This window comes from Aeromonas sp. AE23HZ002T15 (assembly GCF_054165525.2).
Genome location: NZ_CM201342.1, coordinates 1,032,158 through 1,262,843 on the forward strand (window position 1 = coordinate 1,032,158; position 230,686 = coordinate 1,262,843).

General features: G+C 60.3%; 200 protein-coding genes and 1 tRNA gene (2 of these 201 cut by a window edge). 90 read left to right on the forward strand and 111 right to left on the reverse strand.

Annotation, left to right across the window (positions count from 1 at the left end; translation table 11 throughout):
• The 18 genes from ACT5M9_RS04690 to rfbB all read right to left on the reverse strand — a co-directional run.
• On the reverse strand, positions 1 to 997 hold the 5' portion of the coding sequence (locus ACT5M9_RS04690) for a PglL family O-oligosaccharyltransferase (RefSeq protein ID WP_457981351.1). It extends 701 nt beyond the left edge of the window; 997 of the gene's 1,698 nt are visible here — the first part of the coding sequence; the start codon lies at positions 995 to 997; its stop codon lies beyond the left edge, outside the window.
• Positions 998 to 1,093: 96 nt separating this feature from the next.
• Complete coding sequence (locus tag ACT5M9_RS04695) at positions 1,094 to 2,179, reverse strand: LPS O-antigen chain length determinant protein WzzB (protein ID WP_457981350.1); 1,086 nt, start codon at positions 2,177 to 2,179, stop codon at positions 1,094 to 1,096.
• Between the two features lie 164 nt (positions 2,180 to 2,343).
• Entirely contained in the window at positions 2,344 to 3,615 is a 1,272-nt protein-coding gene (locus ACT5M9_RS04700) for a sugar transferase (protein WP_457981348.1), read from the reverse strand.
• Between the two features lie 104 nt (positions 3,616 to 3,719).
• On the reverse strand, positions 3,720 to 4,613 hold the full coding sequence (locus ACT5M9_RS04705; protein ID WP_457981346.1) for a glycosyltransferase: 894 nt from the start codon (positions 4,611 to 4,613) through the stop codon (positions 3,720 to 3,722).
• Between the two features lie 120 nt (positions 4,614 to 4,733).
• The gene (locus tag ACT5M9_RS04710) at positions 4,734 to 5,789 is read right to left on the reverse strand and encodes a glycosyltransferase family 4 protein (RefSeq protein WP_457981345.1); all 1,056 of its coding nucleotides are present in this window, start codon (positions 5,787 to 5,789) and stop codon (positions 4,734 to 4,736) included.
• Positions 5,790 to 5,807: 18 nt separating this feature from the next.
• The gene (locus ACT5M9_RS04715; protein ID WP_457981343.1) at positions 5,808 to 6,902 is read right to left on the reverse strand and encodes an EpsG family protein; all 1,095 of its coding nucleotides are present in this window, start codon (positions 6,900 to 6,902) and stop codon (positions 5,808 to 5,810) included.
• 1,168 nt (positions 6,903 to 8,070) lie between these two features.
• The gene (locus tag ACT5M9_RS04720) at positions 8,071 to 9,093 is read right to left on the reverse strand and encodes a glycosyltransferase family 2 protein (protein ID WP_457981341.1); all 1,023 of its coding nucleotides are present in this window, start codon (positions 9,091 to 9,093) and stop codon (positions 8,071 to 8,073) included.
• A gap of 49 nt (positions 9,094 to 9,142) precedes the next feature.
• Positions 9,143 to 10,498, reverse strand: coding sequence for a hypothetical protein (locus tag ACT5M9_RS04725; RefSeq protein ID WP_457981339.1), 1,356 nt, complete (start codon positions 10,496 to 10,498; stop codon positions 9,143 to 9,145).
• Between the two features lie 43 nt (positions 10,499 to 10,541).
• Positions 10,542 to 11,468 (reverse strand): NAD-dependent epimerase/dehydratase family protein, encoded by a 927-nt coding sequence (locus ACT5M9_RS04730; protein ID WP_457981337.1) that lies wholly within the window; start codon positions 11,466 to 11,468, stop codon positions 10,542 to 10,544.
• Between the two features lie 2 nt (positions 11,469 to 11,470).
• Entirely contained in the window at positions 11,471 to 13,174 is a 1,704-nt protein-coding gene (locus ACT5M9_RS04735) for a thiamine pyrophosphate-binding protein (RefSeq protein WP_457981335.1), read from the reverse strand.
• Positions 13,175 to 13,241: 67 nt separating this feature from the next.
• The gene (rfbH, locus tag ACT5M9_RS04740) at positions 13,242 to 14,555 is read right to left on the reverse strand and encodes a lipopolysaccharide biosynthesis protein RfbH (protein WP_457981333.1); all 1,314 of its coding nucleotides are present in this window, start codon (positions 14,553 to 14,555) and stop codon (positions 13,242 to 13,244) included.
• 122 nt (positions 14,556 to 14,677) lie between these two features.
• Positions 14,678 to 15,757 carry a CDP-glucose 4,6-dehydratase gene (rfbG, locus tag ACT5M9_RS04745; RefSeq protein WP_457981331.1) on the reverse strand — a complete coding sequence of 360 codons (1,080 nt, stop codon included), beginning with the start codon at positions 15,755 to 15,757 and terminating at the stop codon, positions 14,678 to 14,680.
• The gene (rfbF, locus tag ACT5M9_RS04750) at positions 15,757 to 16,530 is read right to left on the reverse strand and encodes a glucose-1-phosphate cytidylyltransferase (protein WP_457981330.1); all 774 of its coding nucleotides are present in this window, start codon (positions 16,528 to 16,530) and stop codon (positions 15,757 to 15,759) included. The genes rfbG and rfbF overlap by 1 nt, the downstream gene beginning before the upstream one ends.
• Before the next feature lie 12 nt (positions 16,531 to 16,542).
• Positions 16,543 to 17,514 (reverse strand): FAD-binding oxidoreductase, encoded by a 972-nt coding sequence (locus ACT5M9_RS04755; protein ID WP_457981329.1) that lies wholly within the window; start codon positions 17,512 to 17,514, stop codon positions 16,543 to 16,545.
• A 3-nt stretch (positions 17,515 to 17,517) separates the two neighbouring features.
• Positions 17,518 to 18,066, reverse strand: coding sequence for a dTDP-4-dehydrorhamnose 3,5-epimerase (rfbC, locus tag ACT5M9_RS04760; RefSeq protein ID WP_457981327.1), 549 nt, complete (start codon positions 18,064 to 18,066; stop codon positions 17,518 to 17,520).
• A 39-nt stretch (positions 18,067 to 18,105) separates the two neighbouring features.
• Positions 18,106 to 18,987, reverse strand: coding sequence for a glucose-1-phosphate thymidylyltransferase RfbA (rfbA, locus tag ACT5M9_RS04765; protein WP_457981325.1), 882 nt, complete (start codon positions 18,985 to 18,987; stop codon positions 18,106 to 18,108).
• Positions 18,988 to 19,110: 123 nt separating this feature from the next.
• Positions 19,111 to 19,998: a dTDP-4-dehydrorhamnose reductase gene (gene rfbD, locus ACT5M9_RS04770; protein WP_457981323.1), complete on the reverse strand. Its 888-nt coding sequence runs from the start codon at positions 19,996 to 19,998 to the stop codon at positions 19,111 to 19,113.
• The gene (gene rfbB, locus ACT5M9_RS04775; RefSeq protein WP_457981321.1) at positions 19,998 to 21,083 is read right to left on the reverse strand and encodes a dTDP-glucose 4,6-dehydratase; all 1,086 of its coding nucleotides are present in this window, start codon (positions 21,081 to 21,083) and stop codon (positions 19,998 to 20,000) included. Before rfbB ends, rfbD begins: the two co-directional genes overlap by 1 nt.
• Positions 21,084 to 21,944: 861 nt before the next feature.
• Here rfbB and ACT5M9_RS04780 point away from each other — a divergent pair.
• Both ACT5M9_RS04780 and ACT5M9_RS04785 read left to right on the forward strand, forming a co-directional pair.
• Complete coding sequence (locus ACT5M9_RS04780; RefSeq protein WP_438548855.1) at positions 21,945 to 22,619, forward strand: response regulator; 675 nt, start codon at positions 21,945 to 21,947, stop codon at positions 22,617 to 22,619.
• Between the two features lie 37 nt (positions 22,620 to 22,656).
• On the forward strand, positions 22,657 to 24,015 hold the full coding sequence (locus tag ACT5M9_RS04785; protein ID WP_457981320.1) for an ATP-binding protein: 1,359 nt from the start codon (positions 22,657 to 22,659) through the stop codon (positions 24,013 to 24,015).
• 876 nt (positions 24,016 to 24,891) lie between these two features.
• On the opposite strand, the gene glk is transcribed toward ACT5M9_RS04785, so the two are convergent.
• The gene (gene glk / locus ACT5M9_RS04790; protein WP_457981319.1) at positions 24,892 to 25,860 is read right to left on the reverse strand and encodes a glucokinase; all 969 of its coding nucleotides are present in this window, start codon (positions 25,858 to 25,860) and stop codon (positions 24,892 to 24,894) included.
• 348 nt (positions 25,861 to 26,208) lie between these two features.
• On the opposite strand from glk, the gene ACT5M9_RS04795 reads away from it, so the two are divergent.
• Positions 26,209 to 27,063: a MurR/RpiR family transcriptional regulator gene (locus ACT5M9_RS04795; protein ID WP_349918565.1), complete on the forward strand. Its 855-nt coding sequence runs from the start codon at positions 26,209 to 26,211 to the stop codon at positions 27,061 to 27,063.
• 162 nt (positions 27,064 to 27,225) lie between these two features.
• A complete protein-coding gene (gene pyk, locus ACT5M9_RS04800) occupies positions 27,226 to 28,665 on the forward strand; it encodes a pyruvate kinase (RefSeq protein WP_457981316.1) in 1,440 nt (479 codons plus the stop codon).
• Between the two features lie 64 nt (positions 28,666 to 28,729).
• On the opposite strand, the gene ACT5M9_RS04805 is transcribed toward pyk, so the two are convergent.
• From ACT5M9_RS04805 to psrA, 4 genes are all read right to left on the reverse strand, one after another.
• Positions 28,730 to 29,764, reverse strand: a complete 1,035-nt coding sequence (locus ACT5M9_RS04805; RefSeq protein WP_457981315.1) for an efflux RND transporter periplasmic adaptor subunit — start codon at positions 29,762 to 29,764, stop codon at positions 28,730 to 28,732.
• Positions 29,761 to 32,841, reverse strand: a complete 3,081-nt coding sequence (locus ACT5M9_RS04810) for an efflux RND transporter permease subunit (protein WP_457981314.1) — start codon at positions 32,839 to 32,841, stop codon at positions 29,761 to 29,763. The genes ACT5M9_RS04805 and ACT5M9_RS04810 overlap by 4 nt, the downstream gene beginning before the upstream one ends.
• 161 nt (positions 32,842 to 33,002) lie before the next feature.
• Positions 33,003 to 35,327, reverse strand: coding sequence for an acyl-CoA dehydrogenase (locus ACT5M9_RS04815; protein WP_457981313.1), 2,325 nt, complete (start codon positions 35,325 to 35,327; stop codon positions 33,003 to 33,005).
• A 47-nt stretch (positions 35,328 to 35,374) separates the two neighbouring features.
• Positions 35,375 to 36,028: a TetR family transcriptional repressor PsrA gene (psrA, locus tag ACT5M9_RS04820; protein ID WP_438548848.1), complete on the reverse strand. Its 654-nt coding sequence runs from the start codon at positions 36,026 to 36,028 to the stop codon at positions 35,375 to 35,377.
• Positions 36,029 to 36,496: 468 nt separating this feature from the next.
• On the opposite strand from psrA, the gene ACT5M9_RS04825 reads away from it, so the two are divergent.
• Both ACT5M9_RS04825 and ACT5M9_RS04830 read left to right on the forward strand, forming a co-directional pair.
• Positions 36,497 to 37,237: a phosphatase gene (locus ACT5M9_RS04825; RefSeq protein WP_457981311.1), complete on the forward strand. Its 741-nt coding sequence runs from the start codon at positions 36,497 to 36,499 to the stop codon at positions 37,235 to 37,237.
• 86 nt (positions 37,238 to 37,323) lie between these two features.
• A tRNA-Thr gene (locus tag ACT5M9_RS04830) sits at positions 37,324 to 37,399 on the forward strand.
• Positions 37,400 to 37,630: 231 nt separating this feature from the next.
• Here the strand turns inward: ACT5M9_RS04830 and ACT5M9_RS04835 are convergent.
• The 4 genes from ACT5M9_RS04835 to ACT5M9_RS04850 form a co-directional block, all read right to left on the reverse strand.
• Positions 37,631 to 38,626 (reverse strand): sulfate ABC transporter substrate-binding protein, encoded by a 996-nt coding sequence (locus tag ACT5M9_RS04835; RefSeq protein ID WP_457981310.1) that lies wholly within the window; start codon positions 38,624 to 38,626, stop codon positions 37,631 to 37,633.
• 347 nt (positions 38,627 to 38,973) lie between these two features.
• On the reverse strand, positions 38,974 to 40,389 hold the full coding sequence (locus ACT5M9_RS04840) for an efflux transporter outer membrane subunit (RefSeq protein ID WP_457981308.1): 1,416 nt from the start codon (positions 40,387 to 40,389) through the stop codon (positions 38,974 to 38,976).
• Positions 40,382 to 43,531, reverse strand: coding sequence for an efflux RND transporter permease subunit (locus tag ACT5M9_RS04845; protein ID WP_457981306.1), 3,150 nt, complete (start codon positions 43,529 to 43,531; stop codon positions 40,382 to 40,384). The genes ACT5M9_RS04840 and ACT5M9_RS04845 overlap by 8 nt, the downstream gene beginning before the upstream one ends.
• Positions 43,532 to 43,548: 17 nt before the next feature.
• Positions 43,549 to 44,742: an efflux RND transporter periplasmic adaptor subunit gene (locus ACT5M9_RS04850; RefSeq protein WP_457981304.1), complete on the reverse strand. Its 1,194-nt coding sequence runs from the start codon at positions 44,740 to 44,742 to the stop codon at positions 43,549 to 43,551.
• 155 nt (positions 44,743 to 44,897) lie between these two features.
• Between ACT5M9_RS04850 and ACT5M9_RS04855 the strand changes: the two genes are divergently transcribed.
• From ACT5M9_RS04855 to ACT5M9_RS04865, 3 genes are all read left to right on the forward strand, one after another.
• Entirely contained in the window at positions 44,898 to 45,539 is a 642-nt protein-coding gene (locus tag ACT5M9_RS04855) for a TetR family transcriptional regulator (protein ID WP_457981302.1), read from the forward strand.
• A 161-nt stretch (positions 45,540 to 45,700) separates the two neighbouring features.
• The gene (locus ACT5M9_RS04860) at positions 45,701 to 46,339 is read left to right on the forward strand and encodes a class I SAM-dependent methyltransferase (protein WP_457981301.1); all 639 of its coding nucleotides are present in this window, start codon (positions 45,701 to 45,703) and stop codon (positions 46,337 to 46,339) included.
• A gap of 117 nt (positions 46,340 to 46,456) precedes the next feature.
• Positions 46,457 to 47,635, forward strand: coding sequence for a dicarboxylate/amino acid:cation symporter (locus ACT5M9_RS04865; RefSeq protein WP_457981299.1), 1,179 nt, complete (start codon positions 46,457 to 46,459; stop codon positions 47,633 to 47,635).
• A 47-nt stretch (positions 47,636 to 47,682) separates the two neighbouring features.
• On the opposite strand, the gene ACT5M9_RS04870 is transcribed toward ACT5M9_RS04865, so the two are convergent.
• From ACT5M9_RS04870 to rnm, 7 genes are all read right to left on the reverse strand, one after another.
• Complete coding sequence (locus tag ACT5M9_RS04870) at positions 47,683 to 48,054, reverse strand: glyoxalase superfamily protein (RefSeq protein ID WP_457981297.1); 372 nt, start codon at positions 48,052 to 48,054, stop codon at positions 47,683 to 47,685.
• 28 nt (positions 48,055 to 48,082) lie between these two features.
• On the reverse strand, positions 48,083 to 48,955 hold the full coding sequence (gene tesB, locus ACT5M9_RS04875; protein WP_457981296.1) for an acyl-CoA thioesterase II: 873 nt from the start codon (positions 48,953 to 48,955) through the stop codon (positions 48,083 to 48,085).
• A 248-nt stretch (positions 48,956 to 49,203) separates the two neighbouring features.
• A complete protein-coding gene (gene rluB / locus ACT5M9_RS04880) occupies positions 49,204 to 50,127 on the reverse strand; it encodes a 23S rRNA pseudouridine(2605) synthase RluB (RefSeq protein ID WP_457981294.1) in 924 nt (307 codons plus the stop codon).
• 105 nt (positions 50,128 to 50,232) lie between these two features.
• Entirely contained in the window at positions 50,233 to 50,817 is a 585-nt protein-coding gene (gene scpB, locus ACT5M9_RS04885) for an SMC-Scp complex subunit ScpB (protein WP_438548836.1), read from the reverse strand.
• A gap of 35 nt (positions 50,818 to 50,852) precedes the next feature.
• Positions 50,853 to 51,671, reverse strand: a complete 819-nt coding sequence (locus ACT5M9_RS04890) for a segregation/condensation protein A (RefSeq protein WP_520395674.1) — start codon at positions 51,669 to 51,671, stop codon at positions 50,853 to 50,855.
• A gap of 52 nt (positions 51,672 to 51,723) precedes the next feature.
• The gene (locus ACT5M9_RS04895; RefSeq protein WP_438548834.1) at positions 51,724 to 52,344 is read right to left on the reverse strand and encodes an L-threonylcarbamoyladenylate synthase; all 621 of its coding nucleotides are present in this window, start codon (positions 52,342 to 52,344) and stop codon (positions 51,724 to 51,726) included.
• A gap of 142 nt (positions 52,345 to 52,486) precedes the next feature.
• Positions 52,487 to 53,368, reverse strand: a complete 882-nt coding sequence (gene rnm, locus ACT5M9_RS04900; RefSeq protein ID WP_457981292.1) for an RNase RNM — start codon at positions 53,366 to 53,368, stop codon at positions 52,487 to 52,489.
• A gap of 425 nt (positions 53,369 to 53,793) precedes the next feature.
• Between rnm and ACT5M9_RS04905 the strand changes: the two genes are divergently transcribed.
• The 10 genes from ACT5M9_RS04905 to ACT5M9_RS04950 all read left to right on the forward strand — a co-directional run bounded on the left by ACT5M9_RS04905 (position 53,794) and on the right by ACT5M9_RS04950 (position 64,186).
• Positions 53,794 to 55,443, forward strand: coding sequence for an anthranilate synthase component 1 (locus tag ACT5M9_RS04905; RefSeq protein WP_457981290.1), 1,650 nt, complete (start codon positions 53,794 to 53,796; stop codon positions 55,441 to 55,443).
• Positions 55,436 to 56,035, forward strand: a complete 600-nt coding sequence (locus ACT5M9_RS04910) for an aminodeoxychorismate/anthranilate synthase component II (protein ID WP_457981288.1) — start codon at positions 55,436 to 55,438, stop codon at positions 56,033 to 56,035. The genes ACT5M9_RS04905 and ACT5M9_RS04910 overlap by 8 nt, the downstream gene beginning before the upstream one ends.
• Before the next feature lie 10 nt (positions 56,036 to 56,045).
• A complete protein-coding gene (trpD, locus tag ACT5M9_RS04915; RefSeq protein WP_457981287.1) occupies positions 56,046 to 57,059 on the forward strand; it encodes an anthranilate phosphoribosyltransferase in 1,014 nt (337 codons plus the stop codon).
• Positions 57,059 to 58,561, forward strand: a complete 1,503-nt coding sequence (gene trpCF / locus ACT5M9_RS04920; RefSeq protein ID WP_457981285.1) for a bifunctional indole-3-glycerol-phosphate synthase TrpC/phosphoribosylanthranilate isomerase TrpF — start codon at positions 57,059 to 57,061, stop codon at positions 58,559 to 58,561. The genes trpD and trpCF overlap by 1 nt, the downstream gene beginning before the upstream one ends.
• A gap of 65 nt (positions 58,562 to 58,626) precedes the next feature.
• Entirely contained in the window at positions 58,627 to 59,820 is a 1,194-nt protein-coding gene (gene trpB, locus ACT5M9_RS04925) for a tryptophan synthase subunit beta (RefSeq protein ID WP_457981284.1), read from the forward strand.
• A complete protein-coding gene (gene trpA, locus ACT5M9_RS04930) occupies positions 59,817 to 60,626 on the forward strand; it encodes a tryptophan synthase subunit alpha (RefSeq protein WP_456500435.1) in 810 nt (269 codons plus the stop codon). Before trpB ends, trpA begins: the two co-directional genes overlap by 4 nt.
• A 1,172-nt stretch (positions 60,627 to 61,798) precedes the next feature.
• On the forward strand, positions 61,799 to 62,506 hold the full coding sequence (locus ACT5M9_RS04935; RefSeq protein ID WP_457981282.1) for a hypothetical protein: 708 nt from the start codon (positions 61,799 to 61,801) through the stop codon (positions 62,504 to 62,506).
• Between the two features lie 87 nt (positions 62,507 to 62,593).
• A complete protein-coding gene (locus ACT5M9_RS04940; RefSeq protein ID WP_457981281.1) occupies positions 62,594 to 63,088 on the forward strand; it encodes a hypothetical protein in 495 nt (164 codons plus the stop codon).
• 173 nt (positions 63,089 to 63,261) lie between these two features.
• Entirely contained in the window at positions 63,262 to 63,705 is a 444-nt protein-coding gene (locus ACT5M9_RS04945; RefSeq protein ID WP_457981279.1) for a hypothetical protein, read from the forward strand.
• Positions 63,706 to 63,943: 238 nt separating this feature from the next.
• Entirely contained in the window at positions 63,944 to 64,186 is a 243-nt protein-coding gene (locus ACT5M9_RS04950) for a DUF3297 family protein (RefSeq protein WP_457981278.1), read from the forward strand.
• 290 nt (positions 64,187 to 64,476) lie between these two features.
• On the opposite strand, the gene ACT5M9_RS04955 is transcribed toward ACT5M9_RS04950, so the two are convergent.
• Positions 64,477 to 65,688: a NupC/NupG family nucleoside CNT transporter gene (locus ACT5M9_RS04955; protein WP_457981276.1), complete on the reverse strand. Its 1,212-nt coding sequence runs from the start codon at positions 65,686 to 65,688 to the stop codon at positions 64,477 to 64,479.
• A 768-nt stretch (positions 65,689 to 66,456) separates the two neighbouring features.
• On the opposite strand from ACT5M9_RS04955, the gene ACT5M9_RS04960 reads away from it, so the two are divergent.
• Positions 66,457 to 71,424 (forward strand): VCBS domain-containing protein, encoded by a 4,968-nt coding sequence (locus tag ACT5M9_RS04960; protein WP_520395660.1) that lies wholly within the window; start codon positions 66,457 to 66,459, stop codon positions 71,422 to 71,424.
• A gap of 163 nt (positions 71,425 to 71,587) precedes the next feature.
• On the opposite strand, the gene ACT5M9_RS04965 is transcribed toward ACT5M9_RS04960, so the two are convergent.
• Together ACT5M9_RS04965 and ACT5M9_RS04970 are read right to left on the reverse strand one after the other, a co-directional pair.
• Positions 71,588 to 72,019 carry a DMT family transporter gene (locus ACT5M9_RS04965; RefSeq protein ID WP_457981273.1) on the reverse strand — a complete coding sequence of 144 codons (432 nt, stop codon included), beginning with the start codon at positions 72,017 to 72,019 and terminating at the stop codon, positions 71,588 to 71,590.
• A gap of 116 nt (positions 72,020 to 72,135) precedes the next feature.
• A complete protein-coding gene (locus ACT5M9_RS04970) occupies positions 72,136 to 72,768 on the reverse strand; it encodes a DMT family transporter (protein ID WP_457981271.1) in 633 nt (210 codons plus the stop codon).
• Positions 72,769 to 72,867: 99 nt separating this feature from the next.
• On the opposite strand from ACT5M9_RS04970, the gene ACT5M9_RS04975 reads away from it, so the two are divergent.
• Together ACT5M9_RS04975 and ACT5M9_RS04980 are read left to right on the forward strand one after the other, a co-directional pair.
• Positions 72,868 to 73,761 carry a LysR family transcriptional regulator gene (locus ACT5M9_RS04975; protein WP_457981269.1) on the forward strand — a complete coding sequence of 298 codons (894 nt, stop codon included), beginning with the start codon at positions 72,868 to 72,870 and terminating at the stop codon, positions 73,759 to 73,761.
• A 139-nt stretch (positions 73,762 to 73,900) separates the two neighbouring features.
• On the forward strand, positions 73,901 to 75,001 hold the full coding sequence (locus tag ACT5M9_RS04980) for an ElyC/SanA/YdcF family protein (protein ID WP_457981267.1): 1,101 nt from the start codon (positions 73,901 to 73,903) through the stop codon (positions 74,999 to 75,001).
• A 55-nt stretch (positions 75,002 to 75,056) separates the two neighbouring features.
• Here ACT5M9_RS04980 and ACT5M9_RS04985 read toward each other — a convergent pair whose 3' ends face one another.
• Entirely contained in the window at positions 75,057 to 75,413 is a 357-nt protein-coding gene (locus ACT5M9_RS04985) for a DUF805 domain-containing protein (RefSeq protein ID WP_438548811.1), read from the reverse strand.
• Positions 75,414 to 75,770: 357 nt separating this feature from the next.
• Here ACT5M9_RS04985 and tauA point away from each other — a divergent pair, with 357 nt between their 5' ends.
• From tauA to tauD, 4 genes are all read left to right on the forward strand, one after another.
• Positions 75,771 to 76,745, forward strand: a complete 975-nt coding sequence (tauA, locus tag ACT5M9_RS04990; protein WP_457981265.1) for a taurine ABC transporter substrate-binding protein — start codon at positions 75,771 to 75,773, stop codon at positions 76,743 to 76,745.
• Between the two features lie 16 nt (positions 76,746 to 76,761).
• On the forward strand, positions 76,762 to 77,529 hold the full coding sequence (tauB, locus tag ACT5M9_RS04995; RefSeq protein ID WP_457981263.1) for a taurine ABC transporter ATP-binding subunit: 768 nt from the start codon (positions 76,762 to 76,764) through the stop codon (positions 77,527 to 77,529).
• Positions 77,526 to 78,371 (forward strand): taurine ABC transporter permease TauC, encoded by an 846-nt coding sequence (gene tauC, locus ACT5M9_RS05000; protein ID WP_457981261.1) that lies wholly within the window; start codon positions 77,526 to 77,528, stop codon positions 78,369 to 78,371. Before tauB ends, tauC begins: the two co-directional genes overlap by 4 nt.
• A gap of 123 nt (positions 78,372 to 78,494) precedes the next feature.
• A complete protein-coding gene (gene tauD, locus ACT5M9_RS05005) occupies positions 78,495 to 79,346 on the forward strand; it encodes a taurine dioxygenase (protein WP_457981260.1) in 852 nt (283 codons plus the stop codon).
• Positions 79,347 to 79,419: 73 nt separating this feature from the next.
• On the opposite strand, the gene ACT5M9_RS05010 is transcribed toward tauD, so the two are convergent.
• The 8 genes from ACT5M9_RS05010 to ACT5M9_RS05045 form a co-directional block, all read right to left on the reverse strand.
• Complete coding sequence (locus tag ACT5M9_RS05010; protein WP_438548806.1) at positions 79,420 to 79,788, reverse strand: DUF1428 domain-containing protein; 369 nt, start codon at positions 79,786 to 79,788, stop codon at positions 79,420 to 79,422.
• 62 nt (positions 79,789 to 79,850) lie between these two features.
• Positions 79,851 to 81,212 (reverse strand): MFS transporter, encoded by a 1,362-nt coding sequence (locus tag ACT5M9_RS05015; RefSeq protein ID WP_457981258.1) that lies wholly within the window; start codon positions 81,210 to 81,212, stop codon positions 79,851 to 79,853.
• Between the two features lie 166 nt (positions 81,213 to 81,378).
• Positions 81,379 to 82,272 (reverse strand): heme o synthase, encoded by an 894-nt coding sequence (cyoE, locus tag ACT5M9_RS05020; protein WP_349918677.1) that lies wholly within the window; start codon positions 82,270 to 82,272, stop codon positions 81,379 to 81,381.
• Positions 82,273 to 82,282: 10 nt separating this feature from the next.
• Complete coding sequence (locus ACT5M9_RS05025; RefSeq protein WP_349918678.1) at positions 82,283 to 82,612, reverse strand: cytochrome o ubiquinol oxidase subunit IV; 330 nt, start codon at positions 82,610 to 82,612, stop codon at positions 82,283 to 82,285.
• On the reverse strand, positions 82,612 to 83,226 hold the full coding sequence (locus ACT5M9_RS05030; RefSeq protein ID WP_438548804.1) for a cytochrome o ubiquinol oxidase subunit III: 615 nt from the start codon (positions 83,224 to 83,226) through the stop codon (positions 82,612 to 82,614). The genes ACT5M9_RS05025 and ACT5M9_RS05030 overlap by 1 nt, the downstream gene beginning before the upstream one ends.
• A gap of 4 nt (positions 83,227 to 83,230) precedes the next feature.
• Positions 83,231 to 85,207, reverse strand: a complete 1,977-nt coding sequence (cyoB, locus tag ACT5M9_RS05035) for a cytochrome o ubiquinol oxidase subunit I (RefSeq protein WP_457981255.1) — start codon at positions 85,205 to 85,207, stop codon at positions 83,231 to 83,233.
• Between the two features lie 3 nt (positions 85,208 to 85,210).
• Entirely contained in the window at positions 85,211 to 86,254 is a 1,044-nt protein-coding gene (cyoA, locus tag ACT5M9_RS05040) for a cytochrome o ubiquinol oxidase subunit II (protein ID WP_438548802.1), read from the reverse strand.
• A 543-nt stretch (positions 86,255 to 86,797) separates the two neighbouring features.
• Complete coding sequence (locus ACT5M9_RS05045) at positions 86,798 to 87,241, reverse strand: carboxymuconolactone decarboxylase family protein (protein WP_457981253.1); 444 nt, start codon at positions 87,239 to 87,241, stop codon at positions 86,798 to 86,800.
• Positions 87,242 to 87,360: 119 nt separating this feature from the next.
• Between ACT5M9_RS05045 and ACT5M9_RS05050 the strand changes: the two genes are divergently transcribed.
• A complete protein-coding gene (locus ACT5M9_RS05050) occupies positions 87,361 to 88,269 on the forward strand; it encodes a LysR family transcriptional regulator (RefSeq protein ID WP_457981252.1) in 909 nt (302 codons plus the stop codon).
• Positions 88,270 to 88,343: 74 nt separating this feature from the next.
• Here the strand turns inward: ACT5M9_RS05050 and ACT5M9_RS05055 are convergent, their stop codons facing one another.
• Together ACT5M9_RS05055 and ACT5M9_RS05060 are read right to left on the reverse strand one after the other, a co-directional pair.
• Positions 88,344 to 88,673, reverse strand: a complete 330-nt coding sequence (locus ACT5M9_RS05055) for a DUF3634 family protein (RefSeq protein ID WP_457981250.1) — start codon at positions 88,671 to 88,673, stop codon at positions 88,344 to 88,346.
• Between the two features lie 99 nt (positions 88,674 to 88,772).
• On the reverse strand, positions 88,773 to 89,741 hold the full coding sequence (locus ACT5M9_RS05060; RefSeq protein WP_457981248.1) for a nucleoside hydrolase: 969 nt from the start codon (positions 89,739 to 89,741) through the stop codon (positions 88,773 to 88,775).
• Positions 89,742 to 90,025: 284 nt separating this feature from the next.
• Here ACT5M9_RS05060 and ACT5M9_RS05065 point away from each other — a divergent pair, with 284 nt between their 5' ends.
• On the forward strand, positions 90,026 to 90,586 hold the full coding sequence (locus tag ACT5M9_RS05065; protein WP_457981246.1) for a HutD family protein: 561 nt from the start codon (positions 90,026 to 90,028) through the stop codon (positions 90,584 to 90,586).
• A 13-nt stretch (positions 90,587 to 90,599) separates the two neighbouring features.
• Here the strand turns inward: ACT5M9_RS05065 and ACT5M9_RS05070 are convergent, their stop codons facing one another.
• Both ACT5M9_RS05070 and azu read right to left on the reverse strand, forming a co-directional pair.
• Entirely contained in the window at positions 90,600 to 90,803 is a 204-nt protein-coding gene (locus ACT5M9_RS05070) for a hypothetical protein (RefSeq protein ID WP_438548796.1), read from the reverse strand.
• Positions 90,804 to 90,990: 187 nt separating this feature from the next.
• On the reverse strand, positions 90,991 to 91,446 hold the full coding sequence (azu, locus tag ACT5M9_RS05075; RefSeq protein WP_438548795.1) for an azurin: 456 nt from the start codon (positions 91,444 to 91,446) through the stop codon (positions 90,991 to 90,993).
• 309 nt (positions 91,447 to 91,755) lie between these two features.
• Between azu and ACT5M9_RS05080 the strand changes: the two genes are divergently transcribed.
• The 11 genes from ACT5M9_RS05080 (at position 91,756) to ACT5M9_RS05130 (ending at position 109,194) form a co-directional block, all read left to right on the forward strand.
• Positions 91,756 to 92,829 carry an FAD:protein FMN transferase gene (locus tag ACT5M9_RS05080; protein WP_457981244.1) on the forward strand — a complete coding sequence of 358 codons (1,074 nt, stop codon included), beginning with the start codon at positions 91,756 to 91,758 and terminating at the stop codon, positions 92,827 to 92,829.
• A 172-nt stretch (positions 92,830 to 93,001) separates the two neighbouring features.
• Complete coding sequence (locus tag ACT5M9_RS05085; RefSeq protein ID WP_438548793.1) at positions 93,002 to 94,642, forward strand: response regulator; 1,641 nt, start codon at positions 93,002 to 93,004, stop codon at positions 94,640 to 94,642.
• A gap of 56 nt (positions 94,643 to 94,698) precedes the next feature.
• On the forward strand, positions 94,699 to 95,661 hold the full coding sequence (locus tag ACT5M9_RS05090) for an ion channel (protein ID WP_457981241.1): 963 nt from the start codon (positions 94,699 to 94,701) through the stop codon (positions 95,659 to 95,661).
• Between the two features lie 104 nt (positions 95,662 to 95,765).
• Positions 95,766 to 96,572, forward strand: a complete 807-nt coding sequence (xthA, locus tag ACT5M9_RS05095) for an exodeoxyribonuclease III (protein WP_457981240.1) — start codon at positions 95,766 to 95,768, stop codon at positions 96,570 to 96,572.
• Positions 96,573 to 96,946: 374 nt separating this feature from the next.
• The gene (locus ACT5M9_RS05100) at positions 96,947 to 98,086 is read left to right on the forward strand and encodes an efflux RND transporter periplasmic adaptor subunit (RefSeq protein WP_457981238.1); all 1,140 of its coding nucleotides are present in this window, start codon (positions 96,947 to 96,949) and stop codon (positions 98,084 to 98,086) included.
• A gap of 9 nt (positions 98,087 to 98,095) precedes the next feature.
• Entirely contained in the window at positions 98,096 to 101,224 is a 3,129-nt protein-coding gene (locus ACT5M9_RS05105; protein WP_457981236.1) for an efflux RND transporter permease subunit, read from the forward strand.
• A gap of 188 nt (positions 101,225 to 101,412) precedes the next feature.
• Positions 101,413 to 101,838, forward strand: coding sequence for a hypothetical protein (locus ACT5M9_RS05110; protein ID WP_457981235.1), 426 nt, complete (start codon positions 101,413 to 101,415; stop codon positions 101,836 to 101,838).
• A gap of 301 nt (positions 101,839 to 102,139) precedes the next feature.
• A complete protein-coding gene (locus tag ACT5M9_RS05115; protein WP_457981233.1) occupies positions 102,140 to 103,657 on the forward strand; it encodes an efflux RND transporter periplasmic adaptor subunit in 1,518 nt (505 codons plus the stop codon).
• Positions 103,658 to 103,733: 76 nt separating this feature from the next.
• On the forward strand, positions 103,734 to 106,856 hold the full coding sequence (locus tag ACT5M9_RS05120; protein WP_457981231.1) for an efflux RND transporter permease subunit: 3,123 nt from the start codon (positions 103,734 to 103,736) through the stop codon (positions 106,854 to 106,856).
• A gap of 46 nt (positions 106,857 to 106,902) precedes the next feature.
• Entirely contained in the window at positions 106,903 to 107,250 is a 348-nt protein-coding gene (locus ACT5M9_RS05125; RefSeq protein ID WP_457981229.1) for a copper-binding protein, read from the forward strand.
• A 408-nt stretch (positions 107,251 to 107,658) separates the two neighbouring features.
• Positions 107,659 to 109,194 (forward strand): toxin, encoded by a 1,536-nt coding sequence (locus ACT5M9_RS05130; protein ID WP_457981227.1) that lies wholly within the window; start codon positions 107,659 to 107,661, stop codon positions 109,192 to 109,194.
• Positions 109,195 to 109,401: 207 nt separating this feature from the next.
• On the opposite strand, the gene ACT5M9_RS05135 is transcribed toward ACT5M9_RS05130, so the two are convergent.
• The 4 genes from ACT5M9_RS05135 to ACT5M9_RS05150 form a co-directional block, all read right to left on the reverse strand.
• Positions 109,402 to 111,096 (reverse strand): pyridoxal phosphate-dependent decarboxylase family protein, encoded by a 1,695-nt coding sequence (locus ACT5M9_RS05135; protein WP_457981225.1) that lies wholly within the window; start codon positions 111,094 to 111,096, stop codon positions 109,402 to 109,404.
• Positions 111,097 to 111,319: 223 nt separating this feature from the next.
• Entirely contained in the window at positions 111,320 to 112,336 is a 1,017-nt protein-coding gene (lplA, locus tag ACT5M9_RS05140; protein ID WP_457981223.1) for a lipoate--protein ligase, read from the reverse strand.
• A 93-nt stretch (positions 112,337 to 112,429) separates the two neighbouring features.
• Entirely contained in the window at positions 112,430 to 112,849 is a 420-nt protein-coding gene (locus ACT5M9_RS05145) for a DUF6691 family protein (protein WP_457981221.1), read from the reverse strand.
• Between the two features lie 10 nt (positions 112,850 to 112,859).
• Complete coding sequence (locus tag ACT5M9_RS05150; RefSeq protein ID WP_457981656.1) at positions 112,860 to 113,300, reverse strand: YeeE/YedE family protein; 441 nt, start codon at positions 113,298 to 113,300, stop codon at positions 112,860 to 112,862.
• Between the two features lie 477 nt (positions 113,301 to 113,777).
• Here ACT5M9_RS05150 and ACT5M9_RS05155 point away from each other — a divergent pair, with 477 nt between their 5' ends.
• On the forward strand, positions 113,778 to 114,152 hold the full coding sequence (locus ACT5M9_RS05155; RefSeq protein ID WP_457981219.1) for a hypothetical protein: 375 nt from the start codon (positions 113,778 to 113,780) through the stop codon (positions 114,150 to 114,152).
• Positions 114,153 to 114,375: 223 nt separating this feature from the next.
• Positions 114,376 to 115,104 (forward strand): MgtC/SapB family protein, encoded by a 729-nt coding sequence (locus ACT5M9_RS05160; RefSeq protein WP_349918705.1) that lies wholly within the window; start codon positions 114,376 to 114,378, stop codon positions 115,102 to 115,104.
• 84 nt (positions 115,105 to 115,188) lie between these two features.
• Here ACT5M9_RS05160 and dnaJ read toward each other — a convergent pair whose 3' ends face one another.
• The 3 genes from dnaJ to grpE form a co-directional block, all read right to left on the reverse strand.
• Positions 115,189 to 116,328 carry a molecular chaperone DnaJ gene (gene dnaJ, locus ACT5M9_RS05165; RefSeq protein ID WP_438548780.1) on the reverse strand — a complete coding sequence of 380 codons (1,140 nt, stop codon included), beginning with the start codon at positions 116,326 to 116,328 and terminating at the stop codon, positions 115,189 to 115,191.
• Between the two features lie 112 nt (positions 116,329 to 116,440).
• The gene (gene dnaK / locus ACT5M9_RS05170) at positions 116,441 to 118,369 is read right to left on the reverse strand and encodes a molecular chaperone DnaK (protein WP_438548779.1); all 1,929 of its coding nucleotides are present in this window, start codon (positions 118,367 to 118,369) and stop codon (positions 116,441 to 116,443) included.
• A gap of 308 nt (positions 118,370 to 118,677) precedes the next feature.
• Positions 118,678 to 119,253 carry a nucleotide exchange factor GrpE gene (gene grpE / locus ACT5M9_RS05175; protein WP_438548778.1) on the reverse strand — a complete coding sequence of 192 codons (576 nt, stop codon included), beginning with the start codon at positions 119,251 to 119,253 and terminating at the stop codon, positions 118,678 to 118,680.
• Positions 119,254 to 119,497: 244 nt separating this feature from the next.
• On the opposite strand from grpE, the gene nadK reads away from it, so the two are divergent.
• The 9 genes from nadK (at position 119,498) to ACT5M9_RS05220 (ending at position 131,195) form a co-directional block, all read left to right on the forward strand.
• Complete coding sequence (gene nadK / locus ACT5M9_RS05180) at positions 119,498 to 120,382, forward strand: NAD(+) kinase (RefSeq protein ID WP_457981216.1); 885 nt, start codon at positions 119,498 to 119,500, stop codon at positions 120,380 to 120,382.
• Between the two features lie 112 nt (positions 120,383 to 120,494).
• Entirely contained in the window at positions 120,495 to 122,159 is a 1,665-nt protein-coding gene (gene recN / locus ACT5M9_RS05185; RefSeq protein WP_457981214.1) for a DNA repair protein RecN, read from the forward strand.
• A 311-nt stretch (positions 122,160 to 122,470) separates the two neighbouring features.
• Positions 122,471 to 123,364, forward strand: a complete 894-nt coding sequence (locus ACT5M9_RS05190; RefSeq protein ID WP_457981212.1) for a manganese-dependent inorganic pyrophosphatase — start codon at positions 122,471 to 122,473, stop codon at positions 123,362 to 123,364.
• A gap of 256 nt (positions 123,365 to 123,620) precedes the next feature.
• On the forward strand, positions 123,621 to 124,061 hold the full coding sequence (locus ACT5M9_RS05195) for a universal stress protein (protein ID WP_457981210.1): 441 nt from the start codon (positions 123,621 to 123,623) through the stop codon (positions 124,059 to 124,061).
• Positions 124,062 to 124,322: 261 nt separating this feature from the next.
• On the forward strand, positions 124,323 to 125,486 hold the full coding sequence (locus tag ACT5M9_RS05200) for an efflux RND transporter periplasmic adaptor subunit (protein WP_457981208.1): 1,164 nt from the start codon (positions 124,323 to 124,325) through the stop codon (positions 125,484 to 125,486).
• The gene (locus ACT5M9_RS05205) at positions 125,483 to 127,483 is read left to right on the forward strand and encodes a MacB family efflux pump subunit (RefSeq protein WP_457981206.1); all 2,001 of its coding nucleotides are present in this window, start codon (positions 125,483 to 125,485) and stop codon (positions 127,481 to 127,483) included. The genes ACT5M9_RS05200 and ACT5M9_RS05205 overlap by 4 nt, the downstream gene beginning before the upstream one ends.
• Before the next feature lie 35 nt (positions 127,484 to 127,518).
• The gene (locus ACT5M9_RS05210; protein ID WP_457981204.1) at positions 127,519 to 128,877 is read left to right on the forward strand and encodes an efflux transporter outer membrane subunit; all 1,359 of its coding nucleotides are present in this window, start codon (positions 127,519 to 127,521) and stop codon (positions 128,875 to 128,877) included.
• Positions 128,878 to 129,018: 141 nt separating this feature from the next.
• Complete coding sequence (locus ACT5M9_RS05215) at positions 129,019 to 129,825, forward strand: siderophore-interacting protein (protein ID WP_438548770.1); 807 nt, start codon at positions 129,019 to 129,021, stop codon at positions 129,823 to 129,825.
• 251 nt (positions 129,826 to 130,076) lie between these two features.
• Complete coding sequence (locus ACT5M9_RS05220; RefSeq protein WP_457981202.1) at positions 130,077 to 131,195, forward strand: 3-deoxy-7-phosphoheptulonate synthase; 1,119 nt, start codon at positions 130,077 to 130,079, stop codon at positions 131,193 to 131,195.
• 469 nt (positions 131,196 to 131,664) lie between these two features.
• Here ACT5M9_RS05220 and ACT5M9_RS05225 read toward each other — a convergent pair whose 3' ends face one another.
• Together ACT5M9_RS05225 and dsdC are read right to left on the reverse strand one after the other, a co-directional pair.
• Positions 131,665 to 132,072 carry an H-NS family histone-like protein gene (locus tag ACT5M9_RS05225; RefSeq protein WP_438548768.1) on the reverse strand — a complete coding sequence of 136 codons (408 nt, stop codon included), beginning with the start codon at positions 132,070 to 132,072 and terminating at the stop codon, positions 131,665 to 131,667.
• A 370-nt stretch (positions 132,073 to 132,442) separates the two neighbouring features.
• Complete coding sequence (dsdC, locus tag ACT5M9_RS05230; protein WP_457981200.1) at positions 132,443 to 133,387, reverse strand: DNA-binding transcriptional regulator DsdC; 945 nt, start codon at positions 133,385 to 133,387, stop codon at positions 132,443 to 132,445.
• A gap of 232 nt (positions 133,388 to 133,619) precedes the next feature.
• Here dsdC and dsdX point away from each other — a divergent pair, with 232 nt between their 5' ends.
• From dsdX to ACT5M9_RS05245, 3 genes are all read left to right on the forward strand, one after another.
• On the forward strand, positions 133,620 to 134,957 hold the full coding sequence (gene dsdX / locus ACT5M9_RS05235; RefSeq protein ID WP_457981198.1) for a D-serine transporter DsdX: 1,338 nt from the start codon (positions 133,620 to 133,622) through the stop codon (positions 134,955 to 134,957).
• 17 nt (positions 134,958 to 134,974) lie between these two features.
• Positions 134,975 to 136,306: a D-serine ammonia-lyase gene (gene dsdA / locus ACT5M9_RS05240; protein WP_457981196.1), complete on the forward strand. Its 1,332-nt coding sequence runs from the start codon at positions 134,975 to 134,977 to the stop codon at positions 136,304 to 136,306.
• A gap of 325 nt (positions 136,307 to 136,631) precedes the next feature.
• Positions 136,632 to 136,808, forward strand: a complete 177-nt coding sequence (locus ACT5M9_RS05245) for a hypothetical protein (RefSeq protein ID WP_349918723.1) — start codon at positions 136,632 to 136,634, stop codon at positions 136,806 to 136,808.
• A 76-nt stretch (positions 136,809 to 136,884) separates the two neighbouring features.
• Here ACT5M9_RS05245 and icd read toward each other — a convergent pair whose 3' ends face one another.
• Both icd and ACT5M9_RS05255 read right to left on the reverse strand, forming a co-directional pair.
• Positions 136,885 to 138,138, reverse strand: a complete 1,254-nt coding sequence (gene icd / locus ACT5M9_RS05250) for an NADP-dependent isocitrate dehydrogenase (protein ID WP_457981195.1) — start codon at positions 138,136 to 138,138, stop codon at positions 136,885 to 136,887.
• Positions 138,139 to 138,340: 202 nt separating this feature from the next.
• Positions 138,341 to 139,216: a helix-turn-helix transcriptional regulator gene (locus ACT5M9_RS05255; protein WP_457981193.1), complete on the reverse strand. Its 876-nt coding sequence runs from the start codon at positions 139,214 to 139,216 to the stop codon at positions 138,341 to 138,343.
• A 129-nt stretch (positions 139,217 to 139,345) separates the two neighbouring features.
• On the opposite strand from ACT5M9_RS05255, the gene manA reads away from it, so the two are divergent.
• Entirely contained in the window at positions 139,346 to 140,545 is a 1,200-nt protein-coding gene (gene manA, locus ACT5M9_RS05260; protein ID WP_457981191.1) for a mannose-6-phosphate isomerase, class I, read from the forward strand.
• Positions 140,546 to 140,568: 23 nt separating this feature from the next.
• Positions 140,569 to 141,114 carry a YgjV family protein gene (locus ACT5M9_RS05265; RefSeq protein ID WP_457981190.1) on the forward strand — a complete coding sequence of 182 codons (546 nt, stop codon included), beginning with the start codon at positions 140,569 to 140,571 and terminating at the stop codon, positions 141,112 to 141,114.
• Between the two features lie 139 nt (positions 141,115 to 141,253).
• Here ACT5M9_RS05265 and ACT5M9_RS05270 read toward each other — a convergent pair whose 3' ends face one another.
• Positions 141,254 to 141,403: a hypothetical protein gene (locus ACT5M9_RS05270; protein ID WP_438548761.1), complete on the reverse strand. Its 150-nt coding sequence runs from the start codon at positions 141,401 to 141,403 to the stop codon at positions 141,254 to 141,256.
• A 522-nt stretch (positions 141,404 to 141,925) separates the two neighbouring features.
• On the opposite strand from ACT5M9_RS05270, the gene ACT5M9_RS05275 reads away from it, so the two are divergent.
• The 3 genes from ACT5M9_RS05275 (at position 141,926) to ACT5M9_RS05285 (ending at position 145,251) form a co-directional block, all read left to right on the forward strand.
• A complete protein-coding gene (locus ACT5M9_RS05275; protein WP_457981188.1) occupies positions 141,926 to 143,824 on the forward strand; it encodes a PTS fructose transporter subunit EIIC in 1,899 nt (632 codons plus the stop codon).
• Between the two features lie 289 nt (positions 143,825 to 144,113).
• Positions 144,114 to 144,404 (forward strand): hypothetical protein, encoded by a 291-nt coding sequence (locus ACT5M9_RS05280; protein WP_457981186.1) that lies wholly within the window; start codon positions 144,114 to 144,116, stop codon positions 144,402 to 144,404.
• A 52-nt stretch (positions 144,405 to 144,456) separates the two neighbouring features.
• Positions 144,457 to 145,251, forward strand: coding sequence for a hypothetical protein (locus tag ACT5M9_RS05285; protein ID WP_457981184.1), 795 nt, complete (start codon positions 144,457 to 144,459; stop codon positions 145,249 to 145,251).
• A gap of 26 nt (positions 145,252 to 145,277) precedes the next feature.
• On the opposite strand, the gene ACT5M9_RS05290 is transcribed toward ACT5M9_RS05285, so the two are convergent.
• Positions 145,278 to 146,474 (reverse strand): MalY/PatB family protein, encoded by a 1,197-nt coding sequence (locus ACT5M9_RS05290; RefSeq protein WP_457981182.1) that lies wholly within the window; start codon positions 146,472 to 146,474, stop codon positions 145,278 to 145,280.
• An 88-nt stretch (positions 146,475 to 146,562) separates the two neighbouring features.
• On the reverse strand, positions 146,563 to 148,134 hold the full coding sequence (gene malX, locus ACT5M9_RS05295; RefSeq protein ID WP_457981180.1) for a maltose/glucose-specific PTS transporter subunit IIBC: 1,572 nt from the start codon (positions 148,132 to 148,134) through the stop codon (positions 146,563 to 146,565).
• A gap of 282 nt (positions 148,135 to 148,416) precedes the next feature.
• Between malX and ACT5M9_RS05300 the strand changes: the two genes are divergently transcribed.
• From ACT5M9_RS05300 to ACT5M9_RS05370, 15 genes are all read left to right on the forward strand, one after another.
• Positions 148,417 to 149,454, forward strand: a complete 1,038-nt coding sequence (locus ACT5M9_RS05300; protein ID WP_457981179.1) for a Mal regulon transcriptional regulator MalI — start codon at positions 148,417 to 148,419, stop codon at positions 149,452 to 149,454.
• Between the two features lie 208 nt (positions 149,455 to 149,662).
• Positions 149,663 to 149,938 carry a hypothetical protein gene (locus ACT5M9_RS05305; RefSeq protein ID WP_457981177.1) on the forward strand — a complete coding sequence of 92 codons (276 nt, stop codon included), beginning with the start codon at positions 149,663 to 149,665 and terminating at the stop codon, positions 149,936 to 149,938.
• A gap of 109 nt (positions 149,939 to 150,047) precedes the next feature.
• Entirely contained in the window at positions 150,048 to 150,530 is a 483-nt protein-coding gene (locus tag ACT5M9_RS05310; RefSeq protein WP_457981175.1) for a GNAT family N-acetyltransferase, read from the forward strand.
• A 278-nt stretch (positions 150,531 to 150,808) separates the two neighbouring features.
• Complete coding sequence (locus ACT5M9_RS05315; RefSeq protein WP_457981173.1) at positions 150,809 to 150,958, forward strand: hypothetical protein; 150 nt, start codon at positions 150,809 to 150,811, stop codon at positions 150,956 to 150,958.
• Positions 150,959 to 151,374: 416 nt separating this feature from the next.
• Complete coding sequence (locus ACT5M9_RS05320; protein ID WP_457981172.1) at positions 151,375 to 152,214, forward strand: hypothetical protein; 840 nt, start codon at positions 151,375 to 151,377, stop codon at positions 152,212 to 152,214.
• 725 nt (positions 152,215 to 152,939) lie between these two features.
• Entirely contained in the window at positions 152,940 to 154,847 is a 1,908-nt protein-coding gene (locus tag ACT5M9_RS05325; RefSeq protein ID WP_457981170.1) for a PTS fructose transporter subunit IIABC, read from the forward strand.
• A gap of 440 nt (positions 154,848 to 155,287) precedes the next feature.
• Positions 155,288 to 156,694: a hexose-6-phosphate:phosphate antiporter UhpT gene (gene uhpT / locus ACT5M9_RS05330; RefSeq protein WP_457981168.1), complete on the forward strand. Its 1,407-nt coding sequence runs from the start codon at positions 155,288 to 155,290 to the stop codon at positions 156,692 to 156,694.
• Between the two features lie 205 nt (positions 156,695 to 156,899).
• Positions 156,900 to 157,205: a PTS fructose transporter subunit IIB gene (locus ACT5M9_RS05335; protein WP_457981166.1), complete on the forward strand. Its 306-nt coding sequence runs from the start codon at positions 156,900 to 156,902 to the stop codon at positions 157,203 to 157,205.
• Positions 157,205 to 157,972 (forward strand): PTS sugar transporter subunit IIA, encoded by a 768-nt coding sequence (locus tag ACT5M9_RS05340; protein ID WP_457981164.1) that lies wholly within the window; start codon positions 157,205 to 157,207, stop codon positions 157,970 to 157,972. Before ACT5M9_RS05335 ends, ACT5M9_RS05340 begins: the two co-directional genes overlap by 1 nt.
• Before the next feature lie 74 nt (positions 157,973 to 158,046).
• Complete coding sequence (locus ACT5M9_RS05345; protein ID WP_457981162.1) at positions 158,047 to 158,922, forward strand: pseudouridine synthase; 876 nt, start codon at positions 158,047 to 158,049, stop codon at positions 158,920 to 158,922.
• A 26-nt stretch (positions 158,923 to 158,948) separates the two neighbouring features.
• On the forward strand, positions 158,949 to 159,416 hold the full coding sequence (locus tag ACT5M9_RS05350) for an NUDIX hydrolase (RefSeq protein WP_457981160.1): 468 nt from the start codon (positions 158,949 to 158,951) through the stop codon (positions 159,414 to 159,416).
• A 157-nt stretch (positions 159,417 to 159,573) separates the two neighbouring features.
• On the forward strand, positions 159,574 to 160,680 hold the full coding sequence (gene mnmA, locus ACT5M9_RS05355; protein WP_457981158.1) for a tRNA 2-thiouridine(34) synthase MnmA: 1,107 nt from the start codon (positions 159,574 to 159,576) through the stop codon (positions 160,678 to 160,680).
• Positions 160,681 to 160,825: 145 nt separating this feature from the next.
• Positions 160,826 to 161,437, forward strand: a complete 612-nt coding sequence (gene hflD, locus ACT5M9_RS05360; RefSeq protein ID WP_457981156.1) for a high frequency lysogenization protein HflD — start codon at positions 160,826 to 160,828, stop codon at positions 161,435 to 161,437.
• 31 nt (positions 161,438 to 161,468) lie between these two features.
• On the forward strand, positions 161,469 to 162,839 hold the full coding sequence (gene purB / locus ACT5M9_RS05365; RefSeq protein ID WP_457981154.1) for an adenylosuccinate lyase: 1,371 nt from the start codon (positions 161,469 to 161,471) through the stop codon (positions 162,837 to 162,839).
• Positions 162,840 to 162,970: 131 nt separating this feature from the next.
• Positions 162,971 to 164,101: a ribosomal protein uL16 3-hydroxylase gene (locus ACT5M9_RS05370; protein ID WP_457981153.1), complete on the forward strand. Its 1,131-nt coding sequence runs from the start codon at positions 162,971 to 162,973 to the stop codon at positions 164,099 to 164,101.
• Positions 164,102 to 164,513: 412 nt separating this feature from the next.
• Here ACT5M9_RS05370 and ACT5M9_RS05375 read toward each other — a convergent pair whose 3' ends face one another.
• Entirely contained in the window at positions 164,514 to 164,858 is a 345-nt protein-coding gene (locus ACT5M9_RS05375; RefSeq protein WP_349918812.1) for a Grx4 family monothiol glutaredoxin, read from the reverse strand.
• Between the two features lie 287 nt (positions 164,859 to 165,145).
• Between ACT5M9_RS05375 and sodB the strand changes: the two genes are divergently transcribed.
• Positions 165,146 to 165,730, forward strand: coding sequence for a superoxide dismutase [Fe] (gene sodB / locus ACT5M9_RS05380; protein ID WP_005331469.1), 585 nt, complete (start codon positions 165,146 to 165,148; stop codon positions 165,728 to 165,730).
• Between the two features lie 103 nt (positions 165,731 to 165,833).
• On the opposite strand, the gene ACT5M9_RS05385 is transcribed toward sodB, so the two are convergent.
• The 41 genes from ACT5M9_RS05385 to befA form a co-directional block, all read right to left on the reverse strand.
• Positions 165,834 to 166,643, reverse strand: a complete 810-nt coding sequence (locus ACT5M9_RS05385; protein ID WP_457981151.1) for an MlaA family lipoprotein — start codon at positions 166,641 to 166,643, stop codon at positions 165,834 to 165,836.
• An 80-nt stretch (positions 166,644 to 166,723) separates the two neighbouring features.
• Positions 166,724 to 168,004 carry a c-type cytochrome biogenesis protein CcmI gene (gene ccmI / locus ACT5M9_RS05390; protein WP_457981150.1) on the reverse strand — a complete coding sequence of 427 codons (1,281 nt, stop codon included), beginning with the start codon at positions 168,002 to 168,004 and terminating at the stop codon, positions 166,724 to 166,726.
• Positions 168,001 to 168,483 (reverse strand): cytochrome c-type biogenesis protein, encoded by a 483-nt coding sequence (locus tag ACT5M9_RS05395; protein ID WP_457981148.1) that lies wholly within the window; start codon positions 168,481 to 168,483, stop codon positions 168,001 to 168,003. Before ACT5M9_RS05395 ends, ccmI begins: the two co-directional genes overlap by 4 nt.
• A gap of 11 nt (positions 168,484 to 168,494) precedes the next feature.
• The gene (locus ACT5M9_RS05400; RefSeq protein WP_457981146.1) at positions 168,495 to 169,025 is read right to left on the reverse strand and encodes a DsbE family thiol:disulfide interchange protein; all 531 of its coding nucleotides are present in this window, start codon (positions 169,023 to 169,025) and stop codon (positions 168,495 to 168,497) included.
• Positions 169,022 to 170,977 (reverse strand): heme lyase CcmF/NrfE family subunit, encoded by a 1,956-nt coding sequence (locus tag ACT5M9_RS05405; protein WP_457981144.1) that lies wholly within the window; start codon positions 170,975 to 170,977, stop codon positions 169,022 to 169,024. The genes ACT5M9_RS05400 and ACT5M9_RS05405 overlap by 4 nt, the downstream gene beginning before the upstream one ends.
• Before the next feature lie 82 nt (positions 170,978 to 171,059).
• A complete protein-coding gene (gene ccmE, locus ACT5M9_RS05410; protein ID WP_438548739.1) occupies positions 171,060 to 171,551 on the reverse strand; it encodes a cytochrome c maturation protein CcmE in 492 nt (163 codons plus the stop codon).
• Entirely contained in the window at positions 171,548 to 171,754 is a 207-nt protein-coding gene (gene ccmD, locus ACT5M9_RS05415; RefSeq protein WP_438548738.1) for a heme exporter protein CcmD, read from the reverse strand. Before ccmD ends, ccmE begins: the two co-directional genes overlap by 4 nt.
• Positions 171,755 to 171,756: 2 nt before the next feature.
• Positions 171,757 to 172,497 carry a heme ABC transporter permease gene (locus ACT5M9_RS05420; RefSeq protein WP_438548737.1) on the reverse strand — a complete coding sequence of 247 codons (741 nt, stop codon included), beginning with the start codon at positions 172,495 to 172,497 and terminating at the stop codon, positions 171,757 to 171,759.
• Positions 172,498 to 172,661: 164 nt separating this feature from the next.
• Positions 172,662 to 173,330, reverse strand: coding sequence for a heme exporter protein CcmB (gene ccmB, locus ACT5M9_RS05425; RefSeq protein WP_457981142.1), 669 nt, complete (start codon positions 173,328 to 173,330; stop codon positions 172,662 to 172,664).
• 3 nt (positions 173,331 to 173,333) lie between these two features.
• Complete coding sequence (gene ccmA, locus ACT5M9_RS05430; protein ID WP_457981140.1) at positions 173,334 to 173,969, reverse strand: cytochrome c biogenesis heme-transporting ATPase CcmA; 636 nt, start codon at positions 173,967 to 173,969, stop codon at positions 173,334 to 173,336.
• A gap of 164 nt (positions 173,970 to 174,133) precedes the next feature.
• Positions 174,134 to 174,520 carry a DUF2802 domain-containing protein gene (locus tag ACT5M9_RS05435; protein ID WP_438548734.1) on the reverse strand — a complete coding sequence of 129 codons (387 nt, stop codon included), beginning with the start codon at positions 174,518 to 174,520 and terminating at the stop codon, positions 174,134 to 174,136.
• A gap of 62 nt (positions 174,521 to 174,582) precedes the next feature.
• A complete protein-coding gene (locus ACT5M9_RS05440) occupies positions 174,583 to 175,071 on the reverse strand; it encodes a chemotaxis protein CheW (RefSeq protein ID WP_349918831.1) in 489 nt (162 codons plus the stop codon).
• Between the two features lie 69 nt (positions 175,072 to 175,140).
• Positions 175,141 to 176,013: a chemotaxis protein CheW gene (locus tag ACT5M9_RS05445; protein WP_457981138.1), complete on the reverse strand. Its 873-nt coding sequence runs from the start codon at positions 176,011 to 176,013 to the stop codon at positions 175,141 to 175,143.
• Positions 176,010 to 176,804, reverse strand: a complete 795-nt coding sequence (locus ACT5M9_RS05450; protein WP_438548732.1) for a ParA family protein — start codon at positions 176,802 to 176,804, stop codon at positions 176,010 to 176,012. The genes ACT5M9_RS05445 and ACT5M9_RS05450 overlap by 4 nt, the downstream gene beginning before the upstream one ends.
• Before the next feature lie 4 nt (positions 176,805 to 176,808).
• Positions 176,809 to 177,717, reverse strand: coding sequence for a flagellar motor protein MotB (locus ACT5M9_RS05455; protein ID WP_457981136.1), 909 nt, complete (start codon positions 177,715 to 177,717; stop codon positions 176,809 to 176,811).
• An 83-nt stretch (positions 177,718 to 177,800) separates the two neighbouring features.
• Positions 177,801 to 178,538 (reverse strand): flagellar motor protein, encoded by a 738-nt coding sequence (locus tag ACT5M9_RS05460; protein WP_438548730.1) that lies wholly within the window; start codon positions 178,536 to 178,538, stop codon positions 177,801 to 177,803.
• Between the two features lie 2 nt (positions 178,539 to 178,540).
• Positions 178,541 to 179,674, reverse strand: a complete 1,134-nt coding sequence (gene cheB, locus ACT5M9_RS05465) for a protein-glutamate methylesterase/protein-glutamine glutaminase (protein WP_457981134.1) — start codon at positions 179,672 to 179,674, stop codon at positions 178,541 to 178,543.
• 32 nt (positions 179,675 to 179,706) lie between these two features.
• Positions 179,707 to 181,851, reverse strand: a complete 2,145-nt coding sequence (locus ACT5M9_RS05470) for a chemotaxis protein CheA (RefSeq protein WP_457981132.1) — start codon at positions 181,849 to 181,851, stop codon at positions 179,707 to 179,709.
• An 11-nt stretch (positions 181,852 to 181,862) separates the two neighbouring features.
• Positions 181,863 to 182,603: a protein phosphatase CheZ gene (locus ACT5M9_RS05475; protein WP_438548727.1), complete on the reverse strand. Its 741-nt coding sequence runs from the start codon at positions 182,601 to 182,603 to the stop codon at positions 181,863 to 181,865.
• Between the two features lie 12 nt (positions 182,604 to 182,615).
• Entirely contained in the window at positions 182,616 to 182,987 is a 372-nt protein-coding gene (gene cheY, locus ACT5M9_RS05480; RefSeq protein ID WP_425266319.1) for a chemotaxis response regulator CheY, read from the reverse strand.
• A 123-nt stretch (positions 182,988 to 183,110) separates the two neighbouring features.
• On the reverse strand, positions 183,111 to 183,827 hold the full coding sequence (locus ACT5M9_RS05485) for an RNA polymerase sigma factor FliA (protein WP_457981130.1): 717 nt from the start codon (positions 183,825 to 183,827) through the stop codon (positions 183,111 to 183,113).
• On the reverse strand, positions 183,820 to 184,695 hold the full coding sequence (locus ACT5M9_RS05490) for a MinD/ParA family protein (protein WP_438549020.1): 876 nt from the start codon (positions 184,693 to 184,695) through the stop codon (positions 183,820 to 183,822). The genes ACT5M9_RS05485 and ACT5M9_RS05490 overlap by 8 nt, the downstream gene beginning before the upstream one ends.
• Before the next feature lies 1 nt (position 184,696).
• Positions 184,697 to 186,115, reverse strand: coding sequence for a flagellar biosynthesis GTPase FlhF (gene flhF / locus ACT5M9_RS05495; protein WP_438548725.1), 1,419 nt, complete (start codon positions 186,113 to 186,115; stop codon positions 184,697 to 184,699).
• Between the two features lie 16 nt (positions 186,116 to 186,131).
• Positions 186,132 to 188,234, reverse strand: coding sequence for a flagellar biosynthesis protein FlhA (gene flhA, locus ACT5M9_RS05500; protein WP_457981128.1), 2,103 nt, complete (start codon positions 188,232 to 188,234; stop codon positions 186,132 to 186,134).
• Between the two features lie 425 nt (positions 188,235 to 188,659).
• On the reverse strand, positions 188,660 to 189,790 hold the full coding sequence (flhB, locus tag ACT5M9_RS05505) for a flagellar biosynthesis protein FlhB (protein ID WP_457981126.1): 1,131 nt from the start codon (positions 189,788 to 189,790) through the stop codon (positions 188,660 to 188,662).
• Positions 189,791 to 189,870: 80 nt separating this feature from the next.
• Positions 189,871 to 190,668: a flagellar biosynthetic protein FliR gene (gene fliR / locus ACT5M9_RS05510; RefSeq protein WP_457981124.1), complete on the reverse strand. Its 798-nt coding sequence runs from the start codon at positions 190,666 to 190,668 to the stop codon at positions 189,871 to 189,873.
• A gap of 13 nt (positions 190,669 to 190,681) precedes the next feature.
• Complete coding sequence (gene fliQ, locus ACT5M9_RS05515; RefSeq protein ID WP_438548721.1) at positions 190,682 to 190,951, reverse strand: flagellar biosynthesis protein FliQ; 270 nt, start codon at positions 190,949 to 190,951, stop codon at positions 190,682 to 190,684.
• A gap of 26 nt (positions 190,952 to 190,977) precedes the next feature.
• Positions 190,978 to 191,724 (reverse strand): flagellar type III secretion system pore protein FliP, encoded by a 747-nt coding sequence (gene fliP, locus ACT5M9_RS05520; RefSeq protein ID WP_438548720.1) that lies wholly within the window; start codon positions 191,722 to 191,724, stop codon positions 190,978 to 190,980.
• A complete protein-coding gene (fliO, locus tag ACT5M9_RS05525) occupies positions 191,711 to 192,085 on the reverse strand; it encodes a flagellar biosynthetic protein FliO (protein ID WP_457981122.1) in 375 nt (124 codons plus the stop codon). Before fliO ends, fliP begins: the two co-directional genes overlap by 14 nt.
• A gap of 61 nt (positions 192,086 to 192,146) precedes the next feature.
• Positions 192,147 to 192,542, reverse strand: a complete 396-nt coding sequence (gene fliN, locus ACT5M9_RS05530) for a flagellar motor switch protein FliN (protein ID WP_025326247.1) — start codon at positions 192,540 to 192,542, stop codon at positions 192,147 to 192,149.
• A gap of 67 nt (positions 192,543 to 192,609) precedes the next feature.
• A complete protein-coding gene (gene fliM, locus ACT5M9_RS05535) occupies positions 192,610 to 193,680 on the reverse strand; it encodes a flagellar motor switch protein FliM (protein WP_349918854.1) in 1,071 nt (356 codons plus the stop codon).
• A 32-nt stretch (positions 193,681 to 193,712) separates the two neighbouring features.
• Positions 193,713 to 194,219, reverse strand: a complete 507-nt coding sequence (gene fliL, locus ACT5M9_RS05540; protein ID WP_457981120.1) for a flagellar basal body-associated protein FliL — start codon at positions 194,217 to 194,219, stop codon at positions 193,713 to 193,715.
• Between the two features lie 57 nt (positions 194,220 to 194,276).
• Positions 194,277 to 196,199 carry a flagellar hook-length control protein FliK gene (locus ACT5M9_RS05545; RefSeq protein ID WP_457981118.1) on the reverse strand — a complete coding sequence of 641 codons (1,923 nt, stop codon included), beginning with the start codon at positions 196,197 to 196,199 and terminating at the stop codon, positions 194,277 to 194,279.
• 89 nt (positions 196,200 to 196,288) lie between these two features.
• Positions 196,289 to 196,729, reverse strand: a complete 441-nt coding sequence (gene fliJ, locus ACT5M9_RS05550) for a flagellar export protein FliJ (RefSeq protein ID WP_100860326.1) — start codon at positions 196,727 to 196,729, stop codon at positions 196,289 to 196,291.
• A 23-nt stretch (positions 196,730 to 196,752) separates the two neighbouring features.
• Entirely contained in the window at positions 196,753 to 198,081 is a 1,329-nt protein-coding gene (gene fliI / locus ACT5M9_RS05555) for a flagellar protein export ATPase FliI (protein WP_100860325.1), read from the reverse strand.
• A gap of 127 nt (positions 198,082 to 198,208) precedes the next feature.
• Entirely contained in the window at positions 198,209 to 199,012 is an 804-nt protein-coding gene (gene fliH / locus ACT5M9_RS05560) for a flagellar assembly protein FliH (RefSeq protein ID WP_457981115.1), read from the reverse strand.
• 63 nt (positions 199,013 to 199,075) lie between these two features.
• Positions 199,076 to 200,137 (reverse strand): flagellar motor switch protein FliG, encoded by a 1,062-nt coding sequence (fliG, locus tag ACT5M9_RS05565; protein ID WP_438548713.1) that lies wholly within the window; start codon positions 200,135 to 200,137, stop codon positions 199,076 to 199,078.
• Positions 200,130 to 201,836 carry a flagellar basal-body MS-ring/collar protein FliF gene (gene fliF / locus ACT5M9_RS05570; protein WP_438548712.1) on the reverse strand — a complete coding sequence of 569 codons (1,707 nt, stop codon included), beginning with the start codon at positions 201,834 to 201,836 and terminating at the stop codon, positions 200,130 to 200,132. The genes fliG and fliF overlap by 8 nt, the downstream gene beginning before the upstream one ends.
• A gap of 53 nt (positions 201,837 to 201,889) precedes the next feature.
• The gene (gene fliE, locus ACT5M9_RS05575; RefSeq protein WP_349918868.1) at positions 201,890 to 202,207 is read right to left on the reverse strand and encodes a flagellar hook-basal body complex protein FliE; all 318 of its coding nucleotides are present in this window, start codon (positions 202,205 to 202,207) and stop codon (positions 201,890 to 201,892) included.
• A gap of 129 nt (positions 202,208 to 202,336) precedes the next feature.
• Complete coding sequence (locus ACT5M9_RS05580) at positions 202,337 to 202,723, reverse strand: hypothetical protein (RefSeq protein ID WP_457981113.1); 387 nt, start codon at positions 202,721 to 202,723, stop codon at positions 202,337 to 202,339.
• 157 nt (positions 202,724 to 202,880) lie between these two features.
• Positions 202,881 to 203,657, reverse strand: coding sequence for a beta cell expansion factor BefA (befA, locus tag ACT5M9_RS05585; RefSeq protein WP_457981111.1), 777 nt, complete (start codon positions 203,655 to 203,657; stop codon positions 202,881 to 202,883).
• 354 nt (positions 203,658 to 204,011) lie between these two features.
• On the opposite strand from befA, the gene rimO reads away from it, so the two are divergent.
• The 11 genes from rimO (at position 204,012) to ACT5M9_RS05640 (ending at position 218,382) form a co-directional block, all read left to right on the forward strand.
• Positions 204,012 to 205,340 (forward strand): 30S ribosomal protein S12 methylthiotransferase RimO, encoded by a 1,329-nt coding sequence (gene rimO, locus ACT5M9_RS05590; RefSeq protein ID WP_457981109.1) that lies wholly within the window; start codon positions 204,012 to 204,014, stop codon positions 205,338 to 205,340.
• A gap of 606 nt (positions 205,341 to 205,946) precedes the next feature.
• Positions 205,947 to 207,629, forward strand: a complete 1,683-nt coding sequence (locus ACT5M9_RS05595) for an ABC transporter substrate-binding protein (protein WP_438548708.1) — start codon at positions 205,947 to 205,949, stop codon at positions 207,627 to 207,629.
• 116 nt (positions 207,630 to 207,745) lie between these two features.
• Entirely contained in the window at positions 207,746 to 208,729 is a 984-nt protein-coding gene (locus ACT5M9_RS05600; RefSeq protein ID WP_438548707.1) for an ABC transporter permease, read from the forward strand.
• Between the two features lies 1 nt (position 208,730).
• Positions 208,731 to 209,651 (forward strand): ABC transporter permease, encoded by a 921-nt coding sequence (locus ACT5M9_RS05605; RefSeq protein WP_457981107.1) that lies wholly within the window; start codon positions 208,731 to 208,733, stop codon positions 209,649 to 209,651.
• Positions 209,648 to 210,670: an ABC transporter ATP-binding protein gene (locus ACT5M9_RS05610; protein ID WP_438548705.1), complete on the forward strand. Its 1,023-nt coding sequence runs from the start codon at positions 209,648 to 209,650 to the stop codon at positions 210,668 to 210,670. Before ACT5M9_RS05605 ends, ACT5M9_RS05610 begins: the two co-directional genes overlap by 4 nt.
• 11 nt (positions 210,671 to 210,681) lie before the next feature.
• On the forward strand, positions 210,682 to 211,674 hold the full coding sequence (locus ACT5M9_RS05615) for an ABC transporter ATP-binding protein (RefSeq protein ID WP_457981105.1): 993 nt from the start codon (positions 210,682 to 210,684) through the stop codon (positions 211,672 to 211,674).
• Positions 211,675 to 211,756: 82 nt separating this feature from the next.
• A complete protein-coding gene (locus ACT5M9_RS05620; protein ID WP_457981103.1) occupies positions 211,757 to 213,490 on the forward strand; it encodes a glycoside hydrolase family 9 protein in 1,734 nt (577 codons plus the stop codon).
• Positions 213,483 to 214,355 carry a glucosamine kinase nucleotide-binding domain-containing protein gene (locus tag ACT5M9_RS05625; RefSeq protein WP_457981101.1) on the forward strand — a complete coding sequence of 291 codons (873 nt, stop codon included), beginning with the start codon at positions 213,483 to 213,485 and terminating at the stop codon, positions 214,353 to 214,355. Before ACT5M9_RS05620 ends, ACT5M9_RS05625 begins: the two co-directional genes overlap by 8 nt.
• The gene (locus ACT5M9_RS05630; protein WP_457981099.1) at positions 214,340 to 216,205 is read left to right on the forward strand and encodes a beta-N-acetylhexosaminidase; all 1,866 of its coding nucleotides are present in this window, start codon (positions 214,340 to 214,342) and stop codon (positions 216,203 to 216,205) included. The genes ACT5M9_RS05625 and ACT5M9_RS05630 overlap by 16 nt, the downstream gene beginning before the upstream one ends.
• Before the next feature lie 199 nt (positions 216,206 to 216,404).
• The gene (locus tag ACT5M9_RS05635) at positions 216,405 to 217,958 is read left to right on the forward strand and encodes a methyl-accepting chemotaxis protein (RefSeq protein WP_457981097.1); all 1,554 of its coding nucleotides are present in this window, start codon (positions 216,405 to 216,407) and stop codon (positions 217,956 to 217,958) included.
• A gap of 67 nt (positions 217,959 to 218,025) precedes the next feature.
• Positions 218,026 to 218,382: an MGMT family protein gene (locus ACT5M9_RS05640; RefSeq protein ID WP_457981654.1), complete on the forward strand. Its 357-nt coding sequence runs from the start codon at positions 218,026 to 218,028 to the stop codon at positions 218,380 to 218,382.
• 9 nt (positions 218,383 to 218,391) lie between these two features.
• Here the strand turns inward: ACT5M9_RS05640 and ACT5M9_RS05645 are convergent, their stop codons facing one another.
• The gene (locus ACT5M9_RS05645; RefSeq protein WP_438548699.1) at positions 218,392 to 218,562 is read right to left on the reverse strand and encodes a hypothetical protein; all 171 of its coding nucleotides are present in this window, start codon (positions 218,560 to 218,562) and stop codon (positions 218,392 to 218,394) included.
• 114 nt (positions 218,563 to 218,676) lie between these two features.
• Entirely contained in the window at positions 218,677 to 221,301 is a 2,625-nt protein-coding gene (topA, locus tag ACT5M9_RS05650; RefSeq protein WP_457981095.1) for a type I DNA topoisomerase, read from the reverse strand.
• 361 nt (positions 221,302 to 221,662) lie between these two features.
• On the opposite strand from topA, the gene astB reads away from it, so the two are divergent.
• Positions 221,663 to 223,000: an N-succinylarginine dihydrolase gene (gene astB, locus ACT5M9_RS05655; protein ID WP_457981093.1), complete on the forward strand. Its 1,338-nt coding sequence runs from the start codon at positions 221,663 to 221,665 to the stop codon at positions 222,998 to 223,000.
• 63 nt (positions 223,001 to 223,063) lie between these two features.
• Here astB and sohB read toward each other — a convergent pair whose 3' ends face one another.
• Entirely contained in the window at positions 223,064 to 224,071 is a 1,008-nt protein-coding gene (sohB, locus tag ACT5M9_RS05660) for a protease SohB (RefSeq protein ID WP_457981092.1), read from the reverse strand.
• A 220-nt stretch (positions 224,072 to 224,291) separates the two neighbouring features.
• On the opposite strand from sohB, the gene ACT5M9_RS05665 reads away from it, so the two are divergent.
• Positions 224,292 to 225,047, forward strand: a complete 756-nt coding sequence (locus ACT5M9_RS05665; RefSeq protein ID WP_457981090.1) for a YciK family oxidoreductase — start codon at positions 224,292 to 224,294, stop codon at positions 225,045 to 225,047.
• A gap of 89 nt (positions 225,048 to 225,136) precedes the next feature.
• The gene (locus ACT5M9_RS05670) at positions 225,137 to 226,024 is read left to right on the forward strand and encodes a LysR family transcriptional regulator (protein ID WP_457981088.1); all 888 of its coding nucleotides are present in this window, start codon (positions 225,137 to 225,139) and stop codon (positions 226,022 to 226,024) included.
• 3 nt (positions 226,025 to 226,027) lie between these two features.
• Here ACT5M9_RS05670 and ACT5M9_RS05675 read toward each other — a convergent pair whose 3' ends face one another.
• Entirely contained in the window at positions 226,028 to 227,200 is a 1,173-nt protein-coding gene (locus tag ACT5M9_RS05675; protein ID WP_457981086.1) for an MFS transporter, read from the reverse strand.
• A 161-nt stretch (positions 227,201 to 227,361) separates the two neighbouring features.
• Here ACT5M9_RS05675 and ACT5M9_RS05680 point away from each other — a divergent pair, with 161 nt between their 5' ends.
• Together ACT5M9_RS05680 and ACT5M9_RS05685 are read left to right on the forward strand one after the other, a co-directional pair.
• Positions 227,362 to 228,504, forward strand: a complete 1,143-nt coding sequence (locus tag ACT5M9_RS05680; protein ID WP_457981084.1) for a MalY/PatB family protein — start codon at positions 227,362 to 227,364, stop codon at positions 228,502 to 228,504.
• 136 nt (positions 228,505 to 228,640) lie between these two features.
• The gene (locus ACT5M9_RS05685) at positions 228,641 to 230,005 is read left to right on the forward strand and encodes a TAXI family TRAP transporter solute-binding subunit (RefSeq protein WP_457981082.1); all 1,365 of its coding nucleotides are present in this window, start codon (positions 228,641 to 228,643) and stop codon (positions 230,003 to 230,005) included.
• 71 nt (positions 230,006 to 230,076) lie between these two features.
• On the opposite strand, the gene ACT5M9_RS05690 is transcribed toward ACT5M9_RS05685, so the two are convergent.
• Positions 230,077 to 230,686: the 3' portion of a LysR family transcriptional regulator gene (locus tag ACT5M9_RS05690; protein WP_457981080.1), read on the reverse strand. 299 nt of this gene lie beyond the right edge of the window; the window shows 610 of its 909 coding nt (coding positions 300–909); its start codon lies off the right edge, out of view — the gene reads right to left on this strand; the stop codon is at positions 230,077 to 230,079.

A 230,686-nucleotide genomic window follows, 5' to 3' on the forward strand; every position in this document is an offset into this window, starting at 1 on the left:
CCACCGCCCAATAGAGGAACTCGTTGTGGGGGTGATCCAGGTTGTATTCGATCTGCACCATAGTCGGGTCGAGCGCCTTGTCGGCCATATAGTGTTCAAGAAACACCGGCTCGAAGCTGCCATAGCCCCAGCCCGTCCAGGGGGACTCGGTAATCAGCTTGGCGGCATAAGGCCAGTAGATGGAGCGCATGCCGCCGGACTGGTAGATATCCAGACCCCGCTTTGCCCCCGCCATGCCATATAGGGAGACGAGGCCCAGGGCGATGCCCAACCCAACCAATCCAAGGATACGCCCAAGTTGCCGCTGGCGTTTCAACTGCGGCACCAGCAACAGCAGGGCCAGCAAGCCACCAAGCTGGCCGCCTCGGGATTGCAGCACGACCAGCAGCACTGAGGCCGTTAGGATCACCCCATAACGCAGCCCCCTGAGCCAGGGGTTGGCACTGCCTCTCAGCTCGAGCCAGACCGCCAGCGACAAGCCGGTCGCCATAAAGCTCGCCATCACATTGGGTTGCTGGAAGATGCCGTAGGGGCGGTTGGCACGGGTGTCGTATCCCAACCAGTTGCCTGGCGTCAGCAGATAGAACTGCACCAGGCCGAGAACAGCCTCAATGGCAACGGCTCCCAGCAACAGATAAAGCAGCTTGCCCCGTTCTTGACGATCCCATTGCCATTGATAGAGACAACTCAGAAACAGCAGGCCGGCAAAGAGACCCAGCAGCCGGGGAATGGCGTAATCCTTGAGCTCGAAGCCAGGGTAAGCCATGGGCAGCAGCAACAACATACCCCCGAGCCAGAACCCAATCTGCAGTGGAGACACGACCAATTGTTGGCGCAAGGTGACCTGCCAGAACCCGAGCCCCATCGCCAGGCTCGCAAAGATCCAGCCCCAGGCATTGAACGGCAGATAAAGCCCTGAGCCACCAGGGTTGTGCATAAAGAAATGCATGCCGAGCAGCCAATAAAGCGCACTTATCATCCCAAAAGACTTTGTCATCATCCCTGGTTCCTCACACCCATTGTTTCTGCCACCATCTTGCGCCCAAAAAACAAAAAAGGGGGCTAATGCCCCCCTCTTGCTCATGGGTAGATACTATACCTGTTCCGGTTTGCGAAACGCATGGCGAACCAACACTATGCCAACCCCCAGCATGCCACCCAGCAGGGTAGCCAGCACCATAATCAGGGGGCGCTTGGGCTTGTCACGGTTCACCGGTTCTTCAGGAGAGTCGATGGTGTAGAAGGATTCGAAGGAGGCATCCTTGAGATCCAGCGCTTTCAGGCTACCAAGCTGGAGGCGGATCTTACCCAGCGTCGGATTGAGCAGCTCTGGATTTTTCATCTCTTCCAGAATCTTCAATTTTTCAGCCAGAGCCTTGCTACCCAGATCGATATTGAAAACATCCTTAGTGTTCAAGTTTTCAAGGGGTCTCTCAACACCGGCCGCCTCACTGATACGCAGGCTATATTGAGTTCTGCGGATCATATCAAGGCGGTCCTGAATTGTATCCGCCTTGATGTTCGCATACTGAGTCGTCAGGGTGTTGATACGGTTCTGCCAGATAGATTTTAGCTCGGCGTTTTTCTGCTCAACTTGCCCCTTCTGAATGAAAGCGATGTAGTTCACCAACCGCTGCTGAGCTTCCTCAGCCGTCTCAGCTGAAAAGCTAAGAGTGATATCGGTACTGGTTTTATCCATTAACTTGGCAGAGATACCTTCAGCTAGTTTGTTCATTAATGCCCGCTCATCACGGCGATCTGAAGTATTCGCTCGCTTCATTTCATCAACAAAAATACCTTCTGTAGTTAGAAACATTCGCTTATTGTTCATTGCGTTGAACGCAGAAATAAACCCTTGATATAGTGCAGGACGCTGTAAAGTAGAAAGATCTGCCCCTTCACCTCCACCAGCAGCCCGAAACTGGTCTAGATTAAGTTGTAAACTGGCAACCTGAGTCACTGTTGGCTCACTCACTAATGCTTGGCTGGTCCAAACCTGACGCGCCAACAGGGTATAAGTGATTCCCAATACAGCAAAAAAGCAGGTAAATGTTAGGATCACCAATTTCCCTTTCCATAACACCATAACTAATTCGCGCATATCAATTTCATTAGAAGCAGCACACCAGTTTTGTGGCAAATTAGAATCAGCACTTGATGTTATATTTTTATTAGCCATAACAATACTCACCTCCTAATCAGCTCGAAAAACAATAAGAAAATGTATTGTTTTTCACCAAAAATATTTAGGTAATTCATTAAAGATGATTTAAAGTAGATTATTAATAGTTTTATAGTGAGCTGCTCTCGTTATAGCAGTATGACTCATATCATAAAATAATTTTAACGGGCACCAAAACCAGTCAAAATAGTACGAATGGTTTTAAAAACTATTAAAACATCCAACCAAAGTGAAAAATGCTTGATGTAATAAAAATCGTGCTCGATTTTGATACGCGTATCATCAGTATCAGCGGCATAACCATGTACAACCTGTGCCCAACCACTTATCCCTGGCCGCACTATATGGCGATACATATAGAAGGGAATCTCTTGCTCGAACTGATCCACAAAGGTACGTTGCTCAGGCCTTGGACCAATAAGACTCATGTCCCCTTTCAGCACATTGAAGAACTGAGGTAGCTCATCAATACGAAGTTTTCGAATTATTTTACCTACCCGGGTCACACGCATATCTCCTGCTTGAGCAAACTGCGCGCCAGCCTCCTCTGAGTCTCTGCACATGCTGCGGAATTTATAGATACAGAAGTCCTTATTTCCCTTTCCTACCCGATTTTGTAAAAACATCACTGGCCCCGGACTTTCCAGCTTAATCAGAATAGCGGTAATAAGCATAATAGGAAAAACTAATGGAATGGCGATCAATGCAGCTAATAGATCTAGTAGGCGTTTTACACAAGAGTAAAGTGGTGACGGCAATAAAGAACCCAATTGGTTCTCATGCAAATGATCCACTTTTACACGGCCAGTCAATGATTCGTACGCCTGCTTGATATGGTAAACGGGGATATGAGAGAGAGCACAACGCGCCAGAAAACGCTCCCAATCACCTTCCAATGCAGGATCTCTTAAGTCAGCGACGACCGCATCATACCTGATCCCGCCCATATCAGGTTTGTCCAGCTTACGCCACTCTACACCTTCAATATGCATTAACGCCTTATATTCACCGACTGGAATGACCGCATACTTTAAGCGCCGATAACGACGACCAATAAAATAAGCCACCCAGCAACCTAATATCGTCAGAAAATACGACTCAAAGATCATTTGACGACTATAGTCGAGGCGAGTAAAAAGCAGCGCACCAACTAATAATCCATACATCGCAGTTACCGTGGGGAGCATAAATGCTGCCGAACTGGCGCCAGGATAGCGTAGAAAACGATATAGCACGACCTCTATCAATAAAAATGTAATGAACACCCCGACTAACGTATTAATACGAGCTGAGTCTAAATATAACCAGAACTCCCATCCCCAACGATCCAGTGCAGGAGCTAAAACGGAGACAAATATTCCGGCAAGCAATAAAACAATAGGGTTAAATAAAGCACGCTCATACCAGCGTGAGTGACGACGTTGATAACTCACAGAAACCTCTTAGCTTAATTTATTTCAATAGGCTTTTCGCCAACCAAATTAAACTTGTGAAACACCTATAAATGCTTCCTAAAAATACAACAATGCACATTAAATTAAAAAACATTCAAAAATAAAAAAATAGCCAAAGCTAGTTTGTCCCGAGTTCTACGTCTTAATTTATTCAGGTTAATCAAAAAATATAGATTGCCAAAATAACCATTCATCAATCCACTTTTTACAACCGGAGTATCTTTTAGGCCCAATAGGGATGCGATACTAATAATTTGATTTCTATACCACTTATTTTTAATCAATCGAAATCTTTTTTTGGCTGCCAAAAAATTATTATTAGTACCTACCTGATTATTCTGATGCTGACGATATTGCATGCTAGGATTTGGATCTATATACCAACTATAGTTATTATGCCTAGCAAACGCATATATCAGCCAATCATGTAAAGATACGTTTCTTGCTATTTTTTCGTGATGACTTATTAACCACTCTTGGAAGACAATACCAAACTCTCGCCTGAAAACATAAGTACACCCTGGCCCCGCGGCTTCAAATAAATAATCCCAGCACTGCTGAGGTTGTGCTTTATTAATCAAAACTTCACGGCCATCCGCCCAAATTGCAGTAACATTTGAAGAGTAGCAATCGTAATATTGCAATGTCTTTATGGCATTGGATAATTTATCTTTATACCAGATATCATCTTGATCACTGAATGCTATATAATCAAATCCTGTAAAGTCAACATCCTTTATTAGGCGATAGAAATTTCTACCAGCACCACCAAATTTTTCACCATATGGAAGAACATAAATATTGTCATAACTATGCGAAAGAGATAAACAGTACATATATGTTCCATCAGTAGATGCATCTACACTTATATAAATACTGACATCAACATCAATTTGCGCAAGAATAGTTTCTATTTGCTCTTTGATCCACGCAATCCCATTATATGCAGCCAATAACACCGCGACTTTCTTATTCATCTTTCATCTCTATATATTAAAACATTAAAACATTAAAACATTAAAACATTAAAACATTAAAACATTAAAACATTAAAACATTAAAACATTAAAACATTAAAACATTAAAATAGGAATGTATTATATTTCATTATATATTTTCACATAATGCTCAGCCATTATCTCCCTGGTATATCCTTGCAGATATTTTGACATTGCATGATGAGAAATAGCAGTCATATTATTAAGAGCGTAATGTACAGCACTCGCCATTGACTCTATGTTGTCTAATTGGAAATAAGATGTTGATTTAACATCTAAGATCTCCTTAAAAACGGCTATATCGGAGCAAACCGTAACGACACCGGTGCTTATTGCTTCGGTCAATGCTAATGGAAAGCCTTCTTCACGGCTTGGCATCACATAACAATCAAACAAGAAAATGTTTTTTTTACCGTCATTTTTGAATCCAGAAAAAAATACCCTATCAGATACGCCTAGTTGCTTAGCTTTGTTTTTCAGCTTATCTAATGATGGGCCGTCACCAATCACTATATAAGAAAACTCTCGTTCTATTGCCAATAGCTCTATTACCTGCTCCAATCCCTTTCTGTCATTAAACAAAGCCACTGAACCTAAAACACTGTAGCCTTTCCGCTTAAAAGATGTAACAACATCGAATATCTCGGGATCAAAACTATCAGGTTTTTTTATTTGCTCAACACCATTGTTCACCACATGAACACTCTGAGAAGGAAAAGAGAATTTTTTTATATAATACTCTTTCGCAACATCAGTAAGGACAACCTTCTTATCGAGCAACATCCATACATATTTCCATGCTCGACTAAAAATAAAAGAAACCGTCTTGCCATGAGAATAGAAAAGGTCTGTTTCCACAATATTATGGATTGTAGAAAGCCTCTTACCTCTATGTAAGAAAAGAAGCGCATTTATAAGGTCAGGTCTAATCATGTGTGAATGCACGATATCAAAACTATATAATTTATAAAAATTAATAACATTCAACTTTGTTGATTTACAAGGAAAAATAACATCACCAACGGGATCAAAATAAAAAATCTCAAAGTAAAAATATTGAGACCGCTTACGTAAAACCTCGGTTATCAGATCATAGGCAACTCGAATCGGCCCAACATTTCTAAGCGAAGGCACTAACATCGCGACTTTTATCATTATTTAAATCTCCATCCTTTATAAATCAAGCACTGTTTCATAATCTGAGAATATATTCTTTATTTCAAGATTTACGTATAGCAATAGTACACTCAACATTACAACAATAAAAAACACAGCTAATCCAGTGGATAACCGATTATTCTTCAGAAGAGTTGAGATGGAATATGGTACAAGGATGTACTCCGAGCAAGCTAGCATATTGGAAAGCCTAGCCCCTAAAATAGCGATGTCATTAAATGTTATATAGAAACATATGGATAGGAAATATGAAAACAAAAAAGGATTCAACTTTTCATCCCAAAAATACTTATCTTTAATATACAAAAACAGAATAAAAAAACCTATTTGTCTCAATAGAATTGGGTTAAGTAACGACAATGAGTAATTATAAGAGTCCCAAGCTAAATATAAATTAACTTTTTGAACTATAGAAATATCCTGTGGCAACATCAAAAATATAGAATGCCATGTGAAATACATGAAAAATGAAAACGCAAAGCCGAAGTAATAGAAAGAATTTTTATATCGGGTAGCTCGTTTATAAAATACAATCAAAAAGCTGACAATACCTGATGAATGAGCTAAGAATGATAAAAGAAATGTAAAATATGCCTTAATATTTTTCTTATCACCAATGTAGCATAGTGCCAAAAGTATGAATGCGGAAGAGAGTCCATTTCTTATTTGTGTCATTTCCTTGTTTAAGAAAGAATGACAAAAATAAATAAATAGAGACAACCAAGGTAAAGATGATGATTTTAAAAAGCATCGCCAGTATATTGTTAGTGATAATGTGGAAAAAGTAAAAAACAGAAAATAGCTTGGTGCACCTAGTCCATTTATCATAGATGATATTAAATATAATATTGGATCGCCGTGAACGTCCGATAGATCATAAAATAAAACATCAGGAAAAGGAGGTATTTGTTTTAATATATTTAGATACTCAGGGTAATCGCGATCTACCCCTTGCCCTCTAAAGCCACAAAAAAATATAAGAAATAAAAATAAAAACGTATATCCAACTCTGTGAGTTATATATATTTTTTTATTATTTGCAAAAAGAAAAAATTCAAACAATGCTCCTGCAAATAAGAAGGATGCGATCATATAAAAAGGCATATCTTCACCAATATCATTGCTAAATAATAGTCACATTGAAGAATGCAGCTACTGACCATATAGCTAGTAGCGATTTCACTGTTAAATAATATAAACCACTGTATATGAAAATCAAAATGCTTAATTTAACACAATATTCTTAAAACAATCAATAATTTCAACTCTCATTATAAAATGTAAAATTCCCATACTTAATATACATTAGGATTTCATGTCAAACATCCTGGATTTAAAGTTATAACTATCACCTGAGACCGGCTTTAAACCGGAGTTTTGTTTACACTGCTTTAGTACACATTTCCCCAGTATCAATTTCAGACCCTTCCTAAATATGCAGTAGAGTTTGTCCTTATCATCCGGCTCTGATGTGGCCGTGAGTTGCTGTAATATTACAAATTACCGTTTAGGTCTATCTGCACTCGCAACACCGGCTCACAATATGCCGTCCTTCCTTTGATTTTGATATGGGAGCCTTCACCCAGCAAGATGTAATTTAGCCACTTGGTAAAGCCGTTACTCTATAGCCTGTACACCGTGCCAACCCCGCGAAGACAGTATCGACCCTGAACTTCTATCGGAGCTCGAGGCTGAAACACTCGAACAGACGAATCTGCTCGTAATTGAGCTCAACAGCCTGTTCTCGATGGGCTTTTTCTCTAGGCACAACAGGCTGTTGTGCTTGGAAAGCAACTCGGGACGCTACGTACACCGCCAGCACTGGCATTGATGCAATGCAGAGCCTAGCACCTGCTCGATCCGCTGTCAGCAGTGAGTGACTTGATAATGGCATATAATCGAGGGGAGATTATTTAACCCAGAAAGAGCTCCATCTATCACCCCCTCCAGTTTACAACCACAAGCTTATAAGGTTGACCCTCGGCCCCATAGGTCTATTAGTTGCGGAAATGTCGTTGAACCAACTGACGAATGCAGCTGATGAGCTTGCAGGCTTTACAGACGTTATTAAGCTCTATTTTCGAGCTTTTAGCAAGCTAGGTTCACAACGTGCAACTTTCTCATTGGTGGCTATACGATGACTTTAGATAATACGGTAGAGGACCGCTCTATTATCCTGTTTCAAATCGTATGGCCACTTCCTTTTATGGGCCACCCTCAGGTGAATACCACCATATATCCTGAGAGATAGTGTATAGAATTAAATGTAGAAATTAAACTTTCCTTTTTGTAGATACTGATATATAGATTTCTTTTTTACAAATTTAAAAACGCAATTTAGTAGCCATAAGTAAATGTGCGGTGATTTAATTGCACAGGATAATAAATGTGCTCTAACTTTCTCCCCTCCACTCCCATATTCTGTGTAAATTTTTAAAATCCGTCTAGAATAACTACTAACTCTATCACTGCTTCCCTCCTGCAATATTTTATAAAAAGACAGTTGTGCGACCAGTTTTTCCGGTGCAGGAAGGCTTTCCATAATCTTCCTTATTGCTTTCCTTCTTAACTCAGCATCTGATATTACATCAGGAAGGTACAACAAGTTATATAAATTAGAAAATTGCCAACTATCATCTGATGAGTTATTTTCCCAATGAACTATTGACCGTGATGATAATAGTATTTTTGACCCATATTGTAAAGAAACAAATACCGGAACCAAATGTGGTGCATTTACATATACACCCCAATAAGAGAATGACAAATAAGGTAAAAAAGCACTGACACGATAAACATTATTTGACATTAGCAAATGATTGCTAATTCCAGAATTGATAGCATCAAAATATTCATTTAGCGTTCTACAAACAGCATCCCGTCTAGAAGTTGGCAGCAACTCACTAGAGAAATTAATAAAGTCAACGTTGTTTTTATTCAGTTCTTCTTTAATAATATCTAATGAATTATCGAATATAGTATCATCATCACTCAAAAGCCACATCCATTCCGTATGAACCTTTTCGAAACATCTCAGTATATTAGCATTAGCACCAACATTGATATTATTTCTATGAACCGATATTCTTTTATCTTTTTGCAAATACTGTAACTCATCCAGCGAATATGTAGAGCTTGCATTATCAATAATGATAATTACATCATTTCTTGATAGCTGGGGGAGTAATCGCTCGACTTGTTTTTTTAGCTTCTCTAGCCGATTATATGTAGGTATTGTTATCGTTACATTACAAGTATCTTTATACACATCATTTAAATTCAATTTCTTATAGCCTTTATATAAATATTAAAAATGGATTTTAGCTAAAAAATTAATCTCGACGAGGTGATTTAAATTTCAAATATGTAATTATTCCGTGAGGGGTACAAATGAACCAGATTGCGATGAAGTATGAAACCACGATACCCTCAGCGGGAAGCTTCAATAACACGACAATCCCTAGACCAGTACACATCGAAATTGCTGATAATATAGCATTAGGAAGATACTTCTCTACTTTATGTGCTCTAACATAGGTTGCTTGACATGCAACGATATGATTTCCGATAGCAGTAAGACACAGCAGCATAAAAAGCTCTGGAGATAATAGCCTATCTACTATTGGCATTCCTGTTTTACTTAAGATAAATAAGACAATATTAGCCATTAAAATGACTAAACATAAAAATATTATTGACTGTTTAAATGTGCTTTCATAAAGGGCATTCAGTTCTTCTGTCTTATCTTGCGCAATATAATTGCCAAAAAGAGGGGCCTTTGTCATAACCCATGACAGGGATAAATTCAACATCAGATTGACTATCGTAATAGACATCCCGAGCTTGCCAGCAAATTCAACACCATAATATTTGAAGGCAACGGGATTAAACATGTTGAATATAAAATAACCGCACAACCAACTTATTGCAATGCGCCATTGTAGTGGTAATATTTCTGTTTTCCACGAGATAGCGTTTACTGTTCCAACAGCTCGAGCGAATGCCTGTCTTATTACTTTGTAAAAGTTAAATCTTATCCAGATAACCCCAACAAAAAAGAGAGAAAATGAAGATGCGGCTGTTGCATATAGACCAAAGCCAGACAGCAGCGCAGACCACATTAACACACTACCTATTAATGTCTGAATCAACCTCAACTTGGCAATGCGAGCAACAAAACCACACCCCTCTGCGATTGATAATATAGGCGTTATCCATAAGGATAATGCCGAGCAGGCAACAAGAGACATCCAAGGGAATACCCATTTTTCCGATAGATTTACAGATAAAAAGTCCCCTTGCGCAGAAAAAAAATTTATTCCTATCGGGATAATGAATGAAACAATCCCAATAGCAATAATACTATACCATTTGATGGAAAATCGAATTAAAGACAGTAATCTATCCAATCTTACTTTATCTCCAAAGAGACTACCATCTATGAATTTCAGCCCTGACATCTCATGGCTTGCAAATTGAAGTAATACTGTACCAAGGCCTAACTCAAATATTATTTGAAGAGCGAGAATACTAGCAAAAGTATAATAATACCCTTGTAACTCTAATGAAAGGTAATGCGTAATCAACCATAAACTGATCACTCCAGAAATGACCCCCCAACCACGGTTTATAATTACATAAAGAATAGATTTATCTATCCCAAGCTTAAATAAAAAATGCTTCAACATAATAGATTAAACCTAGGTAAAACCAGCGAATTAATATACATCGTTAAAATATTTCGTTAAACTCTGTAATTATTGTATCTAATGATGAGTATTTTGGCTGATAGCCAAATTTTTCCAACTCGTGATTAGTACTATAATAATTGCACTTTATACCAGTCGCATGAACAACGGAAGCCTCACTTTTAAAGCGCCACTGTAAATTAAAGGTTTGATGCAATGCATTTAATAGGGTTAATTTATCTACTGGCGATAGTGAATAACAGTCAACAGCCATATTAATATTATCAGCGCATAACAAACAATCGATAATCTGACAAAAATCCCTTGGATGAAGGTAATCACGGACCATTGGTTCTGGGCTGACATCACAAACTGTTGAATTAATTATAGATCTCAGTAAATCGGTAATGAAAAACTTTGATGATATATCCTGATTTCTACTGAAAAAATTAAATACCCTCACATCGATTATTGATAGATGTTGTAAATTACGGTGTTTTACTTCTGTGATAAATTTTGCAAGCCCATACTTTTCATTTTCCTGAAAATGATTAATATAAAAGCTTGCTTTTCTATCCACTGAAGCTGGCATTGAAAAATCACTACCATAAGCCGCACCACTACTCAAAAATATATATTTACAGAGGCGATTTTTATCAAGATAGTTTAATACTATATCATCATACTGGGATGTCACATCTATTATGCAATCTGACATAGCTTTGGCTTTAGCAGGGTCGCCAACACCGATGAAGTTTATAACCACATCGTACATCTCAGAATCAGGAAAACTAGATAATAACTTGGGAGTTAATAGCCTTCTATCTGAAGATATTCTTTCAATAAATCTGTCAAGGTTATCGACACTTCTAGCATATAAATGAATATATACCTTTTTTTTATTAGCAACCCACTCTCTAACTAACTCTTGGGCAATAAAACTGGTCGCACCTAATATAGCAATCTTCATAATTAGCCTTTTAAAGGAAATTGTTTATCAATTGGGTGCCCAAAAGCAAGTCTTGGCCTGCACTCTCTCGCATCGCTCATTAGCACCTCAATTAACATGGGCTCCGGGTGCAGAGTAAACTTAAGAAGCAATGATTGAAGCTCGTCCATATTTGAAGTGGAAAATGAGGGTATATTATAAGCTCGCCCAAGACTACAGAATGAAGAGCTATAGCCATTCCAATATGTTGATTCATTTCTACCGTCAAAATACATTTCTTGGAATGCACGAACCATCCCCAGCGATTCGTTATTGAAAACAATTGTTAATATTGGCAACCGTTCACGTGCAATAATATCCAGTTCCTGAATATTAAGTTGTGCACCACCATCACCAGTCAAAATAACAACAGGATGGCTGGTCGCATACGCAACACCAATAGCGGTTGGAATAGCAAAGCCCATGGCACCCAAGCCACCAGAGTGATGAATCGCCTGCCCTTGATTTAATAGTATTGAATGAGCGGCCCACATTTGATTGTTACCGACATCAGCAACATAGTGTACAGGAATCAACTCGAATATTTTTTCTAGCTTCTTACAAATATCAAATGGGCTAATACTCCAGTCTTGATACTCATCTGCATAATTATCAGACCAATGTTTATTCAATTCTGATGTCCACGCCTCGGACATAACAAAATCATTAACAAGCTCATCATCAAAACAAAAGAAAAATTTTTCACAGTCTGCATTTACATCCAGATCAGCTTCGACTCTATTAGCAAGTTGGGCTGCATCTATATCAATTTGGATAATTTCTGCATTTCGGGCAAAATCACTCGTATCAGCCCCAGTTTGACGGACATCCATTCTACTGCCCAAGACAATCAGTAAATCACAATTTTGAATAGCGTAATTCGCCGTTCGAGTGCCGTAGCTACCTATCAGACCATAATAATTTTGAAGTGATTGGCATTTCTCGCTGCCTTTTAGGCTAGCGACATGGGGTATACCAATACGAGCTATTTTTTGTTGCCAAAGAGAAAAAGTGTCCGCATTCACCGCACCGCCACCGATCAAAAACAGTGGTTTTTTTGCTTGCGAAAGCCGTTGAAAAACAGAAGAAAACCCCATGGTGTTCGAAGTCACAGCATTCGGTTCTTGTAATGACGGCTTCAAATAGTCGAGAACATCATCTGGCAACTCAGCACGCTGTAAATCCATCGGTATATCTAATAAGACAGGCCCGGGACGGCCACTTTTAGCAATGTTGATTGCTTCCTGCAACTTCGGAATTAATTCATCTTGGGTTTTAATCTGATAAGAAAATTTGGTAATGCTTTTTACTATGCTAACGATATCCAGTTCTTGGAAGCCTTGTTGCCTAATCGCTCTATCTTGCTTTAATTCATAAGTATTCACTTGCCCAGTAATAAAAATACAGGGGTAGCTGTCCAACCAACAATCTGCAATTCCCGTTACCAGATTTGTTGCTCCTGGCCCGCTAGTACCTAGAGCCAACCCTATCTGCTTGTTATTACTTGCACGAGCAATTCCCCCCGCAGCGAATGCGGCAGCTTGCTCATGATGAAGTGAGATCAGTTTAGTTTTGCCAATTTGATTAATGCTATCAACCAAATGTGCAATCATGCCACCGATCAGCTCAAAGCCGTGAGTGACATTGTTAGCGCCCAGAACATGAGCCACTGCATCAGATGCTTTCATCAACAAACCTCAATGTAAAATAGGAGCCAACAATTGTTGGCTCTCCAAGTTATTCTTTTTCGAAGAATTAGAAACTAACGCCAAAGAATTCTTCAAACTTGGCAATCACATAATCCAAATGATCGTGCGTCAAGCCTGGATAGATACCTATCCAGAAAGTCTGATTCATAATGCGGTCTGTATTCGTCAGCTCACCAACAACCCGATAGTTACGGTCAGCAAAATAAGGTTGACGGGTCAAATTGCCAGCAAACAGCAATCGAGTACCCACCTTGGCCTCGTCCAAGAACTTGACTAGCTCAACACGGCTGACGCCAGCAGTTTCTTTCAAAGTGATGGGGAAACCAAACCAAGACGGCTCTGAATTATCGGTGGCTTCTGGCAGTTCGAGGACATCGACGCAGTTGGCCAAGCCCGCCTTCAGATAGGCAAAGTTTGCCTTACGCTGTTCAACGAACTCTTCTACGCGCTCCAACTGTGCTAGACCACAAGCCGCCTGCATGTCGGTGATCTTGAGGTTGTACCCCAAGTGGGAGTAGGTGTACTTGTGATCATACCCCTCTGGCAGGGAACCAAGCTGTTGGCTAAAACGCTTGCCACAGGTGTTGTCACAGCCAGGAGCACAGTAGCAGTCACGACCCCAATCGCGGAAGGACTCGATGATCTTCTTCAGTTCGCCTGACTTGGTGAATACAGCCCCACCCTCACCCATGGTGATATGGTGTGCCGGATAAAAGCTGACGGTACCAATATCGCCGAAGGTACCAACCATTTTGCCATCGTAACGAGTACCGAGGGCATCACAGCAATCTTCAATGAGCCACAGGTTGTATTTATCAGCAATACGACGGACTTCGGCCAGGTTGAACGGGTTGCCCAAGGTATGGGCGACCATTATGGCTTTGGTTTTATCTGTTACAGCGGCTTCAATCAGCGCTGGATCAATGTTATAGGTCGGGATGTCTACATCCACGAACACCGGGACCAGGCCATTCTGGATGGTCGGGTTGACTGTGGTCGGGAAACCAGCAGCAACAGTGATCACTTCATCACCCGGTTTGAGTGCACGTTCACCCAGTTTGTGGGAAGTTAACGCAGTCAGGGCCAGCAGGTTGGCAGAAGAGCCTGAAGTGGTGGTCAGCACATGGGGAACGCCGATGTATTCACCCAGTTTCTTTTCGAAAGCATCGTTGAAACGGCCGGTGGTCAACCACCCATCGAGCGAGGCTTCCACCATCAACTGTAGTTCACGGGCACCGATCACCTTTCCGGATGGCGGGACGACGCTGCTGCCAGCTACAAATGGCTTGGGAGCCATGGCTTGGTCAGCATACTGAGCTACCAGTTGGGAAATTTGTTCACGCAGAGCTTGTGCACTCATTTATCTCTTCCTGTTAAAAGTCTTGCCAATGTCATGTTCTGGCAATGGATCATTGTTCGTCAATCAAGGGGGGGCTGGATGTTACCTAGCTAAGTGGGGAAAGTCATCCAGACCGATAGGCATCACTGAGCAGCCATGTAGTCACGGATCTCACGCAAGGTCACCTCACGCATATCCTCACCTGCCAGCCAAGCCTTGTGCCACTTGATGATACGCCCCAGGGTGGTGACCAGATCCCAGCGTGGCTGCCAACCCATCCGCAGCTTCGCCTTGGAGCACTCGAGTTTCAGGTAATGGGCTTCATGGGGATGATCGGCACCATCAAGTTGCCAACAGGCATTGTCACCCCACAGCTGTACCATCTTCTCGACAATAAACTGTACCGGCTGGGCATCGTTGTCGCTGGGCCCAAAGTTCCACCCTTCTGCATAAGCACAACCTTCGCGATAGAGGTGCTGTGCCACTAGCAAATATCCCGACAAAGGTTCGAGCACATGCTGCCATGGCCGAATAGAGTGGGGATTGCGGATAACCACTGGCTGGTCGTTTTGGAAGGAACGCAGGATATCCGGGATCAAACGATCTTTTGCCCAATCACCGCCTCCGATCACATTACCAGCGCGTACCGATGCCAAAGCCACGCCATGACGTGCATAGTCCTTCGGATTAAAGAATGAGTTGCGGTACGCAGAGGCCACCAGCTCGGCACAGCCTTTGCTGTTGGAATAGGGATCATAACCACCCATGGCCTCATCTTCACGATATCCCCATACCCATTCGCGATTTTCATAACACTTGTCGCTGGTAATATTGACTACAGCCTTGACACCACCGACCGCTTTAATGGCTTCAAGCACATAAACGGTACCCATAACATTAGTGGAATAGGTCTCAATAGGATCATCATAAGAGAGCCGTACCAGAGGCTGAGCTGCCATATGGAATACGATTTCGGGTTTGAAATCAGTCATGGCTTCACGCAGATGGAAGAAGTCACGAATATCACCATCTTCCGATAACAATCCCTGCCGAACCTTGGCTACCTCAAAGAGGCTGGGTTCAGTAGGGGCAGGAAGGGAATAACCACGCACAATGGCCCCCATCTCCTCCAGCCACAACGCCAGCCAGCCGCCTTTAAAACCAGAGTGCCCGGTCATAAAGACCCGTTTGTTTTTCCAGAAATCAGGATCGATCATGGCCATTACTTCCATACCTTCCAAGGTGCTTTACCTTTTTCCCAAAGTCCTTCGAGGTAGTGCTTATCACGCAAGGTATCCATGGGTTGCCAGAACCCACTGTGCTCATAAGACATCAGTTGTCCCTGCTCTGCTAATGCCATCAGTGGCTCTTGTTCCCAAGTCGTTGCATCATTTTCAATCAAGTCAATAACCTTGGGGCTTAATACAAAGAAGCCACCATTAATCAAGGCTCCATCACCTCTTGGTTTTTCCTTGAAAGAGAGGACTTGATTATTCTGGATATCCAGTGCACCAAATCGACCTGGCGGATAAGTTGCCGTAAGTGTCGCCAATTTCCCGTGGCTCATATGAAAATTGATACTCGCACCAATATCAACATCGGATACGCCATCACCATATGTAAACAAGAATGCCTCATCATCTTTCACATATTCAGCAACACGTTTTAGACGACCACCGGTCATGGATGCATCCCCAGTATCAACTAGGGTCACATTCCATGGTTCTGCACGTTTTTCATGCACCTCCATTCGGTTTTCTGCCATATGGAAAGTGACATCAGACATATGAAGGAAATAGTTGGCAAAGTATTCCTTGATGACATACCCCTTATAGCCACAACAAATGATGAAATCATTTATACCGTGTGCGGAGTACATTTTCATGATATGCCAGAGGATTGGCTTGCCACCAATTTCAACCATCGGCTTAGGTTTGACAACAGTTTCTTCACTCAGACGGGTGCCCAAACCACCGGCAAGAATTACCGCTTTCATGTTTTCTCCCACTTATTTTGATACCGTAAAGGCATCAGAAAAAAATTGTTTCTCTGAAAGCCCAACATTGATGAAGTCATTTTTTGCAGCTGCGATCATCTGAGGCGAACCACAAGCATAAACACAGAAATCAGACAAATTACAAAAATCTTGCAGTACTGCTAGATGGGCAAAACCTGTTCGTCCATTCCACTCAACATCGCTACCTGAGACAACTGGGATGAAGGTAATATTTTCATACTTACCTTCCCACTCAGAGGGAAGCTTTGAATAGAAGTCGATAGCTTTATTCATCCCCCAATAGATGATAATTTCTCTCTTTGAATTACTACTTATGAGCGCTTCAACCATAGCTTTAACCGGAGCGAATCCGGTACCGCCAGCCAAGAAAATGATAGGGCGGTCATCCTCTCTGATGAAGAATGTTCCAATCGGGCCATCTATCCTCATCAATGTATCTGGCTTGACTCCGGCAAAAAGTAGATTACTCATTGCGCCATTATTAATAAGGCGGATATGGAGTTCGATTCCATCTTTACTACTGGCATTAGCAATGGAATAGCTTCGAGTAATCCCCTGATAGCTGAGATTTATATATTGCCCTGGTAAATAATCAAATCCCGCAGTAGGGGGAAGCCTGAATTTCAAAATCAAAAATTCATTATCAATTTCTGCCAATGTCACCTTACATGGCACAGTTTTACGAGAGAGAGAGACCAGCTCAGGGTAGTATTCTGCCTCAATAATTAGCTTTTCACAGGCGCTCTTACATTGGCACGTCAAAAAACGTTGCCCTGATGAAAATGAGCAGCCTTGCTCATCAATTACTTCACCCTCTATAATTTTTGACTCACACAATCCACAAGAGCCATTCTTACAACTATGTTCCAATACTATGCCGGCGCGAATAGCTGACTCAAGAACTGTTGTATTCTCAATAGCATTAAAATTAATATCTGATGGTTTTATAATAATGGATTTCATAATTCACTCAAAAATGACAGCATCTTTTAAACAGACACCTTGTAAATCTTTGGAGGAAAGTTGTGGTTTAAAATCAAGCGGCCATTTTATAGCAATATCTATATCGTTCCACCTTATGCTAGCTTCGCTTTGAGGGGAATAATACGCTGTTGTCTTGTATAGGAACTCGGCAGTATCACTCAATGTTACAAAACCATGAGCAAACCCTTCCGGAATCCAAAATTGACGCTTGTTTTCGGCTGATAGATTCACTCCAAACCACTGGCCAAAGGTAGGGGAGCTTTTGCGAATATCAACAGCCACATCAAATACCTCGCCAGTGACACAGCGGACTAGTTTTCCTTGGGCATGCGGGGGTAATTGATAATGAAGCCCACGGAGTACTCCTCGACTAGATTTGGAATGATTATCTTGAACAAAGGTAACAGCTCTACCAATCACTGATTCAAATTGCTGCTGATTAAAGCTCTCGAAAAAAAAACCTCTTTCATCACCAAACACTTTTGGCTCAATGATAAAAAGATCGGAAATCTTTGTTCTGATGATGTTCATTATGTCAATCCAAATAGACAGGTAGACAATACAATTTATTTATGAAATCTTAGTGATTAACTTGAGAAGATACTTTCCATATTCATTCTTAATCAGTGGTGTGGCCAATTTCCGGACTTGATCTGAATTGATAAATTTTTGACGATAAGCAATCTCTTCTGGGCAAGCCACTTTCAACCCCTGACGAGTCTCAATCGTTTGGATAAAATTACTCGCCTCAATCAGGCTTTCATGGGTACCGGTATCCAGCCAAGCGTAACCACGTCCCATCATGGCTACCGACAGATTGCCTTGCTCAAGGTAGATACGGTTGACGTCGGTGATTTCCAGCTCGCCACGAGGTGAAGGTTTCAGGCTTTTGGCAATTTCAACCACACTGTTATCGTAGAAATAAAGGCCAGTAACAGCATAATTGCTCTTGGGTTCCAATGGCTTTTCCTCCAGAGAAACCGCCGTCCCTGAATTATCAAATTCCACCACCCCATAACGCTCTGGATCCTGCACATGGTAGGCAAAAACAGTCGCACCACTAGCCTTGGTTGCAGCAGCTTCCAGCTGCTTTTGCAGGTCATGACCGTAGAAGATGTTGTCCCCCAGCACCAACGCGCAAGAATCTGAACCGATAAACTCTTCCCCCAAAATAAACGCCTGGGCTAAGCCGTCCGGGCTCGGCTGCACCTGGTATTGCAGATTCAAGCCCCATTGGCTGCCATCCCCCAACAACTGCTCAAAACGAGGCGTATCTTGCGGCGTGCTGATGATCAAAATATCGCGAATACCTGCCAACATCAGGGTGCTCAGCGGATAATAGATCATCGGCTTGTCATAGATGGGCAGTAACTGTTTGCTGACTGCCATGGTGACGGGATAGAGACGGGTACCTGACCCACCCGCAAGAATAATGCCTTTACGTTTCGTCATAATACTTTAGTTCTTATATGGAATTATGTAACCCATCGAAATGAGTTCCCCCAGCGGTCACTCATCTCGTTCTTATCCTGTTGGTCAGGGCGGGGCACAGAACCACCGTCCTCCCACCTTAGCTTACTTACCGAGGATCTCGGCTAGCATCCTTTCAACACCAACGGTCCAGTCCGGCAACACCAGCTCGAAGGTGCGCTGAAATTTGCTCGTATTGAGCCGTGAGTTATGAGGACGTTTGGCAGGTGTTGGAAACTCGCAGCTCGGGACAGCATTAACCTGGCTAACCGCCAACTCCACACCCGCTTCACGGGCTTTGGCAAATACCAGCTGAGCATAGTCAAACCAGGTGGTGGTACCGGAAGCAATCAGATGGTACAGCCCGGCAACCTCAGGTTTGCTCTGCGCTACGCGGATCGCATGGGCGGTGCAATCGGCCAGCAACTCGGCACCGGTCGGGGCACCGAATTGGTCATTGATGACCGACATCTCGCTACGCTCCTTGCCAAAACGCAGCATGGTCTTGGCAAAGTTGGCACCACGGGCGGCGTACACCCAGCTGGTACGGAAGATCAGGTGACGAGAGCACAGCGTGGCTGCCTGTTCCCCTGCCAGCTTGGTCTCGCCGTAGACATTGAGCGGGGCGGTCGCATCGGTTTCAAGCCAAGGGCGCTCACCGCTACCATCGAACACATAGTCGGTGGAGTAGTGCACCAACCAGGCTCCCAATGCCTCCGCTTCCTTGGCAATCGCCGCCACACTGGTGGCGTTGAGCAGCTCGGCAAACTCCCGCTCGCTCTCGGCCTTGTCGACAGCGGTGTGGGCAGCCGCATTGACAATCACATCCGGCTTGAGCAGGCGCACCGTTTCCGCCACGCCAGCCGGGTTGCTGAAATCGCCGCAATAGTCGGCGGAATCAAAATCAACCGCGGTAACATGGCCTAACGGGGCGAGCGAACGCTGTAACTCCCAGCCTACCTGGCCATTCTTGCCGAACAACAGGATATGCATCAGGCACGCACCCCGTAGTTTTGCTCGATCCAGGATTGGTAGGCACCGCTCTTGACGTTGTTGACCCACTGCTGGTTATCCAGATACCACTGCACCGTCTTGCGGATACCCGACTCGAAGGTTTCTTGCGGTTGCCAAGCGAGCTCGGCGCTCATCTTGCTGGCATCGATGGCATAACGGCGGTCATGGCCGGGGCGATCGGCCACATAGGTGATTTGATCGCGGTAGGAACCCGCCTTGGGCACCATTTCGTCCAGCAGATCGCAGACGGTGCGTACCACATCCAGATTCTGCTTCTCGTTGTGCCCGCCAATGTTGTAGGTCTCGCCAACCACACCTGTGGTCACCACGGTATAGAGTGCGCGAGCATGGTCTTCTACGTAGAGCCAGTCACGGATCTGGTCGCCCTTGCCATACACCGGCAGCGGCTTGCCATCCAGCGCGTTCAGGATCACCAGCGGGATCAGCTTCTCGGGGAAGTGGAAAGGACCGTAGTTGTTGGAGCAGTTGGTGACAATTGTCGGCAAGCCGTAGGTACGACGCCAGGCACGCACCAGATGGTCGCTCGATGCCTTGGAGGCAGAATAGGGGCTGCTGGGAGCATAGGGGGTCGTTTCGGTAAAGAGCGGTAATGTTTCACCGGGAGCCACTTCATCCGGATGGGGCAGATCGCCATACACCTCGTCGGTGGAGATATGGTGGAAGCGGAAGGCCGTCTTTCGCGGTGCGCTCAGGCCGCTCCAGTAAGAGCGAGCAGCCTCCAGCAGCATATAGGTACCGACGATATTGGTCTCGATGAAGTCGGCAGGACCTGTGATGGAGCGATCGACGTGGCTCTCGGCGGCCAGGTGCATCACGGCATCGGGCTGATGCAAAGCAAACACCCGATCCAGCTCGGCACGATTGCAGATATCGACCTGCTCGAACACATAGCGATCGCTGCCTGATACCTCCGCCAGCGATTCAAGATTCCCCGCGTAAGTGAGCTTGTCGAGATTGATTACTGAGTCTTGGGTATGCTGAATGATATGGCGTACAACCGCAGAGCCGATAAAACCTGCGCCACCAGTCAAAAGAATCTTCATAGGATGTAATGCTCTTGAAGGATTAGCTGGATAGAATAAGAAAGCACTGTCTTGATGAGGTTTAGAGTAAATTGGCTACGATGGATTGTGGTCAGGCCCGCGTCCGAGTCCATTCAGACACCTTCCCATTAGCAATGGGGTTAGCTACCGCAGTGGGTTACAGCTCCCAACATGCTGATTTTAACCTGATTGTGAGCGCTGTTGGTCATCATATCCTCCAGCATCTTGTATTGGTTGATGCTTAACAATGACTTCAGATCACCTTACTCATCTGAGTACCTCGAGAGCACGCCATGCATTGTTCACATCTGGAGCTGCCAAAGCCCTAAACCCGATTGGCGCAGATTCTATCTTGTTTATCCATAGAATGAATAGACAAACCCAAGATTTACATCACCAAAGGAGATTCAAAAAGAACAAACCAATAACTCATCCTTCCTCCCTGTCAAAGGTGGTCAAAACATGACCTCCATTTGATGGAGCCTTGACGATGCCATGAAAACACATATATTTCAATGCATTACAAAAATGCACCAGCTTTAACTTCGTGAAATTAATATTGTTTTTCGCAAATGAGCGTGACAAGGGCCCATGTCGCGCCAACGCAAACGCCCCACTCTGGTTGCTGCGAACATAATAGTCGCAAAGTTTTCATGCAGAGGGCAGTTCTCAGCACCCTTATCGGTGGTCTCGCTCAGCTGACATACCATCAGATGGCGCGCCATCATCGTGAATACTCCCTTGGGAATATTGAAGATGCGATTCAGTCTCGATACAGCGGGGGCTATGTAGGATCCGGATTGACTCTCTTCCTCTTACCCTCTCTAATTGACAGCCTGGACCCTCATCATCATGCATCTTATGAAAATCCTATTGGTCGAAGACGACAAGCTGCTCAACCACCATCTCACCACGCTGTTGACCGAGGCCCAGAATCAGGTTCACAGCACGGACAAGGCCCAGATTGCGCTGCATTACGCTCGCGACTATCCCATCGACGTGGCCATCATAGACCTCGGCCTGCCGGACATGGACGGCCTGCACCTCATCACCCAGCTGAGAGAGCAGCAGATCCCCTTCCCCATCATAGTGCTGACCGCCCGTGGCAGCTGGCAGGACAAGGTCGAAGGGCTGGAGGCCGGTGCCGATGACTACCTGGTCAAACCGTTCCAGAAAGACGAGTTGCTGGCCCGCCTCAATGCCCTGGTGCGTCGCAGCGCCGGCTTTATCTCTCCCCGGGTGAAGGCCGGTGACTACGAGCTGGATCTCTCCCGCAAGGAGCTGACCATCGCCGGTGAAGTCACAGTGCTCACCAGTTTCGAGTATCTGATCCTGGAGTATCTGATGCGCAACGCCCGCCAGGTGGTCTCCAAGCAGCAGCTGCTGGACCAGCTCTACGGCGATGGCGAGGGGGATCCGAACACCATAGAGGTGATGGTGAGCCGGCTGCGCAAGAAACTGGATCCGGAAGGGACCATCTCTCCCATCTCCACCATCCGTCGCCAGGGCTACATCTTCAACCTGTCATGCAGCTAAGCACGCCGTTCGCGCAGTGACCGCCATGAGAAGCCCAATGCAACTGATCCGCCGCTCCCTGCACATCAAGCTGATGATGAGCGCCATGCTGGTCATCGCCATCATCATGGCGTTTTCCGTCTATATCCTCTATCTCGGTCACACCGAGGAGCAGGCCCAGAAGGCCAGCACCCGCATGCAGGAGAACCTCTCCAAGCTGTTCTCCTCCAAGCAGCCGGATCCCCACGCCATCACGGATCTCGCCAGCATCACACCGGATGCCATCGACCCCAATCTCGATACCCTCATCTGTCGCTCTGACGGTCAGCTCAGCTGGTCCAGCCTGCACATGCCTGAGGTGATCACCATCAAGGGCACCATCTGCCAGGATCTGATGAAGTACTTGGGCGGTCTGGATCAGGATTACTTCTTCAAGCTGCACACCATCAAGAATGGCGACAGCTACTTCATCTACAGCCTGCGCTTCCTGCGCAATCACGGTGATGGCCCCACCACCTACTACGTGGTCATGGTCGACTCCGCCAAGCGCTACCAGGATCAGACCCGGGAATACCTCTACCAGTGCATCCGCCAGGCGCTGCTCGCCTACTGCCTGCTCGGCGCCCTGCTGCTGCTCACCAGCTTCTGGAGCCTCTCCTCCCTGCGCACCATGGCGCGGCAGATCAACGAGATCCGGGCCGGTCAGCGGGAGGCGCTCTCCAGCGACTATGAGCGGGAACTGCTGCCGCTCACCGAGTCGGTCAACCAGCTGCTGGAGAACGAGCGCCAACAGACCCTGCGCTACCAGCATGCCCTCAACGATCTGGCACACAGTTTGAAAACCAGGCTGGCCCTTATCCAGATCACGGCCCAGGAGTTCAAACTCGGTCACCCGGTGCACGACAACATCAATGAACAGATCACCACCATGGATCAGATCATCCAGTACCAGCTGCGCCGCGCCGTCACCGGTCGCAAGCGCCTCGCGAGCAAGGGCACCGAGCCCGTGCCCCTCATCGAGAAGCTGCTGGCGAGCCTGGCCAAGGTCTATCGCCACAAGAAGCTGCAGACCCAGTTCCAATTCGACGACGATGTCTTCTTCCATGGTGAACAGGGGGATCTGATGGAGATGATGGGTAACCTGCTCGACAACGCCTGCAAGTTCGCCATCAGCGAGGTAAGGGTACAGGTGCGCCGTAAGGGCAGCGGCCTGCTCATCCTGGTGGAAGACGACGGCCCCGGTATCCCCCCAGGCAAGTCGGAACAGATCTTCCAGCGCGGAGTACGGGCCGACAGTTCCCCCGGTCAAGGCATAGGCCTCGCGGTCGTGACCGAGATAGTGCACAGCTATGGCGGCGACATCCGGGTGGATGAGTCTCCCCTTGGCGGCGCCCGCTTCCAGATGACCCTTCCCTGACCCCATATTTCTCGTCAAGGGAAGGGCCTCTGACGCCCTTCCCTTCTGATTACCCTCAGCCTTCCGTCATCACCTCTCGCAGCGCCTCCCGACGCCTGTGGCAGCCCCGTTTATTCGATATCGATCCAAATTGATGGCGGATGACGGATGACGGATGACGGATGACGGATGACGGATGACGGATGACGGATGACGGATGACGGATGACGGATGACGGATGACGGATGACGGATGACGGATGACAAGGACTATCGGACTGCTTTCACAAGAGGCAACAAGTGCGGGTGAGATTGCGCAGATAAAAAAACCGGCCGCGAGGGCCGGTGAAACAGTTCAGGCTTCGCAAATCAAATTGCGCCTAACTCTTTCATTCCACTCACAATATCATAAAAGTCATGACCCAATATGACCCAATATGACCCAATATGACCCAATATGACCCAATATGACCCAATATGACCCAAAAACCCCTTGATGTGTAAAGGAGAGGTTGCGCCCCCCCCTGAGTCACGGCTTGGGTCACGGATTTACAGACTACCGACTAGTCCTACTGCCTCTATATTACCGAGGTTGATATAGATCTGAGCTTGGATCAGGGTGAGACCACAACAACAAAAAGGATGGCATGACCCATAAAATGGGTCATATTGGGTCACGAAACTTATTAACAAGTCACGCAATATTTTGATTTTTAAATAAAAAAACCGGCCGCGAGGGCCGGTGAAACAGTTCAGGCTTGTCAGGTGACAAACGCACCCAGCGGATGAAGACCGGTTTCAATTCCTTATGAAGCCCCGTCCTCTTGAGTACGTGGGTTCACTCTACGCCCTAGTCACTGAACCAAGACTTAACCGCCATGAAATCGTTTCCCTGGCCTCAGATCCGGATCCCGAGGGACTGGCGCAGGTAGGCGCCGGCCCCGAGCAGGCCAGGCCCTTCGTGGGTGATGAGGAACACGGGAATGTCTTTGAGATAAGGCTTGAAGCGCCCCTTGTCCTCGAAGGCCACCCGGAAGCCGGAGCCGATGAAGAACTCCTGGAAGCGGGGCACTATGCCACCGGCGATGTAGACGCCGCCGAAGGTGCCCATGTTGAGGGCCAGGTTGCCGGCAAAGCGCCCCATCAGCACGCAAAACAGGCTTAAGGTGCGGCGGCAGTCCAGACAATCCCCCGCCAGTGCCCGCTCCGTGATGTCCTTGGGGGCGAAGGCTTGTGGCTCGCGGCCATCGGACTTCACCAGGCCGCGGTAGATGTTGACCAGACCCGGGCCAGACAGCAGCCGCTCCGCCGACACATGGCCGAGTTCGGCGCGCATCACCTGCAGCACGGCATCTTCCTCTTCGCTGTTGGCGGCAAAGTCCACGTGACCCCCTTCCCCCGGCAGGCTCAGCCACTGCCCGGCGGCCTGCACCAGGTGGGCGACCCCGAGACCGGTACCGGCGCCATAGATGGCGATGGGTTTGCCCGCCACGGGGGCCTCGCCGCCGAGCTGGATCCTGTCCCCTTCCCCCAGCACGGGTACCGCCATGGAGACGGCGGTAAAGTCGTTGATCACTTGCAGCTCGGCCAGCCCCAGGTTGGCCTGCATCTCGCGAATGGAGAACTCCCAGCTGTGGTTGGTCATGGCGACCCAGTCACCATTGACGGGGCAGGCGATGGCGATGCAGGCCTCGCTCACCCTGGCCTCATGCTCTTCCAGATAGAGGCGGATCACCGCCTCCAGGCTGGGATGGGCCAGGCCGGAGTAGGTCTTGGCCTTGGAAATGGTGCCGGTTGTCAGCTCACAGAGGGCCAACCGAGCATTGGTGCCGCCGACATCGCCGACCAGCGCATGGGTATGCTGCATAACAAACTCCTTCGTTACCAACTCGGGGCGGCCCTTACCGTCCCGATCTTATTATTTGGCAGCGATTCTACCCGAGCCCACCCCGAGTCAGAGGGTTTGTTGAGCGCAACTGTGCGCCCGCTCACAGTGTTGTTGCTTTGCAACATCTGTAAGCGTTTTCACGGAGTAAATGGAAGTTTGTAACCAAAATAACGAAATAATTAGACATGAGTCATACTTTCTGGGGCCGAGGTTAGTTTGGATAAGAGCTTGTCTTGTATAGTCCTCGGGTGAATTATAAAGATGCCATGTCGTGAACTTAGTGCAAAGACACTTGAAGCTAAATTACAAAAATGCCTGGTGGTAATGATGAATACCCTCGATAAGATTACGAACAATCTGGAAAGTTTCAGTAAATCAGAGCGTAAGGTGGCTGAAGTGATCCTGGCGTCCCCCCAGACAGCCATCCACTCCAGCATTGCCACCCTCGCCAAGATGGCCGATGTCAGTGAGCCGACCGTCAACCGCTTCTGCCGTCGCCTCGATACCAAGGGCTTCCCTGACTTCAAGCTACACCTGGCCCAGAGCCTGGCCAACGGCACCCCCTATGTGAATCGCCACGTGGAAGCGGAAGACGGCCCCGACACCTACACCGCCAAGATCTTCGAGTCCACCATGGCCTGCCTGGATGCCGCCAAGAACAGCCTGGACATCTCCGCCATCAATCGCTGCGTCGACATCCTGACCCAATCCAAGAAGATCAGCTTCTTCGGCCTGGGCGCCTCCTCCGCCGTGGCCCGCGATGCCCAGAACAAGTTCTTCCGCTTCAACATCCCTGTGGTGAGTTTCGATGACATCGTCATGATGCGCATGAGCTGCATCAACAGCAGCGAAGGGGACGTGGTGGTGTTGATTTCCCACACCGGCCGTACCAAGGCGCTGGTGGAGATTGCCGCGCTGGCCCGTGAAAACGATGCCACCGTCATCGGCATGACCGCCAAGGATTCCCCCCTGGCCCGGGAGTGCAACCTGGTGCTCTCCATGGACGTGCCGGAAGACACAGACGTCTACATGCCCATGGCCTCCCGCATCGCCCAGCTGGCCCTGGTGGACGTACTGGCCACCGGTTTTACCCTGCGCCGTGGCATGAAATTTCGCGAAAACCTGAAGAAAGTCAAAGAAGGTTTGCGCGAATCCCGCTTTGATACCCCGCACACTTCCTGAAGGCTCGGGGGGTCATCCCCCGGCTGTCTATGCCAACTCGCTTGGTGTAGTATCGTAATTTAATAACATAAGGCCACTCAGAGGGCCTGCAGGCGGGCGCCAACGCCATACGCTTGACGGGGCAGTATTTCAAGTCATATCAACTTCACATTGGAGTATTTCATGCCAAGACGTACCAAGATTGTAACCACACTGGGTCCGGCTACCGACCGCGACGGCATCCTCGAGGGGATCATCCGCGCCGGTGCCGACATGGTGCGGATGAACTTCTCTCACGGCACTCCTGAAGATCATATCCAGCGCGCCAACCAGGTGCGTGAAATCGCCGCCAAGCTCGGCCGCCACGTCGCCATCATGGGCGATCTGCAAGGCCCCAAGATCCGCGTTTCCACCTTCAAGGATGGCAAGATTTACCTGGCCATCGGTGACAAGTTCGTGCTCGACGCCGCCCTCAGCAAGGGGGAAGGCTGCCAGGAACAGGTCGGCATCGACTACAAGAGCCTGCCCGATGACGTGGTGCCCGGCGACATCCTGCTGCTGGATGATGGCCGCGTGCAGCTGAAAGTCGAGCAGGTGGAAGGCACCCGCATTCACACCAGCGTCACCGTGGCGGGCCCCCTCTCCAACAACAAGGGCATCAACAAGAAGGGCGGCGGTCTCTCCGCCCCGGCCCTGACCGAGAAAGACAAGGAAGACATCAAGACCGCCGCCCGCATGAACGTGGACTATCTGGCCGTCTCCTTCCCCCGCAACGGCGATGACCTGCGTTACGCCCGCGAACTGGCCCGCGAGGCCGGCTCCAACGCCAAGATAGTGGCCAAGGTCGAGCGCGCCGAGACCGTCACCAGCGACGAGGCCATGGAAGACATCATCCTCGGTTCCGATGCCGTCATGGTGGCCCGTGGGGACCTGGGCGTCGAGATTGGCGATCCCGAGCTGGTCGGCGTGCAGAAGAAGCTGATCCGCCACTCCCGCCGCCTGAACCGCGTGGTGATCACCGCGACCCAGATGATGGAGTCCATGATCAACGCGCCGCTGCCGACCCGTGCCGAAGTCATGGACGTGGCCAACGCCGTGCTGGACGGTACCGATGCGGTGATGCTCTCCGCCGAGACCGCCGCCGGCCAGTTCCCCATCGAGACCGTCACCTCCATGGCCAGCGTCTGCGTGGGGGCCGAGAAGCACCCGAGCCTGAACGTCTCCAACCACCGCATGAGCTACACCTTCACCTCGGTGGAGGAGGCCGTGGCCATGTCCACCATGTATGCCGCCAACCACCTGGAAGGGGTCAAGGCGATCGTGGCGCTGACCGAGTCTGGCACCACTCCGCTGCTGATGTCCCGCATCAGCTCGGGGCTGCCCATCTTCGCCCTCTCCCCCCACAACAAGACCCTGGCCTGGGCCAACCTCTACCGCGGCGTCACCCCGGTGCTGTTCGACGGTGACGAGACCAAGCCGGTGTACGAGGTGTGCCGCGAGGCGCTGGACGTACTCAAGGCCAAGGGCCTGGTCCAGAGCGGCGACATGGTGCTGCTGACGCACGGTGACAAGATGGAAACCGTGGGCAGTACCAACACCTGCAAGGTGATGATGGTCGAGTAATTCCCCATCGACCTTCACAAAAACGGCTCCCGCGGGAGCCGTTTTTTATGGCGCATCCCCAGGCTTAGCCACGGAACAGCTCCACCTTGTCACCGTCCTGCAGGCTGCCGGCACCGCGCACCACCACCTTGTCTCCCTGCTTGAGGGCGCCGCTCACCGCCACCTGCTCGCTGTCGCCGAACAGTACGGTCACCGGGACTCTGCTGACCTTGAGCTCCTCCCCTATCTGTTTGACCTGGTAGACCACGCTGCCCTCGGTATTGAGCACCAGCGCATCCCTTGGCAGCAACATGGTCTGCTGCTGACCGAGGGGCAGGGCCACCCGCACCGGCGAGCCTATGATGAAGCGGCCGGGTTCGGGCTTGAGCCTAAGCTCGATGAGGCGGGACTTGGGATCCGCGCTCGCCGCCCGTTGGTAGTAGCGGGCATGGCTGCTGAGCTGCTCCCCCTCCACCCGCAGCCTGGCCCCCTCCCCCAGTTGCTGGGCCCAGACGATGGGCGCCCGCAACCGGATGTCCGGTACGTCCGGGTTGACCAGCTCCAGCGCTTTTTCGCCCGCGTCCACGTGCTCTCCCGGCTGGATGAAGTGCTCGTTCACCACCCCGTCGAAGGGGGCGAAGATGTGGGTCCGCCGCAGTTGCTCCTCGATCTGGCGTACCTGTACCCTCGCCAGCCGCTCGGCCAGGGTCGCCTGATCCACGTCGTAGCGCGCCTTGTCGTACTGGCTCTGGGAGGCGCTCTTCTGCTGATGCAGCCGTTCGAGGCGCTGGAACTCGGCCCGGGCGAAGCCCAGGTTGCTCTCCTCCCTGGCCTGCTCCGCCTGGGACTGCTCGAGCGACAGTCGCAGCGCCGCATTGTCGAGACGCAGCAGCTCATCCCCCGCCTTGACCCGGCAGCCAAACTCCGCAATCCACTCCACCCGGCCGCTCACCTCGGCGCTCAGGGCCGCCTGCTGACGGCTCGCCACTGTGCCGCTGACCCAGATGCTGGCCGCCGCATCCCCCTGGGTCACGTCCGCCAGGGTCACCATCTTGGCCTGAGCCGGCAGACTCAAGCCGAGGGTCAGGGCCAGCATCATCCTTGATATCACTCGCTTCATATTGCGCTCCTTGCACAGTCCCGCTGCCGGATGGCATGCGGCGTTTCCACCCGCTCGCCCAGTCGCAGGAAGGCGGGTAACAGGATCAGGGTAAACAGGGTGCTGCAACTCATGCCGCCGACGATGACGGTGGCCAGCCCCCGGTAGATCTCGCTGCCCTCGCTCGGGCTCAGCATCAGGGGCAACATGCCGAAGATGCTGGTCAGGCTGGTCATGGCGATGGGGCGCATCCGGCTTTGCAGCGCATCGGCCACCGCTTCGGGTCGACTCATCCCTTCCCGCTCCGCGGTGCGGGTCTGGTGCACCAGCAAGATGGCGTTGTTGACCACCAGCCCCAGCAGGATGACGAAGCCTATGATTGTCAAGAGATCCATCGGCAGCGGCACCAGCAGGCCGCTCAGGTGCAGCGCCAGCACGCCTCCGACGGTGGCAAGAGGCAGGGTCAGCAGCACCAGGATGGCGTCTTTCAATGAGGCGAACACACCCCACAGCAGGATGAGCAGGATCAGCACGGCAAACAGGAAGATGCTGCCGAGGTTGTCCAGCGCCTGCTGCAGGCTGTCGGCATTGCCGGCGACCTGCAGCTCCCCGCCCGCCGGCAGGATTGGCCGGATGGCGGCGAAGCTCTTGCTCTGCAGGGTCTCCAGCACCTGCTCCATGCTCATGCCTTGCGGCGGGGTGATCCAGAGCTGGATGCTGCGCCGGCCGTCGGCCCGAAAGATGCTCTCCGGCCCTAGGTTGTGCTCCACCCGCAGCAATTCGCCGAGGGGCACTATGCGCCCGGATGGGGTCGCGAGCGGCACGGCCCTGAGCTCATCCGGGTTGGCCGAGCTCTGCCCCATCAGCAGAATATCCAGCCTGTCTTCCCCATCAAAATACTCGCCCACTCGCAGGCCATCTCCGAAGGTCTGGATGATGGTGGGCATGGGGGTGCGATCCCAGCCCACCTCCGCCAGCCGCCTGTCCTGCGGCACCAGCCTCAGCTCGGGGGCGGTGAAGTCGAGACCGGGCTCGGGCCTTATCTGGGCCCCCGGTAAATCCTTCTGCACTATGTGCATGCTCTCGCGGGCCGCTCGATAGAGCTCGGGCAGGGTCCCCCCCTGAATGAGCAAGGAGATGCTGTTCTCGCTGTCAAAGCCGCCAAACAGGGAGCCCTGGCCGCCAAAGGCCCGGGTATCCGGGATATTGGCGAGCAGGTCGTCCATCAGCAGGCGTTCGAGCACCTTGATCTGGGCCTCATCTTTGGGGCGAACCCCGATCTGGGCACCGCCCGGATAGCGCAATATGTAGTAGTTCTTGAGGGCCGGCTCCTTGACCCCCTTCATATAGGGATCCAGCCGGGCAATCAGGGTGTCGATCACCTCTTCGCGCTGGGCCTTGGGGTTGACCCCAGGGGTGAAGGTCATCCACACATCGATGGCGTCGCGCTTCACGTCCGGCAGGTAGTTCATCTTGGGCAGCAGCAGCCAGCTCGCCAGCACGGGCAGGCTCATCATCAGGGTGATGATGGTCCAGCGCCGGCGAGGCGTCGCGGTCAAGCGGATCACGTGGCGGGTGGTGCGCCGCCACAGGCTGTCATAAGGGTCGGTCAAGCGCTCGCGCCCCATCCAGCGCGCGGCCACCGCCGGCAAGACGGTCACCGCCACCAACATGGAGACGGTGACGGCGCAGGCGATGGTGAGGGCGAGATCCGCAAACAGCTGCCCCTCGACGTCGTTGAGCAGCAGCACAGGCAGGAAGATGGCGACCGTGGTCAGGGTCGAGGCCACCAGCGCCGTCCACACCCGGCTGGTCCCCTCCAGCGCCGCCTCCGCCTTGCTGATATCCCCCCGCTCGTGGCGCCGGTAGATGCTCTCCAGCACGACGATGGCCGCATCCAGCACCATGCCCACCGCGAAGGCGATACCGGCAAGGGAGATGACGTTGAGGGTGCGCCCCATCACCTTGAGCAGGCAGAAGGTGAGCATGATGCTGATGGGGATGGCGATCGCTATCATCAGGGTCGCCTTCAACTGGCGCAGGAACAGCCAGAGGATGGCGCAGGAGAGCAGCACCCCCAGCCCCAGGTTGGCGGTCACCATGCCCACCGCCCGGTTGATGTAGAGGGAGGCATCAAACGACTGCTCCATGTGCAGGCCGACCGGCTCCAGCACCTCCCGATTGAGCTCCCCCACCCTGGCCTTGATCCCTTCAAGCGCCGCCAGGGCATTGGCCCCGCTCTCCTTGAAGATCTGGGCAGCGATGGCAGTGTTGCCGTTCTGGATGCGCAGCACAGGGTTCTCCTCCCGGGCCAGCCGCACCTCGGCCACGTCCCTCAGGTATATGGGCAGGCCGTCGCGCCAGTCCACCACCTTGTCCCCCAGAGTCTCGACGTCGTAGCGACCGGCGAAACGCAGCTTGTACTCCCAGCGGCCGATGTCGAGGGTGCCGGCAGACACATCCCAGTCGGTGCTGGCCCGGCTGGCGAGCACCGGGATCTCCACCCCGAGCTCGGCGGCGCGGTAAGGGTCGAAGCGTACCTGGATCTGACGCTCGTTGATCCCCTCCACCTCCACGGTGGAGACCCCGGGGATCCGCTCCAGCTCCGGCTTGACCCGCGCCTCGATCAGCGCCTGATGATCGTCGATCAAGCCCTTGGCGCCGGGCAGCTGCTGGATGAAGAAGAAGGTGAGGGTGTCGTTGCTGCTGTAGTTGTTGACGTAGGGACCGTCGATCCGATCCGGCAGGCCGGAGACCCGGTTCAGCCGCGAGATGACGTCGAGCTGGGCCCGCTGCATGTCGGTGCCGAGGGCAAACGCCATGTCGATCTCGGTGAAGCCGGGGTAGCTGTTGCTGCCGATGCTTTTCAACCCCTGCACCCCCTGCATCTCCTGCTCGATGGGGTCGGTTATCTCGGACTCCATCTCCTGGGGCGAGGCGGAGCGCCAGCTCACCGAGATGTTGAGGTGGGGACGGTCTATGTCGGGGAACAACTGGATAGGCAGCCCCCGGATGCTGAGCAGGCCCAGCAGGAAAATAAGCACGACCGAGACCGCCACCCAGATGGGGCGTTCGATCGCCGTTTTGGCGAGGTTCATTCACTCTTCCTGAGTTGTTGTTATCGGCCATTCCGCTGGCCTGGCTTCCTGCCCAAGGGTGAGGGCCATTGCATTAAACTGGAATTAATCGGCATTGTAAATGCCTGGTTAAACAACAAAAAAACCGGCCACATGGGCCGGTTTTCAATCTAGCGTCAGACTCAGGCGGCGTGCACCGCCGGGGCCGGTTGAGACAGTCCTTCCAGCTCACCCGGGGCGAAGTTGTCCACCTGGATCGCCTCGTAGCGCAGGGCATCGGCGGCCAGCAGCTTGTCCCCCTCATCCTGGCTCAGGATGGACTGAGACAGGGCGGCGGCAATCAGCTCGGGCAGGGCCATCTTGCGTGGCAGCTTGCCCTCTTTCTGGGCCTGGACCAGCTTCTTCTCGATGGGCTGGACGGCGACCATGGCCTGGAAGGCGCGCTCCATCTGGCCGACGGGATCCGCCTCATCCTTACCCACGTAGCAGAGGGCGGTCAGACGATCGCGGAACTCGCCCGGCTTCATCATGGCCAGACAGATGGCGTGGCAGCGATCGTCCGCCGGCATCTTGTAACCGACCCCGAACGGGAACACTACCCGCTTGAGCACGGCCCCCGCCACCTTGTTCGGGAAGTTCTGGAAGAAGCCCTCGAACGCCTTGCCGATGAGATAGAGGTTGCGCTCCACCGCGTACTGCACGAAGGGCAGATCGGAGACCATGCGGCCCTGATCCTCGTAGTGCTTGAGGGTGGCGGAGGCCAGATAGAGGTGGCTCAACACGTCACCGAGGCGAGCGGAGATCATCTCCTTGCGCTTGAGATCCCCCCCCAGCATCAGCATGGAGACGTCGGCGCACAGGGCCAGCCCTTTACTCATGCGGGACAGCTGCTTGTAGTAGCGAGCGGTTTCGCCACCCACCGGGGAACCGTTGAACTGACCCAGGGTCAGCCCCTGGAACAGGGCGCCGAAGAAGTTACTGGTACCGAAGGCGATGTGCTTCATCAGCAGGGCGTCGAACTTCTCGAGACCACGCTCCACGTCGGTGTCGGCGGCCGCTTCCAGCTCGGCGAACACGTAGGGGTGACAGCGGGTGGCGCCCTGGCCGAAGATCATCAGGTTGCGGGTCAGTATGTTGGCCCCTTCCACCGTGATGGCCACCGGGATCCCCATGTAGGCGTAGCCGGTGTAGTTCTTCGGACCGAGCTGGATGGCACGACCGGCGTGAATGTCCATGGAGTCATCCATGATCTGGCGCGCCATCTCGGTCATGTGGTACTTGGAAATAGCGGTGACGATGGCCGGTGCCTGCCCCAGATCCAGGGAGCCGGCGGTCATGCGGCGAGCCCCTTCCAGCTGATAAGTCAGGCCGCCGATGCGAGCCAGCGCCTCCTGCACCCCTTCGAACTTGCCGATGGACATGCCGAACTGCTTGCGCACATAGGAGTAGGCACCCACGGTGCGGCTCGCCATGTGACCACAGGCGGTACCGAGGGCCGGCAACGAGATGCCGCGACCGGCGGAGAGGCATTCCACCAGCATGCGCCAGCCGCGACCGGCGTATTCAGGGCCGCCGATGATCCAGTCCAGCGGGATGAACACATCCTTGCCGAAGGTCGGACCGTTCAGGAACGCCAGCCCCATGGGGTAGTGGCGATCGCCGACCCGCACACCCGGGTGGTTGGTCGGGATCAGGGCACAGGTGATGCCGATCTCTTCCTTGTCCCCCAGCAGTTTGTCCGGGTCATACATCTTGAACGCCAGCCCCAGCACGGTGGCGCGCGGCGCCAGGGTGATGTAGCGCTTGTTCCAGTTCAGGCGAAGCCCGAGCACTTCCTCACCCTTGTACATGCCCTTGCAGACGATCCCCTTGTCCGGGATGGCGCCCGCATCCGAGCCCGCTTCCGGACCGGTCAGAGCGAAGCAGGGAACTTCCTTGCCGTTGGCCAGACCCGGCAGCCAGAAGTCTTTCTGGGCCTGGGTGCCGTAGTGCATCAGGAGCTCACCCGGGCCCAGGGAGTTCGGCACCATGACGGTGACCGCCACGCTCAGGCTCTTGGTGGCGATGCGGGTGACGATGGTGGAGTTGGCAATCGCCGAGAACTCGCGACCACCGTAGGATTTCGGGATGATCAGCGCGAAGAAGCCTTCCTTCTTCAGGTAGTCCCACACGGGCTCTGGCAGATCCTTGGTCTCGTTGACGATCTTGAAGTCATCCACCATGGCGAGCAGGGTCTCGACCTGGTTGTCGATGAAGGCCTGCTCCTCGGCGCTTAGGGTCGCCTTGCCGTAGCCATGCAGCTTCTTCCAGTCGGGGTTGCCGCGAAACAGCTCGCCGTCCCACCAGACGGAGCCGGCTTCCATGGCCTCCCGCTCGGTGGCCGACAGGGGCGGCAGGATTTTTTTGAAGATGCCGAACACCGGACGGGTCACCACCTTTTTACGGATGGCAGGGACGCCGAGCACCACGGCTATCGCCAGCACCAGCAGGACAAGCAATGTGATCATACGAAAGTTCCTTTTATTTCACTGTTTCCGTTGATTATTGTTGGGCACTACACGGCCAGGGAGAGCCTGGTCGACTCCACGGGCGCACCGACACCGGACGCCAGATAGGGAATTACGTTGCGCACCAGCCCCTCCACATCGAGCTGCTGGCCAAAATCGGCCTGGGCGATGTCACGCAGGGCATCGGCGGAGGCCATGGTGAACACGACAGTGCCCAGGGTGAAGTGCAGGCGCCAGAACAGATCCGCCGGCGACAGGGCCGGATTGGCCTTGGAGATCGCCTGGGTGATCCCGTGCAGGGTGGCGCCATAGTGGCTGGTGATGAAACGGCGCAGGTGGCCCTGGCTGTCGATGTAGCCGCGACCCAGCAGCTGCATGAAGAGTGCAGGCCCGTTTGAGCGCACCTCCACCAGCTTCATCAAGGGGTCGACGAAGCTCTCGAACACCTGCAGCAGGGTCAGCTGCTCCTGCGCCATCAGGGTGTGCAGCCGCGCATCCAGCGCCGGCATGAACAGGCTCAGATAGCGGTCGAGCACAGCCTGGATCAGCTCCTTCTTGGAGCCGAAGTGATAGTTGACCGAAGCCAGGTTCACATCGGCCTCGCTGGTGATCAGACGCAAAGAGGTATCGGCAAACCCCCGCTCGGCAAACAGCACCTCGGCGGCATCGAGAATACGGTTCTTGGTATCGATTTTACTCACAGGACACCTCACTTAAACGAATGTTTAAAAAGTACGTTTCACGCCCAGCCATGTCAAGAGAATGTGAATGAGTGTTGAGGAAATGTTTTTTAATCAGAAAGAGGGAACAAGGCGGGAACTTAGCCGGGAAACGGCACTCTATATCTATGCCACTGCAATTAAACATTAAGTCTCGCCCAACTAACGCCATGTTAGTTGGGCATTTTTTTATCCAGCAAGTAATCGGCCCCAGGGATCCTGGCGAAAAAAAACCGTCGCAGGGGCGACGGTGGGGAAACGGGTCTGACTATCCAGTGTCGACCCATCGATGGGTGTTCAGGCTTGCATCGATAGGGTCATCTTCCCAGCCAAAGTTGGCCAGACTTTGTCAGCCTTGCCGTAATTTGTGACAGAGTATGGCAAGCCGTCTCATGGCCCCTCCCCGCCATTTTTGCTATGCTGGCGCCTCATGCCAGAGGGGGAGAGAAGATGAAGTATACGGTCGATACCCACACGCACACCGTCGCCAGCACCCACGCCTACAGCACCATCCACGATTACCTGCCCATCGCCAGGGCCAAGGGGATCAAGCTGTTCGCCACCACGGATCACGGCCCCGAGATGGCCGATGCTCCCCACGTCTGGCACTTCGTCAATCTGCATGTGCTGCCCAGGGTCGTGGACGGGGTCGGCATACTGCGTGGCATCGAGGCCAACATCAAGAACATCGCCGGCGAAATCGACTTCCCCGAGCGCTATGAATCCCGCCTCGACATGATCATGGCGGGCTTCCACGAGCCGGTGTTCCCTCCCTGCGATCAGGCCACTCACACCCAGGCCATGATCAACGCCATCAAGAGCGGCCGGGTCGACATGATAAGCCACCCCGGCAACCCAGCCTTCCCCATCGACATCCCGGCCGTGGTCAGGGCCGCCGCCGAGTATCGGGTGGCCCTGGAGCTCAACAACTCCTCCTTCAGCCACTCCCGCCCTGGCAGCGAGGGCAACTGCCGCGCCATCGTCGAGGCGGCGCGCGATCTCGGCGCCTACCTCACCTTCGGATCCGACTCCCACATCGCCTTCAGCCTGGGGGATTTCGAGCACTGCCAACGACTGGTGGAGGAGGCCGGTTTCCCCGAGGAGCGGATCCTGGCTCGCTCCCCCCGCGCCCTGCTCGATTTCCTCGAGAGCCGAGGCCGCGCCCATATCCCTGAGTTTGTCGATCTCTGAGCCATAACCGTAACTCCATGAGCCGATTCATAAAAATGCTTCAGGCTCATTGACTTGCCCCACTATTTTCGGGAATCTAACGACACGCCGGTGTAGCTCAGTTGGTAGAGCAGCGCATTCGTAATGCGAAGGTCGCAGGTTCGACTCCTGTTTCCGGCACCAGCCAAAACAAAGGGTTAGCTTCATAATGAAGCTAACCCTTTGTGCTTTTGTCATTTGGACCCGGCAAGGGAATCTGGATTGACAAGCCCTACGTATAGCCCACTCCTTTCATATGCCAACCATGAACTTTCTGACGCACCGGCTCGCATGCATGAGGGGCCAGGAGTCTGCCCCCTACAAATAAATAGTCCCGGCATGAGACAGCCGGGATGGCTTTATCCAAGACGCCATTTACTGCACCGCATAGACCTGGTCGAACACGCCCCCTTCCTTGAAGTGAGTGCTCTGGATCACCGGCCACTCGCCGAAGGTCTTCACCACGTTGAAGAAGGTGACTTGCGGGAAGCGATCGGAGAATTCGGCGAGGATAGCGGGGTTGCGCGGGCGCAGGTAGTTGTTGGCGGCGATGCGCTGGCCTTCGTCAGACCACAGGTACTTCAGATAGGCCTCGGCCTCTTTACGAGTGCCCTGCTTGTCGACAACCTTGTCGACCACGGCCACCGGGAGCTCGGCCACGGCGGTGACGCTGGGGTAGATCACCTCGAAGTTGCCACGACCAAACTCGCGGGCGATCATCTCGGCTTCGTTTTCGAAGGTGATCAGCACATCGCCTATCCGGTTCTGGATGAAGGTGGTGGTGGCGGCGCGGCCACCTGTGTCGAGCACGGGGGCTTGCTTGAACAGTTTGCCGACGAACTCCTTGGCCGCCTTCTCATCGCCCCCCTTCTCCAGTACATAACCCCAAGCCGACAGATAGGTGTAGCGGCCATTACCCGAGGTCTTGGGGTTCGGCACTATGACCTTCACTCCCTCTTTGAGCAGATCGGGCCAATCCTTCAGACCTTTGGGGTTGCCCTTGCGCACGATGAACACGGTGGCCGAGGTGAAGGGGGCGCTGTTGTCCGGCAGAAGGGTCGCCCAATCCTTCGGCACCAGGCCGCCATGTTCGGCAAGGGCGTTGATATCGGTGGCCATGTTCATGGTGATCACGTCGGCGGGCAGGCCCTCGATGACTGCGCGCGCCTGCTTGCTCGAGCCGCCGTGGGACATATTGATCTGCAGCGGCTGGCCGCCTTCTGCCTGCCAGTGTTTCTGGAACACTGGGTTGTAGTCCTTGTAGAAGTCACGCATCACGTCATAGGAGGCGTTGAGCAGGGTGGCAGCCTGAACCAGCGGGGTGAGGGCCAGTCCTGCGGCGAGCAGGGTGGCGGGTAGCAGTCGTTTCATTGCACGTCCTTGGAATGAGAGTCGAGTGACCAACTATAAGAGCCCCCCATTTATTCTTTGAAAGAATAATTAGTTCGCAGCTTATGCGATTTGTGACATGACACTGGCTGGGCTCAACGGACAAAGCGCATGGCTGCTGGAATGGGGCTTTTGCTGGTCGATGATGACAGGAGAAGGATGCACATTATCAAGCGCCTCTTGTACGGATTGATGCTCATATTGGTTGGATGAGCCAGCCTACTGCATCAGCTTGCCATCAAAGGGATGTGGTCTGCCTGGTGCCAACGCAGATAAAAAAGGGCGAACCCTGTGGTTCGCCCTGTCGTTTTAGTGCCTGAGAAGCGGGATCAACCCTGGCTGTCGGCCGCCGGGGTGGTGTCTTCTGGCGCCTGCCAGCCGCCGCCGACCGCCTTGTAGAGGGCGACCTGGTTGCTGAGCTGGGCCAGCCGGGTGCTGATGAGCCCCTGGCGAGCACTGAACAGGGAGCGCTGGGCATCGAGGCGGGTCAGATAGCTGTCCACCCCTTGCTCGTAGCGGAACTCTGCCAGCCTGAAGTAGGTCTGGTTCGCTTCCACCAGATCCTGCTGGGCCTGCAGCTGCTGCTCATAATCCGCCTGGGCGCCCAGGGTATCGGCGACCTCCTTGAAGGCGATCTGGATGCTTTTCTCGTAGCTCGCCACTGCCTGCTTGGCGCCCACTTCCGCCACGTCCAGATCGGCAATGCGCTTGCCACCGTCGAAGATGGGCAGATTGATCTGGGGCATGAAGGTCCAGGTGCCGGTGCCGCCGTCAAACAAGCCGCTCAGCTGGTTGCTGGCGGTGCCCGCCGTCGCGGTCAGCGAGATGGTCGGGAAGAAGGCGGCGCGGGCCGCCCCTATATTGGCGTTGGCCCCCTTCAGGCTGTGCTCCGCCGCCAGTATGTCCGGGCGTTGTTGCAGCAGGCTGGAAGGCGCACCCACCGGGATGGCGGCCAGTTGCACCTCCTCCAGGGTCTTGGGTTGCCCCTCCAGCACCGGAACCTCTGTGCCGAGCAGCAGGGCCAGGCCGTTTCTATCCTGCTTCACCTGGCGCTGATATTGCGCCTGGCTGACACGGGCATTCTCAAGCGCCGTGCGCCCCTGCGCCAGTTCCATCTCGGAGGCAACCCCCAGCCGGTATTTGTGCTGGGTCAGGGCATAGCTCTCCTGCTCGGTGGCCAGGGTCGCCTGGCTCAGCGCCAGCAGCTCCTGATCCGCCAGCAGGGTGAAGTAGACGTTCGCCACCGAGGCGACCAGGGCAATCTGGGTGCTGCGCTGAGTCTCGATCTGCGCCAGATAGTTTTCCAGCGCCTGATCCTTCAGGCTCTGGATCCGGCCAAACAGGTCCAGCTCATAGGCGGTGATGCCGATGTTGGCGCCGTATTGGCTGCTGATGCGGCCCTGCCCCGTGGCGCTGAGATCGTCGGATCCCTGCTGGCGGGTGCCGCTGCCATCGGCGGCCAGGGTCGGCAACTGCGCCGCCCGCTGGATCCGGTATCTGGCCTCATAGGCCTCGACATTGAGGGCCGCGAGGCGCAGGTCCCGGTTGTTGTCGAGCGCCGTGCCGATCAATTTTTGCAGGGCCGGATCCAGGAACTGCTGGCGCCAGGGGGCAAGCTCCCCCTTGGCGGCCAGGTTGTCTTGCCAGGAGGCGCCTTGGGGCAACTCGGGACGCTGGTAATCGGGGGCCATGGAGCAGGCCCCCAGCAGCAGGGTCACGCTCAGGGCGATCAGGGTCTTAGTCATGTTTGATCTCCTTGGCGTGGGCGATGCGCTCCTCGGCGCTGTGGTGCTCGGTGAAGTAACGCATCACCAGCACGAAGAACAGCGGCACGAAGAAGATGGCCAGCACGGTGGCGGTGATCATGCCCCCCATCACGCCGGTACCGATGGCGTTACGGCTGCTGGCGCCGGCGCCGGTGCTGATCACCAGCGGCAGTACGCCGAGGATGAAGGCGAGCGAGGTCATCAGGATCGGGCGCAGACGCTGGCGCGAGGCCTCGACCACGGCTTCCCCGAGTTTCATCCCCTTGTCGTGCAGCTCCTTGGCGAACTCGACGATGAGGATGGCGTTCTTGGCCGAGAGCCCGATCGTGGTGAGCAGGCCCACCTGGAAGTAGACGTCGTTCTCGAGGCCTCGCAGGGTCGCCGCCAGGATGGCGCCCAATACCCCGAGCGGCACCACCAGCATGACCGAGAACGGAATGCTCCAGCTCTCGTAGAGCGCCGCCAGACAGAGGAACACCACCAGCAGGGAGATGGCGTACAGGGCCGGCGCCTGGGAGCCTGCCTGCCGCTCCTGGAAGGAGAGACCCGTCCACTCGATGCCGATCCCTTCCGGCAGCTGCTTCACCATCTGCTCGATGGCGGCCATGGCGTCACCGGTACTCTTGCCAGGCGCCGCTTCACCGACGATCTCCATGGCGGAGACACCGTTGTAACGTTCCAGACGGGGTGAGCCGAAGCTCCAGTCCGTGGTGGCGAAGGCGGAGAAGGGTACCATCTGGCCCGCGCTGTTGCGCACGTACCACAGCTTGAGGTCTTCCGGGTTCATCCGGAACGGCGCATCCGCCTGCAGGTAGACCTTCTTGACCCGGCCTCTGTCGACGAAGTCGTTCACATAGGAGGAACCCCAGGCCGCCGACAGGGTGTTGTTGATGTCGGTGATGGAGAGGCCCTGGGCCAGCGCCTTCTGGTAATCGATCTTGATGTCGAGCTGAGGCGTGTCTTCCATCCCGTTCGGGCGTACCCGCACCAGGTTGGGATCCTGCGCCGCCATGCCGAGCAGCTGGTTACGGGCCGCCATCAACTTCTCGTGCCCCAGACCACCGCGGTCCTGCAGGAAGAAGTCGAAACCGGTGGCCGTGCCGAGCTCGGGGATGGGAGGCAGGTTGAAGGCGAAGACCTGAGCTTCCTTGATGCTGAACAGGTAACCCATGGCGCGGCCTATGATGGCATTGGCGCTGCGCTCCTCGCCCTGACGTTCACTCCAGTCCTTCAACTTGATGAAGGCCATGCCGCTGTTCTGACCGCTACCGGCGAAGCTGAAGCCCGCCACCGTCAGCACGGAGTCCACGTTGTCCTTTTCGGTCTCGAGGAAGTAGTCGCGCATCTCGGCGAGCACCACCTCGGTACGCTCCTTGGTGGCGCCGACCGGCAGCTGCACCATGGACATGATGACCCCCTGATCCTCTTCCGGCAGGAAGGAGGTGGGCAGGCGCATGAAGAGCACCGCCAGCACCGCCAGCATGGCCAGATAGATGATGCTGTAGCGGGTACCCTGCTTGATCACCTTGCGCACGCCGTTCTGGTAACGGTTGGCGTTGGTGTCGAAGAAGCGGTTGAACCAGCCGAAGAAGCCGCGCTGGGTGCCGTGCTCACCCTGCTTGATGGGCTTGAGCAGGGTCGCACAAAGCGCCGGGGTCAGGATCAGGGCCACCAGCACAGAGAGCACCATGGCCGAGACTATGGTCAGGGAGAACTGGCGATAGATGGCACCGGTGGAGCCGCCGAAGAAGGCCATGGGCACGAACACGGCGGACAGCACCAGGGCGATCCCCACCAGGGCGCCGGTGATCTGGGTCATGGACTTGCGGGTCGCCTCCAGCGGGGAGAGACCCTCCTCGCTCATCAGACGCTCCACGTTCTCCACCACCACGATGGCATCATCCACCAAGAGGCCGATGGCCAGCACCAGACCGAACATGGTCAGGGTGTTGATGGAGAAGCCGAACGCCGCCATGACACCGAAGGTACCGAGCAGCACCACGGGCACCGCTATGGTCGGGATCAGGGTCGCCCGGAAGTTCTGCAAGAACAGATACATGACGCAGAACACCAGGAAGATGGCTTCCACCAGGGTCTGCACCACCTCCTCGATGGAGATCTTCACGAAGGGCGTGGTGTCGTAGGGGTAGACGATCTTCATGTTCGCCGGGAAGTACTCGGCGAGTTCATCCAGCTTGCCACGAACGTGATCGGCCGTGTCCAGGGCGTTGGCACCGGTGGCGAGCTTGATGGCGAGCGCTGCGGTGGCCTGGCCGTTGTAGAGCGCGGAGGCGTCATAGCTTTCGCCGGCGAGCTCGACCCGGGCCACGTCCTTGAGCAGCACCTTGGAGCCGTCCTGGTTCACCCGCAGCAGTATGTTGTTGAACTCCTCCGGGGTGGAGAGACGGGTCTGGCCCATGATGGTGGCGGTAAATTGCTGATCGCTCACCGAGGGGGTACCACCGAGTTTACCAAACGCTACCTGGGCGTTCTGGGCCTTGATGGCGGCCTGGATGTCACCCGGTGTCATCTGTACCCGGTTCAGCTTGTTCGGATCCAGCCAGACGCGCATGGAGTACTGGCTGCCGAACAGGGTGATGTCACCCACGCCGTCCAGACGGCTCAGAGGCTCCTTGATGTTGGAGACCACGTAGTCCGCCAGGTCGTCGTTGGTCATGCTGCCATCGGTGGAGATGAAGGCGGCCACCATCAGGAAGCTGCTGGAGGTCTTCTGAACGCGGACCCCCTGCTGCTGCACTTCCTGCGGCAACAGCGACATCGCCTGCTGCAGCTTGTTCTGCACCTGCACCTGGGCGATATCGGGATCCGTGCCCGGCTTGAAGGTGAGGGTCACGCTGACGTTGCCGGAGGAATCGGATTGCGCCGACATGTAGAGCAGGTGATCCAGCCCCGTCATGTTCTGTTCGATGATCTGGGTCACCGAGTCTTCCACGGTTTTCGCGGAGGCACCCGGGTAGCTGGCGGAGATGCCAACCGCCGGCGGGGCTATGGTCGGGTACTGGGCGACCGGCAGGCCTATGATGGCCATGACCCCGGCCAGCATGATCACCAGGGCGATCACCCAGGCGAAGATCGGTCTATCTATAAAAAATCGTGCCATGAGGCGACTACTCCATCCTACTGCTTGGTTACCTGGGTCTGCTCAGTCTGTGCGGTGGCGGTCTTGCTGACGCGCTCCGCCGGGGCCACCTCGGCACCGGGTTTGACTTTCTGCAGACCGGCAACGATCACCCGTTCACCCGCCTTGAGACCGGACTCCACCACCCAGCTCTCGCCGGACATGCGGCCGAGCTGGACGTCCCGCAATTCCACCTTGTTGTCCGCGGTCACCACCATGACGTTGGCACCACCCTTGGGGGTGCGGGTCACGGCGGTCTGCGGCACCAGCAGGCCTTCGGGGCGCTCGCCCTCCTGCAGGGTGGCGCGCATGAACATACCAGGCAGCAGCAGATCGTGGGGGTTCGGGACTATCACCCGCAGGGTCACCATGCCGGTGGTCTCGTCCACGGTCACGTCGGAGAACTGCAATGAGCCCTGCTCCCCATAGGTGCTGCCATCTTCCAGCTGGAAGCTGACCTTGGCACCATCCTTCTGGCCCTGGGTCAGCTGACCGGCGGCCACTTCGCGCTTGAGGCGCAGCAGATCGGCGGTAGACTGGCGCACGTCCACGTACATGGGATCGAGCTGCTGGATGGAGGTGAGGCTGTTGGCCTGCTGGGCGGTGACCAGGGCCCCCTCGGTCACCGAGGAGAGACCGATGCGACCGCTGATGGGGGCAGTGATGCGGGTATAGGCCAGGTTGATGTTGGCGCTCTGCAGCGCGGCCTTGGCGGCCCCGATCTCGGCAACCTGCTGTTTCCAGGCCGCGTCGGCGTCGTCATACTCCTGACGGCTGATGGCCTTGACCTTCACCAGCTCGGCGTAACGCTGGGCCTTGAGGCGGGCGCTGCGCTCGTTGGCCTCGGCCTTGGCGAGGTTCGCCTTGGCACTGGCCACGGCGGCCTGATAGACGGCGGGGTCGATCTGGTACAACAGCTGGCCGGCCTTGACGTCGCTGCCTTCGGTGAACAGGCGCTTGAGGATGATGCCGTTCACCTGGGGACGCACCTCGGCCACCCGGCGGGGGGCGGTGCGGCCGGTCAGTTCGGACATGAGTTGCAAGGGCGCGGTCTGGAGGGTCACCACGTCCACGGCGGCGGGGGGCATAGCGCCCATGGCCTGCTGGGCCTCTCCTTTATCACCACAACCAGCCAGCAGACCACTTGCCAGCAAGGCAAGGCCGACCGAACGTGCGAGAATATGTTTGTGCATGAATTTTCTGAGCCTCTGTTTCAAACAACAAAAAACAACAAAACCACAGGGTTTATGGGGCCCCTGTTGGTAAATCCGCGAAGATGAGGCAATATACATACATTCATAAATGTATGTAAGTAACTTTTTTACCCTTTTAGACAGGTACGGATCCCATGGCCAGACGAACCAAAGAAGAGGCGCAGCAGACCCGCTGCCACATCATGAGCACGGCCCTGACTCTGTTCTGCCAACAGGGGCTGGCCAAGACCAGCCTGACCGACATTGCCAATGCCGCCGAGCTGACCCGGGGGGCCATCTATTGGCACTTCAAGAACAAGGAGGAGCTCTTCATCTCCCTGTGGGAGGAGCTCTGCTCCCCCCTCTCCCATCAGCTCGACGCCTGCGTCGACGAACAGGAGCCGGATCCCCTCGGCAAGCTGCGGGTCTTCCTCAAGGAGGTGATGGTCAAGATCAGCACCGAGCCCGCCCACCAGCAGATGTTCACCATCATGTTCAACCTGGAGTCCCTGGAAGGGGAAGCCAGCGCCCTGCGCGAGCACATGCGTGCCCAGTCCCTCAACTTCTTCCGGGATCTGGAGCTCACCCTCGCCAATGCGGTGCGCCTCGGCCAGCTGCCGGCGGATCTGGATCTGCGCCGGGGCGCGACCCTGATGCACTGCACCCTGGATGGCTACATCATCAACTGGCTGCACTTCCCGGAGCGCATCAACCTGATCCGGGATGCCGACTTCTTGCTGGACACCCTGTTCGCCCTCATCGCCCAGCCCCATGGGCCTGCGGTGCCACGCCGCTAAGCAGCACAACCAAGAGGCGGGTGCTGACCCGCCCTGCCCTCCAGAGTCCTCTTCACAGGGGCGCCACGATATCAAGGCCTGACACAGACCCGGATCGGCCCTCAACGCCGCGACAAAATCTGGTAGAATAGTCGCCCCCGAATCGAGGTGATCCCGTGTCCATGTCCGCCCAATCCTTATCCAGTCCGCTCGCCCCCCTGGCCCACGACAACTTCCTGGCCCTGCTGCCAGAAGGCGCCCATCTGCTGGAAGCGGGCTGCGGTGCGGGGGAGGATCTGCGCTACTTTCGCGAGCAGGGGTTCGTGGTCACCGCCTTCGATGCCAGCCTGAGCCAGGCCAAAGCGGCCTCGCGCCTGTGCGGTCAGCCGGTGCGGGTGTGCCATTTCGAGCAGATGCACAACGTGCTGCCCTTCGACGGCATCTGGGCCAGCGCCTCCCTGCCCTGCCTCACCGAAGCCGAGCTCTCCCCCGTGCTGACTCACCTCGCCGGCCTGCTCAGGCCAGAGGGGCCGCTCTACTGCTCCTTTCCTCTCCTGGGTGGACAGCAGCGCCATGACCAGTCGGCACAAGGCGACACGGGCGAGGAGTATCCCCTGCGCACCCCGCTCGATGAGGCCCGCCTCACCACGCTCATCGCCCCCCTGCCTTTTGAGCTGCATGCGTGCTGGCACAGCGATGACGGCGTGCAGGGTCGCTGGCTGCATGCCCTGCTGATCCGCGGCCCCAATCCCGCCACAATTAATCAATATCGCGGTCGTCGCTCCAAACAGGGTGCCCGGCGCGATTTCGCATCCAGATAACAATATTTAACTCCGAGTTAACCATGCATTGGCAGACAAGATGCGGAATTTGTGTTAAAAATCGGCATCAAAATCAAGATTAAATAACAAAACAGACACCAACACCTGGATTAACCCATGAAACTTGTCCTTAAACTGATCGCCGGCATACTCGCCGGTCTCCTGCTCGGTCTCTACGCCCCGGAATGGGTCGCACGCGTGCTGTTTACGGCCAAGACGGTCATCGGTCAGCTGATCACCTTCACCATCCCCCTCATCATCCTGTTCTTCATCATGAGCGGCATCGCCAGCCTGCCGAAGAACTCCGGCAAGCTGCTGGGCAAGACGGTGGCACTCTCCTACTGCTCCACCATCTTGGCGGGCCTGTTCGCCTTCACGGTGGCGAGCAACCTGATCCCGCGCCTGACCACGGCCGCCGAGCCCACCGCCGAGGCGGTCATCAAGCTCAGCTCCTACATCAATCTGGAGATACCGCCGCTGTTCGGGGTCATGTCGGCCCTGGCCGCCGCCTTCGTGTTCGGCATCGGCATCAGCGCCACCCAGGCCACCGATCTGCGCCGGGTCGCGGATCAGGGCCGTGACATCATCGACCGCCTGCTGGCCAGGGTGATCATCCCGCTGCTGCCCTTCTACATCGCCGGCGTCTTCGTCGAGATGACGGTGGAAGGCACCGTCTTCGCCACCCTGAAGACCTTCGGCGTGGTGCTGGTGATGGCCATCGCCATGCACTGGCTCTGGCTCTCCGTGCTGTTCGTCGGCACTGGCCTGGCGCTGGGTCGCTCCCCGGCCATGCTGATCAAGAACATGCTGCCGGCCTACTTCACCGCCCTGGGCACCATGTCCAGCGCCGCCACCATCCCGGTGGCCCTCAAGGCCAGCAAGAACAACGGGGTGAGCGAGGGGATCGCCAACTTCACCGTGCCTCTGTGCGCCACCATCCACCTGTGCGGCTCCACCATCACGCTGGTGACCTGTGCCACCGCCGTCATGTTCCTGTCCGAGCACCTGGCCATCCCTGGGCTCTCCACCATGCTGCCCTTCATCATGATGCTGGGCGTCATCATGATTGCGGCCCCCGGTGCCCCGGGTGGCGGCGTCATGTCGGCGCTGGGCCTGCTCACCTCCATGCTGGGTTTCGGTGAGGCCTCCATCGCCCTGATGATCGCCCTCTACCTGGCCCAGGACAGCTTCGGCACCGCCTGCAACGTCACCGGTGACGGCGTCATCGCCCTCTGGGCCGACCGCTTCGCCAAGGGTGAGGAGAGCCTGCCGGCCGCCGAGCAGGAAGCGGCCTGACAGTTCAAGTCAGCCAATAAAAAACGGGAGCCAGTGGCTCCCGTTTTTTATTGGACGTGTTCTGCCGGCGGCAGCGGCTCGGTAAAGACCAGCCGATTCCCGAAGGGATCCCGCACCGTGAGCTCCCGGCAACCCCAGGGCATGGTCTCGATGGCGGGCCTGGCGTTGGGATACACCTTGACCCGCCACTCCGCAAACAGGGCGTTGAGCTGGTCGGTGGAGAGGCGCAGGGCCGCCCCAGGGCAGGCATCTCCGTGGTGCTCGGAGAGGTGGATAACCCAGTCTCCCCGGGAGACCTGCAGGTAGAGCGGCATGTCCGGGCCGAACCTGTGCTCCCAGTCGATGACAAACCCCAGGTAATCGAGGTAGAAGGCGCGCAATTTGCCTTCATCGAAGCTGCGCAAGATGGGCACTATCACAGGGTAGCCCCCCGGCCGCCTGGCCTTGTCATGCCCCTGCGCCCCGGCGGCGGATCACCCCTTCCTGCATGGTGCTGGCCACCAGCACGCCGTCACGGGTGAAGAACTGACCGCGCACCAGGCCGCGGCCGCCGCTGGCGCTCGGGCTGTCCACCACATAGAGCAGCCAGTCGTCCAGCCTGAACTCCCGGTGGAACCACATGGAGTGATCTATGGTCGCCACCTGCATGTCCGGCTCCCAGTAGGAGACGCCGTGGGGCTGCAGGGCGGCGAACAGGAAGTGGAAGTCGGAGGCGTAGGCCAGCAGGTAGTTGTGCACCCGCTGATCGTCCGGCACCGGGCCGTTGGCCTTGAACCAGGTGTAGCGCAGGGGTTCGTGCACATCCGGGCGTATGGGGTCGACCAGGGTCACCGGGCGGATCTCGATGGGCTTCTCGCACAGGATCTTGTCCCGCAGGGCCGGGGGGATCACCTGCTCGTAGGGGCGCACCAGCTCCAGCTCGCTCTTGAGCTGCTCCGGGGGCGTGATGCCCTCGGGCATCCTGGCCTGGTGTTCGAAGCCTTCGGCCTCCACCTGGAAGGAGGCGTTGAGATAGAAGATGGGCTTGCCGCCCTGGATGGCCTTGACCCGGCGGGTAGAGACGGTCTGACCGTCGCGGATGTTCTCCACGTCGTAGACGATGGGCTTGTTGGCATCCCCAGGGCGCAGGAAGTAGGAGTGACAGCTGTGCACCTGGCGATCGCTCGCCACCGTCTGCTTGGCGGCTGACAAGGCCTGCCCCATCACCTGTCCGCCGAACACGGCCCGCAGACCGAGATCCTGGCTCTGGCCCCGAAACAGGCCCTCCTCGATTTTTTCGAGCGCCAGCAACGCCAGCAGCTCATCCAATACCTTGCTCATTCTTCTCTCCTGTGTCAGTGCGGGAAAGGCTAACAAGCCAGCCCTGGCAGAGCAACCGCTCCCTCGTATGGCGCAACGTGATAGAGAAACTCATCAACATCAGAATCCAATGGCGCCGTGAATGAAAATGGCGCTGACCGTAGGGGATCTGCCTTCCCGGCCGGGCGTTGCCAGCAGCAATAAAAAAGCCCGCACCGAGAGGTGCGGGCTTTTGAAGGACCGGGGGACAGGGTCACCCAGGGGCGAGCTTACTTGCTGCCGGTACCCGAGTTGCGGGTGGAGGAGGTCGGCTTGCGACGGGCGGTGGTGGCGCGGGCGCGCGGCTCCTTGCCCTGCATCTCCTTGTGGCGCTTGACGGCGCGACGGATCTGGGCGGCCTGCTTGTGGCGACCGGCCTTGCCGTCCTGCTGCAGATCGACCTTGGACTCGGTCTCGTTCGGCAGATTCACCAGGCCGCGCAGGTAGTTCACCTCGGGGAGTTTGAGCTCCTGCCAGCCACCGCGGGGGATGCCGCGATCCAGGGTGACGTCGCCGTAGCGGATACGCATCAGGCGGCTCACCTGCACTTCCTGGGATTCCCACAGACGGCGCACTTCGCGGTTGCGCCCCTCGGTCAGGGTGACGTTGAACCACTGGTTCAGGCCCTCACCGCCGGCCGGCTTGATCTTGTTGAACTTGGCCATGCCGTCTTCCAGCTGCACGCCCTTGCGCAGGCGCTGCAGCATGGCTTCGGTGATCTCGCCAAAGACGCGTACCGCGTATTCCCGCTCCACTTCGTGGCTCGGGTGCATCAGCCGGTTGGCCAGCTCGCCGTCGGTGGTGAAGAGCAACAGACCGGAGGTGTTGACGTCCAGACGACCCACCGCGATCCAGCGGGCGCCGTCCATCTTGGGCAGGCGATCAAACACGGTGGGGCGCCCTTCCGGATCGTGACGGGTACACATTTCCCCTTCGGGCTTGTGGTACGCCAGCACGCGGCAGATCTGCTCTTCCGCCGCACGGGTCTTGACCTGGTGACCATCCACCCGGATCACGGCGTTCACTTCGACGCGATCCCCCAGCGTGGCGACCTTGCCATCCACACTGACCCGACCTGCGGTGATCAGGGCCTCCATCTCACGACGGGAGCCTTGACCCGCGCGGGCCAATACTTTTTGCAGTTTTTCACTCATCGGGTTTACCTGATTGTTGATCGCTACCCGTTTGATACAGGGCAACGGTGACTTACTGTGGCGGCACCCGCTCGGGTTCGCCGCCACCGCTTGATACTCATCTTGCTAGGACGGCACGCTCTGGCCGCCGCTCCCCTCACCCAGCATACCGGACAAGGGGGACTGCAGTTCGGGATCCAGCTCGGGAAGCTGCTCCAGACTGCGCAGGTTGAAATAATCCAGAAACTCCCGGGTGGTGGCGAGCAGCTCGGGGCGCCCCACCACCTCCTTGTGGCCTATGCTGCGCACCCAGCCACGCTCCTTCAGGGTATTGACGATCTGGCTCGACACCGCCACCCCGCGGATGGCCTCGATCTCGGCCCTCGTGATGGGCTGGCGATAGGCGATCAGCGTCAGCGTCTCCATCACGGCCCGCGAGTAGCGCGGCGCCCGCTCGCTCCAGAGCCTCGAGAGCTCCTCGGCATACTCCTGGCGGGCCTGGAAGCGCCAGCCGGAGGCGACCTCTTTGAGCTCCACCCCCCGCGTCTCATAGTCTTTCCTGAGCTCCGCCAGCAGCAGCTGGACGTAGCGACCGGTGACCGGGTAATCCGAGAGCACCCCGGCCTTGAGCTCGCTCACCGAGAGCGGACGACCGGCGACGAAGAGCGCCGCTTCGATCAGGCTCTTGAGCCGCTCAGCAGGCAATGCCATGACGCCCCTCCCCCGGGTTTAGGGTTTTAGACCGCTCAATGGGCAACGCCATGGTTGCCCTCCTCGGACGCACTGGCCAGTGCAAAGTGGATGGGACCGAGGGGCTCGGCCTGCAGGATCCAGATCAGGGACTCCTTGCACAGCTCAAGCAACGCCAGAAACGTCACCAGCACCCCCATGCGCCCCTCTTCGGCCTTGACCACCTGATCGAGGCGCAGGGTCTGCCCCAGGGACAACATGGCCAGGATCTCCGCCATGCGCACCCGGGTCGGGATCTGTTCCCGGCGGATCTGGTGATGCTCAAAATGAGTCGCGCGTTTTACCACACTTTGCATGTAAAGGGCGAGCTCAACCAGCGAAACATCGGGCGCCAGCGGCTTCAGGGCGCCGAAATCCGGCGGCAAGGCGCTCGCCACATAGATCTCCCGCTCCAGCCGGGGCAGGGCGTCCAGCCGCTCGGCACCCAGCTTGTAGCGCTCGTACTCCTGCAGTCGGCGAATGAGGGTCACGCGGGGATCCTCCCCCTCCTCCTCGTCCTCCAGCTCCGGCGCCTTGGGCAACAGCAGGCGAGATTTGATCTCGGCGAGCCAGGCCGCCATCAGCAGGTATTCCGCGGCGAGCTCCAGGTTCAGCCCCTGCATCAGCTCCACGTACTCCATGTACTGGGCGGTGATCTGCAGGATAGGCAGGTTCAGGATGTCCAGCTGCTGGCGACGGATGAGGTAGAGCAGCAGATCGAGAGGCCCCTCGAAGGTGTCGAGGAAGACTTCCAGCGCATCCGGCGGAATAAACAGATCCTGGGGCAGCTCATGATAGGGCTGCCCCAGGACGGTGGCGATGGGCGGCGCAGGAATGGGTGGGGGCTGGTCTCCCTCACCCTGGGCCTGGGTCGCCGTGTCGGCGGCCTTATTCAAACGGCGTGGGATCCCCGGCGCCGCGACGACGCAGCACGGGCTCGTCGTCGGAGAAATCCACCACAGTGGTGGGCTGCTCGCCGAGATAGCCGCCGTTGACCACCAGATCCAGCTGCTTGCCGAGCTTGTCGGCGATCTCTTCCGGGTCAAACTCCGCCATCTCGGAGCCCGGCAGGATCAGGGTGGTGGAGAGCAGGGGCTCGCCGAGCTCTTCCAGCAGCGCCAGGGCTATGTTGTTGGCCGGCACCCGGATGCCGATGGTCTTCTTCTTCTCGTTCATCAGGCGGCGCGGCACTTCCTTGGTCGCCTTGAAGATGAAGGTGTAGGGGCCAGGGGTGTTGTTCTTGATGAGGCGAAACGCGCTGTTGTCCACCTTGGCGTAGGTGGCGATTTCGGAGAGATCCCGGCACACCAGGGTGAAATCGTGGTTCGGCTCGATGCGGCGGATGCGGCAGATGCGCTCCAGGGCATCCTTGTTGCCCATCTGGCAGCCCAGGGCATAACCGGAGTCGGTGGGATAGACGATGACGCCGCCGTTTTGCAAGATCTGCACCGCCTGGCCGATGAGGCGGGCCTGGGGATTATCGGGATGTACGTAAAAATGCTGACTCATATGCTGTTCTCGCGATGGGGGCACGCGGCGTGCCCGCTTCATGGTCGAGGGCCTGCGCCCATGACACTACCTTAACGCCTTTGGCGCAGACTCGCTCGCGCCAAAAGTTGAAATTGGCCCCATTGGCCTGCCGAACCGCGTCTCAGCGGGCGGCCAGCAGGCTGGCATGCTCCTCGGGGCTGAGGCCGAAGTGGCCGGGATAGCCCAGCCAGAGCGGCGTGCCCTCCTTGGGTAGCCAGAGATGGCGGCCGAGCTCGGTCCAGCGGGAAGGGAAATGGAAGTCCGATCCCACCGAGATGTAGAGATCGTGATCCTTGGCCCACTGACCGAGGTTCGCCCGCTCCTGGGGGCTCTGCTGGGGCAGGGAGACCTCCATGGCATCCCCCCCGGCGACCTTGAAGGCCACCAGCAGCCGTTTGATCCACTTGGCGGTGAGATCGTAGCGGCTGGGATGGGCCAGCACCGCCAGGCCACCTGCGCCGTGGATGACCTCGATGGCCACCGCCATCTCGGGCCATTCGGCGGGGACATAGCCCTTGTTGCCCCGGCTCAGGTACTTCTTGAACACCTTCTGCATGTTGTCCGCCACCCCGCGGGCCATCAGCACCCGGGCGAAGTGAGCACGGGTCACGGCGGCCTCGCCGGCGAGGGCCTTGGCCTCTTCATAGGTGCCGGGCAGCTGGCACTTCTCCAGACGGCGCCCTATCTCCTCGGCGCGCGCCTCCCGGCGGGCCAGCTGGGCGGCCAGGAAGGCGTTGAGCCCCGGGTTCTGTTCATCCACCCCGAGCGCCACTATGTGGATCTCATGATGCTCCCAACCGGTGGAGATCTCCACCCCGCTCACCAGCCGCAGGGGCAGCTGCTCCGTGGCTATGGTCTGGCGCACCTCATCAAGGCCGGCGAGGGTGTCGTGGTCAGTGACCGCTAACACCTCGACCCCTTTTTCGGCGGCGCGGCGCACCAAGTCGGAGGGCGAAAGTACCCCATCCGAGGCCGTGGTATGACAGTGAAGATCGAATCTCATCGGCTTGTTTCGCTCTCGTTGACTGATCCGCTCGGCAAAAAGCGGCAAAAAAGCGACTTGACTTGGCCGCGGCTTTAGCGTTTTCTGTAGACACTTCAAGTGCAAACAGATCGATACAGGATTTTATCATGCAAACGACAATCACCCTGACCCATAGCTGGTGGTGGCACATTCCCTGACATGCGGGCGTGTGGTCGTTGCTGTACCTGAAATCTGACAGCAAATTAAGAACCCAGAGAAAAAGCCCGCTGACCCCAGCGGGCTTTTTTATTATCCGGCAAATGGACATCTGATGAAACCGAGAATTCTGATCAGCGTACAAGCAGGGCGATGGCGGGCCCACTGAGGCAACCCCATCCATCCATTTTCAAGAGACTCAACATCATGAACATCGGTTACACAGAACAGCTGCAAGGGAACGCATCATGACAGGCAACAAGACCCGGTTACCCCTGGGCGAATTCGATACCATCCGGCTCAACGCCCCCTATGTGACGGACCCGCTGGCGCTCTACAGCCAGCTCTGCCAGGGCCGCCCCAACAACCTGCTGCTGGAATCCGTGGAGATCGACTCCAAGGCCGGCACCCAGAGCCTGCTGCTGGTGGACGCCTGCCTGCGTATCGAGTGCCGCGGCCGCACCGTGCGGGTGCGCGCCCTCAACAACAACGGCGAGCGGTTGCAAGCCCTGCTCGATGAGCGCCTGCCCGCCCTCATCGCTCGCACCCAGGACGACGGTGAACTCCGCCTCGCCTTCCCGGCCTCCGATCGGGAGCTCGACGAAGACAGCCGCCTCAAGGGGATCAGCGTGCTGGACGTGCTGCGCACCCTGCAACGGGAGCTGCAATGTCAGTTAGGTAAAGAGGCGCTCTTTATGGGGGGCAGCTTCGCCTACGACCTCATCGCCTCCTTCGAGGATCTGCCACAAGTGCCGGAAGGGAGCAACGACTGCCCCGACTACTGCTTCTACGTGGCCGAGACCCTGATCACCATCGATCACATCAAGCAGAGCACCCAGCTGCTGGCTTGTCTCTTCGGCGGCGGTGACGAAGACGACAGCCAGCTCGATGAGCGTTACGCCCGCCTGACCGCCCGTCTCGAGACCTTCAAGCTTGCCTGCCAGCAGCCGCAACCCAGGCAACAGGCGACCCAGCCCCTGACCTGGGCGCTGGCGGTTGACAAGAACGACAAGCAGTTCTGCGCCGAAGTCGAAAAACTCAAAGGCTTTATCCGCCGTGGCGACATCTTCCAGGTGGTGCCGTCCCGCAGCTTCTCCCTGCCCTGCCCCGAGCCCGTCGCCGCCTACCGTCGCCTCAAGCAGACCAACCCCAGCCCCTACATGTTCTACGTGCAGGATGAGGGCTTCACCCTGTTTGGCGCCTCCCCGGAGAGCGCGGTCAAGTTCGAGGCTGGCAGCCGTCAGGTGGAGATGTACCCCATCGCCGGCACTCGCCGCCGTGGCCTCAACCCGGACGGCAGCATCAACCTGGACCTGGATGGCCGCATCGAGCTGGAGCTGCGCCAGGACGAGAAAGAGGTCGCCGAGCACCTGATGCTGGTGGATCTGGGCCGCAACGACATCGCCCGCATCTCCGAGCCCGGCACCCGCTACGTCAAAGACTTGCTCAAAGTGGATCGCTACAGCCACGTGATGCACCTGGTCTCCCGGGTGGTCGGCACCCTGCGCGCCGATCTCGATGCCCTGCACGCCTATCAGGCCTGCATGAACATGGGCACCCTCACCGGCGCTCCCAAGCTGCGCGCCAGCGAGCTCATTCGCATGGTGGAAGGCAAGCGCCGTGGCAGCTACGGCGGTGCCGTGGGCTATCTCAACGGTGAGGGGGAGATGGACACCTGCATCGTCATCCGCTCCGCCTTCGTGAAAGACGGGGTCGCCCATGTCCAGGCCGGTGCCGGCGTCGTCTATGACTCCAAGCCCCAAGCAGAAGCGGACGAGACCCGCGCCAAGGCCGCCGCCGTGCTGGCCGCCATCGCCGCCAGCCATGGCACCTCCCTGCAAGCCCTGAGCCTGCAGGAGCACCAGTCAGAGAAGCACAAGGAGGCGCGCCATGACTAACATCTTCCTGCTCGATAACTTCGATTCGTTTACCTACAACCTGGTGGATCAGTTCCGCACCCTGGGCTATCCGGTGCGCATCTACCGCAACAGCCTGCCGGCGAGCCGCATCATGAATGAGATCGAAGCCGCCGGTGGCGACGCCGTGCTGGTGCTCTCCCCGGGCCCGGGTGCCCCCCACGAGGCGGGTTGCCTCATCGATCTCATCAAGCTGGCCCGTGGTCGGGTGCCCATCATCGGCATCTGCCTCGGTCATCAGGCGCTGTGTGAAGCCTATGGCGGCACAGTCGGCGCGGCGGGTGAAATCGTTCACGGCAAGCGCTCCCTGATCGAGCACAACGGCCACGGCGCCTTCGCCGGTCTGCCGAGCCCGCTGCCGGTGGCCCGCTACCACTCGCTGGTCGCGACCTATGTGCCGGAAGAGCTGCAGGTGATTGCCCACTATCAGGGCATGCCCATGGCTGTCGAGCAGAGCGGCGAACGCGTGCTCGGCTTCCAGTTCCACCCAGAATCCATTATGACCAGCGAAGGGGCCCGCCTGCTCACCCAGGCCCTCGCCCACGTGACGCGTCCCGAAAGTACGGTGCGGTAAGGAGACCCCCATGCATCAACATCTCAATACCCTCTATCAGGGGCTGTCTCTGTCGCGCGATGAAGCGCGCGATGCCTTCGGTCAGGTCGTGCGCGGCGAAGTGGATCCCATCGTGCTCTCCAGCCTGCTCACCGCCCTCAAACTCAAGGGGGAGACCCCGGAGGAGATCGCCGGCGCCGCCGATGCGCTCCTGGCCGAGGCCCGCGACTTCCCACGCCCGGATTATGCCTTCTGCGATATCGTCGGCACCGGCGGCGATGGCCTCAACACCATCAACGTCTCCACCACCTCGGCTCTGGTGGCCGCGGCCTGCGGCCTCAAGGTCGCCAAGCACGGCAACCGCTCCGTCTCGAGCAAGTCCGGCTCGAGCGACCTGCTCGACAAGATGGGGATCAAGCTCGACATGAGCCCAGAGCAGGCCCGCCGTTGCCTCGACGAACTCGGCATCTGCTTCCTGTTCGCCCCCCAGTACCACGCCGGGGTGCGCCACGCCATGCCGGTGCGTCAGGCCCTCAAGACCCGCACCCTGTTCAACGTGCTCGGGCCGCTCATCAACCCGGCCCGGCCCACTTACCAGCTGATGGGGGTCTATGCGCCGGAACTGGTGCGTCCCATCGCCGAAACCCTGCTGGCGCTGGGTCTGAAAACCGGTATGGTGGTACACGGCGCGGGGCTCGACGAGATAGCCATCCACGGCCCGACCCAGGTCGCCGAGATCCGGGACGGCGAAATTCGCGAGTACCTCATCACCCCGGCAGATTTTGGCCTCGAGACCTACCCGGTCAGCGCCATCCAGGGCGGCGAGCCGGAAGAGAATCGCGCCATCACGGCCGCCATCCTGGCAGGCGAAGGCAGCCCGGCCCACAACGCCGCCATCGCCGCCAACGTGGCGCCGCTGCTGGTGATGGCGGGCAAGGCACCGGACTTCAAGCAGGCCGCCGCCTTGGTGCTGGCCAAGCTAGCCAGCGGCGAGTGCAGCGCCCTCGCCAAGGCGCTGGCCACCCTGAGCCATCAGGAGGCATGATGTCAGCCACGACCAAAGAGAGCCCACAAGGCACTCACTCAGAACGCCCGAAGGGCAGTCAGCTTCGCAAGGATAACGAGATGTCAGACGTCATTGCCCCCCATGCGTTCTTGAACATGGACTCCATCAACCAAACCATCCTCGGCAAGATAGTTGCAGCCAAGCAGGGCTGGATTGCCGCCCGCAAGGAAGCCCAGCCGCTGGCGAGCTTCCAGGGCCCTCTGGTGCCAAGCGATCGGGACTTCGAGGGGCAGCTGAGGGCAGGCTCTACCCGCTTCATTCTCGAGTGCAAGAAGGCTTCCCCTTCCAAGGGCTTGATCCGCAATGACTTCAGCCCGGAGGCCATCGCCGATGTCTATGGCAAATACGCCACCGCCATCTCTGTGCTGACCGACGAGAAGTTCTTCCAGGGGGACTTCGCCTTCCTGCCGAGGGTGCGCAGCCGCGTCCAGCAACCCGTGCTGTGCAAGGACTTTATGATCGACCCCTATCAGGTCTATCTGGCCCGCCACTATCAGGCGGACGCCATCCTGCTGATGCTCTCCGTACTCACCGACGAGGGCTATAACGCCCTGTTCGCGGTGGCCAAGGAGCTGGGTCTCGGGGTGCTGACCGAGGTGAGCAATGAAGAAGAGCTGGAACGTGCCATCGCGCTTGGGGCGCCGGTCATCGGCATCAACAATCGGGATCTGCGGGACTTGAGCGTCGACATCGCCCGCACCGGTCAGCTGGCCGCCCGCATCCCGGCAGATCGGGTTGTGATCAGCGAGTCCGGTATCCGCAATCGCGCCCAGGTGGCCGAACTGCGCCAGCATGCCAAGGGCTTTTTGGTGGGATCGTCCCTGATGGAAGAAGAGGATCTCGAGGCCGCGGTGCGCAAGCTCACCCTGGGTCAGAACAAGGTGTGCGGCCTGACCAAGCCTGAGGACGCGGCCGCCGCCCATCAGGCCGGCGCCGTCTTCGGTGGCCTCATCTTTGTGTCCAAGAGCCCGCGTTACGTGGACATTCCGGCCGCCCGCACCGTGATGACTGGCGCGCCCCTCAACTATGTCGGGGTGTTTCGCAACGCCCAGGTCACCACCATCGCCAAGACGGTGGATGCCCTGAACCTCGCCGCCGTGCAACTGCACGGGGATGAAGACGCCGCCTATATCGAGAGCCTGCGCCCCCTGCTGCCCCCAGGCTGCGAGATCTGGAAAGCGGTCGGTATCACGAGCGGCGAGCCCCTGCCCTCCCTCGACTTCCCGGCGGATCGCCTGCTGCTGGACACCAAAGTCGGCAGCCAGAGCGGCGGCACCGGCCAGGCGTTCGACTGGGCCCTGCTGGCGGGGCTCGATAAATCCCGCCTGATGCTGGCCGGCGGCCTGAACGCCGATAACGCATTGCAAGCCGCCCAGGTCGGTTGTCTGGGCCTTGATTTCAACTCCGGGGTGGAGAGTGCGCCTGGCCAGAAGGATCCCCAAAAGCTCGCCGCGGCCTTTGGCGCCCTGCGCCAGCTTTAAGCGTGCCCTTGAACATGCACCAAATTGATGAATCGCTTTCGCCTATAAATACAAGGAATAGTCTCATGACACTGCTCAATCCGTTCTTCGGGGAATTTGGCGGCATGTATGTCCCCCAGATCCTCGTCCCCGCCCTGCTCCAGCTGGAGAAGGCCTTCGTCGATGCCAAGGATGAGCCGGCCTTCGTCGCCGAGTTCGAGGCGCTGCTGACCGAGTACGCCGGTCGCCCGACGCCCCTCACCCTGACCCGCAACCTCACCAAGGGCACCAAGACCCGGCTCTATCTGAAGCGGGAAGATCTGCTGCACGGCGGCGCCCACAAGACCAACCAGGTGCTGGGCCAGGCCCTGCTCGCCAAGCGCATGGGCAAGACCGAGATCATCGCTGAGACTGGCGCCGGTCAGCACGGGGTTGCCACGGCTCTGGCCTGCGCCCTGCTCGGCCTCAAGTGCCGGGTCTACATGGGCGCCAAGGATTGCGAGCGCCAGAAGCCGAACGTCTTTCGCATGAAGTTGATGGGCGCCACCGTCATACCGGTGCATTCTGGTTCCAGCACCCTCAAAGATGCCTGCAACGAGGCGCTGCGTGACTGGGCTGCAAACTACGAGTCGGCCCACTACCTGCTCGGCACCGCCGCCGGCCCCCACCCCTTCCCCACAATCGTGCGGGAATTCCAGAAGATGATCGGGGAAGAGGCCAAGGCCCAGTGCTTCGAGAAGGAAGAGCGCCTGCCCGATGCGGTGATCGCCTGCGTTGGCGGCGGGTCCAACGCCATCGGCATGTTCGCCGATTTTATCGACAACCCTGAAGTGCGCCTGATCGGCGTCGAGCCAGGCGGTCACGGCATCGAGAGCGGCGAGCACGGGGCGCCGCTCGGTCACGGCAGCAAGGGGGTCTTCTTTGGCATGCACTCCTACCTGATGCAAGACAGCCAGGGCCAGATCCAGGAGTCCTACTCCGTCTCGGCGGGGCTCGATTTCCCCTCCGTCGGCCCCCAGCACGCCCATCTGGCCGCCATCGGCCGGGCAGAATATGTCTCCATCACGGACAAAGAAGCACTGGATGCGTTCCAGGAACTGGCCCAATCGGAGGGGATCATCCCGGCACTGGAGTCCTCCCACGCCCTGGCCCATGCCCTGAAACTCGCCCGCAGCGAGCCTGAGAAAGAGCAGGTGCTGATCGTCAACCTCTCCGGCCGTGGCGACAAGGACATCTTCACCGTCGCCGACATCTTCGAAAAAGAAGGAACCCTGTCATGAATCGCTACGCACAACTCTTCTCCCGGTTAGCACAAGCCAAACAGGGCGCCTTCGTCCCCTTCGTGATGCTGGGGGATCCCACCCCTGAGCTGTCCCTTGCCATCGTCGATGCCCTGGTCGAAGGGGGCGCGGATGCCCTGGAGCTCGGCATTCCCTTCTCGGATCCGGTGGCGGACGGCCCCACCATACAGGGGGCGGCCCTGCGCGCTTTTGCCAGCCACACCACCCCGGATGACTGCTTCGGGCTGCTTGCCAAGATCCGCGCCAAGTACCCTGAGCTACCCATTGGCCTCCTGGTCTACGCGAACCTGGTTTATGTGCGCAAGATTGACGGCTTCTACGAGAAGTGCCAGCAGGCGGGCGTCGACTCCGTGCTGGTGGCGGACGTGCCGGTGCAGATGTGCGAGCCCTACAAGGCCGCCGCCGACAAGTACGGCATCGACAGCATCTTTATCGCCCCGCCCAATGGCGATGCCGAGACGCTTAAGGCCGTGGCGGAATTGGGCAGTGGTTACACCTACCTGGTGAGCCGCGCCGGTGTCACCGGCGCCGAGACCAAGGCCGGCATGCCGGTGGAAGGGCTCATCAACTCACTGCGCGAGTTCAAGGCGCCCCCCGCCCTGCTCGGCTTTGGCATCAGCGAACCGGCCCAGGTACGCGATGCCATCAAGGCCGGCGCCGCCGGTGCCATCTCGGGTTCGGCCGTGGTGAAGATCATCGAGACCCACCACCAGAACCCGGAGCATATGCTCACTCGTCTGAAAGAGTTTGTGGAAGGGATGAAGGCGGCGACCCGCCACCCCTGATACCGGACCGGGCCTGGCTTGGCCCCACAGCCCTGACCCTAAGCAACAAGGGAGCCCGAATGGGCTCCCTTTTCTATTCCCTATCGTTCTACTCCCCGCATCTAGGTCCCCTCTCCCCTTGGGAGAGGGCTAGGGTGAGGGAGATCAGGACTCCCCGGTAATTCCCCGGTAATTCCCCCGAAGGTTATCGATTTGATGGGTACCCGTAGGTTCGAGTAGGGTCGCGTATTCGGACGTTCGCGGATTGGATGTGATGGCTCGGCTTCACCGCGCAGGACGCGAGGGCGCCGCCCTCGACGGGGTTTCGTCCGCCCTTCGGGCCTGGGCGAGTGACTTTGGAAAGACCCAAAGTCACCAAAGGTCTTCTCCCCCGCCAAGCCGCCCGCCTGCGGCGGGTTACCTCATCTCGCTCTCTGGGTCGGACGGTACACCGCAGATGGGCCTTTGTCCTTCACCATCCATGGCTCCGGCCAAAGTCCGCTTCGAACATCCGTGTTCTCGCGCCAAATCGGGCTGAGCCTTGCTCATCCATAACCGATTTGGCCCCTGTACCAACTGCGGCTGCGCCGTCATCCCTGACGGCGCCCCTAACCCATTGAGCTCGGCTCGGCGACTTGGAGGGGGATCAAAACCGTGCCAGCCCTCAGCTCCCGTCTAACCGCAAACAAGCACCCTTTCCCCTTGGGAGAGGGATGGGGTGAGGGGAACTTCCGTACTATCTACTAACCCAATACCCCACTTAAAACAGCAGTTTCTCACTAATTCATTGAACCAGCTCAGATTTCTATCAACAACCCCTTCCCATGCCTCAATCCGGCCCCTTAAGATAGCCAAACGACAATCAGCCTCTGGGGAGAGCGTCATGGCAGCGATGGTTGCAATCTTGCGGGTGAAAGCAGCGGACTGGGGGCTGTAACTCAGGGGCGGTAGCCTTGCCGACGGTTGCCATCACCGACTCCTTCACTGTTTCTTTAATACAGGGGCAATGGTAGCGTTAAACAAGGAAGTCAAACGATCACGTTCAGCTACAGAGATAGGCTGGAAACGTAAAGATTTAAAATACGTTTTTCACGGTGGTGAATGAGGGTGTGGCGGAGTTATATGGAAGGCTCCGTTATCTGACTTATACTGCCTTCCATCTAATCACTATTATGAGAACCCTAGGAAGAACAATGAACAAAATAGGGATCGTTAAAAATCCACTCTCAGTAATTGCGATATTCGCGGGGATCGCTGAAATAAGTGGAACAGGGATTTTGCCTTTTATCTCGCCAGAAAACCAATGGCTATACATCTGGTTTTTAATGACCTTTCCATTCACCCTGGTTATTCTTTTCTTTGCCACCCTAAACTGGAACCACAAAGCTCTTTATGCTCCATCCGACTATAGTAGCGATGAGTCTTTTCTAGAAGGAATACGCACATCAAGGGCAGCACGTCCTGAGGTGTCGGGCTTGGAGCTAACTATTGAGCACGACATTGAAGCGGCGCTTAGCTCAGCTCTCCCTGAAAATGAGAAAGACCCTAAGGAAAGAGCACGGGTTGCAGATGCAATTAAAGCATCAATAAAGAAAAGTTCATTTATCACCATTGATGCCCGACCGTTAACTGGCAACAACCAACATGTATTCGAACTACCATTCGTAGCTTTTCCATCTCTAAACAATTTGACCGACGAGGTTTATTTTCTCCTTGATGAGTACGTTAAACCATTTGAATACGGCCATTCTTGGGTGCTGAGAAAAGCCGAAGATGGCCAAGTGATCAAAAACGCAAGAATGATCACAGGGACTGAAAAAGGCGTTCCTTGCCCTGACACAAGAAGCCTGAAAGAAGTCGGTATTGAGCCTGGCATGTCCCTGAAGGTAACTCGCCCCTAATCTCATAACAACTGGTTCAAGCCGCTCGCTTCGCTCACTCGGGACCGGCTGAAGCCGGCCCCTTAACCAAACGTTAGGAGTAATGGATTGTCAATATTCTTCGATATAATAGAATTAACAGCTGTGTTTTTTCTTGCTGCCGAAGCTATCAAGTTGGAAAATCTGAAAGTTTTGGTGGAGAAATATTTGAAGCCTTTGGTTGCTAAGTTAAACCCAAAGATTGAGTTAGTAGATGATGTATCTCATTTAAGATTTTTCGAACGAAACCAAATTTGTATTTTCTGCCTCGTTTTCTATTCATTTGGGGTTATCATTATAATTTCAATTTTCTATCTGAATAAAATTAGTCCAAGCGTCATTCTGCATGACCTAGCTCCTATTTATTGGGTGCTTTTAATCGTAGGCGTTTTGTTTATTCCATTTGTTATCGGTTTTCTACCTTATCAATTAGTCGTGTGGTTCTTTGAATACTCCATAAAAGCTTTGACTTGGGTGCAAACTCATACCCATACAGGAGCTGTTGGAATTCTAGGGTTTATATTTTTCGTGTTTCAATACTTGGGTCGCAGAGTGTTTTCCTAACAAAGTGGACAAACGCCGTTCCGCTTCTCTCCACTGGACATAATTTAAGTCACGGCTTTGTGGTTTTGCTGCGAAAAAGTATTCCACAAAGCCACTACTTAAATTCTTCCGTTTACCGAGGCGTTATGTAACAAATATGATTTTCTCCATCGCATACATATAAGAGAAATAGCATGATTATTGTAATACCTGATCCAAATTCACCAGACTCTATATTCGAAGCATTATGGCAAAAGTGCCATACTAGAATTGGTCGAGGAACTTCTAGGGATGTTTATGAAATCGTAGATGAACAAAATGATAAAGTCTTAAAGGTATGTATCTGGCCATCTAACTACACGAACTGGGCTGAAATTATCATTTTTAACAGTGCATCAGATACTGATAAAGAGCATTTCGCTAAAGTTATTTCCTGGAGTCGTTCTGGAAAATTTCTTGTAATGGAACGTCTAAAACCGCTAGTGACCGGTGATATAGTGGGGCACAAAACACCAATGTGTATAACAGACAAGAAATCTTCAAACTTTGGTCGTGATAATACAGGAAGAATAAAAATGCTAGACTATGCAGCATTTAATTTTAAAGCTCACCCTTTGTTCGAGTTTCCAAGCACATGATGCATGTATTTGCATAACAAACGCTTTAAACGGAACGTCAAGAGTTGACTATTGTTCGTTCCTAACAATTTCGGCCAACTATTTCCGTCCACTTAAGCGGGCGTTAAATTTCAGGAATAAGCATCGTGCTAGATTTCAAGGAAGATGAAGGCCAGCAGGGATGGAACACCACCAGCCTTGAGCCCATGGCGGGCATTGCCTACAATGGCCCACTTTTTATCAAACTCAGGTCTATAAAATGAGCGACAACAAACCAGCACTGCCCGACCGTCTGGCGGCCAACCCGCGCAGCCCGTACTATGTGGCGGAGTGCTTCGAGCACGAGATCGGCATTCGCGTGAACGGCAAGGTGCGCACCAATGTCGAGGAGTACTGCATCAGCGAAGGTTGGGTGAAGATCCCCTCCCCCAAGGCCAAGGATCGCTACGGCAATGCCATGCTGATCACCGTCAAGGGCACCGTCGAAGCCTTCTACGCCTAAGCGTTTCCGCGCCCTGCTCAGGGCTCTACTGTCTATCCAAAACACCGGCCTCGCGCCGGTGTTTTGTTTTTCAGCATCAAAATGCACAGTTAGCCGCCTGGGCTCCTATCCGATGCCCCTATCCGTATCCGACCCTTGCGGCATCGGGCCGAGAATCCATCCCCAGCCATATAAAAAGCCCCGTCTGGCCTTACTGCGAGACGGGGCTTTATCATTTTTCATGATTGAAAGGACAATTTCATTAGCCAGCCTAATGAACTGACATCTTCTCTGGACCAGAATCCCGGGCCTTAGCCCAGTGAGGCGAAGATCCCTGCCAGGGTCGCGCTCATCAGGTTCGCCAGGGTCGCGGCCAGCACGGCCTTGAGGCCCATGTTCGCCACGTCGTGGCGGCGCTCCGGCGCCATGGTGCCGATGGAGCCAAGCTGGATGGCAATCGACCCCAGGTTCGCGAAGCCGCACAGGGCGAAGGTGATGATGATCTGGGTGTGGGCGCTCAAGTTCTCCTTGATGCTGGCAAAGTCCAGATAGGCGACGAACTCGTTCATGATGACCTTCTGGCCGATAAGCGAGCCTGCCGCCATCATCTCGTTGCTCGGCACCCCGATAAGCCAGGCGACGGGGGCGAACAGGTAGCCCAGCAGCAGTTGCAAGGAGAGCTCGGGCCAGCCGAACCACTCACCGAGCGCGGCAAAGCCAGCGTTGAGCATGGTGATGACGCTGACGAAGGCCAGCAAGATGGTGCCGATGGCCACCGCTATCTTCATGCCCCCCATGGCGCCGCCAGCCAGCGCGTCGATGGCGTTGCTGTAGTCGCTCTTGTCGAGCGTGATCTCGTCTTGCTCGCGTACCCGCTCCTGCTCGGGCACCAGCAGTTTGGCCATCAAGAGGCCGCCGGGCGCCGCCATAAAGGAGGCGGCGATCAGGTATTTGAGATCCACGCCAAGCCCGGCATAACCGCCAAGCACCGAGCCTGCCACCGAGGCCATGCCGCAGGTCATCACCGCGAACAACTCGGAGCGGGTCATGCCCGCCAAGAAGGGGCGGATCAGCAGGGGCGATTCCCCCTGGGAGAGGAAGATGTTGCCGGTGGCCACCAGGGACTCGGCGCGGCTGGTGCCGAGCAGGCGGTGAATGCCGCCCCCCAGCACCCGGATCACCCACTGCATGATGCCGAAGTGGTAGAGCACGGCGATCAGCGCGCTGATGAAGATGACCAACGGCAGCACCCGCACCGCGAAGATGAAGCCGTTGCTCGCCAGATCGCCGAACACGAAGCGGATGCCGCTATCGGCAAAGCCGAGCAGGGCGGAGACACCGTTGCTCATGGCGCCGAGCAACAGCTGACCGGGGGGGAAATAGAGCACCAGGGCGGCGAAACCGGTCTGCAGGGCCAGGGCCCCGAGCACGGTGCGCCAGCGGATGGCACGGCGGTTCTCACTGGCCAGCCAGGCGATAAACATCAGGGCCAGCATGCCGACCAGACTCAATAACAGGGTCATCTTGCACCTATGAAGAGAGGAGTTTCATATGGCAAGTCTGCAGACGGGGGGCGCGAGGGCGTCAGGCGGGGCGTGCCGACCACGCGACACACAAACCACAAACCTACGGTTCAGTGGCGGGTCCCATCCTGGGGTCATTCACGTTCCGGGTGACGGCGAGTATCGGTGACGCCAGCCGCGTGGGAGAGACGGCGACTGGCAGGTCGGGCGGCGATGGTACAGTGATCCACGTCACATAAAAAGCGGTAAAACGATTCGCCCCAGCAATTTTTTTGTCGCCGACATAATCCATCCCAAAATAACCCCACGAGGAAACCAATATTTAACCCAAGGTGACTCATTGCTTATGAAAATGAATATCAATATCGGAGATTAGTACTAGAAAAGTATTAGCCACGGCATCCAGTGAACGTCACCTGAAAAACGTTTTTTATTTAAATCTTTTAAAAATCTTTATTTTGCATCTGAACGAACATGGCCGTTCATATAATGAACGCCTTTAATATGCACCACACAGTAAATAACAAAAATATAAATAGCTCAGCCCATTAGGAAAAGCATCACATGTTCAGAATCCTGCTCGACCAACCAATGCAGATTACCCAGGCTCAAGATAAATCTTGGCTGGTGTTAAACGATGGCTCGATAAAAAATGTCCAAATCGGGGACTTGATACCCAAGGGAGCATTGCTGGTTTCCAACTCAGAAGTGGAACTCAATCCACCCTCCCCCATGTCTGATGCATTCGATCCAGCGGTCCAACCCGCCATGGCGCTCGAGATTGAGCCCTTGTCGCCCGAGGAGCAGCAAGAGCTTGCTGAGATTCAGAACGCTGTCCTGGACGGCAGGGATCCCACCGAGATCGCACAGGCCACCGCCAGTGGCGGCGATGCATCGGGTATAGCCGCAGCCTCTGGCAATGCGGGCGCTATCGTGACCGAACGCACCAACAAGGCAACTATTTCCAATGCCGGGTTTGACACTGAACATAACGCGCCAGAATTTATCCGATATCGGGATATTTTGGGGGAGTTGACCATCGAAGAGACTGAACACGATCCGATCGCATTTGACCAATCACATATTATTTCGGAAGATATCCCGGCACTTTACGCTCAAGTTCCCGCGGCACAAGATCCCGATCATGACGGTATAGACCCCCAGGGCTATTTCCTCGTGATGGATGTAGAACGGGGTCAGCTGATATTAAATACCGACGGAAGCTATATTTATACTCCCCCCGTAGAGTTCCAATCTCTTACAGAAGGGGAGACCCGGCAGGTTTCCTTTACCTATATTGCCACCGACCCCAATGGCAATCAGAGTGCCCCTGCGACGGTCACCATCACCATCACCGGTACCAACGACGACGCCACCATAAGTGTCGCGACCCCGGGCGCCGACCAGGGCGCGGTCAAGGAGGATGTGACCCTCACCACCGGCGGCAAGCTGGTCGCCACCGATGTCGATAACGGCGAAGCGGTATTCCAGCCCCAGACCGCTATCAAGGGCGCCCACGGTAGCTTCACCATCGATGCCGACGGCAACTGGAACTATCAGCTCGACAACGACGATCCCGCCGTGCAGGCCCTGAAAGAGGGCGAGACCCTGCCGAGCGAGCACTTCGTGGTCAAGAGCGCCGATGGCTCCGCCGAGCACACCGTCACCGTCACCATCACCGGTACCAACGACGACGCCACCATAGAGGTCGCTACACCCGGGGCCGACCAGGGCGCGGTCAAGGAGGATGTGACCCTCACCACCGGCGGCAAGCTGGTCGCCACCGATGTCGATAACGGCGAAGCGGTATTCCAGCCCCAGACCGCTATCAAGGGCGCCCACGGCAGCTTCACCATCGATGCCGACGGCAACTGGAGCTATCAGCTCGACAACGACGACCCCGCCGTGCAGGCCCTGAAGGAGGGCGAGACCCTGCCGAGCGAGCACTTCGTGGTCCAGAGCGCCGACGGCTCCGCCGAGCACACCGTCACCGTCACCATCACCGGCACCAACGACAATGCCACCATCGACGTCGCCACCCCGGGCGCCGACCAGGGCGCAGTCAAGGAAGATGTGACCCTCACCACCGGCGGCAAGCTGGTCGCCACCGACGTCGACAACGGCGAAGCGGTGTTCCAGCCCCAGACCGCTATCAAGGGCGCCCACGGCAGCTTCACCATCGATGCCGACGGCAACTGGCGCTACCAGCTCGACAACGACGACCCCGCCGTGCAGGCCCTGAAAGAGGGCGAGACCCTGCCGAGCGAGCACTTCGTGGTCAAGAGCGCCGATGGCTCCGCCGAGCACACCGTCACCGTCATCATCACCGGTACCAACGACGACGCCACCATAAGTGTCGCCACCCCGGGGGCCGACCAGGGCGCGGTCAAGGAGGACATAACCCTCACCACCGGCGGCAAGCTGGTCGCTACCGACGTCGACAACGGCGAAGCGGTATTCCAGCCCCAGACCGCTATCAAGGGCGCCCACGGCAGCTTCACCATCGATGCCGACGGCAACTGGCGCTACCAGCTCGACAACGACGACCCCGCCGTGCAGGCCCTGAAAGAGGGCGAGCCCCTGCCGAGCGAGCACTTCGTGGTCAAGAGCGCCGATGGCTCCGCCGAGCACACCGTCACCGTCACCATCACAGGCACCAACGATGTCGCCACCATAAGTGTCGCGACCCCGGGCACCGACCAGGGCGCGGTCAAGGAGGACATAACCCTCATCACCGGCGGCAAGCTGGTCGCCACCGACGTCGATAACGGTGAGGCCAACTTCCAGCCCCAGACCGCTATCAAGGGCGCCCACGGCAGCTTCACCATCGATGCCGACGGCAACTGGAGCTATCAGCTCGACAACGACGATCCCGCCGTGCAGGCCCTCAAAGAGGGCGAGACCCTGCCGAGCGAGCACTTCGTGGTCAAGAGCGCCGACGGCTCCGCCGAGCACACCGTCACAGTATCCATCACCGGTACCAACGAGGCACCCGATGCCCGGGACGATGGCCTCAGCAGCCGGCAGACTGTCACCCTCGACGGTGAAAACTGGGATACCAGCGGCGATATCAAGGTGGATTACTATGTCATCGATGCGAAGACCGGGACCAGGGTCGCCGATGCCGAGAAGTCGGATTACACCGGCGATGGCGACCATCGCTTCGGAGTGAAATCGGATATCGAGCATCCCGAGGCGGATGCGGTTCAGGCGGGGCAGCTCGGCTATCTGGACAGTGAAGACAAGAGCGAAGCCATGCGCTTTACCTTCCAGCAGGGACAGCTGGCCAATCATGCCGCCATCGAGATCAGGAACCTGTGGTCCGATCGCGCCAGTGGTGGCTGGGAGCCCGGCTGTGAGCGCGGTGTCTGGAAAGCCTTCTACAAGGGTGAACTGGTCGCGAGCGGCATCTTCGAAGGCACCTCGGGTGGAAAGCAGACCCTCCAGATCGAGGCTGGCGGCCGCTACTTCGACAGCATAGAGATGTCGGCGATTGGCTATAAAGATGGCATCGTCGACCCCCAGGGCTCCGAGTACTTTATCACCAAGGTCACCGCGGATCTGACCCACTTCGATCAGGCATTCCAGACCAACGAGACGGGCAGCCTCTCCCTCGACGTGCTGAGCAATGACTCGGACCCCAATCAGGATGCGATCGCTATCGTGGAGGGCAGCTACCCGGACTATGTCACCCTGGTGGATGGCAAGCTGTTCTTCGATGCCGCCAAATACCTCCAGACCCTGCCGGCGGGGCAACGTGATCTGCTCCCAGGAGAGGCCAAGTCCATCGAGTTCGAATACGGCATCCGCGACACCCACGGGGCAACCGACAAGGCCAGGGTCAATGTCACCATCATTGGGGAGCCCCTCTCCGACCCAGCCCCGCTGCATGTCGAGTTGCAGGAGAGTGATCTGGGTAAAGGGACCCCGGCTCACGGCGAGGGCCTGTTGCCCGGCGCCCACGAGGCAACGCACCACGAGTATCGGTTTGCGACTCAACAGGACGGCAGCAAGGTCAGCAGTGGTGGCAGTCCCCTCGCCTACGAGGTCAGCCCGGATGGACTGCAACTGACCGGATTCATCATGGAAGGGGGGCAGAGGGTCGATGTGCTGAGTGTGCAGCTTGACCCGCAGAACGGCTCCTACCAGCTGGATCTCTTCCGGCCGCTGGACCACGGGAGCCAGGGCAAGGATCTGCTCTCCCTCCCCTTCGACATGCATATCCAGGTGGGCAATCAGAAGACCCAGGGGCAGTTGATCGTCGATATCATCGACAGCGCCCCCACCCCTGTCCCCATCACCCATTCCGTCGGCGATGTGGCACCGCAGTCCAACTCCGTCATCATAGCGCTGGATATGTCCGGCTCGATGAAGGACTACGTGCGCGATGGTAACGGTCAGTGGACTACCCGCTGGTCGATCTCCCAGCAGGCCATCAAGGCAATGTTCGAGCAATATGACAAGATGGGCGACGTGCAATTCAAGATCGCGACTCATGCGGGTTATCCGGATGGTCAGACGTCAGGCTGGCTGCACTCTCTGGAGGATATCCAGAAGTTCTTCGACACCCTCTCCCCGGCAGGCTGGACACCCTATTACCAGGCCCTGAACCAGGTGGACGCCATTCTGGGCAACCAGCAGGATCAGACCGCCATGGAGGGGACCAGCAAGCAGTTCTATTTCCTCTCCGACGGCGCGCCCTCTGACTTCGGTTACTGGGCCAGCGGGGCCTACAAGTCCCAGGAGATACGTGACCGGCTGATGAGTGGCATCAGCCCGGATGAGGTGGGCGGAGAGAAGCACTATCAGGATCTGCTCAATGGCAGGGTGGAACCGACCAAGGCTGAGCAATTCCTCATCCTGGGTGAATCCATGGATCACATCATGGACAAACATGGCCACCCCTTCGACAACATGAACATGTTGGCCATTGGCAAAAGCGCCTCACTCGAGTATCTTGAACCCCTGGCCGGCAAGGGTGGGTCTGCCATTCAGGTAGAAGATGCCGATGTCGTCAACATCCTGACCGAGTCGGTGCCAGGCCAACTGCACGGCGACCTCACCCAGCATGCCGTCGAGGGGGAGTGGGTACAGAGCCTGAACTACGATGGCCGCACCTACTTCTACGACCGGGCCAAGGGTGGCATCTTCCTCCATGACGGCACTCCAGACAACAAGGTGGCCGACGGCGCCAAGCTGACTCTGGATACGACCAACGGCAAGCTGGCACTGAACTTTGAAACCGGGCAGTACGACTATCAGGCCATGGATATTCATGGGAATGGGCAGGATAAATTCCTGCTCACCTTGCGTGACGGTGATGGCGATACCGCGGATACCTCTCTGGTTATCGATGTCACCGATCTGCAAGGGGGCATCTCTCCCTCACCGCTGACCCTGGGGGCCCAGGAGAAGGCATCCTACTCTGTCTTCTCTGCCCCATTGCTCGGCTCGGAGGCACAGGACGAGCTCATAGTGCTGCCCACCGGCCACAAAGCTGCGGAGCCGACCAGCCCTGTAGAGACCCGGATAGCCGTCAGCGATCTGCTCAGTCATGATGAGATGGACGGCCTGCTAGCCCGGGTGGCGCCCGTCACTCAAGACGCAACAGGCACTGCCGGTGAGCCGCTGATCCTGTCGGCGCAACCGGCTGGCGATACCCCTGACTTGCTCAGTCAGACCATGCCGAACCCGGTATTCGATGAGCTGCTGTCACAACAACAATTTATCCAGTAATCCCTCAAGCCAGGCCCCTGACCAGACCGGCAGGGGCTTTTTGCATACAGACCCGCCCCCATTCGCAATCCGATAAACGCCCTCCCATCGTTTGAAATCCAGCTCAAGAACAGCACTCCCCCTATGTCGCCTCACGCTCAGCGAGTGCATGCCCCATCGCCGCTCAACGAGGCATTTTTCGCCCGGCATAGGCCCGTTGCAACCCGGCCCCCGCCAGTACCAGGGCAGCCCCCAGCAGGTCGTCCCAACCGAGGCGCCCCGCCAGGGCATCCAGGGCCACGCCCCCCACCAGCTGGCCGGTGATGATGAGCAGGGCACAGGCCAGGGCACCGACCCGACCTATGGCCCAGCTGCTGATGGCGACGAACAGCGCCCCCAGCACCCCGCCCACCAGCAGCCAGGGATCCAGCCCCGCGAGCCGCTCCCAATGGGCCCCCGTCAACAGCAACATGGCGCCGAGCAGCAGGAAGCCGAGCAGATGGTTGGCCAGGGACGCGCCCAGGGCTCCGCGGGCGGTGGCGAGACGGCCGTTGAGGGTGCGCGACAGGCTGACCGCCACGCCGTTGAGCAATCCCAGCAGGATCAAGATGGTCATCGTTCTCTCCTTATCGGTGAAAGGGGTCAGGGCAGGCACTGCGGGAAACCGCCACCCACGCATCGGCAGCGTTATCGCGCTCTCCCCAGTCTGTGGTCATCCAAGATGCTTCGAGCTCACAGGCCCAGCACGATCAGCAGGGCGCCGGCCATCACCAAGAAGGTGGCGAAGAGATCCATCCCTTCTGGACGGCGGCGGGGCAGGCCGAACCAGCCGAGGGCATCGCACAGGGCCCCGAACAGCAGCTGACCGAGCAGCAGCAGGGCCAGGGTGCCCGCCATACCCAGGGGTGAGTTGAGGCAGAAGGCCGCCAGCACCACGGTGAGCGCCCCCGGCAGACCGCCAAACCAGGCCCAGAGCGGGACTCTCTCCACCTGGGCAGGCCTTGTCTTCGCCTGAGCAGGGGCAGTCTCGCTCTGGCTGGGGTCGGTACTGCTGCTATCTGGCGCAGAGGAGGATGCAAGGGAGCGAGTCCCGGCGGCCTGTCTCCCCACCGATCCAGTCCCGGCTCTGCTTCTGCGGTTAGTATTCACTCTGGCCATAAGCCCCCATAGCAGGGCGGCCACCAGGGTGCCTGCCCCGTGGGCGAGCCAGCTCGCGAGCCAGGGGTCGGTAGCCAGGGCCAGGGCGCCGTTGCGATCGATCATCAGCGCCAGCAAGAAGCCTGCGCCGAGGGCCGCCAAGGCCCCGACCGCCTGCTCTGCACAGAGGCTCCGCGACCTGAGGGAAGTGATGGATGTGGATGACATGGCAGGACTCCGTTAACACGATAGGAGCAGGATAGATTGTCTTTGTTCAGGGGATAATCCACCATAACGTCACAACTTTGTTTCCAGTTCGAGAACGACATGAACCAGGATGCCTTCGCCCTGCTCCCCGCCTTCGTCGCCGTGGTGGAGGCGGGCAGCTTCTCAGGCGCGGCGCGCCAGCTGGGGGGCAGCAAGTCGGCGCTGAGCAAGAAGGTGAACCAGCTGGAGCAGCTGCTCGGCTGCCAGCTGCTCTATCGCACCACCCGCTCCCTCAGCCTCACCGAGGCGGGAGAGCGCTATTTCGAGACGGTGCGCCACGCGGTGCGCCTGGCTGGCGAGGGGGAAGATGCCATCGGTGCCCTGCAGGCGGCGCCCCGGGGCCTGCTGCGGGTGACAGTGCCCATGGTCTATGGCCGCCGCCATCTGGTGCCCCTCATCCCCGACTTTCTCGCCCGCTACCCCGAGGTGCAGCTGCAGTTCGAGATGAGCGACGAGCAGCGGGACCTCATCACCGAGGGGTTCGACGTGGGGCTGCGCATCGGCGCCCTGGAAGACTCGAGCCTCATCGCCCGCCGCCTCGCCCCCTGCCACAGCACCCTGTGCGCCGCACCTGCCTATCTGGCCCGGGCGGGGGTGCCGCAGACCCCGAGCGATCTCGAGCGCCACAACTGCCTCTTCTACTCCCTGTTCCGTGGTGGCACCCGGTGGCGCCTGCTGGGCCCGGAGGGCGAGGTGGGGGTGACCCCCAAGGGCAACTTCGAGGTCAACAACAGCGACGCCATCCACAGCGCCCTGCTGGCGGGACTCGGCATCGGCAACATGCCGGACTTCATCGTGGGGGAGGATCTCGCCGCCGGCCGGCTGGTGCCCGTGCTGCCCGCCTACCGGCTGCCGGAGCACGGCATCTGGTGCCTCTACCCGCGCCGCCGCCATCTGCCTGCCAAGGTGGCAGCCTGGCTCGCCTTTCTCGACGAGCGGCTCGGCCAGCCGTGAATGGGGTGCCATTTCGGGTTCGCCGGAGTGGTTCACGTTTTCTTCATCCCAAACGGGGTAGAATGCCAAGACCAAGCTCATGTTTTTATTGGAAAAGCGGCAGGATAATGCAAGCTCCCCTGCCCCAAGGAAGCCCTCGATGAAAAGAACCGCGATTGCCCTGACCCTGGCCAGCCTGCTGGCGCTGCCGGCCCTGATCCCGAGCGTCGACGCCGCCCCGGTGCGCTCCCTGCAAAAGGAGCAGAACTACGAGCAGTACATCAGCAAGCGCCAGGTGGTGGATCAGCTGCTGGCGGATGCCCTGCACATCTTCAAGTCGCCGGCCCGGGTCTCCGATGCCGGCTTCACCGCCAAGATGCCGAGCAACATGGAGCAGGTGACAGATCTGCTGCTGCAGGCCCACCAGCTCGAGCCCTATCGCACCGATCTCCTCATCTCGGCGGCCAACGCCCAGATCTACAACGGCAACGTGGACAGGGCCATCGGCCTGTTCGAACAGGCCCTCACCGCCGCCCCCGACGATCTCGACATCAACAGTTACCTGGCCACCTTGCAGCGCTTCAAGGGCAACCAGGCCAAGGCCGACGGCTATTTCAAGCGGGTGAGCGAGCTTAATGGCGGGCGCGCCGCCGACTTGCAGCGCCTCTTCGAGACCGTGGACAGGGTGGTCGCCACCCCCCTCAAGGAGCGTCAGGGCCGGGTGGAGAAGAGCGGGCGGCGCGCCATCGTCACCCTGGGTTATGCCCTCAACCCCGACGGCACCATGAACGACATCCTGCTGGGGCGCCTCGAGACCACCCGGGTGCTGGCCCAGGCCAACCCGGCGGCCCTCATCATAGTAACAGGCGGCGTGCCCCAGAACCGGCAGACAGAGGGCAAGCTGATGGCGGACTGGCTGGTGAAGAAGGGGATCGACAGATCCCGCATCATCGAGGAGAACTACGCCACCAGCACGGTGGACAACGCCCTCTACAGCGGCTATGCCCTCGCCCGCCACCAGATAGAGTTCGCCACCCTGGTGAGCTCCGCCAGCCATGTGCGTCGGGGCCAGACCCTGCTGGAGATCGCCAGCTGGCAGAGCGGCCCCGCCGGACTCAAGGTGGACAGCGTCGCCTACCCGGACAAGCCGCTCTCCACCCTCGCCAAGGTGAGCGACGGCGAGCTGCTCGGCATCTACCGGGATGCCCTGCGCACCTATGGCCTCTGGAGTTATCGCTCGGCGCCGCTGATTGAGCGTTGAGGCGCTCTAACAAAAAAACCGCCAAATGGCGGTTTTTTTGTTCTGTCAGTAGTGTTTATGCTTCTTTAGGGTCTTCACCAAAACGGTTCGCCCCTATAGTCCCTGAACAGAAACTAAAGTAGAGAAAAATAAACGGTCCAACCACAGGAATACAGGATATGAGGATCCACCACCCACTTCTATCGGTATCATGCAACCGACGGACCGTCACCGCAAAACCGGGGATGGCGGTAAATAACAAATAAACAAAGAGTACTGAGACACCAACTTCTTGGCTAGCAAACAAGGCACACACCATACAAATTACGCTACCAACCAGAATGTTGAGGAGGCTGTACATCCAATACTCTTTACGACGAGCTCGCCCACGTAGTACTGCGTATTTTTTAAGAACAGAAAGATACCAATGCATTGTATTAACCCGAGTTTATCTATTGTTATGTTAGACGCTATGTAAAGCTCAAATACTTTACCACCAGAGCTCAACAGAGTCCAATAAACTATGTTTGAAAATTGGCATAGCAATTAACTTAAATACTACCATGTGAAATTTAATAGCTGATGCAGTATTACTTGGCTCACTCTATTAATACCGCCCATTAATTACAGCGGAACTCTGCGGCAATCCAACATATATGAAACAATGATTTGTTTTTCATCATTTTTTCTAAGAACCATAAGGCATGAGAACACCTTTCTCGTTCCTTCATTCCCGAGGGATGTTCGGACAAAGATGTGGCTTCCAACACCCCCGACAAGGAAGTGCATCATGACAGCGAAAGGCATCTCTCTGTGGCTGGCGGCATCCGTCCTGCTCAGCCAGTCCGCCCAGGCGGTGGACGTCACCGTCGCCTACCAGACCTCCGCCGAGCCCGCCAAGGTGGCCCAGGCCGACAACACCTTCGCCAGGGAGAGCGGCGCCAAGGTGGAGTGGCGCAAGTTTGACAGCGGCACCAGCGTGGTGCGGGCACTGGCCTCCGGCGACGTGCAGATAGGCAATATCGGCTCCAGCCCCCTGGCGGTGGCGGCGAGCCAGAACGTGCCCATCGAGGTGTTCCTGCTCGCCTCCAAGCTCGGCGACTCCGAGGCGCTGGTGGTGAAGCAAGGACTCGCTAACCCCCAGGATCTCGTCGGCAAGCGCATCGCCGTACCCTACACCTCCACCACCCACTACAGCCTGCTGGCGGCCCTCAAGCACTGGGGCGTCGATCCGGCCAAGCTGCAGATAGTGAACCTGCAGCCACCGGCCATCATCGCCGCCTGGCAGCGCGGTGACATCGACGGCGCCTATGTATGGGCCCCGGCCCTCAACCAGCTCGCCAAGGAGGGCAAGGTGCTGACCGACTCGGCCCAGGTAGGGCAATGGGGGGCGCCGACCCTGGATGTGTGGGTGGTGCGCAAGGACTTCGCCAAGGCTCACCCCGAGGTGGTGCAGGCCTTCGTGAGCAGCACGCTCGCGGCCCAGCGCGGCTATCTCGACAACCCCGAGGGCTGGCTGGCCCGGCCGGAGAACCTCGGCAAGCTCTCCCGCCTGAGCGGCGTGCCCGAGGCGGATATTCCTGAACTGGTCAAGGGCAACACCTACCTGGACGCCCGTGCCCAGAGCGACGAGCTTGCCTCTCTGGTGAACCAGACCATAGTCGACACCGCCCGCTTCCTCGAGGGGCAGGGCAAGGTGGCCAGGGCCGCTGGCGACTATCGCCAGTTCGTCACCGACCGCTTCGTGAAAGCACTGCCTCAATAAGCCGGAGGAGGTGATCATGCTGCAGATATCCCATGTATCCGCCGAGTACGCAGGCAAAAAGGTGCTCGACAACATCAGTCTCTCCCTCGCCGAGGGGGAGCTGATGGTGGTACTCGGCCCCTCCGGCTCGGGCAAGACCACCCTCCTCAACCTGGTGGCCGGTTTCGAGCCCTGCCGCCACGGCCAGATAAGCCTCGGGGGCGAGCCGGTGACCGGACCCGGTGCCGAGCGCGGCGTGGTGTTCCAGAGTGAGGGGTTACTCCCCTGGCGCAACGTGCAGGACAACGTCGCCTTCGGCCTGCAACTGGCCGGGGTGCCCAGGGCCGAGCGCACCGTTCTGGCCCAGGATCTGCTGCGTCAGGTGGGGCTGGAGGGGGCCGGCGATCGCGCCATCTGGCAGCTCTCCGGCGGCCAGCGCCAGCGGGTCGGCATCGCCAGGGCCCTGGCCACCCGGCCGCAACTGCTACTGCTCGACGAGCCGTTCGGCGCCCTGGATGCCTTCACCCGGGAGCAGATGCAGACCCTGCTGCTGCGACTGTGGTCTCTGGGCCGTCGCCAGGTGTTGCTCATCACCCACGACATCGAGGAGGCGGTGTTTCTGGCCACCGACCTGGTGCTGCTCTCCCCCTCCCCCGGCCGGGTGCTGGAGCGACTCACCCTGGACTTCGGCCGCCGCTTCGCCGCCGGGGAATCCAGTCGCAGCATCAAGTCCGATCCGGCCTTTATCGAGCGGCGGGAGTACGTGCTCGGCCGGGTGTTCGCCGAGCGGGAGGCCTTCGCATGAACCAGACCCTGATCCAATCCCTGGACGCGCCCGTCGCCACTACCAACAGCAGGCGGGCTTTGCGCTGGCCCTTCGGCCGCCGGCTTGGCCTGAGCCTGGTTACCCTGACCGCCCTGCTGGCCCTCTGGTGGCTGGTGGCGCATCTGGGCTGGATTGACCCCCTGTTCCTGCCGCCCCCCGAGCGGGTGCTGGGCCAGCTCGTCACCATCGCCGGGCCCCAGGGCTTTATGGACGCCACCCTGTGGCAGCACCTGGGAGCGAGCCTCGGCCGCATCCTGATCGCCCTGACGGCGGCGGCGGTCTTTGGCATAACGGCCGGTATCGCCATGGGGCTCAGCCCCACGGTGCGCGGGGTGCTGGATCCATTCATCGAGCTCTACCGGCCGGTACCGCCGCTCGCCTACCTGCCGCTCATGGTGATCTGGTTTGGTATAGGCGAGACCTCCAAGGTACTGCTCATCTATCTGGCCATCTTCGCCCCCGTGGCCATGGCCACCCTGGACGGGGTGCAGAGCGCCCAGCCGGTGCGGCTGCGGGCGGCCCGGGCATTGGGCGCCACCCGGACTCAGGTGCTCTGGCATGTGATCCTGCCGGGGGCCCTGCCCCAGATCCTGACCGGGCTTCGCATCGGCCTCGGCGTGGGCTGGTCCACCCTGGTGGCCGCCGAGTTGATTGCCGCCACCCGGGGCGTGGGCTTCATGGTGCAATCCGCCGGCGAGTTCCTGGCTACCGACGTGGTGCTGGCCGGCATTCTGGTGATCGCGGTGATCGCCTTCGTATTGGAACTGGGCCTGCGCGCCCTGCAGCGCAAACTGACCCCCTGGCATGGAGAAACATCATGACCGACCAGCTGATCATCGGCCCCTCGGCCCCCGTGGTGATGGCTCACATCCCCTTCGTATTGGAACCGAGTCTGCGCGCCCTGCCGCGCAGGCTGACCCTCTGACATCCCATGGAGAGAGACTATGATCGACAAGTTGACCATCACCCCGCTGGGTCCCCACATAGGCGCCGAGATCGCCGGACTGGATCTGGCACAGCCCCTGAGCCTCGGGCAGTTCGAGCAACTGCACCGGGCCCTGCTCAAATACCAGGTACTGTTTGCCCGCAACCAGCCCATCACGCCGCGGGAGCAGCGGGCTCTGGCGAACCGCTTCGGGGATCTGCACATCCACCCCGTCTATCCCCACAGCGAGGAGGCGGAGGAGATCATCGTACTCGACACCCATGACGACAACCCGCCGGACAACGACAACTGGCACACGGACGTCACCTTCATCGAGACGCCGCCGGCGCTCGCCATCCTGGCCGCCAAGCAGCTGCCGCCGACCGGGGGGGACACCCTCTGGGCCAGCGGCATAGCCGCGCTCGCGGCCCTCTCCCCGCCCCTGCAGAAACTGCTGGCAGGGCTGGAGGCGGAGCACGACTTCACCAAGTCCTTCCCCGCCCATCGCCATCAGGGCAGCGAAGCCGAGCGCCAGCGCTGGCAGGCGGCGGTTGCCAGCAACCCGCCCCTGCGCCATCCGGTGCTGCGCACCCACCCGGTGAGCGGTCGCCAGGCGCTGTTCGTCAACGAGGGCTTCACCACCCGCTTGCCGGAGCTGCCCGCCCGGGAGAGCGAGGCGCTGCTCGGCTTCCTGTTCGATCACATCCGCCGCCCCGAGTTTCAGGTGCGCTGGCGCTGGCAGGAGAACGACATCGCCATCTGGGACAACAGGGTCACCCAGCACTACGCCAACGCCGACTACCTGCCGGCCCGGCGGGTGATGCACAGGGCCACCATACTCGGGGACAAGCCCTTCTGGCGCGCCTCCTGAGGCCCATGCATAGCGAGCGCCCATAAGAAAGCCCGCCGATTGGCGGGCTTTTTGCGCGGCAGCAGGGACGGCGTCAGGCCTTGAACTCCAGCACGGGACTGAAACCGCCGTAGATCATGCGGGCACCGTCAAACGGCATCTGCTGATGCATGGGACTGCCCGGATCCATCCTGGGGTCCTGCATCATCTTCTGCATCGCCTCGTCCCGGGTGGCCTTGTCCGGCCACTCCACCCAGGAGAAGACCACGGTCTCATCCTCCTTCGCCGCCACGGCGCGGTAAAAATCGGTCTGCTTGCCGTGGGGCACGTCGTCCCCCCAGCACTCCAGCACCCGGGTGGCGCCGAGCTCGAGGAAAATGGGATCTATGTATTTCGCATGGTCGATCATGGCCTGCTTGTTGGCCGTGGGCACGGCCAGTACGAATCCATCCACATATGACATGGGGCGTCCTCCTTGCTTGGGGATTTCAGCATAGCAAGGGAGTCCGCCCGCCGCCCCGAGCCTCAGGCGGCTATCAGTCGCTCCAGATCGCTGCGACTCAGGTGCTTGGTATCCACCTTCACGTAGAGAGAGCGTTCCTCGGCCACCAGCAGCACGTCGCTCACCCCGTCGCAGGCGCGCACCTTCTGCTCCAGTGCCGGCGTCGGCGCGACCCCTGCCGGCAGCACGATGCGCAGGCTGCTCACATAGGGAGGATCCTGCATGGTGAGGCTGACCCCGAACCAGATCAGCGCCAGCAGGGCGCAGCCGCCAAACACCAGGGGGGCCCCCCCGGTGCCGTAGAGCAGGCCACCCAGGCTGCCGCCGATGGCGACACCGATGAACTGGCTGGTGGAGTAGACCCCCATGGCGGTGCCCTTGTAGCCGGGGGGTGACTCCTTGCTGATAAGGGACGGCAGCAGCGCCTCCATCACGTTGAAACCGATGAAGAAGATCTGCAGCCCCGCGAGCAGGCCCCAGAGCTGCAGACCCGCTTGCCAGAGCACCAGCTCGGCAACCAGCATCACCAACACGCAGAGCTGGAATACCCGCTTCATCTGCCGGCGCTTCTCGGCGTAGACGATGAAGGGCACCACGCTGACAAAAGCGATCAACATGGTCACCAGATAGGCCTGCCATTGGCTGTCTCGCGGCAGGCCCGCCTGTTCCAAGAGCGGCGGCAGCGCCACGAAGCTCGACATCAGCAGGGTGTGCACGCAGAGGATGCCGAGGTTCAGCTTGAGCAGGCGCGGGTTGGTCAGCACGGTGCGAAAACCGCCCCGCACCATGGCGGACTCGCGATTCTGCAGATGGGCCTCGGGCCTGGGCACCGCCCAGATCACCAGGGCGATGGCGGCCAAGGCCAGCAGGGCGATGAGCCAGAACAGGCCGGACAGGCCCAGGGCGTGGGTGATGAGGGGCCCGGTCACCATGGCGACGGCGAAGGTGATGCCAAAGCTCACCCCGATGAAGGCCATGGCCTTGGTGCGGTTCTGCTCCCGGGTGAGATCCGAGAGCAGGGCCATGACGGCGGCCGAGATGGCGCCGCTGCCCTGCAGGGCGCGCCCGACGATGACCCCCCAGATGGAGTCGCTCAGGGCGGCGATGCAACTGCCTGCGGCAAACATCAGCAGGCCGCCGACGATGAGGGGCTTTCTGCCGATGCGATCGGAGAGCAGGCCGAACGGGATCTGCAGCAGGGCCTGGGTCATGCCGTAGATGCCGATGGCCAGGCCGATGAGCGCCTCGGAGGCGCCGGCCAGGGACATGCCGTAGGTGGTCAGTACCGGCAGCACCATAAACATGCCGAGCATGCGCAAAGAGAAGACGGAGCCGAGCGCCCAGGTGGCGCGTCGCTCGCCCCTCGTCATGGTGAAATCATTCATGATGGCCTCGATAGACAAGAAGAGAGAAGGAGTCCGGGTGAATGGCGCCCTGCCACCACCCGACAGACATCGGGAATACGCCCCGCACGGGGGCCACATAATAACAGAGCCGGGAAGGTTCCCGGCTCTGGATTCTATTGATTTTCCTGCGTCATATCACAGCAACTCAAGGCAGCATGGTCACCAGGACCGGCGCCGCATCGGGCTGGAAGTCCACCGACATCATCACGCTCAGGCAGGTGATGGTGACGATGGAGAACATGAACAGCTTGCGGGCCCAGAGGGAGTCATCCACCGCGGCCTTGTAGCCGGACAGCGCCATCCCCAGCCACCAGACGCTCACCGCCGTGGCGACGATCAGATACTTGTAACCGGCGTAGCCGCCGAGGAACAGCATCAGGGTCGGTACCATAAAGGCCAGGATGTAGAGGGTGATGTGGTGCTTGGCCACGGAGATCCCCTTCACTACCGGCAACACCGGGATGTTGGCGGCCTGGTAATCCTTGAAGCGGAAGATGGCGATCGCATAGGAGTGCGGCATCTGCCACAGGCTGAAAATCGCCAGCAGGATCAGCGCCCCCGAGTCGAACTGGCCGCTCACCGCGCAGTAGCCGATGACCGGCGGTGCGGCGCCGGAGAGGCTGCCCACCAGGGTGCCATAGACAGAGTGGCGCTTCATGTAGAGGCTGTAGACCCCCACATAGACCAGGAAGCCCAGCACTGCCAGCAAGGCGGCCAACGGATTGGCCGCGAAGTAGAGCAGTGCAATGCCCGCAACGCCGAGTACGCTCGCATACCAGAGCGAGACCCCCGGCGCTATCAACCCCTTCACCAGAGCGCGGTTCTTGGTGCGCTCCATGATGCAGTCGATGTCCCGGTCGATGTAGTTGTTGAACACGCAGCCGGAGGCGACCACCAGTGACACCCCGACCATGGTCAGGATGAACAGAGGGACGTCGAGGCTCCCCTTGGACGCCAGCAGGAAACCCCCGATAACCGAGATGAGGTTACCGAAGATGATGCCTGGCTTGGTCACTTGCAGGTATTGCTTCATCATCACATCAACCCGCTTAGTGAACCATCATGTTGATGTTGAGGTTGTACATGATCCACAGGGAACCCACCACGACTATGGCGATGATGAGCACGGTGAAGACCAGGGCCACCAGGTTCCAGCGCTCCTCGGAGGAGGTGTTCATGTGCAGGAAGTAGACCAGGTGCACGAAGATCTGCACCACCGCCATGCCGACCACGGTGCCGAGCACCACGGCGTGGGAGGCGGAGCCGTCCATCACCATCCAGAACGGAATTGCGGTCAGGATGAGTGACAGCACGAACCCTATCATGTAGGACTTGACGCTGCCGTGGCTGGCGCCGTGATTGTCAACAGAATGACTCATTACATGACCCCCATCAGATAGACCACGGTGAAGACGCAGATCCAGACCACGTCCAGGAAGTGCCAGAACAGGCTCAGGCACATCAGGCGAGTACGGTTGCGCTCGGTCAGCCCCTTCTTGGTGATCAGCACCATCATCACGATGATCCAGATCAGGCCGCTGGTCACGTGGATACCGTGGGTACCGACCAGGGTGAAGAAGGCAGACAGGAAGCCACTGCGATCCGGGCCCGCATCGTTGACGATGAGGTGATGGAACTCGTAGATCTCCATGGCGATGAAGCCGGCGCCGAGCAGGAAGGTCACAAACAGCCAGGTGTTGACGGCGGCGACCTTGTTCTTGTTCATGGCCAGCATGCCGAAGCCGAAGGTGATGGAGCTCAGCAGCAGCAGCATGGTTTCGGCGAACACGAACGGCAGTTCGAAGATGTCCTTGCCGGCGGGACCGCCGGCGGTGCCGTTGACCAGGACTGCATAGGTTGCGAACAGGGTCGCAAACAAAATGCAGTCACTCATCAGGTAGATCCAGAAGCCGAATACCTTGGTGGCACCGGCATCATGGTGCCCATGATCGTCATGGGCGCCGTGAGTGTGATGGAGTACGTCAGTTGCCATAGCGTCAGGCCACCTTGTTGATATTGTCGAAATGCTGACCTTCGATGCGCTCGATCTCGTCAACCTGTACGTAGTAGTCCACATCGTCGTTGAAGCTGTGGATGATCCAGGTGGCGATCATGCCGACGAAGCCGGCGATGGCCATCCACCAGATGTGCCAGATCATGGCAAAGCCGAACACCACGCTGAAGGCCGCGATGATCACGCCGGCACCGGAGTTCTTCGGCATGTGGATGGGGGCATACTGGGCCGGCTTGCGGTAGGCGCTACCGTCTTGCTTGGCTTCCCAGAAGGCATCCAGACCCTTGACCTTCGGCTCGATGGCGAAGTTGTAGAACGGCGGCGGCGAGGAGGTCGCCCACTCCAGGGTACGGCCACCCCAGGGATCGCCGGTCAGGTCGCGGTTCTTCTCGCGGTCACGGATACTGACCACGATCTGGATGACCTGGCACAGCACGCCGAGGGCGATGAGGCCGGCGCCGCAGGCGGCAACCACCAGCCAGCCGTGGAACTCGGGATCGATGTTCTGGCTGACACGACGGGTCATGCCCATGAAGCCCAGCACGTAGAGTGGCATGAAGGCCACGAAGAAGCCGACAATCCAGCACCAGAAGGCGCGCTTGCCCCAGACGTCATCCAGCTTGAAGCCGAACGCCTTCGGGAACCAGTAGGTGATACCGGCGAAGCAACCGAACACCACGCCGCCGATGATGACGTTGTGGAAGTGAGCGATCAGGAACAGGCTGTTGTGCAGCACGAAGTTGGCGGCCGGCACGGAGAGCAGTACCCCGGTCATGCCACCCACGGTGAAGGTGATGATGAAGCCGACAGTCCACAGCATGGGGGAGCTGAACTCGATGCGACCCCGGTACATGGTGAACAGCCAGTTGAAGATCTTCACCCCGGTCGGGATGGAGATGATCATGGTGGTGATGCCGAAGAAGGCATTCACATTGGCGCCGGACCCCATGGTGAAGAAGTGGTGCAGCCAGACCACGAAGGAGAGCACGGTAATGGCCACCGTCGCCCACACCAGGGAGGTGTAGCCAAACAGCTTCTTCTTGCAGAAGGTCGCCACCACTTCGGAGAAGATCCCGAACACCGGCAGCACCAGGATATACACCTCGGGGTGACCCCAGGCCCAGATCAGGTTGATGTACATCATCATGTTGCCACCCATGTCATTGGTAAAGAAATGGGTACCCAGGTAGCGGTCTGCGGTCAGCAGGGCGATGGTGACGGTCAGGATCGGGAAGGAGGCGATGATCAGGATGTTGGCGCACAGGGCGGTCCAGGTGAACACCGGCAGACGCATCATGGTCATGCCGGGGGCACGCATCCGGATGATGGTGGCAAAGAAGTTCACACCGGTCAGCAGGGTTCCCAGACCCGAGATCTGCAGACTCCATATCCAGTAATCGACCCCGACACCCGGACTGAACTCCAGTCCCGACAAGGGCGGATAGGCCAACCAGCCGGTCTGGGCGAATTCACCGACCCCGAGGGAGACGTTGATCAGCACCACGGCCGCGGCGGTAAACCAGAAGCTCAGGTTGTTCAGGAAGGGGAAGGCGACGTCACGGGCGCCGATCTGCAGCGGCACGACGATGTTCATCAGGCCGATCACCAGTGGCATGGCCACGAAGAAGATCATGATGACGCCGTGGGCGGTGAAGATCTGGTCGTAGTGATGGGCATTCAGGTAGCCTTCGCCACCGGCGGAGGCAATGACCTGCTGACCACGCATCATGACTGCATCGGCGAAGCCGCGCAGCAACATGACCATGCCCAGGATGAGATACATGATACCGAGGCGCTTGTGGTCCACCGAGGTGAGCCACTCTTTCCACAGATATTGCCACTTGCCGTAGTAAGTGATGAGACCGGCGATAGCCAGCCCACCCAAGATGATACCGGCTATCGTGACCATGATGATGGGTTCATGGTACGGAACAGCCTCGAGTGTCAATTTTCCAAACATCGATTATTCCTCGGATCCTGCTTTCACACTCTTGTCAGCCATCGACGTGGCCATGTGTCCTGCATGCTCGTCATGATTCATGGCCTCGTGGTCCATGGTGTCCTCATTCGCGGACTCATGCTTCATGGCGTCGTGATCCATGGCGCCCTCTTGCTTGGCGTCATGCTTCATGGCCTCGTGGCCACCATGGGACATGCCACCCATGAACTTGTTGATCACGTTGACGAACAGCTTGGGATCGGCGCTCGCGAAGTACTCCACCGGGTGGTTTTCGCTCTTCTTGGCCAGGGCATCGAACTCATCCATGGTGCTCAGCATCTTGGGAGATTGCTTCACCTTGGCAACCCAGGCGTCGAAGCCGGCTTGATCCTGCGTCGCGATAGCCTTGAACTTCATGCCGGAGAAGCCGGCACCGCTGTAACTGCCGGAGATCCCCTTGTACTGACCCGCCTCGTTGGCGATCAGGTGCAGCTTGGTCTGCATCCCCGCCATGGCGTAGATCTGACCGCCCAGCTGGGGAATGAAGAAGGAGTTCATCACAGTATCCGAGGTCACCCGGAAGTTGACCGGGGTATTGACCGGGAAGGCCAGCTCGTTGACCGAGGCGATACCCAGTTCCGGATAGACGAACAACCATTTCCAGTCCAGCGAGATCACATCGACCTGGATCGGTTTGACATCCGATTCCAGCGGCTTGTAGGGATCCAGCGAGTGGGAGGTTTTCCAGGTGATCACCGCCAGGATGACGATGATGATAACGGGTACGGTCCAGACAACCGCTTCAATCTTGTTGGAGTGAGACCAATCCGGGGTATATTTGGCGTCGGTGTTGGATGCTCTGTATTTACGAGAGAATGCCACCGCCATAATAATCACAGGAATCACCACGATCAGCATCAACCCGAGTGCGGTCAATATCAGTGATTTCTGCTCCAGACCAACCTGCCCCTTGGGGCTCATCAGAGCCATGTCGCAGCCGCTCAGCAAGCCAGCAGTCGCGATCAACAGCAAAGCGCCCAAGCCCCTCTTCACATCAAAAGGTCTCATGCAATGTCCTCATCTTCCCAAGGCTTATTGGTATAATTAAAAAATGCAGCATTTTATTGCATCAGACAGGCATGTGAACAACATGAAAAATTAATCCCAAAATTGTTTTCAAGCTGATACAAACACACATTGGATGTTAATCACTTGACATCGACCAATTAACTCGGATCACAGCCACGCAATTCATCCTGCGTTAATTTTCCACACCACCGAAAACGCTCACTAATTAAGCAAAAACATCATTCATCCTTATATTTCCCACGGGTAAACGGAAAGAAAGGCCTCATACCACTCCCTTCCATCCTGACCTTTCTTTACCAGTTCCTTGATCTGGCACCATGAAACTATCACAAAAATAAAAATTAATTAATCAAACGATCGTATGATTAACTTCTTGCATTCGAAAAAGAGCCATTTTTCCCCTTCCTCCCCTCCATTTCCGCCTCCCCGGGATGAAAAAAAACGGGTCACCAGCGGGACCCGTCATCAGCACATTCTGTTGTCATTTTAATTTAACACAACATTAACAATTGCAGAGCCATATCAGCCGTGGGAGTGTTCCATGCGGGTGGCGACGGCGACCCGGTTCCAGGCGTTGATGGTGATGATCTGCATCAGGCACTGGGCCAGCAGGGTCTCCCCGAGCAGGGCCAGCCCCTTCTGGTAGCTCGCCTCGCTGAGCCCCTGATCGGCGATCAGGGTCACCTCGTCGGTCAGGGCCAGCACGGCCCGCTCCCGCTCGTCAAACAGCGGTGACTCCCGCCAGGCGGCCAGCGCCAGCAGGCGTTGCGGACTCTCCTGCTGCTTCATCGCCACCTCGGCGTGCAGCTCGATGCAGTAGGCGCAGCCGTTGATCATGGAGGCGCGCAGCTTGATGAGCTCCTTGAGGCTTGGGGGAATGTCGGTGCCGCCGAGGTAGGTTTCCAGCCCCCGCATGGCCTGGATAGCGGCGGGGATCTGGCTGGCGAGCTGGATACGGTGGGACATGGCAAGACTCCTTGGATGAGCGCCCTCCTGGGCGATACCGACATTGTTCACTCCCGCCAGGATGAATAGAATAGGGGCATAATCGGCAACAGTTTTGCATTTTACGCAAAGGATGAATCATGCTGGATCGCATCCGTATCCTGGCCCAGGTGGTGGAGTCCGGCGGCTTCTCCCGTGCCGCCCGCGCCCTCAACCTGGCCCCCTCCTCGGTGACCCGCACTATAGACAGCCTGGAGCAACAGCTCGGGGTGCCCCTGTTCAAGCGCAGCACCCGCCAGCTGGTGCTGACCGAGCAGGGAGAGTACTTCCTCGCCCGCTCCATCCCCCTGCTGGAGGAGGCGGATCAGCTGGTGCAGTCCCTCCAGCCCCTGTCCGGAGCGCCGCGGGGAGGATTGCGCGTCTCGGTGTTCGAGAGCTTCGGCGCAGCCTGGCTGGCGCCGCGGCTGCCCCTCTTCCTCGCCCGATACCCCGAGGTGCGCCTCGAGATAGAGCTCGACAACCGGTTGGTGGATCTCGACGCCGAGAACGTGGATGTGGCCGTGCGCATCGGGCGCCCCCTCGACAGCGGCCTGCACGCCCGCCGACTGCTGGCGAACCGCACCCTGCTGGTCGCCTCCCCCGCATACCTGGCACAGCACGGGGAACTCGCCCATCCCGATGAGCTCGCGAGCCACAACTGCCTCATTCGCGGCCAGGGCCGCCAGCGCCAGCACTGGTACTTCGAGCGGGAAGCACAGAAGCGGCGCGTTCCGGTGCAGGGCAACCTCGCCTCCATCGGCGGCACACCGCTGCTGTGCGCCGCCAAGGCGGGCTGCGGCCTGTTGCTGCTGTCGAGCTGGATGGTGCAGCAGGGACTGGACGATGGCTCCCTGCTCCCCGTGCTGCCCGAATGGCAGGCCTCCCCCTATGAGGATCGCCACGACGAGATCTATGCGGTGTTTCGCGGGGGTCGCTTCCTGAAGCCCCAGACCCGCGCCTTCATCGACTTCCTGATCGAGGTGATGACCCCCCTGCAGGGGCCGCGCTGAAGCTGAGGGAAGGTGCATATGGATGGAAAGCAAACGCCGGGCTGAACCCGGCGTTTGTCATCGTCTGCCGTCCGTCAATGGGACTTGCGCCCATCCGGATCCGGGGTCGGGCCGCGATAGTCCCCGTAGGGGAAGATGTTGCGCAGCCGCTGGGCCACGGGTTCAGGGATGGAACGGGAGAAGACGAGGCGCACCCCGTTGCCGTCCCGTTGTCCCAGGATGCGGCCACGCACCGGATCGTGCTGCAGCACGTGCTTGGCCTCGGCCAGGAAGCGCGGCGACACCGATCCCCGCTTCACCACCACCTTGCCGGGGGCGAGCCGGATCTCGAACAGGGCGCCGCGCCCCAGCTTCATCAGCCACCAGATCAGAGCTATCGCCACCACCAGAGACAACCAGGCCATCCGTGCTTCTCCTTCATGCCATTGTTGGCCTCAGTATAGGCCCCCTCGGTGACCGATTACCGGGGGAACCTCACGCTTTGCCCATCGCCAGCGCCTCTCTTAGCGAGACTGACCCCAGGCCACCAGGGTCTCCCGATAGAGTGAGAGCAGCGCCTGATCCCGTACCGCCACCCCGACCCGCTGGGCGGGATAGGGGGCCCACTCATCGTGGGGATGGGGCTTGCCGTCGAATTTTTGCAGGGTATGGCCGATGGCGGGGCCGCTGTGGATGACTCGCACCGGCCCTTCCCGCAGGGTGAACAGGGTCGGGTCTATCACATAGGCGATGGCGGATGGGTCGTGCACGTGGCAGCCATCCAGACCGATCCTCTCCGAGTAGAAGCGCAGGTAGAAGCGGCTCACCTCCCACAGGAAGCGGCCCGGCTCCCCCGCGTCATCGCGCAGGGCATCTAGATAGGCGCTGCTGAAGAAGCTCTGCTGGGTCACATCCAGCCCGATGATCACCACAGGCCAGTCGGCGGTGAACACCAAGTCGGCGGCCTCGGGATCGTCGTGGATATTGGCCTCCGCATAGGGGGTCACGTTGCCGCGATGGCCATTGACGCCAAAGGCGCCCCCCATCACCACCACCTCTTTCACCAGTTGGGTGATCTCGGGGGCCGCTTTTAATGCCAGCGCCAGGTTGGTGAGGGGGCCTATGGTCACCAGGGTGATCTCGCCGGGGGCCGCCTTCAGGGCCTCGACGATGTATTGCCAGGCGGGGCGGGCATCCGCCTCGATGCTTACCTCCCCGGCACGCACATCCCCAAACCCCGTCGGGCCGTGCACGACTGTGGTGGGGCCGACCGGCTCGCGTTTAAGCGGCGCCGCGGCGCCCTGGGCCACGTCCGCCTTCATGGCATATTTCTGCTTGAGCCAGAGCGCGTTATGGGTGCCGTTCTCTATGGTGGCATTGCCAAATACCGTGGTGATGGCGAGCAGGTCGATGGCGGGGTGCGCCTCGGCGAACAAAATGGCCATGGCATCGTCGATGCCGGGATCCGTATCCAGAATGATCTTGTGAGTCATGGTGCCTCCATACAACGAAGCAGCCAGTGTAACGAGTCCGGGCCGCTTTAACAGCGCCCCCATCACAGCCTCGAGGTTTCGTGGGGGCCGGGGCGCGGGGTTGGCGACAGATTGCACAACCCGGAGCCATCAGAAGAGCGGCCGTTACCGAGATGGCCCCTCCTTCCCCCTCCCGTTGCCCAGTAAATGGCCAACCGGACGGGCCCAGAGGCGGCTTGCCTTGTGGGGGAGCGGCCGGGATGGTATCACTTGGCCTCATCCCCCATTGCCCACAGAGGTCCACAGTGATCCGCCTGATCAAAGAGTCTGACCAGTTGAAGATGCCCTGGAAGAACAAGCAGGGCATCACGGCCCAGATCCTCATCGCCCCCGAGGGGGCTAGCTTGGACAAACTCGATTTTGACTATCGACTCAGCTCGGCCCCCATCAAGGGCGCTGGACCCTTCTCGAAATTCCCCGGTTATCAGCGCATCCTGCTGCCCATCAGCGGCGCCGGCTTCGTGCTGAACGGCCACCCCTATGCCACCCATGAGGCCGCCCATTTCAGCGGCGACGACGAGACCCACTGCGAGCTATTGAAAAAGGAGGTGGTGGATCTGGGGCTCATCTACGACCCGACCCGCGTCAGCGCCAACCTGAGGGTGCTCAACCTGCCCTTCCCCTTGAGCCTCACCCTGGAGGCGGACAAGACCTACCTCTGTCACCTGCTGAGCGGCCAGTTGGAAGTGGACGGCAAGCCGGTCGCCATCAACGAGACCCTGGTCGTCAGCGGGGAGGAGAGCATCCGCTTCGAGTGTCAGAAGAAGACCACCATCGCCTTCTTTACCCTGCAATCGCTCGGCTAAACGGCAACCGAAATCAGCGCTTGGGGGCCCGGCCCCCGCTATCGAGACAGGCCTGCATGCTGTCGTAGGGCTCGTAGTACTTGGTGCGGCTGTAGTAAGTTCCGCCCTTGGGATGGCAGATACCGTTGCGGCTCTTCTTGACCGGGGGCTCCGCCGCCAGCGCGATGGCACACACCAGCATGAGGCAACCACTGAGCACCCATTTGACGGCTTTCATACTCTCTATCCATTCGATGCGAAGATGGGGATCTGACCCGTTTGCGGCCTATGTTATCCCAACCCTGTTGCAGGCACTCTCCGCCAGATCACGAAACAGGCGAGCCATTCCCCTTGGGTGCAGCAAGCAGGCAATAAAAAAGCCGGGAGATCCCGGCTTTCTTCGGCATATCGAAACTCAAAGCGACTTAGACGACCTTGAAGGTCCCCTTCATCATGGCGAAGTGACCGGGGAAGGAGCAGAAGAAGGTCAGGTCTTTACCGGCCAACCCCTCGGTCTTGAAGGTGACGCTGGTGCTCTCGCCGCCCCCCACCAGCTTGGTGTGCGCCAGGATGCGAGCGTCGTCCTTGGGCAGGTAGTCGTGATCGGCCCCGGCGCTCATGCCGGCGGTGGCGAGTGCCTGATAGTCGGCGGTGTTCGACAGCACCCAGTTGTGACCCATGGCGGTCACCGGCATCTTGCCGGAATGGTGCAAGGTGATGGTCACCTCCTTGCAGGTGGCCGGGACACTCATCTCCTTGAGGTTGTACTGCATGGCGTCATTGCCTTCGATCGCCAGCGCACACTCGTCGGCCTGAGCCGGCGCAACCATGCCCAGAGCGGCCAGTGAGCCAAGAAACAGCAGGGTAATTGCCTTTTTCATCATCTTCTCCTTCGTTTGGCTATGGATGGCAACACGCTTGCCTGCAGACTCGCCGAGGCGATGGGCAAAGATGCTGTCGTAATCGATCTTCATTCTACTTAACTGTCGTCAATCGACGATGGCTTTTGCTCAAAGCTGCGGACCAGGTCACCGTCTGAGGCTGATCTCTTGCCATCCTGAGACAGATTCATCTGATCAAGACCCTGTATCGGTTAATTATTTTTCCCCCCGAGTCCGCGAGAGGCTCGTCACCCCGGACCGGGTTGGCTAAGCTGCCCGCCCGGATTTCATTGCATATGAGCGTAGCCGATGTCGTTTTCCCTCAAGGCCCCCACTTTCCTTCGCCGCGGCGCACTGCTGGCCATGATGATGCTGCTCGCCGCCTGCCAGCCGAGCCCCACCCAGACCCGCATTCAGGGCAATACCATGGGCACCTACTTCGTGGTGACCATCACTGACCCCTACCCAGGCGGCCAGGCGGCCCTCGACCAGGAGGTCAACGCCCTGCTGGTGCGGATGAACAAGGAGATCTCCACCTATGATCCGGACTCCCTCATCTCCCGCTTCAACCGAGGGCCGGCCAACGAACCCCAGATCATTCCGGCAGCCATGGCGAGGATAGTGCAGCAGGGCATAGACGCAGGGCACCTCACCCGGGGCAAGCTGGACGTGACCGTGGGGCCCCTGGTCAACCTCTGGGGCTTCGGGCCGGACAAGCGTCCGATCAAGCGTCCCAGCCCGGAGCAGATCGCCAAGGCCCGCGAGCGGGTCGGCATCGACAAGCTGACCCTGAGCCGGCAAGGGGATGACTTCCTGCTCGCCAAGTCCATTCCCGACCTCTATCTCGATCTCTCCACCCTAGGGGAAGGGGCGGCATCCGACGAGATAGCCGCCCTGATGGAGAGCAAGGGGGTCGACAACTACCTGATCGAGGTGGCGGGCGCGGTGCGCAGCAAGGGGCACAACAGCCAGGGCAACCCCTGGCGAGTGGCCATCGTCGAGCCCTCCGACCGGCCCGGTGCCATCGAAGACGTGGTGACCCCAAACGGCATGGGGCTCAGCACCGCCGGCAGCTATCGCAACTACTATGAGCTGGACGGCCAGCGCTACTCCCACATCATAGATCCCGCCACCGGTGAGCCCGTGACCCACAAGCTGGTCTCCGCCAGCGTCATCACCCGGACTACCCTGGAGGCCGATGCCCTGGATACGGCGCTCATGGTGATGGGCCCAGAGCAGGCCATGGCCTTCGCGCGCCGGCATCATCTGGCCGTCTACCTCATCGTCAAGACAGAGCAGGGATTCGAGGCCATATTCACCCCGGAGTTTGCCCCTTATCTGCCCGCCAAGGAGCAACCCGAGGCGTCCAGGCCGTCCACCTGAGTGCAACATGCGGGGCCAGCCACTGGCCCCCAAGCCCGGAACGATAACGGGATCTGGCCGCCAACCCGCGGATTTGTGAGGGATGACACGGGCAATTGCGCCATCGGATTGCCTGTCTGCGGACTTTGGTGGCACACTTCCCTCATCCCATCCCAGCGCCTGACCCAGACAGATGCAGACTCCCGAGCCAGAGAAGAAAGCCCAGCCCAAGCCCAGACGCATACTGTTGGTCAACGAGCAGCGCTCCTTCCAGATGATGATGAAGGCCATGCTGCTCAACATCGGCATCAACCGCATCACCTACATCAACTCCGCCGAGGAGGCGCGGCGCCGCTGCCAAAAAGAGAGCTTCGACATCTACCTGCTGGACTATGAGCTGGGGAGCGGGGAGAACGGCCGCCAGTTGCTCGAAAGCCTGCGGGATCAGAAGCTCATCCCGCCCCAGAGCGTGGTGATCATGGTCAGCAGCGATGGCTCCCGGGCCATGGTGCTGAGCGCCCTCGAGGCCGAGCCCGACGAATACCTGATGAAGCCCTTCTCCCAGGAGCAGTTCTCGTTTCGCCTCAAACGTGCCCTCGCCCGCCGTCAGGCCCTGGAGAGCGTCTTCACCGCCCTCACCCAGGACGATCTGCCGGCCCTTGTCGAGGCGTGCGCCACCCAGGCGGATCTGGTGCCCCGTTTTGCCAACTTCTGCCGCTGCCTGCAGGCCGATACCCAGCTCAAGCTCGGCCAGGCCAGGGAGGCCCGCAGCCTGATGCGCCAGCTGCTGGCCGGGCAGGAGAACAGCTGGGCCCGGCTCACCCTGGGCAAGGCCTGTCATAACCTGGGATTGCACGAGGAGGCGGTGAGCCACCTGCAGGCCATGCTGAAAAATGCCCCCCTGATGGTGGAGGCCTACCTCTGGCTGGCGGAATCCCAGCTCGCCCTCGGCAATAGCGATCTGGCTCAGCAGGAGCTGCGCCGGGCGGTGGACATCTCCCCCCAGTCGGTGCAGCTCTCCCGCCGCCTGGCGGAGGTGTGCCTGCTGCGCCACGACTACGGTCAGGCCAAGGATGTGCTGCTCTCCCTCATCGACCTGTCCCGCAACTCCATCCACCGTACGCCCCATTATCTCGGGGCCTATATCCAGACCCTGACCCTCTACGCCCTCAACAGCAACGACGGTTACCACATCGCCAACCTGCAGAAGCAGGTGAACTCGGCCCTGTCCCGCATTCGCGACTCCCTGATGATGGCGGAGTTCAACTACCCGGTGTTCGAGCAGATCTGCCAAGCCAGGGTACAGATCGCCCTCGGCGAGCTGTTGAGGGGCAAGAAGATGCTCTACCGTGCGAACCAGAACTGGCTGGAACAACCGGAGACCATGCCCCCCGCCCTGTTGGGAGAGACCATTTTGGCGCTCTATCAGCTCGGCGAGTTCGAGTACGCCGAGAGTCTGCAGGCCCTGCTGGCGGAAGATGAGGACAGGTTGCTCACCACCTGCATCCAGGTCACCCGGGATGACAAGACGGTGCAGGAGCGCCGCCAGCGCTACCAGCAGCTCAACGAGCTGGGCATCAAGGCCTATCAGGGTGGGGAGCTGGAGCAGGCCCTCAGCCACTTTCGCGAGGCCTTGCGCCGCACGCCGGCCAATACCGGGGCGGCCCTCAACAAGATCCAGGTGCTGCTGCAACTGATGCAGAAGAACCGCAAGAGCCCGGAGTTTGGCGCCGAGTGCAAGGAGACCCTGGAGGTGCTGGAAGGCATCCCCCTGAATCCCGCCCAGCAGGAGCGCTTTCGCAAGCTGCGCCAGGAATATAACCAGCTCAACTGAGCATCCCCCGGCCCCCCTCACCTATGCTGATACCAGTTCAGCGAGGAGGGGACAGCATGGGGATGTGCCGATACCTGGTGGCGGATGGCCGCCACTGCAGCGAAGAAGCGGGGGATCACGACCTGTGCCGCTGGCACGATCCCAAGGGGGATCACCAATCCCCCGGCACCACCCAGGCGCTGGAGAACTATGTGCGTCAGGGGGGCCTCTGCCACGGCTTGCAACTGGCCCGCGCCGAACTCGCCGACCTCAACCTGGTGAACAAGCAGGGCCCCCAGGGCTTCTTGCTGGAGCAGTGCAACCTCTATCGCGCCAACCTGCGCGGTGCCCACCTCTATGGCCTCAGGGTTCGCGGCGGCAGCCTGATGAAGGCCGACCTCAGCGAGGCGAACCTGCACTGCGCCGAACTGCACGACGTGAACCTGCTCGGCATTCGCTGGAAGAACACCCGCCTCGACAACCTCGACACCGGCAAGCGGCTGATGCAGGACAGGAAGGGGCGAAAGGAGCGGGATCCGGCCCAGGCCCGCGTCTGGTTCAAGGAGGCAGAGGAGACCTACCGGGATCTGCGCAAGGCCTCGGAGGCCCAGGGCATCTTCACCATGTCGGGGCGCTACATCCAGCAGGAGCTCACCATGCGCCGCCTGCAGATGCCGTTTTGCTCCTATCAGCGCTTCGCCTCCTGGATAGTGGATCTCTTCTGCGGCTACGGGGAGGCCCCCATGCGGGTGGTGCTCTTCTCCCTGCTGCTCATCCTAATCTGCAGCGTCTTCTACTTCTTCTTTGGCCTCAGCTTCAACGGCAACCACCTCATCTACCGGCCCGAGGCAAGCCTCGAGCAGAACGCCTTCTTCCTGCTCGAGTGCCTCTACTACAGCGTGGTGACCTTCACTACCCTGGGTTATGGGGACTTCACCCCCGTCGGCCTGTCGCGGATCTTCGCCGCCTTCGAGGCCTTCACTGGCAGCTTCACGCTGGCGCTGTTCGTGGTGGTGTTCGTCAAGAAGATGACCCGTTGACCAGCGGCGGCTCAGGGACTGGCCGCTGGTCCGCCCCTGAACTTGCATCCGGAGCGGATCCCGAGTTCAATAGCGACTAATAAAAACGACATGAGCATCCCGACATGAAGATCATCTCTTTCAATATCAATGGCCTGCGCGCCCGTCTTCATCAGTTGCAAGCCATCATCGACAAGCACCAACCGGATGTGATCGGCCTGCAGGAGATCAAGGTTCACGATGAGGCCTTCCCGGTGGCCGACGTGGAGGCCATGGGTTATCACGTGGCGTTCCACGGCCAGAAGGGCCATTACGGGGTCGCCATCATGAGCAAGCAGGCCCCCATCGAGGTGCAGAAGGGCTTCCCCACCGACGAAGAGGATGCCCAGCGCCGCATGATCATGGCCAGCTTCAAGCGGGAAGATGGCTCCATCATCAAGGTGATGAACGGCTACTTCCCCCAGGGGGAGAGCCAGGATCACGAGACCAAGTTCCCGGCCAAGCAGAAGTTCTACGAGGACTTGCAGCACTACCTCGAGACTCACCACAGCCCGGACGATCAGATAGCGCTGATCGGGGATATGAACATCTCCCCCACGGATCTGGACATCGGTATCGGCGAGGCGAACCGCAAGCGCTGGCTGCGAGACGGCAAGTGCTCCTTCCTGCCCATCGAGCGGGAGTGGATGGAGCGTCTCAAGGGCTTCGGTCTGACCGACACCTTCCGCGCCGCCAACCCCACCGAGTGCGAGCGCTTCTCCTGGTTCGACTACCGCTCCAAGGGCTTCGACGAGAACCGGGGCCTGCGCATCGACCTCATCATGGCGTCCAATGCCCTCAAGGACAAAGTGACCGAGACCGGCATCGACTACGAGCTACGCGGCATCGAGAAGCCGTCGGACCACGCTCCCATCTGGACCTGTTTCGCCTGATAGGGAGGTGCAGGCCCCTGGCCTGCTCACCAGATACATCCAGAGTGGGGACCGCCGGGTCCCCACTCTCATTTCAGCTCCTCTCTGTGCCTCCCCCAGCCTCTCCCCCTATTGCAGCCCCCGCCTGCCCTGCATTTTCTTCCCCTTATGGAGCCAGCATCTGAGGGTGCCAACAGCTCCAGTTCAACTTTGACATTTTATTATTAAAAACAGCATGTATAACAAAAGGTTAAATTTCAGGTATGTCATTAACAAGGCTGGCAGGCAAACAGGGCATGAAACGGCAGATTGATCATGCCGACAGACCGCAAACAGGGTCATATTCCCTCACAAAAGGATGGTTATTCACACGCGCTGGCATCACCCTGGCGCTGATGGGCGCACTGACAGGCTGTGGCGACAAGGCAGGGGACAGCGCCCAGACCCTGCCCCCGGTGCCCGTGGTGGTGGCCGAGGCCAAGCTGACCGATGTGCCGCTCACCACAGAGATGGTTGGCGAGACCGCAGGTTTTCGCGAGATTGACGTGCGCTCCCGGGTGAGCGGCATCCTGCTGCAACGCACCTATATCGAAGGCCAGCCGGTCACCGCCGGCCAGGCCCTGTTCCTCATCGATCCCGAGCCCTACAAGGTGGCGCTGGAGCAGGCAAAGGGCACGCTGGCCCAGGAGCTGGCCCGCCTGAACAAGGCACGGGCGGATCGCGAGCGCATCATACCGCTCTACAAGCGCCAGGTGGTGAGCCGGCAGGACTATGACACCACCATCGCCAACTACGAGGCAGCCGTGGCCAGCCACCAGGCCGCCCAGGCCAAGGTGAAGGAGGCCGAGCTCAACCTCAGCTACACCCAGGTCACCGCCCCCATCAGCGGCATGGCGAGCAAGAGCTCCCAGTCCGAGGGCAGCCTCATCGCCACCAGCGGTGACAGCGGCCTGCTCACCACCATCACCCAGTTCGATCCCCTCTATGTGAACTTCTCCTACTCGGAGCAGGATCGCCTGAACTTCGAGAACTCGGTGAAGAGCGGCAAGTTGCAGGCCTTCAGCGCCGACAACTGGCGCACCCATATCCGCCTCGCGGACGGCTCCCTCTACCCGCAGGCGGGCAAGCTGAACTTCTCCGACAGCCGGGTCGATCCCCAGACCGGCACCATCCGCGCCCGCGCCATCTTCGACAACAAGGAGGGCAAGCTGCTGCCAGGCCAGTTCGTGCGCATGACCATCGACCTCGGTCTGCGCAAGGATGCCATCCTGGTGCCGCCAAGGGCCGTCATTCAGTCCCAGGCCGATCGCATGGTGATGGTGGTGGACAAGGACAACAAGGTGGTGCCGCGGCCGGTCAAACTCGGCCAGAGCGTGGAGAGCGGCGTGCTGATCGACAGCGGTCTCGTCCCCGGTGATCGCTACATAGTCGAAGGGCTGATGAAGGCCCGTCCCGGCACCGTGGTCAAGCCGGTCTCTGCCGCCGAGATGAAGGCCATTCAGGCCAAGCTGGCCCAGCCAGCCGCCGGCAAGTAAGGAGCGCCCATGTTTTCCAAGTTCTTCATCGAGCGCCCCATCTTCGCCAGCGTCATCTCCATCATCATAGTGCTGGCGGGGCTCGCGGCCATGCGCTCCCTCCCCATCGAGCAGTACCCGCAGATAACGCCCCCCGTAGTGTCGGTGACCACCTTCTATCCGGGTGCCACCCCGGAGGTCATCTCCCAGACGGTCGCAGCCCCTCTCGAGCAGCAGATCAACGGCGTCGAGAACATGCTCTACATGCAGTCCGGCTCCGCCTCCAACGGCCAGATGAACCTCAACATCTACTTCGAGATAGGGACGGATCCGGATCAGGCCACCATCAACGTCAACAACCGGGTCAGTGCGGCCATGGCCCAGCTGCCGGAAGAGGTGAAAAAGCAGGGGGTGACGGTCAAGAAGAAGTCCACCTCCATATTGCAGGTGGTGACCCTGCAATCCCCGGGCGGCACCTTCGACACCACCTATCTGTCGAACTATGCCCTGCTCAACATCATCGATGAGCTCAAGCGCATCCCGGGCGTCGGCGATACCACCCTGTTCGGCGGCACCGACTACGCCATGCGCATCTGGCTGCGGCCGGACCGGCTGGCCCAGCTGCAGCTCACCCCGAGCGATGTGATCAACGCCATCCGCGAGCAGAACACCCAGTTCGCGGCGGGCAAGATAGGCGCCCAGCCCACCACGGCCCCCGTCGACTTCACCTACACGGTACAGACCAAGGGGCGGCTCGAGGATGTGAACGAGTTCCAGAACATCATCATCCGCGCCATGCCGGATGGCGCCAAGATCCGGGTCAAGGACGTGGCCAGGGTCGAGATCGGCGGCAAGGATTACGATCTGCTGGCCAAGGCCAACGGCAAGCCCACCATAGGCATCGCCACCTACCTGCAGCCAGGGGCCAACGCCGTGGCGGTCGCCGATCAGGTGCACGCCACCATGGCGCGCCTCAAGGAGCGCTTCCCCCAGGACATCGAGTACCAGATCCCCTACGACACCACCGAGTTCGTGAAGATCTCCATCGAGGAGGTGGTGCACACCCTGTTCGAGGCGATCGTGCTGGTGTTCGTGGTGGTCTACCTGTTCCTGCAGAACTTCCGGGCCACCCTGATCCCCTGCATCGCCGTGCCGGTCTCCCTCATCGGTACCTTCGCCGGCATGCTGATGCTGGGCTTCTCCATCAACCTGCTGACCCTGTTTGGTATGGTGCTCGCCATCGGCATAGTCGTGGATGACGCCATCGTCGTGCTGGAGAACGTCGAGCGGATCATGCAGGAGAAAAAGTGCTCCCCCAAAGAGGCCGCCATCCTCGCCATGCAGGAGGTCTCCGGCCCCGTGGTTGCCATCGTGCTGGTGCTGTGCGCCGTCTTCCTGCCGGTCGCCTTCATGGGTGGCATGACGGGGGTCATGTACAAGCAGTTCGCCATCACGATCGCGGTCTCGGTCGCCATCTCGGGTCTGGTTGCCCTCACCCTGTCACCGGCCCTGTGCGCCGTCTTGCTCAAAGAAGGTCATCACAAACCGGCCCGCTTCTTCGTCTGGTTCAACCATGCCTTCGACGGCCTGACCCGTCGCTACGTGCGCGGGGTCGCCTTCCTCAACCGCCGGGTCGGGGTGGCCTTCACCCTGATTGCGCTGATCCTGGTCGCCATCTATGGCCTCTTCACCCGGGTGCCCGGGGAACTGGTGCCGAACGAAGATCAGGGCTACCTGCTCTCCGCCGTCATGCTGCCGGATGCGGCCGCCCTCACCCGCACCCAGGCGGTGGCGAACGACTTCGACCAGATGGTGATGGCAAACCCCAACGTGAAGGACGTCATCACCTTCTCGGGCTTCGACATCCTCTCCAACGCCGTCATCAGCAACAGCGGCATCAGCTTCATCACCCTCAAGGACTGGAGCGAGCGCCAGAACGAGGGGCAGGACTCCTTCTCCCTGGCCAAGACCTTCCAGGGGCTGAGCCTGATGGGGCTGGCGGATGGCTTCGTCGCCTCCTTCAACCCGCCTCCCATCACCGGCATGTCCACCACGGGCGGGCTGGAGGCCTACCTGCAAAACCGCGGCAACGGCGATACCCAGGCCTTCTCCGCCGAGGTGCAGCGCTTCCTCGAGGCGGCCAAGCAGCGCCCCGAGTTTGCCAGCGTCACCAGCACCTACCGCGCCAACGTGCCCCAGGTCTATCTGGATCTGGATCGCGAGAAGGCCAAGGCCCTGGGGCTGCCCATCAATGCGGTGTTTGACACCATGCAGGCCACCTTCGGCCAAGTCTATGTCAACGACTTCAACCAGTTCGGCCGCACCTACCGGGTCCAGCTGCAGTCCGAGGCGGACTACCGCGCCAAGAAGAGCGATATCAGCAACGTCTATGTGCGCTCCAACACCGGCGAGATGATCCCGCTCAGCAGCCTGGTGACGGTGCGCGACAGCACGGGCCCCGAGCTGGTTGAGCGCTTCAACATCTTCCAGGCGGCCAAGATCATGGCGCAGCCGGCGCCGGGTTACAGCTCGGGTCAGGCCATCGCCGCCCTGGAGGCCGTGGCGGGCGAGACCCTCGGCAACGACGCAAAGCTGGAGTGGACCGGCTCCGCCTATCAGGAGAAGGCGGCCGCCGGCAGCGCCGGCACCGCGTTCGGCTTCGGCATCGTCATGATCTTCCTCATCCTGGCGGCCCAGTACGAGCGCTGGAGCCTGCCCTTTGCGGTGATCACCGCCGTACCCTTCGCCCTGTTCGGCGCCCTGCTCGCCACCTGGCTGGTGGGGCTCACCAACAACGTCTACTTCCAGATAGGCCTGGTGACCCTGGTGGGGCTCGCCGCCAAGAACGCCATCCTGATCGTGGAGTTCGCGGTGATGAAGCACGAGGAGGGGATGAACCTCATCGAGTCGGCGCTGGAGGCGGCACGGCTGCGTTTTCGCCCCATCATCATGACCTCGCTCGCCTTCATCCTCGGCTGTGTGCCCCTGGTGACCTCGAGCGGCGCCGGCGCCGCCAGCCGTCACGCCCTCGGCTGGCCCGTGATAGGGGGCATGCTGGCGGCCACCTTCATCGCCATCTTCTTCATTCCGCTCTTCTTCCGCCTCATCATGAAGCGATCGGAGCGAAAAGACGCTAAGGCACCCAAGGAGACACACTGAGAGTGACAAGCCCCCGCCCAGGCGGGGGCTTGCTTCTCTGCCCCCTGCCCGGCGGCCAGCCACCTTTTCCCTGTTAGCCTCAAGTCCCTGTCAGCCCTCACAAATTGCGCGGCCCACAGCCGCCACACCTTGACCTTCACCTTTCGGTAAGGTTTACATTCGCCACATCCGTCATTGGGAAGCTGCCCATGTTGTCATCCAGATTGCCCACAGAGCTCATCGCCCGGCTGTTGCTGGCGCTGGTGCTCATCTGCAATCTGACCCTGTGCATCAGCTGGCACAGCGCCGCGGTCGACGAGGGCGCCTCCCCGGATGCCATGATGCTCATGAGCGGCAACGCCGAACCCTCCCCGGCCATGCAGAGCCTCCCCTGCCACGACGGCCAGGCCAGCGCCCAGAGCCAGGATGACTGCCAGATGCATGGCGGCCTCACCGGCGGCATCCCCTTGCTGGCGGTCCTGCTCACCCTCTTTGCCCTGCCCCTGCTGCTGATGCCCCGACTGGGCATAGGTCTGCTGGATCAGTGGCTGCGTGACCCCTTGCTGCGCCTGCGCGGCGCCCATCCCCCCTCCTGGCCCAGACGGCATCTGATGCTCTCTGTGCTGCGCCATTAAAAACCTCTTCTCCCGCTAGCCCGCGCGATGGCATGCCCATCGCCAACAGCAACTCGTGCCAGTAATTCCTGTCGCTGGCGCCCTGTTTGCCGACCAAGCCTGCTAGTCAAGATCCCGTTTCCGGCGGCCTTTCAAGGTCAGCCCGTGCCGCGCCTTCTGTACAGAAGCGTCTGCACCTAACCTGGGGATCCCGACCCGGCCTGGCGGCTCGTTAGAAGAGAAGATGTACCATGCCATCAGCCAAGATGTTTGCGCCCCTGCGCGCCCGGCCCACCTGTCCGACTCATGCAGGAGGCCTCTTATGAACAAGTCTCTGATCCTCTCAGCCCTGCTGCTCGCCCTCGGAGCCTGCGGCGGCTACTGGGCCGCCAAACAGACCGGTGATGGCGCCGGTGCCAAAGAGAAGACACCGCTTTACTGGGTCAACCCCATGGATCCCCGCGACAGGCGCGACGGACCCGCCAAGGACAATATGGGGATGGACTTTATCCCCGTCTACGAGGAGCAGAAAAACGGCTCACCGGGCACCGTCACCATCAGCCCCGAGATCCAGCAAAATCTGGGGGTGCGGCTCGCGAAGGTCGAGCGACTGCCCGTCCACCAGCAGATCGAGACCGTGGGTTACGTGGGTTATGACGAAGAGCGGCTGGAGGCCATCAACGCCCGCATGGCGGGCTGGATCCGCACCCTCGCCATCAAGAACGAGGGGCAGAAGGTCGCCAAAGGGAGCTTCATCTACGATCTCTACGCCCCGGACCTGGTGAACGCCCAGCACGAGTATCTGCTGGCGCTCAACACCGCCAACCCGCTGCTGCTACGCGCCGCCGAGGGCAAGCTGAAATCCCTGCAGGTGCCGGCGGATCAGATAGCCGCCCTCAAGCGCAGCCGCCAGGTGCAGGAGACCATCCGCATCTATGCCCCGAGCAGCGGTTATGTGTCCGAACTGAAAGTGCGCGAGGGCCAGTACGTGGAGCCCGCCGCCGCCCTGTTCAACATCAGCCCCCTCCAGCAGGTGTGGGTGAGCGCCGAGGTGTTCGAACGTCAGGCTTCCCAACTGAACGTCGGGGATCCGGTCACCATGACCCTGGACTACGCCCCCGGCCGTCAGTGGCAGGGCAAGGTGGACTACCTCTACCCCACCCTGGATGCGGTGACCCGCACCCTCAAGGTGCGCCTGCGTTTTGACAACCCCGACGAGTTCTTGAAGCCCAACATGTTCGCCAAGATAAGCATTCGCAGCGGCAGCGGTGCCCCCCAAACCCTGGTCCCGAGCGAAGCTGTGATCCGCACCGGCAGCCAGGACAGGCTGGTACTGGCCCTGGAGGATGGTGGCTTCAAATCGGTGGCGGTGACGCTCGGCCCCCAGTTCGGCGACAAGGTCGCCATCCAGAGCGGGGTCGAATCCGGCGATCGTATCGTCTCCTCGGCCCAGTTCCTGCTCGATTCGGAGTCCAGCATCACCTCCGACTTCCAGCGCATGACGGCGGTGCGACCTCAGCAGATCTGGACCCAGGGGGAGATCCAGGGGGTTGATCTGGCCGGCCGGACGGTAAGCGTCGCCCACCAGCCCATCCCGGAGTGGCAGTGGCCCGCCATGGAGATGGACTTCACCGTCGCGGACGGCGTCGATATCAGCCAGTTGAAACAGGGTCAGGCCCTGCACCTGCAGGTGGAGCAGGAGGGGGACGAGTACAAGATCGTCAAAATCCATGTCGAGGATGCCCCGACCACCAAGGCCACTCCCGCCAAAGATGACATGAAAGACATGGGCATGGAGGGTATGGATCACAGCCAGCACGATATGGGGGATAAATCATGATCCCTGCCATCCTTTGCCGCTTTGCTGGCAACCAGCCCTCCCAGCCGCCCGCGGGCCCTGAGCGAGGTGCCACATCATGATCCCGTCGATTATTCGCTGGTCCGTCGGCAACCGTTTCCTGGTGCTGCTGTTGACCGTCATGCTCACCGCCTGGGGGCTCTGGTCGGTCAAGCAGACCCCGGTGGACGCCCTGCCGGATCTCTCCGACGTCCAGGTGATCATCAAGACCTCCTACCCGGGCCAGGCGCCCCAGGTGGTGGAGGATCAGGTCACCTACCCCCTCACCACCGCCATGCTGGCGGTGCCGGGCGCCACCACGGTGCGTGGCTACTCCTTCTTCGGTGACTCCTTCGTCTATGTGCTGTTTGACGACAGCACGGATCTCTACTGGGCCCGCGCCCGGGTGCTGGAATACCTGAGCCAGGTGGCCCCTAGCCTGCCGGCCTCGGCGCAGCCCCAGCTCGGCCCCGACGCCACCGGGGTGGGCTGGGTCTACCAGTACGCCCTGGTAGACAGAACCGGCAAACACGACTTGAGCGAGCTCACCTCCCTGCAGAACTGGTTCCTGAAATACGAGCTGCAGACGGTGAGCGGCGTCTCCGAGGTCGCCACCGTCGGCGGCATGGTGCGCCAGTATCAGGTGCGGGTGGATCCGGACAAGCTGCGGGCCTACGGCATCCCGCTATCCCTCATCCAGACCGCCATCGAGATGGGCAACCAGGAGACGGGTGCCTCCGTCATCGAGATGGCGGAAGCGGAATACATGGTACGCTCCAACGGTTACCTCAAGAGCGTGGAGGATCTGAAGCAGATCCCGCTCGGTACCAATGTGCGAGGCGCCCCCCTGCTGCTGGGGGACGTGGCGGACGTGGTCACCGGCCCCCAGAGCCGGCGCGGCCTCGCCGAGCTGAACGGCGAGGGGGAAGTGGTGGGCGGCATCATCGTCATGCGCTACGGCGAGAATGCCCAGCGCACCATAGACGGGGTCAAGGCCCGGCTCGCCGAGCTCAAATCCAGCCTACCGGACGGGGTGGAAGTGGTGACTGTGTACGACCGCTCGGATCTCATCCAGCGCGCCATCGACAACCTCTCCGGCAAGCTCATCGAGGAGTTCGCCGTGGTGGTGCTGGTCTGTCTCGCCTTCCTGTTCCACCTGAGATCCTCCCTGGTGGTGGTGATCTCATTGCCCATCGCCATCCTGGTCGCCTTCATCGTCATGCACCTGCAGGGGATCAACGCCAACATCATGTCCCTGGGCGGCATCGCCATCGCCATCGGCGCCATGGTGGATGGTGCCATCGTGATGATAGAGAACGTCCACAAGCATATGGAGCGGGAGGCCCTCACCGACAAGAATCGCTGGCGGATCATCGCCGAAGCGAGCATAGAGGTGGGCCCCGCCATCTTCTTCTCCCTGCTCATCATCACCATGAGCTTCCTGCCGGTGTTTGCGCTTGAGGCGCAGGAGGGACGCATGTTCCACCCGCTGGCCTACACCAAGACCTACGCAATGGCGGCGGCGGCCGGGCTCTCCATCACGCTCGTGCCCATCATCATGGGCTACTTTATCCGCGGCAGGGTCTTGCCCGAGCAGGCCAACCCCCTCAACCGGGGTCTGAGCAACGGTTATATTCCGCTACTCAACGCCGTGCTGGCGCGCCCCAAGACCACGCTCGTCGCGGCTCTCGTGGTGACGGTCGTGGGCTTCTGGCCCCTCAAGCATCTGGGCTCAGAGTTCATACCGCCCTTCGATGAGGGGGACATCATGTACATGCCCACCACGGCGGCGAACATCTCGGTGGGCAAGGCGCGGGAGATACTGCAGCAGACCGACAAGCTCATCCGTACCGTGCCCGAGGTGCAGAACGTGTTCGGCAAAGCGGGTCGCGCCGACTCCGCCACCGATCCCGCCGATCTCGTGATGATGGAAACCAGCATACAGCTCAAGCCGCGGGGTCAGTGGCGCCCCGGCATGACCCCGGAGAAGCTGAAAGAGGAGCTCGACTCCCTCATCCGCTTCCCCGGCCTCACCAACGCCTGGGTCCCCCCCATCAAGACCCGCATCGACATGCTGGCCACCGGCATCAAGACCCCGGTGGGTATCAAGATAGCGGGCCCGGATCTCAAGGTCATTCAGGGGATAGGCCAACAGCTCGAGCAGATCGTCGGCAAGGTGCAGGGGGCGTCGTCCGTCTACGCCGAACGGGTGGCGGGCGGTCGCTACGTCAAGGTGGATATAGACCGGCTGAAGGCGGCCCGCTACGGCCTCAATATCGCCGAGGTGCAGGCGGTGCTCGCCACCGCGGTGGGCGGCATGGACGTGGGTCAGACCATAGAGGGGCGCGAGCGCTACCCCATCAACCTGCGCTATCCCCAGAGCTATCGCGACTCGGTGGCGAGCCTCGAGCTCTTGCCCCTGGTGACCCCCAAGGGGGAACGCATCGCCCTGGCGGACCTGGCCCGGGTCTATATCAGCGATGAGGCTCCCATGCTGCGCAGCGAAAACGCCCGCCTCAACGGCTGGGTCTACGTGGATATCCGGGACAGGGACATCGGTTCCTTCGTGGACGAGGCCAAGGCCGAGGTGGACAAGCAGCTGGTGCTGCCGGCGGGTTACGCCCTCACCTGGTCCGGGCAATACGAGTACATGGAGCGGGCCAAGGCCCGTCTGACCTACGTGGTGCCGCTGACGCTCGCCATCATAGTGCTGCTGCTCTATCTGGCGTTTCGCCGCTTCCAGGAGGTGCTGCTCATCCTCACTACCCTGCCGCTCGCCGTGGTGGGGGGGATCTGGACCGTCTGGCTGCTGGACTTCAACCTCTCGGTCGCCGTAGGCGTCGGCTTTATCGCCCTGGCCGGGGTGGCGGTGGAAACCGGGGTGCTGATGCTGGTCTACCTCAACCACGCCTGGGACGATCTCGTTGCCCGCGGCAAGCCCACCCTGCAAGGCCTGCACGACGCCGTCATTCAGGGCGCCGCCCTGCGCCTGCGCCCCAAGATGATGACGGTCGTGACCATCATCGCCGGCCTGCTGCCCATCATGTGGAGCCACGGCACCGGCTCCGAGGTGATGCAGCGCATCGCCGCCCCCATGATAGGCGGCATGGTGACCGCTCTGGTGCTGACCCTGCTGGTGCTGCCGGCGGCCTTCTATCTGTGGCGCAAACGCAGCCTGCCCGCTCATGAACAATCCGAATGACTCGAATACACAATCAACCATGAATCAGACATGTAAGGAAAACACCATGAACTTCAAGACGTTGACCCTGACCCTGCTGCTCGGCTTCGCCTCCCTTCAGGCCCAGGCCGAGATGACCATGAGCCACGAGGGGCACGACATGTCCCAGATGGAAGGAATGGAGATGGGTGACACGACCATGACCCGGGGGGTCATCACTCGCATCGATGCCGCCAACGGCAAGGTGGGGATCAAGCACGAGGCCATCAGCAATCTCAAGATGCCCCCCATGACCATGACCTTTCGGGTGGCGGACCCCGCCCTGCTGGAGGGATTCCAGGCCGGGGATGCGGTTAGCTTCCACGCCGCCAATCCGGCGGGCAAGCTGACAGTGACCATGCTGCAGAAACAGTAACGGGGCCGGGATCAACAGGGATGGGGGAGGAAGATTCTCCTCCCCCATCCCTTTTATTGAGCTTGGCTACCGCCCCATGTCAGCCGACGTTCCTTAAACATCCCGGATATTATTCGACACGAAGTGCACACGATATTGCGAATATCATCCTGCTTGCTATGTCTCGTATTTAGAGCAACAGCGTCATATTGATTAAGATAAAAACAATAAAATATTAACAACCATTCAGTTGGCATTCAGCAAAAAATACACATCTCCCCTTACTATCGAGACTCCCATTCATGATAGGAGTCATACCAAGCCAATAAACCAAACAGCCGATAATTCCATTCAATATAACCCTGTATGAGAGCAAGGATATTGCTTTCGGCTCTACTGCGCTCTTGTAGAGAACAATAAGGACATTATATGAAAAAGCACATTCTGTTCGGTATATTCACCGCACTGGCTGCCGGCAATGCGATGGCACAATCCCCGGAGATCGCCGCCTACTATTTGAGTGGGCCGGATGCCCCGGCCAATACTCCCGCCTATTATGCCTCGTTGGATAATCTGGAAGCCTTGAGTCAGCAGGTCGCCAGTCAGAAGAGCAACTTCAATAAATTGGTGCTGTCGTTCGTCCAGCCCAGTCTGGTCAATTACACGCAAAACGATCTCGCCTGCACCGGGTTATTCGGCTATGTCTGCGACACGGCCACCGCCAATAAAAAATCAAGAGACAATAAATCCACCGCCGACTTTTCCCAGCTCAAGGAGATCATCAACACCTTCAAGCTACACGGGGTGGAGACCTATATCGCCGTCGGGGGATGGAACTTCAGCTGCATCCCGGAATACTACGATGTCACCGCGGGCAAGGTGGATGCCTGTGGCCCAGCCGGGGAGAAATATGACTCCTTCCCCAACCCTGGCCCCCGTAACCGCTTCGACAATCCCATCTCCGGCCAGGCCGCGGATCAGGCCTACCGAAACGTGGTACAGCTGGCCAGCGATCTCGGCGTGGCGGGCATCGATCTGGACTACGAAGAGTTCTGGCATGCGGACCTCAACGCCTACAGCTGGCGCCTGACGCCGGATTCGGTGCAGACGCCTGCCAGCAGTCCGGAGTACCTCGACACCGCCGAGCTGATGAGCCAGGGCAAGGGGCCGCTGGTCTATGACGACAACATGCAACTCGATCCCGCCCAGAAGCCCTACCCCAGGATCATGCCGGACACGGTCGACAAGTTTGCGGCCATCCTGGGCTCCCTCTACAGCGCCATCGATGCCATCGATCCCGGGCTGGCGCTGAGCACGGCGGCGCCGGCCACCGGCGGGCTCCCCAATATGTCGGCCAACTGGGGCAGCAATGCCCAGACCAGCCACACCTATGGGGGTGCCTGGTGGGGCGGCAACCTGTATGGCCTCATCTACAACACGGCCCTGCAATATCCGGACAAGATCGACCGGCTCAGCACCATAGGCATCATGTCCTATGACTTGAGCGAAACGGACTGCGGCGGAGATACCAATATTCCCTGCGATCTGGCGGGACAGGTCGATTATTACTATGGCTCCTTCTTCAGCTGGTTGAAATCCGGCGATACATTGCGACCTGGGCATGCACTGATAAAAGGGGCCCCCAATTATGCGACCGCATCCATTCAACCACAGAAGTTGTTGATTTCTCCGCCCATCACGGTCGGCTTCGAAGTCGGCAGGCCGGCCACCGGCAATTTGGTACTGAGCAAGGACTTGCTCAATGAAATAGCCAACCGCACCGCAAAATATGCCCCCTCCGGCATGATCATGTGGGATCTCTATAAGGACAAGCGTCATGATGAACCCATGGGGAGCTGGGATCCCGAGTGGGCCAGGCCCAATGACGTATTGACCGTCACCTGTGACGTCATGGGATTAAAGGGCGAGCACTATGACTGTGCCAGCACTGTCCCCAATCCCTGATATCGAGACCGGAAATATAACCTGAACGAAACATGCCGGCGCATCTCGCGCCGGCATGTTTCCATCATATATTCATGGTCATCCATATTATTGCCGTTTTATTGATGGCCATCCCTGATTCCATTTCTCCAAGCCGGAGGATGAAATAACAGTCCAATAAAAATGGGCAGGTTATTCCTGCCCATTGGTTATATGGATGCGCCGTTCTCAGCCGCGAATATGCTCGATAAAGGCGTCGATCTGCTCGCGGCCACAGGCCGGGTTCATGAAGACCGCCTTCTCGCCGGCGATATAGGAGTACTTGCCCCGCTCGTCGTACTCGGAGTGGGCCACCGCCTCCACCCAGTTGGTGAAGAGCCCCACCTTGCCGCGATGCTTGAACAGGTCGCGATGATAATCGGTGTTGCGTTGCAGCCGCGCCTTGTAGGCGGGATCGGCGCTGCGGGCCAGCTCGAAGGCGAACTCGGCTTCCGGATCGCTCACCCACTCAGGGTTGTAGATCTTGAAGCCCACGCTCGGCCCCTGGTTCTCCTGGGCCACCAGCTTGACGTTGCCGAGCTGGCTCAGGCGGAAGCGGAAGTAGTTCGCGTTCTGCAGGCAGTGGGCCAGCACGGTGCGATACCCCTCCACCCCCATGTAGTTGAGGGCCGCATAGGCGCCGAACAGGCCGCTCGCCCCACGGGAGCATTCGATGGTGGACTGCAGGTGGGTCTGACCCTGGATGTCCCGCTCGAAGTAGGAGAAGTTCTCCGGATCGTTCTCCATCGCCTTGAGATCGTCCTGCTCCTTGATCATCACCAGGCTGGAGGTGTAGGGCACATAGCCCCACTTCTGGAAGTCGACGGTGAAGGAGTCGGCGTATTTCAGCTCGGCAAAACGCGTCACGTTGCGCTCAATGCCCGCCAGGGTGGCGGCATTGATGGCCAGCGGGTTGGCGGCAAAGTCGTAATCCAGGAAGAAGATCATCGACCAACCGATGGCGGCATCCACGTGGATATGAGGCTTGACCGCCACCTCGAAGCGTTCGCACAGGCGATCCCTCAGCTCCACCACGGGTTTGACCTGATCCACCCCGAAGGTGTCCGTGGTGCCCATGGTGAGCATGATGGTGGGGACCACGTGTTTGAGGGCGAAACAGGCGGTCAGGGTGCGCTCGAGATCCACCAGATCGATGTCGTTGTTCTCACCGACCTGGATGCGGATGGTCTTGTTCTCGATGTCCACCCCGAGCAGGGAGAGGTTGGTGATGTTGGAGTAGTGGCCGCCCTGGGAGTTGATGATGCGGTAGTCCTGATAGTGGCCGAGCCCCTTGTGCTTGGCCTCGGGCAGGCTCTTGCGGATGCCGAGCAGATAGCCGTAGAGGTTACAGAAGGTCCCCCCCTGGGTGAAGATGCCGGTGGCGCGATGGGGATCATAGCCCGCCAGCAGGGCTATCTGGCGCACCACCTTCTTCTCGAGCTCCTCGGCCACCCCGGCGTACTCGGAGTAGACCAGGTTCGGGTTCGCCAGAATGCCCATCTGGGCGCCGTAGATGGCGGGATCCGCCGACATGGTGATGACGTTCTCGACGCTGGAGGGGTTCTCCCAGTCTTTGGAGAGGGCACCGGCGAACAGCAGCTCGGTCATGGGCTCGCCCGGGGCGCGCATGGCCTGCGGCACCGGCATGGTCTCGCAGAGATCCGCGAGGCGGGCGCGGCCATCGGGCCAGGCATTGAGGCGCGCATCCGGCGCCAGGCCGCGGGCGCGAAACTCGTTGAGGGTGGCGAAGCCGGGCTCGCGAAACACCGGCCAGAGATCGGGATTGCGGGAGAAGTAGTGAGCCTTGACGGTGGCGAAACGGGCGGCGAATGCGGGGGAGACGGCGTTGACGCCGTCGTCTTTCAGATAAACCAGGTCACTCATTGTTGTTACCATTAATACTGCAGAGGTGGCCCGGTTATACCCCTCGGGTAGCGTTTGAAACAGCGACAATAACTAATGGCCTGCCCTACTTTTTATCATGCTCCAGGCGGGACAAGGGCTGGCCGTGAGGCCGCCACCCAGGCCGGCTCTCGTTTCGTGATCCCGCTCTCACCCGCCGTGATGCCGCGCGAAAGCGGGTAACCCGGCAGGCCTGATGCAGCTCCTAACGCAGTGCCGCCGCCAGCCAGCTCTCCAGCTCCGCGAGCTCGGTCCGCTGGGCGGGGAACTCCTCCTGCAGCGCCCTGATCAATGCCGAGACCGCCACCGGTTGATAGAGGGTGCCCGGCAGTCGCTCCGCCAAGACATCCAGGGGGGCCGGCTCCAGGCTGTCGCTGAAGATCTGCGCCCGCCCTATGACCCCCTTCTCCACGTCGAAGTGCAGCTCGACCCCGCCCCAGCCGAAGCGCTCGTCCAGCCGATGGCTGAACGCCGGCGCATGGCCGAAGTTCCACTCCCAGCTGCGCTGGCGGGCGAAGGTCTCGGCAAAGCCGGGCAAGTCCGGCAGCCGTTCGGGGGAGATATGCTCGGGCTGAACCCGCTCACCATAGTGGCTGAAGAAGGCCTCCATGAGGGCCTCGCTCACCCCTTGATGGTCGATCCCCGGCAGCAATTCGCTGAGGTTGGCGACCCGGCTGCGCACCGAGGTGATGCCCTTGGCCGCGAGCTTCTTCGGGTCCGGGTTGAGGTAGTTGGCGAGCCGGCTGAGATCGGCGTCCAGCAGCAGGGTACCGTGATGAAAGCCGCGATCCTGGGTCTCCCGGTAGGCCGAACCCGACACCTTGCGATCCCCGTCCGGAGTCGCCACCAGCAGATCGTTGCGACCGGAGGCAAAAGCCTCCACCCCCAGCCGCTTCAGGGCATCCAGCACGATGGCGGTGGAGACCTGCTTGTCATAGCCGGGCTTGCCCGCCATGAAGGTGAAGCAGCTGTTGCCAAGGTCGTGGAACACGGCACCACCGCCGCTGCTGCGCCGGGCCAGGGTTATCCCGTCCTCCTCCATGCGGCGGGTGTTGCACTCCTTCCAGGGGTTCTGGGCACGGCCTATCACCACGGTATTGGCGTTGCGCCACAGGAACAGCACCCGCTGACGCGGGTCCATCTGGCGGAAGATGCACTCCTCCACCGCCAGGTTGAACAGGGGGTCGTGGGAATCCGAGATAAGCAGGCGCAGGGGGAGCATAGGCAAGCCTTGTCGAGAGGATGGGAGTCCGATAGTACCATCTTGGGCCGACAGATGAGCCCTGGTCTCTGCGCAAAAGCTGCCAACGCGGGATCAGGGGGCCCGTTGCCAACCCCTGTCCACCAGCAGCACGCCTATCACCATGGCGACCACGAAGAGCCTTATCAGGGGCTGGCCTGCCGTGATGAGGGCCAGGGCCGGACCCGGGCAGATGCCGGCCATGCCCCAACCGATGCCAAAGAGGGCGGCCCCCCCGAGCAGTCGAGCATCCAGGGTCGGCACGGGCACGGCGGCCATGGGCTCCCCCAGCAGGCTCTGGTGACGGGGCCGCACCAGCAGGAAATAACCCGGCATAAACACCAGCAGGGCGCCCCCCATCACGAAGGCGAGGCTGGGATCCCAGGCGCCTGCCACGTCGAGGAAACCCAGCACCCTCTCCGGATCCACCATGCCGGAGAGGGCGAGACCCAGCCCGAACAGTAGGCCACAAAATAGACTCATCAAGCGTTCCATGGGGTCTTCCTCACAACAGGTGGTGGCTGACAAAGACGGTGAGCACGGCGGTGGCCATGAAGACGAGGGTGGCCACCAGAGAGCGCCGGGAGAGCCGTCCCACCCCGCAGATGCCGTGACCGCTGGTGCAGCCGTTGCCAAGGCGAGTGCCTATGCCCACCAGCAGGCCCGCCAGCGCGACCCAGGGCCAGGCAGGCAACACCGCCAGTGTCGGCAGGCTTGCCCAGCCGAGGGCAAAGGCCAGCAGCGCCCCACCGGCCAGGCCCAGCAGGAACAACCAGCGCCAGCCGCCTCTCTCCTGCAGAGCTCCCGCCAGTATGCCGCTGATCCCGGCCACCCGGCCGTTGAACAGCATCAGCAGCAGGGCGGACAGGCCGATCAGCAGGCCGCCACCGAGGGCAAACCACCATTGGCTCTCAAACATAGGGACTCTCCAGTCAGGGGGCGGTATGGGCGCCGTATCCGCTCTCAGGGCGGCAAATGGGCCCACCCATTTAATTAGCAAGCTCTAATATTGATCATTCTATCGCCTACCAAAACATTAGCAACATCTAATTTACAGCCGCCATCGGGGACAACTCGCCACCCGGCGAAGCGTCATGGATGCCGTTTCGGATCCCGGAAACTTGTTTCCGGATGTTGCAAGACAGGTCCCATCCTTTACCTTCCCGGCCCGGTTCTGTACCATCTTGCCGTTCATTCACAGCGGAGACCATCAGTGGGCAACTCATCAAGTGACAGTAGCAAGCCGGCCATGGGCGTCGGCAGCCAGGTCGCGAGCTAGCCGCAGCAATCGTTCTGCCGCGCCTCGCGATCCCGCGAGAGGCGAGCATCTCCTCCCCTTCTCTTTTCACACTTGACGTCAAGTGACCGGCCAAGCACCGGACACCTTGCCTGCATAGTTTCTGCTTCCCACAAGGAGGCTGCTATGCGTTTTGTTTCAACCCATTTTGCTTCAACACCCGTCATCTCTGCCGCGACATCTGGCGCACACGCCCTGCTCGGCAAGCTGGGTCTGGGAGCCCTGTCACGCAGGCTGGGCAGGCAGCGGCAACACCATTACCGGTTGCGGATCCGCTGTCAGGACAGGGCCGACATGCTCCCCGTACTGGCGCTGGTGGCTCATACCCTGCAACCGGCGGGGCTAGTGCCCTCGCAATCCATGAGACCGGGACGCGACGGGGGACGGGAGCTGGTACTGGATCTCTACTGCACCCCGCCCCAGCGCCGCTACCTGGTGCAGTTCGTGCATCAGGCCGGGCTCAGCCACCCGGTACGCTGGGAGCTGCGCCCGGGCCCCTGATCCCGGACTCAGGCGCCAGGGCGCAGAGAAGCGTCGCAGGCCCCCGGGTGCCGGGGGCCTGCTCATCATTCACGGCCAGCCACTCTGGGTGCTGGCAGCCTCGATCCGTGCAACATTTTCATCTGCCATGATGGCCTTCCACGCACGGGTCTATCTTCACTTTGCACATGACAGGTGTTTCATCTGCCATCTCGAAGGCCATCGTCATCAAGAGGAGTACGCCATGAGAATGTGGCAACAATTTGATCTGCTGGCCCTGACAGATACCCTGGCCAGCCTGCTGCTGGCCTTCGTGCTCGGCAGCCTGGTGGGGCTGGAGCGCCAGTACCGCCAGCGCACCGCCGGCCTGCGCACCAACGTGCTGGTGGCCGTGGGGGCGGCCCTGTTCGTCAATCTGGCCCAGCGCATCTATGACCTGCACGGGGGCAGCTACGGGGTGGTCCACGTGGTGGCCTATATCGTCTCCGGCATCGGCTTCCTCGGCGCCGGCGTCATCATGCGGGAATCGGGCAACATCCGCGGCATCAACACCGCCGCCACCCTCTGGGGGGTCGCCGCCGTGGGGGCCGCCTGCGGTGCCGGCTTCGCCATGGAAGCCATACTCGGCGCCCTCTTCGTGCTGGCCGCCAACACCCTGCTGCGCCCTCTGGTCAATCAGATCAACCGCCACCCGGTGGACAACGAGGATACCGAGCTGACCTATCGCGTCACCGCCCTCATCCGCCGTACCCACCAGAAAGAGGTGCTGCCCTGGCTGGAGCAGCAGCTGGAGCAGGCCAACTACCCCCTGAGCGAGCTCGATATCGAGCCGTTCGGGGAGCAGGACCTGGAGATCTCCGCCGTGCTGCTCGCCACCTCCATCGACGGTGACGAGCTGGACGCCCTGATGAAGACCCTGGGCCAGCATCCCCGCATCAAGCAGGTGTTCTGGCGTACCAGTACCACGGATTGAGTGCCAAACGAACGGAGAGATACACAGGAAAAAATGCAAAAAGAAAGCCGGCACTGGGCCGGCTTTCTCACATCACTCGCGTGATCACTTGGTCAGGTCATCGAAGAAGCGTTTCACTCCTTCGAAGAAGCCTTCCGATTTGGGCTTGTGGGTCTTGGCGGCGGCGCCACTGAAGGACTCGTCCAGCTGGCGCAGCAGATCTTTCTGGGTGTCGGTCAGCTTGACCGGGGTCTCGATGACCACCTTGCACATCAGATCGCCGACCTGGCCGGAGCGCACGGACTTGACGCCCTTGCCCCGCAGGCGGAACAGCTTGCCGGTCTGGGTCTCGGCGGTCACCTTCAGCTTGACGCGGCCATCCAGGGTCGGCACCTCGATCTCGCCGCCAAGGGCAGCTGTGGTGAAGCTGATGGGCACCTCGCAGTAGAGATCGTTGCCGTCACGGACGAAGATCTCGTGCTCCTTGACGTGAACCTGTACGTACAGATCCCCGGCCGGTGCGCCGGCCTCCCCCGCTTCCCCTTCCCCGGAGAGACGGATGCGATCGCCGGTGTCGACCCCGGCCGGGATCTTGACCGACAGGGTCTTGGTCTTCTGGTAGCGGCCCTCGCCGTGACACTTGCGGCACGGATCCTTGATGATCTTGCCGCGACCGTGACAGTGCGGGCAGGCCTGCTGCACCGCGAAGAAGCCCTGGCGCATCTGCACCTGACCGGCGCCGTGGCAGGTCGGGCAGGTCTGGGCCGAGCTGCCGGTGTGGGCACCCGAACCGTTGCAGACCTCGCAGTGAACCTGAGTCGGGATCTTGATCTCCTTGGAGACCCCGCGCACCGCCTCTTCCAGTGTCAGCTCCATGTTGTAGCGAAGGTCGGAGCCACGGGCCGGGCCACGACGGCCACCGCCACGGCTACCGCCGAAGATGTCGCCAAACACATCGCCGAAGATGTCACCGAAATCGGCACCGCCGCCGAAGCCGCCGTGACCGCCGCCCTGGCTCTGATCCACGCCGGCATGGCCGTACTGGTCATAGCGGGCACGCAGGTTCTCGTCGGTCAGCACCTCGTAGGCTTCCTTGACCTCTTTGAACTTCTCTTCGGCGGCCGCATCACCCTGGTTGCGATCGGGGTGATACTTCATCGCCAGACGCTTGTACGCCTTCTTGATCTCGCGCTCGTCGGCACCTTTTGCCACCCCGAGCACTTCATAGAAATCGCGCTTCGACATACTCATCCTGTTGCTATATCAGCAGTTACGCAGACGGGCGTTGGTCACCCAACGCCCGTAAATTCATCGACCAAGCCGCTGGGCGGAGTGACTCCGCCCAGCTGGGTGTGGCTTATTTCTTGTCGTCTTTCACTTCTTCGAACTCGGCGTCGACCACGTCGTCGTCAGCCTTGGCAGAAGAGGAGGACTGACCGGCGTCAGCACCGGCGGCGCCTTGCGCCTGAGCCTGCTGCTGAGCGATCTCCATCAGCTTCTGGGACGCTTCCATCAGAGCCTGTTGCTTGGCTTCGATGGCGGCCTTGTCGTCGCCCTTGATGGCGCTTTCCAGCTCGGACAGAGCGGTCTCGATCTTGGTCTTGTCGTCCGCCGGCAGGGCTTCACCGGCTTCGGTGACCTGCTTGCGCACGGAGTGGACCAGACCGTCAGCCTGGTTGCGGGTCTGCACCAGCTCTTCGAACTTCTTGTCCTCGGCCGCGTTGGCTTCGGCTTCGCGTACCATGCGTTCGATCTCGTCATCGGACAGACCGGAAGAGGCCTGGATGGTGATCTTCTGCTCCTTGTTGGTCTCCTTGTCTTTCGCGGAGACGTGCAGGATGCCGTTCGCATCGATGTCGAAGGTCACTTCGATCTGCGGCAGACCGCGCGGTGCCGGGCGGATGCCTTCCAGGTTGAACTGGCCCAGGGACTTGTTGTCGCTGGCGCGCTTGCGCTCACCCTGCAGCACGTGAATGGTCACGGCAGACTGGTTGTCTTCGGCGGTGGAGAACACCTGGGACTTCTTGGTCGGGATGGTGGTGTTCTTCTCGATGAGCGCAGTCATCACGCTACCCATGGTTTCGATACCCAGAGAGAGCGGAGTCACGTCCAGCAGCAGTACGTCGGTCTTGTCACCGGACAGTACGGCACCCTGGATGGCGGCGCCCATGGCCACGGCTTCGTCCGGGTTGACGTCCTTGCGCGGCTCCTTGCCGAAGAAGTCGGCGACTGTCTTCTGCACCAGCGGCATACGGGTCTGACCGCCCACCAGGATGACGTCGTCCACTTCAGACACGGACAGGCCGGAGTCTTTCAGGGCGACACGGACCGGCTCCAGGGAGTCTTTCACCATGTCTTCAACCAGGGATTCCAGCTTGGCGCGGGTCACCTTGATGTTCATGTGCTTCGGACCTGTGGCATCTGCGGTGATGTACGGCAGGTTCACGTCGGTCTGCTGAGCGGAAGAGAGCTCGATCTTGGCCTTCTCGGCGGCGTCTTTCAGACGCTGCAGGGCCAGCTGATCCTTGCGCAGGTCGATGCCTTGCTCGCGCTTGAACTCGTCTACCAGGTAGTTGATGACGCGGTTGTCGAAGTCTTCACCACCCAGGTGGGTGTTACCGTTGGTCGCCAGTACTTCGAAGGTGGTCTCACCTTCCACTTCGTCGATCTCGATGATGGAGATGTCGAAGGTACCGCCACCCAGGTCGTATACGGCGACCTTGCGCTCACCCTTGACCTTGTTCACGCCATAGGCGAAGGCCGCGGCGGTCGGCTCGTTGATGATGCGCTTGACGTCCAGACCCGCGATGCGACCGGCATCCTTGGTAGCCTGACGCTGGGCGTCGTTGAAGTAGGCCGGTACTGTGATGACCGCTTCGGTCACCGGCTCGCCCAGGTAATCCTCGGCGGTCTTCTTCATTTTCTTCAGCACTTCGGCAGAGATCTGCGGCGGTGCCATCTTCTTGCCTTTGACTTCGACCCAGGCATCGCCGTTGTCAGCCTTGGCGATGGTGTACGGCATGATCTCCAGATCGCGCTGTACTTCGTCATCTTCGAAACGACGGCCGATCAGACGCTTGATGGCGAACAGCGTGTTCTTCGGGTTGGTGATGGCCTGACGCTTGGCCGGCTGACCAACCAGGATTTCGCCGTCATCGGCATAGGCAATGATGGACGGAGTAGTACGGTCGCCTTCCGCGTTCTCGATCACGCGAGCATGGTCGCCATCCAGAATAGCGACGCAGGAGTTGGTAGTACCCAGGTCAATACCGATGATTTTACCCATTTGACGAATCTCCAAATACTTTGAATAAACTGGCGAGGTACTCGCCTTAAATACGTTAACGGCTAGGTGGGGCCTGCCACTGTGGCTTTCAAGCTCCCGGCATCAAATTCTTGTCGCCCCGCATGGCAGGGGGCAGAACGAGGATGCCGCCGTGGCCTTGTCACTTATATGGGGTCGCAACTTCGCGCTTCAAGCCCCGATGCAAAAAAACTGTATCAACTGTGCCGATTTAACCTGAGCCCGGCAGAGGCCAGGTCTCGGCCAACAAAAAGCCCGCCGAGCGGCGGGCTCAATGGGGGGGATGAGGCTCAGGCCGGTGCCTTGGAAACCATCACCATGGCCGGACGGATGACGCGACCGTTCAGCTCGTAGCCCTTCTGCATCACGGCGATGACGGTGTTTGGCGCCAGCTCCGCGTTCTCGATCATGCTCATCGCCTGGTGGGCGTTGGGGTCGAACGGCTGGTTCTGGGGATCCAGCGCCACCAGACCGAACTTGGCTACCCCGCCCTGCATGGACTTCAGGGTCAGCTCAACCCCTTCGATCATGGGCTTGAGGGCTTCATTTTCCTTGTCGGCGAGTTCGATGGCGCGCTCCAGGTTGTCCAGCACGGGCAGCAGCTCACCGGCAAACTTCTCCAACGCGAACTTGTGAGCCTTCTCCACGTCCTGGGCCGCGCGGCGGCGCAGGTTTTCCATCTCGGCGACGGCGCGCACGGCACGCTCACGCTCGTCGGCAGCCGCCTGCTGGGCCGCCTCCAGTTGCGCTTCAAGCTCGGCGATGCGGGACTGCTCGGCTGTCACTTCACTGTCTACATCGGTCGGCTCGACTGGCTGGGCTTCCACTTGCTCCATCGCTTCAACCTTTTGCTCTTCGTGGTTCATGACATCTCCAATATTCAGGGTTACTTCAAACAATCGGGGCAGCCTAGCTGCGATCAATGGCGCTATTATGGGGACGCAGCCCTCGCTTTCAAGGGGAAAAGGCCAGAACATGGATGAGGAGGCCCTCTTGCCCACTCTTTCATCGCCGTTCAGGGCGGGATCAGCCAAGTCCGCATGGAGGCAGACAAATCCATACCAAAGCGCGGTATACTCCCCTCAATACTTGGCCCAGACCCGATAACCTATGGATTCTCCGTTCAAAACCGTTGCCCTCATCGGCAAGCCCCATCATGAGGGCGCCAACCAGACCCTCAAGGGCCTCTATCAATACCTGAGCACCCGCGGCTTTCGGGTGCTGCTCGAGAGCCGGGTCGCCCAGACCCTGGGGATCCAGAACGACAGCCTGATGGACTTGGTGCAACTCGGGGAGCAGGCGGATCTCGCCATCGTCGTCGGCGGGGATGGCAACATGCTGGGGGCAGCCCGGGTGCTGTCCCGCTTCGACGTGGCGGTGATCGGGGTAAACCGGGGCAACCTCGGTTTTCTCACCGATCTCTCGCCCCAGGATTATCTGCTGCCCCTGGAGCAGGTGCTCTCCGGCCACTTCAAGAGCGAACACCGCTTCCTGCTGGAGGCCGCCGTCTATCGCCATGGGGAGCGCAAGTCCAGCAACCTCGCGGTGAACGAGGCGGTGCTGCACCCGGGCAAGATCGCCCACATGATAGAGTTCGAGGTCTATATCGATGGCAGCTTCATGTACAGCCAGCGCTCGGACGGCATCATAGTCGCGACCCCGACCGGCTCCACCGCCTACTCCCTCTCGGCGGGGGGCGCCATCCTCACCCCCAAACTCAACGCCATCACGCTAGTGCCCATGTTCCCCCACACCCTGAGCAGCCGCCCCATTGTGCTGGACGCGGACAGCGAGGTGCGCCTGCTGGTCTCGCCGGATAATCAGGACGACGCCATGCAGGTGAGCTGCGACGGCCAGGTCACCCTAGCGGTGCATCCGGGGGACGAGATCCTCATCAAGAAGAGCCACCACAAGCTGCACCTGGTTCATCCGCTGGATTACAGCTACTTCCACGTGCTGCGCAACAAGCTCGGCTGGGGCAGCAAGCTGTTCTGACGCCATAGTCAAGCCCCTTTTGCATCCTGCTACGGGCCGACACTTTACTGTATGTAAAACCAGTATATACTGGATGCATACACAGTAATGTTGGCCCATACAGGATGAAACCATGCTGACCCAACTGACCATCACCAACTTTGCCATCGTCAAGTTTCTCGAACTCGACTTGCAAGCCGGCATGACCTGCATCACAGGGGAGACCGGGGCGGGCAAGTCCATCGCCATCGATGCTCTCGGGCTTTGCCTCGGGGAGCGGGCCGAAGCCAGCATGGTGCGGCCTGGCAGTGACAAGACCGAGGTCAGCGCGCGCTTCCTCCTGGATGGCAACCCCGCCGCCCGGGCCTGGCTCGTCGCCAACGAGCTGGAGAACGAGGGCGAGTGCATAGTGCGGCGCGTGCTCTCCGCCGAGGGGCGATCCCGCAGCTACATCAACGGGGTCCCGGTGCCTCTGGTACAGCTCAAGAGCCTGGGCCAGCTCCTGGTCAACGTCCACGGCCAGCATGCCCACCAGTTGCTGCTCAAACCCGATTACCAGCTCGCCCTGCTGGACGGCTACGCCGGCCATCACCTGCTGCTGGACGATGTGCGCCACCATTACCAGCAGTGGCGCCAGTTGCAGAACGAACTGAACCGACTCAAGGCCGAGCAACAACAGCGGGAGGCTCGCCGCCAGCTCATCGAGTACCAGGTGCAGGAGCTGGACGAATTCGCCCTGCAACCGGGGGAGTTTGAAGCGATCGAGGAGGAGCACCAGCGTCTGGCCAACGGCACCGAGCTGATGCAGGAGTGCGGCGCCTGCCTGGATCTGCTCTATGACAACGAGGAGACCACCATCGCCGGTCTGCTGCAGCTGGCGGTGGACAGGACCGAGACCCTGGTGGCCATGGACAGCCGGCTCGGCAACGTGCTCGGCATGCTCAATGAGGCCCTGATCGGCGTGCAGGAGAGCCACAGCGAGCTGCGCAGCTATCTCGATCGGCTGGAGCTCGACCCCGAGCGTTTCAACGAGCTGGAGGCCCGCCTCTCCCGCGCCATCAACCTGGCCCGCAAACACCATGTCAAACCGGCGGAGCTCGCCCACCATCATCAGGAGCTGGCCAGCGATCTCGCCCGTCTCAACTCGGACGAGGAGCGCCTCGAGGGCATGGAAGACGAACTGATTCGGGCCCGCCACGCCTTCGTACAGGCGGCGGAGGTGCTGAGCCAGAGCCGCCAGCGTTATGCCGAAGAGCTGGGGACCAAGGTGAGTGCCAGCATGCATGAGCTCGCCATGCCGGATGGCCGTTTCACCATAGAGGTGCGCCCCGATGCCCAGAGCAGCCTGTCGCCGCTCGGCATCGATCGGGTGGAATTTATGGTCACCACCAACCCGGGGCAGCCCATCCAGCCGCTCGGCAAGGTCGCCTCCGGCGGTGAGCTGTCACGGATCAGCCTCGCCATCGTGGTCATCAGCGCTCGCAAGATCTCCACACCGACCCTCATCTTCGATGAGGTGGACGTGGGGATCAGCGGCCCGACCGCGGCCGTGGTGGGGCGCCTCTTGCGCCAGCTCGGCGAGTCCACCCAGGTGATGGTGGTCACCCACCTGCCACAGGTGGCGGGCAAGGGCCATCAGCACATGGTGGTGAGCAAGCACACCGACGGCAAGACCACGGAAACCCAGATGCAGGCGCTCACTGCCAAGGCGCGTCTCAACGAGCTGGCCCGCCTGCTCGGGGGAGATCAGATCACCGACAACACCCTGGCCAATGCCCGCGAGCTGCTCGCCTCCTGACGCTCCTGACGGGAGGGGCCCAGTGCCCCTTCCGCCAGCATGGCACTGTCGACATCAGCATATTTGACTGCATAACCGTCATCTGGCGACGAATTTCATCCATCACAGCATCTCTGTCAGTCACAACCCGTTCACTCAAGCCGCCGCTGACCGATGTTGATCCCGTATCGCCCTGGCAGTAGAGTGAGTCGGCAACGCCGCTGGCTCAACTCTGAGTCTTCCCGGCCCTATACTCCTCTTTACCACGGCCTTCTTTACCATTGCGCATGACAGCTTCATGCAGCCGAGGCCCCCTATATCAGGACTCCCCCATGCTTCATGTGTTTGGTCACAAGAATCCCGACAGCGACAGCATCTGCAGCGCCCTGGTCACCGCCGACTGGCTCAATAGCCAGGGTCGCCCCGCCCAGGCCTTCGCCCTCGGTACGCCCATCGCCGAGACCCGCTTCATCCTGGAGACGGCAGGGGTCGAGGCGCCTCCCGTGCTGACGGGCAGCGTGGCCGACAAACCTGTCTTTCTGGTAGATTTCAGCGAGCTGGAGCAGGGACCGGAAGGGTTGGCCGATGCCGATGTGCAGGGGCTTATCGATCACCATCGCATCGGCACCCTGATCACCCGTGGCCCCCTCGATGCCTGGGTGAGGGCGGTGGGCTGCAGCGCCACCGTGCTGCTGGAGCTGATGGGTTATGATGACTTGTCCCGCGCCCAGGCAAGGCTGCTGCTGGGGGCCATCGTCAGCGACACCTTCAACTTCACCTCCCCCACCACCACGGAACAGGACAGGCTCGCGGTCGAGCGGCTGCTGCCCATCGCCGAACTGGAGCTGGCCCCCTTCGCCCAGACCCTGCTCGAGCGCCGAACCCAGCTGGGGGACCTGCCCCTCGCCGAGGCCCTAGTCGCCGACGAGAAGGCCTACCAGATGGCGGGTCATGCCCTCATGGTGAGCCAGATCTGTGTGATGAACCCGGCCGAGATAGAGGCCCGCACCGCCGAGCTCTACCAGGCCATGACAGAACGGCTGGCGCAGGACAAGCTGGATGGCTATGTGCTGATGCTGACCGATCTTGCCAGAGGGGAGAGCCAGCTCTTCTTCGCAAGCCAGGGCATACTGCCCGCCGAGCCTGTGCACCTGGCCGGCGCCGTCAGCCGCAAGAAGGAAGGGCTGCCCTGGCTGACCCGCTATTTCGCCCAGCAGCCAGCTTGACGCAATCCCCAGACCCTCGCCATCGCGAGGGTCTTCATTTCGTTAACAGATCTTTATCACCTTCTGCAGCATTTCCTTCATTTTCTATTCAACTCAGCCTGTTATGATGATGTAAACGGAGCCGGAGCCCACTGTTGTCGCTGACAACGAGTGACGCAGTCGGTACCGGGTTCGTTTGTTCTGACATTTCGCGGGCAGCCAAGATGGATGCCGTCTCAGGCCTCACCTGTCCCGCACCTGCCGAGGAGAACTGCTTATGAGCCCGACCAATATAGTGCTGTTGCTGGAAGGCAAGGATTACGAGCAGGAGACGCTGGCCAAGGCGAGCCGACTGGCCCAGGCCATGGGCAGCAAACTGACCCTGTTGCACCTGACTCACAGCAGCAAGATACGCCAGCAGAGCCTGTCGCTGTCACAGGAAGAGCGCAGCGCCCAGGGCACCCTGGATGCCAAGGCCGTCATCAGCCAGCTCATCACCCAGTTGCACCATCCGGTGGATTACCAGTGTCTGGTGGTGGACGACGTGGTCTCCGAGCTCAGACGCTGGCTCTCCTCAGAACCCGGTACGCTGCTGCTGGTAGGCAGCCGCCACCACTGGATGGAAGGATCCCTGGCACGCCTGCTGCTCTACAAGCTGCCCGTCGATATCCAGATCTGCCATGAGCCCTATGCTGAGCCCCTCAAGGCCGTCGGCTGACTGACCCGGGCCCGCCCCCTGCGCGGGCCCTCTCCCCTCCAACCTGCTGGTTTCTCTGGGCCTGTTGAGAGGCCCTCTCTTGCTACCTCGCCATTGCGTGAGCCCACTAGCCGCGGCACGACCGCCAAATGACGCCCGAACCCGCCCTGGTGACAGTTCTATCTACACGTTTACTTACATATTGTTCGCTGTTTTTTAAGCCCCATTTGCTGCAGCATAGGGCCCCTGCGCCTCTTCGCAGGTTTCCGTTCAGGTAGATAAATGAAAAAACTCCCCAGACAGGGCAAGCTTGCCCTGCTCGTGATCGTCCCGCTGGCTCTCATCATCGGGTTCGCCTGGCCCAGCAAGAAACCGGATCCCGTCCTGACCGCCACCGTCACTCGCCAGGACGTGGAGCAGACGGTGCTGGCCAGCGGCGTCCTCCAGGCCATCGAACAGGTGGATGTGGGTGCCCAGGTCTCGGGCCAGGTCACCTATCTGGCGGTCGAAGCCGGACAGCAGGTCAAGCAGGGGGACCTGCTGGCACAGATCGATCCCCTCATCGCCCAGAACAACCTCAAGACCGCCGAGGCGGATCTCGCCAGTCGCCGTGCCCAGCTCAAGATCAAGCAGGCTCAGCTCAAGCAGAACGAGCTGGCCTGGCGCCGCCAGCAGCAGATGTTCAGCCAGGAGGCGAGCTCCCGCGCCGATCTCGAGAGTGCCGAGGCGCAACTGGCGGTCACCAAGGCGGAGTTACAAAGTGCCCAGGCCGACATCGACAACGCCGTCATCAAGGTCGAGCGCACCAAGACCGAGCTCGGCTACAACCGCATTCAGGCCCCCATGGACGGCACTGTCATCAGCATAGTGACCCGCCAGGGGCAGACCCTGGCCGCCAGCCAGACGGTGCCGACCCTGCTCAAGCTCGCCAATCTCGACACCATGACGGTCAAGGCCCAGATCTCCGAGGCCGATGTGACCAAGGTCAGAGCCGGCATGCCGGTCTATTTCACCCTGATCGGGGACCCGGATACCCGCTATCCCGGCACACTGCGCACCGTCGAGCTGGCCCCCACCAATATCAACGATCAGACCACCAGCACGGCGACCACCAGCAACGCCGCCATCTACTACTACGCCCTGTTCGATGTGCCCAACCCGGATCACCATCTGCGGGTCGCCATGACGACCCAGGTCACCATAGTGCTTGGGGAACGCAAGCAGGTGCTGGCCATCCCCCAGACCGCCCTCGGCAAGAAACTCGGCGACAGCGAATATGAAGTGACCCTGCTCAAGGGGGATGAGCACAGGGAGACCCGTCGCATCAAGACCGGCATGAAGGATGACATCAAGATTGAGGTGCTGAGCGGCCTCGACGAGCAGGACAAGGTGCTCCTGGATCAGGGCAAGCCCATCCACGACGATGAGCCGGAGGGCATGCTGTGAGCGAGCCGCTGATCCAGCTCAAGGGTATCGAGAAGCGCTACCAGAGCGGGGAGCAGGAAGTCACCGTACTGCACCCGCTGGATCTCTGCATCCAGGGGGGGGAGATGGTCGCCATCGTCGGCGCCTCCGGCTCCGGCAAGTCCACCCTGATGAACCTGCTCGGCTGCCTCGATCGCCCGAGCGGAGGCCAGTATCTGTTTCACGGGCAGGATACCGCTCGGATGGATGCCCTGGCCCTGGCCCGCCTACGCTGCCACCATTTTGGCTTCATCTTCCAGCGTTACCATCTGCTACCCCACCTGGATGCGGTCGCCAACGTGGAGATCCCGGCGGTCTACGCCGGCACACCCCGCGCCGAGCGTCAGGCCCGTGCCCAGGCCCTGCTGACGCGCCTTGGCCTCAGTGAGCGCGGCCACCACAGGCCGGGGCAACTCTCCGGCGGCCAGCAGCAGCGGGTCAGTATCGCCCGGGCTTTGGCCAACGGCGGCGAGGTGATCCTGGCCGATGAGCCCACCGGCGCCCTCGACAGCCACAGCGGCAAGGAGGTGATGGCCATCCTGAAGGAGCTGCACGCCCAGGGCCACACCATCATACTGGTGACTCACGACATGGCGGTGGCCAACCACGCCGACCGCATCATCACCCTGCGCGATGGCCGGGTAGTGGAAGACAGCACCCGGGCCACTGGCCCTGACGAGGGCTCCCCCACGGCTGAACAACGCCAACCTTCGGGGCAGCCCGATGCCCCCAAGGCCAGTCACGGGCCGCTGGGCACGAGCATCAGCCGGCTCGGCAGCCAGGGCTGGGATCGCTACCGGGAGGCGGGGCGTATGGCCCTGCACGCCATGCTGGCCCATCGCATGCGCACCTTCCTCACCATGCTCGGCATCATCATCGGCATCGCCGCCGTCGTCAGCGTGGTCGCCCTCGGCCAGGGGGCGCGCGCCAAGGTGATCAATGACATCAATGCCATGGGCACCAACACCATCGACATCTTCCCCGGCAAGGACTGGGGGGACGAGAAGGCAGCCAGCATCCAGACCCTGAATGAGGGGGATCTCAGGAGCCTGCTCGGCCAGCCCTATCTGGAGGGGGCCAGCCCCCAGATCGCCACCTCGGGCCAGCTCCGTTATCGCAACAAGACCAGCAGCGGCAGCGTGGTGGGGGTCGGCAGCGACTTCTTCCGGGTCAAGGGGATGACCCTCACCCAGGGTCGTCTGCTCAACGAGCAGGATATCCAGCGCCGGACGGCGGTGGCCGTGGTGGATGGCAAGACCATAGAGAGCCTGCTCGGCAAGGTGGACCCCGTCGGCCAGGTGGTACTGGTCGGTACCCTGCCGGTGCGCATCATCGGCGTAGTGGCCCAGGAGACAGGGTTTGGCCCCAGCAGCCAGTCGGTCAACATCTGGCTGCCCTACAGCGCCGTGATGAGCCGCCTCATCTCCCAGAACCACTTCAGCCAGCTCACCATCAGGGTCAAGGACGGGATCCAGCCCGCCCTGGCGGAACAGGCGGCGGTGGCCCTGCTAACCCAGCGCCACGGAGTGAAGGACTTCTTCACCTTCAGCAGCGACAGCATCATCAAGTCGGTGGAGAAGACCACGGCCACCCTGACCATGCTGGTCTCCGCCATCGCGGTGATCTCCCTCATCGTCGGAGGGGTCGGGGTGATGAACATCATGCTGGTCTCCGTGGTGGAGCGCACCCGGGAAATAGGGATCCGCATCGCGGTGGGGGCCCGCCAGTCCGACATATTGCAACAGTTCCTGATAGAGGCCGTGATGGTCAGCCTGCTGGGGGGCCTGCTCGGCATCGGCCTGGCGCTGCTTATCGGCTTCATCTTCTCACTCCTGGTAGCGAGTTTTCAGATGTCCTTCTCCCTCTTCTCCATCCTGATGGCCTTCGGCTGCTCCTCCCTCATCGGGATCCTGTTTGGTTACCTGCCTGCCCGCAACGCGGCCCGGCTCGATCCGGTCGAGGCGCTGGCGAGAGAATGATGATGCACCACTTACCCAGTCAGAGGCGGCGCCTCTTGTCAAAACCGGCGCTCGGCCTCGCCCTTACCCTGGCCCTGAGTGCCTGCAGCCAGCAGAGCACCTATCACAGGCCCGAGCTTGCCGTGGCGCCGCAGTGGCAGCAAGCCAGCGAGGGACTCCAGCAGCAGCAGGCCGGTCTCTGGTGGCAGGGCTTTGACGATCCCGCCCTCAACCAGCTGGTGGAGGCGGTGCTCGCCGCCAACCCCGACATGCAGGTGGCGGGCCTGCGGCTCAAGAGCGCCCTGCTCGGCACCGATCTCGCCGACACCAACCTCACCCCCTCGGTCAACGCCAATCTGGGGGCAAGCGGCACCAAGAACCTCAAGGACGGCAGCGCCAGCAGCAGCATGGGCCCCTCCCTCACCCTGAGCTATGAGGTGGATCTCTGGGGCCGGCTCGCCGCGGTGCGGGATCAGGCGAGCTGGGAGGCAGAGGCCAGCGAACAGGATCTCGCCTCCACCCGCTTGCTGCTCATCGGCAAGACCCTGGAGCAGTATTGGCAGCTGGCCTACCTCGGCTCGGCCATCACGCTGGGGCAGCAACAGCTGCTCAACTATGAGCGGGCCGAGCGGCTGACCCGGGCCAAATATGAGGCGGGCGCCATCACCCGCCTCGATCTGGTGCAGGCCAGCCAGCAGAAGGCGGGCAAGCAGGCGGAGCTGGCCTCCCTCATCCAGCAGCGGGAGCAGGCCGGCAACGCCCTGCGCCTGTTGCTCGGGCGCAGCCATGGCCCGCTGGCCTTTGCCCCCACCGCGCTGGCCATGCACCCCATTCCGACCCTGGCGGTCGGCATACCGGCGGATGTGCTGGCCCGGCGCCCGGATGTACGAGCCGCCGAACTCAGGTTGCGCAAGACCCTCGCCAGGGGGGACGAGATCCGCACCGGCTTCTACCCCGCCCTGAGCCTCACCGGCGGGGCCAGCACCACCTCGGACACCCTGACCCAGGTACTGAGCAACCCGGTCGGCACCCTGGGAGCTAGCCTGGCCCTCCCCTTCCTCGAATACAACAAGACCCGGCTCAGCATCGCGAGCTCCGACATTGACTACCAGATTGCCGAGACAGAGTTCCGCAAGCAGCTCTACACCGCCCTGCTTGAGGTAGAGGACGGCCTGGCGGCGCGCCGCCAGGGGGAGCAGCGCCTGCACTATCTCGAGCAGCAGCTGGGGTACGCGAAAGAGGCCGAGCGGCTGGCCCAGGCTCGCTTCCGGGCCGGGGCCAGCGGGGTTCAACCCTGGCTGGATGAGCAGAACCGCCTGTGGGACGCCGAGCTGGCCCTGCTCGCCCAGCAGCAGGCCCAGCTCAACACCATGGCCGGGATCTACCGGGCCCTGGGGGGAAGCGATCGGGGTTAGGGGATGCCGGCGAACTCGCCACATCCTGCAACGAGGGGGACAAAGTCCCCCTTTTTCGTGCCGTTTTCTTGTTCACAAAGCAATTGATAATAGTTTTCATTTGCCTGAGAATGGGCGCCATCGCCTGTCAGGAGTACTCATATGTCACAGCCCGCCCCGGTCAACCGCCCCCGCCTGCTCACCGTCAAGCATGTCCACGATGTGGGGCCGAACCTGCGCCGACTCTGCCTGACCAGCCCCGAGCTGGCAGATTATCCCTTCACCTGTGGGGGCGCTCACATCAAGATCATGCTGCCCCAGGCTGGTCAGCAGCAGATCGTGCTGCCGACTCCCGGCCCCAAGGGACCCCGCTGGGAAGATCCCAGCCAGAAGCCCATCATCCGCACCTTCACCATACGGGCGTTTCGCCGCGAGGCTCTGGAGCTGGATATCGACTTCGCCCTGCACGGGGACATAGGCCCAGCCAGCCGTTTTGCCCTGCAGGCCAAGCCCGGTGATCAACTGGCCGTCTCCGGCCCTGGCGGCCCGGATCCCATGCTGCAAGCGGCCGAGCACTACTACATGGTGGGGGATCTCAGCTCCCTGCCCGCCATCAGCGCCATGGCCGAGACCATGCCCGCCACGGCTCAGGGCCACATCGCCCTGCTGGTACCCCATCAGGAAGATGTGCAGGATCTGTCGCTGCCAAGCGGTGTCAGCCTGCGCTGGTTTGTCGGCTCGCCCGAGCAGACAGAGCCATTGGTGAGCTATTTCACCGCCCTGCCCATGGTCTCGGAGCTGAGCTATTTCTGGTTCGGCGGCGAGGAGGGATTGGTGGTGCCCCTGCGTCGCCACGTCAGACGCACCCTGGAGGTGGATCGCCAACGGGTCTACGCGGTGCCCTACTGGCGCAGCGGCAAGGATGAAGACGCCTATCATCAGGACAGACACGCCGTGATGGACAGCTGATATCCGCTATTTTCCTTATATAAATCAGGCCTATCCCGGCTCGGGGCAGGCCTGAACTTCAGACCGATTTCCACTCTTTTTTTCCCCTCCCCCCCATCTTGGTGATCCCAACACCAGGGCTTGCATTCGAGAAAGACAGCAAGATAATGATAATCACTCTCAATAAAGTGTTCTGTCATTGCCTCACGCCCTAACCCGGAGCCAGTGAGTCGAGGCAGGTCACCCACCCCAGGTACAGCAAGGTAATCCAGATGGCAGTTTTGAATTCGGTAATGCGCGCCTTTGCAGTTGAAGCCCTCCCCACCCCTGCCGACCTGTTGGCACAACACCCTTGTCCCAGTGAGATGGCGCAGCAAATTGACCAGCACCGCCACCAGGTGCGCCAGATCTTGAACGGCGACGACGATCGCCTGCTGGTGGTGATAGGCCCCTGTTCCATTCACGATCCCCTCGCCGCCCTCGACTATGGGCGGCGCCTGGCAAGGCTAGCCGCACAGTATCAGGACAGCCTGCTCATCGTGATGCGCACCTACTTCGAGAAGCCCCGTACCACGGTCGGCTGGAAGGGTCTGGTGTTCGACCCCCACCTGGATGGCAGCAACGACATCAGGCACGGCCTCCACCTGGCCCGCCAACTGCTGCTCGACATCAATCAACTCGGGCTGGCCACCGCCACCGAGTTTCTCGACACCACCAGCTTCCTCTATCTGGCCGATCTTATCAGCTGGGGTGCCATAGGGGCGCGCACCACGGAGTCCCAAGTGCACAGGCAACTTGCCTCGGCCCTGCCCTGCCCCGTCGGCTTCAAGAACGGAACGGATGGCAATATCCGGGTGGCCATCGATGCCATTCAGGCCAGCGAGGCGTCGCACCTGTTCACCGCACCGGGCAGCCAGGGGGGCATAGTGGTTATCAAGAGCGAGGGTAACCCGAGCGGCCACATCATTCTGCGGGGCGGCACTCTCCCCAATTACCATCAGAGCGATGTGGAGGAGGCCGCCGAGCGGCTGGCACGCCAGGGGCTCAGCCATCGCCTGATGGTGGATTGCAGCCATGGCAACAGCCAGAAGCAGCACAAGAACCAGATCCGGGTCGCTGGGGAGCTTTGCCGCCAGCTGAGTGAGGGGAGTGAAGCCGTCGCCGCCGTCATGGTGGAGAGCTTCCTGGAAGGGGGCAGCCAGAAACCGGCCCCCCTGGGTGAGCTGCAATACGGCCAGTCCATCACAGATGCCTGTCTCTGCTGGGAGGACAGCCAGAGCCTGCTGGCCATGTTGGCCGATGCGGTGAAGGCCCGCCGACGCGCAGCCCAATCAGCCGCGGTCCAGAGTCATCCCGAACATATCCAGCCCATCAGCCAGAGCGTCTTATAAATATCGGAGACGGGGCCATCGCGGCCCCGTCTTTCCATCTGGTTCCTTCATCTCGTCAATTTCGTTAATCCCCCCAAATAAGGGTTTCAAATAGACCATAAATAGTCTCTGAAATAATACGGGAAGGACATTTCCTATTTCATCGGAACGAAATGTATGCACGACGTCCCTGCCACTCCCCCCTGCAGTCGGTGAAACATGAGGGGCAGTCCTGGATTCATGCCAACATGGTCGATTGAACAGACGGGCTGTATGAGTCCTTAATAAGAGGGGTCGGGATAGTGATAGGGATAGCAATGGCTTAGGCCCTTGTGTCAGACACTGTCATTTATTGCCTGACGGTGAGCCCAATCACTCAGAGTTCGGCCGCATAAATAGTAGGCGGCTCGCCGTGCCTATCGGCCAATATGACCCCACAAATAATAATGCCGCCCAGCAGGCGGCATTATTGATCAACTGACGAAGGCTATCAGATCAGGAAGTCGTTCAGATCCTTGCCCAACGCAACTTGCTCGGCAATGGCCTTGGGCATACGGCCCTGACCGGTCCAGGTCTTCTCCTGGCCATCTTCCTGATACTTGTACTTGGGAGGACGCGGGGCACGCTTGCTCTTGGTGGAGCCAGTGGCCGCAGGCGCCGCGGCAGTACCGATCAGCTCGCGGGGATCGATGCCGGCTTGCTGCAACATCTCGGTGAATTCGCTCAGCTTGCGCTGACGCTCTTCTTGCTCTGCACGCTCTTGCTCAACAGATTCGGCGCGCTCGTTATATACCAGATCAAACTTCTCTTTCGCTTCTTGCAGCTGTTCAAAGGGCAGTTCACGAATGGCAGCACGCAGGCTGCGAATGTTCAGCAGAACTTTCAGAAACTCGTTCATTACTTCCTCACAGAATTATTTTTGTTTGTCACAGGGGTAACACAATTTGAGAATAGCACGGCTGTTCCATAACAACATAATGATTTTATAGCCATCAGAGAATGCTTGGCATATCCATCATCATTATTCACGGAGGTAAATTCATTCTCATATTTTATAGATAAGCCGCCTTAACAGGCATAATTAAACTCACCAGTACGCGGGAGAGTTTACCGCTGCTATCGCTTATCTGATCACCACCCACAATGTTGTCGCCTCAATCCAGCGCCTTTTCATCCCCATACTCAGGCCGACGTTCTTGGTGACTGGGTACATGCCTGTCGAATATTGGCCCCCATGCCGGACCAGGGTCGCGGCGACTCAACGTCACTCAATATGGCGCCTTGGCCTGGTCGCTTATCCAATCGATAAATGCCTGGATCTTGGGACACTGGCGGTTGGGCAGGGTGGCGAGGTAATAACGCTGGGTGCAGCGCACCTCCATGGCCGGGAAGGGGGCAACCAGCTCATTGCGCGCCAGCCGCTTGCTCACCAGGCGCTTGCGGCCCATGGCGACGCCGGCGTGGTTCATGGCGGCGATAATGGCGAGATCGGAGCGATCGAACCCCATGTTCGACTGGCAGTCTGTCAGAGAGAGTCCCACCTGCTCGGCCCAACTGCGCCACTCGTCGGCCTCCGAGTCATGACCCCAGGCCTGCCTGTCGTGCAGCAGGCGACAGTGCTGCAAGTTGTCCGGGTTGTTCCACAGCCGATGTTGCTCGGCGTACTCCGGGCTGCATACCGGCACCATGTATTCGTCCATCAGGGGGTGAATGGCGAGTCGCGCTGGTGTCTTGTCATCGAAATAGAGCGTCAGATCGATGCCGTAGCCGTGCAGGTTGATGTTCTCGTTACCGGTCATGATGTTGAGCTCGATCTGGGGATGCTGGCGGGAGAAGTCCGCGAGCCTTGGCACCAGCCAGCACTGGGCGATGGAGGGGCGAGAATAAACCGTCAGTGATCCCGACAGCTCCTGGCTCTTGATCTCCAGGATCTCCTGATTGATGAATTCCAGCGACGACTTGAGCGCCCAGAACACACGCTGCCCCTCCGCCGTCAGCTCTACCTTGCGATGAAAACGCTGGAACAGCTTGAAGCCGAGCTCCTCCTCCAGGGCGCTGATCCTGTGGCTCACCGCACTCGGGCTGAGGGCCAGCTCATCGGCCGCCAGGGCGAAGGAGCCATGTCTTGCCGCCGCTTCGAAGGTGTGCAGCTTCGATAGCTGATAGCCATTGAGCAGCTTGTTTCTCGATAGATAGTTCTCTTCGGTATACATCCGGCGTCACCCTTTCCTCGCCCAAGAAGGGAGACAGGATACCCAAGACAGCCCCACTTAGGATGCACCAACCGAATCCAAATCACATTATCTAGATTAAATGTGATGCAAGTGGTGGTTTTGCATCAACTGAGCTCATCCAAGACGCCATTTTCATCATTTGTCAGCCTCCTCGTCCTTGCCGTTCAATAGCCCCATCAATCACAGCCCATCACTCAAGTCGAGGCGCAGTATGAATTCTGAAATGTGGGTCGTCGGTACCTTGCTGACAAGCATCATCCTGATCGTCTTCACCATAGTGAAGGGCAAGGTGCATCCCTTCCTCGCCCTGCTGCTGGCAAGCTTCTATGTGGGCACCATGATGGGGATGAACCCGGTCAAGATGGTCAACGCCATGGAAGAGGGCATAGGCGGCACCCTGGGCTTCCTCGCCGCCGTCATCGGCCTTGGCACCATACTCGGCAAGATGATGGAGGTGTCCGGCGCCGCCGAGCGCATCGGCCTCACCCTGCAGAAATGTCGCTGGCTGTCGCCCCAGGTGACCATGGTGCTGGTCGGGCTGGTGTGCGGCATCACCCTGTTTGTCGAGGTCGGGGTAGTGCTGCTCATTCCGCTCGCCTTCTCCATAGCCCGCAAGACCAACACCTCCCTGCTGACCCTGGCGATCCCGCTCTGCACCGCCCTGATGGCCGTACACTGCATAGTACCGCCCCATCCGGCCGCGCTCTATGTCACCAACCAGCTGGGAGCCGACGTGGGATCCGTCATCGTCTATGGCCTCGCGGTCGGGCTGTTCGCCTCCCTCATCGGTGGCCCGCTGTTTCTGAAATTGCTGGGCAAGCGGGTTCCCTTCAAGCCGGTGCCTGCCGCTTTTGCCGACATCCAGGCACGCAACGAGGTCGACCTCCCCTCCCTTGGCGCCTCCCTCTTCACCGTGTTGCTGCCCATCCTGCTGATGCTGGCCAAGACGGTGGCCGAGCTCAACATGGATCAGAGCACTCACCTCTATACGGTGCTGGAGTTTATCGGCAACCCCATCACCGCCATGTTCATCGCCGCCTTCACCGCCTACTACGTGCTGGGGATCCGCCGGCGCATGCAGATGGAGGGGCTGCTGAACCAGACCGAGCAGTGCTTCTCCTCCATCGCCAACATACTGCTGATCATCGGCGCCGGCGGCGCCTTCAACGGGGTGCTCAAGGCCAGCGGCCTGGGGGACAGCCTGGCCGGCATCCTCTCCCAGCTGGACATGCACCCCATACTGCTGGCCTGGCTGGTGGCCATCATACTGCACGCCGCCGTGGGCTCCGCCACCGTGGCCATGATGGGCGCCACCGCCATCGTCTCCCCCATCATGGTGCACTACCCCGACATCAGCCCCGAGATCATGACGCTCGCCATCGGCTCAGGGGCCATCGGCTGCACCATGATCACCGACTCCCTGTTCTGGCTGGTCAAGCAGTATTGCGGCGCCACCCTGAACGAAACGCTCAAGTACTACACCAGTGCCACCCTGGTCGCCTCCCTGATGGCGCTTGCCGGCACCTTCCTGCTCTCCTATATCGTATGAACAGACAGAGATATCCCATGAAAAACATCGATGTTTCCCAGCTCACCGCCCAGTTCCCGCTAGCTCAGAGGTTGATCGATCTCGAGCCTGTGACCTGGTTCAATCCCAATGCCACCTCCCTCACCGTCGGTCTGCCTTATGTCGGCCTGAACCTGCAGGATGTCGCGGATGCTTCGGCCCGTCTCGCCCGCTTCGCCCCCTACCTGTGTGAGGCCTTCCCAGAGACCCGCGCCAGTCAGGGGATCCTGGAGTCAGAGATCGCCGCCATTCCCGCCATGCAGGCCACCCTGAACCAGCGTTACGGCGTCGAGGTGAGTGGCCGGCTGCTGCTCAAGAAAGACAGTCACCTGCCCATCTCCGGCTCCATCAAGGCCCGCGGCGGCATCTACGAGGTGCTGACCCACGCCGAGCAACTGGCGATCAAGGCGGGCTTGCTGCGCACAGAAGATGACTACAGCAAGTTGTTCTCCGACGAGTTCCGCCAGTTCTTCGGCCAATACAGCATCGCGGTGGGATCCACCGGTAACCTCGGCATGTCCATCGGCATCATGAGCGCCAAACTCGGCTTCACCGTCACCGTCCACATGTCCGCCGATGCGCGGGAGTGGAAGAAGCGCAAACTGCGCGAACATGGCGTCATCGTGGTGGAATACGCCGAGGATTATGGCGTTGCGGTGGAGCAGGGGCGCAAGGAGGCCGAGCGCGACCCCAACTGCTTCTTCATCGACGACGAGAACTCCCGCACCCTGTTCCTCGGCTACTCGGTGGCCGGCGAGCGGGTGAAGAAACAGTTCGATGAGATAGGCATAGTGGTGGACGCCGAGCACCCGCTGTTTGTCTACCTGCCTTGCGGCGTGGGCGGTGGCCCGGGCGGGGTCGCCTTTGGCCTCAAGCTCGCGTTCGGGGATAACGTGCACTGCTTCTTCGCCGAACCCACCCACTCCCCCTGTATGCTGCTCGGGGTCCACACCGGGTTGCACGATCAGATTTCGGTACAGGATTTGGGCATAGACAACCTCACCGCCGCCGACGGCCTGGCGGTGGGGCGCGCCTCCGGCTTCGTCGGCCGCGCCATGGAGCGGTTGCTCGACGGCTTCTACACCCTGACCGATCAGGAGATGTATGACCTGCTCGGATTATTGGCCCGTGACGAACAGATCCGGCTCGAACCCTCGGCGCTGGCCGGCATGCCGGGCCCCTGGCGAGTAACGGCCGACAGCGCGTGGCAGGCGGCGCAGGGACTGGATACCGCCCGCATGGCCCGGGCGACTCATCTGGTGTGGGCCACCGGCGGCGGCATGGTGCCTACCGAGGAGATGGCAAAATATCTGACCACAGCCAAGATCTAAGTTTTTTCAACTGTCAAACCCGCCTTCATGGCGGGTTTTCTCTTCATGGATCAGCGAGATGGCACAGCTTTTGATCTGTGGATACTGACCCCAGCCTCCTCACCGTTGATGTCAATCCCCCCAAGTTGGTTATTTTGTGATACGATAGTGGCCGTTTTTTGACAATTGCGCGTCGTTGTCACCCAGATCCAGCGAGATCTGGGGCAAAATCACTGCCGATGACGAGCCGATGTGCGATGCAAAAAGTGACCTGGATGAGCCTGACTGATGGGTATACCCGTCGCAGGGCAATCACCAAGCGCACCTTAGATAAGGAGATCGGACGATGAAACAATATCAAAGCTGGCTGGGACAATATCTGATGAGCCGCCGCGATGGCGACCATGCCATGGCATCCGAGCTCGCCAGCTCCATCTGCGAATTCTGGCAATCTCAGGGAGATGAGGCCGAGCTCAGCAAGTGGCAGCAGATCTACCAGCAACACGTCGACAAGACCACCTGACGGCTGAGGTGACAAGCCGTCACCCATAAAAAACCGGCGCTCATGGCGCCGGTTTTTGCTTTCCAGAAGCGGGATATTACATCTGGTCGATCATGTCCTGGGCAAACTGGGAGCAGGAGCGCAGGGTGGCGCCTTCCATCAGTCGCTCGAAGTCATAGGTGACGGTCTTGTTGGCAATCGCCTCTTCCATCCCCTTGACGATGAGGTCGGCCGCCTCGGTCCAGCCCAGGTGGCGCAGCATCATCTCGGCAGAGAGGATGAGGGAACCCGGGTTGACCTTGTCCTGACCGGCGTATTTCGGCGCGGTGCCGTGGGTCGCCTCGAACAGGGCCACGCCGTCGCCGATGTTGGCACCCGGGGCGATACCGATACCACCGACCTGAGCGGCCAAGGCGTCGGAGATGTAGTCACCGTTCAGGTTCATACAGGCGATGACATCGTACTCGGCCGGGCGCAGCAGGATCTGTTGCAGGAAGGCGTCGGCGATGACGTCCTTGACGACTATAGTCTTGCCGGTCTTCGGGTTCTTGAAGGAGCACCAGGGGCCGCCGTCGATCAGCTGGGCATCGTACTCTTTCTGGGCCAGGGCATAGCCCCAATCCTTGAAGGCACCCTCGGTGAACTTCATGATGTTGCCCTTGTGCACCAGGGTCACGGAGTCGCGATCGTTGTCGATGGCATACTCGATGGCGGCACGGACCAAGCGCTCTGTACCGGCCTTGGACATGGGCTTGATGCCGATGCCACAAGACTCGGGGAAGCGAATTTTCTTCACGCCCATCTCGTTTTGCAGGAAGGCGATGACCTTCTTCGCTTCATCGCTGTCCGCCTTCCACTCGATGCCGGCATAGATGTCTTCGGCGTTCTCGCGGAAGATCACCATGTCGGTCAGATCCGGACGCTTGACCGGGCTCGGGGTCCCCTCGTAGTAACGGACCGGGCGCAGGCAGACGTAGAGGTCCAGTTCCTGGCGCAGGGCCACGTTCAGGGAGCGAATACCGCCACCGACCGGAGTGGTCAGCGGGCCCTTGATGGCGACGCAGTATTCACGAATGAAATCCAGGGTTTCGGCCGGCAGCCAGGCACCTTCGCCATAGACATGAGTCGACTTCTCGCCGGTATAGATCTCCATCCAGGCGATCTTGCGCTCGCCTTTGTAGGCTTTCTCGACCGCGGCATTCACCACATTCAACATGGCAGGGGTCACGTCCACACCGATGCCATCCCCTTCGATGAACGGGATGATCGGGTTGTGGGGGACATTCAGCTTGCCGTTGGCATCGACTGTGATTTTTTGGCCCTGGGTCGGGATAACTACTTTGCTTTCCATCGGCATCTCCTAACTTCCGTTTGTTATCAATCTGATCGTTGCGCGCGGCCATCTTAGCCCATCCATTTGCATAATCAAATGGCGGGCGTGCATGTCCGACCATAGTCGAGTACTGGATCACAATGCGTCCAATCCACTCGCATCGGACTCACCATCATGCCAGCCAGCCTGTGTTTTCCGAAGGCGCTGATGGCGTCAGGCCTCATCCTGGCAGCGCCTCCCCCTGCCCTTGTGGCTGGCTCAGGGAGCGATACTGGGAGGGTGTCAATCCGGTCTTTAGCTTGAACACCCGGCAGAAATAATTTACATCGCCGTAACCACAGCGGGTCGCCACCTCTTCCAGCCGGAATCGATACTTTTTGAGCATGAATTTCGCCCTATCTATCCGCACCCAGCTGATGTAGTCCGCCAATCGCATGTGGCCCTGCTCGCGAAACAGGTGGGAGAGGTGGCTCGCCGAGACGTTGAAGCGATGGGCGATGGAGTCCCGGCTGATGGGGCGGTGGAAATTTTCCTGGATATAGATGCAGATCCCGTGGAACAAGTCCGCCCCCCGCGGCCGCTCGGCGGCTGACTCTGCCAACAGTTGGCGCGTACTGGTGAGCAGCGCCTGCAGCAGGTGGTTGTCGGTGGGGGAGCGACCGGAATCCTCGACCAGCGCATTGAGCGCCGCCAATATGTGTTCAATCACATGACCGGCCCTGGCCATGATGCTGTGTTTTTGCACGTCGAAAAAATCGGGCTCGTCGCGGCGCTTGCTCACCAGGCTGAAACCGAGCTGGCGCTTGCCAAACAGCAGGCTCAGCACGGAGCAGTCGGTGGTCCATTCTGGCTTGTTCCAGCCGTTGGGGGGGATGTAGAGTGCCTGCCCCGGTAGCACGCTGACTTGCTTGCAGCTCGATTCCCTGTCCCAGATCTGGTTGAGGTATTCACCGCTGAACACCAGTTCGAGGCGGGGAAAATTGACCTGATAGCTGAACCCCGGCGGCACCCCCTGATCCTGGGCGAACCAGATCTGGTCAAAAGGAGCCTGCTCGTTGATGGCGCCATCGAGCAGTTGGCTGAAGATGAGTGACATGTTGATCCCAGTCAAGAGAGGGGCAAGCGATTGCGGCGCACGCGACCGCCCATGTTATAGTCCGGCCCTGGCGTGCAATACCACCTTTTTCTTCACCCGGACTTTTTCAAAATTAACGAGGCGTCCCATATGAGCTGTCGCGATCTGCCCTCCTTTTTGTTGATGCACAACCCGATCCAGGGCTACGACTGGGGTAGCCATGACGCCCTCACCCGCCTGTTTGACATCCCCAACCCGGATGGCAAACCCCAGGCCGAGCTGTGGATGGGCGCTCATCCCAACGGCTGCTCAGAAGTGACGATCGCAGGCAATGCCCAGAAGCTCTCCGCCCTGATCGACGCAGCCCCCGCCGCCGTCCTGGGCGAGGCGACTGTCGCCCGCTTCGCGAGCCTCCCCTTCCTGTTCAAGGTGCTGTGCGCCGAGAAGGCGCTCTCCATCCAGGTGCACCCGAGCAAGGCCCAGGCCGAGGTCGGCTTCGCCAAGGAAGAGGCCGCCGGCATTCCCCTCAAGGCGGGCAATCGCAACTACAAAGACCCTAACCACAAGCCGGAGCTGGTGTTTGCCCTCACCCCCTACCAGGCGATGAACGGTTTTCGCGCCATTCCCGCCATACTGGCGCTGTTCGAGCGGGTCAAGGTGTCAGCCCTCGGCGAGCTGGTCGCGGGTCTTGCCGCCAACCAGAACGAGGCGGGCTTGCAGCACTTCTTCCATCAGCTGCTGATCCTGGAAGGGGCGCGCAAGGATGAAGCGCTGGCGGGCCTGCTGGCCTATGCCGCCGCGCATCAGGACGAAGAGACCTTTGCCCTCATCACCAGCCTGGCCGCCCAGTACCCGGGAGATGTGGGCCTCTTCTCGCCACTGCTGCTCAACGTAGTGACCCTGCAGCCGGGTCAGGCCATGTATCTGGATGCCTGCACCCCCCACGCCTATGTGCGCGGTACCGGCCTTGAGATCATGGCGAACTCGGACAACGTGCTGCGCGCCGGCCTCACCCCCAAGTACATAGACGTGGCGGAGCTCCTGGACTGCACCCGCTGTGTGGCCAAACCGGATGATCAGATCCTGCTTGCCCCCCGCACCGAGGGAACCGTACAGCACTTCGACGTGCCGGTGCCGGATTTCACCTTCAGCGTCTATCCGGCCGGTGAGCACGCGCTCACCACCGCCAGCGCCGAGATCCTGTTTGCCATCGATGGCGACGTCCTGCTCAAGCAAGGGGACGAGACGCTGCGCCTGGAGAAGGGGCAATCCGCCTTCATCCCCGCCGCCACCGGCCACTATCAGCTGCTGGCCGAGGGCCGGGTCGCCCGCGCAGGCAACCGCTGCTGACAGGTGGCCCGGCGCCTCTCGCTATGATCGATAGCCACTGGCTGACCCCGCTCTGGACGCTATTCGAGCAACAGCCCTTGGCTCAGGGTATCGGTCTCGCGGCCATGCTGGTCGGGATCAGCGCCTTCCGGCAGCGGGATGACGGGCGTTTTCGACTGCGCCTCTGCCTCTATCAGGGGGCCATAGTCCTTCACTTCCTGCTGATGGGGGCGAACACGGCGGCCCTCAGCGCCGGCCTCAGCTGCGCACGCACCCTGGTCTCGGGGCGCACCCGCAGCCCCTGGATCATGTCATTCTTTCTGGTGCTGGTCTGGGGCCTCGGCATCCCGGGGATCAGCAGCCCGGTGCAGTGGCTGCCCATCATAGGGACCACCATAGGTACCTGGGGGCTGTTTCGCGCCAAGGGCATAGGGCTGCGCCTCTCCATGTTGGCGGGCGGCCTGTGCTGGACCTGCCACAACATCCTCATCGGCTCCATCGGCGGCAGCCTGATCGAGCTGAGCTTCCTCTTCGTCAACTGCCACACCATGTACCGCATGTGGCGCCAGCCGGTGCCAAGGGCCAGCTGACACACAGGATGACCCCCGCAGGGCGCAGAGACGAGCCAGGTGCATACGGCAGACACAATAGAAAACCCCCACCGTCCTCGCGGGCGGTGGGGGTTTTGATTATCGGCCAGATAGGTGGGCCCTTGGGGCCATCACCTGGCTAGTGTTCTGCCGTTTCCGGCTGGGGCGCCTCGGCGCGCTCCCGCTGCAGTTCATCGACCCTGGCCTGCCATTTGTCGTGGGCCTGTTTCTGGCCCTGTGATTCAAACTCCTGGCGCATGGTGTCGATCTCTTGGTCAAGTTTTTCCATCAGGATGTCTCCTTACATCTCGGGTTACACACTGGCTGACGGCACTGTTTGGCCAACCTGCTCCCTCGTTTCGACTGTGCTGTCTCTTCGAAGGTTCAGTGAAATTAACGATTGATTGTGGATAATTCAATCTAAAAATTGGTTATAAATGCAGATCACAGGGCCATGCCCCACTCACAAACAGGGGCTGAGTTTTGCCAAACAGCTCACAGTTTACCCAGGGAGCAAGGCGCACAAATCTCCAGACCAAGCTTCACCTGCCACCCCATCGATTCTCCCGTCTCTTTCCAATCCATTTTCACAACCACTCATAACCAACTGTTTAAAAAGAAAATATTCATTTACTTACTGTCATCGTGAAGAGCACTCGAAATGCGAACCGGATCACAGCGCGGTTGGGATGACACAAAACTCCAGTAAACGGCACATTTATCCGATTCCTGTCGGAGGGCGATGGCGAAACAATAGACAGGTCAAACACTTACCATCAGTATGGCTTCATGACTAAGCCAGGAGACAGTTATGCTCACCACCTTGATAGATGAAGGACTGATCTGCCTCGACCTTGCCGCCACCGACAAGCAGACCCTGTTTGTCGAACTGGCCACTCAGCTCAAGAACCGCGGTAAAATCAGCGATCAGGATGCTTTCGTGCGCGATCTCTGGGCGCGGGAGCAACTCGGCAACACCGGCTTCGAGCAGGGGGTCGCCCTGCCCCACGCCAAGAGCGAGGCGGTGTTGCAACCGGCCATCGTCGTCGGCATCAGCCGGCAGGGGATAGATTTCGGTGCCGAGGATGGCTTGCCCTCCCGCCTGTTCTTCATGATTGCCTCCCCCACCGGGGCCGCGAACCACCATATCGAGGTGCTGGCGGAGCTCTCCACCAGGCTGCTGGAACCCGGCTTTATCCCACAGATGCAGTCGACTACCGGCAAGGCCGAGGTGCTGGCCCTGCTCTCGGGCAAGGGCGCAAGTAGCCAGCCCGTCCAGACCCATACCAGCACTCAAGCCGCCAAAAGCGTGCCCGAACCGCAGGATCGCAGCATCAAGGCCCAGCTCAATACCCTGAAGCAACACCTGCTGTTTGGCACCTCCCACATGATCCCCTTCATCGTCGCGGGGGGTGTGCTGCTGTCGCTCTCTGTCATGCTGAGCGGCAAGGGCGCGGTGCCCGAGGCGGGCTTCCTGAAAGACATGGCCGACATGGGCATCGCCGGGCTCACCCTGTTTACCGCCGTGCTCGGCGGCTACATCGCCTACTCCATGGCGGACAAGCCCGGCCTGGCGCCCGGCATGATCGGCTCCTGGATCGCGGTGCAGCAGTTTCACACCGGTTTTCTCGGCGCCATTTTGGTGGGCTTTATCGCCGGGCTTATCGTCAATCAGCTCAAGCGCATAAAACTGCCGGACTCCATGAGTTCGCTGGGCTCCATCTTCATCTATCCCCTCATCGGCACCTTCCTGGTGTGCGGCATCGTCATGTGGGTCATAGGTGCGCCCATCGCCGCCATGATGGAGGGGATGAACCACTGGCTCTCCAGCATGGCGGGCTCCGGCAAGGTGATGCTCGGCGCCATCCTGGGCGGCATGACGGCGTTTGACATGGGCGGCCCGGTCAACAAGGTCGCCACCCTGTTCGCCCAGACCCAGGTCAACACCCAGCCCTGGCTGATGGGGGGCGTCGGCATCGCCATCTGCGTGCCGCCGCTCGGCATGGCGCTGGCTACCCTACTCTCCCCCAAGCGCTACAAGAAGGAGGAGCGTGAAGCGGGCAAGGCAGCCGCCATCATGGGCATGATCGGCATCAGCGAGGGGGCCATCCCGTTCGCCGCCGCCGACCCGGTGCGCGTCATTCCGGCCATCGTCGCGGGGGGCATAGTCGGCAACATCACGGGTTTCATGATGCACAGCATCAACCACGCCCCCTGGGGCGGCTGGATAGTGCTGCCTGTGGTGGAAGGCAAGATGGGCTATATCCTCGGCACTGTACTCGGCGCCCTCACCACGGCCCTTATCGTCAACCTGCTGAAAAAACCGGTCACCGAAGAAGATGACGTGACCGTTGCCGACGCCGACTACCAGGCCATCGAGGCGGAAGGAGAGGCAGACGTGCTCGCCATCACCGCCTGTCCCTCCGGTGTGGCCCACACCTTCCTCGCCGCCAAGAGCCTGCAAAAAGCGGCAGCCAAGGCGGGGATCAAGCTGAAAGTGGAAACCCAGGGCGCCAATGGCATCATCAACCGTATCACGGCCAGGGACGTGGCCAACGCCCGCTGCGTCATCCTGGCCCACGACGTGGCCATCAAGAACAAGGAGCGCTTCACCAATATCGAGATAATCGATGTCAAGACGAAGGATGCTATCCATAATCCAGATGGATTGCTGGCCCGCACCCAGGCGGCCAGCAACAAGGTGGCCTGATAAACCCATGTGAATGCGATAACTCGTTGAGATGAAAAGGGGCCCTAGGGCCCCTTTTTAGTCGATGTCTCGGTACATTCCCCATCAGATGGCCCAACCACCGAGCCCTCGGTAGCAGGTCCCCAGAGCCAGGGTCTAGTGCCTCTTGCCCCTATTTTCCTTACCGTTTTGACTGAGCCACGAGGTCTCTATTCGCAATGGGACTGACCCAAGTGGGGATGGCCACGTCCTTCGCCGACTCGTTAAGATAGGCCCCCAGGCGCCACGCCTTTTCCCCCCGGAGTCATAGATGGATCTTATGTTGTTGCTCGGCCTGATCGCCATGGGATGCACCTTCTATGCCATGCGCTTCTGGGACAAGCGCCACGCCAACCCCGACTGGCTGCGCCTGCCCAGCCGTGCCGAGTACCTGGACGACCACCCGGATTGCGCCACCGGGGATGAGCTGGGTGCCCGTTGCTGTGCCTGCGGCTCGGACAAGGTTGTCGGCCATCCCCAGACCGGCTGGCCGGATCATCGCTATCGTCACTCCTGTCTCGCCTGCGGCAAGGCGCTGTTTCGCACCCAAGAGCCCAGGTAAAAACCTGGTAGCCTACTGATATACACGAGTGACTGAATTTAAAAGGATTTCCATGAGCGAGCCCATATTCACGACCCGTTGGCGCTGGCTACGTCAGCATGTGAAGAAACTGCGGGCAGGCACGCCAGAAGCGGAAGATGAGGGAAGCATCTGGCGTTTCGTCGGTGTAGTGATGGCGGCGATCCCTGCCCTTACTGCGGCGACTTATCTGCTGGGGATGGCCTACCACTATGGCTATACAATGGCCTTTCGTCTTGATTATGCGGAGTTTTCTCCACCGGCGGACTATCTGCTGGCCTTTGGGCTCATGACGACGCTCAATATACTCAAACCCTGGATGTGGCCCGTACTGGGCTTCATCATTTCGATTTTCACCATTTGTGCCGTCCTGATCTTTTGTCCGCGCTGGAGGTTCCGCCTCACCTGGTGGTGGCAAACATCCTGGCTGTATCGGGCGGCCCGCAAGCAAACCAAGAAGAAAAAGCGCTACCCAGCCCCCTCCCTTCGCCGAGCATTTATCTGGCTAGGCGATAACTACTACAAATTTGCCTTCCTGGTTCTGGCGATACTGATCCCCGTCCTGGGCGCTATCGGCTTCTTTATAGAAGGGTTAAAGACAGCACAGTCACAGATCACCCTCCTCGAACAGGGCAACTGGCCAGAGAACGAAGCCCATAGCCAGTCGCCCCTGCTCGGGGATGAGCCCCATATCCGCATCGCCTGCAATAGCTCCCACTGCGCCTATTGCCTCAAAGGCGGCGATACCCTGATCCTGCGTTTCGAGCAGATTGAGCAGACCCGCTATCGCGCCAAGCCATCTACCCCAAACACAGCGGGCCACCCATAGGCGGTCCGCTTATCATCAACGCTCCATCAATTTGCCAGCAGATCGGTGAGCGCACCGATCAGGGCATCCAGTCCCTTGTCGAGCTTCTTGCGCGAGCAGCCGACGTTGAGACGGATAAAGCCGCGCCCCTCGGGGCCATAGGTGTCGCCACGCATGATGGCGACTCGGTATTTCTCCACCAGCAGGGTTTGCAGGGCGTCCATCTTCTCTGTCGTATCGATGCCAAGCCCGCGTAAATTAATCCAGGCGAGGTAGGTGCCTTCGGGCACCCGATAGTCAATGGCGGGGAAAGCCCCATTGAGCCGCGTGGCCACTCGGCTCAAGTTGTCGTGCAGGTGGATTTTCAGGGCGTCCAGCCAGGCATCGCCGTCGTGATAGGCGCTGATATGGGCCAGCACCCCTAGGATGGGGGGGGATGAGAGGCCGTGGGCGGCCTTGAGGCGGCGCAGATAATCGGCGCGCGCCGCGGCATCCGGAATAAAGGCGTAGGCGCCGCCGAGGGCCGGGATGTTGAAAGACTTGGAACCCGAACTCACCAGGGCCCAGCCATCGTTCATGGCCACCTCGCTCCAGGGCGTGTAGGGGGCGAAGCTCATGTCCATGTGGATATCATCCGAGATGACCCTCACCCCATGGCGCTGGCAGATGGTCGCCATGCGAGAGAGTTCGTCCCGCGTCCAGACCCGGCCCGTGGGGTTGTGGGGGTTGCACAGCAGCAGAACGCGGCAATCCGGGCGGGCCGTCAAACGCTCGAAGCCCTCCCAGTCGATGTGATAGCTCCCCTCCCGCTTTTCTAGCGGGCAGGAGAGCAGCACGCGGTCGTTGGCGCCGAGCATATTGCCGAAGGCATCGTAGGCCGGGGTGTGTACCAGCACCCCTTCGCCGGGAGCGGACCAGAGGCTTATCAGCTGGGCGATGATATAGATGACGGAAGGGCCGTAGACCAGGATTTCTGGGTCCAGTTCGGCGCCATAGCGGCGGGCAAACCAGTGGCAGATGGCCCCCTTGAAGTCGTCGTGATTCCAGCGGCTGTAGCCAAAGACCCCGTGCTCCAGCCGTTTGGCCAAGGCCGCGCGAATGCAGGGGGCCATTTCCAGATCCATGTCGGAGATGGTAAAGGGGAGCAGGTCGGCATGGCCGAAGCGGTCCGCCACATAGTCCCACTGGGTGCAGTAGGTGCCGTGGCGGTCGACCTCTCGCTCGAAGTCATAAATCTGATGCATGGGGTTTGATTCTCCATCGATGCGGCGAATAACCAGGAGGAAGAGACAAGGGGGCCTCGGCCCCCTTGTCGTGATTGTCGGTCCGCACTCAGGCGCCCATCAGGCTCTGCAGCTGGTTTTTCACCAGATGGACCTGGGGCCCTATCACCACCTGCAGGTTGTGCTCGTCAAGCTTGATCACCCCGATGGCGCCGTTGGCCTTGAGCAGCTTGTCATCGACCCGGCTCATGTCCTGCACCGACATCCGCAGCCGGGTGATGCAGTTATCCAGCGCCAGTATGTTGTCGGCGCCCCCCAGGGCATTGAGGATGATCTCGCCGTTGTAACCGCTGCTGCCCGCCTTCTTGCCGGCCGGTTGTGGCGCGTCGTTGCTCTCGATCTCCCGGCCCGGGGTTTTCAGGTTGAAGCGCACTATGGCGAAGCGGAACACCCCGTAGTAGATGGCAAACCAGATGGCGGCCGCCACCGGCACCAGGTACCACTTCGTGGCGGTGCCTTGCAGCACGCCGAACACCAGGAAATCGATGAGGTTGCCATCGGTGTTGCCTATGGTGACCCCGAGCAGCCCCATGGTCATGAAGCCAAGGCCAGTCAGGATGGCGTGGATGACGTAGAGTACGGGGGCGACAAACAGGAACAGGAACTCGAGCGGTTCGGTGATGCCGCCGATGACACAGGCAACGACCCCGGAGACCAGCAGCGCCTTGATCTTGCCGCGATTCTCCGGACGGGCGCAGTGATACATGGCGAGGGCCGCGCCCGGCAGGCCGCCGAGGAAGGCCGGCATCTTGCCCTGGGAGAGGAAGGAGGTGGCCGACACCGAGAACTGGGTGGTATCAGCGCAGGAGAGCTCGGAGTAGAAGATATTGAGGGCCCCGCTCACCTCGTTGCCACAGACCAGCTGAGTGCCACCGGCCTCGGTGAAGCGAATGAGCGCCACCAGGATGTGATGCAGACCGAGGGGCAGCAGCAGACGTTCACCCGTGCCAAACAGGAAGGGACCGAAGGGGCCGGCGTGGGAGATGACGGCGCCGATGCCGTTGATGCCGGCGGCAAACCAGGGCCAGACCAGGGGCACCACCAGACCGACCACCCCCAGCACGATGGCTGTGATGATGGGCACGAAGCGGGCGCCGCCGAAGAAGGCCAGGGCGTCGGGCATCTTGTAGGTGTAGAAGCGGGCGTGCAGCTTGGCGACGATAACCCCGACTATGATGGCCCCAAGGATCCCGGTGTCGATGGAGCTGATGCCGAGGATGGATTTCACCCCGTAGGCCTTCTCCGCCGTGGCGTCGCCGATGACGTTCGCCACCGTCAGATAGAAGTTGATGGAGAGGTTCAGGGCCGCGTAGCCGACGAAACCGGCGAAGGCCGCCACCCCCTTCTCTTCACGGGCGAGGCCGAGGGGAATGGCGACGGCGAACATCACCGGCAGGTAGATGAAGGCCACCAGCCCCACCTTGGTCATCCAGAGGAACAGCAGTTGCAGCACGGTATGATCGAGGAAGGGCATGCTCTGCTTCACCGCATCGCTGGTGAGTGAGCTGCCGACACCGAGCAGGATACCGGAGAAGGCGAGCAGGGCGACCGGCAGCATAAAGGTCTTGCCGAGGCTCTGCAGGAACTCCCAGATCGTGGATTTGGCGGGGGACTTGGCCATCTGTCTAATCCTTGTGAAGTGAAGGTCAGGTCCTGTGCCTCCCCTTCTCCTGCCCGTCAGCAGTGCTGGACGGAGAACAAGGGATCGCATCAGGTTTTTTTGAATGATAAAACGTTTTATCAACTAAAAATCCGCGACAAGATCACAATTTCACCGCCATAAACGCCATCGTCACCAGATCTGTGAGGCAGATCTCTCCCTGCGTGCTGTAACGTTTTACTCCCCTCCCTCTGAGGGTATGCTGTGCCTCTCGGCTCTCCTTATCGTCCCATGCCCTCGCCTATGTCGCTCAAACCGCTGCCATCCAAGAATGCCAAGATCACCGACGTGGCCCAGCTGGCGGGGGTCTCGGTCACCACAGTCTCCATGGTGCTGCGGGGCAAGGGGCGCATCTCCCCGGCTACCGCAGAGCGGGTGCAGCAGGCCATCAGCCAACTCGATTATGTGCCCAACAGTGCCGCCGCCAACCTGCGCAGCCAGCACTCCAACCTGGTGGGGCTGATCCTGCGCGACATCACCGACCCCTTCTATACCGAGGTAACCGCCGGGGTGAGCGAGGTGCTGGAGCAGCAGGGTTATCTGCTGTTTCTGACCCAGTGCGGCCACAGCCCGGAGCGGCTGCAGCAGAGCATCCAGTCCCTGTCGCGCCAGGGGGTGGCCGGCATCATCTTCAACCCGGTGCGCGGCGCCGCCGCCAAGACGCTGCAGACCCTGCTCGACTCCCAGTTGCCCGTGGTGTGCGCCGCCCGCTCCTACTATCGCGACGACGTGGACTTTATCGGCCCGGACAACACCCACGCCGCCCAGCAGGCCGCCACCTACCTCATCGAGCAGGGCCATCGCCATATCGCCTACGTGGGCGGGCGGGCGGACTCCCTCACCCGGGCCGAGCGGATCGGCGGCTACTGCGCCAGCCTGCTGCAATACGGATTGCCGTTCAAACCCGAGTGGGTGCTGGAGTGCGACCGTACCCAGCGCAGCGCCGCCGACACCATAGCCCAGTTGCTGCACCAGCATCCCAAGGTGACCGCCATCCTCTGCCACTATCCCGAGGTGGCCCTCGGCGGTATCTACGGGGTGGAGGCGAGCGGGCGCACCGTGGGCAAGGACAACTACATAGGCCAGCAGGTGGCCCTGCTCGGCTTTGACGACATCGCCGAGGCCGAACTCACCTTCCCCGCCCTCACCTTCGTCGACTCCCCGGCCCGGGAGATTGGCCGCCAGGCCGCCCGCCGTCTGCTGACCCGCATGCAGCAACCCGAACTCGCCCCCAACCGCCATATCATCACCCCGAGCCTGCAGAAGCGGGAATCGGCATAAGATCCCCGTGCGCAGCCGCCCGGCCCCGCAGCAGCTCATTTCGCTATGGGGTAGTATTGCCTGCTGCCTGTCAGCCGATATAGGCACCCGATAGGCGCCCTAGCCTGAATCGGCCCCCGCATGGGGAGTCTCCGTTCATCGGTGATAGGAGTGCCAAGTGGATAAGAATATGATGGGCCAGCCCCCCAGTTAATGAGCCCGGATCAAGATGAGTACTCAGAGCAGAGAGCAACAACAGACAGAGCCGCAGAACGAGATCCACCGCTGTGGCCAGTGCGGCGAGCGAACCCGCCATCTGGTGGTGCTGGTCGCCCGCGATCACAGCCAGGACATCATGCCCAAGGATCCGCACAAGGCCTTCTGGCAAGCTTTTCGTGCCAGCAGCATCACCAACGCGGTATTCGGTGACAAGCTCGCCTACCAGGCTCCCAATGTGAGGCACCTGATCTGCGAGCGCTGCGGCGAAACATTTCTCGAGCGCTGAGTCACGTGGCCGCCCCCATGGTGCGTGGCTGTGAGAGAGGCCCCGAAACAGGTGGAGTACCAACATGGCATACCAGATTGCCCCATCCAGGCAACGAAGTGAGACGAAGATGGAATATCACGAGGTCGATACAGGCGAACTGCCCATGGCGCTGTTGCTGGAAGCGGATCCGGCCAAGCCGCGCATCGATGCCTATCTGGCCGGCTCCTGGGGCTTTGTCACCAGAGAGGGGAATGAGGTGGTAGGTGCCTGCGTAGCTGGCCTGATTGGGGAGCGAACGGCCGAGATCTTCAATATCGCCGTGGCCCCATCCCACCAGCAAAGAGGCATAGGCTCAGGGCTGCTGCACTTCGTACTGGCCCGCCTTGCCGACAGGGGTGTGCGCCGCGTCGAGCTCGGTACCGGCAGCTTCGGCCATCAGCTCACCTACTACCAGCGCCACGGCTTTCGCGTCCATGCCGTCCTGAAGGATCACTTCCTTATTCACTACCCAGAGCCTCTGATGGAGCACGGCATCCAGCACAAGGATATGCTGCGGCTCTGCCTTGAACTAAACCCAGCGGTCTCCTCTCAGCAACCAGTAACTAGCTAACACGGATGCTATACGCGCTGAAACCAATACATCTGGATCATCAAATAATTTATTGATTTACCGCCAGTTATTATCTACTTCCTATTTTACTCACACGTCAGCTTGGTTAAGATGCCCCTCTTGGCAATCAAGGCCTCGCTGGAGTCTTCATGATGTTGCAGCACAGCTGCCATTACGAGAAGCTATCCGAGCCTCGCTGGGCCATCAATAGGACAAAAAAAGCAGACTGAGGGCTGAAACTCAGGGGCGGTAGCGTGGTTTTATGTTCTATCTCCAGCATGGGGCTGATCAATACGCTGGTTGTCGAAGCGAAGAAACTGGCACTGGTGCAAGGGGTCACTTCGCCTATCTTCTCCAACCAGAATGTGGATGGTTTTGATAACGATGATGTCTACCGCCATTTTCAGGGGCAGTTAAAAATGATGTAAGAGTGCCGCTAATTAGTAAACAGATTAGATTAATGTGAATCGGGGATAGACAATATCACCATTGACAAGCACTTCGCAAAAAATCCATTTACGCATCACTAATCGAATCTATGGTTAAAAATAGAACTTAAAATATTCTCATCACAAACATGAAATAAACAACAGCAGGATAATAATTTATGAAAAACCATCAAAACATTATCTATCATTTCTCAAAATTTAATAGTAGTGTCTCTATAGATATAGAACCTACAATTATTTACAGAGATATTTAATATTTCGATAAAATCACAAAGTAATAACTAAGTGAAATCCTTAATAGCAAGGGATGATTGATGATTTCACGAAGAACCTGCAAGCCAAGAAAATATTTAATAGTGAAGTCATTGTCAATACGATGTTAGGCGGAGAATATTATGAGAGTGATGTTTAAGGAAAATCTAGTGCTCGGTGTATTACCTTTATTGAAATGGCCTTTAATAATCACCACCCTTTATTTAGTTTTTCCTAGGTCCATTGGGAATGATTTGTCGTATTTTATAAAAGAAAATAACATTAAAAAACTAGAAGCAACTACAGGTGGCGTTTCTGTCGAGGTTGACACAACCAAAGCCATTCAGAACATTGAAAATGCAAAAGAAATCAAAAGATTAATTGGTTCAGTCAGCGCAGAAAAAGAATTAAAAAGTCAACGAAATGAGGTTGATAACATTTTAAAGAAAGTTGAAGAAAAGTCAGACGAAATAATAAAAACATCCTTAAGTGCTTTCGCTAAGAATAAAGAAAGAAATTTTGTTGTCGGTGATGTAATGAATAGCATTGCTGAGTTTCAATACGTAATAGAGAAAGATGGTGAGAACGATATAGTTTTGAAAGTGTTTATCGATAAATTTCCTTATTATAAAAAATTTGATCTTTGCAGTAAAGAAGGTCACTATAAATTTCTTAGAAATATAAAAACATATAAATCAGGTGAGCCAGCCCAAGTAACCTACATTGACGAAATAGTTAACTGCAAGAGTAGCATTGAAATAGCTCCTCTTAGAAATGGAGAGTTTTTATATAGTTATAACTTGAACATATTAGATGGTTACAATATTGTTAAGGTACAAGGATTTGATACATTATTACCTCAAACTATGAATAGATTACGCGGCAATGTAATTTACACCCCCAATAGTGATAACATTATCAACTCTAAACTTGAAAAAAACAAATTAGTTGAAAGGGAATTTGTTAGTATAAATACATTTTAAATATGCATAGAGCATGCGGGTTTAGTGAGCACCTGGCACCGGCCTAAAACCGGTGTTTTGCCTACACTCGGTTAGTAGCCTAATTATCTAGGTATTTATTTTACATCGTAGGCACATTTGAACATTCGAATAATCACCTCTCCCCTCCTGCCAACACACTTTCAACTACCAAATAAGCTGTGTAATTCACTCCGTTCATTGCACCCTACGGCGCCCTTGCCTGTGGTTTTACTCGTTCACAGTGATGGTCCACCACGCCCGACGGCTCAACCCATTTCTCCACTTTTCTCTCCTCGTTCCTCCCTTGCACTCAACCATCACCGCCCTCAAACAGGGCCATTTATGTGCGTTGGCTCACATCCAGAAGACTCTCATTACCTCACAAATTTATAGAAATGCAGCTCCCCTCGCCCAGGTAAGGGCTGGCTCAATGGATGATGCCCATCGGCACATATATTTTTAATCTACTGATTTTTAACTATAAAAAATCACTCCATGGTTCAGTCCAGGCCTGCTTTGTCAGCTGGTCTGCTGTGAGATCGGGGTCACACTCAAGGTGATAGCGCACAAAAATCCAGTATTTCGCAGTTTTGTCCGATAGGGAGAAGGTTGCACGCCCACCATAATAGGAGGGTCAAATTTGTCTGCATGTCCCGGGGTAGCACCTGTCGTGGTCACCCGGGAAACGATGCCAACAGGCTCCAGCGAGGAGCGGGGAGAACACCATGATCACCACCCTTATCAACGAGCAGCTGATCGCGCTCGATTTAAAGGCCAGCCGCAAGGAGGAGGTCTTCAGCGAGATGGCCCATCTGCTGGCGGCGCAAGGCAAGGTCAGCGACGAGCAGCAGTTCATCAAGGACTTGTGGGCCCGGGAAGCGCTGGACAACACAGGTTTTGAGGAGGGGGTAGCCCTGCCCCACGCCAAGAGCGCGGCGGTGAGTACTCCGGCGGTGGCCATCGGCATCAGCCGCGCCGGCATCGACTACGGCGCCGAGGATGGCAAGCCGTCCCGCCTGTTCTTCATGATTGCCTCCCCGGCGGGCGGCGCGAACCACCATATCGAGGTGCTGGCCGAGCTCTCCGCCAAGCTGATTGAAGAGGGCTTTATCGACGCCCTGCTGGCCGCCAAGACCCCGGCCGAGGCGCTGGCGCTCTTGCTCGAGAAGAAGGAAGAGACGGTAGCCGCTCCGGCTGCCGACAAGGGCCTCATCATAGGGGTCACCGGCTGCCCGGCCGGTATCGCCCACACCTATCTGGCGGCCGAATCCCTAGAGCGCGCCGCCAAGGAGCTGGGTTACGAGGTGAAGGTGGAGACCAACGGCTCCATCGGCGTCAAGAACAGCCCGACTGCGGCCGAGATCGCCCGTGCCAGCGCCATCGTGGTGGCCTGCGACAAGCAGGTGGACATGGCCCGCTTCAACGGCAAGCCGCTGATCAAGACCGGCGTCAAGGCCCCCATCAAGGATGGCAAGGGGCTGATCGAGCAGGCCCTCAAGGCCCCCGCCTATGTGGCGGACAAGGATGAGCGCAAGAGCGAGGAGAAGAGCGCTGGCGGTACCTCCGATCTTTACCGCTACCTGATGAACGGCGTCTCCCACATGATCCCGTTTGTGGTCACCGGGGGCTTGCTGATCGCCCTGGCGCTCGCCATCGGCGGGGATCCGACCCCGAGCGGCATGCAGATCCCGGCAGGCAGCATGTGGAACCAGATCCTCAACGTGGGTGTCGCCGCCTTCACCCTGATGATCCCCATACTCGCCGGTTACATCGCCTACGCCATCGGTGACAGGCCGGCCCTGGCCCCCGGCTTTATCGGCGGCTGGATCGCCAACAACGGCAGCTTCTACGGCGCCGACGCCGGTACCGGCTTTATCGGTGCTATCATCGCGGGCCTGCTGGTCGGTTATCTGGTGCGCTGGATCGCGACCCGCCAGTACCACAAGATGGTGCAGCCCCTGGTGCCGATCCTCATCGCCCCCATCGTCGGCTCGCTGTTTATCGCGGCGGTGTTCATCTTCATCATCGGTGCCCCCATCGCGGACATGATGACGGGCCTCAACGCCATGTTGCTCTCCATGAGCGGTGGCAGCCTGGTCCTGCTCGGTATAGTGCTCGGTGGCATGGCGGGCTTTGACATGGGTGGCCCAGTCAACAAGGTGGCCTTCCTGTTCTCCGTGGGCATGATAGCCTCCGGCCAGACCCAGTTCATGGGGGCCATGGCCTGCGCCATCCCGGCCGCACCGCTCGGCATGTCGCTGGCCACCGTGCTCGGTCGCAAGCTCGGCATCTTCGATGCCACCGAGATCGAGGCAGGCAAGGCCGCCGGCGCCATGGGCCTGGTGGGGATCTCCGAGGGTGCCATTCCGTTCGCCGCCCGTGACCCGCTCGCCGTCATTCCGGCCAACATGCTGGGCAGCATGACAGCCGCCGTCATGGCCTTCCTGTTTGGCATCACCAACAGTGTGGCCCACGGTGGTCCCATCGTCGCCCTGCTCGGCGCGGTCAACAAGCCGTTGCTGGCCCTGCTCTGCATGATCTGTGGCGCCGTGGTCACCGGTGTGGTGGCAGTCGCCCTGAAAAAGCTGCGGATGAAGAAGACGGACGAGAGCGCGCTGGCCAAGGCCGCCTGATCCCCTCCTCACAACAAAATGCGAAGAGGCCACCCCGGGGTGGCCTCTTCCTGTTTCTGCTCTTTGCATTTGGCTTGTTGCCCGGCGCAGAGCCTGTTCCTCGGCTCCCCTCACCCGCTCGTTTCTTCCCCAATGGCGGCGCCTTGCCGTGATCCCCTTCACAGTTCGGGGACGGATCCCGCCAAACTAGGAAATTTTCCTACCCCCCCTAGGGATGGCTCTCACGCCATGGCGAACGGCCCTCATTACAGTCGACCCACCTGATGCAGTGATCCGCCTCGCCAAGCGGGCTGGACACAGGTTCAACGGGCAGGAGAGCGAGACAAGAGTCCACCCTGCCGCCTTTCGTGGCGTGACCTCCCAACGCGGGCCGACTCATCGGCCGCCAACCGGCCGGGGCCGCGGCGAAAATACCGTCTATTCGCAGAGGAAGAACGAAGATGTTGAAACTGCTCGAACAGGTCAGGGTCCCCACCCTGGACCTGCCGGTCGAAGCCCGGCGCAAGCTCTGGTTCAAGCCCTTTATGCAATCCTATCTGGTGGTCTTCATCGGCTACCTGACCATGTATCTGATCCGCAAGAACTTCAACATTGCGCAGAACGACATGATCCAGGAGTACGGTCTCTCCATGACCGAGCTCGGCATGATCGGCCTTGGCTTCTCCATCACCTACGGGGTGGGCAAGACCATCGTCTCCTACTACGCCGACGGCAAGAACACCAAGCAGTTCCTGCCGCTGATGCTGATCCTCTCCGCCCTGTGCATGCTGGGCTTCAGCGCCAGCATGGGAGGCACGGGTTTCAGCCTCTACCTGATGATCTTCTTCTATGCCCTGAGCGGTTTCTTCCAGAGCTGTGGCGGCTCCTGCAGCTACTCCACCATCACCAAGTGGACCCCTCGCAACAAGCGCGGCACCTACCTCGGCATGTGGAACCTATCCCACAACGTGGGGGGCGCCGGCGCGGCCGGTGTGGCGCTGTTCGGTGCCAACTACCTGTTCGACGGCAACGTGCTCGGCATGTTCATCTTCCCCTCCATCATCGCCCTCATCGTCGGCTTCGTGGGCCTACGTTTTGGCAGCGACTCGCCGGAATCCTATGGCCTCGGCAAGGTGGAGGAGCTGTTTGACGAAGTGGCGAGCGAAGAGGATGTCGCCACCGAGGAGCAGAAGCTCACCAAGTGGCAGATCTTCGTGAAATACGTGCTGATGAACAAGGTGATCTGGCTGCTCTGCTTCGCCAACATCTTCCTCTACGTGGTGCGCATCGGCATCGACCAGTGGTCCACCGTCTACGCCCACCAGGAGCTCGGCTTCTCCAAGGATGTGGCTATTCAGGGCTTCACCTTCTTCGAAGTGGGCGCCCTGGTCGGCACCCTGATGTGGGGCTACCTCTCCGATCTGGCGAACGGTCGTCGCGGCCTGGTGGCCTGCGTGGCCCTGGCACTCATCATCGCTACCCTGGGACTCTACCAGCACGCCACCACCCAGTTCATGTTCCTGGGCTCCCTCTTCCTGCTGGGCTTCCTGGTGTTCGGCCCGCAACTGCTGATCGGTGTCGCCGCCGTGGGTTTCGTGCCGAAACAGGGCATCAGCGTGGCCGATGGCGTCAAGGGCACCTTCGCCTACCTCATCGGTGACAGCTTCGCCAAGCTGGGCCTTGGCATGATCGCCGACGGCACCCCCATCTTCGGCCTGACCGGCTGGGACGGCACCTTCGCGGCGCTGGACATGGCCGCCGCCGCCTGCCTGGTGTTGATGGCCTGCGTGGCCGTGGCCGAGGAGCGCAAGATCCGCCGCATCAAGCGCGACATGAAGGCCGCTGAGCTGGCGACCCAATCCGCCTGATAACCAAGTTTCACTCCGTTGTGTGCATTCGGCTCGCCTCTGGCGGGCCGTTTTTTATGGCGCCACCATCGCCTTCAAATGGCGCCATGCCTTGCCCAAAGTGGCGTCAGAGCGCCGCCAAGATCCCACTTTTGCGGCCCCCCTTTGGCAAAAACGTCCCCTTGGCGCTATTGTGTTGCCCCACCCGAATTTGCCGTGAGAACCCATGAAGATCCTCGCCGTCACCGCCTGCCCCACCGGCATAGCCCACACCTACATGGCCGCCGAGGCCCTGCAAAAAGCCGCCGACAAGCTGGGACTCAAGATCAAGGTCGAGACCCAGGGGGCCATGGGGCTGGAGAACGTGCTGACCGCCCGGGACATCGCCTGTGCGGAACTGGTACTCATCGCCTCCGACATCGAGATTGAGCAGAAGGAGCGCTTCGCCGGCTGCTCCCTGCGCCTGGTATCGCTGGAATCCGTGCTGCTGGACGCCACCGCCGTGCTCAAAGCCGCTACCGCGGGTGCCTGATGCTCAACCGCGAGCTCACCTTCTTCTGCCGCCAGGGGCTCACCATCACCCAGGCCAAGCAGCTCTGCCGACTGGCGGGGTTGTTCAAGTCCCATGTCCAGCTCGTCAATGTGACTCGCCGCCAGAGCGTGGGGGCGGCCAATCAGCTCGCCCTGCTCACCCTGGCCACCCAGCCCGGGGACCTCTGCCAGTTGCAGATAGAGGGGCTGGACGCCGAGCTCGCCCACATGGCCTTCACCTGCTGGTGCGGGGAACTGGGCCAACCCCTGGGTCGCCCCTGCGCCTCCCCTCAGGCCGAGCAGCGCCTGTGCCAGCTCCAGCCCGATTATTGCTTCACCCAGTCCCAGCTCGGTCACACCAGCGCTCCCCTCGACAAGGCCCTGGCGCTGAGGGTGTTGGTGGATCTGCTGCCCGCCGAGCTGGTGCGAGACAGGCCGGCGCTGGAGCAGGCCATCGACGAGCGGGAGCGACTCGCCCCCACCATCATACGGCCAGGCCTCGCCATGCCCCACGTGATCAGCCCCGCCATCCGCCAGCCCTCTCTATCCCTACTCAGCTGCGCCGAGCCCATCGAGTGGGGCTCGGCCCTCGGGCCGGTGGAAGCCATCATCTTGCTGGCGATCCCGGCCGGGCTCGCCCCCGAACAACTGCGCCCCCTCACCCGGTTGGCCCGCGCCCTGATGGACGAGGTGGTGAGCACGGCCCTGCTCAAGGCCGGCACGGCCACCGCACGCCAGACCATCGTCATCGACGCCCTGCTCAGCTGAGCACTCAGGCCCCACGCTCCCGTTCATCCCCGTGCCAGCCCCTGTGTTACAATCCCCCATCCCCTGTTTTTGGTATGCCTGCGATGAAACCAAGCCGTCCCCGTCTCTCCCTCTCCGCCCGCCCTAGCGGCACTGACCGCGCCGCCAAGGTGGGCACGGTCACGCCAAGGGCGCGCGCCGGGAACAGCGAGCGCAAACCCGAGGTAGTGCCGGCGGATCGCAAGCTGCTGCTGCTGAACAAGCCCTACATGGTGCTGTGCCAGTTCACCGACGAAGGGGGGCGAAAGACCCTCAAGGATTACATCTCTGAGCCCGGTATCTATGCCGCCGGCCGGCTGGACCGCGACAGCGAGGGGCTCTTGCTGCTCACCAACGACGGCAAGCTGCAGGCCCGTCTCACCCAGCCGGGGGAGAAGACCCCCAAGACCTACTGGGTGCAGGTGGAAGGGATACCGAGTGAAGAGTCCCTGGCCAGCCTGCGGGCCGGAGTGGAGCTGAACGACGGCATGACCCTGCCCGCCGGGGCACGGATCATGGACGAGCCTGTTGTGTGGCCGCGCAACCCGCCCATCCGCGAGCGCAAGGAGATCCCCACCCGTTGGCTGGAGATCAAGATAGTGGAGGGGCGCAACCGCCAGGTGCGGCGCATGACCGCCCATATAGGTCACCCCACCTTGCGCCTCATCCGCTACGCCATCGGGGAGTGGACCCTCGACGGTCTGGCCCCGGGCCAGAGCCGCGCCCTGCCCGCCCCCGAACTAGCGGTGCTCCCGCGTGCCGGCGCCCCTCACCGAGGAGACAAGGCAGCGGGACCTGCTGATCGCTCATCCAAAAACCACGGTCAGCATGGTACCAAACCAAGTCCCTCCCGGCCCCTGGCCGGCAAACCCCGCAGCCCGGGGCGTGGCACGGCCCGTCGTCCGGCTCGCAGCGGCAACGGCCAGTCCTGAATAACAGCAAGCGACAAGGAGTCCTTATGACAGATCATCCCCCCCTGCTGAGTCGCCTGACGGTGGCCGCCCTGGTGCACTGGCAGGGCCGCTTCCTGCTGGTGGAAGAGGAGATTGCGGGGCGGCGCCGCTTCAATCAGCCCGCCGGCCATGTGGAACCGGGTGAAGATCTCATCCAGGCCGCCTGCCGCGAGCTGAAGGAGGAAACGGGTCTGACCGCACCTCCCACCGCCTGGCTCGGGGTCTATCTCTACAAGCCGGCGGACAGCGAGGCCACCTTCGTGCGCAGCGCCGTCATCTTCGACCTTGAAAAGGCGCCGGGTCAGCACCATCCAGAGGATCCCGACGGGGACGTGCTGGCCTGCCACTGGCTCACCCTGGACGAGATCGCCGAGTGCAAACCGGCCTTGCGAAGTCCATTGGTGTGGCAATGCATCCAGGATTACCTGGCCGGTACCCGCCTGCCCCTGTCGGCACTCAAGGCCTTTATCTGAGGCCATTTGGCACCGATTGCTCCGTTATGGGCGGATGACAAGAAAAACGATTTCCTGCCGCAACTCTTCATACAAAGCCGCGCGCAGTGAGATGTGACCGGGGGCGCAAAACTCTGGTAGAATACGCCCCGTTTAAACGAACTGGTAACAACACGCAATGACAGACAACAGCCAAATCAAGGTGATCGTCGGCATGTCCGGCGGTGTGGACTCTTCCGTCTCGGCCTACCTGCTCCAGCAGCAGGGCTATCAGGTCGAAGGCTTGTTCATGAAGAACTGGGAAGAAGACGACACGGACGAGTATTGCTCTGCCTCCCAGGATTTGGCTGACGCTCAGGCCGTCTGCGACAAGCTGGGCATGAAGCTGCACACCATCAACTTCGCCGCCGAGTACTGGGACAATGTGTTCGAGCACTTCCTCGAGGAGTACAAGGCGGGGCGTACCCCGAACCCGGATATCCTGTGCAACAAGGAGATCAAGTTCAAGGCGTTCCTGGAGTTTGCCGCCGAGGAGCTGGGTGCCCGCTACATCGCCACCGGCCACTATGTGCGCCGTGACGACAGCACGGGCCGCCCGCGCCTCTTGCGTGGTCTCGATGGCAACAAGGATCAGAGCTACTTCCTCTACACCCTGAGCGAACAACAAGTCGGTCAGAGCCTGTTCCCGGTGGGGGATCTGGAGAAGCCGGAGGTGCGCCGCATCGCCGAGCAGCTCGATCTCATCACCGCCAAGAAGAAGGATTCCACCGGCATCTGCTTCATCGGTGAGCGCAAGTTCAAGGACTTCCTCGCGAAATTCCTGCCCGCCCAACCCGGCCCCATCGAAACCGTGGATGGCAAGGTCATCGGCGAGCATCAGGGCCTGATGTATCACACCCTGGGTCAGCGCAAGGGCCTTGGCATCGGCGGTCGCAAAGACGCCACCGAGGAGGCCTGGTACGTGGTCGACAAGGAAGTGGAGCGCAACACCCTGATCGTCGCGCAAGGGGAGCATCCCCGCCTCTACTCCGACGGCCTGATCGCGAGCCAGCTGCACTGGGTAGATCGCACCCCCATTCGCGCGCCGCGCCGCTGCACCGTCAAGACCCGCTACCGTCAGGAAGACATTCCCTGCCTCATCCAGCCCATCGACGATGAGACCATCAGGGTCATCTTCGACGAGAAGCAGGCCGCGGTCACCCCGGGTCAGTCCGCCGTCTTCTACGACGGGGAAGAGTGCCTGGGCGGCGGCATCATAGAACAACGCTTCAGCCACCCGGTCTAAGGGATCAGGCATCAGGCTCCTTCTTCCCAGGCGGGAGAGGGGTCAGGATGAGGGGCAAGGCCCCTCTCCCCAAGAGAGCACAGAACAAGGATCATGGCTTGCTACGGCATCAGCCAATGAGTGAACAAGACAGGGCCGTGAAACGATGAACGATAAATTCCAAGACAGAACCATGGCCTTTGCCGGCATCTGCCAGGCGGCCTACCTGGTGCAGAAGGTGGCCCGCGACGGCACCTGCGACGAGGCCTCCCTTCGCGAGAGCCTGCAGAGCGTGCTGGTGACCGATCCCAAGCAGCCCCTGGAGGTGTTCGGCAGCCACCTCGCCATTCGCGACGGCTACCGCGCCCTGGTGGAGCAACTGGGCGCCGACGGCAACCAGAAGAACGCCGAGCTGACCCGTTACGTGGTGAGCCTGATCGCGCTGGAGCGCAAGCTCGCCAAGCGCAAGGACATCCTCAACATGCTGGGGGAGCGGATCAGCCAGATCGGTCGCCAGCAACAGCATTTCGACCTGCTCGACGAGCAGATCCTGGCCAACATGGCGAGCATCTACAGCGATCTTATCAGCCCGATAGGCCCCAGAATCCAGGTGGCGGGCACCCCGCTGTTCCTGCAGCAGCCCCTGGTGCAGCACAAGGTGCGTGCCCTGCTGCTGGCAGGCATCCGCGCCGTGGTGCTGTGGCGCCAGCTTGGCGGCAGCCGCACCCAGATCATCTTCGCCCGCAAGAAGATGGTGGAACTGGCCAAACGTTTTTAATCCCCCACACCAATCATCAGGAGTTCACCCCATGGAGCTGTCCGCGCTGACTGCTGTTTCCCCGATTGACGGTCGTTATGGTGACAAGGCCGATGCCCTGCGCCCTATCTTCTCCGAATTCGGCCTGCTGCGTTTTCGCGTCGAAGTCGAGGTGCGCTGGTTGCAAAAACTGGCAAGCCACGCCGGGATCCCGGAAGTCCCAGCCCTGAGCGCAGCCGCGAACAGCCTGCTCGACGGCATAGTCCAAAACTTCAACGAGAGCGACGCCGCCCGCATCAAACAGATCGAGCGCACCACCAACCATGATGTGAAAGCGGTGGAGTACTTCCTCAAAGAGAAGGTGGAAGTGAACCCGGAGCTCGCCGCCGTCAGCGAGTTCATCCACTTCGCCTGCACCTCGGAAGACATCAACAACAACTCCCACGGCCTGATGCTGAAAACCGCTCGTGAAGAGGTGATCAAGCCTTATTGCGAGAAGCTCATCAGCGAACTCAAGCGCCTGGCCCATGAGTACCGCGACATGCCTCTGCTGTCCCGTACCCACGGCCAGCCGGCCACCCCGAGCACCATGGGCAAGGAGATGGCCAACGTCGCCTATCGCCTGGAGCGTCAGTACAAGCAGATCATGGCGGTGGAGATCCTCGGCAAGATCAACGGCGCGGTGGGCAACTACAACGCCCACCTCAGCGCCTACCCGGATGTGGACTGGCACCAGTTCTCCGAGGAGTTTGTCACCTCCCTGGGCCTTTCCTGGAACCCCTACACCACCCAGATCGAGCCGCACGACTACATCGCCGAGCTGTTCGACGCCATGGCCCGCTTCAACACCATCCTGATCGACTTCGATCGCGATGTGTGGGGCTACATCTCCCTGGGCCACTTCAAGCAGCGCACCATCGCCGGCGAAATCGGCTCCTCCACCATGCCCCACAAGGTCAACCCCATCGACTTCGAGAACTCCGAAGGCAACCTGGGTCTCGCCAACGCCGTGTTCCAGCATCTGGCGAGCAAGCTGCCCATCTCCCGCTGGCAGCGTGATCTCACCGACAGCACAGTACTGCGCAACCTGGGTGTCGCCGTGGGTTATTCCCTCATCGCCTATCAGGCGACCCTGAAGGGGATCTCCAAGCTCGAAGCGAACGCGGATGCCATGGCCGCCGATCTGGATGCCAACTGGGAAGTGCTGGCCGAGCCCATCCAGACCGTGATGCGCCGCTACGGCATCGAGAAGCCCTACGAGAAGCTCAAGGAGTTGACCCGTGGCCGCCGCGTCGACGCCGAAGGCATGCGCACCTTTATCGACACCCTCGAACTGCCTGAAGAGGTGAAGGTAGAGCTCAAGAAGCTGACCCCGGCCAACTATACCGGCGAGGCTCAGCGCCTGGTGGATCTGCTGAAGTAAGCGGTTGACCCGGCAGGACAGGGGCCCAGCCATGGCGGCGGGGCCCCTGCTATTTTTCATCCCACAGGATCCCGAGAGACCTTTCCCAAGCCCGATTTTGGCAAGATCTCTCACAAGATACGAGAAGCACCATGTACGAACTCAATCTGGATATCGCTCACTTCCTCGAGCATCACTGGCAGAAGCGCCCGCTGCTCATCAAGGGCGGTTTCAAGAATTTCCAGGATCCCATCAGCCCGGACGAGCTGGCGGGTCTGGCCATGGAAGAGGTGATTGAATCTCGCCTGGTCACCCGCTTCAACAACAAGTGGGAGGCGGCCCACGGTCCCTTCGAATCCTACGATCACCTGGGGGAAGAGAACTGGACAGTGCTGGTACAGGCCTGCAACCACTGGGCTCCCGAGGTGCACGAGCTGGCACTGCCGTTCCAGTTCATCCCGGGCTGGCGTTTTGACGATGTGATGGTGAGTTTCTCCACCCCTCACGGCGGTGTCGGTCCCCACATCGACAACTACGACGTCTTCATCACCCAGGGTCAGGGCAAGCGCCACTGGCGCGTCGGCGATGCCAAGCCCTTGAACGAGTTTGCCGCCCACGCGGCCCTGCTGCACTGCGAGCCGTTCGAGGCGATCATCGACGTCATCATGGAGCCGGGCGATATCCTCTACATCCCGCCTGGATTCCCCCACGAGGGCTATGCCATCGAGCCCTCCCTGAACTTCTCCGTGGGCTTCCGCGCGCCGGATGCCAAGGCGCTTATCTCCTCCTTCGCCGATCACCTGATCGACAACGAGGTGCGCACCGAGCGTTACGGCGATGCGGATCTCAAGCCCCGTGCCCGCCACGGCGAGATCCAGCCCCACGAGCTGCACCGTCTGCGCGAACTGATGCAACAGGCCCTGGACGACGAGACCCTGTTCAAGGAGTGGTTCGGCACCATGATCTCCGAGGCCAAGCACGATCTGGACGTGAATCCGGTCGAGCCTGACTACAGCGCCGAAGAAATCGCCGATCTGCTGACCCAGGGCGAACCCGCCATCAAGGTACCGGGCCTGCGATCCATCTGGTTCAGCGGCGAAGCCCAAGTCTGCTACATCGACGGCGAAGCCTGGACCCTGCAAAGCGAGGACGCCGCCGCCATTTCCCTGTTGTGTGACAAGGACATCATCACCCAGGCCGACATGGTGGAGCTCGCCGATCAGGCAGGTTTCCTGCAACTGCTGACCCGCTTGGTCAACCGCGGCTACTGGTTCTTCGCCTGAGCCAACCGGATCATATCAAGATCGCGTTGTATGGGGCGTTATAGCGCCTCATACAATCACGTGAGCCCAAATTGCTTTCCCGGTTCTAACGCTACCTTGATGGCTGCTGAAGCGACATAGGGGCCATCCGATTGGCTCAGCTGGCTAGCGATATACCGGCAAACATCTCGCCAATAGGCCGACACAACCCGTTATTGTGAGGATGAAAAGTACGGTTCAGGAGAGAATCGTGCCGAACCAACTCACGCTTTGGAAAGCAGGCACAAGGGCAGCAGAACGGCAGCCAAAAGTGTGTTTATCAAGAAGCGGTAAAGTGGGCTGACCTCTCCCTGAGTGAGAATGCCTTATAAAAAAGGGGAGCCATTGGCTCCCATTTTTGCATGTTCTCTTTCCTGCATGATGGGCTGCTGCCTTATTCGGCGGCGGCATCATCCTGCTTGTGCTTGGCGGCGACTTCCTTGATCAGGGTCTGCAGCTCGCCGGCCTGGAACATCTCGATCATGATGTCGCAGCCGCCGATCAGCTCCCCTTCCACCCACAGCTGGGGGAAGGTCGGCCAGTTGGCAAACTTCGGCAACTCGGCACGGATGTCCGGGTTTTGCAGGATGTCGACGTAAGCAAAGGGCTCGCCGCAGGACATCATGGCCTGGGAAGCCTGGGCAGAGAAACCGCAGCTCGGAAGCTTGGGGGAACCCTTCATGTAAAGGATGATGGGATTTTCAGCCAGCTGCTGTTTGATCTTTTCGATAGTTTCCATAGATGCCTCACTAGAGCGATTTCGGCGCTCATTCTACTGCAAACCGGGCGGAGCACAAACTGGCAAACCGGGAGAAATGGAAGAAGAGACGCATCAATAGTCGCCCCGTTGATCCAGGTCATGGCACGAATCAAGAGTTGTTAGCCCATCTTTGATACTGCTACAATCGGTGGGCTTTGGGCCATCCGGCCCCCTATTTTAACAACAATTCTTTTCAGATATAGAAAAGAGTACGCAATGTCTTGCAACCGTCGCTGTCGCACGGTCCAGCCAATGGAGAGTAGAAAATGGCATTCGAACTTCCCGCTCTGCCCTATGCAATCAATGCTCTGGAACCGCACATCTCCCAGGAAACCCTGGAATATCACCACGGCAAGCACCACAACACCTACGTGGTCAACCTGAACAATCTGGTGCCGGGTACCGAGTTTGAAGGCAAGTCTCTGGAAGAGATCATCAAGACCTCCACCGGTGGCGTCTTCAACAACGCCGCCCAGATCTGGAACCACACCTTCTACTGGCACTGCCTCTCCCCGAACGGTGGTGGCGAGCCGACCGGTGCCCTGGCCGATGCCATCAACAAGGCCTTCGGCTCCTTCGCCGAGTTCAAGGATGCCTTCACCAAGTCTGCCATCGGCAACTTCGGCTCAAGCTGGACCTGGCTGGTGAAGAAGGCCGACGGCTCCCTGGCCATCGTCAACACCTCCAACGCCGGCTGCCCGCTGACCGAAGCCGGGACCACCCCGCTGCTGACCGTCGACTTGTGGGAGCACGCCTACTACATCGATTTCCGCAACCTGCGCCCGAAGTACATGGAAACCTTCTGGGCCCTGGTCAACTGGGAATTCGTGGCCAAGAACCTGGCTGCCTGATAAGCCCGGTACTTGCCAAGACGCCCCGCATCGCGGGGCGTTTTTTTATGGCCGCTCTCCAACAAGAAAGGCGCCCGTAGGCGCCTCTCTCATACACACAACCTTACTGATCTATCTCGTCGAGATAGTCATCCAGGTTGCTGTCATCTTCCTGAGGCTTCTGATCCTTGAGCTCAGGCTGGCGACCGCTCACCTTGCCGTCGTTGTACTGCAGGTAGAAGTCCTTGGTCAGGGCATAGGGATCGAGTGCGTTGTCGATGATCCGCTCCTGATCGATGAGCTTGGAGCGGGTGCCCAGACCATCCAGTGCCCAGTGCACCACCCGCAGTGGGAAAGTCAGCAAGGCATAGGGGAAGTAGATGGTATCGATGGTGTCCCCCACCAGCTCCCGGGTGGTGGTGGGGCCGTAGACGGGCACCATGACGTAGGCGCCATCGCCGATGTCCGCCTTGCCGAGTACGGTATCCATCTCCAAGGTATTGCGCGCGAGGCCCGCATGCTTGGCCACATCGAAGAAGCCGAACAGACCCAGGGTGGTATTGATGGTGAAGCGACCCAGGTTGGTCCCCGCCCCCGGCAGATCCCCCACCAACAGGTGGTTCACCATGCTGCTCGGTTCGTCGAAGTTGTCCACGAAGTTATCGATGCTGTCCCTCACCCCTTGCGGCACATAGCGGGCGTAGCCGTGCACCACGGGGCGAGCCACATAGGGTTCGAGCACGTCGTAGTTCACCGCCCACATGGCCCGGTTGGCCCCTTGGAAGGGGTCACGGGGATCGCTGGCCGTGCTGGTGGCCTCGGGACGATGAGGGGTCTCTTCGAGATCCAGGCTCTCTGGGCCCGGCTTGGGAGGGCCACCCGCACAGCCCCCCAACAGCAGCGCCACTGCCAATGCTCCTGAACGCAGATACATATGATAATCCTAAGCTTTTATAATGAATCAGTCTGAATTATAGGTGGCCCGCCCCATCCCGGGGCCGGGCCAAGGGAGTATTAGAGGGCGTGATCGATACGGATGTCAATCGGCGCTGAAGGAATGGTGGTGGTCGGTACCGTCACCGAGACCCCTTCGAAGGCCCCTTCCTTGTTCATGACGTTGCCACCCCGGGAGAGTCGCGCCTTGAACTGCAGCTCCGGGTAGGCGGCCAGCTTGCTCCCCTCCATCATGGCGTCCCCATCTCCCAGCGACAGGGTCAGCGGGAAGCCCGGGCCCGGGATACGCTTGACCGCGATGGGCATGGGCGGGCCATTAGGGATCACGGCGAACACGAACAGATGGGCATCCTCCGGCATCTGGATGCCGGGGGCCAGCGTGATGTGCAGCGGGTATTCCCCCTCTTTCACCGTCAGCACCTGGGCTTGTGCCTGCGCACCGGCCTGTTCACCCTGCGCCACTGGCGCCAGGGCCACGGTGATGCCACGCTGGCGCAGCTGCTGCTCGGCATACTCGATGGAGCGCTCCACCATCACATAGCGGGTCGATCCCTTCTCCAGCAGCGGCAGCATGGCCTGCCAGCGGCCGAGGGCGGTCTGGAAGTCCTCTTTCTGCAGCGCCATGAAGGCATAGACGGAGCGGGCCTCGATATTGGCCGGATCCTGGGCGATGGCCGCCTGCAACAGGCGATCCGCCTGGGCTTCATCCCCTGTCATCATCAGGGCCTGGGCATAGGGCACAGCTACCATGGCCTTCTGGGGTGCGAGCGAATAGGCGCGCTCCAGCGCCTCACGGGCCATCTCGGGATCGTTGCCATCCAGGGTCAGGCGGCCCAACAGCAGCCAGCCACGATAGTCGTTCGGTTCTTCCTGGAGACGGGTACGCAGCGCCAGCGTGAAGTCCAGCAGATCCTGCTCGGTCACCTCGCTGTCACGCTCCACCAGGATGCGGTTGCTGAGCTCCCCGAGGCGGCTGCTGGCATCCTGCCAGCGCTGCACCTCCTGCCAGGCGCCGAGCTTGAAGTAGAGGCCGACGCTCACCACCACCAGCACCAGCACACCCGGGATCCAGATCAGGCTCTTGCCGCCGCGGGCGGTTTGCTCCACGTCTGGGATGTCGTCCAGCAGGCTACGCTGCAGCTCCACCAGGGACTCAGACTCCTCCGCCAGCACCCCCTGCTCGCGCTCTTCGCCTATTTCCAGCACGCGCTGGCGATAGAGCTGTTTGTTGAGGGCCGAGCGGCTGATGCTCTGGCGGCCCTCACCCCGCCACAGCGGCAGGATCAGGGCCAGGCTGACCAAAACCAGCAGGGCCGCGCCCAGTATCCAAAATGCGGTCATTGTTTCTCTTCCTCTTTGAGCAGGGCGGCCAGCCGGGCCTGCTCCTCTGGGCTCAGGGTAGGCTCGGGCCGTTGTTCGGTGGCGGGGGAGCGGCGGCGGCTTCGCACCACCACAGTAGCGGCGCCGATGACGATGACCAGCAATGGGCCGAGCCAGAGGATCAGGGTCGAGGCCATCAGGGGCGGATCGTAGAGGATGAAGTTGCCGTAACGGGCCACCATGTAATCCACCACCTCCTCCTTGTCCTTGCCGTCCCGCACCATCTGGTAGGTCTTGTCACGCAGGTCCTTGGCGAGCCCGGCATTGGAGTCGGCGATGTCCTGGTTCTGACACTTGGGGCAACGCAGCTCCTTGGTCAGCTCGCGGAAGGTCTGCTCCTGGGCGTCGCTGTCGAAGGTGTAGACATCGATGGCGGCCCGGGCCTGACCGGCGCCAAACAGTCCCGCCATCAGCAGCAAGGACGCAATAAGCGTTTTCATCGGTCGCTCCCTTATTTCATGGCGTCATAGATGGGTTTGAGGGTCGAGGCCCAGATCTCGGGATTGACGTCCCCCACGTGGCGGTAACGGATGATGCCCTGACTGTCGATGAAGAAGGTCTCGGGGGCGCCGTAGACGCCGAGATCCAGCCCCAGCATGCCGTCCGGATCGTAGAGGTTGATCTGATACGGGTTGCCGAGCTCGGCCAGCCACTTGATGGCCTTGTCCCGCTCATCCTTGTAGTTCATGCCGACGATGTAGATCCCCTGCCCCGCCAACTGCTTGAGGTAGGTGTGCTCCCCGTAGCAGGTCGGGCACCAGGTGGCCCAGACGTTGAGCAGCATGGGGCGCCCCTTGAGGATGCTCCTGTCGTGCTGCTTGTCGAGATCATAGATGTCCTGCAGGGTGAACACGGGCACCTCCTTGTCCACCATCACGGATTCCAGCTTGGTGGGATCGGAGTAGAGCCCCTTGAACAGGAAGACGGCACCCATCAGGAAGATGATAAACGGCAGCAAAAACAACCAGGTTTTACGGCTCATGCTTTAGATTCCTCTTCACGACGACCGAAGCGATAGCGTTTGTCCAGCATAGCCAGCACGCCGCCGATGGCCATGAAGACGCCGCCGAACCAGATCCAGCGCACGAACGGCTTGTAGTAGATGCGCACCGCCCAGGCGCCGTTGTCGAGCTGCTCGCCGAGCGCCGCATAGAGATCCCGGGTGATGCCCGCATCGATGGCCGCTTCCGTCATCGGCATGCGGCTGACGGTGTACATCCGCTTCTCGGGCTTGAGGGTGGCCACCTGCTTGCCATCCCTGTGCACCTCCAGCACGCCTTTGAAGCCGTCGTAGTTGGGGCCGTTCTTCTCGGCTATCCCGGTGAAGACGAACTCGTAGTCCGCAAAGTGCACCCGATCGCCGGCCTGCATGCGCAGATCCTTCTCGATGCTGTAGTTCTGGGTGCAGGCGATGCCGATGATGCTGACCGCGAGCCCCACGTGACCCAAGATCATGGCCCAGTGGCTATTGCCAAGCCTGCGCACCCCGGTGGTAAAGCTGTGCTTGTGGGTGGCGCGCACCCAGGTCTCCTGCACGCTGGTAACGATGATCCAGACACCGAGCCCGATGCCCAGCGCCGCCCAGGGCTTGAACGCCTCGGCAAAGAGATATGGCAACCCGATAGCGGCGGCCAGGCTCAACACCAGAGCCAGCACCACCTTGCCCTTGAGCTCACCCAGCTCCTGACGGCGCCAGCGGAACAGGGGGCCCAGCCCCAGCAGCAGGGCGAATGGGATGATGAGCCAGCTGTAGATGTGGTTGAAGAAGGGGGTGCCGATGGAGATGCTGCCGAGACCCAGCTCCTTGTGTACCAGGGGCAGCAGGGTGCCGAGCAGCACGGTCAACAGGCCCGCCACCAGCAGGATGTTGTTGCCGAGCAGCAGGGTCTCCCGGCTCCACAGCTCATGCTTGCCGTGGCTCTTGACCTGGGAGCCCTTGAAGGCGAACAGCAGCAAGGAGCTGCCGATCACCGCCAGCAGGAAGCCCAGGATGAAGAGGCCGCGGGTCGGGTCGGAGGCGAACGCATGGACCGACACCAGCACGCCGGAGCGCACCAGGAAGGTGCCGAGCAGACTCAGGGAGAAGGCGGAGAGCGCCAGCAGCACGGTCCAGGCCTTGAAGGTGGCGCGCTTCTCGCTCACTGACAGGGAATGCAGCAGGGCCGTGCCCGCCAGCCAGGGCATGAAGGAGGCATTTTCCACCGGATCCCAGAACCACCAGCCGCCCCAACCGAGCTCGTAATAGGCCCACCAGGAGCCGAGCACTATGCCGAGCGTCAGGAAGACCCAGGCCGCCATGGTCCAGGGACGGGACCAGCGTGCCCAGGTGGCGTCGAGCCGTCCCGTCATCAGGGAGGCGATGGCGAAGGCGAAGGCCACCGAGAAGCCCACATAGCCCATGTAGAGCATGGGGGGGTGGAAGATGAGGCCGGGATCCTGCAGCAGCGGATTGAGGTCACGCCCATCCACTGGGAAGTACGGCAGGGTGCGGGTGAAGGGATCCGAGGTGAACAGCACGAAGGCGGTGAAGCCCACCGAGATGAGGCCGAGCACGCCGAGCACCCGCGCCACAGCATCGAGCGGCAGGCTGCGGCTCAGCAGTGCCACCGCGGCAGTCCAGCCACCCAGGGTCAGCACCCAGAGCAGCAAGGAACCCTCGTGAGCCCCCCACACCGCCGAGATACGGTAGGCGAGCGGCAGCAGGCTGTTGGAGTTGGTGGCCACGTATTGCACGGTGAAGTCGTTGTCCACAAAGGCCCAGGTCAGGCAGAGGAAGGAGAGCAGCAGTAACAGGAACTGGGCATAGGCGAGCGGGCGGGCCGCCGACATCATGCCAAGACGCCCCCACTTGGCCCCGAGCAGCGGATAGCTGCCCAGCAGCAGGGCGGTGGCGAAGGCCAGGATCAGGGCGAATTGCCCGAGTTCTGGGATCATGCTTGAGCTCCTTTCAATCGAGCCGCGACCTGAACCTGTTCACGGGCGAGCAACGGTGAAAACGACGCAAGGAAGGAGGGGATCATTGCTTGGCTCCCTTCAACTGCGCCTCGGTGTATTCGGGTTTGAAGTGCATGCCGTTGGTGGCATCGGCCACCTCGGGCGGCATGTAGTTCTCGTCGTGCTTGGCCAGCACCTCGAAGGCGCTGACGGTGCTGGCATCCTTGAGATTGCCCTGGGCGACTATGCCCTGCCCTTCGCGGAACAGATCCGGCAGTATGCCGTCAAACTCCACCGTCACCATGTGGCCGCCGTTGTCCACCAGCTTGAAGGAGACCTTGAGGCTCTGGGGATCCCGCACTACCGAACCCGGCACCACCAGGCCACCGATGCGAAGACGCTGCCCCTCTTCGGGCTTGATCTTGTCCGGTCCCTTGCCTTCCACCAATTCGCTCGGGGTATAGAAGAGGTCGATGTTCTGGCTGAGGGCGTAGAGCACCAGGCCAATCACGCTGGCGAGGCCGAGGCTGATCGCCAGTATGATGGTGAGGCGTTTCTTGCGTCTCGGGGTCATAGGGTGTTCTCCATCTGCTGGGCCGCCTTGCGGCGCTCCTCCCGTGCCTGCTTGTTGCGCAGTTCGCCGATCAGGGCGCGGGTTTTCATTCGGGTGGAAATGACGATGCCGACCAGGCAGAGCAGGGTCAGACCGAAAGAGAGCCAGACGTAGAAGGCGTAGCCTCCCATGGCCAGGAAGTCACTGAACGAGGCAAAGTGCATGCTTACTTCTCCTGCTCGGCAATCTCTTTGACCCAGGGGCGATGCCACTCCCGCATCAAGAGTTCATTGCGAAAACGCATCAGGGTCAGGGCGCCGAGGAAGGCCGAAAACGCCAGTATCATGATGAGCAGCGGCCACAGCATCTCGGGGGAGATGGAGGGTTTGTCGAACTTGGTGATGGTGGCCCCCTGGTGCAAGGTGTTCCACCACTCCACCGAGTAGTGGATGATGGGCAGGTTGATCACCCCCACCAGCGCCAGTATGCCGGCGGCACGACCCGCCACCACCTTGTCGCTGAAGGCGTTGTAAAGCGCGATGACGCCCAGATAGAGGAACAGCAGGATGAGCTCGGAGGTGAGACGGGCATCCCAGACCCACCAGGTGCCCCACATGGGTTTGCCCCAGGCGGCGCCGGTAAAGAGCGCGATGAAGGTGAACACGGCGCCGACCGGGGCGATGGCTGCCACCGTCATGTCGGCCATGCGCAGCTGCCACACCAGGCCGATGAAGGCGGCCACCGCCATGGTGGAATAAGCCCCCATGGAGAGGATGGCGGAGGGCACGTGGATATAGATGATCCGGAAGGAGTCACCCTGCTGGTAATCCGAGGGGGCGAACGCCAGCCCCCAGACGGTGCCTATGATGAAGGCGAGCAGACTCGTCACCGCAAACCAGGGCAGCAGTGTCCCCGCCAGCCGATAGGCTCGCTCGGGTTTGGCATAAGGATGCAACCATTTCCACATAGCTCACAAAACCTTTCAGTTATTAATTTTTTAGTGGCGAGGCCTACCATACCCACTGCTGGGAAACATCATATCCCCCGAAAGCGATAAGCAGCCATCCCCTTGATCTATCTCAACTATAGGTTCTCAAAACAGGCTTCAAAGAAGCCTTTTTCAGTAATTAATCAGTTGACGCTGACCCGCAGTGCCGCCGAGATCGCCAGGGGCGTCAGGGTCAGGGCCCCCACCAGCATGGCCCCCAGGATCGCGAGTTGTCCGGCATAGGGCATGCCCATGCTGGCCGCGTCGATGGCGGAGGTGGCGAAGATCAGCACAGGGATATAGAGCGGCAGCAGCAGCAGGCTGAGCAATACCCCACCCTTGCGCAGCCCCGCCGTCAGCGCCACCCCGACCGCCCCGAGCAGACTCAGCACAGGGGTGCCGAGGGCCAGGGTCGCCACCACGGCCAGATAGGTCTTCATGTCCAGGGAGAGCAGGATGGCGAGCAGCGGGGAGACCAGCAGCAGGGGCAGACCGGTCAGCAACCAGTGAGCGATCACTTTCGCCAGCGCCAGCAACCCGAGCGGATGGGGCATCAGCATCATCTGTTCGAGGGCGCCGTCGCTGAAGTCGTCCCGAAACAGTCGCTCCAGGGAGAGCATGGCGGCCAGCAAGGCCGCCACCCAGATGATGCCGGGGGCGATACGGGCCAGCAACTGGGGCTCGGGCCCTATGCCGAGGGGAAACAGTGTGATGACGATGAGGAAGAACCAGAGCGGGTTGAAGATGTCGGCGCGCTGGCGCAGGGCCATCAGCAGCTCCCGCTGGATCAGGGTGAATACGGCGCTGAGCATCCTTCAGTCCTGCAGCATGGGGGTGAGGGAGAGGGTCTTCAGGCGCCCCTGCATCAGGGTCAGATCCTGATGGGTGGTGAGCACCACTATGCCACCCCGATCCGCGTGGGCCAGGAACAGGCGTTCGAGCACCTTGACCCCCTGCTTGTCGATGGCGGTGAAGGGTTCATCCAGGATCCAGAGCGCCGGTTTGTCCGACAGCCAGAGCCGGGCCAGGGCCACCCGCCTCTGCTGACCGGCTGAGAGCTGGCCGGCGGGATAATCCTCGAAACCGGCGAGACCGACCTGGGCTAGAACCTGCCACAAGTCCACGTAGGCGACCTCTGTGCTGTGCAGCTTCTGGTAGAAGGCGAGGTTTTCGAGGGGGGTCAGACTTGCCTTGACGCCGGGCTGATGACCCAGATAGAGCAGATTGGCATGGTATTCGTCGCGGCAGCGGCGGATATCCTCCCCGTTCCAGCACACCTCCCCCGCGAAGGGCTGGGAGAGTCCGGTCAGGAGCCGCAGCAGGCTGGTCTTGCCGACCCCGTTGGGGCCCTCGATCTGCACCAGATCGCCAGCCGTCACCCTGAAGGTGAGGTGTTCAAACAGGGTGCGATCTTCACGCACGCAGCTCAGATTGTTGGCTTGAAGCAGCATGAGGAGTCAATCATCGAGAATGAGGCGGCCTGCATATTAACACAGGATTGCTGAGCGTCTTTTCAAAGATGCCGATTATCAACAGGATTTGTGGGGAAGATCGCGCCATGGCGCGGGATTTTATGGCAGGAATAAGGGGGAAGCGGGCGCCTCCCCCTCCGGATTCAGGAGCGGCCCTTGCGCAGGGAGATCAGCAGCTCGGCCTCCGCCTGCGGCAACTCGCATTCGCTCATCACCTCGTCGAGGTCGGCACCGAGCTCCACCATCTTGGCGGCGCGGCTGTAGAGGCGGCGTTCCGGATCCTGCAGGGTCAGCTCCTGCTGGCTGTCCTGGATCTTCTGCATGGCCCCTTCCGCCGACTGCAGGCGCTGGCCCATGCCGATGGCGCCGGTGTGCAGCTCCATCATCTGCTTGCGCAGACTCTCGAGCTGCCCTTGCAGCGTCTCGACCCTGGCCTCGGACTCTTGCCGGGCCCGGCGCAGACCCAATACCCCGTAAAGGGCCAGCACCAGCGCCAGCAAGGACAACCCCAAGGCGGCAAATTCAATCATCAAACCATCACCTCTGTGTTAGAGGGAGCCAACGTGGCTCACTCTCCTGCCCTCAGCCCCGATCAGAGGGAGCCGATGTCTTCCCACTCTTCGTCGGAGAGCAGCTTGTTGAGATCCACCAGGATCAGCAGCTGGCCGTCGCGGTTGCTGACACCCTGGATGAACTTGGCGCTCTCTTCGGTGCCCACTGCCGGGGCGGCGTCGATCTCGGAGGAGCGCAGGTAGACCACCTCGGCCACGCTGTCCACCATGATGCCGATCACCTGCTTCTCCGCCTCTATGATGACGATGCGGGAGTTCTCGCTCACGTCCCCGGCCGGCAGGCCGAAGCGGGAGCGGGTATCGATGACGGTCACCACGTTGCCGCGCAGGTTGATGATGCCGAGCACATAGTCGGGAGCACCGGGTACGGGGGCGATCTCGGTGTAGCGCAACACTTCCTGCACCTGCATCACGTTGATGCCATAGGTCTCGTTTTCCAGCTGGAAGGTCACCCACTGCAGCACTTCGTCTTCCGCCAGATTCTGGGCGATATTGCGCTTGTCTGTCATGTTCCTGATCCTTTTATGAACCCGTCAACGGGTAAAATTAGCAATAAAATCACGCAAGTGCCGATGTTATCAGCGACCTTCAATGTTCACTCCACGGCCGAGCAGCACCAGCAGCTCCCTGACGTGGAGCAAGGCACACATCTTCTCCTTGACCATGCCCGCCAGCCAGGGGCGTTTACCCTCCTGATGGCGCCATTTTACCTGATCCCGGCGCAGCAGCTCAGTGCCCTTGAGCTGATGGCAGGCCAAGCCCCAGGGAGATTCTCCCAGCATGATCAGATACTTGTATTCGGGGACCTCCAGCGTCTGCTCCGGCATCACCCAGAGCGCCGTGTCCACCACGTTCATCTTCTGCTCCCGAGACGCCATGATGCCGCGATACCAGGCCGGTTGGCCGAACAGGGAGGTCACCTCCCCCAGCTGATGGATGCCGCCGAGTTCGGTCAGAGGCACAGCGAAGGTCACCCCGGCCACATCGAAGAAGAGGGCCTGGAACTCGTTGCCTGTGTCCAGATTCTCCCATTGGGAGGGTGCCGGCGCCACCTCGGCCGCCAAAGCCACCTCGGGCTCGGTCACCAGCGCGGTGACGGGCTCCACTATGGCCGGAGTGATGGCCGGTGTGGTGACGGGGATTAACTCGGGCTGGATCTCCTCCACCAGGGCCTGCTCGCCGGCCTCGAGCTGGAATGCCTCGACATGAGTCTCCTCATGGCTCAGCACCTCCATCTCGTCCTGCACCTGGCTCACCTGGGCCAGCAACTCGCTCAGCTGCTCGAGCCTGGCATCCGCCTCCCGGTAGGGGGCCACCACCTCGCTGTGCACGATCGGTTGCCGCTGCAAGACCGGCGCCTCATCCTCCAGGCTCTCCCGCAGCAGGGCATCGTCCAGCAGCAGGGAGTGGAAGTAATCATCCATGGCCCGAACCTGGGTGGTCTCTCTCATGCTGTCACCTCATGGGTCCGTTGACGCTCCAACGCGTCGAGATAGTTGAGCAGGGTCTCATAGGCATAGGTGCCACGACTGCCCGGCGCATAGATGGAAGGGGGGATGTGCAGCAGGCTGGCATCCCGGAACTTGGTGTCGATGGGGATGACGGCATTCCACACCGCCTCGCCATACTGCTCCTTGATGGACTGCAGCGTCATCAGGGAGGCGCGGGTACGCTTGTCGAACATGGTCGGGATCACGGTATAGCGGAACTTGTCCCGCTTGGAGCGCTGCATGATCTCGAAGGTCTTCATCATCCGCTCCAGCCCCTTCAGGGCAAGGAACTCGGTCTGCACCGGCACCAGGATGCGATCGCAGGCGGCCAGGGCGTTGACCATCATCACCCCCAGCACGGGCGGGCAGTCGATGAGCACATAGTCATATTGATCCTGCACCCGCAGCAGCGCCCGCTTGAGCACCAGCCCCATGCCCTCCCGGTTGCCCATGACCCTGTCCAGGGTCGCCAGGGTGATGGAAGCCGGCAACAGGCTGATGTTCTCGAACTTGGTCTTGAGGGTCATGCGATTGACCAGCTCGGCGCTCGGCTTGGCCGCCTGGAACAGCTCGTACAGGGTCCCCTCCAGCCTATCCGAGTCAAAATCGAGATAGGAGGTCAGGGAGGCGTGAGGGTCGGTGTCGATCAGCAGCACGCGCTGGCCCTTCTGAGCCAGAATGCCCGCGAGGGAGACCACTGTGGTGGTTTTACCGACTCCACCTTTCTGATTGGCTACCGTCCAAACGATCAATGTATCAATCCTGTCTTGTTGTTATGCGTATGCCGCCACCAGGCAGCGTCACCACCCTGACATCGTCATTGTCCACCACAGCCGGTGTCGTCGTTGCCGGGGCCTGCACCTGGGGAGCAACGGGGGCGGATGGTACCCAGGCGAACCTGGATATGGCGACCACCACCTTGCGATTCTGAAGTCGCCCCTGCTCGGTACTGTTATCGGCAAAGGGAGAGAATTCCCCATAGGCTTCGTAGGCGAGGCGCTGGGGCACTATCCCTTTTGTGATCAGGGCCCCGAGCACGGCCTCGGCTCGCGCCGCCGAGAGCGCCCAGTTGGAACTGAACATCTCGTTGTGGATCGGCTCGTTGTCCGTATAGCCCCGCACCCTGACATAGTTATCGACCGGCTTCAAAATACCTGAAAGCGTATCGAGCACGGGGGCCGCGTTGGGACCGAGGAAGGCGCTGCCACTGTTGAACAGCAGGCCAGCGCTGAGCTCCACCGTCAGCCAGTCGTCATCCTGGGTGATCTTGACCACCCCCGCCTCCACCAGAGAGCCCATGGTCTGCTGCAACTGCACGTCTATGGTGGCGAGGGAGGCTCCATCCTGCTGGATCGGAGTCCCGGTGATGGGGGCAAGGGACGGTGCGGGAGACGCCTGGCTCTCCAGCAGGCTGGGGGCCGCCGACACCGGCTGATCCAGCAAAGACTTGCCTTGCCCCTCCAGCAGGCCGTCGCTGCGCGGAACCTGGTTGAAGGCCTGGGTCATCCCCTCGATGACGGCGCGATACTGCTCCTTGTTGACGATGGCGACGGAGTAGAGCACCACGAAGAGGGCGAAGATGAGGGTCATGTAATCGGCGTAGGAGACCAGCCAGCGGTCGAGATGCTCTCGTCCCTGCAGGTGCAAACGATAGCGCTTGCGCATGGCTATTCTCCCTTCAGTCAGATAACCCGTAACCGCCCTTGCGCTGCCAATCGGTCTCCCTCTGGACGAGTGCCAAGGATCGACTACTCCCCTTTCAGATAGGCCCGTAACCGCCGTTCAACCTGCAGGCCGTTCTCCCCGTGGGCGATGGCCAGCAGCCCCTCCAGCGTCATCTCCTGATAGAGACCGTAATGGTAGTGGAATGCCCGCAGACGATTGGCGATGGGCAGATAGATGAGGTTCGCAAACCCCACCCCGTAGATGGTTGCGACGAAGGCGATGGCGATGCCGGCACCGAGGGTTCCCGGCTCCTCCAGGTGGAACATGGCCTGGATGAGGCCGATCACCGCCCCTATGATGCCGATGGTGGGGCTGTAGCCCCCCATGGCCTCGAACACCCGGGCCGCGTGCTCGTTGCGCTCCTGCTCGATGTCGATGTCCGCCTCCAGCAGGCGGCGCAGATCCTCGATGGCAACCCCGTCCACTATCATGGTGAGCCCCTGGCGGGTGAAGGGCTCCAGCTCCTCCTCCGCCTGGTTCTCCAGCGCCAGCAGGCCTTGCTGGCGGGCGAACTGTGCCCAGGTCTGCAGCCGCTCGGCCTGCTGTGCCAGATCCCACTGGGGCGGGAACAGCATCCAGCGGGCCTGCTTGAGGGCCGCCAGCATGTACTTGCGGGGGGTCTGCAGGATCACCGCCCCCCAAGTGCCGCCGACCACGATGACGAAGGCCGGGCCGTCCAGCAGGGTCAGCAGGCTGCCCCCGTGCCACCACTGGGCGATCGCCAGGGCAGCCAATGCCAGCACCAGGCCGAGCATGCCCATGCTCAGCGGCCCAACTCGACCAGGATGCGCTGGGCGACCCTGTCCAGCGGCAGGGATTCACTCGCTATGCCCGCCTTGGCGACCGCCTGGGGCATACCGTAGACGACGCAGGAGGCTTCATCCTGCGCCCAGATGGTAGCCCCCTGCTCCTTGAGCAGGCGAGCCCCGTCCCGGCCATCGGCCCCCATGCCGGTCAGCACTATGGCCAGCACCTTGTCGCCGTAGATCTTGGCGGCGGAGGCGAAGGTGATGTCGACGCAGGGTTTGTAGTTGACCTTGTCATTGCCCTCCAGGATGCGGATCCGCGAGCCGGGGCCGCGCCCCTCCAGCAGCATCTGCTTGCCGCCGGGAGCCAGGTAGGCGTGACCGGGTTTGAGCACGTCACCGTCTTCGGCCTCCTTGACGCCGATCTGGCACAGGCCGTTGAGGCGAGCGGCGAAGGCGGCGGTGAAGGTCGCCGGCATATGCTGGATCAGCAGGATCGGGTGCGGAAAATCCCCCGGCAGCTTGGTCAGCACGTTTTGCAGGGCCACGGGCCCGCCGGTGGAGGTGCCTATGGCCACCAGCTGATAACTCTTGCCGCTGCGCTTGAAGCTGGCGGGTACACCCGGCGCCCGTGGCTCAGCCATCCGCTCGGCGGGACGCCCGGCAGCACCAGCGACGGTGGAACTGGTGGCACCACCAACCAGGGGGCGCGCCACGGGCTCGGGAGCCCTGGGTTTGGCCGCCATCAGGAAGCGCTTGCGGGATATCTCCCTGACCCGCTGCTGCAGCAGGCTGACCGCCTCGTCCTTGTCACGGGCGATGTCTTCAAATTTCTTGGGCAGAAAATCGAGGGCACCGGCATCCAGGGCATCCAGGGTCGCCTTGGCACCGTCGTGGGTCAGGGAGGAGAACATCAGTATGGGGGTCGGGCACTTGGCCATGATCTCGCGCACGGCGCTGATGCCATCGAGCACCGGCATCTCTATGTCCATGGTGATGACATCGGGCCGCAACTGCTGCGCCTTGTCTACCGCCTCCCGACCGTTCTGGGCCGTGTCGATCACCGTCATCAGGGGATCCTGATTGATGATCTCGCTCACCCTGCGGCGGAAGAAACTCGAATCGTCGACCACTAATACCTTGACTGCCATCGTGCTTTTTCTAACTCCTTGGGCCAAACCGATCAGTGACGACGTGCATAGGCCTTGAGCAGGCTGGGCACATCCAGAATGAGGGCGATACCGCCATCGCTGGTGATGGTGGCACCCGCCATGCCCGGGGTTCCCTGCAGCAGGTTGTCCAGGGGCTTGATCACCACCTCCTCCTGGCCGATGAGGTTATCCACCACGAAGCCCACCTGCTGGGTGCCGATCTGGACGATGACCACGTGGCCTGTGTCCTGGCGTGCAGACTTGGCGCCACGCACCAGCCACTTGTGCAGGTAGAACAGGGGGATGGCCTTGTCGCGCACTATGATGGTGAGCTGGCCGTCCACCATGTTGGCCTTCTTCAGATCCAGGTGGAAAATTTCGTTCACACAACCGAGCGGCAGGGCGAAGGTCTGTTGACCCACCTCCACCATCAGGGTCGGCAAGATGGCCAGGGTCAGCGGCACCTTGATCTCGAGGCGGGTACCCTTACCCCAGGTGGAATCGATGTGTACGGAACCGTTCAGGCTGACGATGCTGGTTTTCACCACATCCATGCCGACGCCACGGCCGGAAATATCGGAAATCTCAGATTTGGTAGAGAAACCGGGGGCAAAAATCAGGTTGTAGGCGTCGTTATCGCTCATGCGCGCCGCGCTGTCGGCGTCCAGCACGCCCCGGCTGATGGCGATGGACTTCAACTTCTCCGGATCCATGCCGGCGCCGTCGTCCTCGATGCAGAGCAGGATGTGATCCCCCTGCTGGGAGGCGCTCAGGGTGATGGTGCCCTGACGAGGCTTGCCCGCCTTCTCCCGCACATCCGGCATCTCGACGCCGTGATCGCAGGAGTTGCGCACCAGGTGAACCAGGGGGTCGGCCAGTGCCTCTACCAGGTTCTTGTCAAGATCCGTGTCCTCACCCACCATGATGAGTTCGATATCTTTCTTGAGGGTACGGGCCAGATCGCGCACCACCCGGGGGAAGCGGCCGAACACCTTCTTGATAGGCTGCATGCGGGTCTTCATCACCGCCCCTTGCAGGTCGGCGGTCACCACATCCAGGTTCGCCACCGCCTTGGACATCTCTTCGTCGTTGCTGGCGATGCCGAGACTCACCAGGCGGTTACGCACCAGCACCAGCTCACCCACCATGTTCATGATGACGTCCAGGGTCTTGGTATCCACCCGCACCGTGGTGTCGCTCTGCACCGCATTGCTCTCGGCGGGAGCGGCGGGCTTGGCCGCAGCGGGGGCGGCGGGCTTGGCCGCAGCGGGGGCGGCAGCGGGCTTGGCAACGGGAGCCGGTTTGGCCGCCTGAACCGGGGCTGCCGGAGCTGCCGGAGCTGCCGGAGCTGCCGGAGCTGCCATGCTATGTTGCGGGCTCTGGCCGCGGCCATGCAACTCGTCCAGCAGGCGTTCGAACTCGTCGTCACCGATGAGATCATCCACCTCCTGCTGAACCGATTGCAGCGGGGCGAGATCCGGCTTGCCGCCGTGCTGACCCTGACCGTGCAGTTGATCGAGCAGGGCCTCGAATTCGTCGTCCGTGATATCGCCGGAGTCGCTCAGCACGGGTGAAGCCGAGATGGTCGGCGCTTTGCCCACACCGTGCAGCTCATCGAGCAGCCGCTCGAACTCATCGGCGGAGATCTCGTCGATGGAGCCGCCACCGTTGACCGCGGCAGGCGTGACCGGCGCAGCCACGACAGGCTCAGGTATGGGTTCGGGTATAGGTTCTGGTTCAGGCTGCTGCACGGCGGCGGCGCGGGCAGTCAGCAACTGCTCCTGACCCTCAGGTTTGCACAGCTCGTGCAAGTCGTGCAGCAGATCGGCGGAGGCCGGGCTGGTCGGCTCCCGGTTCTGTACCTGGGCGAACATGACGTTGATGGCATCCAGCGCCTGCAGGATCACATCCATCAGCTCGGCAGTGACACTTCGCTTGCCATTGCGCAGGATATCGAAGATGTTCTCGGCGCCGTGGCAGACGTCCACCAGCTCGGTCAGGGAGAGGAAACCGGCCCCCCCCTTGACGGTATGGAAGCCGCGGAAAATGGCATTCAACAGATTCTTGTCATCGGGTCGCTTTTCCAAGTCGACCAGTTGTTCAGACAACTGTTCCAATATTTCTGATGCTTCGACCAAAAAGTCTTGCAGTATGTCTTCATCAACTTCGAAGGCCATGCGTCACTCCATTAAAATCCCAGGCTAGACAGCAGATCGTCCACATCATCTTGACCGTTGACCACATCGGACCGCGTCTCTGGGTTCATGATGGGGCCTTCTGCCTCGATGCCACTCATGGGCTGGCTGCGGGCGACATGTTCGCCGGCGGCCTCACCAAACATGGTCAGCATCTCTATCAATTTCGTTTCCACTTCCTGCACCAGCTTGATCACCTTGCGGATCATCTGACCGGTCAGATCCTGGAAATCCTGTGCCATCAGAATTTCCGTCAGCAGTTGCCGTAACTTATCGGCATCTGACTCTGAAGCCTTAATGAAATCATTCAGTTGATGGCAGAGCGCCTTGAATTGGCCCACTTCCAATTCCCGGCTCATCAAGGCATTCCAATTGGGCATCACCAGCTGGATGTTGTCATTGAGGCGATCGGCGATGGGCAGGCTGGCCTCTACCGCATCCATGGTGCGGTTGGCCGCCTTGTCCGTCATGTCGATGACGTAGCTCAGGCGCTCCCGGGCATCGGGGATCTCGTGGGTGGCGAGATCCGGGATCCTGGGATCCAGACGAAAGTCCTGCAAAGAGTTGTGCAACTGGCGAGTCAGCTGCCCCACCTTGTCGAACAGGGCCGCCGCATTGGGGGCACACACATCGGCGAGAATGGTATCGGCCTGTTCAAACTCCTCGCGCTCCAGATGGGCAACCAGCATCCTTGCCTGCTCGAGGGAGATCATGGCACTCGTTTTGGCCTTCATCCCTGCCACTCCTTAGCCGATTCGTTCGAAGATTTTATCGAGCTTCTCTTTGAGGGTGGCGGCGGTGAACGGCTTGACGATGTAGCCATTGACCCCGGCCTGAGCGGCTTCGATGATCTGCTCGCGCTTGGCTTCGGCAGTGACCATCAGGACCGGCAGGTGCTTGAGTTTGTCATCCAGACGAATGGCCTTGAGCAGGTCGATGCCCTGCATACCCGGCATGTTCCAGTCGGTGACCACGAACTGGTAGTCGCCGTTCTTGAGCATCGGCAACGCCGTGTTGCCGTCGTCTGCCTCGTGGGTGTTGTTGTACCCAAGGTCACGCAGCAAGTTCTTGATAATCCGGCGCATCGTTGAAAAATCATCGACGATGAGGATTTTCATGTTCTTGTCCAAAATTCCCTCCTAAAGAGCCGTCAAGACGGCTCACTTACATGATGCTGAACGTAGCTTTAATGGTGCGGATTATGCCTTAGAGTTGGGTTTCAGTGTAGCCAGTACAACCACTTATAAGTTCCAATCTCTCAGGCGGGCCCGCAATCTGTGCATGGCCTGACTGTGGATCTGGCTCACGCGAGACTCGCTCACGCTCAATACCTCACCGATCTCACGCAAGTTCAATTCTTCGTCGTAATACAGGGAAAGCACCAGGGCCTCCCGCTCGGGCAGGCGGGCGATGTGCTCCGCCAGCGCCCCCTGGAAACGCTCGGCCGCCAGATCGTCGTAGCCGCCGTGGCTGACGTCGTCGGGATGACCGATCACATCCTCGCTGACCCCCAGATCCTCGATGCCGATGATCTTGCCGCAGGAGACGTCCTGCAGCATGGTGTGGTAGTCACCGAGGGAGACCCCCATCTGGGATGCCACTTCCGTGTCTCTGGCATCGCGGCCGTGGGTCTGCTCCACGTTCTCGATGGCCTCGGCGATGGCGCGGCTGTTGCGGTGCACCGAGCGCGGCACCCAGTCGCCGCGGCGAATTTCGTCCAGCATGGCACCGCGGATGCGGATGCCCGCATAGGTCTCAAAGCTGGCGCCCTTGCTGCCGTCAAAGTTGCGGGAGGCTTCGAGCAGCCCAATCATACCTGCCTGGATCAGGTCATCCAGCAAGACACTGCTCGGCAGGCGAGCCAATAGATGCTGGGCGATCCGCTTCACCAGCGGAGCATGGCGCTCCACCAGCACGTAGGAATCCTGATGACGCAAGTATGCTTGGGCTTTATTCACGGGAGTCTTCCTGTGCTATGACCGGCTTTTGCAATAAGTTCTCGAGGAAAAACTCGAGGTGACCACCCGGCTGGTTCGGGATGGGCCAGCTCGCCGCCTTGTTGGCCAGGGCGCGAAACGCCAGGGCCGCCGGTGACTTGGGGAAGGCCTCGACGATCAGCTTCTGCTTGCGCACGGCGGCGCGCAGGTTGGTGTCATAAGGCACGCAGGCCACCAGCTCCAGAGAGGTGTCGAGGAAGCGATCGGTCACCCGGGTCAGCTTGGCGTAGAGCTCCTGCCCCTCCCGCAGGGAGCGCACCATGTTCGCCACCACCTTGAAGCGGAAAACCCCGTGATCCTTGGAGAGGATCTTGATGAGGGCGTAGGCATCCGTGATGGAGGTGGGTTCGTCGCAGACCACCACCATGATGTCCTGGGCGGCGCGGGTGAAGCTCAGCACCATGTCGGAGATTCCCGCCGCCGTGTCCACCAGCAGCACGTCCACCTGGGTCTTCATCTCCCCGAAGGCGCGGATGAGCTCGGCGTGCTGCACCGGCGAGAGCTCCACCATGGACTGGGTACCCGAGGTGGCCGGCACTATCATCATGCCGTAGGGGCCCTCGACGATGATGTCGTCTATGGTGCACTCCCCGGCCAGCACGTGGGAGAGGTTGCGGTGTACCCGCAGCCCCAGCATGACGTCGACGTTGGCCAGACCCAGGTCGGCATCCAGTACCATCACCCGCTTGCCCTGGGCGGCCATGGCGCCTGCCACGTTCAGGGTGACGTTGGTCTTGCCCACGCCCCCCTTGCCTCCGGACACGGCGATCACTTTCACTCTATTGTTTTGACGCATTTTGCGCAGACCACTCGCCTGATCCATATACATGTTACTCATAAAACTCCGAATCCTCGGTCTCGCCAAAGCCCGCTCCCCAGAAATAGGGGTCTTCCGCTTCCCGCTCCAGCGAACCCATGGCGGCGCCGACCAGCAGCGCCGCATTGGCAACTTGAATATCTTCCGGCACCCGCTGCCCGTCGGTGATGTAGCTGATGGGCAGCGCATTCTGAATGCATACGTTGATCACCTCCCCCAGATTCAGGCTCTCGTCGAGCTTGGTCAGGATGCAACCGGAGAGCGGGATACGCCGGAAGTGATCCACCGCCTCCTGCATCACCCGGCGCTGGGAGGTGGCGGACATCACCAGATAGCTGCGAATGCGTACCTTGGCATTCTTGACCAGGGTGTCGAGCTGTTCGGTCAGGCGGATATCCCGCTGCCCCACACCGGCGGTGTCGATGAGCACCAGCCGGCGATGGCGGAACTGGTAGAGCGCACTGGCCAGCTCCTCGGCATCCCGCACCTGGCGCACCGGGCAACCCATGATGCGACCATAGGTCTGCAACTGCTCGTGGGCACCGATCCGGTAGTTGTCCGTGGTGATGAGGGCCACCTGCTCGGCGCCGTACTTCATGGCGAAGCGGGCGGCCAGCTTGGCGATGGTGGTGGTCTTGCCGACCCCGGTCGGGCCGAGCAGGGCCACGGCACCGCCCTGACGCAGGATGTCATCTTCGCTGATCTTGAGCTGGGCCGTCAGCACCTCGGCCAGCTGGGCCATGGCCTGATGGATGGGCATGTCTTCCGGGATGAGGCCCGCCAGCTGATCGGCGAAGGCGTCATCGAAGCCCATCTTCTTGAGCTCCTTGATGAGCAGGGCTCGCATCGGTTCACGGCGCTCCACCTCCTGCCACATCAGGCCTGAGATCTGGTGCTCCAACAGCTTGCGGATGCTGGCCATCTCCTTGCGCATCCCCTCCATCTCCTGATCCCGCTGCGGGGCCTGAGCCGGACGTGACGGGGAGGCGGGACGGGGCCTCGGCTTGGCGGGCTCGGGGGCAGTCCCCCACTGGCCCTGTTCCGCCAGGGTTTTGGGGGCGGCGCTGGCCGACACCAGACCGGCAGACTGGTTGCTTCCCCTCTCCCCCGCCGGATTGGCGGGGTTGAGCTTCTGCTGGCGCGCCAGCAGGGCAGCCAGGGTGTCGGCGTAATATTCGTTCTGCTCCTTGGGAGCCTGGCGCGTCATCTGCTTGCCCGCAGACGAGATATTGACGCTCTCATCGTTCAACTGACGGCGAACCGGCGCATCTTTAGGCCCGGGTACCTGGGACTGATAATCGACAGCGGCGACTATCTCCACCCCACCGGTGACCTTCTTGTTGGACATGATGACAGCATCCGGCCCGAGAGTCTCCTTGACCTCGGCCAGCGCAGTACGCATGTCTTTGGCAAAAAACCGCTTAATCTTCACCCGTCATCTCCGCTAACTAGCCCTGTCCTACCGCACTGACGATGCGGATTTGCTTGTCATCAGGGACTTCCTGATAGGACAGGACGCGCAATCCAGGAATGGCATTCTTGACAAATTTCGCCAGGGTATTGCGCAGAATCCCCGATGTCAGAAGCACGGCCGGTTGGCCTTCCAGTTCTTGTCGTTGAGTGGCTTCCACCAGGGAGCGCTGCATCCGCTCCGCCAGTCCCGGCTCTATGCCGGCGCCATCTCCCCCACCTGCTTGCAGGGATTGATGCAATATACGTTCCAATTCTGGTGATAGTGTGATCACCGGCAGCTCGGGCTCGGGGCCGGCGATCTCCTGCACGATGAGCCGGCGCAGGGCGATACGGCAGGCGGCCGTCAGCACTTCCGGATCCGGGCTGCGGGGCGCATATTCCACGAGGGTCTGCAGGATAGTGCGCATATCGCGAATTGGCACGCCTTCATTGAGGAGATTTTGCAATACCTTGACCAGGTTGCCCATGCTGATCACCTCGGGAACCAGGCCTTCCACCAGCTTGCTCTGGTGCTTCCCTATCATGTCCAGCAGCTGCTGCACCTCGTCATGACCCAGCAGCAGGGCCGCGTGGCTGGAGAGGATCTGGCTCATGTGGGTGGCGACCACAGTCGCGGCGTCCACCACCGTGTAACCCAGGGTCTGGGCCTGGGAGACCTGCTCCTTGGCGACCCAGACCGCCTCCAGCCCGAAGGCGGGATCCTGGGTGGCGATGCCCTGGATCTGGCCAAACACCTGACCCGGGTTGATGGCCATCTCCTTGTCGTGATAGACGGTGGCCTCACCCGTGCTCACCCCCATGAGGGTGATGCGGTACTGGTTCGGGGCGAGATCCAGGTTGTCCCGGATATGCACGGCGGGCACCAGGAAGCCGAACTCCTGGGAGAGCTTCTTGCGCACCCCCTTGATCCGGTTGAGCAGCTCGCCCCCCTGGCTCTTGTCCACCAGCGGGATGAGCTGATAACCCACCTCGAGGCCGATCACATCCACCGGCATGACGTCATCCCAGCTCAGATCCTTCTGCTCATGGGGCTGATCCGCCGCCTGTGGCAACAACTCGCCACTGGCTACCTTGGCGGCACGCAGCTTGTCACGGCGCAGCAGCCACCAGGCACCGACCGCGGCGATGCCGCCGAGGCTCAGGAAAGCCAGATGGGGCATGCCGGGCACTATCCCCATCAACAGCAGGATGCCGGCGGAGATCACCAGGGCCTTGGGATTCTCGAACAGCTGGCCGAGCACCGCCGTGCCCATGTCCTGATCCGTGTTCTGACGGGTCACTATGATGGCGGCGGCGATGGAGAGCAGCAGGGAGGGGATCTGGGCCACCAGGCCGTCACCGATCGCGAGCAGGGTGTAGACCTGGGCCGCCTCGCCGAAGGTGAGCTGGTGCTGCACCATGCCGATGATGAAGCCGCCGATGATGTTGATGAAGAGGATCATGATGCCGGCGATGGCATCCCCCTTCACGAATTTGGAGGCACCGTCCATGGAGCCGTAGAAGTCCGCTTCCTGGGTCACGTCCTGACGGCGCTTCTTGGCCTCCTCCTGATTGATGAGGCCGGCGTTCAAGTCCGCATCGATGGCCATCTGTTTGCCGGGCATGGCATCCAGGGTGAAGCGGGCGCTCACCTCGGAGATCCGGCCCGCACCCTTGGTGACCACCACGAAGTTGATGATCACCAGGATCATGAAGACGATGATGCCGACCGCATAGTTGCCACCGATCACCACGTTGCCGAAGGCCTCGATCACGTGACCGGCGGCCGCGGTGCCGTTGTGGCCTTCCAACAGCACCACCCGGGTGGAGGCGACGTTGAGGGCGAGACGCAGCAGGGTCGCTATCAGCAAGACGGTGGGGAAGGCGGCGAACTCCAGGGGGCGGCGGGTGTAGACGGCCACCAGCAGCACCACGATGGAGAGGGCGATGTTGAAGGAGAACAGGATGTCCAGCATCAGGGGCGGGATGGGCAACACCACCATGCCGAGGGAGGCGAGCACCAGCAACGGGGTCCCCACCCCCTTGCCAAGCAACCACCTGTACTCTTTTAAACGGCCCAATCCTGCCTTGAATCCCATCGTTGTTCTCAACTATCGACTGCCAGTTGGCGGATTAAAGCAAACATCAAGCCAAAAGTTCAATCAGTTGATATATAAGGATTTTATTTTAAAGCTGTCAGAAGTTCGACGTTGGTGAAATATGCAGCATGGGAAGGGCCAGGACGGACAGGTGCAGATATTGGCAATCCGGAAGACAGGCTGGCAAACCATGGTGGCTCATCTGCAGGCGCCATCAGGCAAGCACCTACGCAGCAATGAGGGTGATGGCGGCGCCAACGTCGACACGCCAGGGGGATCGGCAACCCTTCGGCGATCGGGAACGGGCGGAAATCGCGGCCAAAGCGGAACCTCTGGAGCTGAGGGATGCGAACCTCTAGACCCTGACGGCACAGGGTGACAGTGACCCTGGATGCTCGTTCGACGCACCGCCAGGAAGGCAGGCGCTACTTGCGAAACTCCGGCGGGATCGGCAGATCCTTGGCGATGGGGGTCGGGCGGCGACCGCGGCCACGGCGGAACTTCTTGAGCTGATAGACGTAGGCCAGTACCTGGGCCACGGCGGCGAACAGTCCCTCCGGGATCTCCTGCCCTATCTCGGTGGCATGGAAGATCGCGCGGGTGAGCGGCGGCGAGGCCATGATGGGTATATCGTACTCCCGGGCGATCTCCCTTATCTTCATCGCCACCTCGTCCGTGCCCTTGGCCAGCACCTTGGGGGCCGCCCCCGGCTTGCTGGCGTCGTATTTCAGCGCCACCGAGTAGTGGGTCGGGTTGGTGATCACCACGTCCGCCTTGGGCACATCCCCCATCATGCGGCGCATCGCCATCTGCATCTGCAACTGGCGGATCTTGCCCTTGACCTCGGGCTTGCCCTCGCTGTCCTTGAACTCGTCCTTGATCTCCTGCTTGGTCATCTTGAGCTGACGAGTGTGGTTCCAGGTCTGGAAGGGCACGTCGATGGCGACGATGGGGATGAGGGCGCAGCAGAGGATGATCAGCATCCAGAGCAGCAGATCCAGGGCGTCTATGATGCCGCCGGGAAAGCCCTCGAGGGAGAGATTCAACAGGTGATTGAACTGGCTGGATAGCATCCACCAGGCGAACAGGCTGATGAACACCACCTTGGCGATGGATTTGAGCAGCTCCACCAGGGATTGCACCCCGAACATCCGTTTGAGGCCACTCAAGGGGCTCAGCTTGCTCCACTTGGGCATCATGGCCTCGGAGGAGAAGTTCATCCCCCCGAGCAGGGTATTGCCGACGAAGGCGGCGATGGCCACCAGCAGAAACAGCATACCCAGCGGCTGCACCAGCTCCCACAGCAGGGTCGGCAGCATGACCCCCATGGCATTGGGATCGAACACCTGCTCCCGCTCCAGGGTGAAGCCGGTGGTGAGCACCTTGACCATGGCCCCCGCCAGGCTCTCCTTGATCATCAGGAGACCAAAGACGGTGGCCAGCAGGACGCTGGCGGTTCCCAGCTCCTTGGAGCGCGCAATCTGCCCTTTTTCCCGGGCTTGTTGCAGTCGTTTGCCCGTGGGTTGTTCGGTACGTTCCTGATCGGTATCAGCCATGCTGACCTCCGAGGCTGGCCATTCCTGGCGGCATGCCGCCCAGGCCGGCCATCAGGACGAAGGGGATGCCCTCAGTGCACTCAGCCATTCTGGCCCCCGAAACAGCGCACATCGATCAGCTCGCAGCTGGTCTCCTGCACCCGCTCCCAGATGGCTTCGAAGTGCCCCATGAAGCCCCCTATGGTGAGCCAGAGGATGAAGAGACCGGACATCATGCTGACCGCGAAGCCGATGCTGAAGATGTTGAGCTGGGGGGCGGCCCGGGTCATGACCCCGAACGCGAAGTTGATGAGCAGCAGCGCGACTATGGCCGACAGGGCCATCACCAGGGAGGCCTGGTACATGACCCCGAGGAAGCTTATCAGGCTGCGGATAGCGGGCAGGGAGAGCCCGCTGTCCGACACCGGCAGGGTCTCGAAGCTCAGCACCACCATCTTGATCATCAGCAGGTGGCCATCCACCGCCAGAAACACCAGGGTCGCCAGCATCAGATAGAACTGGCCCACCACGGGGGCGGACTGGCCGTTCATGGGATCCACCAGGGTGGCGAACCCCAGGCTGGTCTGCATGGCGATGACCTGACCCGCCATCACGAAGGTTTCCAGCAGGAACTGGGTCATCAGACCCAGCGCGATGCCAATAAGCAGCTGCTGACCCAGCACCAGGAAGCTGCCGACGGAGAAGAGTTCGACCTTGGGCATGGGGGGCAAGAGGGGGGCGATGATGAAGGTGATGGCGAGCGCCAGGCCCATGCGCACCCGGGCGGGGGCCAGGCGGCTGCCAAATACCGCCATCACCATCAGCAGGCTGCTGATGCGGGCAAGGGGCCAGACGATGGACGCCAGCCACTCCATGATCACCGCCGTGGTGTAGGTCATAGGGACCCCTGACTCACCCCACCACCTCGGGGATCTGGCTCACCATCAGCTGGAAGAAGTCCATCAGGCTCTGCAGCCCCCAGTGGGCGCCGAGTCCCAGGGCCAGCAGGGTCACCACCAGACGGGGCAAGAAGCTCAGGGTCTGTTCGTTGATGGAGGTTGCCGCCTGGAAGATGGCGACGACCAGACCCACCATCAAGCTCGGCAGGATCACGGCGCAGACCATGATGGTCACCAGCCAGAGCGCCTCGCGAAACACGTCGACAAAGGTTTCAGGACTCATCGTCTCGGCTCCTCTCTATTGGCCGGCTAGCCGGCACCCAGCCCGAAGCTGTTGGCCAGCGACCCCAGGATCAGGTTCCAGCCGTCTACCATGACGAACAGCATCAGCTTGAAGGGCAGCGACACCAGCATGGGTGAGAGCATCATCATCCCCATGGCCATCAGGATACTCGCCACCACCAGGTCTATCACCAGGAAGGGCAGGAACAGCATGAAGCCTATCTGGAAGGCGGTCTTGAGCTCGCTGGTGACGAAGGCCGGGATCAGCACCCGCAGGGGCACGTCGGCGGGCTTGTCCACCTGCACGTTCGCTATCTCCATGAAGGTGTTGAGATCCTTGACCCGGGTCTGGGCCAGCATGAACTGGTGGATGGGCAGTTCGGCCTTCGCCAGCGCCTCCTTGGGACCTATGGTCTCTGCCAGATAGGGCTGCAGCGCCTCCTCGTTGATGCGATCCAGCACGGGGGACATTATGAAGAACGACATGAAGAGGGCGATGCCGATCAGCACCTGGTTGGAGGGGCTCTGCTGCAGGCCGATGGCCTGACGCAAGATGCCGAGCACCACGATGATCCGGGTGAAGGAGGTCATCATGATGACCATGGCCGGCAGGAAGGAGAGCGCGGTCATCAGCGCCAGCACCTGCAGGGTCAGGCTGTACTCCTGACTGCCATCCGCCATGGTCTTGACGGTCAGCGCCGACATGCCGTCCTGGGCCAGGGCCAGGGGGGCAAGCAGGCCGAGGGACAACCAGATCCAGTTAGCTTTTTTCATGCTTGCCCATCAATTTGCCGAGCTGCTGGGAGAAGGCCTGGGGCTGGCTCTCGTCCAGGGGCTCTTCCAGGCGGTAGAGGAAGTTGACCTGCTGGGGGGTCACCCCGATGAGCAGCTGCTGCTCCCCCACCTTGACCACCATCAGCTTCTCCTTGTAGCCGAGCGGCAGGGTGGCGATCACCCTCATCTGGCCGCCCCCCATGACGCTGGTGAGCTTGCTCTTCTTGAGCAGGAAACCCAGCACCAGGATGAGGCCGATGACCATCAGGCTGGAGAGCAGCCAGGAGGTGATGCTGGGGGGATTGACCCCCTCCGCCAGCGCAGGAGAGGCGAACAGTATCAGGGCGAGAGCGCGGATCATTTGAGTTTCTCGATCCTTTCGGCCTGGCTGATGATGGCATCGGTCAACGCAATGGTGCTGGTCATTTGAGTTTCTTGATCCGCTCTATCTGGCTGATGACATCGGTCAACCGGATGCCGAACTTGTCGTTCACCACCACCACCTCGCCGTGGGCGATCAGGGTGCCGTTGACCAGCACGTCCAGGGGCTCGCCGGCCACCCGATCCAGCTCCACCACCGAGCCCTGGTTCAGTTGCAGCAGGTTGCGGATGCTGATCTGGCTGCGACCCACCTCCATGGCGATGGTTACCGGAATGTCCAGAATGGTATCCAGCTTGCGCCGCTCCTCGGCACTGATGGGGGCGTCGTCTTTGAGCTCCTCCAGGGGCGCAGGCTTGGCCTCGGCCGTCACCTGCTCTTCCAGCGCGGCCGCCCAGGCGTCAGCCATCAGATCCTGCTCGTCATCGGTTCCGCTCATCTCGAATTCCTTATGCTGCTTGTTGCTGCTTAATGCTGCTTTCATGCCCATGGTGACGGGCCGTCAATCAGGGGTGTTTATCGGCGATGCTGCGCTCGAGCTCTTCCAGCTCGGCTTCGCCATCGATACGCACGCCCCCGCGGGTCACCAGATGCATCTCTGTCTTGACCCCGTCAGGGCGCTTGATTTTGTCGGTGATCTTGAGCGCCACGTTCTCCTTGGTGCGCCCCATCTTGGCGTGGAAGGTGGGTAGGTCCTCCACATAGACCAGCAGGTTCTCCGGCATCTCCACCGGGATGATGTCGCCGGGTTTGAGTTCCATCAGATCCCGCAGGGTCAGCTCGGTTTCCAGCAGCTTGGCCTTGAGCTCTACCTTGACGTCCATGATCTCGTCCCGCAGCGCCTTGCTCCAGCGCACGTCCGTGTCCCCCTTGTCGCTCTGCACCCCGGCATCCAGCAGTTCACGGATGGGTTCGAGCATGGAGTAGGGCATGGCCACGTGGAAGTCGCCGCCGCCGCCGTCCAGCTCGATGTGGAAGGAGCTCACGACGATCACCTCGGTGGGGCTGACGATGTTCGCCATGGCCGGGTTCACCTCGGAGTCGAGGTACTCGAAGCCCACGTCCATCACGGGGGCCCAGGCATCCTTGTAATCCTCGAACACCAGCTTGAGCAGCATCTGTATGATGCGCCGCTCCGTGGGGGTGAATTCGCGCCCCTCTATCTTGGCGTGGTAACGGCCGTCACCGCCGAAGAAGTTCTCCACCAGGATGAAGACGAGGCGCGCCTCCATGGTGATGAGGGCCGTTCCCTTCAAGGGACGGAAACGCACCATGTTCAGGCTGGTGGGCACGAACAGGGTGTGCACGTACTCACCGAACTTCAGCATCTGCACGCCGTTGATGGAGACCTCGGCGGTGCGTCGCATCATGTTGAACAGGCTGATGCGCATGTGACGGGCGAAGCGCTCGTTCACCAGCTCCAGGGTCGGCATGCGGCCACGGACGATGCGGTCCTGGGAGGAGAAGTCAAACTGGGCGATGCCGGGATCCCCGGCCGCCCCTAACTCTTCCTCTTCGACATCATCGACACCGTGCAAGAGGGCATCAATTTCGTCCTGACTTAACAGATCGCTCACGCTTCACCTTTATCCATGACTATGTCGGCTCGTTACTGCATCACGAAGCCGGTAAACAACACTTGTTCTATGACGGGAGTGGCGACCAGGTCGTTGAGCACCCGGCGACACTCCTCCAGTGAATCCTTGCGCAGCTTCTCCTTGCCCTCGAAGGTCATCAGCTGCTCGGCGCTGGCGGCGCTGAAGACGCGCAGCAGGGTCCCCTCGATCAGGGGGATGTTCTGCTTGGCCAGGGTCTCGTCGGCGGCACCCCGCACCATCAGCTGGATCTTGATCTGCACCAGTCGATCCCGCTGGCCACCCGCCACGTTGAACACGAAGGGGCGCGGCATGCCCACGTAGAGCGAGGGCTGGGGCACATTCTCTGCGGGTGTGGCCTCGGCGGCTTGTGCCGCTGGCTTGTCATCCCCGGACAGCATGAACCAGGCGCCGGCTCCCCCGCCCCCCAGCAACACAACGGCCAGGGCGATAATCATGATCAGCTTCTTTTTCTTGGCTGCCGCCGGGTCCTTCAGCGTCAGTTCGTTATCGTCTGCCATCCCTCGTCCACCCTAGTCTCAAACTTGTTCGGTATCATAAACTTACTTAAGAATGCATCAAGCATAGAAATCAATTCCGGCATCGTTTGCCGATTCCACCAGCAGACTCAGGGTGTGGGTCGTCCCTTCGGCCTCTCCCTGGCCCCGGCCACCGAAGGCACCGCTCCCCTGCTGGCCCTGCCCACCCAGATTCGATTGCCCCTGGGATTGCTGCTGCGCCAGTTGTCCCTGCTGCTGGGACTGTTGTTGTGACTGTTGCTGTACTTGGGTCTGACCGAGCTGGATCCCCTGCCCCGCCAGCATGTCCCGCAGCCGCGGCATGGCCTGCTCCAACATCTCCCGGGTCTGGCCGTGCTGGACCACGAAGTTGACGTTGGCCTGGCTGTCCGCCCCCATCTGGATCTGGATCTTCATCTTGCCAAGCCCCAGAGGATCGAGCTGGATCTCCGCCTGCTGCAGCTTGTCCGTCAGCATCAGGTTCACCTTCTGATGCAGCTGAACGGGGGTCTCGGGCGTGGCCAGCTTGAGGTGCGGCAGGCTCTGGGCCTCCCGTCTGGCGGCCACTTCGGCGGCCGGCTTGTTGTCACTGGCCTGGGTCTGGGCCGCTTGCAGGGAAGAAGCTGACTCGCTCTGCTCCAACCCCTTGGTCTCCAGCACCGCCTGCTTGCCCGGTTCGTTGAACTTGGGTTTCACCTCCGCCGGCTTCAGGTCGGCGGCGGCCCTGACGGCCACCGCAGGCTCGGCCTCCATCTGCTGGATGCCGGCCGAGAGAGCCGTCAGCGAGGCCTGTGGCCCCTGGGACTCGTGACGAGCCAGTACCTGCTGGGGCGCCGCCATCACGGGATCCGGATCCGCAGCCTTGGCCACGGGGGCGGCACTGCCGGTCGTGCTGGCGTCGGGCTTGGCCGCAGCGGCCTGCGCCGGCTTGGATTCTGACTCCTGCGCAGCCGCGCTAGGCTTGCGGCCCTCTTCAGCGGCAGTCGCTGCATCCCTGTTGGACTCAGGGTTGCCATTCACGCCGGTGTCCACCTTGACCAGCCCTTCACCGAAGGCCTTGGCCGCACTGGCCTGCACGCTAGGAGAGGTTTGTGCGCCCGCACCATTGGTAGCTGACTCCGGGGTCGTCTGTTGCTGGGATTTGTCTGCCATCGGCAGGGATTTGTCTGTCACCTGGGCCCCTGCGCCCTGTGGCTCGGCGGCGGATGCGCCGGCCACCACCTTGGCCAGCAGGGCGGCGCGCGCCTCGCCAGACAAGGGTGTCGTCGGTTTAGAAGATGCAGACGTAGAGTCGACCGGCTTGTCTTCGGCCACGGCCTCTTCTTCCGACTGGTTGATGGGCAGAGGATTGGTTGACTGGGCTGAGGCAGAGATGTTTTGAGCTCCCTTGTCAGCGTCACCCGCACCATCTGCCTTGCCTTGATGATCAGGCGCCTGCGCAGTGCTCCCCTCACCCGCTTGTTGCAACAGCGCCTGCTGCGCGGCGGCCACTTGCCCTGCGGCGCCCCGGGTCTGGGCCGGCTTACTGGTCTCAAGCAGCGACTGCGACTCGGGCGGCAAGTCGTTGCCGTCGGTGGCCACAGGCGCTGCCTGTGTCGCCTGTGTCGCCTGGGCGGCAACAGGCAGGATCAGGCTGGTGTCCTGGCGCAGGGAGGCCTGCAACTGCTGCAGGAAATCATCGGGGGGAAGTTCTGTCTCGCCGGCCTTTGCCTTGTCGGCTTTGGGCTCTGTGTTCGGAGTACTCTCATCGATCGCCGCCAAAGATTTGGCATCCGGGGCGGGTGCGGCGAGCACGTCGCCGCTCACGGCCGTAGCGGCAGAGCCCTTGTCGACCCGCTGCGCCAAGGCCATGGCGTCAGCGAAGGCGACCTTGCCGTCACCCTGCACCAGCGCGGCACCATCCTGAGTGAGGCCTGCGAGGGCGACACCACTGTCGGCAGGGGTGGCCTGAGTGGCGGCCTTAATCAACTGGGTCTGTATCATGCTGGGATCCTGACGACAATCCGGTGTGATGGCCGCACGGCCAGCAGGCAGGTACGGCGTCTTAGCGCTTTGCCGAGATAAGAAGCAAATTACAGGCCAGAATGGTGATACCGACGCTGGATGGCGTAATCATCCAGCATCTTCTGCTCCTGGCGCTGGGCTTTCTGGCGCACCTTGTCGGCCTTCTTCTCCAGCAGGAGCTCGACGGCCTTGCGCCTCTGCTGGGCCTCCAGCCATTGGGTACGGCACACCGCCAGCGCCTCGCGCACCTGCAGCACCCCCTCATACTGTTGGGTCGCCGCGTTTTCCAGCTTGTTGATGAAGGCGTGATACTGGCTGTTCTGCTGGGGGCTGATCCCCTGCAGGCCACGGTCGGTCCATTGCTGGTGATAGATCTGGCGATACTGGTTGAGCGCGTTTTGCTGATCCATGAACAGCTTCAAGTCCTGCTGCGCCTTGGCCAAGGCCAGCGCCGCCTGATTCTCGGCCTCCAGTAACCTGGTCGACAGCAATTCCAGTCCTTTACTCATCACCCGTCTCCCGGTTCATCTCATCAGCGCATCAGTGGCATGGCCACCAGTTGCAGGGATTGCAGGCCTTCATCGTAGTGAATGACCTCCCGCATCTTCTGCTGCAAGAACTGATCCAGATAGGGTTTCTGGATGATGGCCCGGTCGATGCGCGGATCCGATCCCTGGCTGTAGGCCCCTATGGTGATGAGATCCCGGTTCTGTTGATAGAGGGAGTAGAACTGCTTGAAGGTGCGTGCCAGCTCCATGTGCTCCGGCGAGGTGACCATGGGCATGACCCGGCTGATGGACTTTTCGATGTCGATGGCCGGGTAGTGGCCCGCATCCGCCAGCTCCCGCGCCAGTACTATGTGGCCGTCGAGGATGGCCCGCGCCGCGTCGGCGATGGGGTCCTGCAGATCGTCCCCCTCGGTCAGCACGGTGAAAAACGCCGTGATGGATCCCTGGCCGTCGCTGCCGTTGCCGGCCCGCTCCACCAGCGCCGGTAATTTGGCAAACACAGAGGGCGGATAGCCCTTGGTGGCCGGCGGCTCGCCCACCGCCAGCGCAATCTCGCGCTGGGCCTGGGCGTAGCGGGTGAGGGAGTCCATCAGCAGCAGCACGTTGAGCCCCTGCTCGCGGAAATACTCGGCGATGGCCAGCGCCGTCTCGCAGCCCTTGAGCCGCATCAGCGGCGAGGCATCGGCGGGCGCCGCCACCACCACGGCGCGCTCGCGCCCCTCGGCCCCCAGGATCTCCTCGATAAACTCCTTCACCTCCCGGCCCCGCTCGCCGATGAGGCCGACCACCACCACGTCCGCCACCGAACCTCGGGTCATCATGCCAAGCAGCACCGACTTGCCGACGCCTGAGCCCGCGAACAGCCCCATGCGCTGGCCCTGCCCGACGGTGAGCACGGCATTGATGGCACGCACCCCCACGTCCATCGGTTGATGAATGGGGCGGCGGGAGAGTGGATTGATGCGCTGCTGGGCAAATTGCACCGTCTGGGAGGCGATGATGGGGCCCAGCCCGTCGAGGGGCTGGCCTATGCCGTCGATGACCCGGCCGAGCAGGCTCATGCCCACCGGGATGCCGTGATCCTCGGTGACAGGCACCACGCGGGCGCCGGGGATCACCCCCTTGAGCTGTTCGCTTGGCATCAGGAACAGGCGATCGCCGGAGAAGCCGACCACCTCGGCTTCCAGCCAACCATCCTGGGTATCGATGCGGCACAGGGCGCCGATGGCGGCGCGGCAGCCGATGGCCTCCAGGGTCAGCCCCACCACCCGGGTCAACTTGCCCGCCACCGGCGGGGTGGGCGCCACATCACGGACCCGATAGGCTTGCAGTCGACCCAGCAGAGCTGTCATGTCGCCTCCGACGATAAGAAGAGATAAGGCCCCGGCAGCCTGGCTGCTAAGACCCGAAAAGTGAGCGTCATCATAGTGCCAACGGGGCTAGTGCGCATGGTGTTGCGAGCCGATGAGATAAGTCACCTCAATCGGCATTATCACGCAGGAAGTTGCGCAGCAGCTGATCGATGCGCCCCGACAGGGTCAGATCGATGCTGGAGAGCTCGGTAGCCAGTTGCAGATCGCCGGGGGAGAGGGTGGGATCACTTTGCAGCCGCCAGTGACGCTTGGCACACTCCTCGGCGCCGAAGGCCTCCTCGACCCGGGCCACGTCGTCCGGGTGCAGCATCAGGGTGACGCCGTGCTCGGCGGCAGGCAGCAGGGAGAGCCCTTGCTTGAGCGCCTCTAGCAACAGCCTGGGGGAGGTTTCGGCCTCGTGGCGGATGAGGGCGCGGGCGAGCTGCTGCACCAGGCTGATGAGCTGCTGCTCCACGGCGGCGTCCAGCTCGCTCAGGGGATTGGCGAGGCGATCAGCCAGCCCCTGCCAGTGGGCAACCTGCTGCTCCACCTGCTCGCGACCCATGGCAAGCCCCTCTTCCCTGCCCTGTTCGAGCCCCGCCTGATGGCCCTGCTGCAAGCCTTCCAGCTTGCCCTCCTCGAGCCCCTTGGCAAAACCGGCCTCGCGTCCCTCGGCCATCCCCTCCTCCCAGGCGGCCTGGCGAATGGCTTCCAGCTCCTCGGCGGTGATGCTGGGAGCGGGTTCTTCCTCGGGCTCGGGGTCTGGGGTTTCGACTTCCTGCTCCTGCCGATACCAGTCCGGGCTGAGCCCCAGGGCGTTGCTCTGGATCTCAGACTCGACCTCCATCTCGGGCCAGCCCCAGGCCTGCGCCGGCAGCTCGTCCGGCTCGGGCCTGACGTAACCGCGCAGCTTGTTATTCTTGTTGTTCATGCTCTGGCAGCACTCCTCACCGGGATGATATGGCGTGACAATTCAGGGTGACAGACCAGGACATCATAGGAACTCTTCGCCACCACCGGCCCCCAGCATGATCTCCCCCGCATCCGCCAGACGGCGGGCGATGGAGAGGATTTCCTTCTGGGCGGCCTCCACTTCGGAGACCCGGATCGGTCCCATGGCCTCCAGATCGTCCGCCAGCATCTCGGCGGCCCGCTTGGACATGTTCTTGAACACCTTCTCCCGCATCTGATCGTCGGAGCCCTTAAGGGCCCGTTGCAGCAGATCCCCCGGCACTTCCCGCAGCAAAGTCTGAATGCCGCGATCGTCCACGTCGATGAGGTTCTCGAACACGAACATCAGATCCTGGATCTGCTGGCTCATCTCCTCGTCCGAGTCGCGGATGGAGTCCATCAGCTGACCCTCGATGTTGGTGTCGAGGTAGTTCATGATGTTGGCGGCAGCCTTGAGGCCACCCATCTTGGCGGCCTGAGCCCCGGCCGCACCGGCGAACTGTTTCTCCATGATGTCGTTCAATTCTTGCAGGGCCGCCGGTTGCACCTCTTCCAGGTTGGCGATACGCATCACCAGATCCAGGCGTACCTGCTCCGGGAACTGGCTCAGGATCTCGGCAGACTGCTCCGGCTCCAGGTAGGACAACACGATCGTCTGGATCTGCGGGTGTTCGTTCTGGATGATGCTGGCCACCTGGCGCGCATCCATCCACTTGAGAGAGTCGAGGCCACGGGCACCGGATCCCAGGATGATCTGATCCACCAGGTTGCTGGCCTTGTCCTCCCCGAGCGCCGCCACCAGGGCCTTGCGCACGAAGTCTTCGCTGCCGATGCCGATGTTGGTGTACTTCTGGATATCGTCGATAAATTGACGATGCACCGCCGCCACCCGGTCGTGACTGAAATCCGACATGGAGGCCATGGACATGCCGAGCCGCTGCACCTGTTTGGGCTCGAGGTGACGGAAGATCTGGGCTGCGTCCTCTTCGTTGAGGCTCAGCATCAGCACGGCCGCCATCTCCATCCCGCTCATCTGATCCAGGATCAGGCGCTGGCTGTCGGTAATCTCGTTACCGGTGACTTGGTTCTTGTTCTCTTCAGGCATCTCGGTTCGTTACCCATTCTTTAATGACCTGAGCGGCCAGATCCGGTTCATTCGCCACCAGCGCACGCACCGCCTTGAGCAAGTCTTCATCCTTGTGCAGATCCGGCAGCTTCAAGTGGCCGTCGCGCACCCCGAAGATGGGCTCGGCCTCAGCCTGGGCCGCCAGCAGGCTGAGCTCGTCATCCCCGCCCAGCACTATGCTGTTGTCCAGATCCAGCTCCCCTTCCGGTCTCGCATCCGGGTAGAGCAGACGTTTGAGCATGGGCCTGACCACGGTCACGATCAGCACTATGATGACCAGCACAGAGGCGGCGATACGCACCGCACGCCAGAACCAGGGCTGCTCGTAGAGCGGGATGTCGGCCACGGCCTCGAGTTCGGGGCGATTGAACGGGATGGCGACCACTTCCAGGGTATCCCCCCGGGTCACGTCGAAACCGAGGCCGCCGCTCAGCAGGCGGCGCAGGGTGTCGAGCTCGGCCTGGGTGCGGGGCTCCCGGGTGACGGCACCCTCGGCGCCCGGGGTCGCCTTGTAATCCACCGCCACCGACACCGTCATGCGGCGAATGCCGCCCTGCTGGCGCCGGATGTGGCTGATGGTACTGTCCAGTTCGAAGTTGCGGGTCGCCTCCTTGCGGGAGCGGCCGCTCGATGCGGCGCTGCCATCCGCGGCGGTCGCCTCCTGGGGAATGCTGGAGGCCGCCGGGGGCTGGTTGGAGAGGGCACCGGGCACGCCGCCATTACTGCCGCCCGAGCTGTTCTCCTCCACCGTCATCTCGGAGCGCACCGCGGGCAAGTCCGGGTTGAAGGTCTTGCGGGTCTGCTCCTGCTGGGAGAAGTCTAGGGAGAGATCCACCTCGGCGGTGTAGTTGTCCGCCCCGAGCACCGGGATCAGGATGGCGTCAATTTTTTGTTTGTACTCCAGCTCCTGCTTCTGCTGCATCGCAAACTCTTTGCGGGTCTGGGCGGAGAGGGGATCCTGGGAGCCGGAGTTGAGCAGACGGCCGTTCTGATCGGTGACCGTGACCCGGGTCGGCTCGAGGCCGTGGACGGCGGAGGCCACCATGTCGACGATGGAGTCCACCTCACCCTGGCCGAGGGCGCTGCCCCGCAGGCTCAGCACCACGGTCGCGCTCGGCTTGCGCTCGTTGCGGGCGAACACGTTGTCTTTGGGAATGGCCAGCAGCACCTGGGCCTTGGCCACGTTCTGGAATTGTTCGATGGCGCTCGCCAGCTGGCGCTCGCGGCTTAGCTTGAGGCGCTCCCCCTCCATGCGCTGGCTGACGCCGAAGCTGGAGTCCTTGAGCAGGATGGACTCGCCGTCGTTGCTCACGTCGTTGCTGCTGGCGAGGCCGGCCCGGGTGAGGCGCAGGCGGATGTCCGCATAGTTCTCGGCGCTGACCAGCACGCTCTTGCCATCCACCTGATAGGGGATCTTCTGCTGATCGAGGTAGTCGAGGGTGGAGACCAGCTCCTGGGTGTTGAAGGTGCCGAGGGGACGCATCTCCGGCTCCTTGCCCCACAGCAGGATGAAGACGGCGATGGCCAGACAGATGGTCAGCCCCAGGATCAGGGTGATCTGGCGCAGCACGTCCGTGTTGGAGAGGAACCCCAGCGCCGAGCTCTTCTGCTCTTGCTCATCCAGGGTCGCCGCCCCTTCGTTGTTGATCAGCAGATCGCCGTTTTGATCGTTAGCCACGGTTTATGTCCTTATTGCTGACATGTTCATGATGCTCAGTCGCCATGGGCTGCTTATACCGGCATGTTCATGATGGTCTTGTAGGCATCGACCATCTTGTTGCGCACCTGGACCGTCGCCTCGAAGGCGATGGAGGATTTCTGGCCGGCGATCATCACCTCGGAGAGATCCACCGACTTGTCGCCGAGATCGAAGCGGGTGCGCAGATCGTTGGCGCTGCCTTGCAACTCGTTGACGTTGTCGAGGGCCAGCTTGAGCATCTGGCCGAAATCCGAGCTGACCGGGCGACCGGGCTGGGCCAGCGGAGTCGCCCCCGCCTCGACCTTGAGTGCCTGCATCTCTTGCATCAGGCTGCTTGCACTTATTTCCATCTTTCATCCCCAGACAAATCATTGACGCTGACAGGCTTGAAGCAATAAGGGTGCCAACCAGGGCGAACAGCTGGGATCAGGGGTGAAAGCGGCGGGATGATCAGGCCGGTGGTGACCGGCCATCGGGGATCAGATCGCGGGCCAGGGCTGCTTGCCCAGCAGCAGCCGCAGGTAACTCAGGTGCAGATCGTAATGCTCGCCGGCGGGCAGCTTGGCCAGCACCTCATCGCGCAGGTAATGCGCCTTGGCGCTCGCCTCCCCGGGAGCCACCAGTCCCACGGCCACCAGCTTGGCCATGATGGCGTGGGAGAGGGCCAGGCTGGCCTCATCGGCCTCTCCCCAGCCGAACCGACCCTGATGGCCAGCAGGCGTCAGACAAGGCTCGAGCGGAGCAACCCTATCCCCCCAGACCCAGAAGGCCATGGGGATCCCATCCTGCAACCGCAGAGAGATGCTCTGCTTGTCCCACTCCCGGCTCTGGGCCGCCATCACATCCTGTTCAGGCTCATGGGCCATATCCTCTCCTTGTCCTGGGTTGTCCTGGGACCTTGTCAGCGTGCGCCCATAAAAAAGAGGGCCGAAGGCCCCCTTTTTACTGCAAGTCCGCGGATTTAAAAAGACGTTGCCGCTCTGTGATCGCAGAAAAACATGCACCCGCTCAAGGGCTGCACGATCACTTGTTCAGATCATCGTCCAGCCAGTATTTGGAGCCGGAGATATTGGCGTCAAGCAGCAGTCCCTTCTCCCCAATCTGGTAGATGGCCATGCCGCCATTGTACTTGGCGGTGAGCTCGGCACTCTCCTTGCCCGCCACGGCCCCCACCTCCGAGGTGGCCTCCCAGCCCTGGTTGACGAAGGCATCGAAGCGGGCCTTGTCTTCAAACAGGATCACCTGCTGGTAGAACTTGCCACCTAGCCCGGCCGCCAGACCGGCACCGAACATCTTCATATAGGTGTGCTTGCCGGTTTTGCGGTTGACCGCCACCCCCGCGCCCTGGTTCGTGTGGATCATCAGGGAGAACTTGCGAGAGTCGAACACCGCGTAGCCATAGGCCTTGTCAAATAACAGCTTGGCGGAGGGTTGTTCGTTGAACAGCCGCACCAGGGCGGTGTCGGCCATGGTATCCAGGGCGGTACGCGCCTCGGCGGGGGTCTTGGGCTCCAGCATGGTGTCGAGCTTCTTGTCGGCGGTGTTCAGCCACTCCTTGCCGGTGGCCGCGCTCTCTTCGGTCCAGGCCCCCGCCTTGTTATAGGCATCGGATCCCCAGGTTGAGACGGACTCCCAGGTCGCCTTGGAGAAGTCGGTGATCCCCTTCCACGCCTCCTTGCTGGTGTCGCTCACCGCGGTGCCGAGCTCGGAGGCGGCCTCCTTCAACTTGGCCCAGTCGGCGTGGCTGGGGGTGGATGCCAGCACCAGGGCGGCGGCAATCAGCCAGGTTTGGCTCTTCATGGTCTACTCCTTCTGCTCGTCAGCGAGTCATTACCCTATCAGATTTAATCGTACGTCAAAACGCATCCCGTTCACGACTATGCCTTGTGGCTCAATCACCTGCGCCACTTGCCCACCAGCGCATCATGGCGACCCTGGCGTTTCCCACCGCCCTCCCCGGGAGGAAGCGAGGCTGCCGTCATCGGACGATAACTGTCACCGGCACCAGCGGAGATCTCCCTCTTCATGGCCGGTGCAGGGGGGAGGAAGCCGTAAATATTGTTCGGCCAGAGACCCCCGGTTGTATAGTTTTTGGTTAGCCATTCCGGTAAAATCCGCGCCCTTATAATAGAGCCACCTAAGAGTGATTGAGCGATGTCCAACACAAAACAGGCCCCCAAAGTAGGATTCGTCTCCTTGGGTTGCCCCAAAAACCTGGTCGATTCCGAGCGCATCCTGACCCAGCTGCGTACCGAAGGGTACGATGTGGTGCCCAGCTATGACGATGCGGAGCTGGTGGTGGTCAACACCTGCGGCTTCATCGACAGCGCGGTACAGGAATCCCTGGAAGCCATCGGTGAGGCCCTGGCCGAGAACGGCAAGGTGATCGTCACCGGTTGCCTCGGCGCCAAAGAGAACCAGATCCGCGAGATCCACCCCAAGGTGCTCGAGATCACCGGTCCTCACGCCTATGAAGAGGTGCTGGGTCACGTCCACAAGTACGTGGAAAAACCCACCCACAACCCCTTCACCAGCCTGGTGCCGGCCCATGGGGTCAAGCTGACTCCCCGTCACTACGCCTATCTGAAAATTTCCGAAGGCTGCAACCACCGCTGCACCTTCTGCATCATCCCCTCCATGCGTGGGGATCTGGTGAGCCGTCCCATCGGCGAGGTGCTGGCCGAGGCCAAGCGCCTGAAAGAGGCCGGCGTGAAGGAGATCCTGGTGATCTCCCAGGACACCTCAGCCTACGGCGTGGACGTCAAACACCGCACCGGTTTCTACGACGGCATGCCGGTCAAGACCAGCATGGTGGCCCTGTGTGAAGAGCTCGCCAAGCTCGGCATGTGGGTGCGCCTGCACTACGTCTACCCCTACCCGCACGTGGATGACGTCATCCCGCTGATGCGCGACGGCAAGGTACTGCCCTACCTGGACATCCCGCTGCAACACGCCAGCCCGCGCATCCTCAAGCTGATGAAGCGCCCGGGCACGGTCGAGCGCACCCTGGAGCGCATCCAGAAGTGGCGCGAGATCTGCCCCGAGATCACATTGCGTTCCACCTTCATCGTCGGCTTCCCCGGCGAGACCGAGGAAGAGTTCCAGATGCTGCTGGACTTCATCGACAAGGCGGAGCTGGATCGGGTCGGCTGCTTCAAATACAGCCCGGTCGAGGGTGCCAAGGCGAACGAGCTGCCGGATCCTGTGCCGGAAGAAATCCAGGAAGAGCGCTTCCAGCGCTTCATGGAGCTGCAGCAGCAGGTATCCATCCGCAAGCTGGCCCGCAAGGTGGGTCAGGAGATGACAGTCCTCATCGACGAGGTGGACGAAGAGGGCGCCACCGGCCGATCCTTCGCCGATGCCCCCGAGATCGACGGCCTGGTCTACCTGAACGGTGAGACCGGCCTCAAGCCCGGCGACATGGTCAAGGTCCGCATCGACGAGGCGGACGAGTACGACCTCTGGGCCAGCCTGATCGACTAAGGCCAGCCGCCTCGGCAGCCATGCCGCTGCCAACAAGCCAGTCAGTCCTGCTGACTGGCTTTTTTATTGCCCGCCGACGTCCAGTCCCTGGGGGTCACCCCTACCGCTTGCGGTCAGCCCGACCACACGCCCTCTCAATCCGTTTCACTCCATTCCAATCTGCTCGACTCGACCCCTGAAGGGGGATGGGATGACCTTCTGCCCCCTCCGTGACCCAGCGCACAATCTCGAAGTGCTTTGCGGCTTGCTTGTTTCATGCTCAAAAAAAAGCCACCAACCAGGGGAAAAAACGAGCACGATCCAGTTCACAGTATCGTCTTTGAACTGTCATAAAGGGTGACTTGGTGTTTCTTGAGAATTAATGTAACCATATAATTTTAAAAGCTTAAAATCACAGTTTGACGATATTGACGAGCCGTCTTGGGTTTTTACGATATCGACGAAATGAAGAGTTGTTGTTTTCCTGTTAATTCTGCTTTTCTAAGGGCGTTGGATGACACAACTACAAGGGTGCAAAACCTGACCAACATAGAGGGCCGATGTCCAAGCATGCGATATCGGTGCTCCATTCCAAAACCATGGAAGACCAATAAGAAAGGAAAAAATATGCTTGCCAAAGTATCCAAAATCGCTACCTCAGTCATGCTGGGGACCCTGCTCGCCGGCATGACCGGCACAGCCATGGCCGCCGAGAACAAGACGGTGCTGACCCTGGTTGCCCAGCAGGAAACCGCATGGGTGAAAAACTTCAACCCCTTCCTGCAGGCCGGTCTGCTGCACACTACCCGTCACTTCATCTATGAGCCGCTGGTGATCTTCAACGATATGCAGGGTGGCAAACCCGTCTATCGTCTGGCCACCAACTATGCCTTCAGCGATGATCTGAAGTCCGTCACCTTCGATCTGCGCGAAGGGGTCAAGTGGTCTGACGGTGAAGCCTTCACCGCCGACGACATCCTCTTCTCCTTCAACCTGGTCAAGGCCAACAAGGCGCTGGATGAGCGCTCCATCTGGACTCAGATCAAGGGTGTCGAGAAGCTGGGGGATCACAAGGTCAAGTTCGACCTGGCCGAGGTGAACACCAACGTGGTGAACGACCTGGTACTGGTGCCCATAGTGCCAGAGCACCAGTGGAAATCCGTCAAGGATCCGGTGGCTTTCACCAACGACAAGCCGGTCGGTACCGGTCCCTTCACCGAAGTGGACAACTTCTCCGCCCAGCTCTATACCCAGTGCCGCAACCCGCACTATTGGGATAACGCCAGCCTCTCCATCGACTGTCTGCGCATGCCGCAGATGGCCACCAACGACCAGGTACTGGCCGCCGTGATGAAGGGTGACGTGGACTGGTTCGGTTCCTTCGTGCCGGACATCGAGCGCCTCTACGTCGGCAACGATCCGAAGAACAACAAGTACTGGTTCCCCGCCTCCGGTACAGTGGCGTTCAACGTCAACTTCCAGAGCAAGAATCCGGGCAACCACGAAGCCTTCAACGACATCAACTTCCGTCGCGCCTTCTCCATGGCCATGGACCGTCAGTCCATGGTGGACATCGCGGGCTACGGCTACCCGACCGTCAACGAGTACCCGTCCGGTCTTGGCAAGGCGTTCGCCTCCTGGGACAACCCGGACGTCGAGAAGAAGTACGGCAAGTACAACAAGTTCGACCTGGAAGGGGCCAAGGCACTGCTGAAAGAGGCGGGCTACAAGGACTGTGACGGCGACAAGTTCCTCGACACCCCGAGCTGTAAGAAGATCGAGTTCAAGGTGCTGGTACCGAACGGCTGGACCGACTGGGTCAACACCGTCCAGATCGGGGTCGAAGGCCTGCAGGCCCTGGGTCTGAACGCCAAGACCTCCACCCCGGAAGCCACCGTCTGGACCGAGAACCTGATCACCGGTGACTTCGACGTCGCCCTGCAGGGTTACTTCGCCGGTGCCAACCCGCACAAGTACTTCGAGACCGCCTTCCACTCCCGCAACATGGGTGAGCGCGGCAACCGCTTCGCGGCGCCTCGCTACAAGGATCCGGCGCTGGACAAGCTGATCGACGACTTCACCCAGACCGCCGACGCGGCCAAGCAGAAAGAGATCATGTTTGCCATCCAGGAGCGTGTCGGGGCCAACCAGACCATCATCCCGGTGTTCAACAACCCGACCTGGTACGAGTACAGCACCAAGCGCTTCAATGGCTGGTTCAGTGCCGACAACCCGGTTGCCAAGCCGCAGGTACACCCGGATACCCCGGAGCGTCTGCTGCACGTGTTGTCACTCAAGCCAAACAGCTAATCTCCCCGGCCCCCTGCGGGGGGCCCTCTTCCCCGCCCTCACTTCATCCCCCGGCTCTCGCGGGGTTGGGGTAGCTTTGCCCGGCGCGGGGCAGGCTTGCAGTAAAAGGTATCACCATGGGATTTATACTCAGACGTTTCTCCTTCTATTTGGTCGCCTTCCTGGTGGCCGCTACCATCAACTTCCTGTTGCCCAGAGCCATGCCGGGGGATCCCGTCTCCGTCATGTTCGCCCGGGCCGGCGCCATGATGGAACCCGCCGCCCTGGAAGCCCTCAAAGCCACCTTCGGCTTCGTTGACGGCCCCATCGGCACCCAATTTCTCACCTATGTGAAGAGCGTCTTCACCTGGGATCTCGGCACCTCGGTGCGCTACTACCCACAGCCAGTGGCAGATGTACTCGGCCGCGCCATCGGCTGGACCCTGTTCCTGGTGGGCACCTCCACCATTCTGAGCTTCTCCATCGGCTCCATCGTCGGCATCTTCGCCGCCTGGTACCGGGGGGGACGCATGGACAGCATCCTCTCCCCGCTCACCCTGGTGATGCAGGCCATCCCTCCCGTGGTGGTCTCCCTGCTCGCCCTCTTCCTGTTCGGGGTCAGCCTCGGCTGGCTGCCCATCGGCTACGCCTACAGCCCGGAGATCAAGGCCGATTTCGGCTGGGAGCACATCAAGAGCATCATGCTGCACGCCATCATGCCGGTGGGCACCCTGGCCATGGTGCAGGTGGGGGGCTTCCTCATCACCATGCGCAACAACATGATCAACCTGCTGGGTGAGGACTACATCACCATGGCCAAGGCCAAGGGGCTCTCCAGCAACCGGGTGATCTTCAACTACGGCGCCCGCAACGCCGTGCTGCCGAGCGTCACTGCCCTCTCCATGGCGCTGGGGTTCGTCATCGGCGGCTCTCTCATCACCGAGGTGATCTTCAACTATCCCGGTCTCGGCCTGACGCTCTATCAGGGCATCCTCGCCCGCGACTACCCCCTCATTCAGGGCCAGTTGCTCATCATGACCATCACCATGCTCAGCTTCAACTTCCTGGCGGACGTGCTCTATGTCTTCCTGGATCCCCGTCTGCGTACAGGAGGCAAATAAGATGCGTATGCCGACTATTTTAAAAATCCTGCTGGGCAACAAGAAGGCGGCCTTCGGCCTCGCCATCGTCGTCACCTTCGTGTTGATGGCGCTGTTCGCCCCGCTGCTCGCCAGCAACGAGCCCACCAAGCGGGTCGCCCGCCCGCACCAGCCCCCCAGCGTGGAGCTGGTGATGGGCTCCAACCGCATGGGCCACGATCTCTGGTCCCAGTTCACCCACGGTGCCCGCATCTCCCTGCTGGTGGGGTTCGGGGCGGGCCTGCTGGTCTGCGCCCTCGCCATCACGGTGGGGATCACCGCCGGCTACTTCGGCGGCGTGGTGGACGAGTGCCTCACCTTCCTGATGAACGTGGTGCTGGTGATCCCTAACCTCCCGTTATTACTGGTGCTCGCAAGCTTTATCGGGGAGGCGTCACCGACGGTGATAGCCCTCATCATAGGCTTTACCTCCTGGGCCTACGGCGCCCGGGTGATCCGCGCCCAGACCCTGGCCCTGCGGGAGAAGGAGTTCGTCATCGCCGCCGAGGTGCTGGGTGAGCCGGCCTGGCGCATCATTTTGGTGGAGATACTGCCGAACCTCATCTCCATCATCGGCGTGAGCTTCATCGGCTCCATCATCTACGCCATCGTCACCGAGGCGACCCTGGAATTCCTGGGGCTCGGCGATCCGACCGTGGTGAGCTGGGGCATCATGCTCTACAACGCCCAGACCTCGAGCGCCATCCTGGTGGGCGCCTGGTGGGAGATCCTGGCCCCCTGCTTCGCCATCGCGACCCTGGGCGCCGGCCTCGCCATGCTCAACTTCGCCATCGACGAGATAGCGAACCCACAACTGCGATCCCACAAGGGCCTCAATCGCTGGAAGAAACTCGCCGCCCCAGCCCCAGTCACCGCTACGGCCGCACAGGAGAAGACAGCATGACCTCGCAACAACCCCTGCTGTCGGTGCGCCAGCTCTGCGTCGACTACATCACCGAGAACGGCGACGTGCGCGCCGTCAACTCGGTCAGCTTTGACATCATGCCGGGGGAGGTGTTCGGCCTCGCCGGCGAGTCCGGCTGCGGCAAGTCCACGGTCGCCTTCTCGGTGGCCAGGCTGCACAAGCCGCCCGCCTACATCAGCGGCGGCGAGATCCTGTTCAAGGGGGAGAACATCCTGCACTTTGGCGACGAGCGGCTGCGCAGCTACCGTTGGCGCCAGGCGAGCGTGGTGTTCCAGTCCGCCATGAATGCGCTGAACCCCGTGCTGCGCATGGAGGAGCAGTTCTGCGACGTGCTGCTGGCCCACAACCCCGGTCTGACCCGCTACGAGGCGATCAAGCGCGCGAAAGAGCTGCTGGAGATCGTCGACATCCACCCTAGCCGGCTCAAGGACTACCCGCACCAGTTCTCCGGCGGCATGCGCCAGCGGCTGGTGATCGCCATCGCCATGGCCCTCAACCCCGAGCTGCTGATCATGGACGAGCCCACCACGGCGCTGGACGTGGTGGTGCAGCGGGAGATCCTGCAGAAGGTCTATGCCCTGAAGGAGAAGTTCAACTTCTCCATCCTCTTCATCACACACGACCTGTCCCTCATGGTCGAGTTCTGCGATCGCATCGGCATCATGTACGCCGGCGAGCTCATCGAGATAGCGCCCTCCAAGGCGATCCTGAGCGCGCCCCTGCACCCCTACACCCGGGGGCTCGGCAACTCCTTCCCGCCCCTGCACGGCCCGAAGACCGTGCTGGAAGGGATCCCGGGCACGCCGCTCAACCTGCTGGAGGTGCCGGTCGGCTGCCGCTTCCAGGCCCGTTGCAACCGGGTACACGAGCGCTGCCGCCAGGAATACACCCGACTGGCCGAGATCCGGCCGGGACAACAGACCGCCTGCCACCTCTATGACGCGGCGGAGCAACAACAGGATCTTCCGATCTATCTGGACAAGGCCGCTGGCTGTTAAGGATGTCTGTCATGCAAATCGCCCAAACCGACGCCCCCATCATCGAGGTCCAGCATCTCTACAAGGACTTCCCCGTCAACTCCAATGCCATCAAGAGTGGCAAGATGCGGGCCCTGTCCGACATCACCTTCAACCTGCACCGGGGTCGCGCCCTGGCGGTGGTGGGTGAGTCCGGCTCTGGCAAGAGCACCATCGCCAAGATCATCGCCAAGATGTACAAGCTCTCCAGCGGCCGCATCCTCTATCGCGGCCGGGATCTGGAGGAGTTCGACAAGGGCACCGCCCTGCTCGACTACCGCCAGAGCGTGCAGATGGTGTGGCAGGATCCCTTCGGTTCGCTGAATCCGACCCACACCATCTACCACCACATCGCCCGCCCCCTGCTGCTGCACAGCAAGGTGCTCGACAAGAGAGACCTGCCGGACATGGTCTACACCCTGCTGGAGAAGGTGGGGCTGACCCCGGCCAAGGCGACGGCGGCCAAGTACCCGCACCAGCTCTCCGGCGGCCAGCGCCAGCGGGTCAACATCGCCCGCAACCTGGCGGTGGAGGCGGAAGTGGTGCTGGCAGACGAGCCCACCTCCATGCTCGACGTCTCCATTCGCATCGGCATCCTCAACCTGATGGAGCAGATGAAGAACGAGCTCGGCGTCTCCATGCTCTACATCACCCACGACATCGCCACCGCCCGCTATGTGGCGGAAGATCTCGCGGTCATGTACGTGGGCCACATGGTGGAGTGGGGGGAGGTAGACGAGATCCTGCACCACCCCCAGCACCCCTACACCCAGCTGCTCATCTCGGCGGTACCGGATCCGGAGAAGAGCATCCACGCCGAGCTGGAGGGGGGCCGCAAGGGGGAGATCCCGCTCTGGACCCCGCACTCTCGCGGCTGCCCCTTCGCCGGTCGCTGCCACCAGGCCATGGCTCGCTGCAAGGAGAGCCTGCCGCCGGTGACCAAGCTCGCCGACAACCACTTCGTGCGCTGCTACCTGTACGACTGAGCCAGCCTACCGTTTCACTGCGGGCCCGTGAGGCCCGCCAACCGCCTCGCCTGCTGCGGCAGGCCAGGGGAGTCAATCTTCGATGGAACTCTTGATCAATCAGGTGGGCTACGACTGCGACGGTCACAAGGTGGCCCTGCTGCAGGGCTCCCCGGAGCAGGCCCTCGACGGCCGGGTGCGGCTGCTGCGTCTGGACGATGGCCAGATCCTGTTCGAGACCGAGCTGCAGGCCGCGGGCCAGGTCCCCGGCTGGCAGGGCCGCCGCTTCTGGCGCGCCGACTTCAGCGCCTTCAGGGAGCCCGGTCACTACCGGCTGGAGGCCGTCACCCTGAGCGAGGGGGAGACGGCCCCCTCCGTCACCCGCTCCCCCCGCTTCGCCATCGGCCCCCAGCTGCTGAGCCACACTTGCCTCTCCGATGTGGTGCATTACTTCAAGGGCCAGCGGGCCAGCGGCGCCTTCGACAGGGCCGATCGCCAGGCCCGCCTGTTTGGCACCGACCAGCGCCGGGATGTGCGCGGCGGCTGGTTCGATGCCAGCGGCGACATGAGCAAGTACTTAAGCCACCTCTCCTATGCGAACTTCCTCAACCCCCAGCAGACTCCCATGGTGGTCTGGGCCCTGCTCAAGTGCCGGGAACTGCTCTCAGGGCGCACCGACATCGACGGCCTGAACCTGTGCAAACGGCTCGGCGACGAGGCCCTGCACGGGGCGGACTTCCTCTGCCGGATGCAAGACGAGAGCGGCTTCTTCTACATGACCCTGTTCGACAAGTGGAGCAAGGATCCCGAGCAGCGCGAATTGTGCGCCTACGCCACCCAGCAGGGGCTCAAGTCGAAGGAGTGGCAGGCGGGGTTCCGGCAAGGGGGGGGACTCGCCATCGCCGCCCTGGCCCGGGCCGCCCGGGAGCCTGCGGTCGGTGATTTCGATGCCAGCCACTACGCCGAGGCCGCCAGCCGCGGCTTCCTGCACCTGCGCGAGCACAACCTCGCCTATCTGGATGATGGCTGCGAGAACATCATCGACGACTACTGCGCCCTGCTCGCCGCCATCGAGCTGACCCGCACCCTGGGCCAGGGCTGGCTGGGGGAGGCCAGGGAGAGGGCCGGCAAGCTGTGCCAGCGTCAACGTCCGCACTCGGAGCTCGGTCACTACTGGTCAGCCAACGAGGATGGCACGCGACCCTACTATCACGCCGCCGAGGCGGGCCTGCCGGTGCTAGCCCTGCTGGAATATCTGGAGATTGAGCCGGATCCCGAGCGCAAGGCCAGGGTGCAAACCGTGGTGCAGCAGGCGCTGGCGGCCGAGCTGGCGCTGGCCGCTCAGGCGGGCAATCCCTTCGCCCTCGCCCGCCAATATGTGAAGGGCGTCGACGAGGCGGCGCGCATCAGCTTCTTTATGCCCCACCACAACGAATCCGGTTACTGGTGGCAGGGGGAGAACGCCCGCCTGGCCTCCCTGGCCGCCATGACATTTGCCGCTGCCCGCGTGCTGCCGCAGCAGCGTAAACCCCTGATGACTTTCGGCCAGCGACAGCTCGACTGGATTTTGGGGCAAAACCCCTTCAACGCCTGCATGCTGGCGGGGCACGGCATCAACAACCCGAGCTACACCGCCGGCTATCCCAATGCCCTCGGCGGGATCTGCAACGGCATCACCGCCGGGTTCGACGACGAGGCGGATCTGGCCTTCATCCCGGACGCCTACAAGGAGAGGCTGGATCAGAACTGGCGCTGGGGAGAGCAGTGGATCCCCCACGCCGCCTGGTTCGCCCTGGCCATCAGCTGGCAGAGCACCCTCGGAGGCCTGCATGATTGAGTACTGGGTCGGTGTAGACGGCGGCGGCACCCACACCCGGGCCCGTATCCGCAGCAAGACGGGAAAACTGCTGGGTGAGGGCCGGGCGGCGGGCTCCAATCTGGAGCTCGGCATCGAGCTCGCCCACGCCAACGTGCTGGCCGCCATCGATCAGGCCCGCGTCGAGGCAGGCCTCGGCAAGGAGGCCGAGCAGCAGATGGGGGTGGGACTGGCGCTCGCCTCCGCCGAGCTCGCCGACTGCTACCACGCCCTCCTGGCCATGCCCTTCCCCTATGCCAGCGTGAAACTCACCTCAGATGCCTTCGGCGCCTGCCTCGGCGCCTTTGGCGGACGGGAGGGGGCCATCCTCATCGCCGGCACCGGCTCGGCCGGGCTCATCTACCGGGAGGGGCGGCTGCGCACCTGCTCCGGCCGCGGCTTCCCCATCTCGGATCTCGGCAGCGGCGCCTGGCTCGGGCTGCGCGCCCTGCAGCAGGCCCTGCTCTGCCACGATGGCATCCTGCCCCCCAGCCTGCTCGCCGTGCGCCTGCTGGATCACTTCAAGCGGGATCAGGCCGAGGTGGTGCGCTGGGCGAGTCGCGCCATCCCGGCGGATTACGGCCGCTTCACCCCCTGGGTGTTCGATGCCGCCAGCGACGGGGACGAGCTCGCCTGCCAGCTGCTGGACGAGACCTGCGCCCAGCTCGACACCCTGCTCATGGGGATGCGGCAGCTGGGTGCCAGACAGATAGCCCTGCTCGGCGGCGTCGGCACTCGCCTGGCCCCCCGCCTGTCCCACCTCCACCTGGTTCCCCCCAAGGCAGATGCCCTCGAGGGAGCCATCCTGTTCGCCCAATCAGAGGAATTTCCATGTCTGCACCCCTGATCCATACCCAAGTTGACCGACGCGACGGTGATGATGTCTGGTTCCGTTTCACCCTGAGCCAGCTGCCGAGCGGCCCCTGGAAGCTGCACTTCTGCCTGCCGCGGCAGATCGATGCCAGCTCGGTCGAAGGTGGTACCCTGGAGCGCCAGAGCGGCAGCTACAAGGTGCTCGTCCCCCTGGAGGGGGGCAGCGAGCTGCGTTTTTGCTGTCGCAGCACCCCCATCAAGCGTGACTCGGATCTGCCCCAGGGCTTCTTCCTGAGCCTCAGCGACACGGCCACCGGCCCCAGGTTGCTGCCGGTAACCCTGGCAAGCCAGGCCCTCGGCCTGCCGCCACAGCCCGCCGTTGCCCCCGAGCTGCCCGAGGTTGAACCCGCCAACGGCATAGTGCCCCAGCCCGCCCATCTGCTGTTGCCGGAGGGCAACTTCCGGCTGGCGGAGCGGGCCCATGTGAGCGGCCCCCTGCCCCTCACCCCCCTGCTTGCCCACTTCAACGAGCTGACGGGGCTGGCCCTCAGCCAGGATCACGATGCCGAGATCCACCTCGTCGAGGCCCCCCTGGCCCCCGAGGCCTACAAGCTCTCCATCAGCCCCCGTGAGGTAGTGATCCAGGCGGCGGGTGAGGCGGGCTGGCGCCACGGCCTCGTGAGCCTGGCCCAGTGGGCGCTGCAGCACGGGGAGAGCCTGCCCTGCCTCGAGCTCGTCGACGAGCCCCGCTTCGGTTTTCGCGGCGTCTTCCTCGACTGCTCCCGCCACTTCCATTCCATTGCCACCATCAAGCGGCTGCTCAAGCAGATGAGCCTCTACAAGTTTAATCGCTTCCACTGGCACCTGACCGATGACGAGGGCTGGCGCCTCGAGATCAAGGCCTTCCCGCAACTGACCGAGGTGGCGGCCTGGCGCGGTCACGGCCTGGCAGTGGATCCCCAGCTGAGCGGCGGGCCGGACCCTTACGGCGGTTACTACACCCAGAGCGAGGTGCGCGAACTGGTGGCCTATGCCGCCGGACTGGGCATCACCATCATCCCGGAGATCGACATCCCCGGTCACTGCCACGCCGCCATCAAGGCGCTGCCCGAGCTGCTGCGGGAAGAGGCGGACCACTCCCGCTACCTGTCGGTGCAGTTCTTCGATGACAACGTGCTCAACCCGGCGCTGCCCGGCACCTACGAGTTCCTGGACAAGGTGATGGACGAGGTGTGTGCCCTCTTCCCCGGGGAGCAGATCCACATGGGGGGGGACGAAGTGCCCCACGGGGTCTGGACCGACAGCCCGGCCTGCCAGCAGCTGATGCAGCGGGAGGGCTATCAGGATTGCCGCGAGCTGCAGGGCCATGTGCTGCGCCACTGCCAGCAATACCTGGCCGCCAGGGGCAAGAAGATGCTGGGATGGGAGGAGATGCTGCACGGGGACAAGGTGAGCCGGGATGCCACCGTCTTCGCCTGGACCAACTTCCAGGCGGGGCTGGATGCCGCCAGCCAGGGCTATCCCGTGGTGATGGCCCCCGCCCAGCAGCTCTATCTGGATCAGGCCTACAGCCATGATTATCAGGAACCGGGCCTCTACTGGGCCGGTCCCGTCAGCCTGGAGCAGGTCTACGCCTGTGACCCGGCCCCTGTCGATTTCCATGCCAACGATAACATCCTGGGGGTGCTGAGCCCCTTATGGTCCGAGCAGATCATCTCGCGGGATAGGCTCGACTATATGTTGTTCCCACGCCTGCTGGCCACGGCCGAGGTGGCCTGGAGTGCCCCTGCCCACAAGTCATGGGAGCACTTCGTCGCCCGCCTGCCCGGCCAGTTGCAGATCCTCGATCAGTTGCAGGTGCGTTACCGGGTGCCACAGAGGTAGTGTTATCTTTCTCTTTTCGGCGACCTTTTGGTCGCCGTTTTTTTACCACCAATCAACAAAAATCCAACCTAGCCCCTACTCTTCATCCGCCTTTATTGGCAAAATAAGGCCCCTGATGAAGCCAGACGAAGCGCACAACGTCCAGCTCATTCGGCTCAAACCACAATAACAATCAGCACGAACATCGGAGCTTATCCTTATGGCCCGCAGAGACGTCCCGACAGTGGACAGCGAAGTGGAGTTTCCTGCCGACGTACAACTCGTCTCCACCACGGACTTGCGCGGCGTCATCACCTACGCCAATCCCGCCTTCTGCCGCATCGCCGGCTACCAGGTCGATGAGCTGGTCGGCCAGAACCACAACCTGGTTCGCCATCCCGACATGCCCAAGGCCGCCTTCGCCGATCTCTGGGATCGCCTCAAGGAGGGCAACCCCTGGCGCGGCGTGGTCAAGAACCGCTGCAAGGATGGCCGCTACTACTGGGTCGATGCCTATGTGACCCCCATCTACGAGCAGGGCCAGATAAGCGGCTACCAGTCCGTGCGCTGCAAACCCGAGCCCCGGCTCAAGCAGGTGGCGAGCCAGGCCTATCAGGCCCTGCTCAAGGCCGAGCGGGGGGAAACCCGCAAGCTCCCCTCTCTGCAACCCTTCAGGCCCATACTGCTCGCCGGGCTGATGCTGGGGTTGCTGGGCTGGGCCGGCGCGACCCGGGGCGTGATGACGGCGCTGCTGATGCTGCTGCCCCTGCTGCTCGTCACCGGCGCTTACTGGCGCGAGCTCATCGCGCTGCCGCGCTACCTCAAGCAGCTTGGCCAGCAATATGACAGCCTGACCCGACTGGTCTACTCGGGGGATGCACCGGGGGCCATCGCCGATTTTCACCTGAAGATGCTGCAGGCCCGCATCCGCACCGTGCTCGGGCGGGTCAACGACGCCACCCACCCGCTGCAGACCCTGGCCACCGATCTCAAGGACTCCTCCCATCAGGCCTTCCTCGACATCAACGAGCAGGACGCCCAGACCCAGCAGATGGCGGCGGCCATGACCCAGATGGCCAGCACGGCCCACGAGATAGCCCGCAACATCCAGGACACCAACGGTCAGGTGACCGAGGCCCGCAGCAGCTGTGAGCACACGGTGCGGCAGCTGGATCAGACCGAGCGGCAGATGGAGCAGCTGGCACACCAGGCGGAACAGGCCTTCCACTCCGCAGTGGAGCTCGCCAGCGAGTCCCAGCGGATCGGCAGCGTCATGGGGGAAATTCAGGGCATCGCCGAACAGACCAACCTGCTGGCCCTCAATGCCGCCATCGAGGCGGCCCGCGCCGGCGAGCAGGGCCGCGGCTTCGCCGTAGTGGCGGACGAGGTGCGCACCCTCTCCACCCGCACCCACAAGGCGACCGAGCAGATCCAGGGCAGCATCCAGCAGATCCAGCACACCCTGGGGCGCTGGCAGGGCATGATGCAGGACAACCTGGCCCAGACCCGGGAGTGCGCCGAGATGACCCGCCAGGGCTCGGGCAACCTGCATCTGGTGCTGGGGGAGATAGAACAGGTCACCGAGTTCTCGACCCAGATAGCAGCCGCCGCCGAGCAGCAGCAGGCGGTGGTGGAGGAGATCAGCCGCAACATCCATCAGATCTCCCAATACTCCCGCGCCAACAGCCAGAAGATGCAGGCGGTGGACGACTCCAGCCAGGAGCTGCTCCAGCGCGCCCGCGAGCTTCGCGGGCTGAGCCAGACCTTCGGCTAGCCCTTGCCCCGCAGACGACGGAAGCGCCACAATGGCGCTTCTATTTTTTCAGGAGACGGCCAGACCCATGATGATGGATCCCCAAAAATCCAGCTTGAACAAGGTGGCCCGTATCGAGGCGATCCTGGCCCTGATCCCCGCCGGTCGCGTGGTGAGCTATGGCCAGGTCGCCGATCTCGCCGGTCTGCCGGGACGTGCCCGCCTGGTGGGCAAGGTGCTGCGGGAGACCGACAAGGTGCTGCCCTGGCATAGGGTGCTGGGAGCCGGAGGGACCATCTCGCTGCCAAAGGGGTCGGCAGGCTTCGATGAACAGACGGGGCGATTGCAGGAAGAGGGGGTGGTGGTGGTCGGCGGTCGAGTCAGGATGCGGGAGTGGCAGTGGCAGCCCGACCTGGCCGAGCTGCTCTTTCTCATCCCCTTCTAGGGATCCCGTTCAGTCACTGGCGAGAGGGCCCAGGATCTCGTCGCTGCGCACCTGCACCGGGATGGTTTCATCTTCCCGTTGCAGCAACACCAGCAGACTCTGTCTGTCCACTTCCAGCACGTAGGCCGTTCCTTCACGGGTCAGGCAGGTCATGCCCGGCCGGATTTCGTGTATCTCCATGACAACCTCCGTGTCTTGCGCTGCCATCCATGCAGCCAATTCAGTATATCCCCTTCTCCCAATAAAAAGGCCCCTGGGAGGGGCCTCTTTCGTCAATGTGTGAACCACAACGCGTCAGGATTTCTTCGCCTTGGCGAGACTCTCCTGCCATTTCCCGTTGTCGTAATGGGCCGTCCAGCCTGTCGCCTTGCCGTTGACCTCGGTCATCACGTACTGCTCCTTGCTCTTGCGGCTGAAGCGCACCACGGACGCGTTACCGTCAGGATCTGACGCCGGTGCATCCGCCAGGTATTGATGCTTGGGCGAGAGGCGGTCACGGAAGCGCTTGAGCTCCTCAACCAGAGGCGCACGAGTCTCACGGGATTTCGGGAAGTTGCTGGCGGCGAGGAAGAGGCCAGCGGCACCGTCCCGCAGCACGAAGTGCGCATCGGACTGGGTGCATTTCAGCTCGGGCAGCGGCACCGGATCTTCCTTCGGCGGCGCTATGTCACCGTTTTTCAGGATCTTGCGGGTGTTCTTGCAGGTCTCGTTGGTGCAGCCCATGTACTTGCCGAAGCGGCCGTTCTTGAGCTGCATCTCGGATCCGCAGCGGTCGCACTCTATGCTCGGCCCTTCGTAGCCCTTGAGCTTGAACTGGCCCTGCTCGATCTCGTAGCCGTCGCAGTCCGGGTTGCGACCACAGACGTGCAGCTTGCGGCTGTCGTCGATGATGTAGGCATCCATGGCGGTGCCACAGACGTTGCAGCGGTGCTTGGCACGCAGCGCCTCGGTTTCCGCCTCGTCACCGTCATCGGTGGCGGAGACGAACTCGTCGGCACTGACCAGGTTGATGGTCTTCTTGCAGCGCTCTTTGGGCGGCAGCGCATAGCCGGAACAGCCGAGGAAGACCCCTGTGGTGGCGGTCCGGATCCCCATCTTGCGGCCGCAGTCCGGGCAGTCGATGTCGGTCAGCACCATCTGGTTGGCGCGCATGCCCCCCTCTTCATGGGGCTTGTCAGCCTGCTCCAGCTCCTGGGTGAACTCGGCGTAGAAGGCGTCGAGCACCTTCTTCCACTCCAAGCTCCCCTCGGCGATGCCGTCGAGCTTGTCTTCCATCTTGGCGGTGAACTCGTAGTTCATCAGCTCGACGAAGTTCTCCACCAGGCGGTCGGTGACGATCTCCCCCATCTTCTCGGCGAAGAAACGGCGGCTCTCGACCCGCACATAGCCGCGATCGACGATGGTAGAGATGATGGAGGCGTAGGTGGACGGACGGCCGATGCCGCGCTTCTCCAGCTCGCGCACCAGGGCCGCTTCGGTGAAGCGGGCGGGCGGCTTGGTGAAGTGCTGACGGGGATCCAACTTGACCAATTTCAGGATCTCGCCGACGGTCACCGCCGGCAGCTGGCTGTCTTCGCCCTTGCGACCCATGGGGGGTAGGGCCTTGGTCCAGCCGGCGAAGCGCAGGGTACGGCCACGGGCCTTGAGCTCGAACTCACCGGCCTTGACGGTCAGGGTGGAGGAGTCGTATTGCGCCGGAGTCATCTGGCAGGCGACAAACTGACGCCAGATGAGGTCATAGAGACGCATCGCGTCCGGCTCCATGCCTTCGAGCATCTCGGCGGTGACCTGGACGCTGGAGGGACGGATCGCCTCGTGCGCTTCCTGGGCATTGGCCTTGGCACCGTAGAGATTCGGCTCGGCCGGCAGGTAGGCGGCGCCATACTGCTCGCCGATGTATTCCCGCACCGCCTCCACGGCCTCCTTGCTGAGGTTGGTGGAGTCGGTACGCATATAGGTGATGTAACCCGCTTCATAGAGACGCTGGGCCATCATCATGGTCTTCTTCACCCCGAAGCTCAGACGGGTAGAGGCCGCCTGCTGCAGGGTGGAGGTGATGAAGGGGGCGGAGGGCTTGGAGCCGGTCGGCTTGTCTTCCCGGTTCACCACCTTGTAGTCGACCCCTTCCAGGGCGGCGACGGCGGCGAAGGTCTCAGCCTGGGTGACCGGCTTGAAGTCGGCCCCGTTGCGGCTGACCACTTCCATCCGCAGATCGCTCTTGTCACCGGTCAGCAGATCTGCGTTGAGATCCCAGAACTCCACCGGCACGAAGGCCTTGATCTCGCGCTCCTTGTCGACGATGAGGCGCACCGCGACGGACTGCACCCGGCCGGCGGAGAGGCCGCGAGCCAGCTTCTTCCACAAGAGCGGGGAGACCATGTAGCCCACCACCCGGTCGAGGAAACGACGGGCCTGCTGGGCGTTGACGCGATGGATGTTCAGCTCGGACGGCTGGGCGAAGGCCTCCTGGATGGCGGTCTTGGTGATCTCGTTGAACACCACCCGCTTGTAGCGATCCTCGTCACCGCCGATGATCTCCCGCAGGTGCCAGGCGATCGCCTCCCCTTCTCTATCCAAGTCGGTTGCGAGATAGATGGTGTCAGCCTTGGCGGCCAGACTCTGCAACTCGCTGACTACTTTTTCCTTGCCGGGCAAAATCTGGTAGTTGGCCTGCCAGCCTGCGGTCGGATTGATCCCCATCCGTGCGAACAGGGCATTGCGATCCTTGGCAGCCTTCTCGGATTCGCTGAGCTTGATGCCGCGAATAACAGGTTTTTTGGGCTCCGTGCTGGCGCTGCCGCTGGTCGGCAGATCCCGCACATGACCTACGCTGGATTTGACCACGTAGTCCTTGCCCAAATATTTGTTGATGGTCTTGGCCTTGGCCGGAGACTCCACGATGACCAGTGATTTGCCCATGCTGTAACTATTATCCTCATTGCACCCGACGGGGTTGGCGTGCGGTTTTGTGGGGCTGTATAAGAGATTTGACAGGAAAAAGCAATCTTGGCGACAAATTTGCTTGACCCATACGCCCCCTACCGACTCTTTATTTATTAATGCGAAGCCGACGCGAGGGAAGCAACCGCTTTTTTGTTTTTATGCCATATACCCCCCTTTTTTAGATTGGAAATGACATATCCAGCCACCCTTGTTACATAAAAAACCAGCAGAGTTATCAGCTTGTTACAAAGGATGAAATCTCTTTATAATGGCCACTCGCCGCAGCTTTGTGCGCGGAAGGACTCGCAACCCATATAAAAATCGAAAGGATGTCATCATGAAGCACTTCGAGGTCAACTTCGACGGCCTGGTCGGCCCCACCCACAACTATGCCGGCCTCTCTTACGGCAACGTGGCTTCCCAGAGCAACGCATCGGCGGCATCCAATCCGAAGGAGGCGGCCAAGCAGGGGCTGCGCAAGATGAAGGCGCTGACCGAACTCGGCATGGTGCAAGGGATACTGGCGCCTCAGGAGCGACCCGATCTCGCCACCCTGCGCCGTCTGGGCTTTAGCGGATCAGATGCCAGCGTGCTGGCCCAGGCGGCGAAACAGGCCCCCGCCGTACTGGCCGCCTGTTACTCCGCCTCCAGCATGTGGACCGCCAACGCCGCCACCGTCTCGCCGAGTGCCGACACCCAGGATGGCCGCATTCACTTCACCCCCGCCAACCTGACCAACAAGTTCCACCGCTCCCTCGAGCCCGAGGTAACGGGCCGCATTCTGCGCGCCGTGTTCAACAACGATCGCCACTTCTATCACCACCCCCATCTGCCGGAGAACGATCACTTCGGTGACGAGGGGGCCGCGAACCACACCCGGCTGTGCCGCGCCTATGGCGAGGCCGGGGTCGAGCTGTTCGTCTATGGCCGCAGCGCCTTCGACGCCTCCCAGCCCGCCCCCAAACGCTACCCGGCCCGCCAGACTCTGGAGGCGAGCCAGGCCATCGCCCGTCTGCACGGGCTCGGCGACGAGAGCGCCGTCTTTATCCAGCAGAACCCGGACGTGATCGATCAGGGGGTGTTCCACAACGACGTGATCGCCGTGGGCAACCAGAACGTGCTCTTCTTCCACCAGCAGGCCTTCCTCAACACCGCCTCGGCCCTGGCCGAGGTGCGCGCCAAGTTCGGTGAAGGGGATCTGCACTTCATCGAGGTGCCGACCGCCGAGGTGTCGGTGCAGGATGCGGTGAAGTCCTACCTGTTCAACACCCAGATCCTGACCCTGCCGTCCGGCGAGATGGCGATCATCGCCCCCACCGAGTGTCGCGACAATCCGGCCGTCTCCACCTACCTGGCCAAGCTGGTGACGCTTGGCACCCCGATCAAGGGGGTGCATTTCATGGATGTGAAGCAGAGCATGCGCAACGGCGGGGGCCCCGCCTGCCTGCGGCTACGAGTCGCCATTAACGATACCGAGCTCGCGGCGGTCAACCCGGCCTGTCTTATCAACGACGCGCAGTTTGCCCGCCTCGACAACTGGGTCGATCGCCACTACCGCGACAGCCTGGCCCTTGACGACTTGCGGGATCCGGCCCTGGTGCTGGAGAGCCGCACCGCCCTGGACGAGCTGACCCAGATCCTGAAACTCGGCTCCGTCTACCCCTTCCAGCGCTGAGGCGCAGGCAACAAAAAGCCGGGCAAATGCCCGGCTTTTTCATTTGGTTTTTGTTGTCGCGACTCAGCGCCAGGGGCTCTGCTGCCACAGCCGCCCCAGCCCCGCCTCCAGCGCCTGGGCCCCCTGCTGGCCCAGCTTCTGGGTCAGGCTCCTTGGTCTTCGATAGCTGATGCCGATCACCTTGTGATGACTGGCCTGGGCCAGCAGGTAGTCGTCGCTGGTACAGAGGGTATCCACCAGTCCGAGCTGCCGGGCCTCGCTCGCCAGCCAGTGCTCACCGGTCGTCACCTTGTCGATGTCGAGGGCCGGTCTGTGCTCGGCCACGAACGTCTTGAAACGCTCGTGGATGGCGCCGAGCTCCTCGCGAAACTTCTCCCGGCCCAGATCGTCGTTCTCGCCGAACATGGTGATGGTGCGCTTGTACTGCCCCGCGGTGTGCATCTCGAACTCGATGTCGTGTTTCTTGAGCAGCTTGTTGAAGTTCGGCATCTGGGCAATCACCCCGATGGAGCCGACGATGGCAAACGGGGCCGCCAGGATCTGATCCGCCACGCAGGCCATCATGTAGCCTCCGCTCGCCGCCACCTTGTCGATGGCCACGGTCAGCTTGATGTCCCGATCCCGCAGGCGCTGCAGCTGGGAAGCCGCGAGGCCATAGCCGTGCACCACGCCGCCGCCGGACTCGAGGCGCAGCAGCACCTCGTCACCGGGCTGGGCGACGCCTATCACGGCGCTCACCTCTTCCCGCAGGGAGGCCACTTCCTTGGCATCCATGCTGCCGTGGAAGTCGATGACGAACAGCCGGCTACGCTCATCATCGGCCTTGGCACGGGCCTTCTGCTCGGCCTTGCGCGCCTTCTCGAGCTGCTTGCGCTGCCCCTTGTCCGCCAGGGCCGCTTGCAACTGGTGACGCCCCTGCTCCAGCTCGCTGGAGAGGTCGGTCACCACCAGCTCCCCCTTGCGCGCCTTGGGCTGGCGGCTGCTCACCACCATCATGATGACGGCGGCGATGGCCAGCAGTAAGGTGAGAGTCTTGGCCAGAAACAGGCCATATTCGGTCAAAAATGCCACTTGGTACTCCGCTCGATGTTCGGTTTTTTCACATAGTAAGGAGTTTGGCTACGGGGTGCAAAAACTCTGCCATGCGGGCTCCCATTTGCCGATAAATTGCCACAACCCCGCTGTTTTATTCACATTTTTAGCCTCTCATACTGGCCAAACGCGGGGCCGCCTCAGTACACTCCCCTCCATTGCTGCCCCCGGGCCGATCACATTGTTAACAGGAGTCCACATGCTCGACTATCAGGCCCCCAAGGCACTGCTCAAGGACAAGGTCATTCTGGTGACCGGCGCCGGTGACGGCATCGGCCGGGAAGCGGCCCTCACCTATGCGGCCCACGGCGCCACCGTGATCCTGCTCGGGCGCACCAGCACCAAGCTCGAGGCCGTGTACGACCAGATCGAAGCGGCCGGACATCCCCTACCCGCCATAGTGCCGGTGGATCTGAAAGGGGCGACCAGGAGTCACTACCTCGGCATGGCCGAGACCTTCGCCCAGCAGTTCGGCCGCCTCGACGGCGTGCTGTTCAACGCCGGCCTGCTCGGCACCCTGTCGCCGTTCGAGCACATCCAGGAGCAGGAGTGGGACGAAGTGATGCAGGTCAACGTCAAGTCCGAGTTCCTGCTGACCCAGGCGCTGTTGCCCCTGCTGCGCCAGACCGCCAAGGCGCACGGCGATGCCTCCATCGTCTACACCTCGTCCAGCGTGGGTCGCAAGGGGCGCGCCTACTGGGGCACCTACGCCATCTCCAAGTTTGCCATCGAGGGGATGATGGAAGTGCTGGCGGACGAGCTGGAGAACACCAATGTGCGGGTCAACACCCTGAACCCGGGCGGCACCCGTACCAGGATGCGGGCCAGCGCCTTCCCGGCGGAGGATCCCCAGACCCTGAAGACCCCCGCCGACCTGATGCCGCTCTATCTCTATCTGATGGGGAGCGACAGCCAGGGGCAGACCGGTCGAACCTTTGTTGCTCAACCTAAATAAAATCAACAAACTAACCAGATAGGGTTAAATTGAATAGGGGTGCCAGCAGCGCCCTGTTGAATCCCATCGGCACCCTGACAGGTTGAACTATGTTTCGTCCCAAGAGCACCTTTGAGCAATGGCGGATCTTTCAGGCCGTGGTGGACTGTGGTGGTTATGCCCAGGCCGCCGAGGCGCTGAACAAGAGCCAATCCTCCCTCAATCATGCGGTGGCCAAGCTGCAGCAGAGTCTGGGGGTGGCCCTGCTGGAGGTGCGGGGGCGCAAGGCCGTGCTGACGCCGTCCGGGGAGATCTTCCTCAAGCGGGCCCGCCAGCTCAGCCAGCAGGTGGAAGAGCTGGAGAATCTGGCCAACAACCTAGAGCGGCAGTGGGAGCCGCAGATCAACCTCTATGTCTCGGTGCTGCAGCCGCGGGAGCGCCTCTACCGGGCCCTGGCCAACTTCTATCCCCGCAGCCGGGGTTGCCGCATCAATCTGCACGAACGGATCCACTGCCACTTCAACGCGCTGCAGGTGGGGGATCTGATGCTCTCCGAGCACCTGCCCCAGGATCGCACCGGCCTGCCCCTGGACGAGGTCTGCCTGCTGCCCCTGTGCGCGGCCACACATCCCCTCGCCAGCCATGAGGATCCCATCACAGCCGAGCAGCTCGGCAACCACAACCAGATCAGCCTGCATCCCCCCATCCACCGCTCGGTGGACTGGAACGATGCGGATGACACCGGCTGGAAGGCGACCCACTATCACGAGGTGCTCGCCATGCTGAATCTGGGTCTCGGCTACGCCTGGGTGCCGCGCCACCTGGTGCGCAGGGAGCTCGCCGACGGCAGCCTCAGGCAGCTCAATCTGGAAGGGGGCAGCGAGCGCTACCTCTACACCTACCTGCTCACCCCCTCGGCGGACGCCCTGGGGCCGGCGGCCGAGCTGCTGCTGCGCTGCCTGCGCAACGAATACCAGCAGGGCGAGCGCGGCAAGTAAGCCTTATACGTTCGGCACCCGCCAGCAGGCCGCCAGCGCCGCCAGCGCCAGCGCCATCGCCACCATAAAGACCCCGTGGAAGCTCCAGATCTCCGCCACAGTCCCGGCGATGGCCCCCGCCATGATGGAACCGGTGCGTATGCTGTTGGCAAACAGCGTGGTCGCCACCCCGGCCCGACCCGGCATCAGATCCTGGAAATAGGACATGCCGATACCGGCGACGATGCCGATGAAGATGGCGTTGAGCAGTTGCAGCGCGATCAGCGCCGTCTGGCTCGACAGTGTCACCAGCCCCACGTAGAAACCCACCCCGGCCAGCACCGCCAGCAGCATCATGGGCCGCTTGCCGAAGCGCCGGGTGTAGTAGCCCGCCAGCAGCATGAAGGGGATCTCGAGGGCCGCCGCCGTGCCCATCAGGATGCCCGCCAGCTTCTCCTCCAGCCCCAGCTCGCGGGTGATATAGAGCGGCATGTTGATGAGATACATGCTGTTGCAGGTCCACATCAGGGTGGAGGCGATGAAGAGCGCCCGCACCGAGGGCATTCGCCAACTGCTGATCCGCTCCTGCTCTCCCCCCGACTTGGGCAGCGGCAGGGAGGGCAGCCAGCGCCAGACCACGAAGGCACAGACCAGGTAGGCGAAGGCGGAGGCCAGATACATCACCTCGAAGCCATAGCCGATGGCCAGCGCGAAGGCCGCCGGCGGCCCGATGACCCAGGCGAGGGAGAACTGGGCCCGCAGCACTGAGCTGAACATGTCGGCCCGCTTGTTGCGGCTGTCGGCATACTCCCGCGCCAGGGCGAACAGCTGGGGGCTGGCGGTGGCGGTGAGACTCGCCAGCACCACCCCCAGGCTCACCAGCAGCCAATACTGCCGATTCCAGGCGAACAGCAGGGAGAGCACTATGCCGGCGAAGCAGCAGCGCAGGATCAGCTGCTTGCGATCCCCCTTGCTGTCGGAACGGTGGCCGAGCCACTGGCTGATGAGGATGCCGATGACGGCGTTGATCGTATAGAAGAGCCCCACCAGGAAGGGGCGCACCTGCACCTCTTCGGCGAGAAACAGACTCAGGGTCGGCACCTGCAGTGCCACTGCCACCCCGGTCATGAAGGTCACCGCCAGGAACGAGAGGGAGACGGGATCCGGCCTCTGGCGGACAGCTGTCAGCAAACGCATAGAGATACCATTGATATGGAAGAGAAAAAGGCGCCAGAGAGCGGCGGGAGCATAAAATGACGGCAGCTATCTTATGTCATTATCAACAACTACCTCAAGGCTTGCGAGGCCGCGCCCGAGCCCGTACATTGAAAGCCCATTGGCCAGCACAAGGATTTCACATGTTTGATTTTGACCGGGAGATAGATCGCAGCGGCACCATGAGCCTGAAATGGGACAAATACAAGGGACAGGACGTGCTGCCCATGTGGGTGGCCGATACCGACTTCGCCTCTCCCCCCGCCGTCATCGAGGCGCTCACCCAGCGGGTGGCCCACGGCATCTTCGGCTACTCCCGCCCCTCTCCCCGGTTGATCGAACTCATCCAGACCCGGCTGCAGCAGCGCCATGGCTGGGACGTCAAGCCCGAGTGGATCGTCTTCCTGCCGGGGGTGGTGCCGGGTCTGAACCTCGCCTGCAAGGCCTGGAGCCAGCATGGCCGTGGCATCATCACCCCCAAGCCGGTCTATTACCCCTTCCTGCAGGCCCCGGGCTTCAACGATCGGCCCCTGCTCAATGTCCCCATGGTGGAGGAGGCGGGTCGCTGGGTGCTGGATCTGGAGGAGCTGGAGCGCCAGGCCCCGAGCGCGGATCTGCTGCTGCTGTGCAACCCCCACAACCCGGGAGGCACCGTCTTCACCCGCGAGGAGCTCCTGGCCATCGACGCCATCGCAGAGCGCCACAACCTGGTGATCTGCTCCGACGAGATCCACTGCGATCTGCTGCTGGACAAGGATGCCCGCCACATCCCCTACGGCGCCCTCAGCCCGGCGGCGGCCGAGCGCAGTGCCGTCATGATGGCGCCGAGCAAGACCTTCAACATCGCAGGCCTCTGCTGCTCCTTCGCGGTGATCCCGAACGCCAGGCTGCGCCTCAAGCTGCAACAGGCCATGCGCGGCATCAGCGCAGACGTCAACCTGCTGGGCTTCGTCGCCGCGGAGGCGGCCTACGAGGGGGGCGAACAGTGGCTCGTCGAGCAACTCGACTACCTGAGAGCCAATCTGGCGTTGATAGAGCAGGCGGTGGCCCGCTGGCCCGGCGTCACACTGGCCCGCCATCAGGCGACCTACCTCGCCTGGATCGACGTGAGCGGGCTTGGGCTCGATGACCCCATCGCCTTCTTCGAGCAGGCCGGTGTCGGTCTCTCACCGGGTGCCCAGTTTGGGGACGGCCAGTTCGTGCGCCTCAACTTCGGCTGCACCCGGGCGACCCTCGTCGAGGCGCTGGCCCGCATGGAGAAGGCCATACTCCAGCGCGGTCGCTGACGGGCGAGGCGCCAGCGCTGGCGCCCGGCATTCATGGCGAAAGCCATTTTGACCCACATCTGGTATAGATAAGATGTGACTCATGACGGGATGAGCCGGGCTCATCCTTTTTTATCCGCCATTGACCCGGTTTCCTATGCACCCACGACCCCCGCGCCGCCTACTGACACTGTCCCGCCTCGCCCTGCCCTGGCTGGCGGCCATATTGGCATTGCCGCTCTCTGCCGCTCCCGCCTATGTCACCATAGGCACGGGGGCCCTCAATGGCGTCTACTATCCCACCGGGGGAGCCATCTGCCGGCTGCTCAACGAGAACAGCGGGCAACACGGGGTGCACTGCACGGTGCAGAGCACCTCGGGCTCCCTCGCCAACCTGGCGGATCTCGCCAAGGGTGAGGTCCAGTTGGCCCTGGTCCAGTCGGATGTGCTCTATCACGCCGTCCACGGCACTGGCCCCTTCGCGGGGCAGGCACCCGACGAGACGCTGCGCAGCCTGTTCCGGCTCCATCAGGAGTCCCTGACCCTGCTAGCCAGCGCCACCAGCAACATCAACACCCTGGCCGACATCGAGGGCAAGCGGGTGGATCTCGGGGCCCCCGACTCCGGGGACAGGGTCACCAGCCGGGCGCTGCTGGAGGCCATGGGCTGGCAGGAGAGCAGCTTCGCACCGCCCCCTGTGGCCGCCCCGGGCAACCGATTGGAGGGGCTGTGCAACGGTACCCTGGATGCCGCCCTGCTGGTCGCCGGCCACCCCAATCAGGGGATAGGGGATCTGACCGGGCGCTGCAAGGCGCGCCTCATTCCCATCGAAGGGGAGCAGATAGACAGGCTGCTCAAGCAGTATCCCTATTACCAGCGCAGCCGCATCGGCGCCAACCTCTATCCCGGCCAGACCGGCGGGGTCAACACCTTCGCCGTGACCGCAGAACTCGTGGCCGAAGCCAGCCTGCCCGAGGAGACGGTGCGCACGGTGCGCGACGTGCTCACCAGCAACCTCAAGCAGTTCACCCGCTTGCACCCGGCCCTGACCACGCTCACCCCGGAGTCCATGCAGGCGGGGGCCATGATCCCGCTCCACCCGGGCATGCAGGATGCCCCGCCGACCCCGACCCTGGCCCCGGAGTCCCTGACCCCATCAGGCGAAGCGACCACGGCTGCGTCCGCGGCCGTCTCGACGGGCGAGCCCCAGGCCCCCTCACCGGAAGGCTCTCCCGCCACCGCCCATGAGCAGGCAGCCGGAGCCACCCTGCCCACGGCATCGGGGGCGACAGGCACGGACCCCGACGCGGCCAAGGTGCTGGAAGGGGCCGCCGTGGGTCAGGCACCGCTGAGCGATGGGAACCTGGCCTCCCCCTCCGCGGCCCAAGGGACAGGGCAAGAGGCGCCACCGGCACTGCCTGCTGCCCCTTCATCTGCAGAGGCGGCCCCCGCAACGCCAGCACTTTCCTCCCCCGCCAGTGGCGCCGCCATCAGCCCGGAGCACGGCGCACCCGCCCAATGATCCAGACCCATAACGCAAAAAGGCCACCCTCGGGTGGCCTTTTTCATGACGGGCTCAAGCCCTCGCAGGACTCACTCCCTAGGTTCCGGCGCCAGCTCAGGCCCCTGTATCGCCTCCTCCACCCAGTGCAGCAGTTGCTTGATGGCCCGGGAGAGCACCTGATTCTGGCGTACCACATACCCCAGGCTGGTGCCGGGAAAGTCGGTCAGCCGGGTGACCGGGGCACTCAGCTTGAGGCGGGGGTGGAGGGAGAAGTCCGGCACTATGGCCACACCGAATCCCGCCTCCGCCCAGTCCAGCTGGGCGTCCACGCTGCCCACCTCCATGATGCGGCAACTCGGTAGCCCCAGCAGGGGCAGTGAGGGGTCGATCAGCGCCCGGGTACGGGTGTCGTGGCCCAGCAGGATGAGGGTGGGCTCGTCCTGAGGGTCGCTCTCACCGGCCTGGCTGCGGGCCTGCCAACGCGCGAGCCCATGCCCAAGGGCGCACCAGGTCACCTGCTGCAGCTCGGTATAGGAGAGCGGCTCGCTGCGCTTTTGTGCCATCACGAAGCCGAGATCCGCCCGCCCCGTCTTGACCAGCTCGGCGGCCTGATCCGAGGTGGTGTTGAACAGGGTGAGGTCGATGCCGGGGAAGGTCTGCTTGAAGCGCTGGAACGGCTGGATCAGCAGGAGCCGCGAG

What these genes read in the sequence shown, in the direction of transcription:
- ACT5M9_RS04695 (WP_457981350.1), bottom strand. Translation starts at nt 2,179, where the DNA reads ATGGCTAATAAAAATATAACATCAAGTGCTGATTCTAATTTGCCACAA.
- ACT5M9_RS04705 (WP_457981346.1), bottom strand. Translation starts at nt 4,613, where the DNA reads ATGAATAAGAAAGTCGCGGTGTTATTGGCTGCATATAATGGGATTGCG.
- ACT5M9_RS04710 (WP_457981345.1), bottom strand. Translation starts at nt 5,789, where the DNA reads ATGATAAAAGTCGCGATGTTAGTGCCTTCGCTTAGAAATGTTGGGCCG.
- ACT5M9_RS04715 (WP_457981343.1), bottom strand. Translation starts at nt 6,902, where the DNA reads ATGATCGCATCCTTCTTATTTGCAGGAGCATTGTTTGAATTTTTTCTT.
- ACT5M9_RS04725 (WP_457981339.1), bottom strand. Translation starts at nt 10,498, where the DNA reads ATGTTGAAGCATTTTTTATTTAAGCTTGGGATAGATAAATCTATTCTT.
- ACT5M9_RS04730 (WP_457981337.1), bottom strand. Translation starts at nt 11,468, where the DNA reads ATGAAGATTGCTATATTAGGTGCGACCAGTTTTATTGCCCAAGAGTTA.
- ACT5M9_RS04735 (WP_457981335.1), bottom strand. Translation starts at nt 13,174, where the DNA reads ATGAAAGCATCTGATGCAGTGGCTCATGTTCTGGGCGCTAACAATGTC.
- rfbH (WP_457981333.1), bottom strand. Translation starts at nt 14,555, where the DNA reads ATGAGTGCACAAGCTCTGCGTGAACAAATTTCCCAACTGGTAGCTCAG.
- rfbG (WP_457981331.1), bottom strand. Translation starts at nt 15,757, where the DNA reads ATGGCCATGATCGATCCTGATTTCTGGAAAAACAAACGGGTCTTTATG.
- rfbF (WP_457981330.1), bottom strand. Translation starts at nt 16,530, where the DNA reads ATGAAAGCGGTAATTCTTGCCGGTGGTTTGGGCACCCGTCTGAGTGAA.
- ACT5M9_RS04755 (WP_457981329.1), bottom strand. Translation starts at nt 17,514, where the DNA reads ATGAAATCCATTATTATAAAACCATCAGATATTAATTTTAATGCTATT.
- rfbC (WP_457981327.1), bottom strand. Translation starts at nt 18,066, where the DNA reads ATGAACATCATCAGAACAAAGATTTCCGATCTTTTTATCATTGAGCCA.
- rfbA (WP_457981325.1), bottom strand. Translation starts at nt 18,987, where the DNA reads ATGACGAAACGTAAAGGCATTATTCTTGCGGGTGGGTCAGGTACCCGT.
- rfbD (WP_457981323.1), bottom strand. Translation starts at nt 19,998, where the DNA reads ATGCATATCCTGTTGTTCGGCAAGAATGGCCAGGTAGGCTGGGAGTTA.
- rfbB (WP_457981321.1), bottom strand. Translation starts at nt 21,083, where the DNA reads ATGAAGATTCTTTTGACTGGTGGCGCAGGTTTTATCGGCTCTGCGGTT.
- ACT5M9_RS04780 (WP_438548855.1), top strand. Translation starts at nt 21,945, where the DNA reads ATGAAAATCCTATTGGTCGAAGACGACAAGCTGCTCAACCACCATCTC.
- ACT5M9_RS04785 (WP_457981320.1), top strand. Translation starts at nt 22,657, where the DNA reads ATGCAACTGATCCGCCGCTCCCTGCACATCAAGCTGATGATGAGCGCC.
- glk (WP_457981319.1), bottom strand. Translation starts at nt 25,860, where the DNA reads ATGCAGCATACCCATGCGCTGGTCGGCGATGTCGGCGGCACCAATGCT.
- ACT5M9_RS04795 (WP_349918565.1), top strand. Translation starts at nt 26,209, where the DNA reads ATGAATACCCTCGATAAGATTACGAACAATCTGGAAAGTTTCAGTAAA.
- pyk (WP_457981316.1), top strand. Translation starts at nt 27,226, where the DNA reads ATGCCAAGACGTACCAAGATTGTAACCACACTGGGTCCGGCTACCGAC.
- ACT5M9_RS04805 (WP_457981315.1), bottom strand. Translation starts at nt 29,764, where the DNA reads ATGAAGCGAGTGATATCAAGGATGATGCTGGCCCTGACCCTCGGCTTG.
- ACT5M9_RS04810 (WP_457981314.1), bottom strand. Translation starts at nt 32,841, where the DNA reads ATGAACCTCGCCAAAACGGCGATCGAACGCCCCATCTGGGTGGCGGTC.
- ACT5M9_RS04815 (WP_457981313.1), bottom strand. Translation starts at nt 35,327, where the DNA reads ATGATCACATTGCTTGTCCTGCTGGTGCTGGCGATAGCCGTGGTGCTC.
- ACT5M9_RS04825 (WP_457981311.1), top strand. Translation starts at nt 36,497, where the DNA reads ATGAAGTATACGGTCGATACCCACACGCACACCGTCGCCAGCACCCAC.
- ACT5M9_RS04835 (WP_457981310.1), bottom strand. Translation starts at nt 38,626, where the DNA reads ATGAAACGACTGCTACCCGCCACCCTGCTCGCCGCAGGACTGGCCCTC.
- ACT5M9_RS04840 (WP_457981308.1), bottom strand. Translation starts at nt 40,389, where the DNA reads ATGACTAAGACCCTGATCGCCCTGAGCGTGACCCTGCTGCTGGGGGCC.
- ACT5M9_RS04845 (WP_457981306.1), bottom strand. Translation starts at nt 43,531, where the DNA reads ATGGCACGATTTTTTATAGATAGACCGATCTTCGCCTGGGTGATCGCC.
- ACT5M9_RS04850 (WP_457981304.1), bottom strand. Translation starts at nt 44,742, where the DNA reads ATGCACAAACATATTCTCGCACGTTCGGTCGGCCTTGCCTTGCTGGCA.
- ACT5M9_RS04855 (WP_457981302.1), top strand. Translation starts at nt 44,898, where the DNA reads ATGGCCAGACGAACCAAAGAAGAGGCGCAGCAGACCCGCTGCCACATC.
- ACT5M9_RS04860 (WP_457981301.1), top strand. Translation starts at nt 45,701, where the DNA reads ATGTCCGCCCAATCCTTATCCAGTCCGCTCGCCCCCCTGGCCCACGAC.
- ACT5M9_RS04865 (WP_457981299.1), top strand. Translation starts at nt 46,457, where the DNA reads ATGAAACTTGTCCTTAAACTGATCGCCGGCATACTCGCCGGTCTCCTG.
- tesB (WP_457981296.1), bottom strand. Translation starts at nt 48,955, where the DNA reads ATGAGCAAGGTATTGGATGAGCTGCTGGCGTTGCTGGCGCTCGAAAAA.
- rluB (WP_457981294.1), bottom strand. Translation starts at nt 50,127, where the DNA reads ATGAGTGAAAAACTGCAAAAAGTATTGGCCCGCGCGGGTCAAGGCTCC.
- scpB (WP_438548836.1), bottom strand. Translation starts at nt 50,817, where the DNA reads ATGGCATTGCCTGCTGAGCGGCTCAAGAGCCTGATCGAAGCGGCGCTC.
- ACT5M9_RS04895 (WP_438548834.1), bottom strand. Translation starts at nt 52,344, where the DNA reads ATGAGTCAGCATTTTTACGTACATCCCGATAATCCCCAGGCCCGCCTC.
- rnm (WP_457981292.1), bottom strand. Translation starts at nt 53,368, where the DNA reads ATGAGATTCGATCTTCACTGTCATACCACGGCCTCGGATGGGGTACTT.
- ACT5M9_RS04905 (WP_457981290.1), top strand. Translation starts at nt 53,794, where the DNA reads ATGACAGGCAACAAGACCCGGTTACCCCTGGGCGAATTCGATACCATC.
- ACT5M9_RS04910 (WP_457981288.1), top strand. Translation starts at nt 55,436, where the DNA reads ATGACTAACATCTTCCTGCTCGATAACTTCGATTCGTTTACCTACAAC.
- trpD (WP_457981287.1), top strand. Translation starts at nt 56,046, where the DNA reads ATGCATCAACATCTCAATACCCTCTATCAGGGGCTGTCTCTGTCGCGC.
- trpCF (WP_457981285.1), top strand. Translation starts at nt 57,059, where the DNA reads ATGTCAGCCACGACCAAAGAGAGCCCACAAGGCACTCACTCAGAACGC.
- trpB (WP_457981284.1), top strand. Translation starts at nt 58,627, where the DNA reads ATGACACTGCTCAATCCGTTCTTCGGGGAATTTGGCGGCATGTATGTC.
- trpA (WP_456500435.1), top strand. Translation starts at nt 59,817, where the DNA reads ATGAATCGCTACGCACAACTCTTCTCCCGGTTAGCACAAGCCAAACAG.
- ACT5M9_RS04935 (WP_457981282.1), top strand. Translation starts at nt 61,799, where the DNA reads ATGAACAAAATAGGGATCGTTAAAAATCCACTCTCAGTAATTGCGATA.
- ACT5M9_RS04945 (WP_457981279.1), top strand. Translation starts at nt 63,262, where the DNA reads ATGATTATTGTAATACCTGATCCAAATTCACCAGACTCTATATTCGAA.
- ACT5M9_RS04950 (WP_457981278.1), top strand. Translation starts at nt 63,944, where the DNA reads ATGAGCGACAACAAACCAGCACTGCCCGACCGTCTGGCGGCCAACCCG.
- ACT5M9_RS04955 (WP_457981276.1), bottom strand. Translation starts at nt 65,688, where the DNA reads ATGACCCTGTTATTGAGTCTGGTCGGCATGCTGGCCCTGATGTTTATC.
- ACT5M9_RS04960 (WP_520395660.1), top strand. Translation starts at nt 66,457, where the DNA reads ATGGCGCTCGAGATTGAGCCCTTGTCGCCCGAGGAGCAGCAAGAGCTT.
- ACT5M9_RS04965 (WP_457981273.1), bottom strand. Translation starts at nt 72,019, where the DNA reads ATGACCATCTTGATCCTGCTGGGATTGCTCAACGGCGTGGCGGTCAGC.
- ACT5M9_RS04970 (WP_457981271.1), bottom strand. Translation starts at nt 72,768, where the DNA reads ATGTCATCCACATCCATCACTTCCCTCAGGTCGCGGAGCCTCTGTGCA.
- ACT5M9_RS04975 (WP_457981269.1), top strand. Translation starts at nt 72,868, where the DNA reads ATGAACCAGGATGCCTTCGCCCTGCTCCCCGCCTTCGTCGCCGTGGTG.
- ACT5M9_RS04980 (WP_457981267.1), top strand. Translation starts at nt 73,901, where the DNA reads ATGAAAAGAACCGCGATTGCCCTGACCCTGGCCAGCCTGCTGGCGCTG.
- ACT5M9_RS04985 (WP_438548811.1), bottom strand. Translation starts at nt 75,413, where the DNA reads ATGCATTGGTATCTTTCTGTTCTTAAAAAATACGCAGTACTACGTGGG.
- tauA (WP_457981265.1), top strand. Translation starts at nt 75,771, where the DNA reads ATGACAGCGAAAGGCATCTCTCTGTGGCTGGCGGCATCCGTCCTGCTC.
- tauB (WP_457981263.1), top strand. Translation starts at nt 76,762, where the DNA reads ATGCTGCAGATATCCCATGTATCCGCCGAGTACGCAGGCAAAAAGGTG.
- tauC (WP_457981261.1), top strand. Translation starts at nt 77,526, where the DNA reads ATGAACCAGACCCTGATCCAATCCCTGGACGCGCCCGTCGCCACTACC.
- tauD (WP_457981260.1), top strand. Translation starts at nt 78,495, where the DNA reads ATGATCGACAAGTTGACCATCACCCCGCTGGGTCCCCACATAGGCGCC.
- ACT5M9_RS05010 (WP_438548806.1), bottom strand. Translation starts at nt 79,788, where the DNA reads ATGTCATATGTGGATGGATTCGTACTGGCCGTGCCCACGGCCAACAAG.
- ACT5M9_RS05015 (WP_457981258.1), bottom strand. Translation starts at nt 81,212, where the DNA reads ATGAATGATTTCACCATGACGAGGGGCGAGCGACGCGCCACCTGGGCG.
- ACT5M9_RS05025 (WP_349918678.1), bottom strand. Translation starts at nt 82,612, where the DNA reads ATGAGTCATTCTGTTGACAATCACGGCGCCAGCCACGGCAGCGTCAAG.
- ACT5M9_RS05030 (WP_438548804.1), bottom strand. Translation starts at nt 83,226, where the DNA reads ATGGCAACTGACGTACTCCATCACACTCACGGCGCCCATGACGATCAT.
- cyoB (WP_457981255.1), bottom strand. Translation starts at nt 85,207, where the DNA reads ATGTTTGGAAAATTGACACTCGAGGCTGTTCCGTACCATGAACCCATC.
- cyoA (WP_438548802.1), bottom strand. Translation starts at nt 86,254, where the DNA reads ATGAGACCTTTTGATGTGAAGAGGGGCTTGGGCGCTTTGCTGTTGATC.
- ACT5M9_RS05045 (WP_457981253.1), bottom strand. Translation starts at nt 87,241, where the DNA reads ATGTCCCACCGTATCCAGCTCGCCAGCCAGATCCCCGCCGCTATCCAG.
- ACT5M9_RS05050 (WP_457981252.1), top strand. Translation starts at nt 87,361, where the DNA reads ATGCTGGATCGCATCCGTATCCTGGCCCAGGTGGTGGAGTCCGGCGGC.
- ACT5M9_RS05055 (WP_457981250.1), bottom strand. Translation starts at nt 88,673, where the DNA reads ATGGCCTGGTTGTCTCTGGTGGTGGCGATAGCTCTGATCTGGTGGCTG.
- ACT5M9_RS05060 (WP_457981248.1), bottom strand. Translation starts at nt 89,741, where the DNA reads ATGACTCACAAGATCATTCTGGATACGGATCCCGGCATCGACGATGCC.
- ACT5M9_RS05070 (WP_438548796.1), bottom strand. Translation starts at nt 90,803, where the DNA reads ATGAAAGCCGTCAAATGGGTGCTCAGTGGTTGCCTCATGCTGGTGTGT.
- azu (WP_438548795.1), bottom strand. Translation starts at nt 91,446, where the DNA reads ATGAAAAAGGCAATTACCCTGCTGTTTCTTGGCTCACTGGCCGCTCTG.
- ACT5M9_RS05080 (WP_457981244.1), top strand. Translation starts at nt 91,756, where the DNA reads ATGTCGTTTTCCCTCAAGGCCCCCACTTTCCTTCGCCGCGGCGCACTG.
- ACT5M9_RS05085 (WP_438548793.1), top strand. Translation starts at nt 93,002, where the DNA reads ATGCAGACTCCCGAGCCAGAGAAGAAAGCCCAGCCCAAGCCCAGACGC.
- ACT5M9_RS05090 (WP_457981241.1), top strand. Translation starts at nt 94,699, where the DNA reads ATGGGGATGTGCCGATACCTGGTGGCGGATGGCCGCCACTGCAGCGAA.
- xthA (WP_457981240.1), top strand. Translation starts at nt 95,766, where the DNA reads ATGAAGATCATCTCTTTCAATATCAATGGCCTGCGCGCCCGTCTTCAT.
- ACT5M9_RS05100 (WP_457981238.1), top strand. Translation starts at nt 96,947, where the DNA reads ATGGGCGCACTGACAGGCTGTGGCGACAAGGCAGGGGACAGCGCCCAG.
- ACT5M9_RS05105 (WP_457981236.1), top strand. Translation starts at nt 98,096, where the DNA reads ATGTTTTCCAAGTTCTTCATCGAGCGCCCCATCTTCGCCAGCGTCATC.
- ACT5M9_RS05110 (WP_457981235.1), top strand. Translation starts at nt 101,413, where the DNA reads ATGTTGTCATCCAGATTGCCCACAGAGCTCATCGCCCGGCTGTTGCTG.
- ACT5M9_RS05115 (WP_457981233.1), top strand. Translation starts at nt 102,140, where the DNA reads ATGAACAAGTCTCTGATCCTCTCAGCCCTGCTGCTCGCCCTCGGAGCC.
- ACT5M9_RS05120 (WP_457981231.1), top strand. Translation starts at nt 103,734, where the DNA reads ATGATCCCGTCGATTATTCGCTGGTCCGTCGGCAACCGTTTCCTGGTG.
- ACT5M9_RS05125 (WP_457981229.1), top strand. Translation starts at nt 106,903, where the DNA reads ATGAACTTCAAGACGTTGACCCTGACCCTGCTGCTCGGCTTCGCCTCC.
- ACT5M9_RS05130 (WP_457981227.1), top strand. Translation starts at nt 107,659, where the DNA reads ATGAAAAAGCACATTCTGTTCGGTATATTCACCGCACTGGCTGCCGGC.
- ACT5M9_RS05135 (WP_457981225.1), bottom strand. Translation starts at nt 111,096, where the DNA reads ATGAGTGACCTGGTTTATCTGAAAGACGACGGCGTCAACGCCGTCTCC.
- lplA (WP_457981223.1), bottom strand. Translation starts at nt 112,336, where the DNA reads ATGCTCCCCCTGCGCCTGCTTATCTCGGATTCCCACGACCCCCTGTTC.
- ACT5M9_RS05145 (WP_457981221.1), bottom strand. Translation starts at nt 112,849, where the DNA reads ATGGAACGCTTGATGAGTCTATTTTGTGGCCTACTGTTCGGGCTGGGT.
- ACT5M9_RS05155 (WP_457981219.1), top strand. Translation starts at nt 113,778, where the DNA reads ATGCGTTTTGTTTCAACCCATTTTGCTTCAACACCCGTCATCTCTGCC.
- ACT5M9_RS05160 (WP_349918705.1), top strand. Translation starts at nt 114,376, where the DNA reads ATGAGAATGTGGCAACAATTTGATCTGCTGGCCCTGACAGATACCCTG.
- dnaJ (WP_438548780.1), bottom strand. Translation starts at nt 116,328, where the DNA reads ATGTCGAAGCGCGATTTCTATGAAGTGCTCGGGGTGGCAAAAGGTGCC.
- dnaK (WP_438548779.1), bottom strand. Translation starts at nt 118,369, where the DNA reads ATGGGTAAAATCATCGGTATTGACCTGGGTACTACCAACTCCTGCGTC.
- grpE (WP_438548778.1), bottom strand. Translation starts at nt 119,253, where the DNA reads ATGAACCACGAAGAGCAAAAGGTTGAAGCGATGGAGCAAGTGGAAGCC.
- nadK (WP_457981216.1), top strand. Translation starts at nt 119,498, where the DNA reads ATGGATTCTCCGTTCAAAACCGTTGCCCTCATCGGCAAGCCCCATCAT.
- recN (WP_457981214.1), top strand. Translation starts at nt 120,495, where the DNA reads ATGCTGACCCAACTGACCATCACCAACTTTGCCATCGTCAAGTTTCTC.
- ACT5M9_RS05190 (WP_457981212.1), top strand. Translation starts at nt 122,471, where the DNA reads ATGCTTCATGTGTTTGGTCACAAGAATCCCGACAGCGACAGCATCTGC.
- ACT5M9_RS05195 (WP_457981210.1), top strand. Translation starts at nt 123,621, where the DNA reads ATGAGCCCGACCAATATAGTGCTGTTGCTGGAAGGCAAGGATTACGAG.
- ACT5M9_RS05200 (WP_457981208.1), top strand. Translation starts at nt 124,323, where the DNA reads ATGAAAAAACTCCCCAGACAGGGCAAGCTTGCCCTGCTCGTGATCGTC.
- ACT5M9_RS05215 (WP_438548770.1), top strand. Translation starts at nt 129,019, where the DNA reads ATGTCACAGCCCGCCCCGGTCAACCGCCCCCGCCTGCTCACCGTCAAG.
- ACT5M9_RS05220 (WP_457981202.1), top strand. Translation starts at nt 130,077, where the DNA reads ATGGCAGTTTTGAATTCGGTAATGCGCGCCTTTGCAGTTGAAGCCCTC.
- ACT5M9_RS05225 (WP_438548768.1), bottom strand. Translation starts at nt 132,072, where the DNA reads ATGAACGAGTTTCTGAAAGTTCTGCTGAACATTCGCAGCCTGCGTGCT.
- dsdC (WP_457981200.1), bottom strand. Translation starts at nt 133,387, where the DNA reads ATGTATACCGAAGAGAACTATCTATCGAGAAACAAGCTGCTCAATGGC.
- dsdX (WP_457981198.1), top strand. Translation starts at nt 133,620, where the DNA reads ATGAATTCTGAAATGTGGGTCGTCGGTACCTTGCTGACAAGCATCATC.
- dsdA (WP_457981196.1), top strand. Translation starts at nt 134,975, where the DNA reads ATGAAAAACATCGATGTTTCCCAGCTCACCGCCCAGTTCCCGCTAGCT.
- ACT5M9_RS05245 (WP_349918723.1), top strand. Translation starts at nt 136,632, where the DNA reads ATGAAACAATATCAAAGCTGGCTGGGACAATATCTGATGAGCCGCCGC.
- icd (WP_457981195.1), bottom strand. Translation starts at nt 138,138, where the DNA reads ATGGAAAGCAAAGTAGTTATCCCGACCCAGGGCCAAAAAATCACAGTC.
- ACT5M9_RS05255 (WP_457981193.1), bottom strand. Translation starts at nt 139,216, where the DNA reads ATGTCACTCATCTTCAGCCAACTGCTCGATGGCGCCATCAACGAGCAG.
- manA (WP_457981191.1), top strand. Translation starts at nt 139,346, where the DNA reads ATGAGCTGTCGCGATCTGCCCTCCTTTTTGTTGATGCACAACCCGATC.
- ACT5M9_RS05265 (WP_457981190.1), top strand. Translation starts at nt 140,569, where the DNA reads ATGATCGATAGCCACTGGCTGACCCCGCTCTGGACGCTATTCGAGCAA.
- ACT5M9_RS05270 (WP_438548761.1), bottom strand. Translation starts at nt 141,403, where the DNA reads ATGGAAAAACTTGACCAAGAGATCGACACCATGCGCCAGGAGTTTGAA.
- ACT5M9_RS05275 (WP_457981188.1), top strand. Translation starts at nt 141,926, where the DNA reads ATGCTCACCACCTTGATAGATGAAGGACTGATCTGCCTCGACCTTGCC.
- ACT5M9_RS05280 (WP_457981186.1), top strand. Translation starts at nt 144,114, where the DNA reads ATGGATCTTATGTTGTTGCTCGGCCTGATCGCCATGGGATGCACCTTC.
- ACT5M9_RS05285 (WP_457981184.1), top strand. Translation starts at nt 144,457, where the DNA reads ATGAGCGAGCCCATATTCACGACCCGTTGGCGCTGGCTACGTCAGCAT.
- ACT5M9_RS05290 (WP_457981182.1), bottom strand. Translation starts at nt 146,474, where the DNA reads ATGCATCAGATTTATGACTTCGAGCGAGAGGTCGACCGCCACGGCACC.
- malX (WP_457981180.1), bottom strand. Translation starts at nt 148,134, where the DNA reads ATGGCCAAGTCCCCCGCCAAATCCACGATCTGGGAGTTCCTGCAGAGC.
- ACT5M9_RS05300 (WP_457981179.1), top strand. Translation starts at nt 148,417, where the DNA reads ATGTCGCTCAAACCGCTGCCATCCAAGAATGCCAAGATCACCGACGTG.
- ACT5M9_RS05305 (WP_457981177.1), top strand. Translation starts at nt 149,663, where the DNA reads ATGAGTACTCAGAGCAGAGAGCAACAACAGACAGAGCCGCAGAACGAG.
- ACT5M9_RS05310 (WP_457981175.1), top strand. Translation starts at nt 150,048, where the DNA reads ATGGAATATCACGAGGTCGATACAGGCGAACTGCCCATGGCGCTGTTG.
- ACT5M9_RS05315 (WP_457981173.1), top strand. Translation starts at nt 150,809, where the DNA reads ATGGGGCTGATCAATACGCTGGTTGTCGAAGCGAAGAAACTGGCACTG.
- ACT5M9_RS05320 (WP_457981172.1), top strand. Translation starts at nt 151,375, where the DNA reads ATGAGAGTGATGTTTAAGGAAAATCTAGTGCTCGGTGTATTACCTTTA.
- ACT5M9_RS05325 (WP_457981170.1), top strand. Translation starts at nt 152,940, where the DNA reads ATGATCACCACCCTTATCAACGAGCAGCTGATCGCGCTCGATTTAAAG.
- uhpT (WP_457981168.1), top strand. Translation starts at nt 155,288, where the DNA reads ATGTTGAAACTGCTCGAACAGGTCAGGGTCCCCACCCTGGACCTGCCG.
- ACT5M9_RS05335 (WP_457981166.1), top strand. Translation starts at nt 156,900, where the DNA reads ATGAAGATCCTCGCCGTCACCGCCTGCCCCACCGGCATAGCCCACACC.
- ACT5M9_RS05340 (WP_457981164.1), top strand. Translation starts at nt 157,205, where the DNA reads ATGCTCAACCGCGAGCTCACCTTCTTCTGCCGCCAGGGGCTCACCATC.
- ACT5M9_RS05345 (WP_457981162.1), top strand. Translation starts at nt 158,047, where the DNA reads ATGCCTGCGATGAAACCAAGCCGTCCCCGTCTCTCCCTCTCCGCCCGC.
- ACT5M9_RS05350 (WP_457981160.1), top strand. Translation starts at nt 158,949, where the DNA reads ATGACAGATCATCCCCCCCTGCTGAGTCGCCTGACGGTGGCCGCCCTG.
- mnmA (WP_457981158.1), top strand. Translation starts at nt 159,574, where the DNA reads ATGACAGACAACAGCCAAATCAAGGTGATCGTCGGCATGTCCGGCGGT.
- hflD (WP_457981156.1), top strand. Translation starts at nt 160,826, where the DNA reads ATGAACGATAAATTCCAAGACAGAACCATGGCCTTTGCCGGCATCTGC.
- purB (WP_457981154.1), top strand. Translation starts at nt 161,469, where the DNA reads ATGGAGCTGTCCGCGCTGACTGCTGTTTCCCCGATTGACGGTCGTTAT.
- ACT5M9_RS05370 (WP_457981153.1), top strand. Translation starts at nt 162,971, where the DNA reads ATGTACGAACTCAATCTGGATATCGCTCACTTCCTCGAGCATCACTGG.
- ACT5M9_RS05375 (WP_349918812.1), bottom strand. Translation starts at nt 164,858, where the DNA reads ATGGAAACTATCGAAAAGATCAAACAGCAGCTGGCTGAAAATCCCATC.
- sodB (WP_005331469.1), top strand. Translation starts at nt 165,146, where the DNA reads ATGGCATTCGAACTTCCCGCTCTGCCCTATGCAATCAATGCTCTGGAA.
- ACT5M9_RS05385 (WP_457981151.1), bottom strand. Translation starts at nt 166,643, where the DNA reads ATGTATCTGCGTTCAGGAGCATTGGCAGTGGCGCTGCTGTTGGGGGGC.
- ccmI (WP_457981150.1), bottom strand. Translation starts at nt 168,004, where the DNA reads ATGACCGCATTTTGGATACTGGGCGCGGCCCTGCTGGTTTTGGTCAGC.
- ACT5M9_RS05395 (WP_457981148.1), bottom strand. Translation starts at nt 168,483, where the DNA reads ATGAAAACGCTTATTGCGTCCTTGCTGCTGATGGCGGGACTGTTTGGC.
- ACT5M9_RS05400 (WP_457981146.1), bottom strand. Translation starts at nt 169,025, where the DNA reads ATGAGCCGTAAAACCTGGTTGTTTTTGCTGCCGTTTATCATCTTCCTG.
- ACT5M9_RS05405 (WP_457981144.1), bottom strand. Translation starts at nt 170,977, where the DNA reads ATGATCCCAGAACTCGGGCAATTCGCCCTGATCCTGGCCTTCGCCACC.
- ccmE (WP_438548739.1), bottom strand. Translation starts at nt 171,551, where the DNA reads ATGACCCCGAGACGCAAGAAACGCCTCACCATCATACTGGCGATCAGC.
- ccmD (WP_438548738.1), bottom strand. Translation starts at nt 171,754, where the DNA reads ATGCACTTTGCCTCGTTCAGTGACTTCCTGGCCATGGGAGGCTACGCC.
- ACT5M9_RS05420 (WP_438548737.1), bottom strand. Translation starts at nt 172,497, where the DNA reads ATGTGGAAATGGTTGCATCCTTATGCCAAACCCGAGCGAGCCTATCGG.
- ccmB (WP_457981142.1), bottom strand. Translation starts at nt 173,330, where the DNA reads ATGCTCAGCGCCGTATTCACCCTGATCCAGCGGGAGCTGCTGATGGCC.
- ccmA (WP_457981140.1), bottom strand. Translation starts at nt 173,969, where the DNA reads ATGCTGCTTCAAGCCAACAATCTGAGCTGCGTGCGTGAAGATCGCACC.
- ACT5M9_RS05435 (WP_438548734.1), bottom strand. Translation starts at nt 174,520, where the DNA reads ATGATTGAATTTGCCGCCTTGGGGTTGTCCTTGCTGGCGCTGGTGCTG.
- ACT5M9_RS05440 (WP_349918831.1), bottom strand. Translation starts at nt 175,071, where the DNA reads ATGACAGACAAGCGCAATATCGCCCAGAATCTGGCGGAAGACGAAGTG.
- ACT5M9_RS05445 (WP_457981138.1), bottom strand. Translation starts at nt 176,013, where the DNA reads ATGAGAGAGACCACCCAGGTTCGGGCCATGGATGATTACTTCCACTCC.
- ACT5M9_RS05455 (WP_457981136.1), bottom strand. Translation starts at nt 177,717, where the DNA reads ATGCGCAAGCGCTATCGTTTGCACCTGCAGGGACGAGAGCATCTCGAC.
- ACT5M9_RS05460 (WP_438548730.1), bottom strand. Translation starts at nt 178,538, where the DNA reads ATGGGCATGCTCGGCCTGGTGCTGGCATTGGCTGCCCTGGCGATCGCC.
- cheB (WP_457981134.1), bottom strand. Translation starts at nt 179,674, where the DNA reads ATGGCAGTCAAGGTATTAGTGGTCGACGATTCGAGTTTCTTCCGCCGC.
- ACT5M9_RS05470 (WP_457981132.1), bottom strand. Translation starts at nt 181,851, where the DNA reads ATGGCCTTCGAAGTTGATGAAGACATACTGCAAGACTTTTTGGTCGAA.
- ACT5M9_RS05475 (WP_438548727.1), bottom strand. Translation starts at nt 182,603, where the DNA reads ATGAAGGCCAAAACGAGTGCCATGATCTCCCTCGAGCAGGCAAGGATG.
- cheY (WP_425266319.1), bottom strand. Translation starts at nt 182,987, where the DNA reads ATGAAAATCCTCATCGTCGATGATTTTTCAACGATGCGCCGGATTATC.
- ACT5M9_RS05490 (WP_438549020.1), bottom strand. Translation starts at nt 184,695, where the DNA reads ATGTATATGGATCAGGCGAGTGGTCTGCGCAAAATGCGTCAAAACAAT.
- flhA (WP_457981128.1), bottom strand. Translation starts at nt 188,234, where the DNA reads ATGGGATTCAAGGCAGGATTGGGCCGTTTAAAAGAGTACAGGTGGTTG.
- flhB (WP_457981126.1), bottom strand. Translation starts at nt 189,790, where the DNA reads ATGGCTGATACCGATCAGGAACGTACCGAACAACCCACGGGCAAACGA.
- fliR (WP_457981124.1), bottom strand. Translation starts at nt 190,668, where the DNA reads ATGACCTACACCACGGCGGTGATCATGGAGTGGCTGGCGTCCATCGTC.
- fliQ (WP_438548721.1), bottom strand. Translation starts at nt 190,951, where the DNA reads ATGAGTCCTGAAACCTTTGTCGACGTGTTTCGCGAGGCGCTCTGGCTG.
- fliP (WP_438548720.1), bottom strand. Translation starts at nt 191,724, where the DNA reads ATGAAAAAAGCTAACTGGATCTGGTTGTCCCTCGGCCTGCTTGCCCCC.
- fliO (WP_457981122.1), bottom strand. Translation starts at nt 192,085, where the DNA reads ATGATCCGCGCTCTCGCCCTGATACTGTTCGCCTCTCCTGCGCTGGCG.
- fliN (WP_025326247.1), bottom strand. Translation starts at nt 192,542, where the DNA reads ATGAGCGGAACCGATGACGAGCAGGATCTGATGGCTGACGCCTGGGCG.
- fliL (WP_457981120.1), bottom strand. Translation starts at nt 194,219, where the DNA reads ATGGCAGACGATAACGAACTGACGCTGAAGGACCCGGCGGCAGCCAAG.
- ACT5M9_RS05545 (WP_457981118.1), bottom strand. Translation starts at nt 196,199, where the DNA reads ATGATACAGACCCAGTTGATTAAGGCCGCCACTCAGGCCACCCCTGCC.
- fliJ (WP_100860326.1), bottom strand. Translation starts at nt 196,729, where the DNA reads ATGAGTAAAGGACTGGAATTGCTGTCGACCAGGTTACTGGAGGCCGAG.
- fliI (WP_100860325.1), bottom strand. Translation starts at nt 198,081, where the DNA reads ATGACAGCTCTGCTGGGTCGACTGCAAGCCTATCGGGTCCGTGATGTG.
- fliH (WP_457981115.1), bottom strand. Translation starts at nt 199,012, where the DNA reads ATGAACAACAAGAATAACAAGCTGCGCGGTTACGTCAGGCCCGAGCCG.
- fliG (WP_438548713.1), bottom strand. Translation starts at nt 200,137, where the DNA reads ATGCCTGAAGAGAACAAGAACCAAGTCACCGGTAACGAGATTACCGAC.
- fliE (WP_349918868.1), bottom strand. Translation starts at nt 202,207, where the DNA reads ATGGAAATAAGTGCAAGCAGCCTGATGCAAGAGATGCAGGCACTCAAG.
- ACT5M9_RS05580 (WP_457981113.1), bottom strand. Translation starts at nt 202,723, where the DNA reads ATGGCCCATGAGCCTGAACAGGATGTGATGGCGGCCCAGAGCCGGGAG.
- befA (WP_457981111.1), bottom strand. Translation starts at nt 203,657, where the DNA reads ATGAAGAGCCAAACCTGGCTGATTGCCGCCGCCCTGGTGCTGGCATCC.
- rimO (WP_457981109.1), top strand. Translation starts at nt 204,012, where the DNA reads ATGTCCAACACAAAACAGGCCCCCAAAGTAGGATTCGTCTCCTTGGGT.
- ACT5M9_RS05595 (WP_438548708.1), top strand. Translation starts at nt 205,947, where the DNA reads ATGCTTGCCAAAGTATCCAAAATCGCTACCTCAGTCATGCTGGGGACC.
- ACT5M9_RS05600 (WP_438548707.1), top strand. Translation starts at nt 207,746, where the DNA reads ATGGGATTTATACTCAGACGTTTCTCCTTCTATTTGGTCGCCTTCCTG.
- ACT5M9_RS05605 (WP_457981107.1), top strand. Translation starts at nt 208,731, where the DNA reads ATGCGTATGCCGACTATTTTAAAAATCCTGCTGGGCAACAAGAAGGCG.
- ACT5M9_RS05610 (WP_438548705.1), top strand. Translation starts at nt 209,648, where the DNA reads ATGACCTCGCAACAACCCCTGCTGTCGGTGCGCCAGCTCTGCGTCGAC.
- ACT5M9_RS05615 (WP_457981105.1), top strand. Translation starts at nt 210,682, where the DNA reads ATGCAAATCGCCCAAACCGACGCCCCCATCATCGAGGTCCAGCATCTC.
- ACT5M9_RS05620 (WP_457981103.1), top strand. Translation starts at nt 211,757, where the DNA reads ATGGAACTCTTGATCAATCAGGTGGGCTACGACTGCGACGGTCACAAG.
- ACT5M9_RS05625 (WP_457981101.1), top strand. Translation starts at nt 213,483, where the DNA reads ATGATTGAGTACTGGGTCGGTGTAGACGGCGGCGGCACCCACACCCGG.
- ACT5M9_RS05630 (WP_457981099.1), top strand. Translation starts at nt 214,340, where the DNA reads ATGTCTGCACCCCTGATCCATACCCAAGTTGACCGACGCGACGGTGAT.
- ACT5M9_RS05635 (WP_457981097.1), top strand. Translation starts at nt 216,405, where the DNA reads ATGGCCCGCAGAGACGTCCCGACAGTGGACAGCGAAGTGGAGTTTCCT.
- ACT5M9_RS05640 (WP_457981654.1), top strand. Translation starts at nt 218,026, where the DNA reads ATGATGATGGATCCCCAAAAATCCAGCTTGAACAAGGTGGCCCGTATC.
- ACT5M9_RS05645 (WP_438548699.1), bottom strand. Translation starts at nt 218,562, where the DNA reads ATGGAGATACACGAAATCCGGCCGGGCATGACCTGCCTGACCCGTGAA.
- topA (WP_457981095.1), bottom strand. Translation starts at nt 221,301, where the DNA reads ATGGGCAAATCACTGGTCATCGTGGAGTCTCCGGCCAAGGCCAAGACC.
- astB (WP_457981093.1), top strand. Translation starts at nt 221,663, where the DNA reads ATGAAGCACTTCGAGGTCAACTTCGACGGCCTGGTCGGCCCCACCCAC.
- ACT5M9_RS05665 (WP_457981090.1), top strand. Translation starts at nt 224,292, where the DNA reads ATGCTCGACTATCAGGCCCCCAAGGCACTGCTCAAGGACAAGGTCATT.
- ACT5M9_RS05670 (WP_457981088.1), top strand. Translation starts at nt 225,137, where the DNA reads ATGTTTCGTCCCAAGAGCACCTTTGAGCAATGGCGGATCTTTCAGGCC.
- ACT5M9_RS05675 (WP_457981086.1), bottom strand. Translation starts at nt 227,200, where the DNA reads ATGCGTTTGCTGACAGCTGTCCGCCAGAGGCCGGATCCCGTCTCCCTC.
- ACT5M9_RS05680 (WP_457981084.1), top strand. Translation starts at nt 227,362, where the DNA reads ATGTTTGATTTTGACCGGGAGATAGATCGCAGCGGCACCATGAGCCTG.
- ACT5M9_RS05685 (WP_457981082.1), top strand. Translation starts at nt 228,641, where the DNA reads ATGCACCCACGACCCCCGCGCCGCCTACTGACACTGTCCCGCCTCGCC.